The organism is Streptomyces mangrovi (assembly GCF_900114215.1).
GTDB classification, from domain to species: domain Bacteria; phylum Actinomycetota; class Actinomycetes; order Streptomycetales; family Streptomycetaceae; genus Streptomyces; species Streptomyces barkulensis.
Genome location: NZ_FOSG01000001.1, coordinates 286,737 through 516,190, shown reverse-complemented (window position 1 = coordinate 516,190; position 229,454 = coordinate 286,737). Strand labels below are relative to the sequence as shown.

The 229,454-nt window shown below is 73.6% G+C and carries 200 protein-coding genes, 2 tRNA genes and 1 riboswitch (2 of these 203 cut by a window edge); of the genes, 108 read left to right on the top strand and 94 right to left on the bottom strand.

Annotated elements, in window-relative coordinates; translation table 11 throughout:
- Positions 1-600 carry the 5' portion of a class I SAM-dependent methyltransferase gene (locus BM237_RS02260; protein WP_093847132.1) on the bottom strand. It extends 225 nt beyond the left edge of the window, so 600 of the gene's 825 nt are visible here — the first part of the coding sequence; the start codon lies at positions 598-600; the stop codon falls past the left edge of the window.
- 186 nt (positions 601-786) lie between these two features.
- Here BM237_RS02260 and mshA point away from each other — a divergent pair, with 186 nt between their 5' ends.
- The 8 genes from mshA (at position 787) to BM237_RS02220 (ending at position 8,700) form a co-directional block, all read left to right on the top strand.
- Positions 787-2,106 carry a D-inositol-3-phosphate glycosyltransferase gene (gene mshA, locus BM237_RS02255; protein WP_245793354.1) on the top strand — a complete coding sequence of 440 codons (1,320 nt, stop codon included), beginning with the start codon at positions 787-789 and terminating at the stop codon, positions 2,104-2,106.
- Positions 2,099-2,644: a type III secretion system chaperone family protein gene (locus BM237_RS02250; protein ID WP_093847130.1), complete on the top strand. Its 546-nt coding sequence runs from the start codon at positions 2,099-2,101 to the stop codon at positions 2,642-2,644. The genes mshA and BM237_RS02250 overlap by 8 nt, the downstream gene beginning before the upstream one ends.
- A 229-nt stretch (positions 2,645-2,873) precedes the next feature.
- Positions 2,874-4,097 carry a substrate-binding domain-containing protein gene (locus BM237_RS02245; protein ID WP_093847127.1) on the top strand — a complete coding sequence of 408 codons (1,224 nt, stop codon included), beginning with the start codon at positions 2,874-2,876 and terminating at the stop codon, positions 4,095-4,097.
- A 5-nt stretch (positions 4,098-4,102) separates the two neighbouring features.
- Entirely contained in the window at positions 4,103-4,858 is a 756-nt protein-coding gene (locus BM237_RS02240; RefSeq protein WP_245793353.1) for an ABC transporter ATP-binding protein, read from the top strand.
- 80 nt (positions 4,859-4,938) lie between these two features.
- Positions 4,939-5,721: an ABC transporter ATP-binding protein gene (locus BM237_RS02235; RefSeq protein ID WP_093847405.1), complete on the top strand. Its 783-nt coding sequence runs from the start codon at positions 4,939-4,941 to the stop codon at positions 5,719-5,721.
- A complete protein-coding gene (locus BM237_RS02230; protein ID WP_093847125.1) occupies positions 5,721-6,593 on the top strand; it encodes a branched-chain amino acid ABC transporter permease in 873 nt (290 codons plus the stop codon). The genes BM237_RS02235 and BM237_RS02230 overlap by 1 nt, the downstream gene beginning before the upstream one ends.
- Entirely contained in the window at positions 6,590-7,759 is a 1,170-nt protein-coding gene (locus tag BM237_RS02225; RefSeq protein WP_093847122.1) for a branched-chain amino acid ABC transporter permease, read from the top strand. Before BM237_RS02230 ends, BM237_RS02225 begins: the two co-directional genes overlap by 4 nt.
- Positions 7,756-8,700 carry an alpha/beta hydrolase gene (locus tag BM237_RS02220; RefSeq protein ID WP_093847120.1) on the top strand — a complete coding sequence of 315 codons (945 nt, stop codon included), beginning with the start codon at positions 7,756-7,758 and terminating at the stop codon, positions 8,698-8,700. Before BM237_RS02225 ends, BM237_RS02220 begins: the two co-directional genes overlap by 4 nt.
- A gap of 87 nt (positions 8,701-8,787) precedes the next feature.
- Here the strand turns inward: BM237_RS02220 and BM237_RS02215 are convergent, their stop codons facing one another.
- Positions 8,788-10,113 (bottom strand): MDR family MFS transporter, encoded by a 1,326-nt coding sequence (locus tag BM237_RS02215; protein ID WP_093847118.1) that lies wholly within the window; start codon positions 10,111-10,113, stop codon positions 8,788-8,790.
- 211 nt (positions 10,114-10,324) lie between these two features.
- On the opposite strand from BM237_RS02215, the gene BM237_RS02210 reads away from it, so the two are divergent.
- The 3 genes from BM237_RS02210 (at position 10,325) to BM237_RS02200 (ending at position 11,862) form a co-directional block, all read left to right on the top strand.
- The gene (locus tag BM237_RS02210) at positions 10,325-11,086 is read left to right on the top strand and encodes a phosphoglyceromutase (RefSeq protein ID WP_093847116.1); all 762 of its coding nucleotides are present in this window, start codon (positions 10,325-10,327) and stop codon (positions 11,084-11,086) included.
- A 261-nt stretch (positions 11,087-11,347) separates the two neighbouring features.
- Complete coding sequence (locus tag BM237_RS02205; protein WP_093847403.1) at positions 11,348-11,632, top strand: hypothetical protein; 285 nt, start codon at positions 11,348-11,350, stop codon at positions 11,630-11,632.
- Positions 11,633-11,777: 145 nt separating this feature from the next.
- Positions 11,778-11,862 (top strand) — tRNA-Ser (locus tag BM237_RS02200).
- A 263-nt stretch (positions 11,863-12,125) separates the two neighbouring features.
- On the opposite strand, the gene BM237_RS02195 is transcribed toward BM237_RS02200, so the two are convergent.
- Both BM237_RS02195 and BM237_RS02190 read right to left on the bottom strand, forming a co-directional pair.
- Positions 12,126-12,539 carry a PIN domain-containing protein gene (locus BM237_RS02195; protein ID WP_093847114.1) on the bottom strand — a complete coding sequence of 138 codons (414 nt, stop codon included), beginning with the start codon at positions 12,537-12,539 and terminating at the stop codon, positions 12,126-12,128.
- A complete protein-coding gene (locus BM237_RS02190; protein WP_093847112.1) occupies positions 12,521-12,805 on the bottom strand; it encodes a hypothetical protein in 285 nt (94 codons plus the stop codon). The genes BM237_RS02195 and BM237_RS02190 overlap by 19 nt, the downstream gene beginning before the upstream one ends.
- Before the next feature lie 249 nt (positions 12,806-13,054).
- On the opposite strand from BM237_RS02190, the gene BM237_RS02185 reads away from it, so the two are divergent.
- The 3 genes from BM237_RS02185 to BM237_RS02175 all read left to right on the top strand — a co-directional run bounded on the left by BM237_RS02185 (position 13,055) and on the right by BM237_RS02175 (position 16,200).
- Positions 13,055-13,462, top strand: a complete 408-nt coding sequence (locus tag BM237_RS02185; protein WP_093847110.1) for a hypothetical protein — start codon at positions 13,055-13,057, stop codon at positions 13,460-13,462.
- 447 nt (positions 13,463-13,909) lie between these two features.
- Complete coding sequence (locus BM237_RS02180) at positions 13,910-14,269, top strand: hypothetical protein (RefSeq protein WP_093847108.1); 360 nt, start codon at positions 13,910-13,912, stop codon at positions 14,267-14,269.
- Positions 14,270-15,024: 755 nt separating this feature from the next.
- On the top strand, positions 15,025-16,200 hold the full coding sequence (locus tag BM237_RS02175) for an extracellular solute-binding protein (protein WP_245793352.1): 1,176 nt from the start codon (positions 15,025-15,027) through the stop codon (positions 16,198-16,200).
- Between the two features lie 74 nt (positions 16,201-16,274).
- On the opposite strand, the gene BM237_RS02170 is transcribed toward BM237_RS02175, so the two are convergent.
- The 3 genes from BM237_RS02170 to phoU form a co-directional block, all read right to left on the bottom strand.
- Entirely contained in the window at positions 16,275-17,066 is a 792-nt protein-coding gene (locus BM237_RS02170; RefSeq protein ID WP_093847104.1) for an OBAP family protein, read from the bottom strand.
- A gap of 273 nt (positions 17,067-17,339) precedes the next feature.
- The gene (locus BM237_RS29120; protein ID WP_165869404.1) at positions 17,340-17,486 is read right to left on the bottom strand and encodes a hypothetical protein; all 147 of its coding nucleotides are present in this window, start codon (positions 17,484-17,486) and stop codon (positions 17,340-17,342) included.
- A 218-nt stretch (positions 17,487-17,704) separates the two neighbouring features.
- A complete protein-coding gene (phoU, locus tag BM237_RS02165) occupies positions 17,705-18,415 on the bottom strand; it encodes a phosphate signaling complex protein PhoU (RefSeq protein ID WP_093847102.1) in 711 nt (236 codons plus the stop codon).
- A gap of 227 nt (positions 18,416-18,642) precedes the next feature.
- Here phoU and BM237_RS02160 point away from each other — a divergent pair, with 227 nt between their 5' ends.
- Both BM237_RS02160 and phoP read left to right on the top strand, forming a co-directional pair.
- Entirely contained in the window at positions 18,643-20,196 is a 1,554-nt protein-coding gene (locus tag BM237_RS02160) for a sensor histidine kinase (protein ID WP_245793351.1), read from the top strand.
- 5 nt (positions 20,197-20,201) lie between these two features.
- Positions 20,202-20,873, top strand: coding sequence for a two-component system response regulator PhoP (gene phoP, locus BM237_RS02155; protein ID WP_464067506.1), 672 nt, complete (start codon positions 20,202-20,204; stop codon positions 20,871-20,873).
- A 184-nt stretch (positions 20,874-21,057) separates the two neighbouring features.
- Here the strand turns inward: phoP and BM237_RS02150 are convergent, their stop codons facing one another.
- On the bottom strand, positions 21,058-21,750 hold the full coding sequence (locus BM237_RS02150) for a copper chaperone PCu(A)C domain-containing protein (RefSeq protein ID WP_093847099.1): 693 nt from the start codon (positions 21,748-21,750) through the stop codon (positions 21,058-21,060).
- A gap of 611 nt (positions 21,751-22,361) precedes the next feature.
- Here BM237_RS02150 and BM237_RS02140 point away from each other — a divergent pair.
- The 6 genes from BM237_RS02140 (at position 22,362) to BM237_RS02115 (ending at position 28,982) form a co-directional block, all read left to right on the top strand.
- The gene (locus tag BM237_RS02140; RefSeq protein ID WP_093658831.1) at positions 22,362-22,844 is read left to right on the top strand and encodes a CarD family transcriptional regulator; all 483 of its coding nucleotides are present in this window, start codon (positions 22,362-22,364) and stop codon (positions 22,842-22,844) included.
- A gap of 436 nt (positions 22,845-23,280) precedes the next feature.
- Complete coding sequence (gene ispD / locus BM237_RS02135) at positions 23,281-24,066, top strand: 2-C-methyl-D-erythritol 4-phosphate cytidylyltransferase (protein ID WP_093847097.1); 786 nt, start codon at positions 23,281-23,283, stop codon at positions 24,064-24,066.
- The gene (gene ispF / locus BM237_RS02130; RefSeq protein WP_093847095.1) at positions 24,056-24,559 is read left to right on the top strand and encodes a 2-C-methyl-D-erythritol 2,4-cyclodiphosphate synthase; all 504 of its coding nucleotides are present in this window, start codon (positions 24,056-24,058) and stop codon (positions 24,557-24,559) included. Before ispD ends, ispF begins: the two co-directional genes overlap by 11 nt.
- A 73-nt stretch (positions 24,560-24,632) precedes the next feature.
- A complete protein-coding gene (cysS, locus tag BM237_RS02125; protein ID WP_093847093.1) occupies positions 24,633-26,045 on the top strand; it encodes a cysteine--tRNA ligase in 1,413 nt (470 codons plus the stop codon).
- A gap of 130 nt (positions 26,046-26,175) precedes the next feature.
- Entirely contained in the window at positions 26,176-27,129 is a 954-nt protein-coding gene (rlmB, locus tag BM237_RS02120; RefSeq protein WP_093847401.1) for a 23S rRNA (guanosine(2251)-2'-O)-methyltransferase RlmB, read from the top strand.
- Positions 27,130-27,212: 83 nt separating this feature from the next.
- Complete coding sequence (locus tag BM237_RS02115) at positions 27,213-28,982, top strand: DoxX family protein (protein ID WP_093847091.1); 1,770 nt, start codon at positions 27,213-27,215, stop codon at positions 28,980-28,982.
- Positions 28,983-29,079: 97 nt separating this feature from the next.
- Here BM237_RS02115 and BM237_RS02110 read toward each other — a convergent pair whose 3' ends face one another.
- The 3 genes from BM237_RS02110 to BM237_RS02100 form a co-directional block, all read right to left on the bottom strand.
- Positions 29,080-29,826 (bottom strand): nucleotidyltransferase family protein, encoded by a 747-nt coding sequence (locus BM237_RS02110; RefSeq protein WP_093847089.1) that lies wholly within the window; start codon positions 29,824-29,826, stop codon positions 29,080-29,082.
- 176 nt (positions 29,827-30,002) lie between these two features.
- The gene (locus BM237_RS02105; RefSeq protein WP_093847087.1) at positions 30,003-30,416 is read right to left on the bottom strand and encodes a hypothetical protein; all 414 of its coding nucleotides are present in this window, start codon (positions 30,414-30,416) and stop codon (positions 30,003-30,005) included.
- Between the two features lie 307 nt (positions 30,417-30,723).
- Positions 30,724-31,821, bottom strand: a complete 1,098-nt coding sequence (locus tag BM237_RS02100; RefSeq protein ID WP_093847085.1) for an ABC transporter ATP-binding protein — start codon at positions 31,819-31,821, stop codon at positions 30,724-30,726.
- Between the two features lie 227 nt (positions 31,822-32,048).
- On the opposite strand from BM237_RS02100, the gene BM237_RS02095 reads away from it, so the two are divergent.
- Positions 32,049-32,121 (top strand) — tRNA-Thr (locus tag BM237_RS02095).
- Between the two features lie 109 nt (positions 32,122-32,230).
- Here the strand turns inward: BM237_RS02095 and BM237_RS02090 are convergent.
- Both BM237_RS02090 and BM237_RS02085 read right to left on the bottom strand, forming a co-directional pair.
- Positions 32,231-33,223, bottom strand: a complete 993-nt coding sequence (locus tag BM237_RS02090; protein ID WP_093847083.1) for an NUDIX hydrolase — start codon at positions 33,221-33,223, stop codon at positions 32,231-32,233.
- Between the two features lie 4 nt (positions 33,224-33,227).
- Complete coding sequence (locus BM237_RS02085; RefSeq protein ID WP_093847081.1) at positions 33,228-39,281, bottom strand: BUD32 family EKC/KEOPS complex subunit; 6,054 nt, start codon at positions 39,279-39,281, stop codon at positions 33,228-33,230.
- Between the two features lie 227 nt (positions 39,282-39,508).
- Here BM237_RS02085 and BM237_RS02080 point away from each other — a divergent pair, with 227 nt between their 5' ends.
- Positions 39,509-39,832: a hypothetical protein gene (locus tag BM237_RS02080; protein WP_093847079.1), complete on the top strand. Its 324-nt coding sequence runs from the start codon at positions 39,509-39,511 to the stop codon at positions 39,830-39,832.
- Positions 39,833-39,844: 12 nt separating this feature from the next.
- On the opposite strand, the gene BM237_RS02075 is transcribed toward BM237_RS02080, so the two are convergent.
- On the bottom strand, positions 39,845-41,071 hold the full coding sequence (locus BM237_RS02075) for a PP2C family protein-serine/threonine phosphatase (RefSeq protein ID WP_175540851.1): 1,227 nt from the start codon (positions 41,069-41,071) through the stop codon (positions 39,845-39,847).
- A 313-nt stretch (positions 41,072-41,384) separates the two neighbouring features.
- On the opposite strand from BM237_RS02075, the gene BM237_RS02070 reads away from it, so the two are divergent.
- The 3 genes from BM237_RS02070 (at position 41,385) to BM237_RS02060 (ending at position 43,352) form a co-directional block, all read left to right on the top strand.
- Positions 41,385-41,666 carry a DUF6332 family protein gene (locus tag BM237_RS02070; protein ID WP_093847077.1) on the top strand — a complete coding sequence of 94 codons (282 nt, stop codon included), beginning with the start codon at positions 41,385-41,387 and terminating at the stop codon, positions 41,664-41,666.
- A 109-nt stretch (positions 41,667-41,775) separates the two neighbouring features.
- On the top strand, positions 41,776-41,976 hold the full coding sequence (locus BM237_RS02065; protein WP_093847075.1) for a hypothetical protein: 201 nt from the start codon (positions 41,776-41,778) through the stop codon (positions 41,974-41,976).
- 71 nt (positions 41,977-42,047) lie between these two features.
- Complete coding sequence (locus tag BM237_RS02060; protein WP_093847074.1) at positions 42,048-43,352, top strand: phytase; 1,305 nt, start codon at positions 42,048-42,050, stop codon at positions 43,350-43,352.
- 115 nt (positions 43,353-43,467) lie between these two features.
- On the opposite strand, the gene BM237_RS02055 is transcribed toward BM237_RS02060, so the two are convergent.
- Positions 43,468-44,250, bottom strand: coding sequence for an ANTAR domain-containing protein (locus BM237_RS02055; protein WP_175540850.1), 783 nt, complete (start codon positions 44,248-44,250; stop codon positions 43,468-43,470).
- Between the two features lie 286 nt (positions 44,251-44,536).
- Here BM237_RS02055 and BM237_RS28915 point away from each other — a divergent pair, with 286 nt between their 5' ends.
- Positions 44,537-45,220, top strand: coding sequence for an AMIN-like domain-containing (lipo)protein (locus BM237_RS28915; RefSeq protein ID WP_139238050.1), 684 nt, complete (start codon positions 44,537-44,539; stop codon positions 45,218-45,220).
- Between the two features lie 114 nt (positions 45,221-45,334).
- Here the strand turns inward: BM237_RS28915 and BM237_RS02045 are convergent, their stop codons facing one another.
- Positions 45,335-48,154, bottom strand: coding sequence for an MXAN_6230/SCO0854 family RING domain-containing protein (locus BM237_RS02045; RefSeq protein WP_093847068.1), 2,820 nt, complete (start codon positions 48,152-48,154; stop codon positions 45,335-45,337).
- Between the two features lie 158 nt (positions 48,155-48,312).
- Complete coding sequence (locus BM237_RS02040; RefSeq protein ID WP_245793350.1) at positions 48,313-48,888, bottom strand: hypothetical protein; 576 nt, start codon at positions 48,886-48,888, stop codon at positions 48,313-48,315.
- Between the two features lie 130 nt (positions 48,889-49,018).
- Between BM237_RS02040 and BM237_RS02035 the strand changes: the two genes are divergently transcribed.
- The 4 genes from BM237_RS02035 (at position 49,019) to BM237_RS02020 (ending at position 54,898) form a co-directional block, all read left to right on the top strand.
- Positions 49,019-50,347, top strand: a complete 1,329-nt coding sequence (locus tag BM237_RS02035; protein ID WP_107415187.1) for a YncE family protein — start codon at positions 49,019-49,021, stop codon at positions 50,345-50,347.
- Positions 50,348-50,510: 163 nt separating this feature from the next.
- Positions 50,511-51,416 carry an AraC family transcriptional regulator gene (locus BM237_RS02030; RefSeq protein ID WP_175540849.1) on the top strand — a complete coding sequence of 302 codons (906 nt, stop codon included), beginning with the start codon at positions 50,511-50,513 and terminating at the stop codon, positions 51,414-51,416.
- Between the two features lie 282 nt (positions 51,417-51,698).
- On the top strand, positions 51,699-54,044 hold the full coding sequence (locus tag BM237_RS02025; RefSeq protein WP_093847065.1) for a rhamnogalacturonan lyase family protein: 2,346 nt from the start codon (positions 51,699-51,701) through the stop codon (positions 54,042-54,044).
- A gap of 236 nt (positions 54,045-54,280) precedes the next feature.
- Entirely contained in the window at positions 54,281-54,898 is a 618-nt protein-coding gene (locus BM237_RS02020) for a TetR/AcrR family transcriptional regulator (protein ID WP_093847063.1), read from the top strand.
- Between the two features lie 61 nt (positions 54,899-54,959).
- On the opposite strand, the gene BM237_RS02015 is transcribed toward BM237_RS02020, so the two are convergent.
- From BM237_RS02015 to BM237_RS02005, 3 genes are all read right to left on the bottom strand, one after another.
- Positions 54,960-55,304, bottom strand: coding sequence for a helix-turn-helix domain-containing protein (locus tag BM237_RS02015; RefSeq protein WP_245793349.1), 345 nt, complete (start codon positions 55,302-55,304; stop codon positions 54,960-54,962).
- A gap of 83 nt (positions 55,305-55,387) precedes the next feature.
- Entirely contained in the window at positions 55,388-56,395 is a 1,008-nt protein-coding gene (locus BM237_RS02010; RefSeq protein WP_093847061.1) for a zinc-binding dehydrogenase, read from the bottom strand.
- Positions 56,396-56,530: 135 nt separating this feature from the next.
- Positions 56,531-57,028 (bottom strand): hypothetical protein, encoded by a 498-nt coding sequence (locus BM237_RS02005; protein ID WP_093847391.1) that lies wholly within the window; start codon positions 57,026-57,028, stop codon positions 56,531-56,533.
- A gap of 137 nt (positions 57,029-57,165) precedes the next feature.
- On the opposite strand from BM237_RS02005, the gene BM237_RS29540 reads away from it, so the two are divergent.
- Positions 57,166-57,588 (top strand): hypothetical protein, encoded by a 423-nt coding sequence (locus tag BM237_RS29540; RefSeq protein WP_093847059.1) that lies wholly within the window; start codon positions 57,166-57,168, stop codon positions 57,586-57,588.
- A 62-nt stretch (positions 57,589-57,650) separates the two neighbouring features.
- On the opposite strand, the gene BM237_RS01995 is transcribed toward BM237_RS29540, so the two are convergent.
- On the bottom strand, positions 57,651-58,226 hold the full coding sequence (locus tag BM237_RS01995; RefSeq protein ID WP_093847057.1) for a TerD family protein: 576 nt from the start codon (positions 58,224-58,226) through the stop codon (positions 57,651-57,653).
- A 222-nt stretch (positions 58,227-58,448) separates the two neighbouring features.
- On the opposite strand from BM237_RS01995, the gene arfB reads away from it, so the two are divergent.
- A complete protein-coding gene (arfB, locus tag BM237_RS01990) occupies positions 58,449-58,886 on the top strand; it encodes an alternative ribosome rescue aminoacyl-tRNA hydrolase ArfB (protein ID WP_093847389.1) in 438 nt (145 codons plus the stop codon).
- Positions 58,887-58,916: 30 nt separating this feature from the next.
- On the opposite strand, the gene BM237_RS01985 is transcribed toward arfB, so the two are convergent.
- The 3 genes from BM237_RS01985 to BM237_RS01975 form a co-directional block, all read right to left on the bottom strand.
- A complete protein-coding gene (locus tag BM237_RS01985; protein ID WP_245793373.1) occupies positions 58,917-60,002 on the bottom strand; it encodes a S8 family serine peptidase in 1,086 nt (361 codons plus the stop codon).
- 1,521 nt (positions 60,003-61,523) lie between these two features.
- Positions 61,524-61,982: a DUF2563 family protein gene (locus tag BM237_RS01980; RefSeq protein WP_093847053.1), complete on the bottom strand. Its 459-nt coding sequence runs from the start codon at positions 61,980-61,982 to the stop codon at positions 61,524-61,526.
- A 127-nt stretch (positions 61,983-62,109) separates the two neighbouring features.
- The gene (locus BM237_RS01975) at positions 62,110-62,673 is read right to left on the bottom strand and encodes a flavin reductase family protein (protein ID WP_093847051.1); all 564 of its coding nucleotides are present in this window, start codon (positions 62,671-62,673) and stop codon (positions 62,110-62,112) included.
- Positions 62,674-63,011: 338 nt separating this feature from the next.
- On the opposite strand from BM237_RS01975, the gene cdgB reads away from it, so the two are divergent.
- Together cdgB and BM237_RS01965 are read left to right on the top strand one after the other, a co-directional pair.
- Positions 63,012-64,733 (top strand): diguanylate cyclase CdgB, encoded by a 1,722-nt coding sequence (gene cdgB, locus BM237_RS01970; RefSeq protein ID WP_093847049.1) that lies wholly within the window; start codon positions 63,012-63,014, stop codon positions 64,731-64,733.
- A 125-nt stretch (positions 64,734-64,858) separates the two neighbouring features.
- Positions 64,859-65,836, top strand: coding sequence for a carbohydrate-binding protein (locus BM237_RS01965; RefSeq protein ID WP_093847047.1), 978 nt, complete (start codon positions 64,859-64,861; stop codon positions 65,834-65,836).
- 49 nt (positions 65,837-65,885) lie between these two features.
- Here BM237_RS01965 and BM237_RS01960 read toward each other — a convergent pair whose 3' ends face one another.
- From BM237_RS01960 to BM237_RS01945, 4 genes are all read right to left on the bottom strand, one after another.
- The gene (locus BM237_RS01960) at positions 65,886-66,773 is read right to left on the bottom strand and encodes a class II fructose-bisphosphate aldolase (protein ID WP_093847045.1); all 888 of its coding nucleotides are present in this window, start codon (positions 66,771-66,773) and stop codon (positions 65,886-65,888) included.
- An 87-nt stretch (positions 66,774-66,860) separates the two neighbouring features.
- On the bottom strand, positions 66,861-67,799 hold the full coding sequence (locus BM237_RS01955) for a 1-phosphofructokinase family hexose kinase (RefSeq protein WP_093847043.1): 939 nt from the start codon (positions 67,797-67,799) through the stop codon (positions 66,861-66,863).
- Positions 67,800-67,958: 159 nt separating this feature from the next.
- A complete protein-coding gene (nagA, locus tag BM237_RS01950) occupies positions 67,959-69,239 on the bottom strand; it encodes an N-acetylglucosamine-6-phosphate deacetylase (protein ID WP_093847042.1) in 1,281 nt (426 codons plus the stop codon).
- A complete protein-coding gene (locus tag BM237_RS01945) occupies positions 69,236-70,192 on the bottom strand; it encodes an ROK family protein (RefSeq protein WP_093847041.1) in 957 nt (318 codons plus the stop codon). The genes nagA and BM237_RS01945 overlap by 4 nt, the downstream gene beginning before the upstream one ends.
- An 839-nt stretch (positions 70,193-71,031) precedes the next feature.
- Between BM237_RS01945 and BM237_RS01940 the strand changes: the two genes are divergently transcribed.
- From BM237_RS01940 to BM237_RS01915, 7 genes are all read left to right on the top strand, one after another.
- Entirely contained in the window at positions 71,032-71,769 is a 738-nt protein-coding gene (locus tag BM237_RS01940) for a hypothetical protein (protein WP_093847039.1), read from the top strand.
- The gene (locus BM237_RS01935; RefSeq protein WP_139238049.1) at positions 71,745-72,500 is read left to right on the top strand and encodes a hypothetical protein; all 756 of its coding nucleotides are present in this window, start codon (positions 71,745-71,747) and stop codon (positions 72,498-72,500) included. The genes BM237_RS01940 and BM237_RS01935 overlap by 25 nt, the downstream gene beginning before the upstream one ends.
- 189 nt (positions 72,501-72,689) lie before the next feature.
- Positions 72,690-72,893 (top strand): hypothetical protein, encoded by a 204-nt coding sequence (locus BM237_RS01930; RefSeq protein WP_093847035.1) that lies wholly within the window; start codon positions 72,690-72,692, stop codon positions 72,891-72,893.
- Between the two features lie 202 nt (positions 72,894-73,095).
- Positions 73,096-73,611 (top strand): hypothetical protein, encoded by a 516-nt coding sequence (locus BM237_RS01925; RefSeq protein WP_093847033.1) that lies wholly within the window; start codon positions 73,096-73,098, stop codon positions 73,609-73,611.
- A 19-nt stretch (positions 73,612-73,630) separates the two neighbouring features.
- Positions 73,631-73,789 (top strand): hypothetical protein, encoded by a 159-nt coding sequence (locus BM237_RS29115; RefSeq protein WP_175540847.1) that lies wholly within the window; start codon positions 73,631-73,633, stop codon positions 73,787-73,789.
- Positions 73,790-73,877: 88 nt separating this feature from the next.
- Entirely contained in the window at positions 73,878-75,977 is a 2,100-nt protein-coding gene (locus BM237_RS01920) for a DUF6571 family protein (RefSeq protein WP_093847031.1), read from the top strand.
- 52 nt (positions 75,978-76,029) lie between these two features.
- Positions 76,030-76,962: a hypothetical protein gene (locus BM237_RS01915; protein WP_139238048.1), complete on the top strand. Its 933-nt coding sequence runs from the start codon at positions 76,030-76,032 to the stop codon at positions 76,960-76,962.
- A 151-nt stretch (positions 76,963-77,113) separates the two neighbouring features.
- Here BM237_RS01915 and BM237_RS01910 read toward each other — a convergent pair whose 3' ends face one another.
- On the bottom strand, positions 77,114-78,133 hold the full coding sequence (locus tag BM237_RS01910) for a DUF5954 family protein (protein WP_093847027.1): 1,020 nt from the start codon (positions 78,131-78,133) through the stop codon (positions 77,114-77,116).
- Positions 78,134-78,289: 156 nt separating this feature from the next.
- Complete coding sequence (locus BM237_RS01905) at positions 78,290-79,240, bottom strand: SIS domain-containing protein (protein ID WP_093847025.1); 951 nt, start codon at positions 79,238-79,240, stop codon at positions 78,290-78,292.
- Between the two features lie 234 nt (positions 79,241-79,474).
- On the opposite strand from BM237_RS01905, the gene BM237_RS01900 reads away from it, so the two are divergent.
- Together BM237_RS01900 and otsB are read left to right on the top strand one after the other, a co-directional pair.
- Positions 79,475-79,741, top strand: coding sequence for a DUF3263 domain-containing protein (locus tag BM237_RS01900; protein WP_093847023.1), 267 nt, complete (start codon positions 79,475-79,477; stop codon positions 79,739-79,741).
- Positions 79,742-79,779: 38 nt separating this feature from the next.
- Positions 79,780-80,643 (top strand): trehalose-phosphatase, encoded by an 864-nt coding sequence (gene otsB / locus BM237_RS01895; protein ID WP_093847022.1) that lies wholly within the window; start codon positions 79,780-79,782, stop codon positions 80,641-80,643.
- A 79-nt stretch (positions 80,644-80,722) separates the two neighbouring features.
- On the opposite strand, the gene BM237_RS01890 is transcribed toward otsB, so the two are convergent.
- Positions 80,723-82,195, bottom strand: coding sequence for an alpha,alpha-trehalose-phosphate synthase (UDP-forming) (locus BM237_RS01890; RefSeq protein WP_093847020.1), 1,473 nt, complete (start codon positions 82,193-82,195; stop codon positions 80,723-80,725).
- Between the two features lie 258 nt (positions 82,196-82,453).
- Positions 82,454-83,413 (bottom strand): glucosyl-3-phosphoglycerate synthase, encoded by a 960-nt coding sequence (locus BM237_RS01885; protein ID WP_093847387.1) that lies wholly within the window; start codon positions 83,411-83,413, stop codon positions 82,454-82,456.
- Positions 83,414-83,898: 485 nt separating this feature from the next.
- Positions 83,899-84,041: riboswitch (SAM riboswitch) on the top strand.
- Between the two features lie 18 nt (positions 84,042-84,059).
- Here BM237_RS01885 and thrC point away from each other — a divergent pair.
- From thrC to BM237_RS01860, 5 genes are all read left to right on the top strand, one after another.
- Positions 84,060-85,346 carry a threonine synthase gene (thrC, locus tag BM237_RS01880; RefSeq protein ID WP_093847018.1) on the top strand — a complete coding sequence of 429 codons (1,287 nt, stop codon included), beginning with the start codon at positions 84,060-84,062 and terminating at the stop codon, positions 85,344-85,346.
- Positions 85,343-85,621, top strand: a complete 279-nt coding sequence (locus BM237_RS01875) for a MoaD/ThiS family protein (RefSeq protein ID WP_093658905.1) — start codon at positions 85,343-85,345, stop codon at positions 85,619-85,621. Before thrC ends, BM237_RS01875 begins: the two co-directional genes overlap by 4 nt.
- A 502-nt stretch (positions 85,622-86,123) precedes the next feature.
- Positions 86,124-86,327, top strand: a complete 204-nt coding sequence (locus BM237_RS01870; RefSeq protein ID WP_004986573.1) for a cold-shock protein — start codon at positions 86,124-86,126, stop codon at positions 86,325-86,327.
- Positions 86,328-86,725: 398 nt separating this feature from the next.
- Entirely contained in the window at positions 86,726-88,357 is a 1,632-nt protein-coding gene (groL, locus tag BM237_RS01865) for a chaperonin GroEL (protein WP_093847016.1), read from the top strand.
- Between the two features lie 254 nt (positions 88,358-88,611).
- Positions 88,612-90,105: an alanine/glycine:cation symporter family protein gene (locus BM237_RS01860; protein WP_093847015.1), complete on the top strand. Its 1,494-nt coding sequence runs from the start codon at positions 88,612-88,614 to the stop codon at positions 90,103-90,105.
- A 437-nt stretch (positions 90,106-90,542) separates the two neighbouring features.
- Here the strand turns inward: BM237_RS01860 and murQ are convergent, their stop codons facing one another.
- Together murQ and BM237_RS01850 are read right to left on the bottom strand one after the other, a co-directional pair.
- The gene (murQ, locus tag BM237_RS01855) at positions 90,543-91,532 is read right to left on the bottom strand and encodes an N-acetylmuramic acid 6-phosphate etherase (protein WP_093847013.1); all 990 of its coding nucleotides are present in this window, start codon (positions 91,530-91,532) and stop codon (positions 90,543-90,545) included.
- 145 nt (positions 91,533-91,677) lie between these two features.
- The gene (locus BM237_RS01850; RefSeq protein ID WP_245793372.1) at positions 91,678-92,613 is read right to left on the bottom strand and encodes a MurR/RpiR family transcriptional regulator; all 936 of its coding nucleotides are present in this window, start codon (positions 92,611-92,613) and stop codon (positions 91,678-91,680) included.
- Positions 92,614-92,704: 91 nt separating this feature from the next.
- Between BM237_RS01850 and BM237_RS01845 the strand changes: the two genes are divergently transcribed.
- Entirely contained in the window at positions 92,705-93,121 is a 417-nt protein-coding gene (locus BM237_RS01845; RefSeq protein ID WP_093847009.1) for a DUF8819 family protein, read from the top strand.
- A complete protein-coding gene (locus tag BM237_RS01840; protein ID WP_093847007.1) occupies positions 93,118-93,411 on the top strand; it encodes a DUF4031 domain-containing protein in 294 nt (97 codons plus the stop codon). The genes BM237_RS01845 and BM237_RS01840 overlap by 4 nt, the downstream gene beginning before the upstream one ends.
- On the opposite strand, the gene BM237_RS01835 is transcribed toward BM237_RS01840, so the two are convergent.
- The 5 genes from BM237_RS01835 to BM237_RS01815 form a co-directional block, all read right to left on the bottom strand.
- On the bottom strand, positions 93,398-94,723 hold the full coding sequence (locus BM237_RS01835; RefSeq protein WP_093847005.1) for a SpoIIE family protein phosphatase: 1,326 nt from the start codon (positions 94,721-94,723) through the stop codon (positions 93,398-93,400). The two genes, BM237_RS01840 and BM237_RS01835, sit on opposite strands and share 14 nt — an antisense overlap.
- Positions 94,720-95,520 (bottom strand): alpha/beta fold hydrolase, encoded by an 801-nt coding sequence (locus tag BM237_RS01830; RefSeq protein WP_093847003.1) that lies wholly within the window; start codon positions 95,518-95,520, stop codon positions 94,720-94,722. The genes BM237_RS01835 and BM237_RS01830 overlap by 4 nt, the downstream gene beginning before the upstream one ends.
- A gap of 170 nt (positions 95,521-95,690) precedes the next feature.
- Positions 95,691-96,923 (bottom strand): Cmx/CmrA family chloramphenicol efflux MFS transporter, encoded by a 1,233-nt coding sequence (locus BM237_RS01825; RefSeq protein ID WP_093847001.1) that lies wholly within the window; start codon positions 96,921-96,923, stop codon positions 95,691-95,693.
- A gap of 227 nt (positions 96,924-97,150) precedes the next feature.
- Entirely contained in the window at positions 97,151-97,714 is a 564-nt protein-coding gene (locus tag BM237_RS01820) for a TIGR03086 family metal-binding protein (protein ID WP_093846999.1), read from the bottom strand.
- 20 nt (positions 97,715-97,734) lie between these two features.
- Complete coding sequence (locus BM237_RS01815) at positions 97,735-98,424, bottom strand: HD domain-containing protein (RefSeq protein WP_093846998.1); 690 nt, start codon at positions 98,422-98,424, stop codon at positions 97,735-97,737.
- A gap of 58 nt (positions 98,425-98,482) precedes the next feature.
- On the opposite strand from BM237_RS01815, the gene BM237_RS01810 reads away from it, so the two are divergent.
- Positions 98,483-99,184 (top strand): copper homeostasis protein CutC, encoded by a 702-nt coding sequence (locus BM237_RS01810; protein WP_093846996.1) that lies wholly within the window; start codon positions 98,483-98,485, stop codon positions 99,182-99,184.
- Between the two features lie 106 nt (positions 99,185-99,290).
- Here BM237_RS01810 and BM237_RS01800 read toward each other — a convergent pair whose 3' ends face one another.
- From BM237_RS01800 to BM237_RS01760, 9 genes are all read right to left on the bottom strand, one after another.
- Complete coding sequence (locus BM237_RS01800; protein WP_093846994.1) at positions 99,291-102,359, bottom strand: non-ribosomal peptide synthetase; 3,069 nt, start codon at positions 102,357-102,359, stop codon at positions 99,291-99,293.
- Positions 102,360-102,523: 164 nt separating this feature from the next.
- Entirely contained in the window at positions 102,524-103,261 is a 738-nt protein-coding gene (locus BM237_RS01795) for a sulfotransferase-like domain-containing protein (RefSeq protein WP_093846992.1), read from the bottom strand.
- On the bottom strand, positions 103,258-104,241 hold the full coding sequence (locus tag BM237_RS01790) for an aldo/keto reductase (protein WP_093846990.1): 984 nt from the start codon (positions 104,239-104,241) through the stop codon (positions 103,258-103,260). Before BM237_RS01790 ends, BM237_RS01795 begins: the two co-directional genes overlap by 4 nt.
- Before the next feature lie 54 nt (positions 104,242-104,295).
- On the bottom strand, positions 104,296-105,492 hold the full coding sequence (locus BM237_RS01785) for an argininosuccinate synthase domain-containing protein (protein ID WP_175540846.1): 1,197 nt from the start codon (positions 105,490-105,492) through the stop codon (positions 104,296-104,298).
- Between the two features lie 210 nt (positions 105,493-105,702).
- The gene (locus BM237_RS01780; protein WP_093846986.1) at positions 105,703-106,725 is read right to left on the bottom strand and encodes a helix-turn-helix transcriptional regulator; all 1,023 of its coding nucleotides are present in this window, start codon (positions 106,723-106,725) and stop codon (positions 105,703-105,705) included.
- Positions 106,726-106,845: 120 nt separating this feature from the next.
- Positions 106,846-107,472: a LysE family translocator gene (locus BM237_RS01775; protein ID WP_093846984.1), complete on the bottom strand. Its 627-nt coding sequence runs from the start codon at positions 107,470-107,472 to the stop codon at positions 106,846-106,848.
- Between the two features lie 167 nt (positions 107,473-107,639).
- On the bottom strand, positions 107,640-108,425 hold the full coding sequence (locus BM237_RS01770) for an SGNH/GDSL hydrolase family protein (protein ID WP_093846982.1): 786 nt from the start codon (positions 108,423-108,425) through the stop codon (positions 107,640-107,642).
- Between the two features lie 227 nt (positions 108,426-108,652).
- Complete coding sequence (locus BM237_RS01765; RefSeq protein WP_139238047.1) at positions 108,653-109,132, bottom strand: hypothetical protein; 480 nt, start codon at positions 109,130-109,132, stop codon at positions 108,653-108,655.
- A gap of 72 nt (positions 109,133-109,204) precedes the next feature.
- Complete coding sequence (locus BM237_RS01760) at positions 109,205-111,391, bottom strand: HelD family protein (protein ID WP_425443630.1); 2,187 nt, start codon at positions 111,389-111,391, stop codon at positions 109,205-109,207.
- 427 nt (positions 111,392-111,818) lie between these two features.
- On the opposite strand from BM237_RS01760, the gene BM237_RS30460 reads away from it, so the two are divergent.
- The 4 genes from BM237_RS30460 to BM237_RS01740 all read left to right on the top strand — a co-directional run bounded on the left by BM237_RS30460 (position 111,819) and on the right by BM237_RS01740 (position 114,292).
- The gene (locus BM237_RS30460; protein WP_425443629.1) at positions 111,819-112,124 is read left to right on the top strand and encodes a hypothetical protein; all 306 of its coding nucleotides are present in this window, start codon (positions 111,819-111,821) and stop codon (positions 112,122-112,124) included.
- Positions 112,125-112,379: 255 nt separating this feature from the next.
- Positions 112,380-113,507: a glycosyltransferase 87 family protein gene (locus BM237_RS01750; RefSeq protein WP_093847383.1), complete on the top strand. Its 1,128-nt coding sequence runs from the start codon at positions 112,380-112,382 to the stop codon at positions 113,505-113,507.
- A 102-nt stretch (positions 113,508-113,609) separates the two neighbouring features.
- Positions 113,610-113,984, top strand: coding sequence for a type II toxin-antitoxin system RelE/ParE family toxin (locus BM237_RS01745; protein WP_093846978.1), 375 nt, complete (start codon positions 113,610-113,612; stop codon positions 113,982-113,984).
- Positions 113,981-114,292 carry a helix-turn-helix domain-containing protein gene (locus BM237_RS01740; RefSeq protein ID WP_175540845.1) on the top strand — a complete coding sequence of 104 codons (312 nt, stop codon included), beginning with the start codon at positions 113,981-113,983 and terminating at the stop codon, positions 114,290-114,292. Before BM237_RS01745 ends, BM237_RS01740 begins: the two co-directional genes overlap by 4 nt.
- A gap of 237 nt (positions 114,293-114,529) precedes the next feature.
- Here the strand turns inward: BM237_RS01740 and BM237_RS29110 are convergent, their stop codons facing one another.
- From BM237_RS29110 to BM237_RS01705, 7 genes are all read right to left on the bottom strand, one after another.
- Positions 114,530-114,673 carry a hypothetical protein gene (locus tag BM237_RS29110; RefSeq protein ID WP_175540844.1) on the bottom strand — a complete coding sequence of 48 codons (144 nt, stop codon included), beginning with the start codon at positions 114,671-114,673 and terminating at the stop codon, positions 114,530-114,532.
- Positions 114,674-114,723: 50 nt separating this feature from the next.
- On the bottom strand, positions 114,724-115,683 hold the full coding sequence (locus BM237_RS01730) for a DUF2332 domain-containing protein (protein WP_093846974.1): 960 nt from the start codon (positions 115,681-115,683) through the stop codon (positions 114,724-114,726).
- A 118-nt stretch (positions 115,684-115,801) separates the two neighbouring features.
- Positions 115,802-116,062, bottom strand: a complete 261-nt coding sequence (locus tag BM237_RS01725) for a hypothetical protein (protein ID WP_425443628.1) — start codon at positions 116,060-116,062, stop codon at positions 115,802-115,804.
- A gap of 71 nt (positions 116,063-116,133) precedes the next feature.
- A complete protein-coding gene (locus tag BM237_RS01720; RefSeq protein ID WP_093846972.1) occupies positions 116,134-117,798 on the bottom strand; it encodes a DNA repair helicase XPB in 1,665 nt (554 codons plus the stop codon).
- A gap of 221 nt (positions 117,799-118,019) precedes the next feature.
- Entirely contained in the window at positions 118,020-118,373 is a 354-nt protein-coding gene (locus BM237_RS01715; protein ID WP_093846970.1) for a hypothetical protein, read from the bottom strand.
- The gene (locus BM237_RS01710; RefSeq protein WP_093846968.1) at positions 118,370-118,861 is read right to left on the bottom strand and encodes a hypothetical protein; all 492 of its coding nucleotides are present in this window, start codon (positions 118,859-118,861) and stop codon (positions 118,370-118,372) included. The genes BM237_RS01715 and BM237_RS01710 overlap by 4 nt, the downstream gene beginning before the upstream one ends.
- Positions 118,862-118,940: 79 nt before the next feature.
- Entirely contained in the window at positions 118,941-121,418 is a 2,478-nt protein-coding gene (locus BM237_RS01705) for a helicase C-terminal domain-containing protein (protein ID WP_093846966.1), read from the bottom strand.
- Positions 121,419-121,525: 107 nt separating this feature from the next.
- On the opposite strand from BM237_RS01705, the gene BM237_RS01700 reads away from it, so the two are divergent.
- Entirely contained in the window at positions 121,526-122,569 is a 1,044-nt protein-coding gene (locus BM237_RS01700) for a hypothetical protein (RefSeq protein ID WP_093846964.1), read from the top strand.
- A 22-nt stretch (positions 122,570-122,591) separates the two neighbouring features.
- Positions 122,592-123,008 carry a DUF3592 domain-containing protein gene (locus BM237_RS01695; RefSeq protein ID WP_093846962.1) on the top strand — a complete coding sequence of 139 codons (417 nt, stop codon included), beginning with the start codon at positions 122,592-122,594 and terminating at the stop codon, positions 123,006-123,008.
- Positions 123,009-123,085: 77 nt separating this feature from the next.
- On the opposite strand, the gene BM237_RS01690 is transcribed toward BM237_RS01695, so the two are convergent.
- The 4 genes from BM237_RS01690 to BM237_RS01675 are packed head-to-tail and all read right to left on the bottom strand — an operon-like array spanning position 123,086 to position 127,123.
- Positions 123,086-124,060: an ABC transporter substrate-binding protein gene (locus BM237_RS01690; RefSeq protein WP_093846960.1), complete on the bottom strand. Its 975-nt coding sequence runs from the start codon at positions 124,058-124,060 to the stop codon at positions 123,086-123,088.
- Positions 124,057-124,971: an ABC transporter ATP-binding protein gene (locus BM237_RS01685; RefSeq protein ID WP_093846958.1), complete on the bottom strand. Its 915-nt coding sequence runs from the start codon at positions 124,969-124,971 to the stop codon at positions 124,057-124,059. The genes BM237_RS01690 and BM237_RS01685 overlap by 4 nt, the downstream gene beginning before the upstream one ends.
- Positions 124,968-126,065 (bottom strand): FecCD family ABC transporter permease, encoded by a 1,098-nt coding sequence (locus tag BM237_RS01680; protein WP_245793348.1) that lies wholly within the window; start codon positions 126,063-126,065, stop codon positions 124,968-124,970. Before BM237_RS01680 ends, BM237_RS01685 begins: the two co-directional genes overlap by 4 nt.
- A complete protein-coding gene (locus tag BM237_RS01675) occupies positions 126,062-127,123 on the bottom strand; it encodes a FecCD family ABC transporter permease (protein WP_093846956.1) in 1,062 nt (353 codons plus the stop codon). The genes BM237_RS01680 and BM237_RS01675 overlap by 4 nt, the downstream gene beginning before the upstream one ends.
- Positions 127,124-127,294: 171 nt before the next feature.
- Between BM237_RS01675 and BM237_RS01670 the strand changes: the two genes are divergently transcribed.
- Positions 127,295-127,921, top strand: coding sequence for an HAD family hydrolase (locus BM237_RS01670; RefSeq protein WP_093846954.1), 627 nt, complete (start codon positions 127,295-127,297; stop codon positions 127,919-127,921).
- 7 nt (positions 127,922-127,928) lie between these two features.
- Here BM237_RS01670 and BM237_RS01665 read toward each other — a convergent pair whose 3' ends face one another.
- Positions 127,929-128,171, bottom strand: a complete 243-nt coding sequence (locus BM237_RS01665; RefSeq protein ID WP_093846952.1) for a hypothetical protein — start codon at positions 128,169-128,171, stop codon at positions 127,929-127,931.
- 216 nt (positions 128,172-128,387) lie between these two features.
- Here BM237_RS01665 and BM237_RS30200 point away from each other — a divergent pair, with 216 nt between their 5' ends.
- Entirely contained in the window at positions 128,388-128,771 is a 384-nt protein-coding gene (locus BM237_RS30200) for a cold-shock protein (protein WP_093846950.1), read from the top strand.
- 48 nt (positions 128,772-128,819) lie between these two features.
- Here the strand turns inward: BM237_RS30200 and BM237_RS01655 are convergent, their stop codons facing one another.
- From BM237_RS01655 to BM237_RS01640, 4 genes are all read right to left on the bottom strand, one after another.
- Complete coding sequence (locus BM237_RS01655) at positions 128,820-129,653, bottom strand: 1,4-dihydroxy-6-naphtoate synthase (RefSeq protein ID WP_093847377.1); 834 nt, start codon at positions 129,651-129,653, stop codon at positions 128,820-128,822.
- A 49-nt stretch (positions 129,654-129,702) separates the two neighbouring features.
- A complete protein-coding gene (locus BM237_RS01650) occupies positions 129,703-130,374 on the bottom strand; it encodes a futalosine hydrolase (protein WP_281253880.1) in 672 nt (223 codons plus the stop codon).
- A gap of 62 nt (positions 130,375-130,436) precedes the next feature.
- Positions 130,437-130,940, bottom strand: a complete 504-nt coding sequence (locus tag BM237_RS01645) for a hypothetical protein (protein ID WP_093846948.1) — start codon at positions 130,938-130,940, stop codon at positions 130,437-130,439.
- A 27-nt stretch (positions 130,941-130,967) separates the two neighbouring features.
- On the bottom strand, positions 130,968-132,440 hold the full coding sequence (locus BM237_RS01640; protein ID WP_425443627.1) for an MFS transporter: 1,473 nt from the start codon (positions 132,438-132,440) through the stop codon (positions 130,968-130,970).
- 254 nt (positions 132,441-132,694) lie between these two features.
- Here BM237_RS01640 and BM237_RS01635 point away from each other — a divergent pair, with 254 nt between their 5' ends.
- A complete protein-coding gene (locus BM237_RS01635; RefSeq protein WP_093846944.1) occupies positions 132,695-133,621 on the top strand; it encodes a DUF3027 domain-containing protein in 927 nt (308 codons plus the stop codon).
- A 51-nt stretch (positions 133,622-133,672) separates the two neighbouring features.
- On the opposite strand, the gene BM237_RS01630 is transcribed toward BM237_RS01635, so the two are convergent.
- The 4 genes from BM237_RS01630 to htpX all read right to left on the bottom strand — a co-directional run bounded on the left by BM237_RS01630 (position 133,673) and on the right by htpX (position 135,942).
- The gene (locus BM237_RS01630; RefSeq protein ID WP_139238046.1) at positions 133,673-134,110 is read right to left on the bottom strand and encodes a type II toxin-antitoxin system HicB family antitoxin; all 438 of its coding nucleotides are present in this window, start codon (positions 134,108-134,110) and stop codon (positions 133,673-133,675) included.
- Positions 134,107-134,319: a type II toxin-antitoxin system HicA family toxin gene (locus BM237_RS01625; protein WP_093846940.1), complete on the bottom strand. Its 213-nt coding sequence runs from the start codon at positions 134,317-134,319 to the stop codon at positions 134,107-134,109. Before BM237_RS01625 ends, BM237_RS01630 begins: the two co-directional genes overlap by 4 nt.
- Before the next feature lie 113 nt (positions 134,320-134,432).
- Positions 134,433-135,011, bottom strand: coding sequence for a PspA-associated protein PspAB (pspAB, locus tag BM237_RS01620; RefSeq protein WP_093846938.1), 579 nt, complete (start codon positions 135,009-135,011; stop codon positions 134,433-134,435).
- A gap of 31 nt (positions 135,012-135,042) precedes the next feature.
- The gene (htpX, locus tag BM237_RS01615; protein ID WP_093846936.1) at positions 135,043-135,942 is read right to left on the bottom strand and encodes a zinc metalloprotease HtpX; all 900 of its coding nucleotides are present in this window, start codon (positions 135,940-135,942) and stop codon (positions 135,043-135,045) included.
- Positions 135,943-136,254: 312 nt separating this feature from the next.
- Between htpX and BM237_RS01610 the strand changes: the two genes are divergently transcribed.
- Positions 136,255-139,449, top strand: a complete 3,195-nt coding sequence (locus tag BM237_RS01610; protein ID WP_093846934.1) for a sacsin N-terminal ATP-binding-like domain-containing protein — start codon at positions 136,255-136,257, stop codon at positions 139,447-139,449.
- 49 nt (positions 139,450-139,498) lie between these two features.
- Here the strand turns inward: BM237_RS01610 and BM237_RS01605 are convergent, their stop codons facing one another.
- Positions 139,499-140,281: a class I SAM-dependent methyltransferase gene (locus BM237_RS01605; protein ID WP_093846932.1), complete on the bottom strand. Its 783-nt coding sequence runs from the start codon at positions 140,279-140,281 to the stop codon at positions 139,499-139,501.
- Between the two features lie 11 nt (positions 140,282-140,292).
- Positions 140,293-140,832, bottom strand: coding sequence for an NUDIX domain-containing protein (locus tag BM237_RS01600; RefSeq protein ID WP_245793346.1), 540 nt, complete (start codon positions 140,830-140,832; stop codon positions 140,293-140,295).
- 263 nt (positions 140,833-141,095) lie between these two features.
- On the opposite strand from BM237_RS01600, the gene BM237_RS01595 reads away from it, so the two are divergent.
- Complete coding sequence (locus BM237_RS01595; RefSeq protein ID WP_245793345.1) at positions 141,096-142,109, top strand: hypothetical protein; 1,014 nt, start codon at positions 141,096-141,098, stop codon at positions 142,107-142,109.
- A 198-nt stretch (positions 142,110-142,307) separates the two neighbouring features.
- The gene (locus BM237_RS01590; protein WP_093846928.1) at positions 142,308-142,688 is read left to right on the top strand and encodes a Uma2 family endonuclease; all 381 of its coding nucleotides are present in this window, start codon (positions 142,308-142,310) and stop codon (positions 142,686-142,688) included.
- Here the strand turns inward: BM237_RS01590 and BM237_RS01585 are convergent.
- From BM237_RS01585 to BM237_RS01575, 3 genes are all read right to left on the bottom strand, one after another.
- A complete protein-coding gene (locus BM237_RS01585) occupies positions 142,682-143,512 on the bottom strand; it encodes an alpha/beta fold hydrolase (RefSeq protein ID WP_093846926.1) in 831 nt (276 codons plus the stop codon). The genes BM237_RS01590 and BM237_RS01585 overlap by 7 nt on opposite strands.
- A 74-nt stretch (positions 143,513-143,586) precedes the next feature.
- Entirely contained in the window at positions 143,587-145,959 is a 2,373-nt protein-coding gene (locus BM237_RS01580; RefSeq protein WP_245793368.1) for an HAD-IC family P-type ATPase, read from the bottom strand.
- A gap of 258 nt (positions 145,960-146,217) precedes the next feature.
- Positions 146,218-146,565, bottom strand: a complete 348-nt coding sequence (locus tag BM237_RS01575; RefSeq protein ID WP_093846922.1) for a DUF2530 domain-containing protein — start codon at positions 146,563-146,565, stop codon at positions 146,218-146,220.
- Positions 146,566-146,859: 294 nt separating this feature from the next.
- On the opposite strand from BM237_RS01575, the gene BM237_RS01570 reads away from it, so the two are divergent.
- From BM237_RS01570 to thpR, 4 genes are all read left to right on the top strand, one after another.
- Entirely contained in the window at positions 146,860-148,350 is a 1,491-nt protein-coding gene (locus tag BM237_RS01570; RefSeq protein ID WP_093846920.1) for an NCS2 family permease, read from the top strand.
- A 291-nt stretch (positions 148,351-148,641) separates the two neighbouring features.
- On the top strand, positions 148,642-149,079 hold the full coding sequence (locus tag BM237_RS01565; RefSeq protein WP_093846918.1) for a MarR family winged helix-turn-helix transcriptional regulator: 438 nt from the start codon (positions 148,642-148,644) through the stop codon (positions 149,077-149,079).
- A gap of 50 nt (positions 149,080-149,129) precedes the next feature.
- The gene (locus BM237_RS01560) at positions 149,130-150,668 is read left to right on the top strand and encodes an MFS transporter (RefSeq protein WP_245793344.1); all 1,539 of its coding nucleotides are present in this window, start codon (positions 149,130-149,132) and stop codon (positions 150,666-150,668) included.
- Between the two features lie 27 nt (positions 150,669-150,695).
- Complete coding sequence (gene thpR, locus BM237_RS01555) at positions 150,696-151,265, top strand: RNA 2',3'-cyclic phosphodiesterase (protein ID WP_093846916.1); 570 nt, start codon at positions 150,696-150,698, stop codon at positions 151,263-151,265.
- A gap of 253 nt (positions 151,266-151,518) precedes the next feature.
- Here the strand turns inward: thpR and BM237_RS01550 are convergent, their stop codons facing one another.
- The 6 genes from BM237_RS01550 to BM237_RS01525 form a co-directional block, all read right to left on the bottom strand.
- Positions 151,519-152,505 (bottom strand): aldo/keto reductase, encoded by a 987-nt coding sequence (locus tag BM237_RS01550; protein ID WP_093847371.1) that lies wholly within the window; start codon positions 152,503-152,505, stop codon positions 151,519-151,521.
- 135 nt (positions 152,506-152,640) lie between these two features.
- On the bottom strand, positions 152,641-153,309 hold the full coding sequence (locus tag BM237_RS01545) for a hypothetical protein (RefSeq protein WP_093846914.1): 669 nt from the start codon (positions 153,307-153,309) through the stop codon (positions 152,641-152,643).
- 148 nt (positions 153,310-153,457) lie between these two features.
- On the bottom strand, positions 153,458-154,798 hold the full coding sequence (locus BM237_RS01540; RefSeq protein ID WP_217655781.1) for an APC family permease: 1,341 nt from the start codon (positions 154,796-154,798) through the stop codon (positions 153,458-153,460).
- Positions 154,795-155,181: a cupin domain-containing protein gene (locus BM237_RS01535; RefSeq protein ID WP_217655780.1), complete on the bottom strand. Its 387-nt coding sequence runs from the start codon at positions 155,179-155,181 to the stop codon at positions 154,795-154,797. Before BM237_RS01535 ends, BM237_RS01540 begins: the two co-directional genes overlap by 4 nt.
- 11 nt (positions 155,182-155,192) lie before the next feature.
- Positions 155,193-155,942 carry a YqcI/YcgG family protein gene (locus BM237_RS01530; RefSeq protein WP_217655779.1) on the bottom strand — a complete coding sequence of 250 codons (750 nt, stop codon included), beginning with the start codon at positions 155,940-155,942 and terminating at the stop codon, positions 155,193-155,195.
- 479 nt (positions 155,943-156,421) lie between these two features.
- Positions 156,422-157,225 (bottom strand): GDSL-type esterase/lipase family protein, encoded by an 804-nt coding sequence (locus tag BM237_RS01525; RefSeq protein ID WP_425443626.1) that lies wholly within the window; start codon positions 157,223-157,225, stop codon positions 156,422-156,424.
- Between the two features lie 1,020 nt (positions 157,226-158,245).
- On the opposite strand from BM237_RS01525, the gene BM237_RS01520 reads away from it, so the two are divergent.
- The 8 genes from BM237_RS01520 to BM237_RS01485 all read left to right on the top strand — a co-directional run bounded on the left by BM237_RS01520 (position 158,246) and on the right by BM237_RS01485 (position 166,265).
- Positions 158,246-158,437, top strand: a complete 192-nt coding sequence (locus BM237_RS01520) for a hypothetical protein (protein ID WP_093846910.1) — start codon at positions 158,246-158,248, stop codon at positions 158,435-158,437.
- A gap of 37 nt (positions 158,438-158,474) precedes the next feature.
- Complete coding sequence (locus tag BM237_RS01515) at positions 158,475-158,669, top strand: hypothetical protein (protein ID WP_093846908.1); 195 nt, start codon at positions 158,475-158,477, stop codon at positions 158,667-158,669.
- A gap of 345 nt (positions 158,670-159,014) precedes the next feature.
- Positions 159,015-160,775, top strand: a complete 1,761-nt coding sequence (locus BM237_RS01510) for an alpha/beta fold hydrolase (protein WP_093846906.1) — start codon at positions 159,015-159,017, stop codon at positions 160,773-160,775.
- Complete coding sequence (locus BM237_RS01505; protein WP_093846904.1) at positions 160,772-161,350, top strand: hypothetical protein; 579 nt, start codon at positions 160,772-160,774, stop codon at positions 161,348-161,350. The genes BM237_RS01510 and BM237_RS01505 overlap by 4 nt, the downstream gene beginning before the upstream one ends.
- A gap of 49 nt (positions 161,351-161,399) precedes the next feature.
- The gene (locus BM237_RS01500) at positions 161,400-162,155 is read left to right on the top strand and encodes a class I SAM-dependent methyltransferase (protein WP_093846902.1); all 756 of its coding nucleotides are present in this window, start codon (positions 161,400-161,402) and stop codon (positions 162,153-162,155) included.
- Positions 162,152-163,939 (top strand): ABC transporter ATP-binding protein, encoded by a 1,788-nt coding sequence (locus tag BM237_RS01495; protein WP_093846900.1) that lies wholly within the window; start codon positions 162,152-162,154, stop codon positions 163,937-163,939. Before BM237_RS01500 ends, BM237_RS01495 begins: the two co-directional genes overlap by 4 nt.
- A complete protein-coding gene (locus BM237_RS01490; protein ID WP_093846898.1) occupies positions 163,936-165,417 on the top strand; it encodes a phytoene desaturase family protein in 1,482 nt (493 codons plus the stop codon). The genes BM237_RS01495 and BM237_RS01490 overlap by 4 nt, the downstream gene beginning before the upstream one ends.
- Positions 165,414-166,265, top strand: a complete 852-nt coding sequence (locus tag BM237_RS01485; protein ID WP_093846896.1) for a hypothetical protein — start codon at positions 165,414-165,416, stop codon at positions 166,263-166,265. Before BM237_RS01490 ends, BM237_RS01485 begins: the two co-directional genes overlap by 4 nt.
- Here the strand turns inward: BM237_RS01485 and BM237_RS01480 are convergent.
- Positions 166,250-167,092: a M23 family metallopeptidase gene (locus BM237_RS01480; RefSeq protein ID WP_093846894.1), complete on the bottom strand. Its 843-nt coding sequence runs from the start codon at positions 167,090-167,092 to the stop codon at positions 166,250-166,252. The genes BM237_RS01485 and BM237_RS01480 overlap by 16 nt on opposite strands.
- Before the next feature lie 144 nt (positions 167,093-167,236).
- Here BM237_RS01480 and BM237_RS01475 point away from each other — a divergent pair, with 144 nt between their 5' ends.
- Genes BM237_RS01475 through BM237_RS01430 form a run of 10 tightly spaced genes read left to right on the top strand, consistent with a single transcriptional unit; the run spans position 167,237 to position 194,808 of the window.
- A complete protein-coding gene (locus BM237_RS01475; RefSeq protein WP_093846892.1) occupies positions 167,237-168,277 on the top strand; it encodes a 3-oxoacyl-ACP synthase in 1,041 nt (346 codons plus the stop codon).
- Complete coding sequence (locus tag BM237_RS01470; RefSeq protein ID WP_093846890.1) at positions 168,274-168,591, top strand: acyl carrier protein; 318 nt, start codon at positions 168,274-168,276, stop codon at positions 168,589-168,591. The genes BM237_RS01475 and BM237_RS01470 overlap by 4 nt, the downstream gene beginning before the upstream one ends.
- Positions 168,575-169,726: an acyl-CoA dehydrogenase family protein gene (locus BM237_RS01465; protein WP_093846889.1), complete on the top strand. Its 1,152-nt coding sequence runs from the start codon at positions 168,575-168,577 to the stop codon at positions 169,724-169,726. The genes BM237_RS01470 and BM237_RS01465 overlap by 17 nt, the downstream gene beginning before the upstream one ends.
- Positions 169,723-170,781: an HAD-IIIC family phosphatase gene (locus BM237_RS01460; RefSeq protein ID WP_093846887.1), complete on the top strand. Its 1,059-nt coding sequence runs from the start codon at positions 169,723-169,725 to the stop codon at positions 170,779-170,781. The genes BM237_RS01465 and BM237_RS01460 overlap by 4 nt, the downstream gene beginning before the upstream one ends.
- 10 nt (positions 170,782-170,791) lie before the next feature.
- Positions 170,792-172,726 (top strand): non-ribosomal peptide synthetase, encoded by a 1,935-nt coding sequence (locus BM237_RS01455; protein WP_093846885.1) that lies wholly within the window; start codon positions 170,792-170,794, stop codon positions 172,724-172,726.
- Positions 172,727-172,758: 32 nt separating this feature from the next.
- Positions 172,759-177,324 (top strand): condensation domain-containing protein, encoded by a 4,566-nt coding sequence (locus BM237_RS01450; protein WP_093846883.1) that lies wholly within the window; start codon positions 172,759-172,761, stop codon positions 177,322-177,324.
- A gap of 37 nt (positions 177,325-177,361) precedes the next feature.
- Positions 177,362-178,333 (top strand): 3-hydroxyacyl-CoA dehydrogenase family protein, encoded by a 972-nt coding sequence (locus BM237_RS01445; RefSeq protein WP_245793343.1) that lies wholly within the window; start codon positions 177,362-177,364, stop codon positions 178,331-178,333.
- The gene (locus tag BM237_RS01440) at positions 178,317-185,243 is read left to right on the top strand and encodes a non-ribosomal peptide synthetase (RefSeq protein WP_093846881.1); all 6,927 of its coding nucleotides are present in this window, start codon (positions 178,317-178,319) and stop codon (positions 185,241-185,243) included. The genes BM237_RS01445 and BM237_RS01440 overlap by 17 nt, the downstream gene beginning before the upstream one ends.
- Positions 185,240-194,602, top strand: coding sequence for a non-ribosomal peptide synthetase (locus BM237_RS01435; RefSeq protein WP_175540842.1), 9,363 nt, complete (start codon positions 185,240-185,242; stop codon positions 194,600-194,602). Before BM237_RS01440 ends, BM237_RS01435 begins: the two co-directional genes overlap by 4 nt.
- The gene (locus BM237_RS01430) at positions 194,599-194,808 is read left to right on the top strand and encodes an MbtH family protein (protein ID WP_093846877.1); all 210 of its coding nucleotides are present in this window, start codon (positions 194,599-194,601) and stop codon (positions 194,806-194,808) included. The genes BM237_RS01435 and BM237_RS01430 overlap by 4 nt, the downstream gene beginning before the upstream one ends.
- A gap of 36 nt (positions 194,809-194,844) precedes the next feature.
- Here BM237_RS01430 and BM237_RS01425 read toward each other — a convergent pair whose 3' ends face one another.
- Positions 194,845-195,381, bottom strand: coding sequence for an ArsR/SmtB family transcription factor (locus BM237_RS01425; RefSeq protein ID WP_093846875.1), 537 nt, complete (start codon positions 195,379-195,381; stop codon positions 194,845-194,847).
- 103 nt (positions 195,382-195,484) lie between these two features.
- Between BM237_RS01425 and BM237_RS01420 the strand changes: the two genes are divergently transcribed.
- Both BM237_RS01420 and BM237_RS01415 read left to right on the top strand, forming a co-directional pair.
- Complete coding sequence (locus BM237_RS01420) at positions 195,485-196,555, top strand: hypothetical protein (RefSeq protein ID WP_093846873.1); 1,071 nt, start codon at positions 195,485-195,487, stop codon at positions 196,553-196,555.
- Positions 196,556-196,780: 225 nt separating this feature from the next.
- Positions 196,781-197,281: an anthrone oxygenase family protein gene (locus tag BM237_RS01415; RefSeq protein ID WP_093846871.1), complete on the top strand. Its 501-nt coding sequence runs from the start codon at positions 196,781-196,783 to the stop codon at positions 197,279-197,281.
- A 53-nt stretch (positions 197,282-197,334) separates the two neighbouring features.
- Here BM237_RS01415 and BM237_RS01410 read toward each other — a convergent pair whose 3' ends face one another.
- Entirely contained in the window at positions 197,335-198,120 is a 786-nt protein-coding gene (locus BM237_RS01410; protein WP_093846869.1) for a TetR/AcrR family transcriptional regulator, read from the bottom strand.
- Between the two features lie 88 nt (positions 198,121-198,208).
- Here BM237_RS01410 and BM237_RS01405 point away from each other — a divergent pair, with 88 nt between their 5' ends.
- Positions 198,209-199,219, top strand: a complete 1,011-nt coding sequence (locus BM237_RS01405) for an ATP-binding cassette domain-containing protein (protein WP_093846868.1) — start codon at positions 198,209-198,211, stop codon at positions 199,217-199,219.
- A complete protein-coding gene (locus BM237_RS01400) occupies positions 199,216-200,058 on the top strand; it encodes an ABC transporter permease (protein ID WP_093846866.1) in 843 nt (280 codons plus the stop codon). The genes BM237_RS01405 and BM237_RS01400 overlap by 4 nt, the downstream gene beginning before the upstream one ends.
- A gap of 42 nt (positions 200,059-200,100) precedes the next feature.
- On the opposite strand, the gene BM237_RS01395 is transcribed toward BM237_RS01400, so the two are convergent.
- The 3 genes from BM237_RS01395 to BM237_RS01385 form a co-directional block, all read right to left on the bottom strand.
- Complete coding sequence (locus BM237_RS01395) at positions 200,101-200,493, bottom strand: pyridoxamine 5'-phosphate oxidase family protein (protein ID WP_093846864.1); 393 nt, start codon at positions 200,491-200,493, stop codon at positions 200,101-200,103.
- A 122-nt stretch (positions 200,494-200,615) separates the two neighbouring features.
- Positions 200,616-201,230: a 2'-5' RNA ligase family protein gene (locus BM237_RS01390; protein WP_245793342.1), complete on the bottom strand. Its 615-nt coding sequence runs from the start codon at positions 201,228-201,230 to the stop codon at positions 200,616-200,618.
- 14 nt (positions 201,231-201,244) lie between these two features.
- Positions 201,245-201,508 carry a hypothetical protein gene (locus tag BM237_RS01385; protein ID WP_139238045.1) on the bottom strand — a complete coding sequence of 88 codons (264 nt, stop codon included), beginning with the start codon at positions 201,506-201,508 and terminating at the stop codon, positions 201,245-201,247.
- Between the two features lie 164 nt (positions 201,509-201,672).
- Here BM237_RS01385 and BM237_RS01380 point away from each other — a divergent pair, with 164 nt between their 5' ends.
- The 5 genes from BM237_RS01380 (at position 201,673) to BM237_RS01365 (ending at position 204,411) form a co-directional block, all read left to right on the top strand.
- Positions 201,673-202,911: a helix-turn-helix domain-containing protein gene (locus BM237_RS01380; protein WP_093846861.1), complete on the top strand. Its 1,239-nt coding sequence runs from the start codon at positions 201,673-201,675 to the stop codon at positions 202,909-202,911.
- Positions 202,912-203,097: 186 nt separating this feature from the next.
- Positions 203,098-203,322 carry a hypothetical protein gene (locus BM237_RS01375; RefSeq protein WP_093846859.1) on the top strand — a complete coding sequence of 75 codons (225 nt, stop codon included), beginning with the start codon at positions 203,098-203,100 and terminating at the stop codon, positions 203,320-203,322.
- Entirely contained in the window at positions 203,319-203,753 is a 435-nt protein-coding gene (locus BM237_RS01370; RefSeq protein ID WP_093846857.1) for a hypothetical protein, read from the top strand. Before BM237_RS01375 ends, BM237_RS01370 begins: the two co-directional genes overlap by 4 nt.
- Positions 203,743-203,919, top strand: coding sequence for a hypothetical protein (locus BM237_RS29105; protein ID WP_175540841.1), 177 nt, complete (start codon positions 203,743-203,745; stop codon positions 203,917-203,919). The genes BM237_RS01370 and BM237_RS29105 overlap by 11 nt, the downstream gene beginning before the upstream one ends.
- A gap of 69 nt (positions 203,920-203,988) precedes the next feature.
- Positions 203,989-204,411 (top strand): hypothetical protein, encoded by a 423-nt coding sequence (locus BM237_RS01365; RefSeq protein WP_093846855.1) that lies wholly within the window; start codon positions 203,989-203,991, stop codon positions 204,409-204,411.
- A gap of 208 nt (positions 204,412-204,619) precedes the next feature.
- Here BM237_RS01365 and serC read toward each other — a convergent pair whose 3' ends face one another.
- Positions 204,620-205,738, bottom strand: coding sequence for a phosphoserine transaminase (gene serC, locus BM237_RS01360; RefSeq protein WP_093846853.1), 1,119 nt, complete (start codon positions 205,736-205,738; stop codon positions 204,620-204,622).
- Between the two features lie 146 nt (positions 205,739-205,884).
- On the opposite strand from serC, the gene BM237_RS01355 reads away from it, so the two are divergent.
- A complete protein-coding gene (locus tag BM237_RS01355; protein ID WP_093847361.1) occupies positions 205,885-208,827 on the top strand; it encodes an FAD-linked oxidase C-terminal domain-containing protein in 2,943 nt (980 codons plus the stop codon).
- A 209-nt stretch (positions 208,828-209,036) separates the two neighbouring features.
- Positions 209,037-210,608 (top strand): alpha/beta fold hydrolase, encoded by a 1,572-nt coding sequence (locus BM237_RS01350; RefSeq protein ID WP_093846851.1) that lies wholly within the window; start codon positions 209,037-209,039, stop codon positions 210,606-210,608.
- 208 nt (positions 210,609-210,816) lie between these two features.
- Here the strand turns inward: BM237_RS01350 and BM237_RS01345 are convergent, their stop codons facing one another.
- A complete protein-coding gene (locus tag BM237_RS01345; protein WP_093846849.1) occupies positions 210,817-211,917 on the bottom strand; it encodes a citrate synthase 2 in 1,101 nt (366 codons plus the stop codon).
- A gap of 439 nt (positions 211,918-212,356) precedes the next feature.
- Here BM237_RS01345 and pdxH point away from each other — a divergent pair, with 439 nt between their 5' ends.
- Positions 212,357-213,019, top strand: a complete 663-nt coding sequence (pdxH, locus tag BM237_RS01340) for a pyridoxamine 5'-phosphate oxidase (protein ID WP_093847359.1) — start codon at positions 212,357-212,359, stop codon at positions 213,017-213,019.
- Positions 213,020-213,401: 382 nt separating this feature from the next.
- Positions 213,402-214,823, top strand: a complete 1,422-nt coding sequence (locus BM237_RS01335; RefSeq protein ID WP_245793340.1) for a PAS domain-containing protein — start codon at positions 213,402-213,404, stop codon at positions 214,821-214,823.
- Between the two features lie 46 nt (positions 214,824-214,869).
- Here the strand turns inward: BM237_RS01335 and BM237_RS01330 are convergent, their stop codons facing one another.
- Positions 214,870-215,679: an SIS domain-containing protein gene (locus tag BM237_RS01330; protein WP_093846845.1), complete on the bottom strand. Its 810-nt coding sequence runs from the start codon at positions 215,677-215,679 to the stop codon at positions 214,870-214,872.
- A gap of 286 nt (positions 215,680-215,965) precedes the next feature.
- Here BM237_RS01330 and BM237_RS01325 point away from each other — a divergent pair, with 286 nt between their 5' ends.
- Both BM237_RS01325 and BM237_RS01320 read left to right on the top strand, forming a co-directional pair.
- Positions 215,966-216,661, top strand: coding sequence for an iron-dependent transcriptional repressor DtxR (locus BM237_RS01325; RefSeq protein WP_093846843.1), 696 nt, complete (start codon positions 215,966-215,968; stop codon positions 216,659-216,661).
- A gap of 471 nt (positions 216,662-217,132) precedes the next feature.
- On the top strand, positions 217,133-218,002 hold the full coding sequence (locus BM237_RS01320; protein WP_093846841.1) for an alpha/beta fold hydrolase: 870 nt from the start codon (positions 217,133-217,135) through the stop codon (positions 218,000-218,002).
- Between the two features lie 44 nt (positions 218,003-218,046).
- Here the strand turns inward: BM237_RS01320 and BM237_RS01315 are convergent, their stop codons facing one another.
- Positions 218,047-218,718: a bifunctional DNA primase/polymerase gene (locus tag BM237_RS01315; protein ID WP_093847357.1), complete on the bottom strand. Its 672-nt coding sequence runs from the start codon at positions 218,716-218,718 to the stop codon at positions 218,047-218,049.
- 325 nt (positions 218,719-219,043) lie between these two features.
- On the opposite strand from BM237_RS01315, the gene BM237_RS01310 reads away from it, so the two are divergent.
- Positions 219,044-220,429, top strand: a complete 1,386-nt coding sequence (locus BM237_RS01310; protein ID WP_093846839.1) for an NsdA family TPR-like regulatory protein — start codon at positions 219,044-219,046, stop codon at positions 220,427-220,429.
- 210 nt (positions 220,430-220,639) lie between these two features.
- Entirely contained in the window at positions 220,640-222,109 is a 1,470-nt protein-coding gene (locus BM237_RS01305; RefSeq protein ID WP_093846837.1) for a hypothetical protein, read from the top strand.
- 130 nt (positions 222,110-222,239) lie between these two features.
- Here BM237_RS01305 and BM237_RS01300 read toward each other — a convergent pair whose 3' ends face one another.
- Positions 222,240-223,592, bottom strand: a complete 1,353-nt coding sequence (locus BM237_RS01300) for an ABC transporter substrate-binding protein (RefSeq protein ID WP_093846835.1) — start codon at positions 223,590-223,592, stop codon at positions 222,240-222,242.
- Between the two features lie 250 nt (positions 223,593-223,842).
- Here BM237_RS01300 and BM237_RS01295 point away from each other — a divergent pair, with 250 nt between their 5' ends.
- Positions 223,843-224,280, top strand: coding sequence for an SCO4402 family protein (locus BM237_RS01295; RefSeq protein WP_412719711.1), 438 nt, complete (start codon positions 223,843-223,845; stop codon positions 224,278-224,280).
- Between the two features lie 103 nt (positions 224,281-224,383).
- On the top strand, positions 224,384-225,268 hold the full coding sequence (gene purU, locus BM237_RS01290; RefSeq protein WP_093846831.1) for a formyltetrahydrofolate deformylase: 885 nt from the start codon (positions 224,384-224,386) through the stop codon (positions 225,266-225,268).
- 19 nt (positions 225,269-225,287) lie between these two features.
- Here the strand turns inward: purU and BM237_RS01285 are convergent, their stop codons facing one another.
- The gene (locus BM237_RS01285) at positions 225,288-226,454 is read right to left on the bottom strand and encodes a maleylpyruvate isomerase mycothiol-dependent enzyme family protein (RefSeq protein ID WP_093846829.1); all 1,167 of its coding nucleotides are present in this window, start codon (positions 226,452-226,454) and stop codon (positions 225,288-225,290) included.
- A complete protein-coding gene (locus BM237_RS01280; protein ID WP_093846827.1) occupies positions 226,451-227,014 on the bottom strand; it encodes an RNA polymerase sigma factor in 564 nt (187 codons plus the stop codon). The genes BM237_RS01285 and BM237_RS01280 overlap by 4 nt, the downstream gene beginning before the upstream one ends.
- Positions 227,015-227,348: 334 nt before the next feature.
- Between BM237_RS01280 and BM237_RS01275 the strand changes: the two genes are divergently transcribed.
- Positions 227,349-227,723 carry an STAS domain-containing protein gene (locus tag BM237_RS01275; protein WP_173915166.1) on the top strand — a complete coding sequence of 125 codons (375 nt, stop codon included), beginning with the start codon at positions 227,349-227,351 and terminating at the stop codon, positions 227,721-227,723.
- Here BM237_RS01275 and BM237_RS01270 read toward each other — a convergent pair.
- Positions 227,713-228,231 (bottom strand): plasmid transfer protein KilB, encoded by a 519-nt coding sequence (locus BM237_RS01270; RefSeq protein ID WP_093846825.1) that lies wholly within the window; start codon positions 228,229-228,231, stop codon positions 227,713-227,715. The two genes, BM237_RS01275 and BM237_RS01270, sit on opposite strands and share 11 nt — an antisense overlap.
- 324 nt (positions 228,232-228,555) lie before the next feature.
- Here BM237_RS01270 and BM237_RS01265 point away from each other — a divergent pair, with 324 nt between their 5' ends.
- Positions 228,556-229,077 carry an ATP-binding protein gene (locus BM237_RS01265; protein WP_093846823.1) on the top strand — a complete coding sequence of 174 codons (522 nt, stop codon included), beginning with the start codon at positions 228,556-228,558 and terminating at the stop codon, positions 229,075-229,077.
- Between the two features lie 61 nt (positions 229,078-229,138).
- Here BM237_RS01265 and BM237_RS01260 read toward each other — a convergent pair whose 3' ends face one another.
- A protein-coding gene (locus BM237_RS01260; RefSeq protein ID WP_093847353.1) for an NUDIX domain-containing protein crosses the window boundary here: on the bottom strand, positions 229,139-229,454 show its 3' portion. It continues 179 nt past the right edge of the window; only the last 316 of its 495 coding nucleotides appear in the window; its start codon lies off the right edge, out of view; the stop codon is at positions 229,139-229,141.

Genomic DNA, 229,454 nt, shown 5'->3' with positions numbered 1-229,454 from the left:
GCGGTGGATGAGCGCCTTGGGCAGCCGTTCGGCCAGGTCGGAGGGGGTTTCCAGAGAGCCGAGCCGGGTCGCGAACGTCACCGTGCGCGGCCCCTCCGGGCCGATCGCCACCCATACGTGCCGCCGCCCGATCTCGTCGCACGTCCCCTCCACCAGCAATCCGCCGGGTGTCAGGCGGGCGCGCAGCCGGTCCCAGACGGGGGCGACCTCCCGCTCGTCGTACTGCCGCAGCACGTTCGCGGCCCGGATCAGCACGGGCCGCCGCCCGTCCGGTAGCGGCACCTCGAAACCGCCGTGGGCGAAGACCAGCCCGGGACGCTCGTAGGGGCGGGCCGCCTCGACCCGCGCCGGGTCGATCTCGATCCCGGTGACGCTCACGGACCCGCACTGTGCCCGCAGCCGCTCCAGCAGCTCGACGGCCGTCCAGGGCGCGGCGCCGTACCCCAGGTCCACGGCGACGGGGCCGTAAGGGCCGGCGGCGCGGCGCAGCGCGGGGCCGTGGACGGCGGCGATCCAGCGGTCCATGCGCCGCAGCCGGTTCGGATTCGTCGTTCCCCGCGTGACGGCCCCCACGGGCCGCTCCGCCCCACGCCTGCCCATGCCGGCAACCCTACGGTCCGCCGCGCACCGCCCGGCGCCCGCCCTCACGCCCACCCGCCGCGCCGCACCGTCGCGTCACGGTTTGGCAAAGCGGCCGGGCGCGGGAAGGGAACGGCCCCCGCCGGTGTTGACGACCCGAGAGAGCGGACGGCCGCTCGGCGTCCCATCCCGGAGGAGGCAGCGCAGGTGAGCCCGCATCCCACCAGGCTCGGTCGGCGGCTGCACCGGTTCACGCGACGGCCCCGCCGCGTGGCCATGCTCAGCGTCCACACCTCGCCGCTGCACCAGCCCGGCACCGGCGACGCCGGCGGCATGAACGTCTACATCGTGGAGCTGGCCAGACAGCTCGCCGCCCAGGGCACCGAGGTGGAGATCTTCACCCGCGCCACCACCGCGGCCCTCCCGCCCGCCGTCGAGCTCGCCCCCGGCGTACTGGTGCGGCACGTGGACGCCGGCCCCTACGAGGGGCTCGCCAAGGAGGACCTGCCCGCCCAGCTGTGCGCCTTCACCCACGGCGTGATGCGCGCCTGGGCCCGCCACCGGCCCGGCCACTACGACCTGGTCCACTCCCACTACTGGCTCTCCGGCCACGTCGGCTGGCTCGCCGCCGAACGCTGGGGCGTCCCCCTGGTGCACGCCATGCACACCATGGCCAAGGTCAAGAACGCCGCCCTCGCCGAGGGCGACACCCCCGAGCCCGCCGCCCGCGTCATCGGCGAGACGCAGATAGTGCGGGCCGCCGACCGGCTCATCGCCAACACCGCCGAGGAGGCGGGCGAGCTGGTCCACCACTACGACGCCGACCCCGCCCGCACGGCCGTCGTCCACCCCGGCGTCAACCTCGACCGCTTCCGCCCCGCCGACGGCCGCGCCGCCGCCCGCGCCCGCCTGGGCCTGCCGAGGGACGCCTTCATACCCCTGTTCGCCGGGCGGATACAGCCGCTCAAGGCCCCCGACGTCCTGCTGCGCGCCACCCGACTGCTGCTGGACGAGGACCCCTCCCTGCGCGAACGCCTCGTCGTCCCCGTCGTCGGCGGGCCCAGCGGCAGCGGGCTGGCCAAGCCCGAGCAGCTCCAGAAGCTCGCCGCCCGACTCGGCATCACCGACGTGGTGCGCTTCCACCCGCCGGTGGGCCAGGACACCCTCGCCGACTGGTACCGCGCGGCGAGCGTGCTGGTGATGCCCTCCCACAGCGAGTCCTTCGGGCTGGTCGCCGTCGAGGCGCAGGCGTGCGGCACACCCGTCGTCGCCGCGTCCGTCGGCGGGCTGCCGGTGGCGGTGCGCGACGGGGTCAGCGGCTTCCTCGTCGACGGCCACGAGCCGGCCGGCTACGCGCGGGCGCTGCGGCGCCTGATCGACGGCCGTGAGCTGGCGGCCCGCATGGGCGAGGCCGCAGCCCGCCACGCGAGCGGCTTCGGCTGGGACACCGCCGCCGCCACCACCGCCGAGGTGTACGCCGAGGCGATGGCCGGACGCCGCCGTCACCTACGATCGGCCCATGGGTGACAAGCACGACAACAGCGGCGACAGCAGCGGCGACAGCAGCGGCGGCGACGCGACCGCGAAGGCCAGGGCCGCGATCGAGCGGACGCTGCGTGAGGCCGAGCTGAAGTGGGAGAGCCCGTCCGACGGCAACTACGTCGTCACACTGCCGGGCACCCGCAAGCTCTCCACGACCTGCTCCCTGATCGTCGGCAGGCACTCCCTGTCCGTCAACGCCTTCGTCGTCCGCCGCCCGGACGAGAACCACGCCGAGGTCCACCGCTGGCTGCTGGAGCGCAACACCCGCCTGTACGGGCTGGGTTACGCCCTCGACAGCCTCGGCGACGTCTATCTGGTGGGCAAGCTGCCGCTGCCGGCCGTCACCCCCGAGGAGGTGGACCGGCTGCTCGGCGTGGTCGTGGAGAACGCCGACGGGGCGTTCAACACCCTGCTGGGGATGGGTTTCGCCACCTCCATCCGCAAGGAGTACGCCTGGCGGACCTCCCGCGGCGAGTCCACGCGCAACCTGGAGGCGTTCGCGCACATGCTGCGCGACGAGTGAGCGGACCGGCGGGCAGCCGGACCGGCGGGAGCGTGCCGCGGAACCGGACCGCGGAACCGGAAGGCCCCGGCGCACATGTGGCGAGAGCCCATGCGCCGGGGCCTTCCTGTGTACGGCACGGACATTGCCGGTGCATGCGCGTGGGGCGGACGCTGCCAGGCATCACCACCGCGAGCCGGCCACCCACCGGTGGCCGCCCGTACACGATCCGCCGAGGAGCCCTCCCGCCATGCGCAGACCCGCCATCACCTCCCTCGCCGCGGCAGCCGTGGCAGCCGCACTCGCCACCTCCTGCTCCAGCCCCGGCGCCACCGCATCCGGCGACGGGGGAGCGAAGGAGGTCGAGGTCGCCCTGATCACCTCCACCAGCGGTCCGCTGGCCTCCTACGGCGAGCAGTACCTCCAGGGCTTCGAGGCGGGACTCGACCACGCCACCGGCGGCACGGGCAGGATCGACGGCGTCGAGATCAAGGTCAGCAGGTACGACGACGGCGGCGACCCCGCCAAGGGCGTCTCGCTGGCCAAGAAGAGCGCCGGCCGGGGCGTGCGGATCATCGCCGGCACGGCCGCCTCCGGCGTCGCCACCCAGATCGCGCCGGTCGCCGCCCAGAACAAGATCCTCTACATCTCCGGCCCCGCCGCCACCGACGCCCTCACCGGCGCCAACAAGTACACCTTCCGCTCCGGGCGCCAGACCTTCCAGGACGTGGCCACCGCCCAGCAGATCCTCATGAAGCAGGAGGACGGCGGGGACGCCGAGGGCGGCAAGGGCGGCAAGGGGAAGAAGGTCGTCGTCCTCGCCCAGGACAACGCCTTCGGCCAGGCCAACGTCGCCGCCGTCGAGAGCGTGCTCGGCACCGGCGGCACCACCGTGGACTCCGTCCTCGCCCCGCCCAGCGCCACCGACCTCACCCCGACCGCCACCAAGGTCAAGGCCGCGAAGCCCGACATGGTCTTCGTCGCCTGGGCCGGCGACACCGCCCAGTCGATGTGGACCACCCTCGATCAGCAGGGCGTACTCGACGCCGCCACCGTCGTCACCGGGCTCGACAGCCGCGCCGGCTACCCCGTCTTCGGCAAGGCCCGCGACAAGGTGACCCTCCTGGCCCACTACGTGCCGGGCGCCATCGACAACCCCGAGGCGAAGGCGGTCGAGGAGTACTTCGGGAAGAAGGGCTGGAAGACCGACCTGTTCACCCCGGACGGCTTCAACGCCGCCCAGATGGTCGCCCGGGCCGTCCGCGAGGCCGGCGCCGACGGCGACACCGACGCCATGGTCGAGGCCCTGGAGGGCCACACCTTCGCGGGCATCAAGGGCGAGAACACCGTCCGCGCGACCGACCACGCCCTCGTCCAGCCCATGTTCCAGGCGGAGTTCGACGGCGACGCACCGAAGGTGGTCCTCACCGTCGACGCGCAGGGAGTCGCCCCCACCGAGAAGAAGATCGGCTGACGGCCGTGGCACCTGTCCTCGAACTGAGCGGACTGAGCTGGTCCGTCGGTGCGGCGACCATCGTCGACGGGATCGCGATGGCGGTGGAGGAAGGCGAGTTCGTCGCCGTCATCGGCCCCAACGGCGCCGGCAAGACCTCCCTGTTCAACCTCGTCTCCGGCATCACCCGCCCCACCGCGGGCACCGTCCGCCTGGACGGCGCCGACATCACCGGGCTGCCGCCCCACCGCCGCGCCCGCCGCGGGCTGGGCCGCACCTTCCAGTCCTCCTCCGTCTTCCCGACCATGACCGTCGCCGAGCACGTCGCCCTGGCCGCCCGCGCGGCCGGCGCGAAGCGGGTCGCGGAGGACGGGGAGGGCGTGCGGGCCGTACTGGAGCGCGTACGGCTCGCCCGCCGCGCCGATGACCTCGCCGGAGGCCTGTCCCACGGCGACAAGCGCAAACTGGAGCTCGCGGTGCTGCTCGCCCCCACCCTCGCGCAGGCGGACTCCTCCCCGGGCGGGCCTCGTCTGATGCTCCTGGACGAGCCCATGGCGGGCGTCGCGGCCGAGGAGGTCGGCGAGCTGACCGACGTCATCCGCACCCTCCACCGCACCGAGGGCCGCACCGTGCTGATGGTCGAGCACCACATGGACATCCTGCTCGGCCTCGCCGACCGGGTGGCCGTGATGCACCACGGCACCCTGCTGGCCACCGGAACCCCTGACGCGGTGATGGCCGACCCGACCGTCCAGGAGGCGTACGTGGGGGAGGAACTGTGAGCACGAACCCCGAACCGAACTCCCCGCCGAGTCCCGCGCCGAGTCCCGCGCCGAATCCCGCACCGCCGCCCATCCTGTCCGTGCGCGACCTGCGGGTGCGCATCGGCCAGTCCAGCATCCTCCAGGGCGTCGGCTTCGACGTCGCGCCCACCGGCACCACCGCCCTGCTGGGCCGCAACGGCGTCGGCAAGACCACCACCGTCCGCGCCGTGCTGGGCCTGCTGCCCGAGGAGGGCGAGGTCACCGGCGGAACCGTCCGCCTGGACGGCGAGGACGTCACCGGCCACCGCACCCACACCGTGGTGCGGCGCGGCGTCGGCTACGTGCCCGAGGACCGCGGGGTGTTCGGCTCCCTCACCGTCGCCGAGAACCTCACCCTCGCCGAACGCGCCGGCGGCCCCCACCACTACGACCTGGTCCACGACCTCTTCCCCGAGCTGAAGGCCCGGCGCGCGCAGCGGGCGGGCACCCTCTCCGGCGGCCAGCAGCAGATGGTCGCCCTCGCCCGCGCCCTGCTCAACGACAACCGCCTGGTCATCGTCGACGAGCCGACCAAGGGCCTCGCGCCCCGCGTCGTCACCGAGGTCGCCGAGGTGCTCCAGCGCGCCGCCGAACGCGTCCCCGTGCTGCTCGTCGAACAGAACCTGGCCGTCGTACGCCGCCTGGCGCGCGACGCCGTGGTGCTGGACGCGGGCCGCACCGTCCACACCGGCGACGCGGCCGCCCTCCTCGCCGACCGCGAGCGCACCACGAGCCTGCTCGGCGTCGGCCGCCACGAGCGGCCGGAGCGGTCCGGGCAGCAGGCCGGGGAGCGGCCCGGGGAGCGGGAACAGCGCGAGCACGCGACCAAGGAGACCACCTGATGAGCACGCTGGTCCTGCTCACCCTCACCGGACTGGGCCTGGGCGCCCTGTACTTCCTCATCGCCTCCGGCCTCGCCCTGATCTTCGGCCTGATGGACGTCCTCAACTTCGCCCACGGAGCCTTCCTCACCGTCTCGGCGTACGCGGCCTGGCGCACCGCCGAGACCGTCGGCGGCACGGGCGGGCTGGCGCTGGCCGCGCTGGTCGGCACCGCCACCGGCGCGCTGCTGGCGATCGTCGTCGAACTCGTCCTCATCCGCCGCCTCTACGGGCGTCCCCGCGAGCAGATCCTGGTCACCGTCGGCCTCTCGCTGGCCGTCCCCGCGCTCGTCCAGGCCGTCTGGGGCGCGGACTCCCGCCCCTTCCCCGTCCCCGACGCGCTGTCGGGCACGGTCGGGGTGCTGGGCGCGCAGGTGCCGGTCAGCCGCTTCGTGCTGATCGCGGCGGCCCTCCTGGTACTTGCGGCCGTCAACCTCTTCCTGTCCCGCACCCGCTACGGACTGATCGTGCGGGCGGGTGTGGAGGACCGGGCGATGGTCACCGCCCTGGGCATCGACGTCACCCGCGCCTTCACCCTCGTCTTCGCCATCGGCGGCGCCCTCGCCGGGCTGGCGGGCGTCCTCGGCGGGCTCTACTTCGGCTCGCTCTCCCCCCACCAGGGCACCTCGCTGCTGGTGTTCGCCTTCGTCGTGGTGGTCATCGGCGGCATGGGCTCCATCCCCGGCGTGGCGCTCTCCGCGCTCGCCGTCGGCCTGGTGCAGCAGTACGCCAACTACTACGTCGACGGCTACGGCGACTTCGCCGTCGTCGTACTGCTCGCGGCCGTCGTCCTGGCCCGCCCCGCTCCCCGACTCGCAGGAGGAGTCGCATGACAGCCTCCCCGGCCTCCTCGGCCGCCCGGTCCGCCGCACCGCCCTCCTCCGGCGAGCGGCCCGCGACCACCACCGGACCCGCCGGACCCGCGGGGCCCGCCGGCCCCGCGGCCCGGTCCGCCCGCCGGTGGCGGGGGCCGGCCGCACCGGTCGCCGTACTGGCCGCCCTGGCCCTGCTGCCGTACTCCGCCCTGGAGATCCCGGTACTGCTCGACGGCCCGGTCAACTCGCCCGGATCACTCCAACTGCTGGCTCTGTGCCTGGTGTTCGGCGGACTCGCCCTCGGCTACGACCTGATGTTCGGCCGCACCGGCCTGCTCTCCTTCGGCCACGCCCTCTACGTCGCCGGCGGCGCGTACGGCACCCAGCTCGCCATGACCGAACTGGGTCTGGGACTCCTCCCCGCCATCGGACTGGCCCTGGCCGGCGGCACGGCCGCCGCCGTCCTCCTGGGCGCCGTCTCGCTGCGCGGGCTGGCCCTGGGCGGCATCGGCTTCGCCATGGTCACCCTCGCCTTCGCCCAGGCCGGCTCGATCTGGGTGCAGCGCAACCCGGGCGGCCTCACCGGCGGTGAGGAGGGCCTGCCGCTGCACACCGGCGCGGTGCCCGACGCGCTGGTCGGCGTGCAGAACACCGCCAACGTCTACTGGCTGGCCCTGGCCTATCTCGCCCTGACGGCCGCCGTGGTGTGGACGGCCGTGTCCCGGCCGGTCGGCCGGGTCTGGCAGGGCATCCGCGACAACGAGCAGCGGGTCTCCGTCCTCGGCTACGACCCGTTCCGCCACAAGCTCGGCGTCTTCGTCCTGGCCTCCGCCCTCGGCGTGCTGGGCGGCGCGATGCACCTGCTGGTCACGGCGGGCGCCACCCCGCGCTCCAGCACCCCGGAGTTCACCCTCACCCTGCTGGTGATGGTCGTCCTGGGCGGCAGCGGCACCCGCTGGGGCCCGCTGATCGGCGGCGTGCTGTTCACCTTCCTCGACCAGCGGCTCGCGGTGCTGGCGAGCTCGGACCTGGTGCACGGACTGCCGGGTATCCTGCGCGCGCCGCTGTCGGAGCCGATGGTCGTCCTCGGCACGCTGTTCGTGATCGCCGTGTACGCGGCGCCGGGCGGCATCGCCTCGATACGGCGCTCGCTGACCTGGCGGAGGGGAGAGGAGGCCCGATGACGGACCCGACGACGACCGGACGCATCGGACGGACCGGACGGACCGGACGGACCGTGGAGGAGACGACCGTCCCGGTGCGCGGAGGGGAACTGGCCGTCTCGCGGTGGCCCGGCACCGGGCAGCCGGTGATCGCCCTGCACGGCATCACCGCCAACGGCCGCTCCTTCGCGGCCCTGGCCGCCGCCCTGGGCGAGGACACCCCGCTGTACGCCCCCGACCTGCGCGGCCGGGCACGCAGCGCCGCGCTCCCGGGGCCGTACGGGCTCGCCGCCCACACCGAGGACGTCCTCGCCCTCCTGGACCACCTGGGCCTGGAACGCGCGGTACTGGTCGGCCACTCCATGGGCGCCTTCGTCGCCGCGCTGACGGCGGCCCGCCACCCGGACCGGATCGCGGGCGTGGTGCTGGTGGACGGGGGCGTGGGCTTCCCCGCCCCCGAGGGGACGGACATCGACGAGCTGCTGGAGGCCGTGATCGGCCCGGCGATGCGGCGGCTGTCGATGACCTTCCCCGACCGGGAGGCGTACCGCGCCTTCTTCCGCGAGCACCCCGCCCTGGGCCCGCACTGGAACGACGACGTCCAGACCTACATCGACCGCGATCTGGTGGGGCGGGAGCCGGAGCTGCGCAGCAGCTGCGCGCTGGAGGCGGTACGCGCCGACGGGGCGGACGTCCTGGCCGACCCGGAGACCCTCGCGGCGGTGCGGACCGCCGCCTCGGCCGGGGTCCCCACGACCCTGCTGTGGGCCGAACGCGGCATGCTGGACGAGCCACGGGGGCTGTACGACGAGGCCCGCCTCGCCGCGGCCGGCCTCGGCCCCGGGCACGGCAGCGGCGTGACCGTGCGGTGCGTGCCCGGCGCCAACCACTACTCCGTCATCCTCGCCCCCGGCGCCACGGCGGCCGTCCGCACGGCGCTGGACGCCCTGCGAACCGCCTGACCCGCCTCGGGATCGTTCAACACGCCGCCGTCCGTTCGCGGACGGCGGCGTGTCGCCACAGGCTGCCCGGGCGGACCCTCCTCTTCATCAGCCCGCGGCCGAACCGACCCCGTCCACCGTGTCACCCGCCGCCCCCGTCCCGGAGCCCTCCCCCTCCTTCTCCTTCTCCTCCGCAGCCTCGCCGCCCTGCCGGGCCGCGGCCCGCACCAGCAGCACATAGCCCGCCGCAGCGACCGCGCCCACCACCGCCGAGGCCGCCCACAGCGTCCCCGCCCCCCAGCGGTCGACCACGGATCCGGCCGCCAGCGGCGCGACCAGCGCGGCCAGCGACCAGGAGAGCGTGTACACCCCCTGGTACCGCCCCCGCCCGTGCACCGGGGACAGCCGCGCCACCAGCCCCGTCTGGACGGGCGCGTTGACGATCTCGCCGAGTGTCCACACACAGATGACCAGCGCGTACGCCCCCGTCGACCCCGCGAACGCCGTCAGCCCCATCCCGATCCCGACCAGCAGCGAGGAGACCACCAGCAGCCGGGCCGGGTCCCGGCGCTCGATGAGGCGGGTGACGGGGATCTGGAGGACGACGATCAGCACGCCGTTCGCCGCGATGGCCAGCCCGTAGTCGGAGCTGCCCAGCCCCTTGGCGGCCATGTCCAGCGGCAGCGCCACGTACGCCTGCATGAACAGTGCCGACACCAGGAAGCTCAGCCCCACCACGGCCATGAACGGCCCGTCCCGCAGCACGTCCCCCAGGGACACCCCGGCCGTCCCCTTCCGGCCTCTCCCACCCTTCCCGGCGCGTCCGGCCACCGCTCCCGTCCCCGTGCCCGCGTCCGTCCCCGCATCAGGCCGGGACTCCGGAAGCTTGGCGAAGACGAGCACCGCGCACACCAGCGTCAGCGCCGCCTCGCCGAGGAACAGCAGGAGGTAGCCGTGCTCGGCGATCAGTCCGGCGGCGGAGGCCGAGACGGCGAAACCGAGGTTGATGGCCCAGTAGTTGAGCGAGAACGCCCGCATCCGGTCCTCGGGCGCCACGATGTCGGCGATCATCGCCTGCACCGCCGGTCGCGACGCGCTGCTCGTGGTACCGACGGCGAAGGCGGCCGCCGCGATGGCCACCGGATGTTCCATGAAACCCAGCAGCGCCACCGAGAACGCCGTACCGAGCTGCGAGGCCAGCAGCGTGGGACGCCGCCCCAGCCGGTCGGTCAGCACCCCGGCCCCGACGGAGGATGCCACCCCGCCCAGCCCGTGCAGCGCGGCGACGAGACCGGCGTAGGTCGCCGAGTGGCCGCGCTCGACGGTCAGGTACATCGCCAGGAAGGTGGCGACGAAGCCGCCGAGCCGGTTGACCAGCGTGCTGGTCCACAACCACCAGAACGCTCGGGGCAGCCCCGACAGACTTCGCACCACGGTACGCCTCCCACAACCCGTCGGCCGGTGACGGCCGCCCCTGGAGCACGCACGCTACGGACGTCCTCTCCCGCCCCTCCACCGAATTGACGCGGACCGTCAACCGGCCGCCCCCGCAGGCCCCGCCCGCCCCCGTACGCCCGCCCGGGCCCGTGTCTCGCCAGTCGGCCGCCCCCGGCCCGCCCACCGGACGTCGATTAGGCTCGGGCCCATGGCCGACGCACCGTACAAGCTGATCCTCCTCCGCCACGGCGAGAGCGAGTGGAACGCGAAGAACCTGTTCACCGGCTGGGTGGACGTCAACCTGACCGAGAAGGGCGAGAAGGAGGCGGCCCGCGGCGGTGAGCTGCTCAAGGACGCCGGCCTGCTCCCCGACGTCGTGCACACCTCCCTCCAGAAGCGCGCCATCCGCACCGCACAGCTCGCCCTGGAGACCGCCGACCGCCTCTGGATCCCCGTCCGCCGCTCCTGGCGCCTCAACGAGCGCCACTACGGCGCGCTCCAGGGCAAGAACAAGGCGCAGATCCGCGACGAGTTCGGCGAAGAGCAGTTCATGCAGTGGCGCCGCTCCTACGACACCCCGCCGCCGGTCCTGGAGGACGGCGCCGAGTGGTCGCAGAGCGACGACCCGCGCTACGCGATGATCCCCAGCGAGCTGCGTCCGCGCACCGAGTGCCTCAAGGATGTGGTCATCCGGATGATGCCGTACTGGTACGACTCGATCGTCCCGGACCTGATCACCGGCCGCACCGTCCTGATCGCCGCGCACGGCAACAGCCTCCGCGCGCTGGTCAAGCACCTCGACAACGTCTCCGACGCCGACATCGCGGGCCTGAACATCCCCACCGGCATCCCGCTGAGCTACGACCTGGACGACGACTTCCACCCGGTCAACCCGGGCGGCACCTACCTCGACCCGGACGCGGCCAAGGCCGCCATCGAGGCCGTCAAGAACCAGGGCAAGAAGAAGTAGGTTTGGTGATCATGCCTCCCACCTGTGCAAACGGCGCGGATGGGAGGCATTTTCATGCGCTGGAACCTCTCTGGAACCTCAGGCTCCGAGTTCTGTGGCCGAAGAGCCCGCCCAAGAGGCTTCCGAGCATGGTTCTCTCGACGGGATGAGGAATACGGCAGAATCCAGCACCATGGATGCCTCCGTCATCGCCGCACTCATAACTACCCCGACCGCGGTCTGAGGGGAGGACCGCAACTCGGCGCCTGTCATCATCATGTGATGGCAGGCGAGCAGCTACCGGCAGGGTGGACTCTGGAGCAGATCCGCGACGTCTCTGGCGATCGGGAGGCCGAGGTGCTCAGCACCGACCGCGCGGTGACGTGGCTGGGTCGGCCGGGGAAGGATGAACGGCTCTGCCCCCAGATCATCTTGGGGCTTCATGAACTCTGCCTGGTGAAACCGGTCGACGATGAGGACTGGTACATGGGCAGTCTGAACGAGGACGGCAGTGTCGACTACTGGAGCGCCTACGGCAGCTTCTACGAGGCTCTTCGCGGTCTGTAGCCCATAGACCTCCGCCCCAGGTCAGCGCAGCGGCGGCCGTCTCGATTTCCGTCTCATTCGCTGGTGTCCGCGTCCGTTCAGTTCGGTGCGGCAGTGGCGTCCGGGAGGCGCCGACGGATGGGCGTAGACGCAGGTGAACGGCCTCGGACGGATCGTGCAGCAGCACCCACAGGCTTGGAAAGCGTGTTGGGGACAACCCCTCACGAGTTCGAATCTCGTATCCTCCGCCACGGCCGACCAGCCGAAACGAAGGTCCCGACCGCCCAGCGGCCGGGACCTTCGCCGTCGCGTGGTCGCAGTCGGTGCGAAGCGACGCGCGGCGGTGGACGGCTCCCTGATCACGGACTACCGAGCAACCACGGGACCACCTGCTCACAGCCACCGACTGGGGCACTTACCCTCGGCGTGGTCCTGCCATGCCCCCAAGCCTGACGCCTGCAGTCGGCAGGTACGGGCGAGACGGAGCGGGACAAGCAGATCTTGCAGGCATCGGCTACACGGCGACGAGGCGCACCCTGTCGCCGCAGAGCTTCGTCATGTCGTCGATGTCCGAGGTGAGCATGACGACCGGGCGGCGCTGACGCAGCGCCGTCTCGGCCACCGCAGCGTCGATGGCGTATTTGTGACCGTGCAGCCCGGCGTTGATCAGCATGGCCGAGGCGGCCTTGGCCTCCTCGTCACCGACGGGCACGATCCGCACGCCGGACAGGACCCACGCGAGTCGCGCCCTGTCGGTCCGGCGATGCACCGCCTCGATGATGGTGAGTGCGCTGATGACCACCTCCATGCCCCGCTTGCGGGCCTCGGCGATGAGGGCGACGACCGGCTCGTGATCACTGACGAACTTCGACAGACCCTCACAGTCGAGAACGAGGGTGCCTTCGTGGCTCAGCTTGCGGCGGGCCACTGCCCCTCCTCGGCGAACACCTCGTCGAAGACCCGGCGTGCCCGCTCCTGCTCGTGCTCGGAGATCGGCCCCTGACGACGTTCGTAGTCGGCCAGGTACTCGTCCAGGATCTGACCGCGCAGCTCGCGCTCCACCGCTTCGGTGATGAACGCGGAGAACTCACGCTTGCCGACCCGTCGGCGGATCGCCTCAGCCGTTCCCTCGGGAAGGGAGAGGCTGACCCTGGTGGCCGGCCCCTCGCCGACGCTGTAAGGAATCTCGCCCATGGGACCGACATTATCAAACAAGTAGGAAATCGACTCGAGTGCAGCACCCACCGAACGACGTGAGCCGCCCGCCCGTCACCTCGTGGTCTCAGTCCTGGTCTCATTCGCCCCCGTCCGGGGCCGTCCAGACGAAGCCGATCCGAACGCTTCACCGCAGGTCAGGACGCATACGACCGCCACCAACCCCCGGGGCGAACATTTGGAAAGCGTGCGCCCGGGCCTGTCAGTCCCGGAGCGTACGGTCCGCGTATGGCGATCAGACCACCCGAGCACTGGCGTGCCGGCATGGCCGAGGAGGCTTGTGAGCTGGCGGCCGGGACGTTGGACCCGGAGTGTGCTTGCATGGCCCAGCTCTACCCGGAGTCCTTGCTGCGCGCCACGGAGGATGCTCTCCACGTCTTCGAGAAGGATGTGCACGCACTGGCAGCGCCGTCCGACGAACAGGTCTTCGGCACGATCAAGCGAGTCGTCCAGCGCCTCAACGCGGTCAACGAGGACGAGCAGCACGGCGGTGCCGGGTACGACACGGACGAGCGTGAGCAGCTGTGTGAGTACATCGACCAGACTCTGAGCGAACACGGCATCGACGTGGCGGCCCTGGCGGCGAGGAACGGCATGGGGCGCGCCGAGATCACCGACGCGTGGCGTGACTGGTGACGACAGCAGGGCAACGGCGAAGCACCGCAATCAGCGTGACCGCGGCCGGCCATCAGCGGCTCCAGACGGCTGGTCGACCGGCCAAGGAGACCTCAGCGACCGTGTTGCCGACAGTTCGGGGTGAAGGGGGCGCGTCAGTGATGCTCGCCCGAGGCGACTCGCGACATGTGTCGTCTGGCTTCCTGGGCCGTCGCTGGGCCGTGGAAGGGTGGCCAGGGGTGACCAATGACGACAATCGGTGACGGCTCAGCCGCAGGTCAGAGCGCCTGCCGGTCGTGTAGCCGCAGGCCGCGGAACCGGCCGTGAAGAACCAGGGCAAGAAGTAGCCCGGGAAACTGCGGGGCCCGGCCGGCGAGCCTCGCCGGCCGGGCCCCGCAGTTTCCCGCACGGGCGGACTGTCCATTCCGGGGAGAGGACGGAGGTGCCGGTTCGTGGAGGGAGAAGCCCGTGAGCAGGTTCCGACACACCAAACCCCCCTCGCAGGCCCAGGGCCCGCAGGACTCCGGGATGCCGCCCCGGCAGGATGCCCCGCCACCCGTTGCACGGAAGCGGCGTCGATTCTTCCTCTGGTTCTTTCTGGCGGTTCAGATCTTGTTCCTGGTCTGGATCATCACCGGTGTCGCGAGCGGCGACACCGCCGAGTGCGCCGGTCTCACCGGTGAAGAGTTGGAATCGTGCGAAGACGCTGCTGGTGTGGGCACCGCGATCGGTGTCGGGGTGATCATCTTCCTCTGGGCGGCCGTGGACACCATCCTCGCACTGACCTACCTCGTTTACCGACTGGCCACCAGGCAATCCCGAGCCTGAACACCGGGCCTGCGGGCCTCCGTGAGGGCCGTGGCCGCGCAACGCACCGATGCCGCGCGGTGGTCGGCTCCACCGCGCGGCATCGAGCAGTCCGTGACGTGGGTGAACCTACGGGGCGGGCTCCCTGCGCCGGCATTGTCCGGATCAGGTTGTGGAGGTCGCCTTCCGGTGTCGCCACCTTCCGGCCTCTCAGCCCGACCGTCGACGTCGGCCTCAGCGGAAGCCGAAGCTTTCCGCCCAAGTCGGCTACTCCGGTCGAACTCCCTCGCTCGTCCCGTAGGCCCAATTCCACGGTAACTCCCCTGTGGGGAAGCGGAAGGGGTGGAGGGTGGTTTTTTCGCCCTTTTGTCCGCGCTCCGGAGTCGAGGCCGTGGCGGGGCCCGGAGGCGGGGCCGGTCGGAGCACCTCGGCGGACCGCCGTCCCGCCGCTCTCCGGGCGGCGGATCCGGGAACTCGGACTCGTTTGCGTATCGGTCCGCTCAACGGGGTGGTCGCGGTGCGGACTGACCGTTACTTTTCAGCCACCCTGTGGTGGCTTCCAGGGGGGTGCCGCGCTCCGGCTTCCGAATCGGTTCCCGGTGTGGTTCTCGGTGAACGCCAGCGCGGGAGCAGTACCGGTTAAGTAAGGGGTGGCACAGATGCGAAGAAGACGGTTCCTGGGCTTGGCTTCGGGGGTGGCCGGATCTGTCGCATTGACGGCGACCGGGTGTGGCAGCGGAGGCGGGGCGTCCCGCACCGGTGACGTCACCCTGACGATGGTCGCGTCGGATCACGGGGACCTGGAGGGAAACAACCCGACCCAGGAGTACTGGGACGAGGTGGTCGCCTCGTTCGAGGAGCGGAACCCCGGCATCAAGGTGAAGGTGTCCGTCCACGCCCCGGGGAAGGCCGAGCAGAAGGTCACGGAGATGGTCGGGAACGACCGGGCCCCGGACCTGGCGCAGATCGACTCCTTCGCCGGCCACGCGGCGGCCGGGCGGCTCTACCGGGCCGACGACGTGCTGTCCATCCCCGTCCAGGCCGACTTCGTCTCCGCGCTCAGCACGGCCGGCGAGCTGCGCCGCGTGCGGTACGCGATGCCGTTCACCGCCGACATCCAGCTCCTCTTCTACAACCGGGCCCTCTTCGCCGAGGCCGGCCTGGACCCGGAGAAGCCGCCGCGGACCTGGGAGGAGCTGAAGCAGGCCGCCGTCGCGCTCAAGGCGGTCGGTGTGGACGTGCCCTACGGACTGCCGCTCGGCAGTGAGGAGGCGCCCACCGAGGCCATGACCTGGATGCTGGGCAACGGCGGCGGCTACACCGGCGACGGCGGCATGTACGCCATCAACGCCCCGGCCAACGTCGAGGCCATGGGGTGGCTCCGCGACGAGCTCGTCGACCAGGGCCTGACCACGTCCAATCCCGCCGTCACCAACCGCCAGGGGCTGTTCAACCTGTTCACGGGCGGGCACGTCGGCATGCTCAACGGGGACCTGTCGCTGATGCGGCAGGCCGACCGGAAGAAGACCGACTACGGGACGGCCCCGCTGCCCGGCCGCGACGGGCTGTCGGACACCACCACCGGGTCGGCGGGCTGGATGCTGGCCTTCCGCCGGGAGGGCAATCGGGAGGCGGTCGCCGCCTTCCTCGACCACGTCTACGACGTGGAGAACCAGTTCGCCTTCGCCGACCGTTACCACACGCTGCCGGTCACGGTGTCCGCCTCGGAGCGGATGCGCGGCGACAAGCGGCACAAGCGGATGCGGCCCTACCTGGACCAGCTCGGAGCCGCGGAGTTCTTCCCCTCCAACAAGGTCTCCTGGGCGAAGGTCAGCCGGGAGATCGGCCTCTACGTCGGCCAGTCGGTACTGGCCGACGGCGACCCGGCCGCCGTGCTCAGCACCCTCCAGCGCACGGCGGAGGAAGAGGAGGAGGCGGCCAGGGATCTGTGACGGGCCGTGCCGCGCCGTGCCGTGCCGCGCCGCACGGCGGGGGCGGGCGGCCGGACTCCGGCCCGGGCACCGGGTCAGGACGGGGCGGCTCCGCCGTCGGACGCCGCGCGGACGTCCCTGACGCCGGGGACGGGGGTGGCGCCGGGGAAGTCGTCCTTCATCGCGTCGACGCCCCACTGCGGACGGGCCAGGTCGAGGAAGGACTGGCGGTCGGCCCGGTTGGCCTCGGTGTCCAGCCCCATGGCCCGGTCGCGGTCCTGCTTGAGGTCCTCGGCGCACTCGCCCTCGCGGTTGAAGGACCACATGAGCTTGGGGTCGCCGTAGGGGAGGTCCATGCCGGAGCCGTGGCCGTCTCCGGATCCGTGGCCGTCTCCGGATCCGTGGCCGTGGCCGTGGCCGCTGGTGTGCCAGGTGTGCCAGGTCTTGCCGTAGGAGTTGACCAGCTGCTTCATGAGCGCCGTCTCCGCGGACCGGGGGAGCCCGGGGGCGGCGAGCTGTCCGGAGAACACCTCGAAGTTGTGCGGGTGCCAGTAGGCCCTCTCCTCCTCGGGCAGGGTCTCGAACAGCCGCTCGGAGACGATGTACTCGATGCCGATCAGGTTCGCGTCCGCGGTGTTGCCGTCGAACAGCACGCACTGCAGCAGGTCCTCGTTGACCACGCGGCAGTAGTGGTGGGCCTCCATCTGGAAGTCCGGTTCGCCCTTGGCGCAGTGGAAGCCGACGACGTAGACGTCGAAGCCCTTCAGCGGTGTCGCGGACTGGAGCAGGTTCGCGCCCTGCTCCAGCGCGGCGAGCCAGGCGCCCTTGTCCTGCCCGGCCGGGGCGGTGCCGGTCATGCGGTCCTTGATCCTCGGGTTGGGGGCCATCTGAGGTGCCTCCGTGGTGTCGGCGTCGCGGCCGGGGGAGCCGGCCGGGGCCGGCTCGCGCGGCTCGCGCGGCCCGGAGTCCCGCCGGGCCGCCGGGACTCCGTGGCGACTACCCCGCTGCCCGCCTCCCTCACCCGCCGGCGCGGTCCGGGGGCTCCTCACGACGGCGGAGGCACGCACTGCGACGGCGGAGGTACGCGGCGGGGCCCGGCCGGTGGTCCGGCCGGGCCCCGCTCCGGTGCGGGTGTACGCACCGGCAGTCGCTCCGAGGGATCAGCAGTTCCCGCCGCACTGGCAGGAGCCGCCGGACTGGCAGCCGCACGAGCACCCCGATCCGCAGCCGCAGGCCCCCAGCACGGGCAGTGAGGGCCTCTCGTCGGAGTGCTCGGCCGTGGTGGGTGGAGTCGGGAAGTCCGCCATGAGTGCCTCCTCCGCGTCGCGCCGGCGGTCACCGGCTCGTCTCGCCACCCATTGACGGCCCGCACCGCCGAGCGCGTCAACGGCGCGCGGAGGCACGTACCGCGTGCTCACGGGCCGGGGGCGCACCGGCCCGGGCGGCGCTCCGCGCCCCTCGCGCGCCCGGCCCCCGCGCCCGCGCCCCGCACCCGTGCTCCGTGCCGGAGCCCCTCCCTCCGCGGTCACGCCTCCTCGGCCGGAGCCTCCTCCGAGCCGGCCGCGGCGGCCGCGGCGGTGGCCGGGTCGACCTCGTCCGCGTAGTCACCGGTGACCAGGTAGACGACGCGGCGCGCGACGGAGACCGCGTGGTCGGCGAAGCGCTCGTAGTAGCGGCCCAGCAGGGTGACGTCCACGGCCGTCTCGATGCCGTGCTTCCAGCGGTCGTCCATCAGGTGCTGGAAGAGAGTGCGGTGGAGGAGGTCGATGGCGTCGTCGTCCTGCTCCAGCTGGAGTGCCAGGTCGACGTCCTTGGTGATCAGGATCTCGCCCGTCTTCGCCATCAGGCGCTGCGCGAGCTGGCCCATCTCCAGGATGGTCGCGTGCAGGTCGCGGGGGACCGCCGACTCGGGGTAGCGCAGCCGGGCCACCTTGGCGACATGCTGGGCCAGGTCGCCGGAGCGCTCCAGGTCGGCGCTCATCCGCAGCGAGGTGACGACGATCCGCAGGTCGGTGGCGACCGGCTGCTGCCGGGCGAGCAGGTTTATGGCCTTGGTCTCCAGATCCCGCTGGAGGGCGTCCACCTTCTCGTCCGCCGCGATCACGCTCTCGGCGAGATTGAGGTCCGCGTCCAGCATCGCCGTGGTGGCGCGGCCGATCGCGGAGCCGACGAGCCGGGCCATCTCGACCAGGCTGTCGCCGATCGAGTCCAGCTCCTCGTGGTACGCGTCCCGCATGACTTTCCTTCCCCTCGCATGACGTGACCGTAGGGCCGCGGGCCTTCCGCGAAGAGCGCGCGGGCCCCGGTTCTCCCCCTACGCTCCCACGTTCTGTCCGAAACACGTCCGGTTCCGCCCGACCAAGTGAACCGGTGCCGACACCGGCGTGAACTCTCGGAGACGTCTGTTCGAGCAGGTGCCCGAACGGCTGGGGTGGTGTTCCGGAGCCCGCATAACCTGGACACATGGACGTGAACGCGGCGGTCGCCGCAGCGGCAGCGATCGCCGGGGTGTGCACCGGTGTGTTCGCGATGCTCGCGTTCCGCTGGAGCGAGCGCGAGCAGGCCCGTCCCACGCGCAGCTCGCTGCACACCGAGGCCGTGCTGCCGCCCGGAGTGGACACCGTGCTGTCCGTGCTGCGCTCCTCCGCGGTGGTGCTCGACGAGGCCGACGCCGTCGTCAAGGCCAGCTCGGCCGCGTACGCCCTCGGGCTGGTGCGCGGCGGGAGGCTCACGGTGGAGCCGATGCTCAAGATGGCCCGCGACACCCGCCGCGACGGTGAGATCCGCCAGGTCGAGCTGGACCTGCCGCGCCGGGGCACGGGCCGCGGCGAGGCCCTGGCGGTTTCCGCGCGGGTGGCGCCCCTGGGCTCCCGGCTGGTGCTGCTGCTGGTCGAGGACCTGACCGAGGCCCGCCGCATCGAGGCGGTGCGGCGCGACTTCGTGGCGAACGTCAGCCATGAGCTGAAGACCCCGGTCGGCGCGCTGTCGCTGCTGTCGGAGGCCGTGATGGACGCCTCCGACGACCCGGAGGCGGTGGAGCGCTTCGCCGGGCGCATGCAGACCGAGGCGACCCGTCTGACCAACCTCGTCCAGGAGCTGATCGACCTCTCCCGGGTGCAGAACGACAACCCGCTGGAGGACTCCGAACCGGTCCGGGTGGACGAGCTGGTGGCCGAGGCCATCGACCGCTGCCGCCAGGCGGCGGGCGTCAAGCAGATCACCATGGCCACCGGCGGCACCGCCGACCTGCACGTGTGGGGCAACCGCGGCCAGCTCGCGGCGGCCCTGGGCAATCTGGTGGAGAACGCCGTGAACTACTCCCCGGCCCGCACCCGGGTGGGCATCGCCGGACGCCGGGTCGCCGCCCCCGGCGGGGACATGATCGAGATCGCGGTGACCGACCAGGGCATCGGTATTTCGGACAAGGACAAGGACCGGATCTTCGAGCGGTTCTACCGCGTCGACCCGGCCCGCTCCCGGGCCACCGGCGGCACCGGCCTGGGCCTGGCCATCGTCAAGCACGTGGCCGCCTCGCACGGCGGGGAGGTCACGGTGTGGAGCGCGGAGGGCCAGGGCTCCACCTTCACCCTGCGCCTGCCGGAGGCGGCCAGCGCGCGTGAGCGCGCCGAGGCCCGGAGGCTGGGGAGAGAACGGGCCGCCGGCGCGCTGCGCGAGCCGGCGGACTTCGGCGACGACGACAGCGACGGCGACGGCGACGACGGAGACGACGCCGGGGAGGATATGGGGGACGACGGTGGCGTACGCGGAGCCGGCCCGGACCCGGCCGGCTCCGACGGCCTGATCGCTCCCGGCACTCCCGGCACCCCAGTCACCCCCAGTACCCCAGACGACCCCGCGTACGGCGTCCCGTACGGCGCGGGCGACGGCCCCGTACCCCCGTACGGGGCCTCTCACCGGACCCCCACCACGCCCCGCGGCCTTTCCCGCGGGGCCCGCAGAACCCCCCACGACCCCACCGATCACCACCCTGATCCCGCCCCGGAGGTCCTCCCGTGACCCGAGTGCTCGTCGTCGAGGACGAGGAATCGTTCAGCGACGCACTGTCGTACATGCTGCGCAAGGAAGGCTTCGAGGTGGCCATCGCGGCCACCGGCCCGGACGGGCTGGAGGAGTTCGAGCGCAACGGCGCCGATCTGGTGCTTCTCGACCTGATGCTGCCGGGGCTGCCCGGCACCGAGGTGTGCCGCCAGCTGCGCGGCCGCTCGAACGTGCCGGTCATCATGGTGACCGCCAAGGACAGCGAGATCGACAAGGTCGTCGGCCTGGAGATAGGGGCCGACGACTACGTGACCAAGCCCTTCTCCTCCCGCGAGCTGGTGGCCCGCATCCGGGCCGTGCTGCGGCGCCGCGGCGAGCCGGAGGAGGCCGCCCCGCAGGCGCTGGAGGCCGGTCCGGTGCGGATGGACGTGGACCGGCACGTGGTGACGGTCTCCGGCGCCAAGATCGATCTGCCGCTGAAGGAGTTCGACCTGCTGGAGATGCTGCTGCGCAACGCCGGGCGCGTGCTGACCCGTATGCAGCTCATCGACCGGGTCTGGGGCGCCGACTACGTGGGCGACACCAAGACGCTGGACGTGCACGTCAAGCGGCTGCGTGCCAAGATCGAACCGGACCCGAGCGCACCCCGCTATCTGGTGACGGTGCGGGGGCTGGGCTACAAGTTCGAGCCGTGACGGGTCCGTGACCGGCCCATGACGGGGTCGTGCCGGACGCCGCCGCGCCCGGGATCCGGTGCGGCGGCGTCCGGCACGGTAGGACGCGGGTGGGGGCCGCTCCCCGATCAGGGGCGGCCCCCACCCGCGTCCGTGCCCCCGGCCGGCGTTCGCGCGCCGGCCGGGGACGGGGGCCGGACGGGGGTCACTGCCCCCCGGTGTCCTCGGTGCCGCCGTTCTCCTGGGAGTTCCCGACCTCGCCCTGGGTGTCGTCGTCACCGCTGTCGTTGGCGCCCGGGTCCTGGGGGTCGGAGTCGTCCTCCTCGGCGGGGCCCTCGGTCTCGGTGGGGGAGGCGCCCGGGTCGGGCAGGCCGGACTCCGTCGGCGCCGGGGCGGTGCTGGGGCCGAAGTCCTTCCAGGTGCCCTCGGCCGGGACGACGGTGGCGCGCAGCTCCACCCGGCCGGTCGAGCTGAGCTCGAAGACCAGCGGCTGGGCGTTCCCGGTCTCGATGCCGGCCTGCCCGGGGTCGTCGATGATCGCGGACGCGTTGCCCTCGCCGCCGAGCGCCAGGGAGCCGCCCGCGGGGACGGTCAGCTCCTGCTCGCCTTCGGCCGGGCTCAGCTCCACGCGCTGCCCGTCCACCATGACGGACTCCAGCGTCTCGTCCTCGGTGCCGCCGTTGAAGATGCGCGCCGAGACGGAGGCGGGGCCGGAGCCCTCCTCGGAGGTGACGACGTTGACGTTCTGGACCTTGATCTCGTCGACCTGGGCCGAGGCGTTGTCGGGGTTGATGTTCAGGCTCTGTGCGTTCGGCCCGGCCCCGCAGGCGGTCAGGGACGCGATCGAGAGCGCGAGAGAGCTGGCGGCGAGGGCGCCGCGTCGAAGGCTGCTGCTCACGGCGGCGGCAACTCCTAGCGGGATGGATGGGTCTGTCGGCGGGCTCAGAGTACCGACCCCGTGAAACGCCCCCGCACCCGACCCGCCCCACAGACCTCCGAGTGCCGCGCCCCGGTCCGCGCGTGGGGGATCGCGGGCGGGGTGCGGTGTGAGACGCGGGGGAGGCGCGCGGGGTTTGCGTGCGGGGCCGGGGAGACGGGCGGAGGCCGGCGGGGCGCCTTCCGCGGAATATCGACTGCACGTCCGTGCGAACGATTACGAGCATTCCGGGGAAGTGCCGGTGAAGGAGGCGGGGAAGTTCGCCGGAAAACATCCCCGGAGCCGTTCGCCCGTGCGCTGATCAATTCACTTCCGGCCGTTCGGCCGGATCAACGATACCGACAAAACGGACGTACAGGTGTTTCGGTCAAGCTCCGGGAGGCGCTTCCATGTGCGATTCCCGCCCTGTTCGGACCCCCTCCGACCTGCGGATTTCCGTCCTCGGTGGGGTCGCGCAGCACGATCCGGGTGTTGTTGTCAAGCCCCGAGATATGCCCTGACCTGCGAAAACGCCATTCAGAAGAGGGCGTGCCCGTGTTACCCTGGATAGCCACGGAAGGGGTACCTGTCACATGACGTTCAAGGTTGGCGACACCGTGGTCTATCCCCATCACGGGGCCGCGCTGATCGAGGCTATCGAAACTCGCCAGATCAAAGGCGTGGACAAGACCTACTTGGTTCTGAAGGTCGCCCAGGGCGACCTGGAGGTGCGCGTCCCGGCGGAAAACGCGGAGCTCGTCGGCGTGCGTGACGTGGTCGGCCAGGACGGCCTCGACCGGGTCTTCGAGGTGCTCCGCGCGCCCTACGCCGAGGAGCCGACCAACTGGTCCCGCCGGTACAAGGCGAATCTGGAGAAGCTCGCCTCCGGCGATGTCATCAAGGTCGCCGAGGTCGTGCGCGACCTGTGGCGCCGGGAGCGCGAGCGCGGACTCTCCGCCGGTGAGAAGCGGATGCTCGCCAAGGCGCGCCAGATCCTGGTGAGCGAGCTGGCTCTCGCGGAGAACACCAACGAGGACAAGGCCGAGACGCTGCTGGACGAGGTCCTGGCGTCCTGATCCGGACGGCGCCGGCCCGGGCGAGCCGGCGGCCCCTGCGGCGGACACCCGCCGCCCGCCGCCATCCGTCGGCGGGATACGACAACGACGCACGGCGCGGCGCCGGCCGGTGACCGGTCGGCGGACGTGAGACGCGGAGATCGCCGCGGTGCCCGGGTGACGGTGCGAGCCGTCACCGGGCACCGCGGCATGTCGGGAGGAACGCACACGGGGATCCGTCGGGATCCTCCGGCGCGCGGGGCTGCCCGGACGCGGTTGTGCGCGGTCTGTACGGGCCGCCCGCGGTACTCGACGCCGGACTGCCCGGTGCTGGAAGTGCCGGGCCCGGGCGGCTGCTCGACCGGTCGTCACGGAAGGGTCCGGTCGGGGCTTCGCACCCGGCACGCTCAGTGCCATACCCACCTCCGCCGAGGAAACAAACCTGAACGGGCGACCAATGCCAGATGAAACCAGGTACGCAGAAGCGACCGACGGCACGCCGTCCCCCCGCACCGCGGTGGTCATCCCCGCCGCGGGCCGCGGCGTGCGGCTCGGCCGCGGCGCCCCCAAGGCGCTGCGCCCGCTCGGCGGCACCCCGATGCTCGTCCACGCCGTCCGTGCGGTCGCCCGCGCCCGTACGGTCTCGCTCGTGGTCGTCGTGGCGCCGCCCGACGGCGCCGCGGCCGTCCGCACCCTCCTGGACGAACACCCCCTGCCCCAGTCCGCCGGCGACACCGAGGTGATCGTCGTCACCGGCGGCGGCACCCGGCAGGAGTCGGTCGCCCGCGGGCTGGCGGCGCTGCCCGGCGACATCGACACCGTCCTCGTCCACGACGCCGCCCGCCCGCTGGTCCCGGTGGAGACGGTGGAGGCCGTGGTCGCCGCCGTACGGGCCGGGGCGCCGGCGGTCGTCCCCGCGCTGCCCGTCGCCGACACCGTCAAGCAGATCGCGCCCGGCGCCCCCGCCGGGGAGCCCGAGCCGGTCACGGCCACCCCCGAGCGGTCCCTGCTGCGCGCCGTGCAGACCCCCCAGGGCTTCGACCGGACCATCCTCGCCAAGGCGCACGCGGACGCCCCGCGCGAAGGCGAGGGCGCCACCGACGACGCCGGGCTGGTCGAGCGGCTGGGCGTGCCCGTGGTGCTGGTGCCCGGCCACGAGGAGGCCTTCAAGGTCACCCGCCCCCTGGACCTCGTGCTCGCCGAGGCCGTACTCGCCCGCAGGAGGGTCACCGATGGCTTCTGAGCCCGCCCTTTCCCCCGCCCTGCCGCTGGTCGGCATCGGCACGGACGTGCACGCCTTCGAGGAGGGCCGCGAACTGTGGTGCGCCGGCCTGCTGTGGGAGGGGGAGACGCACGGCCTGGCCGGGCACTCCGACGGCGACGTCGCCGCGCACGCAGCCTGCGACGCCCTCTTCTCGGCGGCCGGACTCGGCGACCTGGGGGCCCACTTCGGCACCGGCCGCCCCGAGTGGTCCGGCGCCGCGGGCACCGCGCTGCTCGCGGAGGCCGCCCGGATCGTCCGGGCCCGGGGCTTCGAGATCGGCAATGTGGCGATCCAGGTGATCGGCGTACGGCCCAAGATCGGCAAACGCCGCGCGGAGGCGCAGAAGGCGCTCTCGGAGGCGGCCGGCGCGCCCGTGTCCGTGTCCGGCACCACCACCGACGGCCTGGGGCTGACCGGCCGCGCCGAGGGACTGGCGGCCGTCGCCACGGCGCTGGTCGTGCGCCGCGCCTGACCCGAGTCCGGTCCGCAACCGGTTCGTGCCCGATCCGCACCGCCCCTCTTGCGTTTCCGACTACCCTTGACCCGTGACTCTTCGCCTGTACGACACCAGCACCCGGCAGATCCGTGACTTCACCCCGCTCGCACCGGGCCGCGTCTCGATCTACCTGTGCGGCGCGACCGTGCAGGCGGCCCCGCACATCGGTCACATCCGGTCGGGGCTGAACTTCGACATCATGCGCCGCTGGTTCACCCACCGCGGCTACGACGTGACGTTCGTCCGCAACGTCACGGACATCGACGACAAGATCATCACCAAGTCCGCGGAGCAGGGCCGCCCCTGGTGGGCGATCGGCTACGCCAACGAGCGCGCCTTCGACGACGCCTACACCGCGCTGGGCTGCCTGCCGCCCACCTACGAGCCGCGCGCCACCGGCCACATCCCCGAGATGGTCGAGATGATGCGCGAGCTCATCGACCGCGGCCACGCCTACGCCGCCGACGGCAACGTCTACTTCGACGTGCGCTCCTTCCCCGGCTACCTCTCCCTGTCCAACCAGGACCTGGACGACCTGCGCCAGCCCTCGGGCGAGGGCGAGACCGGCAAGCGCGACCCCCGCGACTTCGCGATGTGGAAGGCCGCCAGGCCCGGCGAGCCGAGCTGGGAGACGCCCTGGGGCCCCGGCCGCCCCGGCTGGCACCTGGAGTGCTCGGCGATGGCCCACAAGTACCTGGGCCGCGCCTTCGACGTCCACGGCGGCGGCGTCGACCTCGTCTTCCCCCACCACGAGAACGAGATCGCCCAGTCCAGGGCGTACGGCGACGACTTCGCCGCCTACTGGCTGCACAACGCCTGGGTGACGATGAGCGGCGAGAAGATGAGCAAGTCGCTGGGCAACTCGGTGCTGGTCTCCGAGATGGTCCGGCAGTGGCGGCCCATCGTGCTCCGCTACTACCTGGGCACCCCGCACTACCGCTCGATGATCGAGTACAGCGAGGACGCCCTGCGCGAGGCCGAGGCCGCCTTCGGCCGGATCGAGGGCTTCGTCCAGCGGGCCGTGGAGCGGGCCGGGTCCGTGGAGCCGGCCGCCGAGGTGCCCGAGGAGTTCGCGGCGGCCATGGACGACGACTTCGGCGTCCCGCAGGCGCTCGCCGTCGTCCACACCACCGTCCGCCAGGGCAACGCGGCCCTGGCGGAGAACGACAAGGACGCGGTGGCCGGCGCGCTGGCCGACGTACGGGCGATGCTGGGTGTGCTCGGCCTCGACCCGCTCGACGCGCACTGGGCCGGGGGCGACTCCGCCGGGCGCGGCGAGGAACTGACCGAAGTCGTGGACGCCCTGGTCGGGCTGGTGCTGGAGCAGCGCCAGGCGGCGCGCGCCCGCAAGGACTACGCGACCGCCGACGCCATCCGCGACCAGCTCCAGCGTTCCGGCCTGGTCATCGAGGACACCCCGTCCGGACCGCGCTGGGAACTGGGCTCGCGCGACGCCCGCTGAGCCCGCGCGGCCGCGCTCCGGGCGCGCGCCCCGCCCCGCCGCACCGAACCCACCCGACCACCCGTTCCACCGAGTTCCGCGTAAGTTCCGCCGAACTCCACCGAGCAGCAAGAAGAGATGAGTGATCCCGATGGCCGGGAACAGCCAGCGCCCCAACCGCCGCACGTCCAACAAGAAGGGCGCGCAGGTCGGCAGTGGCGGCAAGCGGCGCCGCGGCCTTGAGGGCAAGGGCCCCACGCCACCCGCCGAGATGCGCAAGGGCCACGTCAAGAACCGCATCGCGAGCGCCAAGGCCCGCCAGTCCGCCCGCCGTCCCGCGGCCCGGCGCGGCGGCAAGGGCACCTCCGAACTGGTCGTCGGCCGCAACCCGGTGGCCGAGGCGCTGCGCGAGGGCGTGCCCGCGAGCACGCTGTACGTGCAGCAGTTCATCGACAACGACGAGCGCGTGCGCGAGGCCCTCAAGCTCGCCGCCGACCGCGGCGGCATCCACCTGATGGAGGCCCCGCGCCCCGAGCTGGACCGGATGACCAACGGCCTCAACCACCAGGGCCTGGTCCTCCAGGTCCCGCCCTACGAGTACGCCCACCCCGAGGACCTGTCCGCGGCCGCGTACGACGACGGCGAGGACCCGCTGATCGTCGCGCTCGACGGCGTCACCGACCCGCGCAACCTGGGCGCGGTGGTCCGCTCCGTCGCCGCCTTCGGCGGCCACGGCGTGGTCGTCCCCGAGCGCCGCGCGGCCGGCATGACCGCGGGCGCCTGGAAGACGTCGGCCGGCACCGCCGCCCGCACCCCGGTCGCACGGGCCACCAACCTCACCCGCGCCCTGGAGGCGTACCAGAAGGAGGGCCTGTTCGTGGTCGGCCTGGCCGCCGACGGCGAGGCCGAGATCCAGGACGTGGCAGCGCTGGACGGCCCGCTGGTGATCGTGGTCGGCAGCGAGGGCAAGGGCCTGTCCCGGCTGGTCGGCGAGACCTGCGACATGCGGGTGCGCATCCCGATGCCGGGCGGCGCCGAGTCCCTCAACGCCGGTGTCGCCGCGGGCGTCGCCCTCTACGAGGCCGCCCGCCGCCGGGGCGCGTGACCTCGCGTCCGTCCGGGCCTTGACGGACCCCCGACAGATCGGGGCCGTCAAGGCAGTGTCCTATGCGTCCGTCACTCGGTTAGATGAGTGTGGACACCAGAACACCCCGCGGTTTCTTCGACGACGAGCCGGTGCTGAGCACGGTCAAGGTGCCCAGCGACCCGGCCGAGGTCGTCGTCAACCACGCCAGCTTCCGGGTGCGGCTCGCCTCGCCGCCACACCGCGGCCGCGTGCTGACCGGAGCCGACGTGCCGCCGGCGGTGCGCGGCGCCGTCCCGGTCCGCCGCCCGGCGGCCGGGCGGCGCGCGCCCGTGGTGTGGAGCGGCCGGACGGAGCCCGGCGACGTACGGGCCACCCGGCTGCTCCAGGCGGTACGCCGCGCGAGCGCCGCGATGGACGGGACCGGTGGGGAGGAGACGGGCAACGCCGCCACGCAGGTGCTGCCGAGAGTGGTGCCGCGTCCCGCGCCGGGCCCGGACGGCGGCCCGCGCACCACGGTGATCCCCGCCCTCGACGACACCCTCGGCGACCGCGGCCCCACGATCATCGCCCCCCGCGCACCCCAGCCGCCCGAGCGCCCCCTGTCGGCGGGTGCGCGTCCGGCCGGGGGCGCGTACGGCGCGCCGGGCGCTCCGATCCGCCCCTTCGAGCCGTACGAGCCGTACGAGCCCGCCGCCCACGACCGGGACGGCGGGTACGGCGACGGCCACGGCGACGGCCACGGCGACAGGTACGACGACAGGTACGACGACAGGTACGAGGACGGCTACGACGGCTACGAAGAGGAGAGCCCGGGCGAGGGGGCCCGCCGCGCCCGGCACGGCTTCTACCCCGACCGCCGCATCAACCTCGGCGTCGTGCTGCTGCCCCTGCGGATGCTCCTCGGCTTCGTCTCCGTCTACGCCGGGATGGGCAAACTCTGCGACCCGGTCTACTTCGACGGCGACGAGCGAGGTTCCCTGGTGGCCTGGCTGGGCTCGCTCCAGCCGTGGGCCGTCGCCGCCCCGCTGCGCGACTTCGCGGTCGCCCACCCCGTCGGCGCCGGGCTCACCGTGGCCTTCCTCCAGATCGTCATCGGTGTGCTGACCTTCATGGGACTGTGGCAGCGGGCCGCGGCCGGCCTGGGCGCGCTGCTGTCGGCGGCCCTGATCCTGACGGTGAGCTGGCGCACGGTCCCGGTGTACGACGCCCCGGACTTCATCTACCTGGCCGCCTGGAGCCCGCTGGTCATCGCGGGAGCTCCGTACTACTCGCTGGACGCGCGGCTGGCGGGGGAGGCCTGGCGGCGGCTGGGCCCGCGCGTGGAGGTGTGGGAGCTGCGCCGGCGCGTACTGCGGCGCGGCACGACCGTCGCCGCGGTGGTGCTCGGCCTGACGCTGCTGGTCGGCTCGGTGCTGGGCAGCGCGGTGCGCTCGGCGCAACTGGCCACCGTGCCGAGGCCGGGCGAGCCGCTGACGAACAACCAGCCGGGCTCGCCGCTGCCGCAGCGGTCCACCGGCGGCCCGAGCCCGTCCACCTCCGGCACGGGAGCCGGGGTGCCGGAGGCCGGGGACGGCTCGTCGCCGAGCCCGTCCACCTCCGGCACCGGGGACGCCACCCCGAGCACGGGCAGCACCGTCACCGGGGAGCGGCCGGGCACGCCGAGCCAGGGGCAGACGGTGGAGGCGCCGCGGCAGCCCGCCGCCCCGCCCGCGCCCGAGCCGGGCACCCCGACCGGCCCCGGCGGCCCGGGCGCGGGGGACACCGGGGCCGCGGGAGGCACGGGCGGCGGCGAGGACGACGGCGACGCGGGCGACGGCGGAGCCGGCTCCGGCGACGGCGGCGGCGGTGCGCTGGGCGGCCTGCTGGGCTGAGCGGGACCGCTGGCCGTGGCCCGCGCGCGGGCCACGGCCGCGCCCCGGTGACGTACACCGGCCGTGGCGCCGTGCACCGGGCCGTGCCCGGGCCGGACTACCGGTGGGAGCGGCCGTGGCCCGCCAGCTCCCTGGCGGCCTCGCTGAGGTCCTTGGCGGTGTCGATGGCACGCCAGTACGCGCCCTGCGGGATCGGGAAGCCCGCCAGGGCGCGTTCGCGCGCCAGCCGGGGGAAGGTGGTCCGCTCGTGGTCACCGCGGTCGGGCAGCAGCGCCGTGAAGGACGCGGAGAAGACGTAGACGCCCGCGTTGACCAGGTACGGCGAGGGCGGAGCCTCGATGAAGTCCAGGACGTGGCCGAACTCGTCGGTCTCCACGACGCCCCAGGGGATGCGCGGGCGGGCCAGCGCGAGAGTCGCGGTCGCGTCGCGCTCGGCGTGGAACTCCGCCATCTCCCGCAGCGAGAAACGCGTCCAGATGTCCCCGTTGGTGGCGTACCACGGCTCGTCGGGGCGGGGGAGGGAGGCGGCGGCGTACTTCAGGCCGCCGCCGCGGCCGAGGGGCTCGGTCTCGACGACCGTCGTCACCCGCAGCGGCAGTTCGGTGCCGTCCAGCCACTCCTGGAGCACCTCGGCGAGATGGCCGCAGGAGACCACGGCGTCGGTGACACCCTCGGCGGCCAGCCAGGCGAGCTGGTGGCCGATGATCGGGGTGCCCGTACCGGGGATCTCGACCATCGGCTTGGGGCGGTCGTCCGTATACGGACGCAGCCGCGATCCCTGTCCGCCGGCCAGGACCACGGCCTGGGTCGGATACGTGTGCGCTAGCTGGTCGTCGAGTGTCATGCGGCGACGATATGCGCACCCCTCCCGCGCCCCTCCGGCACCCGTCGTCGCGCGCGGTCACGCGGGGCACGCAGGGTCCCGCGCGGACGTGCGGGAGGTGTGGAAGGTGTGGGGAGGGCCGAAGACGCGGGGCTTACGGCGCAGCGGCCCCCTCGTGAACCCGGGAGCCGCACCGGTCAGCGGGCGTCGGTGACGCCCGCGGCGAAGGAGGTGTCGCACACCGGCCGGGAGTAGGCGTGGGCGCGCGCGGGACCGTACTTCTCGACCGCGGCCCGGCCCAGCGCGCGGGCGATGGAGGTGCAGTGCCGCGCCAGCGACGGCCGGCGGGTGATCTCCTTCTGCAGGCCCGTCAGGGCGACGCCCGGATTCTCCCGCTGGAGCTCGGCGACGAGCCGGTCGCGCACCACCTCGTGCGGGGCGCGGGGCCTGTCGCGGGGAACCGCCGCCTGCTCCGCGGAGGCGGTCAGCATCTGCGTCCCCGACCGCGGCGCCCAGGGAACGGCGGTGACGGCGAGGGTCCCGGACAGGACCAGGACGACCGGGAGGACGAGGGCGAGAGATCGGCCGATGCGGCGCGCTGCCTGATTCACTGTGGAGTCTTCCTCGCGAAGGACGGTATCGGGAAGCCCGTTCCGGGGCGTCTGCGATGGTAGCGAGGAGTGGTGATCCGGCGACATTCGGTCACTCTCACGAGTGACCGAGAACCCTGTAGTCCCAGGTGCGGAGATGTCCCTGTGTTGACGCGGGCCCCGGGCGGGACGCCCCGTGGTTCCGCCGTGGTTCCGCCGTGGTTCCGCCGGAGACGGCCGGGAACGACACGGGGCCCGTACGGCCCGCTGCGCGCGGACGTACGGGCCCCGTGTCGGCCGTGTGGAGGAGACTGCGCCGCTCGGGCGGTCAGTCGGTCAGGCGCTCACCGGTGGAGGTGGCGAACACGTGGGCCTCGCCGGCGCGCGGCACCACGTGGATCGTCGCGCCCTTCTCCGGCACCTCGCGGCCGCCGACGCGGACCACCAGGTCCTTCGCCCCGCCGCCGACCTGGGCGGTGCCGTAGACGTAACCGTCGGCGCCCAGCTCCTCGACGACGTTGACGGTGACGGCCAGACCGGCGTCGCTGCCCTCGCCCGCGATGTCCAGGTGCTCGGGGCGGATGCCGACCGTGACGGTCTTGTCACCCCTGTTGGCGGCCTCGGTGACGGCTTCGCGCTCGACCGGCACGATGCTGTTGCCGAACTTCACGCCGCCGTCGGTGATCGGCACCTCGACCAGGTTCATCGCCGGGGAGCCGATGAAGCCCGCGACGAAGAGGTTGGCCGGCTTGTCGTACATGTGGCGCGGCGAGTCGATCTGCTGCAGCAGGCCGTCCTTGAGCACCGCGACCCGGTCGCCCATGGTCATGGCCTCGGTCTGGTCGTGGGTGACGTAGACCGTGGTGATGCCCAGCCGGCGCTGGAGGCCGGCGATCTGGGTGCGGGTCTGGACGCGGAGCTTGGCGTCGAGGTTCGACAGCGGCTCGTCCATGAGGAACACCTGCGGCTCGCGGACGATCGCGCGGCCCATCGCCACACGCTGCCGCTGACCGCCGGAGAGCGCCTTGGGCTTGCGGTCCAGGTAGGGCTCCAGGTCCAGGATCTTCGCGGCGTCCTCGACCTTGGCGCGGATCTGGTCCTTCGGCACACCCGCGATCTTCAGCGCGAAGCCCATGTTCTGGGCGACGGTCATGTGCGGGTAGAGCGCGTAGTTCTGGAACACCATGGCGATGTCCCGGTCCTTCGGCGGAAGGTGGGTGACGTCGCGGTCACCGATGCGGATGGCGCCGCCGTTGACGTCCTCCAGGCCCGCGAGCATGCGCAGGGAGGTGGACTTGCCGCAGCCGGAGGGGCCGACGAGGACGAGGAACTCGCCGTCCTCGATCTCGATGTTCAGCTTGTCGACGGCGGGCTTGTCGCTGCCCGGGTAGATCCGGGTGGCGTTGTCGTACGTGACCGAGGCCATGGTCGGTTGTCTCCTTCACCGGCAGGAACGTGCCGGACGATCCGAGTAAAGGTCGCGTTCCACCTGTGTGAACCTGTGTGAACGTGGGCCGACGGTAACCCGCCGGGGGTTGTCTTGTCAGTACTTCCGCGGTCACGAAAGGACTCCGGCCCGGCGCCGGGAAGTGGGTACACTGCACACTGCGTACGCGCCGGGGCCCCCGCCGGGCCCGCGGCGCCGCCGCGCACGCCGCCTTAGCTCAGCTGGTAGAGCGCCGCTCTTGTAAAGCGAAGGTCGTCGGTTCGAACCCGACAGGCGGCTCAACGCCCGAACAGGGCAGATGGAAAGCCCCGGGCCGGTCATGGTCCGGGGCCTTCGGCGTGGACGGGCGGCGCGGCCGGCGGTCAGGCCGTACGGTGTCGGGCGCGAGTCACCACAAGAGCGGGACGAGCGAGACCAGCAGGCCGACGACGCCTACGAGCAGGCCCACCACCTCCCACGGCCTGTCCCGGACCACCTCGCGCAGCGGCCGGTGCTGGACGCCGGACATGCTCTGGGGAAGGCCGCCGATCCCTCCGGGAAGTGCCCGGTCGAGCCGGAGCAGCGCGGTGATGTTCAGCGTGGCGCCGCCGACCGTGCCGGCGGGGTCGAGCAGGGTCTCCTCGGGTACCCAGAGGGCCCCCGGGGCGAGCGGCAGCCGCTCCGTTCCGGAGCGCAGCTGGTAGAGGGCGACCCGGTATGCGGTGACCGCGCCGTGGGTGCGGGAGATCTGGACGACGGGGAACACCCCGAGCTCCGTCAGGGTGTCTCTCCCGGAGACATAGGAGTACCCCGGCAGTTCCTCCTCCAGCTCCCGTACGGCCGCCGTCCGGGCGTCCCGGTCCGACGCGCGGACGTAGCCGCCGGGCAGCTGGTACTGCCGGGCCCGGCCGTCGTACAGCATCAGGTACTGCGCCCGGCCGCCCCGCCCCCGGACGCGGTTCTTGACGACCACCTGCGCGACGTCGACCCGGCGCAGCGGCGGGGCGTCGGGGTTGGTCCGCAGGCGCCGTTTCTCGAGGAGGTGGAGGAACTGCGGTCCGGACAGTGCCTGCCGGTCGGTGAGGGGCGGGTCGGCCGTTCCCGGCCGCTCCCAGTTGTCCAGGAACGCCTGTTCCGTCCGTACGTACGCGCTGAGGCTGCGCAGGAGGTATCCCGCCTGCGGGCTGACGGCGGCGACCAGGGCCTCCCCGGTCGCCGGGTCCTGTCGCCAGTCCAACGCTCCGAACGCGCTCAGGAGCGCGAACACCATGGGGGCCGCCGTCTCGGCCGCCGCTTCCGCCAGGCCCGTACGCCGGCACAGCTCGGAAACCGGGACGGGAGGTCCGGAGTGTTCGGCCACGCCGTCCAGCAGGGCGGCCACCGCCGTCCGGGGGTCGTCCACCGGGCTATCCCTCCGATTCCGTGGTGCGGGAGCGGTCTTCGGCGTCCAGGACCCACACGCCCTGCCGGGCCTCGCGGACGGTCCATCCGTGCTTCTCCACCAGGGTCCTCAGCCGCCCGCCGACGATCCGCTTGTACTCCTCCGGGCCCCAGCGCGCATGCAGGGCGTCTCCGATGCCGGTGAGAGCTGCCTCCCGGCCCTTCGCCCGCAGAGTCCTCACCGCTTCCTCCAGGTCCGCCGCGACATCCACCGCGACGTCCGCCGCGCCGGCGGCCGGGGGCCCGCCCCGGACCTCCGGCGGCGGGTGTGCGACGAGCGTGTTGTGACGCACTTCCTCGATGCGCCATCCCGGCTCCTTCTCGATCCGCCGTTTCAGCGATGATCCGACGACGGCCGTGTAGTTCTCCCCGAGCCGGGCCCGCAGCAGGGCGCCGATCTGCTGGAGGGTGGCCGGCTTCCCGTCGGCGGAGAGGGAGGCCACCGCACCGGCGAGCAACGACGGAAAGGCCTCGGGCGCGTCCCGCGTGCCCCGGGCGCCCTCCGTGTCCTTCCGCTTCCTCGCCGGGGACGCGGTGCCGGTCCTGCGCACCAGGTGTTTTTTGGGGCCGATCTCCAGCAGTTCCCAGCCCCGCTGCTGCGCGATCCGGTGCTTCAGGGAGTTTCCGACGACGTTGTGGTAGTCCTCTCCCAGCCTCTTGAGCAGCGCCTTCCTCACCCGGTAGAAGGCGGGGGAGGACTTGCCGGTTTTCTTCCGGATCTCCTCCACCACCGACTCCAGCACCTCCCCGAAGCGGTCCGGCTCCGTGCTCCGCCGGTCCTGGTTCCCTCCGTCCGAGAGGCTCTCCGAGACCCGTCCGAAGACCTTGCCGCCGCGCAGGCTGAGCACACGGGTGGCCGCGTTGCCCTTGGCGTCCAGCCAGTCGAGTCCGTCCCACAGGTGCTTCAGGGAGGGGAGTCCCAGATGCTCGGCGAGCGGCCGGCAGCCGGTGAACCTGCCGTCCAGCCACTCCTCGAGCTCCCGGGCCGGTGTCGCCTGGATGCCCTGTGCCAGCCGTTCCTCCAGTACCGCCCGCAGATCGGCCTCGACCCGTTCCCGCAGCTGTTCCGCGTGCACCACCTCGCCGTCCACCAGGACGGAGGAGAAGGGCATCAGTTCGATGCCGCGCGCGTTCATCCCACCCTGGCGGTCCAGCTCCACCGCGGCCATCCGCACGATCTGGCCCCGGACCGGTCCCTGCGCTCCGGGGTTGCCGATGTCCTGGAACTTGAACCGTGCCCACCCGCTGCCCACGAGTTCGATGATCCCGTGGTTCTCGGCCTCCTTGGTGTAGGAGATCCTGCCGAGCAACGGTTCTTCGCCGCTTTGCGGTACGGAGAGGGCCTGCACCGGCGCGGCCGTCCGGCCGGCGGCGTCGATGAGCTGTACCACGGGGTCGTCCTCGTCGCCGACGACGACCCGCCGCGACTCGGTCAGCAGCTCCTCGACGTCGTCGCCCTCGTACCGGAAGCGCGCCCCGGTCCGCTCGGCGAGCTGGGAGAGCCGCGGTGTGATGCCGACCGTCTGCCAGGCCTCCAGCAGGGCGATGCAGAAGTCGGTCTTCCGCCGCCTGGTGAGGCCGGCGGCCCGCTCCGCCACCTGGGCCGGTGCCAGCCGCAGGCTCGCCCGCGCCGTCAGCAGCGGTGCGGGTACCGTGGTGGATGTCCGTCTGGCCTGGACCGCGTCGTCGGAGTGGCCCTTCCTGACGTCCCAGGCGCGCGGCCCTTCGGGGCTGAAGCCGAGGAAGAAGTTGACGGGGGTGTTCTCGTCGCTGTCGGGGAGGAAGTTGCCCCGGGTGGGGACGAAGAACGCGGTGACCGAGCCGTGGAGCTGGATGGTTCCCGCCTGGGGGCCGCGCATGAAGTCGATCACGCCGTTCACCCGCTGCAGGCGCGAGGTGTTGGTCCAGAACATCTCCCGGCGGTTCCACTCCCCGAGGTCGCTGTCGGCGATCATCGGGAACCACTGCGGTTCGGAGGAGAGCCACAGGTAGGAGCGGTTGGACCGGCCCACGACGTACTTCTCGGCCTGCTGCTGCTCCAGCCGGAACGCCTCGACGTCGTTGCTGCGCCCGGTGAACCACAGATGGAAGAACAGGCAGTACCGGTAGTAGTGGGCGCGCCAGGACGGGAACCGGTCGGACCACAGCTGGAGCTGCGAGAGGGCCTCGTCGATGTCGAATTCGGGGAGCAGCCTGTACGCCTCGAACCAGAGGCGGTAGTCCTCCTCCTTGCACCCGGTTCTGGACAGGTTCTGCCGGGCCAGTTCGGCGATGCGGGCCAGCTCGGTCCGGTCCAGCTCCCGCCAGCTCCGGCCGCCGCGCACGTAGTAAGCCTGGGCGAGGGCTCTCTGCACCATGGGCGTGCCGCGCGCGCCGGCGACGGCCAGCTCCCAGAGCTCGACCACCGAGTCCAGATCCCCGTACAGGCGTTTGATGTCCGCCTGGCAGCGCACCAGGTAGTCGTCGCGCCGGTCCAGGGTCCCGTACAGCTGTGCCGCCTCGGCCAGCAGGAAGTTGGCGTCGGCGAGGTTCTCCGTGACCCAGTCGCTGGCGTCGGCGCTCAGTTCGGCGACGGACGACACCCGGGCGGCGTCCTTGATGGCCTTGGCGACGTCCACCACGGCCTGGACGTGGGTGACATAGCCGTAGATGTTCTCCGGGTTGAGCTTCCGGGTGGTGATGAAGCACTCGACGGTCTGCGCGAACCACCGGTCGGCGACGCTCATGACGGCCTGCACACCGCGCCGCTTGGCGTCCCTGAGCGCCTGGCGCATCCGGCTGCGCCGGGCCAGCCCGAGCGTGTGGTGGTGGAGGAAGTCGCCCTCAGCCAGGGCGACCGCCCGGGAGACGTACTCCTCCGCCTTGTCGAGCTCCCGGTTGAGCCGGTACATCTGGTGCCGGCCCAGATGGTTCCAGAAGTGCGGTTCGTCGGAGACGTGCTCGGTGAGGGACTTCAGGACCTGGTGGGCCGAGTTCAGGTCCAGCCGCTCGATCAGCGGGGCGAAGTTCCTCCGGTCCTCCACACCGTCGACCAGGCCGCCCTGTCTGTCCACGAACATCTGGCGGAGCAGTACGCGCACCGGTTCCGAGGACACGTCGGTGGTGATGGCCAGTGTCTGGATGAAGTCGATGGCCAGGTCCTTCAGGTGACGGTCCCACCGTTCGTCGTTGAGCAGCTCCGCGAGCACCTGCTCGGCCAGGAGCTGGTGCTGCAGGCGCACCCGGCCGGACCGCACGGCCACCAGGCGTGCGGCCTCGGGACCGAGCACGTCGGAGAGGTCGAGTTCGGCCGAGGGCGTGGAGACGTGCATCAGCTTCTGCACCAGCTCCCGCTGCGGTCCGGTGTTGGAGAAGATGGTGGCCAGCGCCAGGTACTGCATGACCTCGCGGGCGCGGCCGCGGACGTTCTGCAGGTGCGTACGCACGTACGTGGAGAGTTTGGTGAACTCCCTCTCGAAGGTGATCAGTCCGTAGAAGAAGGGGGTGCGGTACCGCTCGTACCGCTCCGTGCCCAGCAGCCGCAGCTCCTCGATCCGTGCGGGGTCGGGGGCGAGCATGCTGTAGCGGCCGAGGAAGTCGGCCGTCTCCTCCGTGCCGAGCGGTTCGGAGACCAGCAGGGCGCCCCGGCCGGCCTCGCCGATCCCGCGCCGCACGTAGAGCATCGTCACGCGGGTGTTGCGCCTGGACAGCTCCCGGTAGAGCGCCTCGCGGTAGGACTCGCTCAGGTCACCGGCCTCGGCGACCAGGAGGACCGGCATCTGCGCGATGGTGTACAGCAGGTGCAGACGGTCGGCGAGCAGCGGCAGCCGGGAGGACGTCACGGGGATCCCGCTGGGCAGCACCGCCACCGGGTACTCGTGGTGCAGGTCCCAGGCCGCGCGCAGGGCGGCGGTGGTGCCGCCCGCGCCCGGCCGGTGCTCCAGCAGGACGGTGCGCGTGCGGTGGTGTTCCAGGCTGCCGCGCAACGCCGCCACGAGGCTGTCGTTGACGGATCGCACCACATCCCGGCCCTCGTCGAGGTCGGCCCATCCGATGAGCCCGCCGCGCCAGAAGGCGTCGTTGTGGCGGTCGTCCCCCGGCAGGTCGGACGCCTCGATCCCGTCGTGCAGGATGACCAGGTACTCGCGGAGTTTCTGCATGGTCTCCGGCGAGATGGCCACCGTGCCGTTGTCCAGGGCGGGCACGGTGTAGTCCAGGTGTTCCGCGCTGGTGCCCAGTGTCCCGGTGAGCCGCTCCAGGAGTTCGGGGACGGGCAGCGGAACGTGGGTCAAGGGCACGGCGGGCTGAAGCCGGGCGAGGCCGGTGTGCAGGAAGACCGCCTTTCCCTGCAGCATCTCGTCCATCGTCTCGATCACGCGCAGCAGGCGGTCCCGGCCGGACCCGCGCGCCGTGTCGGTGCCGCCTTCGAGCACCACGACGCACACGGGCGTGTCACCGACGGCCTGCTGGAAGGAGGCGGTCAGCTGGCGCACCCCGTTCAGGCGCCGGATCACCCAGTCCCGTCCCTCCAGGGCGGGTTCGCGGCGCAGGACGGAACCCGCCGCGAGCATCCAGGCCGTGCCGCGCGAGTAGTCGATCACGGGCCGGTCGTCGGTGAGGAGGTGCACCGCCCGCTGTGTGCCCAGGACCCGTCCGGCGCGGTGGTGCAGGCCGTCGCCGTCCGACGCCGGGTCGAGGTCCACGACGACGGACCAGGGGATGCGGCCGAGGGCGGCGAGCGAGTCGGTGCGCGGCAGCTGTTCGGCCACGAGGACGTACCGCGCCGCGTGCGGGGAGAAACCCGAGGCGGCGTCCCAGAAGGTCTCCCAGAGTTCATCGCGGGCCCGGGCGCTCTCGTGCGTCTCCCGTGCCCCTTCCCGCGTGGCCGGGACCGCGGAGGAGGCGCCCCCAAACTCCGGTGCGCCGGCGGGGAAGTCGCGGTCGTACCGCATGGCGTACCACCCCGCGTACGCCAGGCAGGTCCGCGCCCTCTCGTCACCGGCCGGGAACCGGCGGGCCCAGAGCAGGGCGGCGGCCATGCGGGCCAGCATGAACTGCCGGTAGAGGGCGTCCAAACGGCCGGGCTGCCGGACGACCCACTCCTGGATTCCGGCGCGCGAGCGCTGGAGGAGGCCGACGAGCCAGTGGCAGTCGTCCGGTACGGACTTCACCGCCGGGTCCTCGGCCGCCTCCAGGCAGCGGGCCAGCACGGGGAGGCGTTTGGGCGGCAGGATGTTCACCAGGACGCTGACCTCCAGGTAGGCCAGGTCGAAACCGGCCACGGAGCGGCGCGCCTGGTCGACGTCGACGATCCAGAAGGCGTCGTCGGAGGCCACGAGCTCGTCCCGGGGCAGCAGCAGGTTGTCGGTGTGCAGGTCGCCGTGGCAGGTGCCGTGCACGACGGGGAAGGCGGCGCCCGCGTCCCGCTCGAACACGGTGCGCGGGTCGAGGAAGACATGGCCGTCCTCGCGGTGGAGTTCGCCGCCGAAGAGGCCGGCGGCCGAGCGGAGGCACTCCTCGGCCCTGCGCTCCCCGGCCACGGCCAGGAGCAGTTCGCGTGGCCGCATCGGCTCCACGTCGTGCGGGTCGGCCCATGCGTCGAGGATCTTCCGGGAGATGGCCTCGACTCCGCGCAGGAGACTCTCCGACTGGCTGCGCGGCGGGGCGTACCGGTGGCTGCCGCCCGCCAGTTGGTGCAGTGAGGCGACCAGCCGCCCGTCCTCCGCCGTCCGCTGGTGAAGACGGACGAGGCGGGGGATGTGGTGTTCGGCGAAGTCCGGGGCCCTGTCGCGGATCCTCTGGTGCGCGGCCAGCTCGTTCGCCTCGGTCAGGCCGTCCTCGGCGGGGCCGACTCGCAGGACGTAGGTGCCCGGCTGGATGTCCCCGGTCTGCCCGCTGATGTCCACACCGGTCAACTCGGCCCCGGAGCGCCCCGGGGACATGGGCTCGAAGAGGAAGGCGGCGGAGGGTAACCACAGCCTCAGGGCCTCCTCGGCGACGTTCTGGTGCCGAGGGTCGCCGAGCCGCAGTTCACTGTCCATGCGCGTCCCCCTCCGAGCGGCTGATGTGCCGCTTCGTTCCATGCGCCTGCCGCTGGAGTTTTTGTACCACCTCCGTCCCTTCCGGGCCCCGGAAACGGGGGAAAGGCGGGGCGGAGGAAGGCTGTCGGGAGGCGACCGGTTTCAAGTTCGTCGGCCCCGTGGTCCCCGGGGCCGTCCCGAGCTCCCCGGGGCGGCCACGGCCGTCGGGGAGTCGTCACGGGGCGCCGGTGTCCGGCAGGAGGGGCCCCGGCGGGTCGGTCTCGGCCGGGCGCGCCGAGGTCCGTACCGTCGCGGCGTCCCCCGAGGCCGCCCGCCGCGTCGCGGAGGTTCTGCGCAGTCGCTTCGCCGCCGAGGAGCAGCGCGGCCATCCCGCCCACAGCGAAGGCGGCACCGGGCTCCACCTCACCGTGGACACCACCCGCCCGGCGGGTTCTGCGCCTTCCCGGCTGGTCACCGGCCAGGCCTCCGGGAACGGCCACGACCGCACCGACGAGGCCCGAGAGGGTGTCCGCCCCCGGCCGGTATGCCGTCCGAGCGGCATGCCGATGTGACCGTCGGCCCTTCTACCCGCGGTCCGCGCCGCTGGAGGAGACCTCCTCGCCGGTACCGGTACCGGCACCGGTACCGGTGTCCGTGCCGTGCCAGTCCAGGCACAGCACGGTGGCGTCGTCGCCGAGTTCACCGTGGCAGGCGTCCTCCACCGCGCTGGTCAGGGCCCGGACGACCTCCCGGACGTGCAGGCCGCGGGTGTCGTGGAGCAGTGCGGGCAGGTCGACGGCCCCTGCCTCCCGTTCCTGGATGCCGTCGGTGAGGAGGAGCAGCCTGTCGCCGGGGCGCAGGTCCAGCCTCTGGACGCGGTAGGCGGCGGGTGAGAGGACGCCGAAGGGCAGGTCGACCGACAAGGCGACCTCCTCCACGCTTCCGCCGCGCAGGCGCAGCGGCCAGGGGTGGCCGGCGTTGACCAGGTGGGCGGTGCCGTCGGTGAGACCGACGCGGATCAGTTGTCCGGTGGCCAGGGCGCCGCGGCCGCTGTCCAGCAGGGCCTGGTGGGCCTGCCGGGCCTGTGCGAGCAGGTCACGCTCCGCGCGGCGGGCGCCGCGCAGGGCACCGACCACCAAGGTGGCCAGCAGGGCGGAGTCGATGTCGTGGCCCATGGCGTCGGTGACGGACAGGTGCAGGGTGTTGCGGTCCAGGGCGAAGTCGTAGGTGTCACCGCCGACATCGGCGGCGGGCACCAGGGCGCCGGCGACGGTGAACTGAGCCGCCTCGCAGCAGGAGGCCGTCGGCAGCAGCTGGTGCTGGATCTCGGCGGCCAGGCTGACGGGGACGGTGCGCCGGCCCCACTGATACAGGTCGGTGAAGCGCCGGTCGGTGGCGATGATGTAGGCCAGCGCGTGCGCGGCCTGGCCCACTTGGTCCAGGACCGCCCGGTCGGAGCCGGGCAGCACCATCTCCAGCAAGCCGATGGGGTCGCCGCGGTTGGTGACCGGTGCGATCACCCGATGCCCGCCTTCCCCGCCCGGCTCCCGGAGCAGCCGCTGGGCGCGCAGCACCGTGTCGTAGACGCTGCCCTCGACCGGGATCCGTTCGGCGCCGCGTTCGGTTCCGGCCGGCCCGAGGGCGGTCAGGCGCACCATCTCCCGGCCCTGGATGTCGGTGATCAGGAAGGACACCGACCGCGCACCGAACCGTTCCCGCAGATGGCGTGCGACGACGTCGACGGACGCCACCGGCGATGCCTTCTCGGCCGCACTCAGCAACTCGCCCAGCTCCAAGCCCTCACCGCTCACGGTTCGTCCTCTCGTCGGCTACGGCGCCGTCTTCCCGCGCGTCTCACCGGCATCACCGCACCAGGTGTCCCGCTGAGGGCCTTCGGGCTGGCCTGTCACAGTAATTCACCGGAAACGGCAGGGCGATGGGGCGGCGCTCGCACCCGTTCACCCGAACGGAAGGGCGCCCCGGGGCAGGACCGGATCAGGACCGGTGCGGGACGGTCGCCGTACGCGGGACGTGAGGGTCGGCGCCGTACCGCGGTCCCGGCCGGTAGGTTCGATGCTTCCGGGGTCCGGGAAACCTCACGTAGGCGCAGGGGGGGACGAGGAGATGACACGGGATCAGAAGGAGCGGGACGCGGTCACGGTGGAGATCGGCTACGCCGTCTTCTCCGCGGGCCTCCTGGCGGGGGCGGTGTGGCTGGTCCTGATGAGCCCGGTCCTGCTGTTCGGTGTGGCGGGCTCCGCCGCGAAGGCCGTCGTGGGCACCGCCACCGCCCTGTCCGCTGCCGCGCTGCTGTGGCGGGTGGCCGCCGTTCTGTGGGGTTTCGACTCGCGGCTCCGTACGCGACGGGCGTACGGAGCCGGGCAGGGAGCTTCGCGCAACGGATAGCCGCGAGCGTCCGGCACGGGGATGACTCCCCGCCCGCCGAAAGAGCAGACGGGCACGGGGAGGTGATGCCGTGTCGTCGGGGCCGTCGGGGCCGTCGGAGAAGGGCTGGATGTTCCAGGCCCTCGGTTCCCTGTGCTGGGTCGTGGTGGGCGCGATCAACGTCGCGCCGGCCCGCCGCCCGGGCGGCGGTACGGGCCACTGGGGCATGGCGGCCATCGCCGGCATCGGGGCGCTGAGTCTGGGAGGCGCGGACAGGGGTGGCGCCGGGGGCCGAATGCACGGTGTGGGCATGTGCGCGTCGGTGGGGTGAAACCGTCCGGTAACCCTCTCGGCCCAGGCTCCTTCGGAGGTTTCCGCGCCCCCGATCCGGAGGAGAAGCCCGTGCCCGTACGCCGATCAGGCCGACTGGCGACCCTGCTGCTGTGTACGGCCCTCGCCGTCTGCGCCGCGCCCGCCCACGCGGGCCCGGCCGGCTCGTCCGCCCTGCCCTCCGTCACCCCCCGGGCCGAGACGGAGGCGCTGTACGACGACGAGGAGGGCGGCAACGCCGACGCCGACGACCCCGCGATCTGGCGCAACCCCGCCGACCCCGGCCGCAGCCTGGTCGTCGCCACGGCCAAGGAGGGCGGCCTGCGGGTCTACGACCTCGGTGCCCGGCGGATCCAGTCGATCCCCGCGCCCCCGCCCGCCGCGCCCGGTGACGCGCCGGGCCGCTTCAACAACGTCGACCTCCTGCACGGTCTGCGCCTGCCGGGCGGACGCGCCGACCTCGCCGTTGTCAGTGACCGCGGCCACGACCGGCTGCGCTTCTACCGCATCGACCGCGACCGGCCCGGCGGCCCGCTCACCGACGTCACCGACCCCGCGGCGGCCCCGGTCTTCTCCGCCGACCAGGCGGAGATCAACGAGGAGGAGACCGCCTACGGCCTGGCCACCTGGACCGACCGCTCGACGGGCCGCTCCCACGCCCTGGTCAGCCGCAACAACCGCACCACCGTCGCCCTGCTGGAGATCGTCCCCCGCGCCGGCGGCACCGTCGGCTACCGCGAGGTCCGCACCCTGGACCTGCCCGCCTCCTTCCGCCTGCCCAACGGCACCGTCTGGTCGCCGTGCGGCGAGCCGGGCGAAATGCCGCAGGTCGAGGGCATGGTCGTCGACCCGGCGAACGGAATGCTCTACGCCGGGCAGGAGGACGTGGGAGTCTGGCGGATGCGCGCCGACCTCACCGGCGGGCCCGAACTGATCGACAGGGTCCGCGAGTACGGTGTCCCGGCCGCGTACGACGAGGCGAGCGACGAGTGCCTGCCGTCCGGCGCCGACCCGGGCTACGGCGGCGAGCACCTGGCCGCCGACGTCGAGGGCCTGACGCTGCTGACCGAGCGCGACGGCGACGGATACGTGATCGCCTCCAGCCAGGGCGACGACACCTTCGCGCTCTACGACCGCGAGCTCGGCGACGACAACGAGTACGAGGGCGGCTTCCGTGTCACGGCCGCCTCGCGCGCCCTCGACGGCTCCGAGGAGTGCGACGGCGCCGCCGTGCTGAACGCGCCGCTGGGGGCGCGGTATCCGGACGGCCTGCTCGTCGTCCAGGACGGGCGGCAGACCCCGGCCGAGGACGGCCGGGAGGCGACCGGCTTCAAGTTCGTCGACCTCGCCGACGTCATGGACGCCGTGGACGACTGAGCCGTCCGGCCGTCGAGCCGTCCCGCACCCAGGGCCTCCGCCGGGCTCCGTGGTCCCCGTGGTCCCCGTGGCCGCCCCGAGCTCCCCGGGGCGGCCACGGCCCGTCGGGGAGTCGTCACGGGGCGCCGGTGTCCGGCAGGAGGGGCCCCGGCGGGTCGGTCTCGGCCAGGCTCACCAGGCCGGCGGCGATGTCGCGGAGTTTGGTGTTGGTGCGCTGGGAGATGGTCACCAGGATCTGGAAGGCGTCCTCGGGGCCGCAGCGCCGCTCGGCCTGGACGATGCCGATGGCCTGGTCGATCGTCGCGCGGCTGCGCATGGCCCGCCGGAGCTGGGACGCCTCCTCCTCCAGTTCGCGGTACCGTCCGAGGTCGTACGTGGCCTGCGCCAGATGGCGCTCGTAACCGCGCTGGGCGACGGCCGTGTGGTCGCGGGCCGTGGGGGTGTCGGTCTGCCGGTAGGCGCGCTCGATGCGGACCAGTTCCTCGTGGAAGCCGGTGACGTCCTCGACGTGGTGCAGGATCGCCGTGACCTCCCCGCCGGGGTCGAGGACGGGGCTGCTGATCGGGCTCCAGTACTTCTCGCGGAAGCCGGTGGGGCTGTCGGCGAAGGGGACGTCGTACTTCAGGACGGGCAGGGCCTGGGCCGTTCCGGTCGTCAGGACGCGCCGGAACAGGGCGTCCAGATCGCGCACGCCGCCGGCGCCCGGGTCGTCGGGGTTGGCGGGGTAGGCGTCGAAGACGTGCCGTCCGACCACCTCGTTCCGCTCGCGGAACGTCGCCTCCTCACAGGCGCGGTTGACCTCCAGGACCACCAGATCGGTGCCGAGCACCAGCAGGGGTGAGGTCGTGGCGCGGAATATGGCCTCGAAGTCGGCGGGGGAGGGGGTAGACGGAGCCATATCCCTACTCATGCTCCGAGTCCGGCGTTCAATGCGTACGTACCGCCTCCGCGCGCGGTGCCTTCCGCCACCGTCCGCCGGCCCCGGGGGCTTCACGGCCGGCCGCCGGCTCGTCCATGGTGTCGGTGCGGGAAGGCCCGAACGGTACGGGCCGGAGGGGAATACGGCGGGAACGACACCTTTGGCTGGATCGTGGGGGTTGGGTGATTGGCATCCGGCCCACTCGGCAACAGACCCTTATCAAGCGGGTTCCCGGAGCCCGGCAACCTACGTTCAGGAGCGCGCAGTGACACCTCGTACGACCATGACCGCGATCGCCCTCGCATCGGCCCTCCTCGTGACGGCCTGCGGTGGGGCGGAAGGGGAGACGGGGGGCGGCGTGAGCACGGCTCCGACGACCGACCGGTCCGGACAGCCCGAACGGTCCGAGGACGCCGGGGGGAGCGCCTCGCCCTCCGCGCCCACCGGCGCGCCCTCGTCCGCCTCCCCGTCACCTTCTCCGCCCGGGGGCGGGGAGGAGAGCGTGGTGCTGCGCGACACCTCCCGCAGGACGGGGGCCGCCCGGGACGCGGGGGTGAACGACTTCCCGGAGCTGCGCGGGGTGCGGGTGGGCATCCACGACACCTACGACCGGGTCGTCTTCGACTTCGACAAGGGCACCCCCAGGTTCGTGGCCGAGTACGTGGACACCCTGCACCAGGACGGTTCCGGCGACGTCATCCCCCTCAAGGGCGACCAGGATCTGAAGATCTCCTTCCTCCGGTCCGTGCCCGACCCCGACTTCGACGACGGCGGCAGGAACACCCCCGTCATCCGCGAGCTGCGGCTGGTGAGCTACTTCGAGGGCGAGACGCTCTTCGGCGTCGGCGTCGACCCCGAAGGAGACGGCCCGGCGGGCTTCCGGGTGACCACGGGCAAGAACAAGATCATCCTTGATGTGGCGCACCGGGCGGCGGGCTCGGCGGGCTGAGACGGCCGGACCCGTCGGACCCGTCGGGGCCCGCAGGGGCCGCCGAGGGGCCCAGGGGACCCCGGCCGGTGATCAGCCGTCACCCGTCACCCGCCGCCCGTCACCCGCCGTCCGTCACCCGCCGTCCGGGGCGAAGCGGGTCAGGAGGTCGGAGGCGGTCAGGAGGCGGGCGTCCGGGCCGAGCCCGGCGTCCAGGGGGCCGGGGAAGAGGCGGTACAGCAGGCAGTCCTCCCACCGGGCGGGCACATCGCTGTCGACCAGGGCCGCGAAGCGGACGTCCGCGCCTGTGGAGTCCGCGAGGAGCCGGGCGTTCCGCGCCGGGGTGCCGGTGTGCCGTTCGTCCGGGTATCCCTCCGCGATCCGGGTGGCGAAACCGTCCGCGCTCTCCCACTCCCCGATCCGGTAGTGGTCCAGGAAGAGCCCGTCGGCCGAGCGGACCCACACCCGCGGGGAGGCCGCCGCGGCCAGGCGGACGGCCAGGTCCCAGACGGTCGCGCGGGCGCCGGAGGCGAAATGGGCGTTCAGATCGGAGGCGAGCCGGCCCAGGCGGTCGCGGTGGCGGTACACGTTGTGCAGACCGCCGGCCGCCGACAGGTTGGCGTCCGTCCACAGGCCGTCGCGCTCCCGCAGGTCCAGGACCATGGGTACGCACACTCGGGCGTTCCCGGCCAGGTCGAAGCGCTGCCGGACCCGGCGGGGGTCGTACATGCGGCCGCGGCCGCGGCCCCGGTCATGCTCCCGGCCGCGCTCGGCCAGAGGCATGAAGCCCGCGAACGCTTCGGCCAGGTCGTCGAACGGCACATCGTTGTAGCTGAAGACCACGACCACCGCGTACCGGGCGCCGGCCCGGGCCAGCGCGGGCGTGTCCAGGTCGACGAACTCCGTCGAGCCGTGCGGCGGCGGCGCGGAGGTGAAGTCGCCGGAGTGGACGGCGGCGCGGGCACCGAAGACCAGACGGGTGTAGTCGCACAGGCCGACGAAGCGCCACCGCGCGTCGTACAGCGCCACCGACAGGTCCAGGTCGACGCGCTGCCCCCGCGGTTCCGTCCAGTGCAGGAACAGCCGCAGCCGTCCGCTGTCGGGCAGCGGGCGGCGGCTGCCGCGCGGCAGGGTCACCAGGCTCCTGGACGCGGCCCGCTCGGCGAACGGCACCGCCAGATCGGCCAGCGCGGCGTCCAGAACGGACACGCCGGACGGTTCGCCCGCCGACTCGCTTGCGCGGCGCATCAGTTCGGCCTCCAGCGGCACGCACACCGCGGCCGCCGCGGCGCGCGGCACCGGCGGGGCGTGGTCGTCGACACCGTGGGCCAGGGCGATGGCGCCGCGCGGGAAGAACACCCGCCGCTCGCCGACCTCGTGCGGGGCGCGCAACCGTCCCCAGGCGCCCAGCAGCGGCCCGGGGCCGACGCGGCGCAGAGCGGCGGGAAGGCCGTCGAGCAGCCCCGGCGGGAGGGCGGGGGCGTTCTCGCCGCCCGCGTTCCACATGCTGTGAACACGCAGCAACTGGTGCAGGCGGCGCACCAGCTCGCCGGGGCGGCGCAGCAGCAGCGCGGTGGCGCCCGCGGTGTCCCCGCGGGCCAGCAGCCCCTCGGCCTCGGAGGCGAACGTCCGCACCGCCAGCCGGACGGCCCCGCCGGGACGGCCCGAGACCAGCCGCGTCCGGTCGTCGGCGAGGGCGGTCGCGGCCTCCAGCAGCCACTCGGACCGCGCCGCCGTCAGGTCGGTGCCGCGCACGGCGGCGAACGCCGCGGCGGCGCGCGGGAAGCGGTTGCGGTACTCGAACGGGTGCAGCACCTCGCCCGCGCGCTTCCACGCCGGGGGCCGGCGCAGCATGTCCTCGGCCACCGATTCCGGCGGCAGGGCGTCGAGCACGCCGAGGAGTTCGCGGCGCAGTGGGCGCGGCAGCGAGCGCAGGCGCGGCGGTTCCAGCAGATCCGGCTCGCCGCCGGAGTACGCCCACATCAGGCGCAGCACGTCGGTGGCGGTGTCGAGGTGGTCGCGCAGCACCTCCCGCGCGGACGCGGCGGTCTCGGGGGCGCGCAGCAGCGCGGCCAGGACCGCGGCCCTGGTCTCGCGCACCGGGATCTCCTCCGGCAGCCAGTCCAGACCGGGGCCGGTGTGCGGCAGCAGGGCGGTCAGGTCGTCGCGGTCCTGCGGGGACAGCGGGGTGCGCCGGGCCAGCAGACCGGCCAGCACCGCGCGTGCGGCCGCCCGCGTTCCCGCCTCCTCGCCCAGCCGCAGCGGGCGCAGCGACGCGTCCTCCGGCACGGTCTGCCGCTTCCGCGCCCCGGCCGGGGCGCGGAAGTCCGGTCGCGGCGCGGTGGGGTCCGGACAGGGGGTCGCCCGGCCGGTCACGGCGGTCAGGCACAGCGGGCAGCAGGGGGCGAAGAAGTCGACGCCCTCCTCGCAACCGCACGGCACGGTGGTGTCGCGCAGGCACTCGGAGCACACCAGATGGGCGCACGGCGCGAGCGCGCCGATGTCGCCGGTGCGTCCGCACACCACACACGGCTGGTGCGGCTGGGAGAGCAGGAAGGCCAGGATGCGCTCGCTGTACAGGCTGTGCGCGTGGTCGGGCACGGAGTCGGGGAAGTGGCGGAAGAGCGGTTCGTGGCGGCGGTCGGCGCCGAGGAGCGCGTCGATCCGGCCGAGCAGGCGGATGCCGTGCTCCGCCAGACCGGCCGGCGGCAGGGCGGCGAGCGCGGAGCGCAGCGGGGCGGTCAGGACGTAGCCGCGTCCGGCGAGGTCGGCCTCCAGGGCGGTCAGCCCTTCGGCGTTCCCCCGGGGTCCGGCCTGTCCGCCGTGTGCTCCGCCGTCCGCCGGGGCGCCGGCGACGTACACCGTGGACAGGCGCCGCAGCAGCAGCCCTTCGAGGTCTTCCGCGGCCGTGTTCGTCGTGACGCGGGTACGGTCGCCGGTACGCGTGGCAGCCATGCCGCAACCCCCGTGGAGAAGTCCTGAGAGCCGTGTCCGGGCGGAAGCCGGGACGTTCGGCGGAAAACGGCGCGGGGGCGGGGAGTGGGCGCACTCGGATTCTTTTTGGAGAAGAAGAGGAGAAGGAAGCACGCCGCGGAGCCGCCCCCGCGCGACGCTCACCCTAGGCCGCGGGCGCGGTGGACGGCGAACCGTTTTCCCGTCGCGACGGCGCCTCGGGACTCCGGCGGCACGGTGCGGGCACGGGCACGGCGGACGGCCCTCAGGATCTCGTCGCGGTTCCTCCCGCGCTTGATCCACACGGGCAGGGAGGCCACCAGCGTCTTGCCCGTGCCGATGTCGTACCAGTGGGCCCTCTCGCGCAGCGACGCCCGCACGTAACGCTCGATCAGGTCGAGGTGCCGGAGGTTGTATGCCCACAGCAGGCCGTGACGGGTCCGGGTCTGCAACAGCAGCGGCGCGCCGAAGTACGGGTCCCGGGCGGTTCCGGCCGGGCTCCGGTGGAAGACCGGCCCCCCGCCGCCCCGCGTCCGGGACAGGGCGCAGGCGCGGCAGACCAGCCGCCGGGGTGCGAGGGCCGGGTAGAGGGGATGGCCCGGCTCGTGCGGGATCCCGGCGACGCGCGCTTCCGTGCCGCAGCCCGGACAGGCGACGAGGATCGGGTCGAGGAAGTCGTACTTGGTGTGGCGCCGGTCCCGGAACCGGTGGGCGCGCAGCGGGGGCGACGGTTTCACGCGGACGAGTATGGGGTGCGCGGCCCGGGTGCGCGACCGGCTCCGGCTTGCCGCACCTCTGGCCAGCCGTTCGCCGTGCCGCTACGTTACCTCCGGTAACCAGCCCTGTCCGTCCGAACCGGGAGCGCGCATGACGCCCACACCGTCACCCCACGGCCCCTCCCCGCGACGCCGCCCGTCCCGTCCCTCCCGGCGATCCCGGGGGATCGCCGGATGCGCCGCGGCCCTCGTCCTGGCCGCCACGGCCGCCGTACCCGCCTCGGCCTCCGCCGTACCCGCCTCCGCCGACGCGGGGACCGCCGCGGGCGGCGGCCTGAACGAGGTGCTGTTCGTCGGCAACAACTGGGACGGGACCGCCGACGTCATCGAGTCGACCGGCGACTACGCGAAGGTCGGCCGGATCGACGTCATCCCCGACAGGAAGGAGCGGATGCGGGAGATCTACCTCAACCCGATCAGGCTCGCCTTCTTCCTCGGCATCCGCCAGACCGTCGGCGAGGGCCACGACCAGTACGTCGACGACATGTACTCCACCCCGGACGGCTCGGCCGTCGTCGTCTCCCGCCCCAGCTTCGCCGACGTGGTGTCGATCGACGTGGCCACGGGGAAGGTCAACTGGCGCTTCCCGGTGTCGGGTTTCCGCTCCGACCACATGGCGGTCTCGCCCGACGGCCGCCGCGTGGCGGTGTCGGCGTCGACCTCCAACACCGTCCACGTCCTCGACATCGTCACGGGCGAGGAGTTGGGTTCGTTCGGGACCGGCGACAAGCCGCACGAGAACGTCTTCACCGACGGCGGCCGGCACATCTGGAACATGTCCATCGGAGAGGTCAACAACGACCTCGACGCCCCCTGGCTGGACTGGACGAAGGGCGACCGGCGCATCACGGTCGTCGACGCGGACACCTTCGAGCAGGTGAAGGTGATCGACATGCGCGAGCGGCTGGACGCCTTCGGCCGTGAGGACCTCTCCGACTCGGTGCGGCCCGTGGCCTTCACGCCCGACGAGTCCAGGCTCTACTTCCAGGTGTCGTTCTTCAACGGCTTCCTGGAGTACGACGTGGCCGCCGACGAGATCACCCGGATCAAGGAGCTGCCGAAGAACCCGGACACCGACGAGGACCGCACCACCTGGGTCAACGACTCGCGCCACCACGGCATGTCGATGAACCCCCGGGGCACGAAGCTGTGCGTCGCCGGGACGATGGACGACTACGCCACCGTCGTGGACCGCGGGACGCTGGAGGAAGGGCCGCTGGTGGAGGTCTCCAAGCCGTACTGGGCGACGGTGAGCGGCGACGGCAGGCACTGCGTGGTCTCCGAGAGCGGATCCGACCAGGTCACCGCGATCGACTTCGCGACCGGCCGGAAGGTGGCCTCCGTGCCCGTCGGCGACCACCCGCAGCGGGTGCGCGTGGGACACGTCCCGGCCGGGTGGACCGGCCCCTCCGCGGGCTGACCAGCGTCCGTCTCCCCGCCCCGGGGTCCGTCCGGGGGCCGTGGCGGGGAGACGGTGTCGGCGTGGACGCCCCGGCCCGCCCGGGCGCATGATCGGAGCGGACCGCGGCGGTCGGGTCGGGCCGGGGCTCCGCCGGGCAGGGTGGACGTCGAAGGGAGGCCCTGTGATCTCGGCACTCAACCGGCTCGTCGACCTCGTCGAGGAGCACCTCGCGGAGCGGACCGCGGAGCGCCTCGCCGAGCACCCCGCCCAGGAGCCCGACGTCGGGGGACTGGCCAGGGAACTCGGCACGACCGAGTACCACCTGCGCCGCATGTTCTCGTCGCTGGCCGGCATGCCGCTGTCGGAGTACGCGCGCAGGCGCCGTATGACCGTCGCCGCCGCCGACGTGGTCCGGGGCGAGGACGGTCTGCTGGGCATCGCGGTCCGGTACGGATACGGCTCGGCCGAGGCGTTCGGGCGTGCGTTCCGCGCGGTCCACGGCGCGGGCCCCGGTGAGGTGCGCCGCGACGGAGGCCCCCTTCGCGCACAACCGCAGCTCAGGTTCCACCTGACCGTCGAAGGGAGCATCCCCATGGACACCCGCCTCGCCGACCGCCCCGCGTTCCGCCTGATCGGACACGCGGCCCGGGTCCCGCTCATCCACCAGGGCGTCAACCCGCACATCCAGCGGCACATCACCGCGCTGCCGCAGGAGGAGCATCCGCGGCTGAAGGCCCTCGGCGACACCGAGCCGGAAGGCCTGCTGCAGGTCTGCGACGATCTCGACCCCGACGGCGCGGAGGGGAGTGAACTGACCTATCTGCACGGGGTCGCCGTCTCCCGGGACACGCCGGTCCCCGGCGACCTCGACACCATCGAGGTGCCGGCCGGCGAGTGGGCGGTCTTCCGCACCGCCGGACCGTATCCGCAGGCCCTGCAGACGACCTGGGCCGCGACCGCGACCGAGTGGTTCCCCTCCAACCCGTGGCGTCTTCGGCCGGGTCCCTCGATCGTCGCGGTCCTGGAGCGCGCCGACGACTTCACCACCGCGACCTGCGAGCTGTGGCTGCCCGTCGAACCGGCGTGACCGACCGCGCCGCGGGGCCGGCCCGGGGGCCCGGGCCGGCCGGGCGGCCGGGCGCGCATCCGCGTTCCGGCCCCCGGGCCGGTTCCGCCACTTCGTCCGTGCACGGCTCTTGCCGTCCCGCGATGGCCGCGCCTATCGTCGCGGGAGCGCTCCCACACCTTCTTCCGCACCACGTTCCGTCGGCGCCCTTGGTGTGCACCTCTCCGTCCGGCGCGTCGATGAATCGATTCATCAAGGCTCTTCCCCCACCCGTGGGTGCGCCACCCCAGACAAGGAGCCGCCATGCCTGCCCGCAGCACGCCCCCGAGACTCCGCCCGAGACCCCGCTCCCGCCTGAGAGGGCTGTACGCCGCCGCGTCCGCCGCGCTGCTGGCCGCCGTCCCGCTCGTCGCCCTGCCCGCACAGGAGGCCGGTGCCGCCGAGATCGACACCTCCGCCTACTACCAGCTCGTCTCCCGCCACAGCGGCAAGGCGATCGACGTCTTCGAGCGCTCCACCGACAACGGCGCCTCCGTGGTGCAGTGGACGCCGGGAACGGGCGCCAACCAGCAGTTCCGCTTCGTCCCCTCCGGTGACGGCTGGTACCGGATCGCCGCCCGCCACAGCGGCAAGGTCCTGGACGTGGAGGCCCGCTCCACCGACGACGGCGCGAACGTCGTCCAGTGGGACGACAAGAACGGCTACAACCAGCAGTTCCGCGTCGCCGACTCCGACGGCGGCCACGTCCGGCTGATCAACCGTCACAGCGGCAAGGCGCTGGACGTGTGGGAGTGGTCCACCGCCGACGGCGCGCGGATCTCCCAGTACACCGACACCGGCGGACACAACCAGCAGTGGCGCCTGGTGGAGGTGGACGGCGACGACGGAGGCGGGAGTGAGCCCCCGCCCGGGGGCGCCAAGCAGATGGAGGACGTCGACCGGGGCCTGGTCTCGGTCCGTTCGGGCACGGGCAACCTGGTCTCGTGGCGGCTGCTGGGCACCGAGAGCCGCGACACGGCCTTCAACCTCTACCGGGGCGGGACGAAGGTGAACTCCTCGCCCATCACCGGCTCCACCAACCACCTGGACGCCGGCGCCCCCGCCGACGCCTCCTACACCGTGCGCGCGGTGGTGGACGGCGCCGAACAGGCCGCCTCCGGCCCCTCGCTGCGCTTCACCGGCGGCAACCATCTCGACGTGCCGCTCTCCCGCCCCGGCTCCACCTACACCCCCGTCGAGGCCTCCCCCGGTGACCTGGACGGTGACGGGCAGTACGAACTGGTCGTCAAGTGGGACCCGGACAACGCCAAGGACAACTCCCAGTCCGGCACCACCGGCAACGTCTACATCGACGCCTACCGCCTCAGCGGCCAGCGCCTGTGGCGCATCGACCTGGGCCGCAACATCCGCGCCGGAGCCCACTACACCCAGTTCCAGGTCTACGACTACGACGGTGACGGCCGCGCCGAGGTCGCCATGAAGACCGCCGACGCCACCCGCGACGGACGCGGCACCGTCATCGGGAACGCGGGCGCCGACCACCGCAACTCCGGCGGCTACATCCTGTCCGGCCCCGAGTACCTGACGATGTTCGACGGCCTGACCGGCGCCGCGCTGGACACCGTGGACTACGAGCCCGGCCGCGGCAACGTCTCCTCCTGGGGCGACTCCTACGGCAACCGCGTCGACCGCTTCCTGGCCGGCACCGCCTACCTCGACGGCACCCGGCCCTCCCTGATCATGGCCCGCGGCTACTACACCCGCGCCACCATCGCCGCCTGGGACTTCCGGAACGGGCAGCTCACCCGGCGCTGGCTGTTCGACTCGAACAACTCCGGCAACGGCGCGGCCTACGGTCAGGGCAACCACCAGCTGTCCATCGCCGACGTGGACGCCGACGGCCGCCAGGAGATCGTCTACGGCTCTGCCACCGTCGACGACAACGGCACCCTGATGTACGCCACCGGCTTCGGCCACGGCGACGCACTGCACGTGGGCGACTTCGTGCCCTCCCGGTCCGGCCTGGAGGTCTTCACCATCCACGAACCCGGCAACCAGCCCGGCTCCGACCTGCACGACGCCCGCACCGGCCAGGTCATCCACCGCACGCCCACCAGCGGCGGCGAGGGCCCGGGACGCGGCGCGGCCGGCGACATACACGCGGGCAGCGCCGGAGCCGAGTTCTGGGGCTCGGGCCCGAACATGGACCGGCTGCGCAACGCCTCCGGCGACGGTGTCGGCCGCAACCCGTCCTCGGCCAACTTCCTCGCCTGGTGGGACGGCGACCCGGTCCGCGAACTCCTCGACGGCACCCGGATCGACAAGTACGGCACCGGCGGCGACACCCGCCTGCTGACCGGCAGCGGCGTGGCCGCCGGCAACGGCACGAAGTCCACGCCCGTCCTCTCCGGCGACCTGTTCGGCGACTGGCGCGAGGAGGTGATCTGGCGGCACGGCGACAACTCCGCGCTGCGCATCTACGCCACCACCGCCCCGACCGACCTGAAGCTGCACACCCTCGTCCACGACGCGCAGTACCGGGTGGCGCTGGCCTGGCAGAACACCGCCTACAACCAGCCGCCGCACCCGAGCTTCTTCCTCGGCCAGGGCATGAGCACCCCGCCTCAGCCCAACGTCTACCTGCGCTGACAAACCCGACAGCCCTCCACAGGAGCCCCCCACGGGCCGGGGCCCGCCCGCGCCGCACCGAGCGGCCCGGGCGGGCCCTGGGGCTTTCCGCGGCCCCTCCCGTACCGCCGTGCCGGGCTTGCCGCTTGCCAAACCTACCTATCGATAGGTAGGTTTCTTGGTGTAGCCGGATCCACGGCCTCAGCCATTCGGGCGGCCGGGCCCGGCCGCCCGCACCCAGAGGAGCCCGAACCGTCATGCCACGACAGCCCGACACCCGTGACCGCACCCGCCGCGAATTCGCCCGCCTCCTCACCGAACGCGGCTACCTCGGCGTCTCCCTCGACGAGATCGCCAAGGTGGTGGACGTGAAGAAGGCCAGCCTCTACCACCACTTCCCCGGCGGTAAGCCCGCACTGTTCATGGAGGTCGCCCACGGCTACGTCGAGGAGACCGCGGCGGCCCTGCACGAGGCGCTGCGTACGGAGGGCGGGCTGCGGCAGAAGCTCCTCGCCGTCGCCGTCACGTACGCCCGGGGGACCTACGACTCCGCTCTCGGCGACCAGATCTACTACGCCACCCGCCACCTCGACGAGAAGCGGCGTGCCGAGATCTCCCACGCCTACGTCCGCGCCCTGATCGAGCCCGTCACCGAGCTGATGGCCGGCGCGGTCGGTGCGGGGGAACTGCGCGAGGCCGAGCCGGGCTTCCTGGCCACGGCCTTCATGGAGCTGGCCGGAACGCTCCAGCCCATGCCCGAGGATCTGGCGATGCCCCCGCAGGAGCGCCCCGCGCCGTCTCCGGCCGACCGGCGCGTTCAGGAGGTCGTCGACCTCTTCCTGCACGGCGCCGCCCCCGCCGCTCCGGCTGTCTGACGGCCCGGCGGCCGGTCCCGCTCCCGGCGGCCCCGTGCGGAACCCGGCGCGGGGCCGCCGCCTACGCGCTCTCGGCGTGCGGGGTGAGATCCACCCGCAGGTCCGGACTCAGAGCCTCGGCGAGCCGGGTCGGCACGGGCAGCGTGGGGACCGTGCCCCCCGTCTCGAAACGGGCGACCGCCGACTGCGTCATCCGGGCCCTGCGCCCCAACTCACCCTGTGACAGCCCGAGCTCCAGACGGCGGCCGCGCACCGTCGCGCCCAGTTCGAACCTCAGCCGCGCCGCCGCGTACTCCTGCTCGATCTCGGCGCTGACCGGCCTCGCTCCGCGAGCCTGGGCAAGGCCGGTACGTCCGCTTGCGTCGGTCGCGGCTCCTCCTCCACGGTGTCTCCCTCTTCCCGGCACCTCTCGAGGGCTCGTCCTGTGCGTTCTCTGCCAAGAGATATCAGCCGACAGCGGCCTGTCGGCCACTTCGGCGAACACCGGGGTCAGGGGACGAGGACGACCTTGCCCAGGGTGGCGCGGGTCTCCAGGGCGCGGTGGGCGCGGGCGGCGTGGGCCAGGGGGAAGTGGTGGACGGGCGGGACGAGGACGCCTCCGGCGGCCAGCGCCATGGCCTCCTCCTCCAGCACCCGGATGTTCTCCATGCCGCCGATGCGGTCGAACATCGGTTTGCCCAGCACCGAGCGCGAGGTGACCCCCAGCTTCCGCTGCTCCTCCTCGCTCAGCACGGCCTGCCCCTCGGGCGAGAAGCCGGCCGAGGCGTAGCCGTAGGAGAGATGTGAGCCACCGGGGGCGAGGAGAGCGGTGGCCTCGCGGCCGAGACCGCCGCCGACGCCCTCGAAGAGGTACGTGACGGGCCGGTCCCCGAACTTCTCCCGGATCCGCTCGGTCCAGTCGCCCCGGGTGTAGTCCACCGCCAGGTCCGCGCCCATGCCCTCCACCGCCCGCACCTTCTCCGGCCCGCCCGCCGCGCCGACGACGGTGGCGCCCCTGTGCCGGGCGTACTGCACCAGGAGCGAGCCGATGCCCCCGGCCGCGGCCAGGACCAGCACCGTGTCGGCGGGGGAGAGGTCGGCGAAGCGGAGGACGCCCATGGCGGTGCGGCCGGTGCCGACCAGGGCGACGGCATGGTCCTCGCTCAGGCCGCCGGGCAGCGGATGCAGCCGCTCGGCACCGGTGACGGCCAGCTCGGCGTATCCGCCGGGAGCCATGCCCAGATGGGCGGCGACGCGGCGGCCCAGCCACGCCGGATCGACGCCCTCGCCCAGCGCGTCCACGGTGCCGGCGACCTCCCGCCCGGGGATGGTCGGCAGCTCGGCGGGCGTGGGGGTCGGGCCGAGCCGCAGCCCCTCGCGCAGGGCGGTGTCCACCAGGTGCACCCCGGCCGCCGCGACGGCGATCCGCACCTGGCCGGGGCCGGGCTCGGGGTCCGGGACCCGCTCGTAGCGGAGGTTCCCGGCGGGTCCGAAGGCGTGCAGACGTACGGCGTGCATGGGCTCTCCCCGTGGCTGGTGGGTGGTTATCGCCGGTCCGGCGCCCGCCGGACCGGCGATAACCACTCTCCGCCCTCAAGCGGACTTGAGGTCAAGGCCGTCGAGGCAGGGGCCTCGGGGAGGGAAGGAAGGGTGTCAGACCCTGGGGAAGCGGGCCTGGAGGTCCCAGAGCACGGGGTTGTCGCCCAGCCCCTCGTGGATGTCGGTGAGGTCGGCGATCAGGTCGTGCAGGAAGTCGCGGGCCTCGCGGCGCAGCTCGCCGTGGTTGACGGTCAGCGGCGGCTCGTCGGCGGGCAGCCAGTCGGCGGTGACGTCCACCCAGCCGAAGCGGCGCGCGAAGTGGAGGCTGTCGGCCGACTCCACGAAGTCCAGCTCGGCGTACTGCGGCTTGGCGGCACGGCTGCCGAGCGGGTCGCGGTCGAGGCGCTCGGCGATGTCGCACAGCGCCCAGGCGAAGTCGAGCACCGGCACGGTGCCGCGCGCGGTGGACAGCTCCCGGTCCGCCTCGGTGTCCGCGAGGTAGACGTCGCCGCAGAACAGGTCGTGCCGCAGCGCCCGCACATCCGCCGAGCGGTAGTCGGTCTGCGGCGGATCGGGGAAGCGGCGGGAGAGGGAGTAGCCGATGTCGAGCACGGGAGCGATGGTGGCACGGCGGGGCGCGCGTGCGCCCACCGGGCGGGGCGGGGCTCAGGTCCTCCCAGCCTGTACGCCCGTCCGCGCGGCGCAGGCACCGGTCCCGTCGCCGCCCGGCCGGGCGCGAAGGCGGGACCGTGTGCGCGTCCGCGTCACCACGCCGGCCGTACCGCTGCCCGCCCTCCCTCCTGCGCCGCTGGGCGGCCGAACCGGCCTACCACGACCCCACGCCCCTGGTCCGCCCCTACGTGGTCGCGTACGAGCAGCAGGAGCGGCGCCGCGCGCTCGCCCTGGCACTCGACGGCATCGACGTCGGCCCGCCCGTGATCCACGGTGTACGGGTGGGGGGCGGTGGTCCGGTGACCGGGCGGCGGACGATGCCCTGCTGCCGCTGCGAACGCCGGTTCGCACCCCTGTCCTTCAGGAGCGAGGAGTACCGGTCGGTGGCGTGCCGTTTGGGGCAGCACCGCACCTGCCGGGACGACGAGGCGGCCGAGCCGCCCTGCGAGGGCGTGACCCTGCTGCGCTGCTCCTGCCCCTGCCACGCGCGGGAGCCGTAGGACGCGGAGGGCGCCCGGCACCGCGCATCGCGGTGCCGGGCGCCCTCGCGAGGCCGTGACGATCAGACGTTGACGCCGAAGTCCTTGGCGATGCCGACCAGGCCGGAGGCGTAGCCCTGACCGACCGCGCGGAACTTCCACTCCGCGCCGTGGCGGTACAGCTCGCCGAAGACCATGGCGGTCTCGGTGGCGGCGTCCTCGCTCAGGTCGTAGCGGGCGATCTCGGTGCCGCCGGCCTGGTTCACCACCCGGATGTAGGCGTTGCGCACCTGGCCGAAGTTCTGGCTGCGGCTCTCGGCGTCGTAGATGGAGACCGGGAAGACGATCTTGTCGATGTCGGCGGGCAGCGCCGCGAGGTTGACGTTGATCTGCTCGTCGTCGCCCGCGCCCTCACCGGTGCGGTTGTCGCCGGTGTGGACGATCGCCTGGTCCGGGGTGGCCTTGTTGTTGAAGAAGACGAAGTGCTGGTCCGAGTAGACCTGGCCGTTCGCGTTGACCGCGATGGCGCTGGCGTCGAGGTCGAAGTCGGTGCCGGTGGTCGTACGGACGTCCCAGCCGAGGCCGACCGTCACGGCGGTCAGGCCGGGGGCCTCCTTGGTGAGCGAGACGTTGCCGCCCTTGGACAGGCTTACAGCCATGGGGATGCCCTTCTGTGGTGTTTCCGTGCTGGCCCTTACTGGTCCATTTCCTACCCTCTCCAACGCCGACGGTGGGGGACCGGGTTCCATGTTTCTTTGCTTTCTTTACCTTCCTCGCCGGTGAGGTGGCCGGGAAGGAGAGCCGGGGGGAGCAGAAGGGGAGCGGGAGAGGAGCAGGAGGGCGGGGAAAACGCCGTGACGGCGGGCCCGGAGGGCGGGATCATGGGAGCCATGTCCGGGCCCTATCTCATCCGTGGCTCGGTCTCCCTGCCGGAGGCCGAGCTGAACTGGCGTTTCTCACGCTCGTCCGGGCCTGGCGGCCAGCACGTCAACACCAGCGACAGCCGGGTCGAGCTCCGCTTCGACCTCGCGCGCACCGAGGCACTGCCCGAGGTGTGGAAGGAGCGGGCCCTGGAGCGGCTGGCAGGTCGGCTGGTGGACGGAGTCCTGGTCGTACGGGCCGCCGAGCACCGCTCCCAGTGGCGCAACCGCGAGACCGCGGCCGTACGCATGGCCGCGGTGCTGGCGGAGGCGACCGCGCCGCCACCGCGCCCGCGCAAGAAGGGCAAGATCCCGCGCGGGATCAACGAGCGGCGGCTGCGGAACAAGAAGCACCGCTCCGACGTCAAGCGCGGCCGCTCCGGCCGCGACTGGGGATAGGCCGGCCGGGCCGGCCCACCCCCTTGCTCCTCAGTACCGGGGCTGTGCCGGTGTCCGTCGCCGGAAGGCTATGGCGGTGACGACCGCGGCGACGGCGACGAGTACTGCGGCTCCGATGCCGATGGCCGTCCAGGGCGGCCCGCTGTCGCCGGTGCCCTCCTGCGCGGCGACCTGCTCGTCGCCCTGCTCCTGCTCCTTGCCGGGCTTGGCGGTGGGCGGTCCCTCGTTCTTGCCGTCGGCCTCTCCGTCCTCGGGAGAGGGGGACTTGGAGGCTTCGAGGGAGGCGTAGTACTTGGAGAAGATCGGGCTCACATCCGCCGGCCCGGGGTCGCCGTCGCCGTCGACCAGGACCTGTGCGGGTCTGACGATGCCATGCCCGAGGTACATGCTGGGCTCCTCGCCCCGCTGCGACATCCCCGTCGTCTCGACCATCACGCGCAGGACCTGGTGGTTGGTCCAGTCGGGGTGCTTGGCCCAGATTAGCGCGGCCGAGGCGGACGCGATGGCGGACGCCTGGCTCGTGCCGCCGGGCACGCCAGGGGCGGAGAGAGTGAGGTAGGGACCGTGGTTGGAGAAGTCGGCCACTGTGCCGGTCTCGTCTACTGCGCCTACTGCGACGACACCCGGCAACGATGCGGGATAGTGCGTCTTGGTCTTGAGCCCCTGGTTCCCGGCGGAGGCGAAGACCAGCTTGCCGCGCTTATTGGCCTCATCGATTGCGTCCTGCAGGGCGGTGTAAGTCTCGTCATCCACTCCGGAGACACCCTGTGAGATATTGATGATCTTGGCGTCGCTCCGGGCCGCATATCGGATTGCTTTGATGATTGGCTCGTGCGAGCTGAAGAAGCCCTCTTCGACATGTGTTCGCAAGGGGAGGATTTTTGTTTCGGGAGCCAGCCCTCGAAGGGTGTTCCCTGCCCCGGAGCCGGCGATCAGTGCGGCAATCTCCGTTCCGTGGCCGTCCACGTCCTCATGGGGATCAGGGTCCTCGGAGGTGAAGCTCTTTCCGGGCACCAGCCTGCCGGTCAACCCTGGAGTCGGCTTCACCCCGGAATCGATGACAGCGACAGTTACACCTTTGCCCTTGCTGACTTCCCACAGCCCTGAGGAGTTCATGGCGTCCAGATACCACTGCTGGTCCGGCCTGACATCGGCTAGGGCGGGGGGCGTGAGCAGCCCCACGGACATGAGCGTGGCTGTGAGCAGACCGACCAAAGTCAGTGCTCGCCTCTGTGGAGGGAGGGCATGGAATCGCATGCGACAGGACACTTCCTCGGAATCAATCGATGACCGGCGGCACAACGTCCCGTCGCCCCGTCCAGGTCTCCTCGTCTTCGGTGAGGTAGTCGGGGCGGTTCTGGCTCTCTCTCCGGTCCCTCGGTGGGGAATTCGTGTTGGTCGGCCGCCCAGTTCCTGCCACACCCGATGCTGTGCTGCCCCGGACGAGCCCGGTACCACCGGGAGTGAATTCCGCGCGGCTGCGACCGCTGCCCATGCGAGAGCCTCCCGCAGTGCCACCCGGCTGCGGCGCCATAGACCGTCCTGGGTACATGCCTCTTCCTGCCGGAGACCCGCCACTTGCGGAACCCGGGAAACCGCCCACGGGCCGTCCCAGAGGAGCGCGGTCCCCGCCAACGGCTCCGCGTGGATTTCCCGCTCCCACAGCTTGGTTACCCGCCTGGCGGGGGGTACCGCCCATGATGCCGTCTCTGGCGGAACTTCGCGGTGGGACACCACCCCCTCCACCGCTACCCGGTGGCTGACCGGTTGCGGTGATGTGGGGCAGCGGCCGGCCGGTGCGAGGGATCGGTCCACTGGGCGCCACTGGAGGCGTGGCTGGAGATGAAGGGCCTGTGGAGGGGTGGGAGGGGTTCGGGCCTGTTTGCGACCGAGGCTCAGCGGCAGGAGGTGAGGCGACGGAGTCGATCGTCATGCTCGTGGGGCGCTCGGCCACCGGGGCAGGGCGGTCGGCTGTAGGAACGGACCGGTCGGCCGTGAGGGCGGAGTGGAAATCCTCACTGCTTTTAGCAGCAGCCATGCCTCCCGAAGCGGCCCCCGGTCCCCGGTGGGCTGAGCCCTCCTGCGAGCCGGAACCCGACACCGAACCCGGCGCGTACGCACCTGGATCTTCCCCGTACCGGTTCGGCAGCGGCTTGAAGTCCGGTTCCTCTGCGGCGCGGAGGCTTTCCCCGGTCGTCCTGTAGTACGACGACAGCCGGTTGAGCTGGTTGATCGCCTCCTGGCGCTTGCTCTCCTCGCTCTCCTGGCGGGCCTTGTCCTTCTCCGGGTCGGCGTAGCACATCAACTCGGGCTCGGGGATGGCCGCCTTGGCCTCGGTCAGGGCCTGGCCCGCGTTGACCATGTGATGCCCGAGCGTGCGGACGTACGCGGCGAACCGCATGGATTCCAGGGCGAACTGACGCCCCCACTCGCGGAAGGCGTCGCCGCCCTCGCCGTCCCACTCCACACGGTCGATGTAGGTGCGCAGTTCGCTGCCGATGCCGTCCATGTCGGAGCCGGCCTTGCCGAGGGCCTGGCCGCGTGAGGTGAGCAGGCCGGGGTCGGCCTTCGTGACCATCCCGTTGAGCGCGGCGAGCGACTTGCCTTCGAACTCTCCCGTAGCCATTCCTGCCCCCCTCAGTCGAAGTCCGTGTCCGCGTCGAGGGCCTTCCTGTTGCCTTCGGAAGAGGCGTCCTTGCCCTCCTCCGAGTCGCCCTGCCGACTTGCCGACCAGTGCTCGTCAACCTGCGTCTGGATGGCCTGGAAGCGCTGTCGCCGTTCCGCCTCGACGTTGCCGTAGCCCTTGTCCACGATCTCGGTGGCGATCCCCAGCGCCTCCAACTGCTCGCCGAACAGCCGGGAGAGGGATTCCAGGCGCGTGTGCACCTTCTCATAGAGGGCTGACAGATCCTCCGCCGCGCTGAAGCCCGTGCCGTACGCGTCCGGGGTGACGGTCTGTTCGCCGATCTGTTTGTGGGACGCGGGGGACTTCCCCAGCTCGCCCAGGAGTTCGTCGATGCGGCCCTTGAAGGCGGTGAGTGTCTCGGCCTGGTAGTTCAGGCTCTTGCCACCGCCGAAGTCACGCTCGCCTGTCACGCCGTGCCCCCGTCCCCCGATTGATCGCCACGCTGTGCCAAGGTCGTGTCACGTCAGTGTAGTCAGCAGACGATCCGGCCCGTCGGGGGCTGTGGACGACGGGCGCGTTTTCCGGCCGGGGCGGCCGTTATGACAGGTGGCGGTAGCGTCCGCGGAAGTACGTCAGTGGCCTGCCCTCCGAGGACGGCAGGGAGGTGGCCAGCACCCGGCCGATCACCAGCGTGTGGTCGCCCGCGCCCACCCGCTGCTCGGTGCGGCACTCCACCGTCGCCAGCGCGCCGTCGGCCAGGGGGGCGCCGGAGGCCTCGCCGCGGGTACAGGGCATGTCCTGGAAGAGCAGGCGGTCGCTGACCCGGCCGCGCATGGAGAAGCGGCCCGCGATGTGGCGCTGGCCCTCCGCGAGCAGGGAGGCGGCCCACAGGGGCTGCCGTTCCAGCAGTTCGTCCATCCGGGAGCCCTCGCGCACGCTGACCAGTACCAGCGGCGGGTCCAGGGAGACGGAGAGGAAGGAGGTCGCGGTCATGCCCACGTCCTCGCCGCGCGGCCCGTCCTCCGGGTCGTGCGCCGTCACCAGTACCACGCCCGCGGCCAGCCGTGCCAGGGCCGCGCGGAACTCCTCCTCGCCCACCCCCTCAGGATGCGGGAGGCCGGAGGTGTGGCGCGAGGGCGAAGTGGGGGCGTTCCGGGACATCTGTTGCCGTGGTGTCGGGTGCACACCCCGCACGCTAGACGCTGGACCCGGGGGTCGCATCGGCCTCCGGGACCAGGGCGGACCTAGGTACATCGGCTGAATGATTCGCAGGTCAGGGCCGGAATTTGCGTTCGGTACGGGTGTGGTGCGGGTCGGAGCGCTCCCACGCAGCGCGGTCGCGCACCCACGCTCTGTTGTGACATGAGTCACACACGAGGTCAATTGTTGACCCTGTGTACCGACTGGACAGCTCGCTGTGATTCAGTGGCCTGAAGACAGGAGGAAGTCCAAAACCGGATCATCTGGAGTCACCTACTCGAGTCTCAGGGGGAGGGCGGATGGAAGCCGAGTCGGAGCCGTACGTGTGCCTCGCCACCCTGCGCAGGCTCCATCAGTCCATGGCGGACCTCAACGCCGCCCGCAGCCTGGCGGACACCCTGCAGACCGTCGCCGACGGCATCGTGAAGGGCCTCGACTTCGAGCTGGCCGCGGTCAACCTGGTCAAGCCCGACGGGGACCTCGTGGTGGCGGCCGTCGCGGGCAGTGAGGGCGCCGAGGCGATGATGGCGGGCCGTACGGGCTCGCGGGCGGCCTGGGAGCGGCGGCTGGCGCTGGGCGAGCGCTGGGGCGAGCTGCGCTTCATCCCGTACACCGAGGCGTGGGTCCTGATGGACGACGACGTGCCGCAGTGGCACACCGCCGGGCCGGCCCCGCGGTACGCCGACGAGTGGCATCCGATGGATCTCCTCATGGCGCCGATGCACTCCTCCGACGGAGAGCTCCTCGGTGTCATCTCCGTCGACAAGCCGCGCAACGGGCGGCGCCCGGGCGCGTGGGGGCGCGAAGCGTTGCAGATGTACGCCTTTCAGGCGGGGATTGCGATCAGTAACGCCCGGCTGCGCGCAAACATGCAGCGCGCGCTGGTCCGCCTGGAGCGTGAACAGCAGGCGCTGAGGTCGAGCGAGGAGAGCTTCCGGCAGGCCTTCGAGTACGCGCCCAGCGGTATGGCGGTCACCGAGCTGGGCGGCGACCAGCACGGGCGGCTGGTGCGCGCCAACGACGCGCTGTGCCGGCTGCTGGGCCGCCCGGCCGCGGCGCTGCGGCGCTGCGGTTTCTCCGACCTCGTCCACCCCGAGGACCTGGCCACCCTGCTGCGCACCTCCGCCGAGGGCGGCCGGGCCGAGCTGCGGCTGGCGCGGCGCGACGGCTCCTTTCTGTGGGTCTCCCTGCGCAACTCGGTGGTGGCCGACGCCACCGACGGCCCGCGCTTCCTGCTCACCCATGTCGAGGACATCGAGGAGCGCAAGCGGCACGAGCTCCAGCTCGCCCACCGCGCCAGCCACGACTCGCTCACGGGTCTGCCCAACAGTGCCGAGCTGCGGGCGCGGCTCGGCGCGCGGCTGTGCGACAAGCCCGCGCCGGTGCCCGACGCCGCGCAGATGGGCCCCGGGGGAGTCGGCGGCGCCCTCGACGGCGGGTTCGGGCCCGAGGGCTTCGGCACCGGCGGGTTCGGCCTCGACGGCTTCGGGCAGGACGGCTTCGGGCGGAACGGCTTCGGCCCGGGCGGTTACCGGGACGGCTTCGGGGGAGCCATGCCGGAGCCGTCCGGCGGCTACGAGCACCACGTCCACACCGTTCCGCCCGCGAGCGACGATCCCTCGGAGAAGGGACTGGCCGTCCTCTTCTGCGACCTCGACGGCTTCAAGTCGATCAACGACCGCTTCGGCCACCACTGCGGCGACGCCGTGCTGATCGAGGTGGCCAGACGTCTTTCGAGTGGTGTTCGCGACAATGACACCGTCGCCCGGCTGGGTGGTGACGAATTCGTCGTCCTGGCGGACGGGCTGTGCCGCGGCGATGCCGCTGACCTGGCCGTACGGCTGCGCAACGCGATCGTTCCGCCCATCCGCGTGGAGGGGCGCGCGGTGCGGGTGGGGGCGAGCTTCGGCATCAGCTGGGCGGGGTGCGGGATGTCCGCCGAGGAGGTTCTGCACTCCGCCGACCAGCGGATGTACGTCGAGAAGCGGTCGCGGTCCAAGGCCCACCGCCGGGCCGGATGAGGCCCGGACGGCCCCGGCGCCGGGTGTGTGGGAGACGCGGTGCGAGGGGTCACAGACACCGCGTTCTTTAACCCGAAAGAGGTAGGCTGCGCCGGGCAGGCACCCGTCATGGAGGAGCGCACGGAATGACCGCCGGTAACAACGGCTCGGGCACGCCGGAGAACGACGACCCGTTCGCCTACCTCTACCGTTCCGAGGGCGGTACGGGCGGTGACACAGGCGCCGCGGCGTCACAGCCGGGAGTGCCTCGCACCTCGTACAACCACGTCCGTGCCGTGGGCGAGCGCCGCTACGGCGGGCAGCAGGGCCAGCAGCAGGCGCCGCCGCAACAGCCCCAGCAGCAGGCGCACCAGCCCAGCGCGCACTACGCGGCTCCCGAGACCGTGCCCGGCGGCCGTGCCGCCGCGCGGCGCGAGGCGGCCGCGTCCGGTCCGGCCGGCCGGGGGCGGGGCCGCAACCACAACGGCCTGCTGGTGGGCGCGCTGGCGGTCGTCGCCGCCGTGGTCCTCGGCGTGGGCGCCGCGGTCTTCTTCAGCGACGGCGACGACGCGAACGCCAACCAGACCGGCGGCACCCAGGCCGCCACCTCCGGAGCCGGCGAGGGCGAGAGCGGCGGAGGCGACGGGGACGACCGGGACAAGGACGCCGAGAAGAACAAGGAGAAGAAGCCGGGCCCCCTCCCCTCCGAGGACGCGGCCAGCCTTCAGCTCGGCGGCGGCGCGACCACGGACAAGACCGTCCAGGGCGCCGAGTCCAGGAGCGGCGCGTACGTCACCGGCCTCGACAAGCCCGGCGCCTCGGCCACCTGGACCTTCGAGGTCCCCGAGGACGGCAAGTACACGCTGTTCGTCGGCTACGGAGTGCCGGGCAAGGACGCCGACTCCACGCTCGCCGTCAACGGCACGCCCCACAAGGGCGGGCTGAACATGAAGAACTTCGCCAAGGCGGGCGAGGGCGAGTGGGAGAAGGGCTGGACGCGCACCTTCGCCTGGGTCAACCTGAACGAGGGCACCAACACCGTCAGGATCTCCTGCGAGGAGGGCAACCAGTGCGGGTTCGCCCTCGACCGGGTCTGGCTCAAGGAAGGCCACGTCCGCGGCTGACGCCGCCGTGACAGGCCGCGACAGGGGCCGGCGGCACGGCGCGGGCGCGTCAGCCGCCGACCACCTTCAGGAAGGCCGCCACCGTCCGCGCCATCGCCTCCCGCGCCGGGAGCAGGTACCCGCGGGGGTCGACGGCCCGTGCGTCCTGGGCGAGGAAGGCGCGGACGGCCCCGGTGAAGGCGGTGTTCAGCGCAGTCCCCACGTTGATCTTCGTCATCCCGGCCGCGACCGCCCGCCGCAGTTCCCCGTCCGGCACCCCGGATGAGCCGTGCAGCACCAGCGGCACGGGGACGGTCTCGCGCAGCTCGCCGATGAGGGCGTGGTCGAGGACGGCGGTGCGCTCGGTCATCGCATGGGAGCTGCCGACCGCGACGGCCAGGGCGTCCACCCCGGTGGCGGCCGCGTACGCCGCCGCCTCGGCGGGGTCGGTGCGTACGCCGGGGGCGTGCGCGTCGAGCGTGCCGCGCCCCTCCTCCGGCTCTCCGCCGCCGGGCTCCCGGTCGCCGGGCTTGCCGCCGATCCGGCCCAGCTCGGCCTCCACCCACATCCCGTGCGCGTGGCCGAAGCGCACGGCCTCCGCCGTGGCCGCCACATTGCCGGCGTAGGACAGCTTCGAGGCGTCGAACATCACCGAGCCGAACCCGGACTCCGGTGCGGCACGCAGCAGTTCGAAGCTCTCCACATGGTCCAGGTGCAGCGCCAGCGGAGCGCCGGAGGCCCGTGCCACGGCCGCCGCGGCGGCGGCGACGGGGGCGAGCCGGCCGCCGTGGAAGCGCACGGCGTTCTCGGAGATCTGGAGGATGGCGGGCATGCCGGCGGCCTCCGCGCCGGCGGCGATCGCCTCGGCGTGCTCCAGGGTGATGACGTTGAACGCGGCGACGCCGCGGCCGGACGCGAGCGCGTCCGCCACGAGTTCTCCGCTGCCGACCAGTGGCATGCCCGCCCCTCCTCCGTGCCCGTCCCCCGCGCCCGTCTTCTCCGCTCGCCGTCGTCCGGCCGCCGTCCCGCGACGCCGGGCGGCCCGTCAGACGGCCGCCATCTGCCGGTCGATCCGCACCCCGGGCAGCAGCTCCTCGTACAGCACCCGGTCGAACTCCCCCGCCGCCTCGGCCCGTACGGTCGCCGCCGACAGGGCGGCGGCACGGGCCAGCCGGTCCGGCCAGGGCAGGCCCTCCACGAGTCCGGACAGCAGCGCGGCCACCACCGAGTCCCCGGCCCCCGTCGGGTTGCCCGCCAGCCGACGGGGCGGCTCGACGCGCCAGACGCCCTCCGGGGTGAGGCCCAGCAGCCCGTCCTCGCCCAGCGAGGCGATCACCGAGTGCGCCCCGCGCCGCTGCGCCAGCCGCGCGGCCCGCAGCGGCTCGGTGGTGCCCGTTATCCCGGCCAGCTCATGGGAGTTGGGCTTGACGACATCCGGCCGGGCGGCCAGTCCGCGCAGCAGCGGCTCCCCGCTGGTGTCCAGCAGCACGGGCACGCCCGCGGTGCGCGCGGCGCGCACCAGCGTCCCGTACGCCCCCACGGGCACCCCGGGCGGCAGACTGCCGCACAGGGCGACGGCGGTGGCGTCGTGCAGCAGCCCGCCGTAGAAGTCCAGGAAGCGCTCCCACTCGGCGGGGGCTATCTGCGGGCCGGGCTCGTTGAGCACGGTGGCGTCGCCGGAGGCCTCGTCCACGACCGTGACGGTGCGGCGGGTGTCCCCGCCGACGGCGACGAACGCGTCCCCGACCGGGCCCTCCTCCGTCACCTCCGACAGCAGTGTCCGCAGCCGGTCGCCGTTCGGGCCGCCGGTGAAGCCGGTCACCAGCGTCTCGTGGCCCAGCGCGCCCAGCACCCGCGCCACGTTCAGGCCCTTGCCGCCCGGACGCTCGGCGACCTCCCGGACCCGGTGGGAGGCGCGCGGCTCCAGACGGGGGACGCGGTAGGTGATGTCCAAAGCCGCGTTGAGCGTGACGGTCAGGATCATCCGGTACTCCGCCTCCCACCGGCGAGTGTGAACGTTCGGCATACGCACGGTGGCGCGGGGCCGCCGACCGTGCGAGTGATCATGCCAAAGCGGAGGCGGCCGGCCCAGAGGGCGGAGACGCCCGTCCGCGCTCGATGTGGGAACGAGACCGTAACGCAATCAGGCCGTCGCGCCGCCGCGTACAACCCCGGCGGGCTCCGCGGTGTCCGGGAGGCGAGGGGGCACCACCCACTCGCCCCGGCGCATGACGCCCGCGACCCGGTAGCCGCCGTCCAGCACCACCAGGTCGGCGTACTTGCCGGGCTCGATCGACCCCACCCGGTCGGCGACGCCCAGCAGCCGCGCCGGGTTGAGCGCCAGGGCCCGTACCGCGTCCTCGATCCGCAGGCCGTCCACCGTCACCGCGCGCCGCAGCGCCTCGTCCAGGGTGAGCGTGGAGCCGGCGATCGAGCCGCCCTCCACCAGCCGGGCGACGCCGTCGGTGACGCGCACCTTCAGCGGGCCGAGCGGGTAGAGGCCGTCGCCCATGCCGGCCGCGCCCATGGCGTCGGTGACGAAGGCGACCCGGCCGGCCCCGGCGCGGGCGAAGGCCAGCTCCAGGACGGCGGGGTGCAGATGGACGCCGTCGTTGATCAGCTCGACGGTGACCCGCTCGTCCTCCAGCAGGGCCGCCACCGGGCCGGGGGCGCGGTGCAGCAGCGGGGGCATCGCGTTGAACAGGTGCGTGGCGACCGTCGCACCCGCCCCGACGGCCTCCAGCACGGCCTCGTAGGAGGCGTCGGTGTGGCCGACGGCCGCGATCACCCCGCTGTCGGCCAGCAGCCGCACCGACTCCAGACCGCCGGGCAGCTCCGGCGCGAGCGTGACCATCCGCGCCGCGCCGCGCGCCGCCTCCACCAGTGCGAGCACGTCGGCCGGGTCGGGATCGCGCAGCAGGCCGGGGTCGTGGGCGCCACAGCGGCCGCGGGCGATGAAGGGGCCCTCGAAGTGGATGCCCGCCAGGTCGCCCTGCTCCACCAGCTCCGACAGCACGGCGGCCTGCCGGGCGAGTTCGTCCAGACCGCCGGTGACGGTGGAGGCGGCCATCGTCGTGGTGCCGTGCGCCCGGTGGGTGGCGATCGCCCGCAGCGCCTCCTCGGCCGACCCCGCGGAGAAGGACGCCCCGCCGCCGCCGTGGACGTGCATGTCGACGAAGCCGGGCACGACCCAGTGCCCGGCCAGGTCGAGCGTGCCCGCCTCCCCGGGGGCGTCGGCGGCGATGCGCGAGCCCTCCACCGTCACCCTGCCGCCCTCGGCCACGCCGTCCGGCAGCACCACCCGGGCGCCCGTCAGCACGGTGCGCCGCGTTCCGGCCGGCCGCGTTCCGGCCGGCCGGGCGCTCGCCGCCGGTGCTTTCGCCGTCCGCGCCCCCGTCGTCTGCGCCGTCTTCGGACCGGTCATAGGCTCGCAACCTCCGCGGAGAGTAGGTCCCAGGCGAGGAGCCCCGCGCCCAGGCACCCGGCGGCGTCCCCCAGGGCCGCCGGAACGATCGTGGGGACGTGCTGGAAGGTGACCTTGGCGCGTACGGCCTCGCGCAGCGGCGCCAGAAGCGTCTCGCCCGCCTCCGCCAGCCCGCCGCCGACGATCAGCACCCGCGGGTCCAGCAGGGTGATCGCGGTGACCAGGCCCTCGGAGAGGGCGTCGACCGCGTCGCGCCAGACGGCGGCGGCCCGCGGATCGCCCGCCTCCACGGCCCGGGCGGCGCCGGCCGCCGTCGCCCCCGGATCCCCGCACGCCTCGGCCCAGGCCCGGCCCACGGCGGCGGCGGAGGCGAACAGCTCCAGGCAGCCGCGCCGCCCGCAGCCGCACTCGGGCCCGCCGGGCCGTACGGTGATGTGGCCGATCTCGCCCGCGCCGCCGTGCGCGCCCGGCTCCACCCGGCCGTCGATCCCGATGGCCCCGGCGATGCCGGTGCCCAGCGCCGTGAACAGGAAGCGGTCCACGCCCGCCCCCGCCCCGATCCGACCCTCGGCGAGCCCGCCGGCGCGCACGTCGTGCCCGAGGGCTACGGGCACCCCGCCCAGCCGTCCGGACACCAGATCGCGCAGCGGCAGGTCCCGCCAGCCGAGATTGGAGGAGTAGACGGCCGTGCCCGCCGCGTCGTCGACGATCCCCGGCACCGCGACCCCCGCGGCCACGGGCTCGGCGCCGTACCGCGCGACCCCGGCCTTCCGCAGGCCTTCGGCGAACTCGAGCACGTGTCCCACCACGGCGTCCGGCCCGGCCTCCCGCCCGGTGGGCCGTCGCGCCTGGTGCAGCAGTGTGTGGCCGGGCCCGACGAGGGCGCCCTTCAGCCCGGTGCCGCCCACGTCGAGGGCGACGACATACGCGGTTTCGTCATGCCGAGGAGTCACGGGGACAGTCTCACCTGTCACTCGCGAAAGGTCTAGTCCACTTTACCGCCGGTCGGTGCCGCGCCCGGGAGTCCGGACGCCATGAGCAGGCCCGCCGGGCCGAGCACTGTTCGGCGAAGCTGTGGAAAACCCGGCCCCCTCCATCCCCTCTGTTAGCGTCGGGCGGGAACCGGCAGAGGGATCATGGGGAGCCTGTGGAAACGCGGCCGGCCGCGTACCACCGTTCTCGGGGTGACGGCCCTCGCCGTCGTGACGGCGGTGATCGGCTACTCGGCGTGGGACGACGAATATCCGAAGACCAACCGTGCACAGGTACGGAAGGCGTGCGCCGGCCTGCTGCCCGCCACCCACCTCGACTCGTTCCTGCCCCGCGACTCGGCCGTGACGCACGGCCAGTACGGCACGCTCCTCGGATCCGGCCACGAGAGCCGGGCCTTCATCGACTGCCGACTCGACTGGACCGGTGACGGCGGGAACGGCGACCGCGGCGTCCACATGCGGGCGGAACCATGGGGGCCCGACGACGTACTGTCCTCCGCCGACGACGGCGACGTGCTCCCCTTCCCCTACCGGCTGCCGGACGGTTCCCGGGGTGCCGTCACGGCGCATGGCATGTACGGCGACACGACACAGGTGGGAGTCGTCCTGCGAGTCGCCTGTCCCAAAGGCGACTTCGAGCGCTTTCGGCTGGGCACGGATGTGAGGGTCTCCGTCGAACTGCCCATGCGCATCCACGACGAAGGCGACGACGGATACACGGATGGACCCGTCGAGGAGGAGCTGCGCCTGGCCGTCCGGTCGGTCGTACACGCCGCCGACCGGGTGCGCGAGCACCAGGCATGCGGCACCGCCCCGCTCGGCAGGCTGAGCCGGTCCCGGTCTCCGAACGTGACGGCGACGACGGCGGTGGTGGCGACGACGGCGATACCGGGGCGGAGGGCGAGCAGGAAGACGGCCCTCGCGGCAAGGGAACCTGCGCCTGGCTGGACCCCGTCGCCATGGGCTACCAGAAGGGGAAGTGGAGAGTGTCGGGCAGTTCCTCCTTCGACCCTGCCCGGGGGAAGTGCCGCGCCGATTTCGACGGTCGTCCGGAGAAGAACGAGATCAAGAGTGTGGAGGCGATCAGCGTCTCCGGGGCCGGAGCGCGCAGTTTCTACCAGGGGGACGGGACCGGCCTGAACGACCACGAAGCCGACGAGCACCACGAGCCCGGACCGGGGTGGACGGCTGTCCCGAAAGGAACTGCCGAACTGCTGGCGAGTGACGACCGCACCATGCCTTCTCTGTCGCTGCTGTCGCTGTGGGCCGAGTCGGTGTGCGACGGCGGCCAGACCTTCCACCGAATCTCGGTCACGCCCGAACTCGGCTACCGCCTGAATACGGATGGAAGAGTGGCGCGGCACGAGGAGGACGGGTCCGCACTGAGCAAGGCGGCACGCGGGGAACTGTCGCGGACGGCACGTGCCGCGCTCGACCGCTATCTCGCCGCCCCCGGCGGCCGGCCCGAGCGGGCGCACTGCCGTGACACCAAGGTCCTCGGAGAGGTGGAGGAATGGCGATCCATCGACGACGAGTGATCGCTGCCGGGATCTTCCTCGGCATGGTGTTCATGCTTCCGACGGGGCGCTCCTGGTACGAGGAGAGGAGCGAGCAGCAGGCCTCCGAGGAAATGCTGAGCGACGCGTGCGGCGGAGTGCTTCCCGAACGCGAGGCGCGGGCGATTCTCGGCAGCGGCCCGCTGAGCGGGGAATCGGATTCCGCACGCGATGAGGAAGGCCTCGGCCGGAAGGACGAACCGCTGGAGACCGGCTGCTTCGTTGCCCGGAAGAGGCCCGAGAAGGCCTACGGCTTCGAGATGGCATCGGTCGGAGTGTCGCTTCACGGCACCCGCATTCCAGACGGTGGGGAGGGCGGAGGGAGCGAATGGCTGGACGACCCCTATCCGGCTCTCTATGCGAACGCACCGGCGCCCCTGCCGGACGGCTGGACCGGTTTCTTCTCGATACGTGACGCCGCCCACGAGGACCGCGGGACCACCGCCGTGTTTCTGGACTGCGCCGGAGACCGCCGCGATCTGCTGGTCACCGTCAATGTGTCGGTGGAAGACGCCGACTTCGACGACCCTGCCCACCGGATCCGTACAGGACACCTGGCCACGGCCACAGCGCGCAATGCCGCCCAGCGGTGGGGCTGCGAGGCGCGCTTCGGCGAACGGCTGAGCACGATGCCGCTGCCCGTGGCCGATGACGAGGACGTACCCCTCGAAGAGGCGGACGGGACGTGTGAAGGCGTCCCGGCGCGGGGCTGAACCTTCGCACGGGCCTGGGAGAGCGACCGGGGCGGTGCCCCGCAGGAGAAGTGCTCCGTCGGCAACAGCGGCGGCACCCCGCTCTACGTACTGCGGGCCTTCTACGGCCCGTACGCGACGAGTGCCCGCGCGGCCTGGGAGAAGCGGTACAGCTTCGAGGAGACGATCCCAGGACGCGCCCCCAGCGGGATGCTGCACGACGGCGGCATGTGGGCCACCGCCACCTGCCCGGCCCCGTTCTCGGGCGAGACCGCTCTCTTCGCCATCGAGCCCCTGGGCAGGGAGCGGGAGAAGTCGACAAGGGAGGAGCAGGCGTACGAGCGGGCGGCGCTGAAGGCCTTCGCCGAGGCCTCGGCCGAACACCACGGCTGCTCCGCACCACGACTCCCCTGATCACCCGCCCGGACGATCCGTTCCGGGCGGGTGAGGTCCATTCACCCTACGAGTCACCGCAGTTGACGACCACTGTGCTCCGGTGCGAAACCCACTGTGATCATATGGATCCAATCCGCGCTCCCGTACACGCACGGGGAACGGCACAGCGGGCGGGGCGCGGACTCCGACGGCGGACGAGGACGAGGGAACGGGGGAGCACGTGTCCATCGAGGACCAGCGGCCCACGAGCACACGGCTGAACGAACTGGCACACCCGGGAGGCGGAGGAGGCCAGGGGCCCGGCGGTGATCTGGCGCACTCCGAGACACAGAAGAAGAAAGCCGCCGACTACATCGAGCGGCATCTTGGCCCGGACACCGGGAAGGCGAGCATCCTCGCCGAGGACGACAGTGTGGACGCCGCCGGCGGCTCGAACGCCACCATCTGCACCAAGGGGAAGCTGAACGGCTGGGAGGTGGCCAGGGGGCTGTCCCACCGGCTGAACAAGTGGGAACGGAACTCCAAACGGCTCCAGGGCCGCCTGGACACCGAGCTCACCGGACTTGAGCAGACCAACACCCTCTTCGGGAACAACGAGACCGACACCAAGGCGTCCTTCGACGGCGTCTCCCCTCTCTACCGCAGTGCCCTGAGCGACTACGCGCCCGGCGCCGGTTCCTCGCCCGGTCCGGGCCTGGGCCGCCCGGCGGCGAAGAGCCCGATAGCGGACTTCTGAGCGGAAGAGAGGAACCGACATGACAGTCGACTACGAGACGATCATCAACACCGACCTGTCGAGCCTCTCCGACGCGGCCACCGCATGGGAGGACATGGGCAAGCGGTTCGGCGAGCTGCACGACAACTACCGCGACCACGTCAAGGCCGCGGTGGAGGCCGACGGCTGGGCGAGGTGAGTCGGCCACGACGTTCAAGAGCCGGGCCCAGGTCACGCAGGAGGAGTACGCGGGTGCGCGCGACGAGGCCAAGGCCGTCGGCGGACTGTTGAAAGAGGCGTACAGGACGCTCAACTCCCGGCGCAACAAGGTCATCGAACTGCGTGATCAGGCCATCGAGGCCTGCATGACCGTCAACCCGTACTCCGGCCGCTGCACCGCGGACCTCGCCAGGATGGACGAGGACAGGGCGGAGATCTACCGCGCCAACCAGCTCGCCCGCCAGGAGCTGGAGGAATCCTGGACGAACAAGATCCTCGACGCGGTCAAGAACGTCCAGGACGCCGATGAGAACTTCCGTATGGCGCTCATGTCGGATCCGTCCGACGGCGACAAGGGGCTGCTGGACGGCTTCAACGGGGCGCTCAAGAGTGATGCGGGCGAGGCCAACGCCGCACGCGCCGAGGAGCTGTACGACAAGATCAGGCGGGGCGAGAAGCTCTCCGACGCGGAGCGGAAAGAACTCGACCTCCTGATGCGGGAGAACAAGTCCGACCAGGAGTTCAGCCGCACCCTCATCACATCCCTGGGCGGCCCTGACGGCGTCATCCGCACGCACAACGAGCTGACCGACCGTGCGTACTTCGAGGAGACCGGCCGGAAGAGGCACTACCTGAGCATGGACCGGCACCTGGCCGACGTCATCGCCACCGCCACCAAGGTCGAGGGCAAGGGCAAGGAGAGGGAAGAGGACCAGAGGTTCTACGACAAGTGGATGAAGGACCTCAGGGAAGCCGGCCTCAAGGAGTACGACGCCGAGATCGTCGGCCAAGCCAACAACGACCAGAGGATGCGGGGCTACCAGTCGATCGTCACCCTGATGCAGAACGGCAGCGGCTACAGCGAGCAGTTCCTGCACGACCTCGCCGACGACATCCGCACCGCCGAGGACTCGAAGCAGACGGACGAGGACTCGAAGCGGAAGGGTGACCCCGACATCTGGGACCTCGACCGGGGGTTCGCGGGTACGAGGAAAGAGGACGGCACCTTCGCACGGGATGGGGACAGCTGGTTCGCCAACGACCCCTACGACGGTGTCCTCGGCATCATGAGCAAGACCCCCGACATCGCCACCGCCTACTTCGATCCTGACACGGCCGCCGGAAAGGACCGTCTGCACTACCTCCAGAAGGAGCGCGACTGGGATCTGGTCAATACCTCCGAGTACCGCAAGGTCGAGGTGTCCGGCCCGGACAAGGCCGACGCCGACAGCCACGTCGGCTTCGGCGCGGCCCTGGAGGCCGCCATGACCGGCCAGGTCCCCGGCGAGGATCCCCGGGGAGAGAACCCCACACACCACAGCGAGAAGCAGGCACGCCTCCTGGAGAACGTAATCAATTCGTATGCGGCAATGGAAAATCCGAACGGGAGCACCGGAGAGGAATTCGAGAGAGCGGTGATGCATGATAATGTTCGCCAGAACATGGCGAATGCACTCGCTTACTATCCAGGGGATATACATGAAATATTGGGCATGAGAGTCGATCATGGGGACAGGAGTGATGGCTCTGCCCAGGATGTTTCAACGGATCCCAATGAGATCGATCTCGACAGAGGGACGGTCAGCCGCTTCATTCGCGATGTTTCAGAAGATGGAAGAGCTTTCCGGACGATTCATGACTCTCAGATGCGGATAATCGCCGGAGATATGGAAGAGCTGGATAGGGGGGATTTCGAGAAGGGTACCAGTAAGATTCAGCTGGTTTCTCAGGTGAGCGGGCAGGTGATGGGATCGCTGGACGGAATTCGGGCCGACGTGATCTCGTCTCAGCGAGAAAATGAACTTTCCGAGAATGGCTGGGACAAAGTTTACAGCTATCACGCCATAGGCGCCCCGGTTACGGGTATACCTGTGGTTGGCGATGTATTTCAGCGTCTTGTTGACATAGGTACGGGAGAGGAGCTCGACAAGGCTAATGCGGAGACTGAGGAGAAACATAAAGAAGAGTTGATAAAGTACTATCAGCAGAATGGATATCCGAGGCTGGAGAGGGCTCTCGCGGAAAAGGCGCTTGACCTGGGGTTGCCGAAAAGCTATTTGACGGATAAAGAAGAGGGAGTTTTCACGGTGAAGGTCACGCCATGGGCGGCGGGTGGATACAATTACGGTATTGGTCAGGCCAGGGGTTCTATAGGGGGAGCACCGTGAATCGGTCCAGTACCCTCACGGGTGCGGTGTGCCGGGAGTTGAGGTGCTCCGCGTGACCGAAGAACTCAAGGGGAGCAAGCGGCGTCCGACGCTGGGGCTGGCCGGGATGGTTGTGGCCCTAGCGGCAGTGGTGCTTGCCGGCTGGTGGTTCTGGAGCGGTGCCGACGGATCGGCGGAGCAGGAGGAGCGGAACGCCTTCTGCTGGAGCCTCGTGCCCGGGGGCGAGCCGGAGGAAGGCGGATCGACGACCGAGTGCGGGGATGCGCTGGAGACGGCTATGACGGGTCGGCCTGCGGGGACCCGTCCACCGGAGAAGACGCCCGAGCATGACGCCGAGCGCATCCGTGTCTTCGAGAAGGTTGTAAAGGCGTATGGGGATCGAGCCCAGAACGACCCGGAAGCCGTTCCTCGGGAAATCCGCCGGAATATGGCGAACGCCTTCAACTTCTACTCGTCGGACATTCGCTATGTCATCGGCATCTACGGGGATCTATCGAGCGACATGCTGGTGACCGAGCCGAACGACGTGGACATCGAAAGGTCGACGGTCGAGGATTTTGTTCGCGGGGTGGCCGAAGATGGTGAGTCTTTCGGAGAGATTCACGGATTCCACTTGGATCTCGCCAAGAGGGACGCTGCTGAACTTGGTGAGGAGGACTTCCGGAAGGGAACCGTGGGAGCCGAGTTGGCGGCTCTGAGGGTGGGGGAATCCATGGGATTTCTGGACGCGATAGGGGCTCAGGCGCTTGAGGGGCGAAGTGGCGACAGGGGCCGGGAGGATTGGCTGGAGGGCTACGGGGGGACAGGTGAAGGAAAGGCTGAGGATATTTTTTCCGAGAACCGGGACGGCGGGTACTTGGTGAACATCTTCCAGGAGCGCTCAAATGATCTGGGTGTCAGGTTCCCCGCATCGGAAAGCAGGGGGACGGGCCTGCACCCGAAGGTTCTTGAGAAGATCACAGAGGGATATGCGCGGTGGGCCTGAGGTGACGCACGCGGGGGTGTCTCCTGGGCCAGTACTTCTGTTGAGAGACCGACTTCCGGTCCGCTTCCCCTCGTTGCCTTCTTCGACAGGCCGTGTGCCGGGCGCTGTCCCGCCCGGCCCGGGGCCGGGCGGGACAGCGGGGGCCGGGCGGTCAGTCGCGGAGGATGTTTCCGAACTCGTCCATCACCGGGTGGAGCCGCATCGGCGGCTGCGGGTCCCGGTCCGAGGGGCGGGACGTCTCGGGCCCGTCGGGGCCGACGCGGACCAGCCGCTCCACGCGGACGATCCGGAAGCACCGGCCGCGCACCCGCAGCTCGTTGCCGCGCGGGGTGGCGGCCACGTACTCGTCGGCCGCCCGCGCGTCCTCCTCGGCCTCGTCCGGGGGGACGTCGTAGAGCATGGGCCGGATCTCCTTCAGATGGTTCACCATCGACCGCCGGGCGTCGTGCGGGGTGGGGAGGGAGACGCAGACCGGCTCCCAGGAGTCCTCCTTCTCCTCGGCGAAGGCGAAGGCGGCGGGCAGGAGCACCACGCCGGGGTGGGTGTGCAGGGCGCGCAGGGAGTCCGCCCGCACCTCCTCCGGGTAGCGCGCGGCCCGATAGGCCAGTGACAGCAGTTCGACCCGCTGGATGCCCGTCATGAGGCCGACGGCGGCGGCGTGGTCGACGACGAAGCCCTGCGTCCGTGAGACCGACCGGTCGCTCAGTTTCCAGGAGAGCGGCCCCGGGGGTTCGGGGTCGGTGGGGCGGGGCGGTTCCAGCCCGTCGGGGCCGATGCGGGCGAACTCGTCGCCGCGCACGACGCGGTAGCGGGTGTCGCCCACCGAGACCTCGTCCACCGGCTCGGTCTCCAGCCGGGCGACGGCCGCCAGCAGCCGGCGGCGCAGCGCCCGGTCCTCGGTGTCGTCCCGGGCCGTGAACCACAGGTACGAGTTGAGGCCGTCCCGGGCGTGCTGCGGGAAGCCGCTGTCCATGTCGCTCAGCAGCCGCCAGCGGGGGCCGTCCTCGGGCCGCTGCTCGGCGAAGCCGAAGACGGGCCCCCGGATCACGACCTGCGGGTAGCGCACGGAGGCCTCGACGGTGTCGTGCTCGGTGACCCGGGAGACGGGGTCGTCCTGGGCCCGTACGCGGATGGTCAGGTGGTCGGGTGACTTCTCACGGTGGTCCTTCATGCACCCACTGTGTTGGATCCGCTCCGCCGCGTCAGCCGGTTCCCGGCGTCTCGGCACGTACAGTTCCCGGCTGTACGAGGGCTGTACGGGCTGTACGAGCGGTACGAGGTTTGTACGGGCGGCACGAGCGGCCCCGGCGGGCCGCCGGCTGGCGCGTCAGCCCAGGACCACGCTGCGCGTGAGGTTGCGCGGCCGGTCCGGGTCCGCGCCGGAGGTCTCCGCCAGGGCGACCGCCAGGCGCTGGGCCCGGATCAGGTCGGCCATCGGGTCCAGCGCCCGCTCGCCCGTGCCCGGGCAGTCGGAGTCCGCCAGCAGCGCCCCGCCCACCCGCGCGATGTCGCCGGACAGCCCCTCCGGCAGGGAGCCCAGCAGCCAGACGGCACGGCCCGGGCGGGCGATCGCGATGGGGCCGTGGCGGTACTCCATCGCCGGGTACGCCTCCGTCCAGGCGCCGGCCGCCTCGCGCATCTTCAGCGCCGCCTCCAGCGCCAGCCCGTACGTCCAGCCGCGGCCCAGGAACGTCCACTGCTCGGCCTCCAGCGCGGCCTGGGGCAGCGGCTGGACGACGGCCAGCTCCGCGTCGACCGCCGCCTGTTCGACCGGCTTCACCCCGGCCGGTGGCGCGCCGTGCCGCTCCAGGCCCGCGCGCAGCAGCGCCAGCGCCGTCGTGGCGAAGCGGGTCTGGACGACCGACTCCTCGTCGGCCCAGTCCAGGACGGCGGTGTGGTCGGCGGTCTCCGTCACGGGCGTGGCGGGGTCGGCGGTCAGGGCGGTGGTCGGCACGCGGCCCCGCAGGTGGGCCAGGAGGCCGAGCACCTCGGAGGTGGTGCCGGAGCGGGTGATCGCCACCACCCGGTCGTACGCGCGCCCGGCCGGGAACTCCGAGGCCGCGAAGGCGTCCGTCTCGCCCTGCCCGGCGGCCTCGCGCAGGGCCGCGTAGGACTGGGCCATGAACCACGAGGTGCCGCAGCCGGTCACCGCCACCCGCTCGCCCGGGCGCGGCAGCGCCCCGGCGGACCCGGACTCCACTGCCTTCGCCGCCCGCCGCCAGCAGCCGGGCTGGGTGGCGATCTCGGCGGCGGTGCGGGACTGCTCTGCGGCGGCCATGCGGGGCTCCTCGTGAAGGGGGCGGGGCGCGGGGTGGGGTGTGGGGCGCTGTGGTGCGGGACGGGGGCGTGGTGTGCGGTCGGCGGTGGAACCCGGCGGGCGGGCGGGTACACGCACGTGGATAGCAGCCCCGGCCCGGGAGAGTGAAGCACCGTTGTCGAAGCGATACGCGATGGGACGAGGGCCGTCCGGCGGCCGGGATGCGGTGTCCGAGCGCGGCAGTAGGTTGGAGGGGTGAGCACCGGCAGCGAGCAGCCGAGCGGCGGCAACGGCACCGGCGGCCTGTCCGAGGAGGACGAGGCCGTGCTCGCCGTCGAGCGCCGCGGCTGGCCGAACCCCGGTGCCAAGGAGCGCGTGATACGCGAGCGCCTGGGCATGTCGCCCACGCGCTACTACCAGGTGCTCAACGCCCTGCTCGACGACCCGCGCGCCCTGGCCCGCGACCCGGTCACGGTCAACCGGCTCCGCCGCCGGCGCGACGAGCGGCGCGGGCTGCGGTAGGGACGGTGAGGAGGCGGCCGCTGGGTATGGTCCCAGGCATGGGCAGCCACTCCTCACACACCTTTCCGGAGCAACTCCCCGTACCGACCACCCCCGCCGGACGCGAAGGGCTGGCCGCACTGCTGGCCGACCCCGGGCGGGCCGTGGTCGCCCTCGACTTCGACGGGACGATCGCCCCGATCGTCCCCGACCCCGACAGCGCCCGCGCCCACCCGGAGGCGGTGCCCGTCCTGGCCCGGCTGGCGCCGCTGCTGCGGGCCGTCGTCATCGTCACCGGGCGCCCGGCCGCCACGGCCGCGCGCTACGGCGGCTTCACCGGGGCGCCCGGTCTGGAGCATCTGGTGGTGCTCGGCGCGTACGGCGCGGAGCGCTGGGACGCGGCCACGGGCGAGACCCGCACCCCGCCGCCCCACCCGGGAGTGGAGGCCGTGCGCGCCGAACTGCCCGGTCTGCTGGAGAGGACCGGGGCGCCGCGGGGCGTCCGTACCGAGGACAAGGGCCGTGCGCTGGCCGTCCACACCCGCCGGGCCGCCGACCCGCAGGGCGCCTTCGAACTGCTGCGCGGCCCTCTGGACGAGCTGGCCGGACGGCACGGGCTGGCCGTGGAGCCCGGCCGCCTGGTGCTGGAGCTGCGGCCCCCGGGCATGGACAAGGGCATGGCCCTGACGGAGTTCCTCCGTGAGACGGGTGCCGCCTCGGTCCTCTACGGCGGTGACGACCTGGGGGACCTGGCCGCCTACGACGCGGTGGACCGGCTGCGCGGCGAGGGTGTGCCCGGGGTGCTGCTGTGCAGCGGCAGCGACGAGGTCACCGCGCTGGCCGAACGGGCGGATCTGGTCGTGGACGGCCCCGCCGGGGTGGTGGGGCTGCTGGGCGCGCTGGCGGACGTGCTGGGGGCCTGACGGCCGGGCGGCAGGCTCGCCGCCGGGCGTGCCCGGCGGCGGACCGGCCGTCGGTCGTCGACCGCCTGTCGGCCGGTGATCAGTCGCGCAGCGCGTTCAGCTGGTCCAGGAACCACTTCGTGGGCGGCAGGGCCGTGGCCGCCGCGGCCAGGCGCTTGGTGCGCTCGGCGCGCTCCTCCGGGTCCATCGTCAGCGCCTGGTGCAGGGCGTCCGCCGTGGCGCCGATGTCGTAGGGGTTGACGGTGATGGCGTCCTCGGCCAGTTCGGCGAAGGCGCCCGCCTCGCGGGAGAGGACCAGCGCGCAGCCGCCGTCGGAGAGCACCGGGATCTCCTTGGCCACCAGGTTCATGCCGTCCCGGATCGGGTTGATCAGGGCGACGTCGGCCAGCCGGTAGGCCGCCAGGGAACGCGCGAAGTCGTCCTTGAGGTGCAGCTCGACCGGTGTCCAGTCGCCCTCGCCGAACTCCGCGTTGATCCCCTCGGCGACGCGGGCGACCTCGTCGGTGTACTCGCGGTAGACCGCCAGGTCCTGCCGGGAGGGGTAGGCGAAGGCGACGTGCACGACCCGGCCGCGCCACTCGGGGCGGTCCGTCAGCAGCCGCCGGTAGGCGAGCAGGCCGCGGACGATGTTCTTGGACAGCTCGGTGCGGTCCACGCGCACGATCGTCCTGCGCGGCTCGCCGTCGGGCCCGCGGCCGATCTGCCCGCGCAGCAGCGCGATCCGGTCCTCCACGTCCGGGCGCCGGGAGCGCTCGCGCAGGAACTCGGCGTCGGCGCCCAGGCCGTGGACGCCTATGCGCGTCTCACGGCCCTCGTGGGTGACGATCATCTCGTCGCCGCCGTCGGCCACGGAGACCTCCGCGCCCAGCAGCTTCACGCAGCAGTCGGCGAAGGCGCCTGCCCAGCGCCGGGTGAGGAAGGCGGCCCGGTCGGCGCCCAGGATGCCGCGCAGCACCTCGGCGGCGACCCCGCCGTCGGGGTCGTCCGGCAGCACCCGGAAGTAGTCCGGCGGCGCCCAGGGGGTGTGCGAGAAGTGGCCGATGCGCAGGTCGGGCCGCCGCTCGCGCAGCATGGCCGGGACGAGGGTGAGGTGGTAGTCCTGCACGAGGACGGCCGCGCCCTCGGCGGCCTCCTGGGCCAGTGCGTCGGCGAACGCCGCGTTGTACGCCTCGTAGGAGCGCCACTGCCGCTCGAACTCCGCGTCGAAGACGGGCTCCGTCGGGGTCTGGTAGAGCATGTGGTGGACGAACCACAGCACGGAGTTGGCGATGCCGTTGTAGGCGTCCGCGAAGACGTCGGGCGCGATGTCGAGCATCCGCACCCGCTGGCCGCCGGTGTCCGCCGGGTCCAGCTCGCCGCCCGTGCGCCGTACCGCCTCGCGGTCGCCCTCGCCCAGCGCCGCGCAGACCCACACCGCATCGCCCTTGACAGCCGACAGGCCGGAGACCAGCCCGCCGCCGCCGCGTTTGACGGTCAGCTCGCCCCCCTCGCCGAGCGTGTGGGAGACGGGGCCGCGGTTGGAGGCGACGAGTACCTGGTGCCGAGTGACCATGAGCGGAACCTAGCCGCTGTCCGTACCGCTCAAACGTACGGTTCTCGTCACACGGAGCCCGGGGGAAGCCCGGGGAGGCCGACCGGGGCGCACGGACAGGGCGCACAGGCGGCGCGTGCGGCGCGGATACGGCGGCGCACGCGGGAGGGCTCCCGTACCGGGCGGGTACGGGAGCGGCTGGAACGGCGCGCGCCGGGCCGGGTGTGTGCTTCACCGGCGCGCGCCGGGCCGGGGTTCCCCCTCCGGGGCCCGCGGTCCTCAGGCCGCCGTGCGGCGGGCGGTGTACTCGGGGACGGTGCACATCGGCGGGCGTTCCTCGGTGTCCACCGGGTGGGTGTGCGGGACGAAGCCGCCCCCGGGGACCCGCTCGAACTGCGTGATCACCGGGCGTATCAGCGGGCCGCGCGCCTGCCGTACGTGGGCGGTGCGGTGTATCGCCGCGGCCATCCGCCCCAGTGCCAGCCCGTCCTGGTTGCGGTGCCTGCGCACGCCCACGTCGACCTGCGCGAGCGCGTCGAGCCCGACGGTGTGCAGCGCGTCCACCAGCAGGCCCAGCTCGACGCCGTAGCCGACGGGGAAGCTGAGCCGCTCCAGCAGGGAGCGCCGTGCCGCGTACTCGCCGCCCAGTGGCTGGACGAAGCCCGCCAGCTGCGGCCAGTACAGGTTGAGCAGGGGGCGGGCGACCAGCTCGGTGACCCGGCCGCCGCCGGCCGGGCTGTCGCCGATGGCGCGGTCGTACATCGCCTTGACCATCGCCAGGCCCGGGTCGGTCAGCAGCGGCCCGACGATGCCCGACACGAAGGTGGTGTCGAACTCCCGCAGGTCCGCGTCGACGAAGCAGACGATCTCGCCGCTGGTGGCCAGCAGCGACCGCCACAGCACCTCGCCCTTGCCCGGCACCGTGGGCAGCCGGGGCAGCACCTCGTCGCGGTGCACCACCTTCGCGCCCGCGGCGGCGGCCACCTCGGAGGTGCGGTCGGTGGAACCGGAGTCCACCACCACCAGTTCGTCGACCAGTGGCATGTCCTCGGTCATCAGTTCGCGGCGGATGGCGGCGACGATGTCGCCGACCGTCGCCTCCTCGTTCAGCGCCGGAAGCACCACGCTCACGCTGCCCGCCGGTCCGGCGGCCCGCTTGGCGGCCAGCAGCCGGTGCGGCGGGCGTTCGGCAGCGCTCCATGAGCGTCGTTCCAGCCAGTGGTCGACCTCATCCAGCACGTGTGCCTCCCTGTCCTTGGCGGTCCTCACCGGTCCTCACCGGTCCTCACCGGTCCTCACCGGTCCTCACCGGTCCTCGCCGGTCCCGGCGTCCCCGGTCGCCCCGGTGTTACCGGTGGCCCCCGCCGTCCCGGCGGTCCCAGGCATTCTCCGGGACCGGGGTCGCCCGGGTGATCTCGGTGTGTCTGCTGCTGTCGGTCACGGTGCGGTCGGGTGCCGGCCGGGAGTACCGGCCGTGGTCGGACCGTGGTTGCCCGCCACCGGCCGTCCATGCCCGGTCCCGGGCATGTTTCCGGGGCATTCACCCGGGCCGCGTTCCGGAGGGCGCCCGCGCTGTCCCCGTGTGCCTCCCGTCTCGCGGTTCGGACGGCCGGCCTTGTGGCCAAGGGCTTCGGTTACAGTCTTGGACGACGCGCGGGAGTTCCGCATCTTGGGGATCCCGTCGTGCACAAACGCCCCGGTCAGAGTATTGGCCGGTGCCATAGAGCTCATCCAGAGGGGCAGAGGGAACGGCCCGTTGAAGCCCCGGCAACCCTCCCGCCGGCACTCGTCGACAACAGTCCGAGGCCACGGTGGGGAAGGTGCCAATTCCGTCCCGCGGCGAAAGCCGTCGCGGGGAAGATGAGGAGAAAGGGCCTCGCCGACCATGGCTGTGCAGACTGTTGCAACCGACACCGACACCGACCTCTCACTCGGCCCCGCCGCGGCGCTCTCCTGCCGCGAATGCGGTGAGCGTTTCCCGCTCGGACCGGTCTTCGCCTGTGAGGCGTGTTTCGGCCCCCTGGAGATCGCGTACGACCTGCCCGGGGGCGACCCGGAGGAGCTGCGGAAGCGGATCGAGGCCGGCCCGGACAGCATCTGGCGCTACGCCCCGCTGCTGCCGGTTCCGGCCGACGTGGCGGACAAGCCCAATCTGAACCCGGGCTTCACCAGGCTGGTCAGGGCCGACAACCTCGCCCGCGAGCTGGGCGTCACCGGCGGCCTGTACGTCAAGGACGACTCCGGCAACCCCACGCACTCCTTCAAGGACCGGGTGGTGGCCATCGCCGTCGAGGCCGCCCGCGCCTTCGGCTTCACCACCCTGTCGTGCTCCTCCACCGGCAACCTCGCCGGCGCGGTCGGCGCCGCGGCGGCCCGCGCGGGCCTGCGCTCGTGCGTGTTCATCCCGCACGACCTGGAGCAGGGCAAGGTCGTCATGGCAGCGGTGTACGGCGGCGACCTGGTGGGCATCGAGGGCACCTACGACGATGTGAACCGCTTCTGCTCGGAGCTGATCGGGGACCCGATCGGCGAGGGCTGGGGCTTCGTCAACGTCAACCTCCGCCCCTACTACGCGGAGGGCTCCAAGACCCTGGCGTACGAGATCTGCGAGCAGCTCGGCTGGCGGCTGCCGGACCAGCTCGTCGTCCCGATCGCCTCCGGCTCCCAGCTCACCAAGATCGACAAGGGGCTGCGGGAGCTGATCGCCCTGGGACTGGTCGAGGACCGCCCCTACAAGATCTTCGGAGCCCAGGCCGAGGGCTGCTCACCGGTGGCGCGGGCCTTCAAGGACGGCCACGACGTGGTGCGGCCGGTGAAGCCGGACACCATCGCCAAGTCGCTGGCCATCGGCAACCCGGCCGACGGCCCGTACGTGCTGGACATCGCCCGCCGCACCGGCGGCGCGGTGGAGGACGTGAACGACGGGGAGATCGTCGACGCGATCAAGCTGCTGGCCCGGACCGAGGGCGTCTTCGCCGAGACCGCGGGCGGCGTGACCGTCGGCGTGACGAGGAAGCTGATCGAGGCCGGTGCGCTCGACCCGACCCTGACCACGGTCGTCCTCAACACCGGCGACGGCCTCAAGACCCTGGACGCGGTGGCGCCGACCACCGGACCGTCCGCGATCATCCGTCCCAACCTGGACTCCTTCCGAGAGGCTGGCCTGGCATGAGCGTCACCGTCCGAATCCCGACCATCCTGCGCACCTACACCGGCGGCCGGGCCGAGGTGCCCGCCGAGGGGGCCACACTCGCCGAGGTCATCGCGGACCTGGAGAAGAACCACCAGGGCATCTCCGCCCGGGTGCTGGACGACTCCGGCAAGCTGCGCCGCTTCGTGAACGTCTACGTCGACGACGACGACGTCCGCTTCGCCGACGGCCTGCAGACGCCGACGCCGGACGGCTCGGGTGTCTCCATCATCCCGGCCGTCGCGGGCGGCTGCTGACCGGGCGGCCACCGGCCGGACGGGCTTCGGCGCCGTACGCGCCACCGCACGCGGGCGGCCCCGCGCCCCCTCCCGCACGGAGGGGGCGCGGGGCCGCCCGCATATGCGCTCCCGGGAGGGGCGCGTAACCGCGCACGGTAAACGGAATTGGTAATTCCGGCCCTCGAAGAGCGGTAGAGTGAGCATGCCTCCCCCCAAGTGCGCGCTCAGCGCCCATGAGAACGCGACAACTTGCGCTCGAATTTATCGCGTGAATTGTCGTGTCGGTCCGTTATGCCCGGCCCGAGTTGCCCTGCTTTCCCGCCGTTCATGTGCTTATCGGCAATCCGGCGTGACCGGAATTCTCGTCCGACAGACCTGTTGCGGAGGGCGTCTGCCCAGATACATTCAGCCGCGGTCGACGCGTTCCGGCGCACGCCGCCCCCTCTCGCCGGGGGGTGGTGACTGACCCGGGTCCGCGGAGCGCGGGCCCGCGCAAGGGCCGGCAATAGGGGAGTTAGGAATGGCTCAAGGCACCGTCAAGTGGTTCAACGCGGAGAAGGGGTACGGCTTCATCGCGGTCGACGGTGGGGCGGACGTGTTCGTCCACTACAGCGCGATCCAGATGGACGGATACCGCACCCTTGAGGAAGGGCAGCGGGTCGAGTTCGAGATCTCGCAGGGCCAGAAGGGCCCGCAGGCGGACATGGTCCGCGTGACGGCCTGAAGCGCCGGACACACGCACCACGACGCACACCAGCAGTAGACGGCACAGGAGGGCCCGCGTCCCCGTAGGGGCGCGGGCCCTCCTGTTTCGTGCGCCCGCGCACCGGCGCGCGCCCGCGGTCCCGTCCGCGCCCCCGCCTCCGTGCCCGTACCCGGCGGTACGGGCACGCGGAACATCTGCGCGCTTGCACTCGGAGGGGTCGAGTGCTAATCATTGGCGTTAGCACTCTGAAGGTGAGAGTGACAAAGCAAGGACCGGTTCGGTGAGGTCCGCAAGCCCGGTGGAGCAAGGAACCGCCGGGCCGGTGGGCCGTCCGTCGCGGGCGCCAGAGCGGTCCGGACACATCCCAACCCGCCCCTGGCCTTCGGCATGGGGAACCCCAGGGAGGACCACTTCACATGGCCAAGACCATCGCGTTCGACGAGGAGGCGCGGCGCGGCCTCGAGCGCGGGATGAACCAGCTCGCCGACGCCGTCAAGGTCACGCTCGGCCCCAAGGGCCGCAACGTCGTCCTTGAGAAGAAGTGGGGCGCCCCCACGATCACCAACGATGGTGTCTCCATCGCCAAGGAGATCGAGCTCGAGGACCCGTACGAGAAGATCGGCGCCGAGCTGGTCAAGGAGGTCGCGAAGAAGACCGACGACGTCGCCGGTGACGGTACGACCACCGCGACCGTCCTGGCCCAGGCGCTGGTCCGCGAGGGTCTGCGCAACGTCGCCGCCGGCGCCAACCCGATGGCCCTCAAGCGCGGTATCGAGAAGGCCACCGAGGCCGTCTCCGCCGCCCTGCTGGAGCAGGCCAAGGAGGTGGAGACCAAGGAGCAGATCGCCTCGACCGCCTCCATCTCCGCCGCCGACACCCAGATCGGCGAGCTGATCGCCGAGGCCATGGACAAGGTCGGCAAGGAAGGCGTCATCACCGTCGAGGAGTCGCAGACCTTCGGTCTGGAGCTCGAGCTCACCGAGGGCATGCGCTTCGACAAGGGCTACATCTCCGCCTACTTCGCCACCGACATGGAGCGGATGGAGGCGGTCCTGGAGGACCCCTACATCCTGATCGCCAACTCCAAGATCAGCGCCGTCAAGGACCTGCTCCCGCTGCTGGAGAAGGTCATGCAGGCCGGTAAGCCGCTGCTGATCATCGCCGAGGACGTCGAGGGCGAGGCCCTGTCCACCCTGGTGGTCAACAAGATCCGCGGCACCTTCAAGTCCGTCGCCGTCAAGGCCCCGGGCTTCGGCGACCGCCGCAAGGCCATGCTCGGCGACATCGCCATCCTCACCGGTGGCCAGGTCATCTCCGAGGAGGTCGGCCTCAAGCTGGAGAACGCCGGTCTGGAGCTGCTGGGCCGCGCCCGCAAGATCGTCATCACCAAGGACGAGACCACCATCGTCGACGGTGCCGGTGACAGCGAGCAGGTCAACGGCCGCGTGAGCCAGATCCGCGCCGAGATCGAGAACTCCGACTCCGACTACGACCGCGAGAAGCTCCAGGAGCGTCTGGCGAAGCTGGCCGGCGGCGTGGCCGTCATCAAGGCCGGCGCCGCCACCGAGGTGGAGCTCAAGGAGCGCAAGCACCGCATCGAGGACGCGGTGCGCAACGCCAAGGCGGCCGTCGAGGAGGGCATCGTCGCCGGCGGTGGCGTGGCCCTGCTGCAGGCCTCCGCGGTCTTCGAGAAGCTGGAGCTCGACGGTGACGAGGCCACCGGCGCCGCCGCGGTCAAGGCCGCGCTGGAGGCCCCGCTGAAGCAGATCGCGGTCAACGCCGGCCTCGAGGGCGGCGTCATCGTGGAGAAGGTGCGCAACCTGACCCCGGGCCACGGTCTGAACGCCGCGACCGGTGACTACGTGGACATGATCGCCGAGGGCATCATCGACCCGGCCAAGGTCACCCGCTCCGCGCTGCAGAACGCCGCCTCCATCGCGGCGCTCTTCCTCACCACCGAGGCCGTCATCGCCGACAAGCCGGAGAAGGCGGGCGCCGGCGCCGACGCCGCCGCCGCTGCCGGCATGGGCGGTGGCATGGACTTCTGATCCGCCCCGCGGATCGGTGGTTCCCACCGGGCGCCTACCGCGCGCACGGTGACGAGGGCGGCACCCCGCAAGGGGTGCCGCCCTCCCGCTATGTCCAGGATGTGAGATTTTGCACCGCGTCGTGGCCTGACCCCGGGGCGGCGCACCGGATAGCCTCCCGGGGGCCGCGTACGGGCGATCCCCTCCCGCGGTGCCCCCACTCTGTTTCCAGAGCCGAACCCACCCCACACGACTCCTGGACGGCAACCTAAGCGATGAGCACACTCGAAACAGTGATCGTCGAGATCAACGACCACTTCTGGACCTATCTGCTGATCCCCCTGGTGGCCGTGGCGGGCCTGTACTTCACCGTCCGCTCCCGGGCCATGCAGATCCGGCTCCTGCCGGAGATCGTCAGGACGGTCAGGGAGCGGCCCCGCGCCGGGGCCGACGGAAAGAAGCCGGTCTCCCCGTTCGGCGCCTTCACCATCTCCGCCGCGGCCCGGATCGGCACCGGCAACATCGCCGGCGTCGCGGCGGCCATCACCGTCGGAGGGCCGGGCGCGGTCTTCTGGATGTGGGTGATGGCCCTGGTCGGCGGCGCCTCCGCCTTCGTGGAGTCCACCCTCGCCCAGCTCTACAAGGTGCGCGACCGCGGCAGGGGAGGCGAAGGCGCCTACCGCGGCGGCCCCGCGTACTACATGCAGCGCGGCCTGGGCCGGCGCTGGGTCGGCGTGCTCTTCGCCGTGATCATCACCCTGACCTTCGGCCTGGTGTTCACGGCCGTGCAGTCCAACACCATCGCCTCGGTCACCGCCGGATCGCTGGGCACGGACGGCGACGGCGGCTCCGGCTGGGTCGCCCCGGTCGTCGGCGCCGCGCTCGCCGTGCTGCTCGGACTGGCCGTCTTCGGCGGGGTGCGCAGGATCGCCTCGGTCACCAAGGTGCTCGTCCCCGTGATGGCGGTGATCTACCTGCTGGTGGGTCTGGCCGTCGTGGTGCTCAACGTCTCCGAGGTGCCGCGCGTCCTCGCCGACATCGTCGGCGGCGCCTTCGGCCTGCGCGAGATCGCCGGAGGCGGCATCGGCGCGGCGATCCAGCAGGGCGTGCGCCGCGGCATGTTCTCCAACGAGGCCGGTCTGGGCTCCGCCCCGAACGCCGCCGCCGCGGCCGAGACCTCCCACCCGGTCAAGCAGGGCCTGGTGCAGACCCTGGGCGTCTTCTTCGACACCCTGGTGGTCTGCACGATGACCGCCTTCGTCATCCTCTCCGTCAACCCGGAACTCTCCGGGCGCCAGGGAGCCGACCTCACGCAGTCCGCGCTGCAGGAGACCCTGGGCGGCTGGGCCGGCCATCTGCTGACGCTGGTGGTCTTCCTGCTCGCCTTCAGCTCGATGATCGGCAACTACTACTACGGCGAGTCCAACATCGAGTTCATCACCCGCCGCCGCTCGGTCATGCTCGGCTACCGGGGGCTCGTCCTGGCCGCCGCCTTCCTGGGCGCGCTGGGCTCGCTGAGCGTGGTGTGGAGCCTCGCCGACGTCACCATGGGCGCCATGGCCCTGGTCAACCTGCTGGCGATCCTGCCGCTGTCGGTGATCGCCTTCCGGCTGATGGAGGACTACCTCGCCCAGCGCCGCGCGGGCCTGGACCCCGTCTTCACCCGCGACCGCCTGCCGGACCTGACCGGGGTGGAGTGCTGGGAGGCGGCGCCCGCCGCGCGCGGTGCGCGGGACGAGCCCGCACGGGCGGGGGCGCGGAACGGCTGAGCCGGCCGTCCGGTCCGGGCGCGGACACCGTCCGCGCCGAAGGCCCCCGGCGCGCACCATCCCCTTCCGGTGCGCGCCGGGGGTCTTCGCGTACGCGTGCCCGCCGCGCGGGCGGTACGGGGGGACGGGGCGGTGCGGCACCGCGCGTACGCGGGGCGCCGGACGACCGGGAGCCGCGTGCGGCCGGTCCTGCCCGGCGCGCCGACCTCCGGCGCGGGAAGGTCGCCGCCGGCCGGCGCACCGGCCGCGTCCCGACAGGCGTGCCGCCGGGCCCGTACCGGTCCCCGGTCCTCCGGCCCGCGGTCCTTCCGGTTCCGTGCACGGATGTGCCGCCGGGGTCCGTACAGGCGTGAGTGCCTCGGGCCGCCCGGGACGGCCCGAGGCACCGGTGCGGGCCGCCGGCCGCGTCCCGCCGGTCGGGCGCGCGGCGCGGGCCGTCAGCCGCGTGCCGCCTCCAGGGCCGCGCGCAGCCGACCGCCCGACTCCCTCAGCAGCCGCTCGGCCGTGGGGCCGTCCACCTCGCCCAGGATGGTGAGGATGGCGTTCTTCACCTCGCCGCCGGTGGCCGCGAGCGCGGACTCGATCCGCTCCTCGCCCGCCCCCGTGGCCAGCGAGACGATACGGCGCGAGCGGGCCCGCAGCTTCTCGTTCGAGGCGCGCACGTCGACCATCAGGTTCCCGTACGTCTTGCCCAGCCGGATCATGGTGATGGTCGAGATCATGTTGAGGACCAGCTTCTGGGCCGTGCCCGCCTTGAGCCGGGAGGAGCCGGTGATCAGCTCCGGGCCCACCACGACCTCGATGCCGTGGTCGGCCGCCGCCGCCAGCGGCGAGCCGGAGTTGCAGGACAGCCCGACCGTCAGCGCCCCCAGCCGCCGCGCGTGCTCGACCGCGCCGACGGTGTACGGGGTGCGCCCGGAGGCCGACACCCCGACCACCACGTCGTCGGGGCCCAGCCCCAGCCCGTCGAGGTCGGCCGCGGCGAGGTCGGGGCGGTCCTCGGTGCCCTCGGAGGCGCTGACCAGCGCGTCCGGGCCGCCCGCGATCACCCCGACGACCTGGGAGGGATCGGTGTCGAAGGTGGGCGGGCACTCGCTGGCGTCCAGCACGCCCAGCCGCCCGGCCGTCCCCGCCCCCGTGTAGACCAGCCGCCCGCCGCGCGCCATCCGCTCGACGGTGGCGTCGATGGCGGCGGCGATGCGCGGGAGCTGGGAGGCGACGGCGGTGGGGACGGTGGCGTCCTCCCCGTTCATGACCCTGGCGATCTCCAGGGTGGGGAGCCGGTCGATCTCGGACAGGTCGCTGCGGAACGCCTCGGTGGTGAGCGTGTCCAGTTCGGCGCGCAGCCGGTCGTACGCGCCGTCCGGATGGCGGGAGTCGCGAGGATCGCCGGATTCGTGGCCGGCGGCGGTCGGAGAGGAGGTCATGAGGGTGCGGCTCTTTCCGTTCTTCCGGATGCCGGGGCCGGCCACCGGTGCCGGCGCCCGGGCGGGGGTGTGGGGGGTTGGGCGGTGCTGCTCGGGTGCGGGTGCGGGTGCGGGTGCGGACGTGGGCGTGGGTGCGGGCGTGGGGTCAGCGCTGCCGGGGCGAGTGGCGGTGGGCCAGCGCCTCGTAGGAGGCCGCCAGGGCGGGGGCGGCGGTCTCGTAGGTGCGCTGTGCCACGCCTATGAACAGGCAGTCCACGACCAGCAGCTGGCTGGTCCGGCTGGACATGGCCGCCGGGCGCAGTTCGCTCTCGCGCGCCGTGGAGGTGGTCAGCACGTGGTCGGCGTACTGCGCGATCTCCCCGTCCGGGCGGCCGGTGACGGCCACGGTGGTGGCGCCGTGGTCGAAGGCGACGCGCAGCGGTTCGATCACGTCCACCGTACGGCCGGAGTGGGTCACCGCCAGGGCGACGTCCCCGGCGCGCAGCTGCACGGCGCCGGTGACGGCCAGATGCGGATCGGCGTGGGCGTGGGCGACCAGGCCGATCCGCAGCAGTTTCTGCGCCAGGTCCTGGGCGACCAGGGCGGAGGCGCCGGCGCCGTAGAGGTCTATCCGGCGGGCGGAGGCCATGGCGTGCACGGCCGCCTCGACCTGGCCGGGATCCAGTCCGGCGGCGGTGTCGGCGAGGGTCTGCCGCTCGTCGTGGGCGAGCTTGGCTATGACGTCCTCGATGGGGTCGTCCACGGCGATGTCGGCGGTCACCGACGGAGAGGCGCCGGAGGCCTGCTGCGCGGCGAGCCCGGCCAGCGCCAGGCGCAGATCGCGGTAGCCGGGGTAGCCCAGCAGGCGCGAGGTCCGTACGACGGTGGCCTCGCTGGTGCCGGTGCGCTCGGCGAGGCCGGTGACGGTGAGCTGCGCGCATCCGGCGGGGTCGCCGGCGACGGCCTCGGCGACACGTTGCATGGAGCGGGTCATCGAGGGGGCCATGGTGCGGACCTTGGCCGCGAGGGCGGCGGGCTCCGGGGGACCGGGACGACGGCCCGGCGCGGTGTCGCGGAGCGGACCGGAGAAACTTTCCTTCACAGTATTGTTCACACGGTGGAAGGTATTTTCACCGCACGGGGCCGTCAAGACGTCCGCCGCCCTTGCGGCCGTCTGCTCCAATGGAGGGGCTATGACAGAACGGCAGCCCCCTTCCCCCGGTCCCGATCCCCGCGAATCCGGCTCCGGCGACCCCCACGGCCTCGAACGCGCCCTCCACACCGGCCGGGCGCTCGTCCTCGCCGACCTCACCGCCTGCGGCATCGCCGAGGCCGAGGTCGTCTCGCTGGTCGAGGACGCGGTCTCCCACCGCCGCTGGTGGGTCGAGCAGTGGCCCGAGGGCGTCTCGTTCGTCGCGGGCCTGATCGCCCAGGACGTCCAGGACGCCCTGCTGGACCGGCGGGGCCGCTGGCCGGGCTGCCCGCTGTGCGGCGGCGAGGAGGAGCACGCGCTCGACGTCGAGCCCGAGCTGGGTCCGGACCCGCACTGGGTGTGCGGCCGGACGGCGACGGCGGTGGCGCCCGTCGGGGAGCTGGGAGGCGCCGGGTGACCGTCTACATCGACCCGCCCGAGTGGCCGGGCCACGGAATGCTGTGGTCGCACCTGGTCAGCGACGCCTCCTACGAGGAGCTGCACGCGTTCGCCGCCGCTCTCGGCTGCCCGCGCCGCGCCTTCGACCGCGACCACTACGACGTACCCGCCCACCGATACGAGCGGGCGGTGCGGCTGGGCGCGGTCGAGGTGGGCAGCAAGGAGCTGCTGCGGCGGCTGACGGAGGCGGGCCTGCGGCGGCGCCGGCCCCCTCGCCGGGCCCCGCTCCGGGTGGTCACGGCGACCTGAACGGCTCCGGCCCGTCCGGGGCCTCCGGGGTGCCCGGGGTTTCCGGTGCCTTCCGGGAGACGGGGACGCCGAGGGCCAGTACGGCGGTGTCGTCGTCCACTCCCTCGCCCAGCCCCTCCAGCAGGGCGCCGACGGCGGTGACGGCGTCCGCCGCGCTCGCCGGGGCCAGCCCGGCCGCGAAGTCGAGCAGGGCCTCCTCGCCGTAGCGCCCTCCCTCCCGCTCCCGGCGGCGGCCGTCCGTATGGACGGCACGGGCCTCGGTCAGCCCGTCGGTGTACAGCAGCAGGGTGTCGCCGGGGGCCAGGCGCACGGTGGTGGCGGCGAAGTGGGCGTCCGGCAGCACTCCGACCAACTGGCCTCCGGGGGTGTGCAGATAGCCGGCGGTGCCGTCGGCGCGCATCAGCAGGGCCGGGGGGTGGCCGCCACCGGCGAGGGTGAGCTCGCAGCCGTGTTCGCCCGGGGTGAGCAGACCGTGGATGACGGTGCAGAAGCGCGGGTCGTCGCCGTGGTTCTCGTGCTCCAGGACGGTGTTGAGGTTGGCCAGCACCCTGACCGGGTCGGGGTCGGAAGCGCTCGCGGCGCGCAGGGAGTAGCGGACGAGGGAGGTGACGGACGCCGCCGCGGCGCCCTTGCCGGAGACATCGCCGAGGAAGAAACCCCAGCGCCCGCCGGAGACGGGGAACAGGTCGTAGAAGTCGCCGCCGACCTCGTCGATCGAGGCGGTGTGGTAGTGCGCGGCCAGCTCGGTGCCGGGGATGTCGGGCAGGGCGGGCGGCAGCAGGCTGCGCTGGAGGGTGGTGGCGAGCTGCTGCACGCGTTCGCGCTCGCGGTCGGCCTCCTGCCGGGCGCGCAGCAGCTCGGTCTCGTACGCGCGGCGGTCGCGGGCCTCGAAGACGGAGGTACGCACCAGTGCCGGCCGCCCGCCGGAGCCCTCCCGCACCGAGGCGGCGACCAGCACCGGCAGTCGGCTGCCGTCGGCGGCCTTCATCTCCAGTGCGATCCCGCCCACCCGGCCCTGCATCCGCAGCAGCGGGGCGAGGTGGGTCTCGTAGTAGATCCTGCCGCCGACGCTGAGCAGCTGGGAGAAGGTCCGGCGGCCGACCAGTTCCTCGCGGCGGTAGCCGAGCCAGTCCAGCAGGGTGGTGTTGACCTTGACGATCCTGCCGCCGGGGACGCTGGAGAGCTGGCCGCACGGCGTGTTCTCGTACAACTCCTCCAGGTCGTCCTCCGGATTCCCGCCGTCCCCCGGTTCCGGTCCGTCCGGCTCAGGTGCCGGTTCCGGATCCGGATCCGGGCTCGCACGGGAGGTCACCGCGCCCTCGCGAAGGAGGCGATGGCCTCGGCCGTCGGGCCGGGGCTGCTCAGCTGTGGGCAGTGCCCGTGGGCGTCCAGGGTGACCAGGGTGCTTCCGGCGATCTCGTCCCGGACGAACGAGCCCACCTCGCGCGGGGCCAGGGTGTCGTGCGCGCACTCGACCACCAGCGTCGGCACGGTCACCCCGGCCAGGTCCTCGCGGTTGTCGGACAGGAAGGTGGTGCGGGCGAAGACGCGGGCCATGCGCGGGTCGGTGCGGCAGAAGCTGTTGGTCAGCTCCTCGCCCAGCTCGGGCCGGTCCGGATTGCCCATGATCACCGGTGCCATCACCGCGGACCAGCCCAGGTAGTTGCTCTCCAGCGACTCCAGCAGCTCCTCGATGTCGGCCCGGCTGAACCCGCCCCGGTAGCCGCCCTCGTCGATGTAGGAGGGGGAGGGGGTGAGCAGGACCAGTTTGGCGAAGCGCTCCGGCTCGCGCAGCACCGCCAGCACCCCGATCATGGCGCTGACCGAGTGCCCCACGAACGTCACGTCCCGCAGCCCCAGCTCGCGGCAGATGTCCAGCACGTCCTGCGCGTACCCCTCCAGCGAGGAGTAGCGCTCCTCGTTCCAGGCGGAGGGGTCCGACCGGCCGGAGCCCACGTGGTCGAAGAGGACCACCCGGAACTCCTCGGCCAGCGCGGGCGCCACCAGGCGCCACAGGTTCTGGTCGCAGCCGAATCCGTGTGCCAGCATCACCACCGGCCCGTCCTCCCGGCCGGTGACGGTGACGTTGTTCTTCCTGCGCACGTCCACCTCACACGTCCTTTCACCTGTGTCCGGCGTCCTGGCCGCCGGATGACCGGAAGCCGTCGGGCCGGTCGAGGGAGGGCCGGTCTCGGGCGGCCTGCGGGTGCACTGGCCACCGAGGGTAATCCGGTCCCCGGAACGGGGCACGTCGGAGCGGTCCGGCGCACCGGGACGGGTCAGCCCGCGGCCTCGGTGACCGGTGCCGGGCCGCCCACGGCCGTGTCCGCGGGCGAGCCGGCCACCACGCGGGAGGCGGCGGTGCGCCGGTGCCACCGCGAGGCCGCCACCGTTGCGCCGACGGCCGCGGCGGCCAGCAGCGCGCTGACCCAGGAGACGCCGGTGTAGCCCCAGCCGGCGGTGATCACCAGTCCGCCGATCCAGGGGCCGAGGGTGTTGCCGATGTTGAACGCCGAGGTGGTCGTCGCGCCCGCCAGGGTGGGGGCGGCGCCCGCCACCTCGAACATCCGGGCGTTGATGGCGGGGGCGGTGAAGAACGAGGTCACTCCCAGCCCCAGCGCCAGCCCGACGGCCGCCACGGGCAGGTGCGCGGTGAGCGCCAGCAGCGCCAGTACGGCGGTGGTGGCGGCCAGACCGGCGTACATGGCGCCGAACAGGTGCGCGTCGCCGACCCGGCCGCCGAGCGCGGCGCCGATCAGCGCGCCGACCCCGTACAGCGCCAGCACGGTCGGCACCCAGCCCTCGCCCAGGCCGGCGGTGTCGGTGAGCAGCGGGGAGAGGTAGGAGAAGAGGCAGAAGGTGGCGGCGGCGTTGAGCGCGGTGATCACCAGCGCCAGCCATACCTGGCCGTCGCGGTAGATCCGCAGTTCGCGGCGGAGGACGGGCCGGTCCGCGCCGGTGGCCGGCCGGGTGGACGGCACCAGCGCCAGCACCCCGGCCACCGCGACCGCCGCCAGGAGGGCCACCGCCCAGAACGCGGCCCGCCATCCGGCGTGCTGCCCCAGGAGCGCACCGGCCGGCACGCCCAGGACGTTGGCGACGCTCAGCCCGCCGATCATCACGGCCATCGCCTTCGCCTTCGCACCCGCCGGGGCCAGCGAAACGGCCACGGCGGCTCCCACCGCCCAGAACCCGGCGCACGCCAGCGCGCTCACCACCCGCGAGGCGAACAGCACCTCGTAAGTCGGTGCGAGGGCGCCGGCCACCTGCCCGGCCCCGAAGACGGCCAGCAGCGACACCAGCGTGGTGCGGCGGGGCAGCCGCAGCGTCGCGCCGGCCAGCACCGGGGCGCCGACCACCATGCCGATGGCGAAGGCGGACACCAGCAGCCCGGCCTGCGGAATGGTCACCGACATGTCGCGGGCGATCGGCTGGAGCAGCCCGGCGATCATGAACTCCGAGGTGCCGAGCGCGAACACGGACAGCCCCAGGACGTAGACGGCCAGGGGCATGCGGGGACGCTCCGCGCGGGGCGGGACGCCTCCGGGCGGTGGTGTGTCGAGTGGCGGCATGTCCGGGCCCAACGTCATCACCGGGAAGAACATTCCTGGTCGGAGGCCTTGTTACCGTCCTTTCACCGGAGGGCCGGTGCCGCCGTTTGGCGCGGTATCACATGATGCCGCCGGATCCGACGCCGGATCCGACGCCGACGCCGTCCGCGCCGTGCCGCCCGGGCGGGTCAGGGGCGGCGGCCGAGCAGGGCCACCAGCCTGTCCTGGACCCCCGCGCCCTCGCCCGCCTCGACCGGTTCGCCGAACAGTCCGGTGCTGCGCAGGGAGTCCGCCACGGGGCGCACCGCCCCGTAGACGTAACGGGCCAGCCCCTCGTCCAGCCGGTCGTCGGCGCCGATGCCGCGAGCCAGGTCCCATGCGTGCACGGTGAGGTCGGTCGTCATCTCGCGGGCGTAGTCGGCGGCCGGGCGCGGACCGCCGCCGGTGTGCACGTCGCCGTCCAGGGCGCCGGGGCGGTGGAAGGCGGCCCGCGACTCCTCGGCGGCGCGCCGCCACGCGCCCCGCGGGTCGTCGCCGAGGACATCGCCGTCGAACCGGTCGCCGACCTCCTCCAGCGTCGCGCCCCGCAGCAGCCAGGGCGCCCACAGGTGCTCGGCGACCAGATGGCCGACCAGGTCGCGCACGGTCCACTCGGTGCACGGGGTGGGGTCGTCCCACTGGTCGTCGCGCACCGCGCGGACGCGCCTGCCGAACTCCGCGTATCCCCGGTCCAGGGCGTCGAGTCGTTCCATCGTTCCAGCGTAGGCGCGACTCACGCGGTGAGCAGGTCCAGCTCCGCGGTCAGATTGCGGCGGGCGGTGTGCTCCCAGTGCTCCCGGCCGTAGTGGGTGCGGAACAGGGAGGGCAGGTCCAGCAGATGGCGCAGGACCTCGGCACGTCCGGTGCGGAAGGCGTCGTCGGGGACGAAGCCGTACTCCTCGCGGACGGCGGCGGCGTAGGCCGCGTACTCCCGCGGCGACCCGGCCAGCACCGCGAGGTCGGCGTCGCAGAGCACCTCGCCGCCCGTGTCGCCGGGGGCCGGGTCGTGCCCGGCGGTGAGGCGGACCAGCCGGGCCACCTCGGCGGCCAGGGCGGGGCGGACGCCCGCCTCGGACAGGGCGCGCTCGGCCAGGCGGGCGCTGCGCTCCTCGTTGGTGGAGCGGTCCGGGAGGTGGACCGCGTCGTGGAACCAGGCGGCCAGCGAGGCGGTGGCGACCTCCTCGGGGCCGGAGCAGTGCGCGGAGAGCAGGCCGACGCGGTCCAGGACGGCGATCAGATGGTCGGTGGTGTGGTAGCGGCGGTGGGGTTCGGCCCAGCGCGCGAGGAGATCGTCGGCGTAGGCGTACGGGGAGGGGGTGTCCGCGGGCAGGTCCGCCTCCGGGCGGCGTACGGCCAGGAGGGTCCGGGTCCAGCGCTCGCGCAGCCCGTCATGGGCCGGATGGCGGTTCTTCGGCGTGACCATGGCGCAATTGTGTGCCCCGTCTTCCCGGCGTGTCCCGCGATATGGCAGGCTCCGCTATATGTCTAGACCAATCCTCGAAGTGATCGCCCTCGATGCCCGCGACGCGGTCGCCGCGCAGACCGGCGGGGCGGACCGCCTCGAACTGGTCGGCGACATGCCCGCCGACGGCCTCACCCCCGCGCGGGGGGTCTTCGCCGCCGTCCGCGGCGCCACCGACCTGCCGGTGCGGGTGATGCTGCGCGCGACGGACGGATTCGCGGCGGGCGACGAGGCGGCGCTGGAGGAGTTGTGCGAGCGGGCGCGCGGCCTGCGCGCGGAGGGCGCCGAGGAGTTCGTGCTCGGCTTCCTCGACGACACCGGACAGCCCGACCTCGCCGCGATCGGCGCGCTCCTCGACGCCGTCCCCGGCTGCCGCTGGACCTTCCATCGCGCCATCGACCACTGCGCCGACCGCGCCGGGCTGCGCAAACGGCTCGACGGGCACCCGGGTCTGGACGCCTACCTCACCGCCGGCTCGGCGGACGGCGTGACGGCGGGCCTGGCCGTCCTGTGCGCCGAGGCGGCCCGTACGGCCGCCGGGGAGCCCGGCTACCTCCCGCTGCTGATGGCAGGCGGCGGCCTGGGCCTCGACCACGTCCCCGCCCTGCGCGCGGCGGGCGTGACCGCCTTCCACATCGGCGGCGCGGCCCGCCTCGGCGGCTGGGACACCCCGGTCTCCCCGGACGCGGTGCGCACCTGGCGCGAGGCACTGGATTCCTGACCGGGCCGTTCCGTGCGGGGCCGTTCCGTGCCGGGCGGTTCCGTGCGGGGCCGTTCCGTGCCGGGCGGTTCCGTGCGGGACCGTTCCGTGCCGGGCCGTGCCCCGCTCAGCCGTCCGCGGCGGGGACGGCCTCGCGCCACTCCACGCCCAGGGACCGCACCAGCTCGTGGCAGTTGCGGCCGAATCCGGGGGAGGGGACGTCCCGGAAGAGCCCGCCGAGGTCCCCCGACCCGTCGTCCGGATCGGGCAGGACCATGGCCAGCCGCTGGAGCGAGGGGGAGCCGTGCGCCGCGACCAGTTCGCAGAACTCCCGGTACGTCACGTGCCGCGGTTCGCGCGCCGGGCCGAAGCGCCCCATGAGGTCGTCCAGCCGGGTCGGCTCCCGCTGCACCACGTGGAAGGTCTCGCCCAGGCGGCGCTCGAGCACCGCCGCCGAGATGAACCGGCCGACGTTGTCCACCGGGGTGAAGTCACCCCGTGCGCCCGTCTCGAAGCGGACACCGAGTTCCGCGCACGCCGTCAGGACGAACTCGGCGAGGCTGCCGCCGTGGCTGAGGACGCCGGTGCGCGAGTGCGGCATCACCTCGCCCATGCGGTACAGGCTCACCGGGAGGCCGTACCGCCGCCGGGCCTCGCGCAGCAGCGCCTCGGCTACCCACTTGCTCCGGCTGTAGCCGTCGCCCGGCACCTCCTCGGCCGCGGGGAAGGCGTTCTCGTCGAGCACCGAGCCGTCACGGGGAACGCGCGGCAGGATGCCGAGCGTCGACAGGTGGTGCACGGGACTGGCCGGCCCGGGGCCGGTGCGGGCGAGCCGGATCACCTCGCGGGTGCCGAGCACGTTCACCGCGCGTAGACGGCGGTAGGGGTAGACGAGGTTCACCTCCGCGCCCGCGTGCACGATCGTGTCCGTCCACTCGGCCAGCTCCCGGAAGCCGGCCCCGGACAGCCCGAACCCCTCGGCGCCGAGGTCGCCGCGCACGACCCGGACCCGGTCGTCGCCGCTGCCGACGGGCAGGCCGTAGTGGCGGGCGCGGGCGTCGAGCCGGGCGCGGGCGGCCGCGTCGTCCTCGGCGTTGACCAGGCAGGCGACCGTGGCCGTCGTGGACCGCAGCAGCTCGTCCAGCAGATGGATGCCGATGAAGCCGGTGCCGCCGGTGAGGAGGATGTGCCGGGGCGGGGCGACGGCCGCGGACCGCGGGGGTGGTACGGCCGCCGGGGAGGCCGGTTCGAGAGCGGCCGCGTCGGCCAGCATCTCCCGGTGTACGGCCGCCTCCCCGGTCTCCGGCCCGCCCCGGGCGATCAGACGGACCTGGGCGGCGACGGTCGGCGCCTCGGCGATGTCCCGCACCGACAGGCGCAGGCCGAACAGGTCGCGCAGGCGCAGTACGAGCCGCTGGGCGCTGAGGGAGGTGCCGCCGATCTCGAAGAAGCCGTCCCGGGCACCGGGGGTGACGCCCAGGAGCTCGGCCCACAGGGAGCGGACCGCCTCCTCCGGGTCGCCGCCGGACGCCGGCCCGCCCCCGGCGGCGGCGCTCCCGGGCGCCGTGGCCCGCTCCGCCGTGGCCCGCTCCGCCGTGTCCGGCCCGTCGAGCAGCAGCGCCAGCGCCCGGCGGTCGGCCTTGCCGTTGGGGGACAGGGGCATGCTCTCGATCCGCACGAACCGGTCGGGCACCAGCTCGGTCGGGAGCAGCTTCCCGGCCCGCGCCCTGGTGTCCGCGAGATCGAGGTCCTCGCGGGCGACCACGGCCGCGACCAGGGTCTGGCCGTCGGCCTCGCCCCGCAGCACGACCCGCACGTCCTGGACCCCCGGCAGCGTCAGCAGCGCCCGCTCGACCTCCGCCGGCTCGATCCGCACCCCGCGCACCTTGAGCTGGTCGTCGCGCCGCCCCACGAAGTACAGGCAGCCGTCGGCCCGGTAGTGGCCGAGGTCGCCGGTGCGGTAGAGGCGTTCCCCGGGGATGTCGGGGAAGGGGTTGGGCACGAACGCGGCCCCAGTCCGCTCCGGGTCGCCGAGATAGCCCAGGCCCAGGCAGTCGCCACCGATGAGGATCTCGCCCGTCTCCCCCGTGCCCAGACGCCGCATCGAGGAGTCCACGACCACCGCCGAGGTGTTGTCGATGGGGCGGCCGACGGGTATCTCACCGACGGCGCCACCGTCACCGCCGTCACCGCCGGCGCCCGCGGTGACGGTGTGGAAGACACTGCCGATCGACGCCTCGGTGGGGCCGTAGGTGTTGGTGATCGCCGTGCCGGGCAGCAGCTCGTGGAACCCGCGGACCGCCTCCACGTTGATCGCCTCGCCGCCCAGCAGGACGTGCCGCAGGGAGCCGGCCGCCCGCACCAGCGCCGGGTCCGAGGCGAGCAGGTCGACGAGCACGGTGAAGATCGACGGCACGAAGTCGGTGATCGTCACCCCGTGGCGGCCGATCTGGTCGACGGTGCGCTCCAGGTCGAGCAGCCCGTCGCGGCGCGGCATGACGACGCTGCCGCCCATGGTCAGCGGCCACAGCAACTGCCACAGCGACGAGTCGAAGACCGACCGGCTGTTCTGGAGCGCCACGTGCCCGGCGCCGAACCTGCGGGTCATGTAGAGGAACCGGTTGAGCAGGCCGCGGTGCACGTTGAGCGTGCACTTGGGCAGGCCCGTGGTGCCCGAGGTGAAGAAGCCGTAGGCGAGGTCGGTGCGGCCGGGGCGGCCGCCGGCGGGGGCGGTGTCGGTGCCGTCCAGCTTCCGGTGGTCGGCCACCAGCGCGCGGGCGCAGCCGGCCGCCGGGGCCGGGGTGCGCGGGGAGACGACGGCGATGTCGGTGCCCAGGCCCCGCAGCAGCGCGCCGATCCGCTCCCGGGGCCAGCCCGGGTCGAAGGGGATGAAGGGGACGCCGGCCTTCATCGCCGCGACCATCGTGAGCGGGAGCTCCATCCCGTCGCTCACCAGCAGGGGAAGCAGCGTCTCCCGGCGCGCGCCGTGCTCCACGAGCATCGCGGCCAGGAAGTTGGCCCTTCGGTCCAGCTCCCGGTAGCTCAGCGTCACGCCGTCGTAGTACAGCGCGTCGGCGTCGGGGGTGGCACGGGCCTGCTCCTCGATCAGGTGCAGGGTCGTCGCGGTGCCCCGCGGGTACGGCGCGCGGCGTCCGTTGGGATCGGGCAGTGCGGACGAGGACGTGCTGGCTGGCATCGTGGACCCCAATCGAGTGTGGTTCCAGGCGTTTCCAGGCGTTTCCAGGACTGCTCCGCGGTGCGGGTGCGGGCTGTGCGGATGCGGGCACACGGGCCGCCGCGCGACGGGGCGCGCGGCGGGGCGTGCGGCGTGCGGTGGGGCTCGCGGTGGCGCGCGGACCCTCAGGCGGCGGGCAGGACGAGGGAGCGGGAGCGCAGCTCCTCGTAGAAGGGCAGGTGGTGCCGGAGGTAGCCGGCCAGCACCGGGCTGTCGTCGACCGTGACGGCGTGGCGCCGGCCGCTCTGCCGGAAGCCGGAGCTGCGGGCGACGTCCTGGTGCCACCGGCTGGTGCGGCTCCACTCGGAGCGCTCTCCCGACTGCCAGGACAGGGCCCGGTCGTCGTAGGGGATGCCGACGGCCTCGCAGTAGGCGCGGACGGTGTCGCCGGGGCGCTCGACGAGGACGTCGGCGTCGACCACGACGGGATCGCGCCCCGTCTCCCGGCGGACCCGGTCGAATATCTCGTACTGGTGCTCGAATCCGATCTCCGCGAGCTTCACCTCGGGGTTCACCGCGTAGTGCGACTCGATGGCGCGCCGGGGGTCGCGGACGATGAAGGTGTGCGTGACGTTCTCGGCCAGCGGCAGCGCGTCGAAGAGGTGGGCGTGCGGGTACTCGGTGGTGTCCTTGAAGAACACCGGCGTCCCCGCCGACTCCGCCGTGAACCCCCGCAGCACCTCCTCCGGCGTGGTCAGGCGCCGTCCGCCGACCTCGACGTGGTGCCCGGCGGCCAGTTCGGAGAACGGCTCGTGGTAGGCGCGGAAGTCGCCGCGCTGCACCATCATCCGGAAGAAGGCCGTCGACATGGCCCGCGGCGGGGACCACAGGGCCAGCACCGCCGGCCGTACGGGGGCGCTCACTGCGACCACTCCGTCGGCTCCCGGTCCCAGCGGTGGGCGCGCAGCTCGCGCATCAGCTCCTCGGGCAGCCGGCGGCCGTCACTGACCGCGATGTTGGCGGAGACGTGCCCGGGGCGGCGCATGCCGGGGATCACGGTGTGCACGTCGTCGTTGTGCAGGATGAAGCGCAGGGCCAGTTCGGGCAGCGTCATGCCCTCGGGGACGATTCTTTTCAGCGCCTCCGCGCGGTCCACGCTGGCGTCCAGGTTCTCGGGCACGAAGTAGGAGGCCCGCCAGTCGCCCTCGGGCCAGGTGGTGTCCTTCGTCAGCGTCCCGGTCAGGGTGCCCTCGTCGAACGGGACGCGGGCGATGACGCCGATCCCCAGCTCGCGGCAGAGCGGGAAGAGTTCGTCCTCGGGCGCCTGGTCGAAGATGTTGTAGATGACCTGGACGCTGTCGATCAGGCCGGTCCGCAGGACCTCCGTCGCGTTCCAGGGCTCCCAGCGGTTGATGCTGACGCCGATCCCGTCGACCATGCCCGAGGACCGCAGCGCCTCCACGGTGGTCAGCCAGCGCTCGTCCCGCGCCCAGTGGTCCTCCCACACGTGGAACTGCATCAGGTCCACCCGGGGGACGCCGAGGTTGCGCAGGCTCTTCTCGGTGTACTCCATGACGTGGTCGTACGGGAACACGTCGTCGACGTCGGAATCCCTGGTGGAGGGGAACCGCCGGTCCTTGGGAGGGATCTTGGTGAAGGCCCTCAGGCCCTTGCCCGGGTTGGCCGCGAGGAGCTTCCCCAGCAGGACCTCGCTGTGTCCGCGGCCGTAGATCCACGCGGTGTCGAAGGCGTCGCAGCCGAGGTCCACGGCGAGCTGGAGGGCGGCGAGACTCGTCTCGTCGTCCGCCCCCTGCCAGCCGCCGGGACCGGCGCCGACCCCCCACATCCCGTAGCCGATCTCCCCGACCCGCCAGCCCAGCCGGCCGAACGTGCGCTGAAGCATGTCTGTTTCCCCCTGAGAGCGAGTGGACAGGAAAGCGCGGAAGCCGCCCGCGGGTCAGTCCGGGGCGGGCCCCGCCAGGGGCGCCGAGTCCCAGTTGTGGCCGCCTCCGCCGGTGAACCGGCGCTGCCGCAGGACGTCGGCGCCCGGGCCGATCTCCGGCAGCGCCCGCCCGATGACGCCGCCCTTGTAGAGCTCGAGCCGGACGGTGGCGTCGGCCGGGCCGGCGATCTCGGCCAGACCGGCCCGCGCCGCCCGGGCGGTACGGCCGTGCGCCGTCCCCTCGTAGACGCAGACCGCGAGCTGCCGGGCGAGGAACCGCGCGGTGTCCGCGGCGCCCCGGTCGGTGACCGTCTCGTGGGCGGCGCGCACCGCGTGCGACAGCAGCTCCATGCCCGGCGCCTCGTACACACCGCGGCACTTGGTGCCGTTGATGCGGTGCTCCACCACGTCGGTCAGGCCCAGCCCGTTCCGCCCGCCGACGGTGTTGGCCAGCTCCAGCAGCTCCTCCGGCGGCAGGCGGCGGCCGTCGAGGGCCACCGGGCGGCCGCGCTCGACGGTGACGGAGACCGTCTCCACCCGGTCCGGCGCCTGCCGGGGCGACACGCCCATCAGCCGTTCCAGGTCCGCCGGCGTGGTGCCCAGGTCCTCCAGGCCGGCGTCCTCGTGGGAGGTGCCCGCGAGGTTGCCGTCGACGGAGTGCTCCGCGGTGTTGCCCGGCATGCACACCAGGCCCGCCGAGGTGATCCGACGGGCCATCGCCTCCCGGTCGGGCAGGGCGGCCAGCACCTCCGGGTCGCGCCAGGGGGCGAAGACCGCGAGGTCCGGCGCGAAGTGCGCGCCGTAGCGCTCGAAGCGGCGCTGGTCGTTGCCGCCGCCGACGCAGCCGTGCGCCAGTACGCCGGCGCCGGCCCGGCGCAGCTCGGGCACCACGCGCTCGACGATGACGGCCCGGGACAGGCCCGTGGTGTTCCAGTAGCCCCCGTCGTAGTGGGCCTGGAAGGCGACGACGTCGAGCGCCGCGTCGGCCATGACGCGCCGGGCGTCCACCTCGTGCACCGGTATGCCGGCCGCGCGCACCGCGCCGGTGAACTCACGGAAGTCCTTCTCCGGGCACTGGCCGATGTCGAGGACGAACGCCTCCACGTCGTATCCGCCGTCGTGCAGCCAGGAGGCCAGCGCGAGGGAGGAAAGCCCTCCGGAGAGGCAGATTCCGATCTTCCGCCGCTTCAGTTCGGACAGCGAGAGGTCCACCCATCCTCCAGGGAGATGCGCCTGCGCTCCGGTGTTCGCACCGGGCCGTGCGGTACGGGGACATGCTGTCCAACCCGCGTGGACGGGGGAAGTGAGTACCGCGGGGCATGATGCTGCAATGCGTAAACCTGAAGGCGTTGTACATGGGCGGAAACCGGGCCAACCCGGAACCGCCCGGCATCCCGCGCCGCGCCTTCGGCGGTACGCCGTTCAGCCGAACCGGGCGCGCTCGTCGGGCCGCTGGGAGTCCAGGAGCCCGGACCGGGCGAGCAGGTAGCCCAGTTGGGCCCGGCTGCCGGCCCTGAAGTGGTCGGCGGCCCACTTGATGTGGTTGGCCACGGTGCGGGGACTCACGCCCAGCCGGCTCCCGATCGCCTTGTCGGTGTGCCCCTCCACCATCAGGCGCAGTACGGCCCGCCGGGTCTGCGAGGTGAACGCGTGCGGCTGCCACCGGTCCGTGCCCCGGAAGACGGGCTCGGCCCGGTCCCACGCGCAGTCGAAGGCGTTCACCAGGTGGCGCACGATCGCGGGGTGATGCACGGACAGGGCCGCCGGCTGGTGCTCCTGAGCGGCGGGTATGAAGGCGACGGCGCCGTCGAAGACGGTGACCTGGCTGAACGCCTCGGCCAGTGTGCGCACCTCGGCGCCGGCCGCGGTGATCTTCTCCGCGTAGGCGAGCGTCGGGCCGTGGGAGCGCACGGTGTGCTGGTACAGCACCCGCTGCCGTACCCCCCTGGAGCACAGGTCCAGCGCCTCCGGCAGGGTCCGGGCCAGCGTCTCCTCCCCCAGCCCGCCGCCCGGCTGAGCGGTCATCACATCGCTTCCGCAGGACTGGGCGGCCCGGCGCAGGGCCCGGTCGACGGCCTCCTCGCCGAGCAGCAGGTCCGCGGTGCGGTTGACCTCCCGGCCGATCTGCCGGTACACCGCCTCCGCGCGGGCCAGCACCGACCGGACCGACCGCAGGGCCTGCTCCTGCTCCAGGATGGCCCGCTCGATCGGACGCGCGAGCCTGGCGGCGGCGATGTCCGGCGGCACGGGCACCAGCGTCCCGGGGCTCTCGGGCGACCGGCGCAGCAACCCCAGTTCGAGCAGACAGCCGGGCGCCTGCCCGGCGGGCACGCAGCCCCGGGTCAGCGCCTGCCGGTAGAAGGCGTCGCCCTCGTCGCAGATGTCGGACCCCGGGCGGCCGGGCGCGGCCGCGGTGGCGGGCGTGCTGGTCGTGACGGTGCACATGGGGCGCTCTTCCGAATCTTCGGCTGTCTGCGTCCCCACACCGGGTCCGGCACGTCCGCGGGGCTCCCGGTCGGTGGACGGCGGGGGACGGCGGGGGACGACGGGCGGGAGGACGGCCGCTCAGGCGATGGCGACCTTGGCGGCGAGACCGAGGAAGACGACACCCGCGAGCCGGTTCAGCCAGGTGCCCGAGCCGGGCCGCTTCCGCAGCCGCTCCCCGATCCGGCCCGAGAGCAGCGCGACCACGCAGTCGACCAGCAGCCCGATCACGGTGAACGTCGCGCCCAGCACCAGCAGCTGGAGGGCGGGGCTTCCCGCGGAGGGCGTGACGAACTGCGGCAGGAAGGCGAGGTAGAAGATGACGATCTTCGGGTTGAGCAGGTTGACGATCGTCGCCCTGCGGAAGACCGTCATCGGTGACGCGGCCGTGTGCTCGCCGTCGAAGGTGGTCCCGGAGGAGTCCCGCAGCGTGTGCCAGGCCAGGTAGAGCAGGTACACGGCCCCGGCGTAGCGGAGCACCTGATAGGCCGTCTCCGAGGACTGGACGAGGGTGGCCAGCCCCAGCGAGACCGCGAGGGTGTGGCAGGCCATCCCGGCCGACATGCCGAGCGACGCCAGCAGACCGGCCCTGGTGCCCTGGCTGATGCCGTGGGTGAGGATGTAGACCATGTCGGGGCCGGGAGTGACGCAGATGACCAGCACCGCCATGACGAAGACCGCGTAGGACGCCAGTCCTAACCCGAACATGTTCCCCCTCTGATCCGGCCGACCGTTCGGAACTTAGACAGCCGGGCCGCCGCGCGCAACCGCTACCGGTCCGTCGGCGGGATTCCCTCCCGCCGGCGGACCGGGGGGACGAGGCCGCCCGGCCCCCGCCCCAGCGGAGAGGAAGGGGAGCCGGGCGCGGGCGCGCCCTACCGGACCACGGCGGAGAAGGCCGGCAGGTAGCCCTTCTCGTGGCCCTCGGCCGTCGGGTGGATGTTGGAGGAGCTGATCCACGGGTCGCTCGTGCAGATCTCGTGCCCGGCGAAGGCGGGACGGGCGTCCGCGAAGGAGAACCCGGCGGCGGCGGCGCGGCCGGAGATCACCTGGTTGAGCACGTCCGAGCCGTCGTTGATCGCCTCGCGCTTGCCCGAGCCCATGCTCAGGCAGAAGCCGCCCTCCTTGTAGAGGTGCGGGTAGCCCACGACGACGACCTCGGCGTTCGGCGCGCGGTCGCGGATGGTGGCGTACAGGGCGTCCAGCTCGCCGGGCAGCTCGTTCCGGGCGTAGTCGGCGGCCTCGTCCAGTCTCTGCTCACAGGTCGACTGCGAGGAGAACATGCAGGTCAGCATGATGGAGGCGAATCCGGAGTCGTTGCCGCCGATGCTGATGCTCACCAGCGTCGTGCTCTGGTCCAGATACCGGACCTGGTTGTTCAGCACGTCCGGGATCTTCGCCCCGCCGCAGGCGGCGAAGGTGAAGGACGCGGGCGCGGACGTCTGCGCCCACCGGGCCGGGTAGGCGTTGCCGCTGCGGGTGCACAGCAGGTCGGAGTAGTCTCCGGCGCCGGTGCCGGAGGAGTAGGAGTCGCCGAGGGCCACGTAGTTCTCGGCGGCGTTCTGCGTGGCGTCCTCGGCGGCGGACGCGGGGACGGCCGGTACGGCGAACGCCGTCGCCAGGGCCAGCAGGGCGGTGGTGAGGAGACGGGGGACGCGCATGGTTTCCTCCAGGAGACATGCACAGGGTGTGAGGGGGCGTCACACCATTACCGCCCCGAACCGCCCCTGGAATCGGTGAAATCGCCGGTCCCGACACCCGGGCGGGTGATGCGGTGCGGGTTCATGTGATCGTGCGACGATCACGGGAAGTCCCCGACAGACGCTCAGGTGCCCGTGCCCGTGCCCGCGCCCGTGCCCGCGCTGACGGGCGCGGGCATCCGAGCGGCCTACCGCCCCTCTCGCCGCGCCGCCGAGAAGTAGGCGTTGGAGGCCGGGAGGAACATCATCACGATGGCCCCGGCCGCCGGCAGGTCCGGCAGGACGTCGGTCAGCAGCAGATCGCCGATACCGCCGTCCGCCGTCCACCGGAATCCGTCCGTGCTCAGGGTGTTGAGGAAGAACAGCCCGCTGAGAAGGCCGACGACGGTGAGCGCGATCCGGGCCCGTCCGTCGCCCGCGCGCATCCTGAGGCAGAACAGCAGCCACAGGGCGCCGAGGACGGCCAGGAAACCGGCGGACACGGCGAGCTGCCGGGTCGCGCCGTCCCGCCCCAACTCGCCGCGCAGCTCCTCGAACCCGGTGGGGGAGACGACGAACGAGCCCAGCACCCAGACGACGACCTGGAGAGCGATCGCCGCGAGCGAGAGCACGAACGCCGCCTCCACCGTTCTCGGACGCCCGGCCCGCCCCACTGTCACATCGGTCATCTCTCTCCCCTCTCCACCGGGTAGGACGGCCCCGCCGGGCCGATGGTTGCCCGCGGGTCGCCCGGCGTCCCGTCAGGCGTCACCCCCGTTGCTCCCGTCACCCCCGTCGCGCAGCGGCTCGGGCAGGGGCGCGGCGTGGACGACCGCGAGGCCGGAGACCGCGCGGGTGAGGCAGACGTACAGGCGGCGCAGGCCGGTGCGCTCGTCCGGTTCGCCGTCGACGACGGCGGCCGGCTCGTCCAGGACCACGTGGTCGTACTCCAGCCCCTTGGCCAGGGTCGCCGGGACGAGGGTGAGGCGGGTGTCGGCGTCCGTCTCCGTCCCAGGGGTGAGGCGGGGGACGCCGCCGGCGTCCAGGGCCGAGGCCAGGGCGGGGACGCGGGCGTCGGCGGCGATCAGGCCGATCGAGCCCTCACGCTCCAGCGCCTCGCGGCAGGCGTCCACCACCGTGCCGTCCAACTCCTCCACCGCCACCGCCCGCACCCGCAGGGAGCCCGCCGCGTCGCGGATCGAGGTCGCCTCGGACAGGCCCGGCGCGATGTGCGGCAGCAGCCGGGAGGCGTAGGCGATGACCTCGCGCGGCACACGGAAGCCCCGGGTCAGCTCCTCCACCGCCGCGTCCGGCTTGCCCAGGTGGGACAGGGCCTCGGCCCAGCTCGCGGTCGCCCACGGCGTGGTGCCCTGCGCCAGGTCGCCCAGCACCGTCGCCGATCCGGTGGTGCAGCGGCGGCCCACCGCCCGGTACTGCATGGGGGACAGGTCCTGCGCCTCGTCCAGGACGACGTGGCCGAGCGAGGGGGTGCGCCGCACCAGGTCGGTGGCCTCGTCGATCAGTACGGCGTCGGCGGCCGACCACTTCGCCGACCGCACCCCGCGCGGCGGCTTCGTCCACAGGATCGCCTTGCGCTCCTCGTCGGTGAGGATCCGCTCGGAGCACTCGGCCAGGAAGCCGTCGTCCGACAGCAGCCGCAGCACCAGCCTCGCCGGATCGACCTCCGGCCACACGGCCTTGACCAGGGACTTCACCGCCGTGTTGCGTGCCACCGCGTTCTGCACCCGGTCGTCGGGGGCCTCGCCCGACCGCTCCATGCGCGTCAGCACGGCGTGCGCGACGCGCTGCGGCAGGGCCTCGCGGGCGGCACCGTAGCGGATGCCGCGCTCCAGCAGCTCGCGGACGATCTCCTCCAGTTCGTACGCCGGGACGCGCCAGCGGCGCGAGCCGCGGACGACGACGCACGGCTCGGCCGGCATCGTCACGCCCGAGCGGACCGCGCGGCGCAGCACCTCGGCCATGCGGGCGTCGCCCTTGATCCGGGCGGCCTCCGGGTCGTCGACGCCGCGCACCTCCACGCCCGTCGACTCGGCGACCAGGTCCTCCACGGTCGCCTGCCGCACCGCCAGCTCGCCGAGCGCCGGCAGGACCTGCTCGATGTAGCGCAGGAAGGACCGGTTGGGGCCGATGACCAGCGCCCCGGTGCGGGCCAGGCGCTCGCGGTGGGCGTAGAGCAGGTACGCCACGCGGTGCAGGCCGACGGCCGTCTTGCCGGTGCCCGGCGCTCCCTGGACGCACACGGTGCCGTCGACGCCGGTACGGACGATCTCGTCCTGCTCGGGCTGGATGGTGGCCACGATGTCGCGCATCGGGCCGACGCGCGGGCGTTCGATCTCGCGCCTGAGCAGGGCGCTGGCCTTCTCGGCCTCGTCCGGGTCGGACAGGCGCTCGTCCTCGTACGCGGTCAGTTCGCCGCCGGTGTAGCCGAAGCGGCGGCGCAGGCCGACGCCCTGCGGGTTCTTCCTGGAGGCGCGGTAGAAGGGCTGGGAGACGGGGGCGCGCCAGTCGATGACCATCGGGTCGCCGTCGGCGTCGTGGACGTGGCGGCGGCCGATGTAGTACCGGGCCGCCGCGGGAACGCCGTGCTCCTGGGCGCCGGGGGACGCCGGGGAGTCCGTGTAGTCCAGGCGGCCGAAGAACAGTGGGGTGTCGGCGAGGTCGGCCAGGGCCTCGATCCGGGCGTCGATCTGGCGCTGGAGCACCTCGGCGTTCACCCAGTTGGCGGTGACGTTCCTGATGTCGAGCGACTCGACGTCATGGCGCATGGCGCGCAGCGCGGTGCGCGAGGCGGCCAGGTGGGCGCGTTCGCGTTCGAGCGGGTCGAGCGGGTCGAGCGGGTCGAGCGGGTCGGGGCCGGGCGTGTCACGGCCGGGCGAGTCGGGGGCGTGCGGATCGGGGGCGTGCGGATCGGGGGCGTGCGCGGGCACGTTGCGGCCTCCTGCGGAAAAGCGCGCACGACGGCGCCGGGGCGAGCCGCTCGGGCGTGCGGCCGCGCCGCACGCCGGGTGCGGTGGACGACAGGGTCGGAGGGGACCGCGTGCACCGACGGGCTGCGGGCCGCCGGAGGCCGGCGAGGGCGCGGCCGCCGGGAGCGCGGTCCGCCGGCCGGTACCGACCGGCCGGCTCCTTCCCGGCGGCACGGCGGCACGCGGGCATGCGGAACGCACGCCCTTCGGTGCCGTGGCGCGGGAGGCGGGAGACGCGTGATTCTAGCCCCGCTCGTCCCGGCGGGCGAACGATTTCCCCCGTACGCGGGGAGGGTGGACGGGCCGGGTTGCGGGCGGAGGAAAGCCGTGGTGAGACCTAGGATGGATATGGACCAATAGGGCGAAACTACTGCGAACCCGTGGAGTCATGAACAGCACCCCCATCCCTCCCCAGACAGCCGGCGGCCGGTCCACGGGCGCCACCGCGCTCGCCGCGCTCGACGCACGGAGCGGCGACGGCGGCCACCGCCACCGCCGCCATCTGCTGGGCGACGCCGTCCGGGCGATCTCCGTCTTCGCCGCCGCGGCGTTCGACGTCGCGGTCCTCGGCGACTACGCGGAGGCGCGCGAAGAGGACCGGGAACAGGACACGGAGGAGGGCACGGAGCAGGACCGGGACCGCGACAGCGGGCCACGCGGCGGCAGAGCGCACGAGCCCGCGACCCGCGCCTGACACCGGCCGGGCGCACCGGACCGTCGGTTAGGGTCGCCCCGCGGCGGTGGCCGTGGACGACCGAGAGACGACCGTCGACCGACGGACCGGAACCCAGGAGGTGGCCGAGTGCCGGCTGCGCCCACACCCGACACCGGTACCGGCGCCGACTCCGAGCGCCCGGCCCGCACCGCACGCGGCGGCCGCACCGCCCGCGCCCGGATACGCGCCGCGCTCGGCACGCACGGCGACCACCGCACCCGGGCCGCCGCCGCCCTGCTCGCGGTCTCCCTCGCCGCGCTCGCGGCGGTCTGCGCGGCACAGCCCAGCTTCCTGGTGGACGTGCTCGTCTACCGCGCCGAGGGGCAGGCCGTCGCGGAGAGGCGCGACCTGTACGGCTTCACCGTCACCGAGTGGGACCTGCCCGCCACCTACCCGCCCTTCGCCGCGCTGCTGTTCGTCCCCACCGCCCTGCTGCCCCTGCCCGCCGTCCAGATCCTCTTCGCGGCCGGCAACGTCGTGCTGCTGGCCCTGCTGGTCCACCTCTCCCTGCGCCTGGCCGGACGGCGGACCTCCCCCGCCCTCCTGATCGCCGCCACGACGGTCGGCCTGTGGCTGGAACCGGTCTTCCAGACCATGGTCTTCGGGCAGATCAACCTCGCCCTGGCCTGCCTGGTCCTGTGGGACCTCGGCCGCCCGGACGGTGCCCGCGGCAAGGGCCTGGCCATCGGCGTCGCGGCCGGGATCAAGCTCACCCCCGCGATCTTCGCCGTCCATCTGCTGCTGACCGGACGCGTCCGTGCCGGGCTGACGGCGCTGGCGGGCTTCGCGGGGACGGCGGCGCTCGGCGCGGCCGTCCTGCCGGGCGCGAGCGTGGAGTTCTGGACGCGGCGGATGTTCGAGACCGGCCGCGTCGGCAAGGCGTGGATCGTCGACAACCAGTCCCTCCAGGGAGCGGCCGCCCGCCTCCTGCACAGCCCCGAGCCCGGTCTGTGGTGGGCCGTGCCCGCGGCCGTCGTCGGGCTGCTGGGCCTGTGGCTGGCCCGCCGCGCCCATCTGCGCGGGCGGGAGAGCTGGGGGGTGCTCGCCGTCGCGGGCACGGCGGTGCTGGTCTCGCCGATCAGCTGGTCCCACCACTGGGTGTGGTGCGTACCGCTGCTCGCCGTCCTGGCGGCCACCGCCTCGCCGTCCCGCCGGTGGCCGCTGTACGTCGCGGGCGCCGTCGCCGTGCTCTTCACGGCCCGCACGCACTGGCTCGTCCCCCACTCCGGCGACCTCGACCTCCACCTGCACTGGTGGCAGCAGCCGCTCGCCTCCCCGTACGCGCCCCTGGCCCTGGCCCTGATGGCCTGCGCGGCGTGGCGCCTGCGATCGGCTCGGCCGGGGAGGGCAGACGAGGAGTAAGGCATCGCCTTGACCGTCACAGGAGAACAAGCCGTCACTCGTTCTGATGTAGGGCGCTGAGAAAGCGACCACCGTGACTGCCGTGTTCCTACGTTCGACATCATGCGAGAACGCTGGGTGCTGGAGTTGGAGCCCGAGGTGCGGGACTGGTTGGCCTCTCTGTCGATACCCCACTACAGAACTGTGGAGCGACATGCCGATCGCTTGGCCGACCACCCGACGACACTGGGTGAACCGTATTCGAGACATCTTGACGGTCCGGTGCGGGAACTGCGCTTCATCCTGGGAAGCGAAGCCGTAAGGGTCACCTACTGGCTGGCCCCTCAACGCCGTATCGTATTGCTGACCGTCTTCCGCAAGACCCGGATGCGGGAGGAGACGCAGGTGCAACGGGCTCTCTGGGCGCAGAAAGAGTGCGAGGCTGAGCATTCGGCGGCCGAGGAGATGTACCACCGCGCGTGGAAGGAGCAGCTGTGAGCAGGGGTTATCACACGCAGTGGCTGATTCCGGACGAGCATCGAGCCGATCCCGCATATGTCGAGGCAGGCGCGGCCATCGCGCTGGGGCAGGCCGTGTACGACCGCCGCACCGCGCTCGGGTTCACACAGGGGCAGCTCGCGCATCGGGCGGGAATGACGGAGGCCGAGGTCGAGCGAATCGAGGGAGGGGCGGTGACTCCCACCGTCGCCCTGCTGCGCGCGCTGGCCCATGCCCTCGATGCCAGGTTGGACCTGTCCGTCGAGGATGAGGAGACCCTGGTGACCTTTGTGGCGCATGCGGCATGACGACATACAAAGCGCAGACGGAGGCGTGGTGGCTCTGACCGAGGAGTGGGAGGAGCCCATGAGACAGATCCCGGTGCTGTGGGTGCGCATCCTCGATGGCTTGGAACAAGCAGCTGCAGACACGACGTGCGACCGAGGTGACTTCTCACCGTATCTTGCGGAGGAAGGCGGGGTGGAGTAGTCGGTCACGTACCGGTTTTGTCCAGCAGGGCAGACCTGTGTACTTCTGAGTGCCGGTCACCGGTCCATGGCTTCGGCCAGGCGTCTGTCCAGTTCCTCGTCCAGACGCCGCGCCTCGTCCTCGGTGGGGTCGTAGCCGTTCCACTCGCGCAGTAGGGCGCGGGTCCGCTCGGCGGGGTCGCGTGAGTCGGCGTCGGCCACGGGGATCTCCTCTCGTCCGCCGCAAAGGTAGCGGGGGCGGAGCGGGCCGGTCAGGTTTCCAGCCACTCCAGGGACTGGCCGTGCGGGCCCGTGAAGGCCACCGGGCGTTCGTCCAGGGCCAGGACGAACGAGGCGCGATCGGCGGGCGCCGGGCGGGGCAGGCGCTCGGCGACGGAGGGCAGGGCGCCGGGGGACTCGTTGGAGATCCAGTGGGCGGGCAGGGCACGCATCGTCTCGGCGAAGGCATCTCGCGCTCCGGGCGGCAGATAGGCCAGCACCGCGCTGTGGAAGACCACCGGCGTGGCGCCCGCCGGGGCCGAGGCGACCAGACCGCGGACGGTCTCGTTGAGGTCCCCGCGCACCAGGTGCGGGGGTTCGGCGCGGGCGACGCGGACGGCGTCACGCAGCCGCCGCAGCCGGTGCGTCTGCTCCGGCCAGACCAGGCACTCCAGCCAGTGGACGTCGCCGTCGTCGCTCACGTCGAGGGGGTTGAGGTCCGTCCCGGCCCGCCAGACGACCGTCGGCGGCCGGGCGGGAAGCGGTACGGGACCGGCCGTGCGGCAGTCCAGGGTGACCGGGCCGCCGTCCGGGCCGAACGCGGGCCGGCCGTCGTAGGAGTACCGATAGCGGTCGGGGTACAGGCACAGCCCGGCGGAGGCGCCGACCTCGATCAGGGCCAGTGGCTGGGGCAGGGCCGCCAGCAGCGGCAGCAGTACGGCGCACCGGCCGGGCTCGTTGGTCTGGGTGCGGCGTTCCAGTACGACCGCCCGCACCTCGTCCCAGTGGTCGAGCAGCCAGGGGCGGAACGAGGCGGGGTCGCCGGTGGGGCCGCCGAGGAACCGTGCCGCGCCCAGCAGCAGGTTCGGCTGCCGTTTCGACTCGGGCAACCGGCCGATCAGGGCCGTCAGGCGGTCGTCGCGGGCGATCGCCCCGGCCAGCTCCTCGTAGCTCGGGGAGTGGCCCCGGGCCTCCCGTTCCGCGAACCGCCGGTACCGTTCTGTCGTGTCCATGAACCGATCATGGACACGGTGAGCGGGGCCGTACGAGGGGTTCGGACGGAGTGTCCGTCACCTCACACGGCCGCGGGAGTCACCGCCGGCGCCATCGCCATCGCCACCGGCAAAGCGGTCACCGCGCCGCGAAGCGGTCCAGCGCGTTCAGGACGCAGGCGCGGGTGGTGGCGCCGCCGAGCTGACCCTCGGCGACGACGGTCAGCTCCGCGTCCGGCCGGGCGCGGGACAGCTCCCGCGCGGTGTCGAGCGGGCCGCTCGGATCGGCCCGGCCGTGGGCCGGCGCCCCCGGGACGCCCGCCGACCGTCCCGCGCCGCGCAGCAGCGCGCCCTCCTCCAGCCAGGCGCCGTGGGGGAGGTAGTGCGCGCACAGGCGCACCGGATGTGGCGGCCCGCTCGTCCCCCGCTCCGCGGTGAGGCCGGGGAGGCCGGGGAGGCCGGGGAGGGGGACTACCCGACCTCGTCGGGCTCCTCGTCGCCCGCCAGCAGCTCGGAGGCGTCCACGATGCGGTAGGCGTAGCCCTGCTCGGCCAGGAAGCGCTGGCGGTGGGCCGCGAAGTCCTGGTCGACGGTGTCGCGGGCGACGACCGAGTAGAAGCGGGCCTCGTGGCCGTCTGCCTTCGGGCGCAGCACACGGCCCAGGCGCTGGGCCTCCTCCTGGCGGGAGCCGAAGGTGCCCGACACCTGGATGGCGACGGTGGCCTCGGGCAGGTCGATGGAGAAGTTGGCGACCTTGGAGACCACCAGCACCGACAGCTCGCCCGAGCGGAAGGCGTCGAACAGCTTCTCGCGCTGCGCGTTGCCGGTGTCGCCCTTGATCACGGGCGCGTCCAGGTGCTCGCCCAGTTCGTCGAGCTGGTCGATGTACTGGCCGATGACGAGCGTCTGCTGCCCGGCGTGGCGTCGCACCAGCGCCTCGGTGACGCGCTGCTTGGAGGCCGTGGTGGAGCAGAAGCGGTACTTCTCGTCCGACTCGGCCGTCGCGTACGCCAGCCGCTCGGACTCGGTGAGGTCCACACGGACCTCCACGCAGTCGGCCGGGGCGATGTAGCCCTGCGCCTCGATCTCCTTCCAGGGGGCGTCGAAGCGCTTGGGGCCGATGAGGGAGAAGACGTCGGACTCGCGGCCGTCCTCGCGCACCAGCGTGGCCGTCAGGCCGATGCGGCGGCGGGCCTGGAGGTCGGCGGTGAACTTGAACACCGGCGCCGGCAGCAGGTGGACCTCGTCGTAGACGATCAGGCCCCAGTCGCGGGAGTCGAACAGCTCCAGGTGCGGGTAGACGCCCTTCCGCTTGGTCGTCAGCACCTGGTACGTGGCGATGGTGACGGGGCGGATCTCCTTCTTCGCGCCGCTGTACTCGCCGACCTCGCTCTCCGTCAGCGAGGTGCGCCGCACCAGCTCGCTCTTCCACTGCCGGGCGGAGACGGTGTTGGTCACCAGGATCAGCGTGGTGGCCTTCGCCGTGGCCATCGCGCCCGCACCCACCAGCGTCTTGCCCGCGCCGCAGGGCAGCACGACGACGCCGGAGCCGCCGTGCCAGAAGTTCTCCACGGCCTGCCTCTGGTAGGGGCGCAGCGCCCAGCCGTCCTCGACCAGCTCGATCGGGTGCGCCTCGCCGTCCACATAGCCGGCCAGGTCCTCGGCGGGCCAGCCGAGCTTGAGCAGCGCCTGCTTGATCTGGCCGCGCTCGGAGGGGTGGACGGCGACGGTGTCGGGGTCGATACGGGTGCCGACCAGCGGCTGGATCCGCTTGGAACGCAGGATCTCCTCCAGCACCGGCCGGTCGGAGGACTCCAGGACCAGCCCGTGGGTGGGGTGCTTGAGCAGCCGCAGCCGGCCGTAGCGGTCCATCGTCTCGGCCACGTCCACCAGCAGCGCGTGCGGCACCGGGTAGCGGGAGTGGGTGACCAGGGCGTCGACGACCTGCTCGGCGTCGTGCCCGGCGGCGCGGGCGTTCCACAGGCCCAGCGGGGTGAGCCGGTAGGTGTGGATGTGCTCGGGGGCCCGCTCCAGTTCGGCGAAGGGCGCGATGGCGCGGCGGCAGTCGTCGGCCTGCTCGTGGTCGACCTCCAGCAGCAGGGTCTTGTCGCTCTGGACGATGAGCGGTCCGGTCACGGTGGGGCTCCTCCTGCCTTCGGCTGCTCGGTCGGCGCGCGGTCGGCGCACACCCGGCGCACGGGCCGACCGTCCAGTGTGCCCCATCCGGCCGACAGACGGCTGCCCCGCGGCGGCCGTCAGCCGACCGGACGGTGCGAACCCAAGGGTGCGGGCCGCTGCCCATGTCATGAGAGGCAGGAAGAAAGAGCGCGCGGTCACGACCTCCCAAGGGCACTTGGTCAATCGGTCTGGCGTGGGTGGCCCGTTCTGGCCAGGACCAGCCAGCACGTCTGCTCGCCTTCGTCGAACAGATACCAGAGCCGCCCGCCGCCCGTAACCTCGATCTGCCACTGCGGCAGGGCCTTGCCGTTCCGGGTGCCGTTGGCCAGATCGCCTTTCAGACGATGGTGCCGCTGTGTAGGCGGCACCGGAGCTGGACCGGTGCGCATCGCCTGCCACGCGACGAGCGTGTTGCCCGGTGCTTTCTTGCACAGCTCCCGCCAACCCACAGCGGCTTCCCGGTTGCCGAACCTGATGTGGAACTCCCCCTTGCCGGGAGGAGGCGGTACCGGATCCCCCTTGCCCAGGCTCACGTGTCCGCCGCCTCCGGTGCGCCGACGGGACCGAAGTCCTCGTCGCCGTGGTCGGTGGTCAGAGCCTTGTGCAGTTCAGGGTCGGCATACACCTCGGCGGTGTGCTTCCACTCCGTTATCACCTGGGCGATCGGTCCCACCGTCCCCAGATCGGTGCTGGCCCGGGCCGTCTCGACGAACTCGATCAGGAACTGCCGGACGGAGCCCTCCGGCAGGAACCGGACCCAGGGGAACGCCTCGGGGAAGGCTCTGGTGAGCAGGTCGACCGCGTGCGGTTCCTCCTTCATCAGCGCGACGAACATGCGGGTCGTGGAGTCCACCACCTGCACGGCCTCGTCGGCCTTGGCGGCAGTGGTCAGGTAGAGGTCCTCGTCGTCCCGCCGGTGCAGCCGGATGCCCTTGCGTATGTCGGTCTGCATGCGGGCGACGGTGTCCTTGGGCTTCTGGATCAGCTCGGAGAAGTTGGCTTCGACGGGGGTTGCGGTCATGACTTGGAAGGTACTTCAGAAGTCATGGGGGATCCAGTGAATTCACTCCCGTGCACCCGTACGGGTGCACGGGCCGGGTTCAGTCGTCGGTGTCCGTCAGGGCCGCCGCGCCCGTGATGCGGTGCAGCGGGTAGGTGCGGACCTCCTCGGCGGTGTGGTCGTACGCCGTGACGAAGCCGCCCTCGACGCGGACGGGCTCGACGACGCGCTCACCGGCGGTGCCGTCGGCGTCCACGTGGCCGATCCGCACCGCCGTCCCGCGCCGGGCGGCGGCGCGCAGGACGGCCAGGGTGTCGGCCGCGGGCGTGCGCGGCGGCGGGCCGCCGGGAGCGGCCGGGACGGGGCGACGGGGCCGGGGCGGGGCGCCGCCGGCCGCCACGTCACCCGAACGGATGGCGCGTACGGCCGCGGCCAGCAGCGGGGCGCCGGGGGCGGGCGGGCCGTCCGGCACCGGCTCGGGCGCGGTGCGCGGCGGGGTGCGCAGGGCGTCGGCGCGGTGGACCACCACATCGCCCCCGGCGGACTCGGCGGCCGGCGCGTATCCCAGGGCGCGCAGCCGCTCCAGCAGGGTGGCCGGGTCCGCCTGGGCGGCCAGCACCGTCGGCGCCAGCAGCCGCAGCCCCAGGGAGGCGGCGCGGCGGTCGGCGGCGATCTCGGCGAGCAGCGTGTCGTCGTCGCAGCGGACGTAGGAGCCGGCCGCGCCCACCCGCAGCCGGCCGTGCCGCCGCGCCACGTCGTCGATCAGGTACGCCAGCGGCTGCGGGACGGGCGTGCGGGAGTGGGCGGCCAGGAAGGAGTGCAGGTCGTCGGCGCCGTGGCCCGCGTCGAGGGCGCGGCGCACCGACCCGGGGGTGAAGCGGTAGACCGTCGCGCCGCCCTTGGACTCCACGTCGGCCAGGGTGTTCAGCGTCTCGGCCAGATGGCGGCGCAGCGGCCCCGGCGCCACGGCCGTCAGGTCGGCCTGGAGCAGGACGTGGTCCAGCGGCTCGGGCAGGAGCGGGGCCAGGAGGGATGCGGCGGCCTCCGGGCCGGCCGTTCCGGGTTCCGGTCCCGCCGTGTCCGCGTCGGTTCCGCCCGCGTCGGCGGCGTGCTCGTCCAGCAGGGGGCGCGCGTACGAGGTGAGTGCGCCGCGCCCGGTCACGCCCAGCAGCTCCGCCTCCGTCAGCGTCCACCGCACGATCCGGCCGCGCAGCTCCGCGCCGCCGCGCAGCGGGCACTCCCAGTCCAGCCGGGCGGCCACCGCGTCGGCCTCCGGAGCCGTCCCCGCCGGCTCGGCGGCCAGCAGGCCCAAGGTGTGGCGGCGCAGCTCGGGCGCGGGACCGCGGTCCAGACCGGGGCCGAGCGCGCCGAGCGTCCGGCTGCGGGCGTCGCGCCCGCCGACCAGCCCGGCCAGCCGGGTGGCCGCCAGCCAGGCGCGGGCCAGGTGCGTCCAGCGTCGCTCGGGCGGCTCCTCCAGCCACGCGTCGTAGGCGGGGGTGGGCGCGTACCGCTCGCCCTCCTCGCCGTCGGAGGCCAGCAGCCCGGCGGCGTAGGCCAGTTCGATCCAGAAGGCGGCGACCGGCTCGGACACGTCGAGCGCGACGGCGGTGCGCTTGAGGTCCCGTACGCCCAGGCCGCCCGCGCGCAGCACCGGCGGCGCGCCGGCCTCCGTGCTCCACAGCTCCAGCAGCTCCTCGACGGCCGCCAGTGCAGCCAGCGCCTGACTCGCCCCGGCGGAGTCCGCCACCGCCGGTGTGCGGGCGCGGCCGGGCCCGACGGGCGGCGGCAGTGGCTCCAGGCAGCGGTGGGCGCGGCCGCCGCGCAGGTGCAGGGCCGCCTCCCGGGGCAGTACGACCGTGCGGGGCGCGGCCGGCAGCAGCAGGGCGCGGTCCAGCAGCCAGCGCACCGGCTGGGAGGGGACCTCGGAGACCTCGCCGTAGGGCGGGCCCCACACCAGCTTGGCGAGCATGACCCGTGCCTCCTCGGGCGCCTGCCCCAGCAGGGCGTCCATCCGCTCCCGGTCGCCGAAGAGCGAGGTCAGGGACTCCAGCGCGCTCACCGGGTCGTGGGTGGTGGGCAGCCCGGCGGCGGTCAGGATCTCCTGGAGGCGGCCGGGCGACATCCCCGCGGTGGCCTCGGCCAGGGACGGGCCCAGACCGGTGGGGGAAGGGCGTGACGCGGACGGGGCGAGCAGCTCGCGGGCGGTGCGCACCAGGCGCAGCCGGTCGTCGCCGCCCCAGACGATCGCCCGCTCGCGCAGCAGGCCCAGCGCGCGCGGCAGTTGGTCCTCCCCGCCGGGCAGCAGGGCGGCCAGCTCCCCGTACGGGCAGGGGTCGGGCGCCACGGCCAGCGCCTCGGCGACCTGGAGGGCGAAGCGGTCCAGCCGCTCCAGCGCCCGCAGTACAGAGGTGCGGGCGCCCGCGCGGGTGGCGAGCTGGGAGAGGTCGCCGGGGACGGGCGAGAGCAGGTCCGGGCGCGCCCGCAGCAGGGCGGCGAGCTCGTCGTCGGGGCGGGAGCGCAGCTCGTCGGCGAGCGTGCGGGGAGCCGCTCGGCGCCGCGCTTCGGGCTCTGTCGTCATCCGTACAACGGTACCGGCAGCCTGTGGACAACCGGTTCCGCGCGCGGACGGTGCGGGTACGGTCGTGGCGTACGGATGCCAGGGACCAGTAGCCGCTGAGGTGTCGGGTGGGGATCGAGAGCGAACAGCTGGTCTTCGACTATCTGAGCCGGATCGGAGATCTGGCGCACGGCACGGCCATGACGGCCGCCGAGCGGGCGCGTCTGGTGGCCGGGGTGCGCGCCGACATCGAGCGGCGCCGTGCCGAGGCGGGCGGCGCGCACACCGCGGCCGGGGTGCGCCGGATCCTGGACGGCATCGGGCGGCCGGAGGACGTGATCGCGGACACGGGCGTCTCCGTGCCGCAGCCCAGGGTGCACGGGCCGGTGGTGCACGGGCCGGTGGAGCCTCGTCCGGCGGAGGGCGGGCCGGCGCCGCGCGGCGGTGACACGCTGCCGAAACCGCCGGAGCAGTCGACCGCCGCCTCGCCGCCCCATCTCGCGCCCGCCCACGAGCTGGGCCCCCGGGAGAGCGACCCCGACTGGTGGCGCGAGGGGCCGGGCGCCCCCCGGTACGCGCCGGGTGGCCGGCGTCCGGTCGGCGGCTTCGACGGCGGGATCGAGCTGCCGGAGGTGCTCGAGCCCCCGCCGGCCCCGGAGAAAGAGAAGGAGGAGGCGCGGCGGAGGGCGGAGGCCGCGCAGGCCGCCGACGCCGACGCGGCGGACGAGACCCCGGCCGCACCCGGGCGGAACCGGTGGGCGCGCCTGCCGCGCCCGCTGCGCCCACGCACGGCGAAGGTGGCGGGCGGCGCACCGCGTACGGCCCGCGTGCCGCGCGTCGGCGGCGCCGTGGAGCTGGCGGCCGCCGCCCTGCTGGTGGCGGGCGCGGTGATGGGCTCGCTGATCCCGCTGGGCCTGGGCTGGCTGGCCGCCTGGTGGTCGCCCCGGCTGAGCCGCCAGGAGGCCAAGTGGGCGGTGACGGTCGTGCCCGGTACGGTCGCCGCCGCCGGGCTGGTGTGGCTGTGGGGCCGCACCGAGGGCCGCTGGGGGGAGCCGATAGCCGAGGACGCGCTGGGCGAGGCGGTCACCGCCTCCTGGCCCTGGGCGCTGCGCGCCGCGGCCGTCGCCAGCGCCCTCTACCTGCTGTGGCGGGCCCGGCGGCCGAGAGCGTAGGGCGACAGGACGGGGAGAAGCGTTGGAGGGGTTCCTGGGTCTTCTCTTCACCGTGCTGAGCGCCGGCCTCGGGCTCCTGGGGACGAGACTCCTGGTGCCGCATCTGCGGAATGACAGGTTCGCCAACGGGGGGACCGGCGTCCGCACCGCGGGCGAGTGCGTCAACCTGCGCTGGACGTCGGGCGGCTGGGTGTCCAGCGTCATCGCCTACGAGGACGAGGACGGTGAGCGGCAGCTCGCGATGACCGGCGCACATCCGGTCATACCCGTCCACATTGGGGAGGCCGCCGAGGTCCGCTACGACCCGCGAGGCAGGGCGACGGCGGTGGTGAACGGCGAGATGCCACCCAAGGGCTTCTATGCCTTCTGCATGGTGCCCTTCGGCGTCGGCCTGGTCTTCGGCGCCATCGGGATTCACTACCTGGCGACAGCGGTCTGAGACCCCGGGCGTGGAACCCGGGATGCGGGGGCCGTCCGTCCCCCGGCCGGGCCGGGGCCTGCCCGGCCGGGGGTGCGTCAGCCCTCGGAGGTGCCGGAGCCCTTGGGCAGCAGCTCCTTCATCTCCTCCAGGATCGTGTCGGCGGCCGTGTAGCCGATGCCCTGGATCCAGGTCTCGTCGTCCACGCGGTGGGCGCGGCCGTTCTCCACCGCCTCCATGCTCTTCCACAGCGCGCCGCCGACGGCCTTGTCCTCGCCGGACTTCGCCGGGTCGCCGTAGGAGGTGTAGAGGACGACGTCCGCGTCGCCCTGGTCGACCTTCTCCGGGCTGACGTCGACCGAGAAGCCGTCAGGGGCCTTGTCGGCGATGGCCGGGCGGCTCACGCCGATGTCGGCGAGGATGGAGCCGATGTAGTTCTGCCTGCCGTAGACGCGGGTGTCGGCGCCCTCGACGAAGCGGACGACGCTCACCGTCAGCTTCCGGGCCTTCTCCGGGCCGCCGAGCGCCTCGGTGACCTCGGCCGTCTTCGCCTCGTAGGCGTCGATGACCTTCTCCGCCTCGTCCTGCCGGTTGAGGGCGTTGGCGTGGACCAGGAAGTTCTGCTTCCAGGGCGCGCCGGTGGTCTCGGTGAAGACGGTCGGGGCGATCTTCGACAGCTCGTCGTAGCGGTCCTTGTCGCGGATGTCGCTGCCCAGGATCAGGTCCGGCTCGAGCGCCGCGATCTTCTCCAGGTTGGGCGCGGCGATGTTGCCGACGTTCTCGATGCCCTCGACCTTCTCCTTGGGCAGGTACTTCAGGAAGCCGGAGGCCACGTCGGAGCGGGTGGAGCCGACGGGCTTGACGCCCAGGGTGATGGCCGAGTCCAGCTCGGCGGTGTCGAGGACGACCACGCGCTCGGGCTCGGCGGGGACCTCGACCTCCCCGTGGGCGGTCATCACCTTCCGGGTCTCCCCGGAGGCGGCGCCGCTCTCCCCGCCGCAGGCGGACAGGGCGAGGACACAGGCCAGCGCGGTGGCGCCGGCGGCGGACGTACGGCGGCGGGTGAGGGTCATGGTGTCGCCTTTCGGATGTTGACGGGGACGGTGGCGGGGGCGGCCGCAGAAGCGGAAGCAGGCGCGCCGGGGACGACGAGCGGACCGCCCGTCACCGGGTCGGGCACCACCACGGCCTCCAGGCCGAAGACCTCGCGGACCAGGTCGGCGGTGACGGCCCGTCCCGGTGGCCCCTGCGCGACGATCCGGCCCTCGCGCATCGCGACGAGGTGGTCGGCGTAGCGGGCGGCCTGGTTGAGGTCGTGCAGGACCATCACGACCGTGCGGCCCCGCTCCCGGTTGAGCCGCCGCACCAGGTCGAGGACCTCCACCTGGTGGGCGATGTCGAGGTACGTGGTCGGCTCGTCGAGCAGCAGCAGCTCGGTCTCCTGGGCGAGCGCCATGGCGATCCACACGCGCTGCCGCTGTCCGCCCGACAGCTCGTCCACGGCCCGGTCGGCCAGCCCGGTGACGCCGGTGCTGTCCATGGCGTCGGTGACGGCCCGCTCGTCGGCCTCCGACCACTGCTGCCACCAGCGCTGGTGGGGCTGGCGGCCCCGGGCGACGAGGTTGCCGACGGTGATCGCCTCGGGCGCGACCGGCGCCTGGGGGAGCAGCCCGAGGGAGCGGGCGACCGCGCGGGTGGGTACGCGGTCCAGCTCCCGGCCGTCCAGCAGCACCGCGCCGCGCCGGGGCCGCAGCAGCCGGCCCAGCGCCCGCAGCAGGGTGGACTTGCCGCACGCGTTGGGCCCGACGACGACGGTGACGCGGCCGTCGGGCACGTCGAGGTCGAGGCCGTCGACGACCGTGCGGCTCTCGTAGGCGAGGGTCAGGCCGCGGGCCGACAGCCGGCTCGCGGGCGCGTCGGGCGCGCCGGTCCTGTCCGGCCCGCCGTCCGCCGTGGTCCCGCCGGGCGAGGTGGTGTCCGTCATGGTCTTCCTCCGGTGCGGCCGCGGGCGATCAGCCAGACGAGGTAGGGCGCCCCGATCGCCGCCGTGAGCACTCCGACCGGCAGCTCCACCGGCGCCAGGAGCCTGCGGGCCAGCAGGTCGCCGAGGGTGACGACGAAGGCGCCCAGCAGGGCCGTGGCGAGCAGCGGGATCTGCGCGGTGCGCGTCAGCCGGCGGGCGATCTGCGGGGAGAGCAGCGCCACGAAGTCCACCGGCCCCGCCGCGCCGGTGGCCACCGAGGCCAGGACGACGCCGGTGGCCGCCAGCCCCAGCCGGACGCGGCCCAGCCGCACCCCCAGGGCGGTGGCGGTGTCGTCGTCCAGCGCCGCCTGCCGCTGGGCGCGGGCGCACCACAGCACGGCGGGCAGCACGGCCAGCAGTGCCCAGCCCAGGGGCCCGGCCTGCTCCCAGCCGCGCCCGTTGAGCGAGCCGGTCAGCCACACCTGGGCCTGCTGGGCGGCGAGGAAGTCGCCCTTGGTCATGAACAGCTGGGTGAGCGAGCGCAGCGCCACGGAGAAGCCCAGGCCGATCAGGACGAAGCGGGCCGCGCTCAGGCCGCGTCGCCAGGCGAAGACGTAGACCAGCGCGGCGGCGAGCATCCCGCCCGCCACCGACAGGTAGGGCAGCAGGGCGTACGAGGTCAGGCCGAAGGTCATCGCGCCGACGGTCAAGGCGGCGGCGCCGTGGGTGACGCCGATGATCTCCGGGCTGGCCAGGGGGTTGCGGGCGACGGTCTGGATCAGCCCGCCCGCCACCCCGAGCGCGGCGCCCACCATCAGCCCGAGGACCACGCGCGGCAGCCGCAGCGTGCCCACGACCAGCTCCTCCGGGGACGGCAGCCCCAGCAGCACCCGCACCACCTCGGTGGGCGCGGTGGCGGTCTCGCCGAGGCAGAGCGACGCGACGACGGCCGCGGCCAGCGCGGCGGCGAGGGCGGCCGTCACCGCCGCCGAGCGGCGGTGGAGCAGGAACGAGGCGCGCCCGCGGCGCACCAGGCCGTACCCCGGGGGTCTGACGGGCGCCTCACGGCCCGGTGCCTCACGGGGCGTCTCGCCCACGGCGTCGGGCGCGGTCACGGCCCCACCGCCTTCCCGGCCCGGCCGCGCACCAGCGCCACCAGGAACGGCACGCCGATCAGCGCCGTCATCACGCCCGCGGGCACCTCGCCCGGCGGCACCACGACCCGCCCGGCGACGTCCGCCACCAGCAGCACCACCGGGCCCAGCAGTGCGGCCGCGGGCAGCAGCCAGCGGTGGTCGGAGCCGACGAGGGCGCGGGCCAGATGGGGGACGGCCAGGCCGACGAAGGCGATGGGCCCGGCGGCGGCGACCCCGGCGCCGGTCAGGACGGTGGCCCCGAGGCCGCCGGTGATCCGTACGGCCGCGGTGTTCTGCCCCAGGCCCCTGGCCATGTCCTCGCCCAGTGCCAGGGCGTCCAGACCGCGCGCGACGGCCATCACCAGCAGCGCGCCCGTCGCCAGGAACGGCCATACCTGCCCGATCACCTCCGTATCGCGCCCGGCGACCGAGCCGACCTGCCAGAAGCGGAACTCGTCCAGGGCCGCGGCCCGCGTCGTCAGCACCCCCGCCACCACCGAGTACAGCAGCGCGTTGACGGCGGCCCCGGCCAGCGCCAGGCGTACCGGTGTGGCCCCCTCGCGGCCCCGGGCGGCGATCGCGTAGACGGCCGTCCCCGCGACGCCCGCGCCGGCGAAGGCGAACCAGACGTATCCGGAGAGCGTGTGCACCCCGGCGAAGGCGATGGCCAGGACGACACCCAGTGCCGCGCCCTGGCTGACGCCGAGGATGCCGGGCTCGGCGATGGGGTTGCGGGTCAGGCCCTGCATCACGCAGCCGGCCAGCCCGAGCGCGGCGCCGACCAGCACCGCCAGCAGGGTGCGCGGGGCGCGCATGGTCCGCACCACCTGGGCGGCGGGGCCGTCGCCGCCGTGCACCAGCGCCTCGTACACCGCGTCCGGCGCGATGGCGCGGCTGCCGACGGCCAGGCTCAGCAGCACGGCCAGGGCCAGGGCGGCCGAGACCGCGGCCACCGCGACCGGTCGGCGGGCCGTCCGCGCGCGGCGCGGACCGGCCGCCTCGCGGCCGGGCGCGGCGGGGGCTCGGGCGGTGGGCATCTGCGACCTCGGACGGTGTGCGGGCGGGGCGGGAGCTCAAGGGCGGGAGCTCAAGGGCGGGACGGGGACAGGACGGGACAGGACCGGCTCCGCGCCACGGAAGCCGCAGAACCGGCCAGCCAAGGTTAGGCGAGCCTAACCATCTATGTCACGGAGTGCACAATGTGGGGTATGGCTTCTCGTGCGGTGACGGTCGGCTTCGACCTGGACATGACGCTGATCGACTCGCGCCCCGGCATCCGGGCGACCTATCTGGCCCTGACCGCCGAGACCGGCACGTACATCGACGCCGACCTGGCCGTCACCCGCCTGGGGCCGCCGCTGGAGGTCGAGCTGGCGCACTGGTTCGCCGAGGAGGAGATCGACGAGGCCGCCGTCCGCTACCGCGAGCTGTACGTGAGCCACGCCATCGAGCCGACCCTGCCCATGCCCGGCGCCCGGGAGGCGGTGGAGGCGGTCCGGCGGACGGGCGGCACGGCGATCGTGGTCACCGCCAAGCACGAGCCCAGCGCCGAGCTCCACCTCGACCACCTGGGCATCGAGCCGGATGCGGTGATCGGATGGCTGTGGGCGGAGGCCAAGGCCGAGGCGCTGGTCGAGCACGGCGCCGGCGTCTACGTCGGGGACCATCTGGGCGACGTGCGCGGGGCGCGGGCGGCCGGGGCCCTGTCGGTGGCGGTGCCGACGGGCCCGTGCGGCGCGGCGGAGCTGCGACAGGCGGGGGCCGATGTGGTGCTGGAGGACCTGACGGCCTTCCCCGCCTGGCTGGAGACGTACGCGGCGGCCCGGGCCGCCTGAGCCGTGCCTACCGGCGGGCCGCCTCGCGCGCCTCGCGGCGCTGCACCGCGATCGACCGCAGCACCCCCGCGCCGGCGACGGCGAAGCCGACGCCCATCAGCATGCTGACGAGGTACGCGGCCGTGGGCAGCGGGTCGGAGCCGAGGAACAGGGGCGTGATGGTCGCGAGAGTGGCCACCGCACCGACGACGAAGACGACGGCGCCGATGCGGACGAGCAGATCTCCCGCGCGGGACGTTTCACTGGTCACCAGGACAGGGTAGTTCCGTGTGAAGACACGCGCGGGAGACGGGGGAGACGGCGCCCGGGGCGTCTTGTCACCGGGGAGTGGATCATTAGTCTTGGTGACGGCGGGTCATACGGCCCGCCGCGGTCTTGTGCGGAACCTTTGCCTTTCAAGAAGTCGTTGTTTTCCCGACAGGTCGTAGCCCGGGCATCCGGACGAATTACGAGGACGAGGACAGACGTGCCTACCGGCAAGGTCAAGTGGTTCAACAGTGAGAAGGGTTTCGGCTTCCTCTCCCGCGACGACGGCGGTGACGTCTTCGTGCATTCGTCGGTGCTCCCGTCCGGGGTGACCGTGCTGCGGCCCGGTCAGCGCGTCGAGTTCGGGGTCGTCGCGGGCCAGCGCGGCGACCAGGCCCTCTCCGTCACCCTGCTGGACCCGGCCCCCTCCGTGGCCGCCGCCCAGCGCCGCAAGCCGGACGAGCTGGCGTCGATCGTGCAGGATCTCACCACCCTGCTGGACGGGGTCGCGCAGCAGCTGGAGCGGGGCCGCTACCCCGACCGCCAGCACGGCCACAAGATCGCCGGCATGCTCCGCGTCGTGGCCGACCAGCTCGACGTCTGACCGGACGCCCGGCCGCGCACCCCGTACGGGCCCGGCCGGCACCACCGCCTACACGAAGTCCAGCGCGCCGGGGCCCAGGGGCGGCACCAGCTCCTCGGCCGCGGCGCGCGTGAGCAGCCCGCGCACCGCCGCGTAGCCGCTCTCGCCGAGGCCGGCGGTGAACTCGTTGACGTACAGCCCGATGTGCCGGTCCGCGACCGAGGGGTCCATCTCCTGGGCGTGCTCCAGCACGTAGGGCTGTGACGCCACGGGGTCGTCCCACGCCATCCGCACCGAGGTGCGGGCCGCCTCGGCCAGCGCCCGCAGCGCCGGCGCGCCCAGCGAACGCCTGGCGATGATCGCGCCCAGCGGGATCGGCAGCCCGGTGGTGTCCTCCCAGTACTCGCCCATGTCGGCGAGCTTGTGCAGGCCGTAGTCCCGGTAGGTGAAGCGGGCCTCGTGGATGACCAGCCCGGCGTCCACTCGGCCGTCGCGCACGGCGGGCATGATCTCGTGGAAGGGCAGCACGGCGATCTTCCCGACCCCGCCCGGCACCCGCTCGGCCGCCCACAGCCGGAACAGCAGGTACGCCGTCGAGCGCTCGCTCGGCACCGCCACCGTCGCGCCGTTCAGATCCGCCTCCGCACCCGGCTCGCGGGTGAGCACCAGCGGGCCGCAGCCGCGCCCCAGCGCGCCGCCGCACGGCAGCAGCGCGTACTCGTCCAGCACCCACGGCAGAACGGCGTAGGAGACCTTCAGCACGTCCAGCTCGCCGCGCTCGGCCATCGCGTTGGTGACGTCGATGTCGGCGAACGTCACGTCCAGCTCCGGCGCGCCCGGCACCAGGCCGTGCGCCCAGGCGTGGAAGACGAAGGTGTCGTTGGGGCAGGGGGAGTAGGCGATCCGCAGCGGACGCCCGGCCCCGCCGGCCCCGCTGGTTCCGTCAGTGCTGTCATCGCCGGAGCCGGTCAAGGTCCCTCCAATCGTCGAGTACGGGCACGATCCTGCCGAAGGCCGCGGCCAGGGCGTCCAGCGCCTCCGCGAACCGCCAGGCGGCGCGGTCGCGCGGGCCCACCGCGTTGGAGACGGCGCGGATCTCCAGTACGGGTACCCCGCCGCAGGCCGCGGCCGCCTCCGCGACCCCGAAGCCCTCCATCGCCTCGGCCAGCGCGCCCGGGTGCCTGCGCGCCAGCAGCGCGGCCCGCTCGGCGGTGCCGGTGGCCGTGGAGACCGTCAGCACCGGGCCCAGCGCCGCGCCGGCCGCCTCGGCGACGGCCCGCGACAGCGCCTCGGGCGGCAGATGGACGGTGGTGCCGAAGCCCAGCTCGGCCACCGAGGCGAAGGGCTCGGGCCCGGCCGGGGTCTCGGCGCCCAGGTCCGCGGCGGTGATCTCGGAGGCGACGGCCACCGAGCCGACCGGGGCCAGCGGGGCGAAGCCCCCGCCGATGCCCGCCGAGACCACCAGGCCGTACGGGCGGCCCCGCGCCGCGCCGCGCTCCAGCGCCACGGCGGTACGGGCCGCCGCGGCGGCGGGTCCGGCGCCGGCGGCCAGCACGTCGATGCCGGCCGGGGCGCAGGCGACCGCCACCGCGTCACGCTCGGCGGGCACGGCCGTGACGACCAGGACCGGCGCGGCCGCCGCGCCGGTGGGGCGGGACGGCTCGGTACGGCGGGACGGTGCGGGGCTCAGTCTTCGCTCTCGCGCTCGAGCTCGAAGTTCCACACGCCCCGGTAGTCACTGCCGTCGTACTCGACGATGCTCAGCTGCACCGACTGCGGCTCGCCGCCCTGCTGGCCGCCGCCGTTCTGGAAGAACGCGTCACCGGAGAAGCTGCGGTAGGTCTTGGTGATCCGGTCCGTCACCGCGGGCTGGCCGTTGAGGAACAGCACCCAGCCGTCCTCGGCGATCTCGGGGTCCACGCCGATGCGCAGCAGGTCGCCCTGGCCGACGGTGATGGAGGTGTCGGCGTCCTCCTTGGCGCAGGACAGCACCTTGTCCTGCGAGATCTTGCCGTTGTCCTCGTAGCAGGCGGCTTCCGTGGACACGCTGTCGGAACCGACGGTCACGGTCGCTCGGGGAGTCGGCTTCTCGCAGGCGGAGAGGGCGACGAGCCCGAGGGTGGCCGCACCGATGGCTACGGCAGTGCGGATGGTGCGGCTGCCCTTGCCCCGGGAGATCGTGTGGGTCATAGCACGCAGGCTACCCGGCGGTTCCGCTCAGGCGACGCGCGGGTGGGGCGTGCCGTGCCGCGCGGCCGACAGCAGGGGACGGACGGTGGCGAGCGCGCCCACCGCCACGATCACCCCGGCCACCCCCATGCCGACCGGCCCGATCAGCGGCAGCGCGATCCCGACGGCGCCGCCTGCCACCCACGACATCTGCATCAGCGTCTCGGAGCGGGCGAAGGCGGAGGTGCGCACCACCTCCGGCACGTCCCGCTGGATCAGCGCGTCCAGCGACAGCTTGCCCAGTGCCTGCGCCAGCCCGGCGACGGCCGCGACGACGGGCACGGTGACCGTGCCGTACAGCACCGCCGCCACCACGGTGGCGGTCAGGGCCAGCGCCAGCACCGAGGCGATGATCATCTCCGGGACGCGGTCGCGCAGCCAGGCGCCCAGCGCCGTGCCCAGCGCGTTGCCACCGCCCGCCGCCACGGCCACCACACCCAGCGAGACCACGGGGTCCAGGCCGGCCAGGGGGTGCTCGCGCAGCATGAAGGCGAGGAAGAAGGTGAGGAAGCCGGACAGGGCGCGCAGGGAGGAGTTGGCGAGCAGGGCGTTGAACACGGAGGCGCCCACGGTGCGCAGACCGGGCCGCCGGGGCTTGCCGCTCCCGTTGCCGTTCTTCCCCGCAGCGCTTCCGGCCGCAGCGCCCCCGGCCCCGCTCTCCCCGGTGGCGCCCCCGCCGGTATCGGCGCCGCCGTCGCCGTCATGGCTGTGCGCGGCCTCGTAGGCGGTCAGCAGGGCCCGCCGCTCGCCCTTGGCGGAGTCCACCTTGTGGGGCAGCGAGAAGGACAGGAACGTGCCGATGACGAAGACGGTGAAGGCCCCGTACAGCGGCCAGGCCGGCCCCAGACTGTGCAGCGCGGCCCCGAGCGGGGCCGCCGCGCCGGTGGCCAGCAGCCCGGCGAGCGTCACCCGCGAGTTCGCCTTCACCAGCGAGATCCGGTGCGGCAGCAGCCGGGGCACGACCGCCGATCTCACCACCCCGTACGCCTTGGAGGCGACCAGCACCCCCAGCGCCGCCGGATACAGCTCCAGGCTGCCGGTGGCCACCGCCCCGGCCATGCTCAGGGCCAGCAGCGCCCGGCCCAGCATCGACCCGGCCATCGCGGCGCGGCGGCCGTGCGGGATGCGGTCCAGCAGCGGACCGATGATCGGCGCCAGCAGCGCGAAGGGGGCCAGGGTGACGGCCAGGTAGAGGGCGACGCGCCCGCGCGCCTCGCCGGTGGGGACGGAGAAGAAGATCGTGGACGCCAGGGCGACGGTGATCATCATGTCGCCCGCGGAGTTCACCGCGTGCAGTTCGATGAGCTTGCCCAGCCCGGACTCGCCGGCGCCCTGGGCGTGGGTGGCCTTCCGGATGCGCCTGCCCAGCGCGCGGGGAGGCGTGTGTACGGCGCGGACGATCGCCCGCGCCGTACGTCGGAATCGCCCCTCGCCGTGTTGGGGCGTCCTCAAGGCAGCCACGTCGTCAGTGTGCCCCACCGCCCGCCGCCTAGCCCGGCTCCTTCGGCTGAAGGTTTGGTTGAAGGTGCGACGGTCGGCGGTGTGCGCGCGTGGGGTAGCGTGGGGGGATGGTGCGCTCCGCCCGGTGTGAAAGCCTGGGTCCGGACGTCGCAGCGGTCCTCCGGTCCGCTCCGTCCTCACCCGTTTGACCTGGGCATACGGTAGGCGCACTCGCGAAACGGCGTAGGAGAGAATCGATTCTTGTGAGTGCTGCGATGCGAGGCCGTACCCCTGATCGCCTGTGCGCCGAGGCGGTTGAACTGGCTCGGGAGGCGGCACGGGAGGCCGCGTTCCCCGGCCAGGTCGGCGACCATCTGGGTGCCGTCGCCGACGGGGACCGCGTCGTCACGCACTACTTCGAGTGCCTGGAACCGGGCTACCGCGGCTGGCGCTGGGCCGCCACCGTCGCGCGGGCCTCGCGGGCGCGGGTGGTGACCGTCGACGAGACGGTGCTGCTGCCCGGCCCCGACGCGCTGCTCGCCCCCGAATGGGTGCCCTGGAGCGAACGCCTGCGCCCCGGCGACCTCGGCCCCGGCGATCTGCTGCCCACCGAGGCGGACGACCCGCGCCTGGAGCCCGGCTACACCGGCGGCGGCGAACCCTCCCCGCACGCGGCGGTCGTGGAGTCGGCCTGGGAGGAGGCCGGCGCCGAGGGCCCGGCCGAGGCCGAGGACGCCGACGTCGTCACCAGCGAGCCCGGCGAACTCCCCGGCGCCCCGGCGCGCGGCAGCATCGCGGCGGTCGCCGAGGAGATCGGCATGGGCCGCCCCCGGGTCCTGTCCCGCCGGGGCCTGCACGACGCCGCCGACCGCTGGGAGGAGGAGTTCGGCCCCCGGACGCCCATGGCGCAGGCGGCCCCCGCCTCCTGTATGAGCTGCGGCTTCCTGGTGCCGATGGCCGGCTCGCTGCGCCAGGCCTTCGGGGTGTGCGCCAACGAGTTCTCCCCGGCGGACGGCCGCGTGGTCTCCCTCGCCTTCGGCTGCGGCGGCCACTCGGAGGCGGCCGTCATGCCGAAGACGCCGCGCCCGCCGGCGCCGGTGATCGACGAGACGCGGGTGGACGAGATGCCCCTGGGCAAAGGCGTGCGGGCCGACGGCGAGGACGGGGACGCGGACGGCGGCGCGGACGACCCGGAGGCGTAGCGGGCTCCGGCCCGCCGCGGGGCCGGTTGTCCCGGCCCCGCCGGGGCCCGGTCAGCGCTGGACCCGGCGTCCGGTGCGGGGCTTCTCCCTCCGGCTCGTCCGGTGGGCCGCGGACCCCGAACCGAGCAGCTGCGACACCCGCTGGAACGACACCCCCATCACCCGGCCGGCGTCCCGCTGGCTCAGATCGCGGGTCAGGACCGCGGCGGCGCGCCGCATGGCCTCCCGCTCGGCGTCCGCGGCCTCCCGCGCGGCCCGCCTGGCGTCCTCAGCCTGCGCCAGTACCCGCCGGGCCTCCTCCGGGAGTTCGGGCTCGACGGTGACCTCGATCTCTTCCGGCTCGATGTCCAGCATGGCCGCGATCGCCTCGCGAGCCGCTTCGTCGGCCCTGTCCAGCCGTTTGGCCTGGCTGAAGACGCCAGGCAGATCGGGGATCTCCAGAGCCCACCAGTCACCGGCGCGGCGTGCTGTCACGCGGTAAGCGCTCATCGCCACCAACCTTCTCCGAGTTCCGCCTCAAGCCTCTTGCAGATCTGCTCTGCCGTTATCTCGTTGACCTCGCTGTGCTTCGGGATGACGACGGGCGTCGAGCCGCACGTCCAGTACTGATGGCTGCCTTTCTGCCTGTGCATCTCGAAGGCGAGCCCTCTCGCCCTGGCCGCTTTCCTGATCTTGCCGACCAGATCCCTGTACTTCACAGTGTACGTCTAGTCAGGGTAGACAAAATAAGTCCAGTCCCTCTAGACAACTTCATGCGATCGGGTGAGTGGGCCGGGAGCCGCACCGCCGCCGCCCGGCCGCCGTCGCAGGCTCACAGGCCCGGGGCGCCCCAGAGCGGGAACCAGCGGCCCAGGTCCGGCTCGATGTCCAGGTCGTCCTGGAGGGCCGCCCTGACCTGGAGCTCCAGCGGGTTGTCACGTTTTTGGCCGGGCAGTGGGGCGAAGGGGTAGAAGGTGCCGCGCTTGTACAGGTAGACCAGCGCGAGGGGCTGCCGGTCGGGGGAGCGGAAGGCGACCAGCGAGCACAGCAACTGCGGGCCGAAGCCGCTGCCCTGCAGCGTGGCGTTCACCGCGTGCAGGTCGTTGACCAGGGAGGGCAGCTCCTCGGAGGCGCGGCGCGAGAGCAGCCAGGAGTACCCGTAACCGTCCTCGCTGAACTCCACCGCCCCGCCTCCGCGATCGGAGTCCGCGCCCAGCAGGGCCTCCACCTCCTGCCGGATCCGGGTGAAGGCGCCGCCCTCGACGCTCGCGAAGCACACCGAACCCGCTCCAGTGGGGGCCAGGCCCGTGGCGGCCTGGAGGGTTATCGCCGCAGAGGGCAGGGCGAAGAGGCGGTCGAGGTCGGGCCGGGCCGGCTTGCTCCGGCCGAACAGGATGTCCAGCAGACCCACGGCGACTCCTTCCCGGATCCGGTGCTCGGGGTCACTCGCCGCCCAGCCGCTCGGAGATCTCCGCCAGCGCCTCCAGGCGGCTCTCCAGGCTGGGGTGGGTGGAGAACAGCCCGGCCACCGCGCTGCCGGCCCCGAGGGCGGGGGTGAAGAAGAACGCGTTGAACGCCTGGGCCGTGCGCAGGTCCCGGGTGGGGATCCGGGCGATGTCACCGCTGACCTTGGTGAGCGCCGAGGCCAGGGCGGAGGGTTTCCCGGTGAGCATGGCCGCGGCGCGGTCGGCGGCCAGCTCGCGGTAGCGGGACAGCGCCCGGATCAGCAGGAAGCTGAGGGCGTAGACGACGGCGGAGACCAGCATGACCATCGCGAACACGGCGGCGGTGTTCTGGTCCCGGCGGCCCCCGCCGAACAGCTGGGAGTAGAAGGCGAAGCGGACGACCAGCCCGGCCAGCACCCCCAGGAACGAGGCGATGGTGATCACCGCCACGTCGCGGTGGGCGACGTGGGAGAGCTCATGGGCGATGACGCCTTCCAGCTCCTCGGTCTCCAGGCGCCGCGTCAGCCCGGTGGTCACGCAGACCACGGCGTGGTCCGCGTCGCGGCCGGTGGCGAACGCGTTGGGCAGGTCCATGCTGGACACGGCGACCCGCGGTTTCGGCATGTCCGCGGTGGCGCACAGCCGGTCGACCACCCCGTGCAGCCGCGGCTCCTCCTCCGGGGTGACCAGGCGGCCGCGCATGGCGTACAGGGCGATCCGGTCGGAGAACCAGAACTGCGCGCCCAGCAGGGCGGCGGCGATGACGACGACCAGCACGAGGGAGTCGAGCAGCACGATCAGCGCGGCGACGAACCCCACGTACAGCAGCCCGAGCAGGAACATCGTGAGCACCATGCGCCCGGTCAGGCGCCGGTCGGGCTCGAAGCGGCTGCGCATCACGCACCCGCCCCGGAAACCGGGCTTCCGCCGGAAGCCCGTACGGCCGCTGCGACCCTCGTACCCATGGGTCCTCCTGTCCGCCACGCTCCCGCCGGACGGGACCGTGAACCGAGACGCGGTTCCCTTTCCTCCCTGTATACCCCAATGCCCCAAATCGCCCCTTCTCCGGTCCTTCCCCGGCCGCGGACGGGGCGCCGACCCGCGCGACCGGCGGCCCGGCGCGCACCGGGCGTGCCGGACGCAGTACCGTCGCCCGCGGACAGGCAATCGGGCTCGTCCCGCGGCGGACCTGACGGAGGAGACGGACACGTGAGCGGCACGGTGCTGGTGCAGGGCGCGGACGACGGAGCGGACCCCTTCGACACCGCCCGGCTGCGGCGCGGCGTACTCGACGCCTGGACGGCGTCCCCCGCGCGCTTCCGCGAGGACGCCAACGCCGAGGAGGACCTGGCCCTCGGCGGCTACCGCGACCGGCTGGTGGTCGAGCTGGCGCAGAACGCCGCCGACGCCGCCGCCCGCGCCGGCGTCCCCGGACGGCTGCGGCTCACCCTGCGCGGCAAGGTGCTGGTGGCCGCCAACACCGGAGCGCCCCTGGACGCGGCCGGCGTGGAGTCCCTGTCCACCCTGCGCGCCTCCGCCAAACGCGACGACGAGACGACTCAGGGACCGGGCGGGCCGGGCGGGCCCCAGGCGGGCCCCGTCGGCCGCTTCGGCGTCGGCTTCGCCGCCGTCCTGGCCGTCAGCGACGAACCCGCCATCGTCTGCCGCACCGGCGGCACCCGCTGGTCGCTGGCCGAGGCCCGCGAGATGGCCGCCGAGGCCGCCGCCCACAACCCCGGCCTCGCCGACGAGCTGCGCCGCCGCGAGGGCCACGTACCGCTGCTGCGCCTGCCGATGCCCGCCCAGGGCACCGCCCCCCGGGGCTACGACACGGCCGTCGTGCTGCCGCTGCGCGACGGCGCCGCAGAGGAACTGGCCGCCCGGCTGCTCACCGCGGTCGACGACGCCCTGCTGCTCACCCTCCCCGGCCTGACCGAGGTCGTCATCGAGGCCGACGGCGGGGTGCGCACGCTCACCCGCCGCCAGGACGGCGCCTACGTCGTGGTCGAGGACAGCGGCACAGCCGGTGCCGGGGGCGAGGGCGCCACCCGCTGGCGCGTGGCCGCCGACGCCGGGCGCACCGACCCCGCCCTGCTCGCCGACCGCCCCGTCGAGGAGCGGCGGCGGCCGTACTGGTCGGTCACCTGGGCCGTACCCGTCGACGCCGACGGCGCCCCCGCCCCCGCCCGCACCGTGCCCGTCGTCCACGCCCCCACCCCCACCGACGAGCCGATCGGCCTGCCCGCCCTGCTCATCGCCTCCTTCCCGCTGGACCCCACCCGCCGCCACATCGCCCCCGGACCGCTGGCCGACTTCCTGCTGGAGCGCGCCGCCGACGTCTACGCCACCCTGCTGCGCGACTGGCGGCCGGTCACCACCGGCACCCTCGACCTCGTGCCCGGCCCCCTGGGCAGGGCCGAACTCGACGGCGAACTGCGCCGCCTGGTCCTGGAGCGCCTGCGGCGCACCCCCTTCCTGGCGAGCGCCGCCACCGATGACGACAGCGGCGAGCCCCACGCACTGCGCCCCGCCGACGCCGAGATCGCCGAGGGCGCCGGGGCCGACACGGTCGCCGTCCTGGCCGAACTGTTCCCCGCCCTGCTGCCCGCCGGACTGGAGCGCCGCACCGAACTGCGCACCCTCGGCGTCCCCCGGGCGCCGCTGGGCGAGCTGATCGACCGGCTGGCCGGCGTGGAACGGGACCCGTCCTGGTGGCGCAGGCTGTACGACTCCCTCGCCGGCACCGACCCCGACCGGCTCACCGGCCTGCCCGTCCCCCTCGCCGACGGCCGCACCACCATCGGACCGCGCCGGGTGCTGCTGCCGCTGCCCGACACCACGGGCGCCGGCTCCCTGACCCGCCTCGGCCTGAAGGTCGCCCACCCCGACGCCGCCCACCCCCTGCTGGAGAAACTGGGCGCCACCCCCGCCACACCCCGCGCGGTACTCACCACCCCGCAGGTGCGGGCGGCCGTCGCCGCCTCGCTGGAGGCCGAGGAGAGCTGGTACGGCGACGAGGACGAGGACGGCGGCCCCCTGGACGCCGAGGAACTGGCCGACACCGTCCTCGCCCTCGTCCGCGACGCGCGCCTCTCACCCGGCGACGAGCCCTGGCTGGGCGCCCTCGCCCTCCCCGACGAGGACGGCGAACTCGCCCCGGCCGCCGAACTCGTCTTCCCCGGCAGCGCCTTCGAGCGCGTCATCCGCGAGGGCGAACTGCCCGCCTGCGACGCCGAACTGGCCGAGCGGTGGGGCGAGGAGACCCTCGCGGCGGCCGGCGTGCTCGCCGACTTCGCCCTGGTGCGCGCCACCGACGTCGTCCTGGACCCGGACGAACTGGAGCCCCGCGACACCGACTTCCCCGAGCCCGACGACGCGGGCCTGGCCGACGCCGTCGACGTATGGTGCGAGGACGTCCTCGACACCCTGCCCGAGACCCCCGTCCCGCCGGTGGTCTCCGAACTGCTCGCCGTACGCGACCTGGACCTCGTCGACGACGACCACTGGCCGCAGGCCCTGCGGATGCTCTCCCGCCCCCCGGTGCGCGACGCGCTCACCACCCCGGTGCGCGTCCTGCTGCCGGACGGCACGGTCCGGACCGTCCGCCCCTACACCGCCTGGTGGCTGCGCGACCACCCCGTCCTGGACGGCCGCCGCCCCGCCGGACTGCGCGCGGCCGGCGGCGACCCGCTGCTGGCCGGCCTGTACGAGGAGGCGCCCGCCGCCACCTCGGGCCTGGACGAGCAGGTGCTGCGCGCCCTGGGCATCCGCACCTCCGCCGCCGCCCTGCTGGACGAACCCGGCGGCGCCTCCGAACTCCTGGGCCGCCTCGCCGACCCCGGCCTGCCCGTCACCGCCGCCCAACTCCACGGCCTGTACACCCTCCTGGCCGAGCTCGACCCGGACGAGGTCACGCTGCCGGACGAGCTGCGCGCCGTGACCGACGGCGAGGTGCGCCTGGTGGACGCCGCCGACGCGCTGGTCGCCGACGCCCCCGACCTGCTGCCCCTGGCCACCGGCCGCCCCCTGCTGCCGGTACGCCCGGCCCTGGCCGCCTCACTGGCCGCCGTCCTCGACGTACGCCGCCTGAGCGAGGCCGTCGGCGCGGGCCTGCCCGCCCCGGATGCCGGAGCGGGCGAGGTGCGCGAGGTGCCCGACGCGGTACGCGTCCTGCTGCCCGGCGCCCCGGCCGGCTACGTCGAGCACGACGAACTCGTCCTCGCCGGCGTGGAGCTGGACTGGCGGCTCACCCCCGACGGCACCCTCCACGCCGCCACCGTCGAGGGCGTCGCGGCCGGCCTGGCCTGGGCGGCCGGCCAGTGGCCGCGCCGCTTCGAGGCCGCCGCCCTGCTGGAGGACCCCGCCCGGGTCGCCGAACTGGCCCGCGACCGCTGGTTCGACTGACGCCCCGGCCGACCCCTGGGCCGTCAGGGCCCGGGGGCCGCCCGCCCCGTCAGCGCCGCGCGACGGTGACGATCTCCGGGCTGGAGCCCGTCAGCGGACCCCGGACCCAGTCCCCGTAGCGTTCCGCGACCGTCAGTCCGGCCCCGGCCAGGAAGCCGTCGAGCGTCTCCGCGTCCCAGAACCGCAGTTCGCTGCGGCTGGCCCGCTCCCGGTCGGGGCCGGTGAAGGTCGTGGTGAAGCGCACGGTGCCGTCTGCCACCGGCTCCCGGACCTCGTGCGCGACCCGTACCGCCGCGCCCGTGCCGTCCACCACCTCGACCGCGTGCTCCGGGGTCCAGCGCTCCCACGGCCGGGCGGCCGGGTTGCGGGTCTCGAACGCGAAGCGCCCGCCATCGGCCAGCGCCGCCCGCACGGCGGCCAGGGCGGTACGCACCTCACCGTCCCCCAGCAGCACCTGGAAGGCGTGCCCGGTCATCACCACCAGCTCGAACTCCCCCTCCCAGCGGGCCGATCCCAGGTCCCCGAGCACCCACTCCACCTCGGCCCCCGACCGCGCCGCCTCCCGCCGCGCACAGCCCAGCATCGCGGCGGCCGGATCGAGCCCGCACAGCCGTCCGCCGTGCCCGGCCTCCCTCGCGCGGCGCAGCAGCGCGCCCGTACCGCACCCGACGTCCAGCACCGAGGCGGCGGACATCACCAGCTCCAGGTAGAAGTCGTCACCCGGGCCCCACGGGTTGAGCGCGTCGTACAGGGCGGCCAGAGCGGGATCGGAGTAGGCGCGATCGACCGATGCCCCGGAGCGCCCGGCCCGGTCCGCGCCCGCTGCGGGCACCGGCCCACCCGTCACGCCGGCCCCCGGAGGATCGGCTCGCTCAGCAGCAGGGACGCGCGGCCGGTGCGGCGGGCCTCGGCGAGGGCGGCCAGCCGCCGGTAGCCCTCGGGCGTCATCAGCCGCTCCCACACGGGCCACTCCTCCACCGCCCAGCGGTCGTGCTCCTCCGGGTCCAGCCGGATGGAGGCGATCTCCTCGTCGCTCAGCGTGCCGCCGTCGAAGCAGAAGCCGACCTTCGCCAGCGGCGCCTCGGCCGGGTCGGAGCGGATGTAGTGCGCCAGCAGCAGCGGGCGCGGGCCCTCGATCCGCAGCCCGGTCTCCTCGTACGTCTCCCGCACCGCCGCCTGGAACGGGTCCTCGCCCGGGTCCATGTTGCCGCCCGGGATCTGCCACAGCCGTCTGCCGTACACCGAACGCAGCTGCACCGCCCGCCCGCGTGTGTCGGTGAAGTACACGCACGCGTAGACGGTGGCCTTGGGCAGGGTGGCCAGATATTCGGCCTGCGGCATCGGGAACGGCAGCCCGGCGGGCTCGTCACTGGTGGAGGTCATGCCCCTACTCCTACCGGATCTCGGGTTCCGGGATGCGGGATCCGAGCGCTCTCTCATTGGAACGGGTGGGTCGCAGACCCACCCGCCCTCCCTCTGTGAGTGAGGGCGTGAGCAGGCGAGTTGACTTTTGGTGACCGGAGCGCCACGCTTCGGCGTGGCGATGCAGAGTTGCGTCCCGCACAAGCAACGGCCCCCGACAGGTGCTCGCAACACCTCCGGGGGCCTGACCAACGAGATCGACAAGCTAGAAGGAAACCGATCCCATGGCTGGGAACCACTGTAGCTTTTCCGCGTCCTCCGGCGAGCATCCGATGGCCGTTTCCGGCTACGGAAAGCGGCACGTCCCCGGACAACGACCGCGCCGCAAGGACGACTTCGCGGAGCTGAAGCCCCGGGCCGCGGCCGTCGCCGCGTACATCGACCGGTTGCCCGAGGGCGCCGACATCTCCATCAAGGCGCTGGCCGCGCGGCTGCCCTACGGCCAGCAGGCGGTTGGCACGGCACTCCGGCAGATGTCGGCGGCCGGGCATCTCAGGCGGGTGCGGGAGCGTCCGCCGGGGTGCGGCCAGTGGGTGACGCGAACGTACTTCTCGCGCGTCCCGCGCTCCGACGTCTGGTGGGCGGGATTCTTCGCGGAGGCGGAATCCGCCGAGCCGGGAGCCGTCCGGGAGGCCGCCGGGATGGCCGCTCCGGAGGAGGAGACCGCCCCGGCGGGCACGGTCCCGGCGGGGGCGGCCCCGGAGCCGGACGGCGCACAGGAGCGACCGGAGCGGTCACGGGCGTACGGGACGCTGGCGCGGCTGGGGGAGGCCGACCCGCGCATGGGCCTGTCGGCGGCCGACTGCGAGGAGCTGGCGCCGCTGGTGGCCCAGTGGTTCGCCCGGGGCGCGGGGGAGCGGCAGGTGGTCGAGGCGCTGACGGCCGGGCTGCCCGGCGAGGGCGTGCACTCGCCCCGCGCCGTGGCCGCCTGGCGGCTGGAGCACAAGATCCCGCCGCCCCCGCCGGTGCGCAGCCGCACCCTGCGGCTGGTGGAGTGCACGGTGTGCGGCGTGCCGGGCCGGCCGGAGGCCCTGCCCGGCGGACTGTGCCGGGAGTGCCGGGGCGGGGGGCGCCGCGACGGCTCCGGCGGCGCACAGGACGACGCACAGGCTGTGGACGTACGCCGCAAGGCCGACGCCGTACGCGCGGCCATGGCCCGGGGGCGGCGCCGGGGCTCACCGGACGACCCGCGTGACTCCCGTGCGGGCGCCCTTCGCGGCACTACTCTGGGCCGGTAGGCGTGAGAGGGGGCGCACCATGACGGCGCAGATGGAGGGCCCTGTGATGTCCGAGGAGATGCGGCGGTTCGAGGAGATCGACACCGCGTTCCCGGACCTCAGGGGCGAAATGATCGACGGAGAAATTTACATCGACGCCGTGGTGACCAGCGCTCATGGACAGATGGTGCTCGCCATCGCCTCCCAGCTCATGCCCAGGTGGTGCGTGATGACCGAGGTCGACACCGTTTACGGGGGTGGCACGGGAGGACCCTCCTGCGCCCCGACGTGTCGGTGGCCGGTCCCTCCTACCGGGGGACCCGGCTCAAGCAGTTCCCGGCCGACGAACTGCTACTTGTCGCGGAGGTCGTCTCGGAGTCCAACCCCGAGAACGACCTGGACCGGAAGGTCGGGAAGTACGCGGTGGCCGGGATTCCTCACTACCTGGTCGTGAATCCGGTCAAGGGCGTCTGCCTGCTGCACTCCGAGCCGGTCGGCGAGCGCTACCGGGCCGTGCGCGAGAGCGAGTTCGGGGAACCGGTGCCGGTGGGCGAGCCGATCGGCGCCGTGCTCGACACCACGGCGCTGTACGTCTACTGAGCCGCGTTCTCCCGGAGGAAGTCCGTCAGCAGCGACGTCGTCTCCTGCGGGCGCTCCAGGTTGGGGAGGTGGCCCGCCCAGGGGAGTTGGAGGTGGCGGGCGTCGGGGAGCAGATCCGCCAGGCGGGCGGCGATCGTGCGGAAGTCCGCAAGGTCGTGGGCGCCGGAGACGGCGAGGACCGGTGCCGTGATCGCGGAGAGGTCGAGGGCGGGCTCGGGGAGTTCGCCGATCTCCCCCCACTTCTCCTCCGCGGCCGTCTGCACCTCGAAGGCGTGCCGCTGCATCCGCCGCACCTTCTCGCGCGCCGCCTCGCCGGCCTCCGGGCCGAGCCAGCCGGCCACGTTGAGTTCGACGGCCCCCTCCAGGTCGCCGGCCTCGAACAGCGCCTCCTCGCGCGCGTCGAAGGCGGCCAGCTCCGGGCCGAGGTCGTGACCGGGCATTCCGGGGCAGAGCAGCGCCATGGCGGTCACCCGGTCCGGCCACCGCGCGGCGAACTCCAGGGCGACGCGCCCGCCGTAGGAGGAGGCGACCAGGATGGTCCGCCCGATGTCGAGGGCGTCCAGCAGGGCGAGTACGTCGTCGGCATCTCGATAGGGGGTCGTCGCGGCCGGGGTGTCGCCGTGGCCACGGAAGTCGCAGCGCACCAGCCGGTGGCCGGCCTCGGCCAGGGGCGTCCACTGCGGGTCCCACATGCGCCGGTCGCAGACCGAGGAGTGCAGCAGCACCAGGGGCGTGCCGCCGCCGGAGGGCCCGTCGTCGGAGGGCCCGTCGCCGAAGGGGGCGCCGGAGGTGTCGTGGTAGAGGAGCGTCGTCGGGGTCGTCATCCGGCACAGGGTAGGGACGCGGGGACCGGGCCGCCCGCGGATATCCGCGGGCGGCCCGGCAGCCCCTGGCGGGATCAGTCCGGGAAGCGGCGGCCGATCCAGCGCCAGGTGACCTCCAGGAGGGCGGCCGAGGCGGCGGCGACGCCGACGGCCGTCCACGGCATCACCGTGCCGACCAGGCGGAGGGCGAAGAAGTCCTGGAGGAACGGGGTGACCTGGACGACCACGAAGGCCGAGGCCATGGTGAGCACCAACCCGATCCGCCACCAGGTGTAGGGGCGGGCGATGATCGCCAGCACCCACAGCGCCACCAGGAACAGCGTCAGCGTCGCCGCGCTGGTCTCGGCCTCCAGCGCGTCCGGTCCGGTGTAGTGGTGGCGGGCCAGCAGGTAGACGGTGAAGGTGGCGGTCGCGGCGACGAGGCCGGAGGGGATCGCGTACCGCATCACGCGCCGTACGAAGTGCGGGCGGGCGCGCTCCTTGTTGGGGGCCAGGGCCAGGAAGAAGGCGGGAATGCCGATGGTCAGGCCGCCCAGCAGGGTCAGATGGCGCGGCAGGAACGGGTAGGGCACCTGGGAGACGATGACCAGCAGGGCCAGCAGCACCGAGTAGACGGTCTTGGTGAGGAAGAGGTTGGCCACGCGCTCGATGTTGCCGATGACCCGCCGCCCCTCGGCGACGACCGACGGCAGGGTGGCGAAGGAGTTGTTGAGCAGCACGATCTGGGCGACGGCCTTGGTGGCCTCCGAGCCCGAGCCCATCGAGACGCCGATGTCGGCGTCCTTCAGGGCCAGTACGTCGTTGACGCCGTCGCCGGTCATGGCGACGGTGTGGCCGCGCGACTGGAGGGCGCCGACCATGTCGCGCTTCTGCTGCGGGGTGACGCGGCCGAAGACCGTGCCGTCCTCCAGTGCCGCCGCCAGTTCCTCGCGGCCTTCCGGGAGGGTGCGGGCGTCGACGGTGGAGCCGGCGCCGGGCAGGTCGAGCTTGGCGGCGACGGCGCCGACGGAGACGGCGTTGTCGCCGGAGATGACCTTCGCCGAGACGTCCTGTTCGGCGAAGTAGCGCAGGGTGTCGGCGGCTTCGGGACGCAGCCGCTGCTCCAGCACGACCAGGGCGGTGGGCTCGGTGGAGGTGGGGTCGGTGGCGAGGGCGGGGTCGTCCAGGGCGCGGGAGGTGCGGGCCAGCAGCAGTACGCGCAGGCCCTGCCGGTTGAGGCGGTCGGTCTCGGCGAGGGCCGGGGAGCCGGGGGCGAGCAGGACGTCGGGGGCGCCCAGCAGCCAGGTCCCCGTCTCCCCGCCGGGCCCGGTGAGGGTCGCGCCGCTGTACTTGCGGGCGGAGGAGAAGGGGAGGGAGCCGGTGCACGTCCAGCCCTCCGCCCCGTCGGCGGGGTGGGCGTCGGCGATGGCCTTCAGGCTGGCGTTGGGGCGGGGGTCGCTGCATCCGAGCGCGGCCAGCACCCGTCGTACGAGGGCGGGGTCGGCGCCGTCCAGCGGGCGGACCTCGGCCACGTCCATGCCGCCCTCGGTGAGGGTGCCGGTCTTGTCCAGGCAGACGGTGTCCACGCGGGCCAGGCCCTCGATGGCGGGCAGCTCCTGCACCAGGCACTGCTGCCGTCCCAGCCGGATGACGCCGATGGCGAAGGCGATGGAGGTCAGCAGCACCAGGCCCTCGGGCACCATCGGCACGATGCCGCCGACCATGCGGCGGATCGCCTCGTCGGCGCTGTGGTCCTCCACCAGGAGCTGGCTGAGGACCAGGCCGATCGCGGCAGGAACGATCATCCAGGTGATGTACTTGAGGATCTGGCTGATGCCGCTGCGCAGTTCGGAGTGGACGAGGGTGAAGCGGGAGGCCTCCTCGGCCAGTTGGGCGGCGTACGCCTCGCGCCCGACCCGGGTGGTGGTGAAGGCGCCGCCGCCGGCGACGACGAAGCTGCCGGACATCACAGTGTCGCCGGGCCGCTTGTGGACGGGGTCGGCCTCGCCGGTCAGCAGGGACTCGTCCACCTCCAGGCCGTCGGACTCGGTGACGGTGCCGTCCACGACGACCTTGTCGCCGGGGCCCAGCTCGACCAGGTCGCCCAGGACGATCTCGTTGGTGCGGACCCCGGTGGCGGCGCCGTCGCGGCGGACGGTCGGCCTGGACTCGCCGATGACGGCCAGGTTGTCCAGCGTCCGCTTGGCGCGCAGCTCCTGGACGATGCCGATCAGGGTGTTGGCGAGGATGACGAAGCCGAACAGGCCGTCCTGGATGGGGCCGACGACCAGGATGATCGCGAAGAGGACGCCGATGATGGCGTTGAAGCGGGTGAAGACGTTGGCGCGGACGATGTCGGCCGTGGAGCGGGAGGACCGCACGGGGACGTCGTTGATCTGGCCCAGGGCCGTGCGCTCGGCGACCTCGGCGGCGGTGAGGCCCGGGGACCGGGTGGCGGGGGTGTCCATGGCCGGACCCGCTGCCGGACCCGCCGCCGGGTCCGTGCCCGCGCCCGTGCGGGGGGAGGGTACGGCGAGCGCCGTGCCCTCGTGCGGCTCCGCGGCGCCCCGCTCGCCTCGTACTGTCTCAGCCCGTTCCGTCATGCCGTAGACAGTACGAGGCGAACGCGTCTTCGCGCGCGGTCCGCGGGCCGAGTACAGGTGTGATGGGGGAGAAATCGGGGAAAGGGGTATGGCTTCCGCCGGAGCGGAGCGCCCGGCCGCGGGTCACTCGGCGGCCGCGGGGCCCTTCGGGACGGGGCCTGTGCCCGGGCCCGTGCCGGGTTCCGCGCCGGAGCCGGAGTCCGCCCCGGTCTCCCGTGCGAGGCGCTCGCGGCGCAGCGCCGCCTCGCGGCGGCGGACGAACCAGATGCCGTAGAGGCCCAGGACGCCGCCCGTCAGGCAGGTCCACAGCCACCAGGTGCGGTCGTGGTCGTCGAACCAGCCGTAGAAGGGGAGCTGGACCAGGAAGAGCGTGAACCAGATGACCGTGCCGCCCACGACGGTGGCGACGACGTTGCCCTCCAGGGGTTCGGGTGCCTCACGCTCGCCGCTCGTCCACCTGTTCCAGCCCATCGCCTGGCCCTCTCGCTTCCCGTCACCCCGTCGCCCGTCCGTGCCGTGGCGTTCCGCACCAGCGTAACGAGGGGGGTGGCCGGGGCCGACCCGGGAGCGGCGTCCGGGTGGGGGCGGGACGGGGAGGGGGCGCGGGGAGAGGTGTGGGGAGCGTCACGGCCGCGCCCGGGGAATGCCCCCGTACGCGGATGGCCTTTCAACAGTGGTGCGTTCATACTGAAAGCACCCTGGATTGGCTGGTTCCCATTGGAGGAACCTCCTAAACGTCCCCGAACCGCCCAGTGAAGGTCACGCATGTCCGCTCCGGCCACCGACACCCCGGCCACGCCAGACACCCCCGGTACCCCTGGTAACGAAACCGGACCCAAGTCGCCCGGGAGCGGCCTCGACCGCTTCTTCAAGATCTCCGAGCGAGGCTCCAGCGTGGGCCGCGAGCTGCGTGGCGGTCTCGCCACCTTCTTCGCGATGGCCTACATCGTCGTGCTGAACCCGATCATCCTGGGCGCGGGCACGGACAAGTTCGGCCAGCAGCTCGACAACGCCCAGCTCGTCACCGCCACCGCGCTGATGGCCGGTCTGACCACCATCCTGATGGGCGTCATCGGCAACGTGCCCATCGCGCTGGCCGCCGGGCTCGGCATCAACGCCGTGGTCTCCCTCCAGCTCGCGCCGCAGATGAGCTGGCCCGACGCCATGGGCATGGTGGTCCTGGCCGGACTGGTGCTGATGCTGCTGGTCGCCTCCGGACTGCGTGAGCGCGTCATGGACGCCATACCCGGCGGGCTGCGCCGGGCCATCGCCATCGGCATCGGCCTGTTCATCACCCTCATCGGCCTGGTGGACTCCGGCTTCGTCACCCGCAACCCCGACGCCGCGCACACCACCGTGCCGCTCGGCCTCGGGCAGGGCGGCCATCTGACCGGCTGGCCGGTGCTCGTCTTCATCCTCGGCCTGGCCCTCACCTTCGTCCTGGTCATCAGGAGGACCAAGGGCGCGATCCTGATCAGCATCGTCGTGATGACCCTGGTCGCCGTGGTGATCAACGCGGTCGCCGAGATCCCCGACGCCGCCTGGGGCCTGGCCGTACCCAACATGCCCGAGAGCATCGTGAGCACCCCGGACTTCGGCCTGATCGGCGAGGTCAGCCTCTTCGGCGGCTTCGCCGAGGTCGGCGTGCTGACCGGCTCGCTGTTCGTCTTCACCGTGCTGCTGTCGGGTTTCTTCGACGCGATGGGCACCATCATCGGCGTCGGCCACGAGGCGAAGCTGACCGACGAGCAGGGCCGGCTGCCCGGCATGGGCCGCATCCTGATGACGGACGGCGTCGCGGTGGCGGGCGGCGGCTTCGGCTCCTGCTCGGCCAACACCTGCTTCGTGGAGTCCACCGCCGGTGTCGGCGAGGGCGCCCGCACGGGTCTGGCCAACATCATGACCGGCGCGCTGTTCCTGCTGGCCCTGGTCTTCACGCCGCTGGCCACCGTGGTGCCCTCGCACGCCGCGACCCCGGCGCTGGTCGTGGTCGGCTTCCTGATCATGGCCTCGAACGTGCGGGAGATCGACTGGAGCGACCAGACCGTCGCCGTCCCGGCGTTCCTGACGCTGATCTCCATGCCGTTCACCTACAGCATCACCAACGGCATCGGCATCGGCGTGCTCTCCTACATCCTGCTGCGCACCGCCACCGGGCGCTTCCGCGAGATCCCGTGGCTGCTGAACGCCGTCGGGGCCTGCTTCCTGGTCTACTTCCTGCTGGACCCGATCCAGCAGGTGCTCGGGATCGGGTGACCGGCACCGGGTGACCGGAATCGGATGACGCGCCGCCGGGCGGATCGCCCGGCGGCGCGTCACGTGTGTCGGGCGTACCGGGGACATCACGCGGAGCCGTTCGAGCGGCGTACCGTCCGTCCGTAGGCTTGGCACCTTCGTTTCCGTGGACTCCATGGGGACACGGTCGCGGGGTAGGCGGGGGAGGGCGTCGGCTTTTCTTGCCGGCCCACTCGTACGGGTGAGGAAAGACACCCTTCGCCCCCTCCCCGGACTGGTCCTTAGGAGAAGTAATGAGTTAGGCTAACAAATATGCCGGATCTGTCCCGGGGCGAGGACGCCGAAGCCGTCAGCGCCCTCCGTTCCGCCACGATGCGCCTGGCGCGCCGCCTCAAGCACCAGCGCGTCGACGAGTCGCTGAGCCCGGCCGAGATGTCGGTCCTCGGCACCCTCGCGCGCTGCGGCTCCGCCACGCCCGGCGAGCTGGCGCGCAAGGAGCACGTGCAGCCGCCGTCGATGACCCGCATCGTGGCGATGCTGGAGGCCAAGGGGCTCGTCCGGCTGGAACCGCACAGGGACGACCGCCGCCAGAAGGTGGTCACCCAGACCGAGCAGGCCGAGGCGATGCTCGCCGCGAGCCGTACCAAGCGCGACGCCTGGCTCGCCGAACTCGCCGGGCGGCTCGACGAGGACGAGTGGGCGCGGCTGCGCTCCGCGGCCCCCGTACTGGAGAAGCTCGCGCAACTGTAAGAACCCGCGCAACGGTAAGAAGGAGCAGCGCCACGAGGAGGCGAAACCGATTGAGTCCGGGACCCGGAGCACACTCCGCACCCGCACCTGACGAGAACACCGAAACCCCGAAGGCGGCGAAGGCCGCGAAGCCCTCGACGTTCAGCTCGCTGCGCATCCGCAACTACCGGCTGTTCGCCGCCGGGCAGCTCGTGTCCAACACCGGTACCTGGATGCAGCGCATCGCCCAGGACTGGCTGGTCCTCAGCCTCACCGGTTCCGCGACGGCCGTCGGCATCACCACGGCCCTGCAGTTCCTCCCCATGATGCTGCTGGGGCTGTACGGCGGCGTCATCGCCGACCGCTACCCCAAGCGCCGGCTGCTGCTGATCACCCAGACGGCGATGGGCCTGACCGGACTCGCCCTCGCCGCGCTGACCCTCAGCGGCCACGTCCACGTCTGGCACGTCTACGCGCTCGCCTTCGTCCTGGGACTGGCGACGGTCGTGGACAACCCCGCCCGCCAGACCTTCGTCTCGGAGATGGTCGGCCCCGACCAGCTCGCCAACGCCGTCTCCCTCAACGGCGCCAACTTCCAGTCCGCCCGCCTGGTCGGCCCGGCCGTCGCCGGTGTGCTGATCACGGCCGTGGGCAGCGGCTGGGCGTTCCTGCTCAACGGGCTGTCGTTCATCGCGCCGATCACCGGCCTGCTGATGATGCGCACCGCCGAACTGCACGTCGTCGAGCGCGCCCCGCGCGCCAAGGGCCAGCTCCGCGAGGGCCTGCGGTACGTCGCGAGCCGGCCGGAGCTGATCTGGCCGATCACGCTCGTCGGCTTCGTCGGCACCTTCGCCTACAACTTCCCCATCTGGCTCACCGCCTTCACCGACAAGGTCTTCGACGAGGGCGCGGGCACCTACGGCCTGCTCAACAGCCTGATGGCCGTCGGCTCGGTCGTCGGCGCACTGCTGGCGGCCCGGCGCGGTGTGAGCCGGATGCGGGTGATGGTCGGCGCCGCGCTGCTCTTCGGCGTGCTGGAGATGGCCGCGGCCCTCTCCCCGTCGTTCTGGATCTTCGCCCTGCTGATGGCGCCCATCGGCGCGGTGGGCCTGACCTTCAACGTCACCGCCAACTCCACCGTCCAGCTCGCCTCCGACCCGGCGATGCGCGGCCGGGTGATGAGCCTGTACATGATGGTGTTCATGGGCGGCACCCCGCTCGGCGGTCCGCTGATGGGCTGGATCACCGACACCTACGGCGCCCGTACCGGCTTCCTGGCCGGCGGCGTGGTCTCGGCCGTGGCCGCCGTCGCCACCGCCCTGGTACTGGCCCGGATCGGCGGGCTGCGGCCGCGGTTGGGCCTGCGCCGGGGCCGCCGGGGCCTGACGTTCGTCCCGGTGGCGCGGGGCGTACGGGCGGCCGGCGCGGCGAGCGCGGAAGGGCCGGAGAGCATAGCCGGGGACGGCCCGGCCCCGCAGGACCCGCAGGACCGCACCCCGGTCTCCCCGCGCCGGACCGTCCCCGCCGCGGCCCCGGCCGCCGCGCCGCCCAGCACCCCCGCCTCCGCGCCGGGCGGGGAGCGGGACCACCGCGGGGACGTGCTCGCGTGAGCGGCCCGCCCGGGTGAGACTCTCCCCATGAGGCTTTTCACCGCCGTGCTGCCGCCGCCCTCCGCCGTCGCGGAACTCGGCGAGGAGGTGGAGCGGCTGAAGGGACTGCCCGGCGCGGACCGGCTGCGCTGGGCCCTCCCCGAGGGCTGGCACTTCACGCTCGCCTTCCTGGGCGAGGTGGACGACGACCTCCTGCCCGCGCTGTGCGAGCGCCTGGAGCGCGCCGCCCACCGCCACCACCCCTTCGAGGTGCGGCTGGCCGGGGGCGGCCGGTTCGGCGACCGGGTGCTGTGGGCCGGGGTGGACGACGGCCGCGAGCCGCTGCGGCGGCTGGCCGACTCCGTCACCGCGGGTGTCAACCGGGCCGGGGTGCCCACCGACGACCGCCCCTACAAACCGCATCTGACCCTGGCCCGCGCCGGCCGCCGCGGGCCGGGCCCGGACCTGCGCCCCCTGGCGGCCGCCCTGGACGGCTTCACGGGAAGCCCGTGGCGGGCCGGGGAGCTGACCCTCGTACGCAGCCGGCTGCCCCGCTCCGGGGTCCCCGGGGAGCACCCCCGCTACGAGACGCGGGCGGCCTGGCCGCTGGGCCGCTGAAGGGCCGCCGTCGGAGCGGGCTACCGTTGGGGCGTGGACCCGAAGACCCGTACCCGCATCGTCAGCGGGGCCCTGGTGCTCATGCTCGCCGTGGTGATGCTGGCGGCCCTCATCGGCTGAGAGAGCCGCCCGGGCGGCGGGGCGCACGGACGAACAGCCTCCCGGCCGTCACGGAAGACATACGGAAGACGGCCGTCCGCCCCGCCGGGCGGCGGGGCGGACGGCCGTGTCACCGGACTCACCGCCCGGCGCGTCACCAGGCGAACGCCTCCGGGGAGGGTCCGGGGCCGGGGAAGATCTCGTCCAGCGAGGCCAGCAGCTCCCCGCTCAGCTCCAGCTCCACCGCGCGCAGCGCCGAGTCGAGCTGCTCGCGCGTGCGCGGGCCGATGATCGGGCCGGTGATGCCGGGCTGGGCCAGATGCCAGGCCAGGGCCACCTCGCCGGGCTCCAGACCGTGCTCGTCCAGCAGGTCCTCGTACGCCTGGACCTGGTCGCGCAGTCCGGGGTTGTTCGCCAGCGCCTGCGACGAGCGGCGCTCGGGGTTCTCCCGCTCCTTGCGGAGCACGCCGCCCAGCAGACCCCCGCCCAGCGGGGACCAGGGGATGACGCCGAGGCCGTAGCCGCGCGCCGCCGGGATGACCTCCATCTCGGCGCGGCGCTCGACGAGGCTGTACTTGCACTGCTCGCTGACCAGGCCGAGGCGGCCGGTGCGGGCGGCGGTCTCGTTGGCCCGGGCGATGTGCCAGCCCGCGAAGTTGGACGACCCGACGTACAGGACCTTGCCCTGCTGGACCAGGACGTCCATCGCCTGCCAGATCTCCTCCCACGGCGTGTTCCGGTCGACGTGGTGGAACTGGTACAGGTCGATGTGGTCGGTGCGCAGCCGCTTCAGGCTGGCGTCGACGGCGCGGCGGATGTTCACCGCGGACAGCTTGTCGTGGTTGGGCCAGACGTCGCCGTCCGTGGCCGCCATGTTGCCGTAGACCTTGGTGGCGAGGACGACCTTGTCACGGCGGTCGCCGCCCTTGGCGAACCAGTTGCCGATGATCTCCTCGGTGCGGCCCTTGTTCTCGCCCCACCCGTAGACGTTGGCCGTGTCGAAGAGGTTGACGCCCGCGTCGAGAGCGGCGTCCATGATGCCGTGGCTGGTTGATTCGTCCGTCTGCGGACCGAAGTTCATCGTGCCGAGGACCAGGCGGCTGACCTTGAGTCCGGTGCGTCCGAGCTGCGTGTACTTCATGGACACCAGCCAACGTGCTGGAGTGGGCTCAAGGCAAGCGTGGCACGGTGGAGGTCCGGGACCTCCGGAAACCGCCGCGAGGGGTCCGGAGGTCCGGCGCGGCGCGGGCGGGGGCCGCGCGGCGGGCCCGCGCCGTCAGGGCGCGTCGGTGACGACGAGTTCGGTGGCGGTGATGTCGGGCCGCAGACGGGCGAGCAGCTCCAGGACGGTGCCGCCCGCCTCGGCGGTGTGGCCGGCGCCGGTGCCGGGGCAGCCCAGGACGACCATCACCGCCTCGGTGGTGTCGTCGAGGAGCTGGAAGTCGGCGCTGTCGCAGTCGCGGCGCCCCAGCCAGGCCATGGGCCGAAGCTCCTCGCCGTCCCGGCCGCCATGGAGTCCGTAGACCAGGTCCCCCTCGGGAACGGGCCTGGAGCGGTCCGAGAAGGCGGGGACCATGCGCAGTCCGGCGGGGGCGCGGGTGATGAGCATCCGCGCGCCCCCGGTGTCGTCCGCCCGGTGCAGGCCGATGCCGCCGCTGTGCTCCATGGTGGCGGCGTTGACGGCGTCGACGACGGGCCCGTGGGAGCGCCAGCCGCGCTCGGCCACGGTGCGCCGCAGCCTCTCCCCGGCCGGAACCGTGCCGGGGTGGCCCAGTGCCGCCAGCAGGTCCCGGTACCCGGGCGGGTGCTCGCCGCCGCCGAACGCCGCGGCCTCCTCGGCTCCGATACCGGTCCCGGACAGCAGGGGCCGGCCGGACTTCAGGGACCAGACCCGGGGGTGGCGCAGCCCCAGGCCGCGGGCCGATGCGGAAAGCAGGACGTTCAAGGCTGCCTCTCTCGTGGCGTCTCGGTACGGACGGGCGGCCGGTGCCGGCGGGAGCCGGGCCCGTACCGGGTGCGGACCCCGCTCTGTCCCCGGGCATACTGCCGTGCCGCCCGGACACCGCCAAACCGGTGCCCGGGCGGCACGGCCGTCAGCTCCCCGGTGCGGCCTCCCGCCGCTTCCCGACCCGCCACGACAGGACGCGGCCGAGCACCAGCAGCGCCAGCGCGTACCCGAGCTGGAGGGGGCCGAAGGTCAGCGCCAGCAGCCCCAGCAGCACGGCGATGGTGATGCCGAACACCCTGGGGGCGCCGGCCTTGAGCCGTGCGTAGACGACTGCGGAGAACAGGTAGAGCAGGAAGAAGTTCTGCCCCGCGACGGTCAGCAGGTCCGACAGCGACAGCAGGTCGGACGCCGTCGCCAGTGCCATCAGGCTGAAGACCGCGACGCACACCGCCACCGCGTTGCGCGGGGGCGTGCCGGCCGACCGGCTCAGCCTGGCCAGGGGACGCGGCAGCAGCCCCTCGCGGGCGCTGGACATCACCAGCCGGGAGGCTGCCCACACGGCGCCCACCAGATTGGCGGCGATGATCACCACGCCCAGCACCGACACCACCCAGGCCAGGCCCGGGGCGGCGGCCGACACCACGGCGTGGATCGGAGAGGAGGCCGCCTTCGGGTCGTCCTCCGCCAGCCGCGTCTGGACCGCCCACGCCAGCAGGACGTAGAGGGTCGTGACGACGAGGAAGCTGATGACCACCACCCGGGGGAAGTCCCTGCGCGGATTGGCGTACTCCTCGGTGGTGAAGGAGAGCATCTCCCAGCCGGTGAACGCGAAGAACACCGCTCCCAGCGCCGCCACACCCAGCGCGAGCTCCTCCGGCCGGGCCGGCGGCAGGTGCTGCACGGGATCGCCGCCGGACAGGCCGAGCACCGCCGCCGCGAGCAGTCCGGCCGTCATGAGCAGCGCCAGGACGATCTGGATGCGCGACGACACCGACCCGCCGATCGCCACCGACACGCCGGCCAGGGCCAGCAGCCCGATCGCCGCCGCCCAGGCCGGGACCCCGTGCAGACCGGGGATCTGCTGGAAGTAGAAGCCTCCGGTCAGGGCGATGGCCGGGATGCCGAGGCCGAAGGTGCCCAGGAGCATGACCTCCACGCCGGCCGCCCAGGAGCGGCCGAACCCGGCCTGGACGAAGCCGGCGACGCCCCCGGCGCCGGGCAGGTCGGCGCCCAGCCGGGCGAAGACGATCAGCAGCGGGACGGTGACGGCGGCGGCCACGAGCCAGGCGTAGAGGGCGGCCTGGCCGGTCTGGTGGTAGGCGATGCCGGGTGAGACGAGGGCGCCGCTGCCCACCACGATGGTGATGGCCAGCGCCACGGCCCCGGGCAGGCGCAGATGGCCCGCCATCCGTGTGGGAGGCCCGGCGGCCGCGCCCTCGGCGCCGCCCGCCTCGCCCGCGGCCTTCGTGCCGTGCGGACCGGTCACGCCGCGGATTCCCGCGCGACCGGGGTGGGGTGCGGGTGCTCGCCGTCGGCCAGGAACGTGGTCTCGGCCGTACGGCCGTCACGCGGGCGGATCATGTAGACCGCGCCCTCCGGGCCGGCCAGCGAGCCGTGCACGGTACCGGCGGGCAGCGTGATCCAGGTGCCCGCCGGGCAGTCGCGCTCCTGGTAGGCGCCCGCCGCGTCCCAGAAGAGCAGAGCACTGCCCCGCAGTATGAACAACTCCTCGTCCAGACTGTGGTGATGCCAGTTGTGGACCTTGCCCGGCTGGTCGTTCTGCAGCTCGAAGCTGCCCTGGTGCGGAAGGAGTCCGGTGAGGTCGGCCGGGACGGCGGGGGCCGTGCGGCTGTCGAAACGGGGGTTCATGCGGTGGTCTCCTAGGCGTTGTCGGCGGCGTTGTCGGCGTGCTGTGCTTCGTGCCTGACGTGCAGGGGGCAGCGCGTCCCCCGGTCGTGAGGCGTGTTGTCGTCGTCCAGGAAGTACTGGGCCCACTCCAGATTGCCCGGCTTGCCGTAACTGCCCAGGAGGGGACTGGCGGGGACATCGTCGTAGGCGGTCAGGCGGCCGCGGATGATGGTACGGGCGTTGCGCCCCTGCTTGGAGTCCTCGGAGATGTCGTCGAAGACGAAGCGGGGCTGGAAGGTGATCGCGAGGTCCTCGAAGTAGCGGCTGTTGCGTCTGCGGTGGGCCGGGGTGTTCGCGACGACGAACATCGGCATTCCGGCGAAGACGAACTCCCACTCGGGGTCCTCGGTGTCCGGCGGGATGTCCGCCGGCCAGGGCGCGGTGTCCAGGTCGTGCACCCCCTGGAGCAGGTCCCACACCAGGGTGCGGAAGCCCTCCACGTCGCGGGCGCGGTCCTCGTCGGTGGTCTCGAAGAACGCCACCAGGGAGGTCCTGCGGCCCAGTTCGGGCGCGAGGGCGACGAAGTCGCCGAGTGCCGCCGCGAGCCGCCGGGCGAGGTCGTCCCCCCGTTCCAGGAACGAGAAGCGCAGGGTGGCCCTGCGCAGCGCGTCCACGCCGAAGACGCACGGGAAGAGGGCGCTCTCGTCGAGCATGCGCTTGCGGAACCGCTCGACCGCGTCCGCCTCCCACGCCTTCGCGCGGGGCTGCCGCGGGTCGCACACCAGAGGTGTGGTCAGCGGAAGGGCAGATGGATCGGAAAAGGAGACTGAAGCTGAATCAGTCATCTGGATACCCCCCGTTGCGTATTGACAGGACGGTGCCACCGGAATCCCGCCGGGGATTCTCCGCCGGAGTTCCGGGGGCGCCGAGATGGTTTCAGCACAGCCACGGGAGGGAGGACTGTTTATTGAGCCAAACACTGTCTATTTCCAGCCACTCCGGCAGGTGTGCACGACCGGCTGAGAGCGCGTCCAGCGCGCTGAACACCGTTGCTGTAAGACCGTGTTCGCGGAGGGATGTCCGGATCCGGAGCCTTTTCCGGCCACGGTGAAACCAGGCATTTCGGGGCTCCGGTGTATGTCCGTCGTCATTCCGGAGTCGCGCTTGCCCGTCTTTCGCCGCCCGTCGCGGAGGTCTTCCGGAAACCTTCGGAAGAACCTTCACCGCTGCCGGGTGATTCCGGGGCGAACGGGAGCGGAATTTATTGTTCCACGGTGACCGGCTCGGCCCGGCGGGCGCGCGGCCTGCCCGGCTGGGCCCCCACCGCGCCCGCGGCGTACGGGCTGCCCACGCCCCACGCCCGGTGCATCGCGTCGGCGAAGGCCGCGGCGATGCGGTGCTCGCCACGGGCGGTGGGATGGGTGCCGTCGTAGGTGTCGCGGGCCAGGTCCCAGTCGTGCGGCGGCACGGCCGTCAGCAGCGGCGAGGCGGGGGTGGACAGCTCGGCCACGGCCCGGGCCAGCAGCTCGTTGAAGCGCTCGCACTCGGCGGCGAAGAAGACGTCGTGCCGCGCCCGTATGTTGGGGATCACCGGCAGCAGCACCATCCGCACCCGCGGCTCGGCGGAGCGGGCCTCGGCGACGAAGCGGCGGACGTTGGCGGCGGTGGCGCCGGAGCCGGTGTAGAAACCGAGGTCGATCAGGCCCAGGAAGACCAGCAGGGTGTCGGCGCGGTGCTCGCGCACCGCGCCGGCTATCACCGGCGCCATGTGCAGCCAGCCCTCTCCCCAGCCGGCGAGATGGCGGCGGGCGGCGGCGGGGAAGGCGGGGTCGGCGTAGTCGTGGGAGACCGGGGCGTCGGCCTCCTTGTCGTACAGCGCGTCGCGGGGGCCGACGATCTCGTACGCGGTGCCGTACGGCCCGCGGGTGCGCTCCAGATGCCGCCACATGCGGTGGCGCCAGGTGTGCTCACCGGCGCTGCCGATGGTCATGGAGTCGCCGACGAAGAGCACGCGCATCCGCACATCCTGACCGACGGCGGCCTTGACCTGCGACGTGACGCCCATCACCCCGCCCATCACCCCACCCGGCGCCCGTGGGCCCGGGGCCCGTGGATCCGGGGAGGACGCGCCGCCGGTGGGCGACGGAATTCGACAAGACGGGCATAGCGTCAAAATGTCTTTCATTCGTATTTGAGGGGTTCGCTCGAAGATAATGGACAGCGACTCCGGTAATCGCCTTCAGTGTGGAGTGACCGAAATTTGACCTCGAATGGCCGGCGTGCGCCGGGGGTGTCGTGATCTTTCCGGTCAGGAAGAGGAACCGAACATTCCTTTCCTGCCCTCTGGTTCTCCCGTGGCGCGTGTGTATACTCCGACGGGCAAGCATGTCGCGGCCCCTGCGTGACCGGCAGGGGGTAGCGGATAATCCTCGGACCCGTAAATCGGGCATATGGAAACCGGCCAGGGGGAAACATGCGAGAAGCAAGTCCCGGTGGCAGAGACTTCTCTGTGCCGATGTTGGTTCCACCGGACGGGCCCGACCACCCGGCCGGAAGTGAACGAGAACCTCTTTCCTAGCCTCTCGAGCGTGCTGCCGGGCGGTCCTGCCCTTCTGTGAGCCGCCGGGTCCCCCGGTGGCGGGCAAGCGCTGCCCCGGTCCGCGCCGAGTTCCGGCCTGCCCGTTCGACCGGCCTCATGGTCCGTGGGATGCCGCACGCGCCCGCGGCCCCTGCCGCGGAGAGCCGGCGCCGAGTGCGTGCCCGGTGCGTACTCCACGGGGTATTCCCTTTTCAATGGTGATGTGATTCGTTTCCGGCGGAGACGGGATCCTTTTGCGCTCCCTTCGCCGTCCGGGTGGCGATCGCAGAGAGAAAAGGTTTCTCCGTGCCCTTGTGTGACGCGCGTAGCGTCCGGAGTACAAGGCTGCCCGGATGTTTTCCGCCGGATACCGGGAGCCGTGTCTCCCCCAGAACTTGCCCGGTGGTTCCCGCCGGGCATGGCCGGACCCGTAAAACGGTCCGGATGCACCATCCATGCACCATCCCGAGTGTTTTCCGAGCGAGCCCGAGAAACAGGAGGAAAGAAATGGAGCAGAAGGTCGCCGCCTTCATGAACGAGCAGGACTTCGGTCCGCTGGAGCAGGGCTACCAGGACGACACCCCGGCCCCGGTCCTGGCCACCCCCGGTGCCGTCGCCACCTGCTGGTACGTCGGCGGCGCCGTCGTCGGCGCCGGCTCCGTGGTGGGCGCCTACGTCACCGGCCGCGTCGTCGGCTGACCCGTCGTACGACAGTCGATTCCCGAAGGAGAGTGGAATGAGCAAGATCGTTGAGAGCGTCGTCGCCGTCACCCCCGAGGAGCTGACGGACGAGACCCACGGTGAGTTCGGCGCGATGATGCCCATCCAGGCCACCCCGGGTCTGGTCGCCTTCGGCGTGGGGTTCGCCGGCGGCGCCGGCGCCGCGTGGGTCACCGTCCAGGCGTACGAGGCCGGTCGCACCGCGGGCTGACCCGTTCTGCCGCTGAGCACCATCTGTTCAAAGGCCCCACGGGCTTCTGAAGGAAACTTCCGGGGGCTGCCCCCCGGGAGCTGAGAGAGCTGTCGGGCCGCGGCGGAATCGCGGCCCGGCAGCCCTCGCAACCCTACCCTCGGCCGGCACGACGCAGAGGAAAGCCTCGGCATGAAGATGCTAAAGAAGATCTCTTCTTCGCTGTTCTCACCGATTCCGATTTCCAGGGACCGGGCGATAGGCGTATCGGAACGCCTCGCCGCCCTCTCCAGCCTCTCCTCCTCTCTGGAATATCTTCACCAGCATCGGAATCTGGGTCCCGGTGGTCTCAACGACTGGGAGATCATGAAGCAGACCCCGGAGAGCAGGGTCCCCGCCATCCAGAAGCTCACCAACGCCGTGAGCGGCAGGCGGACCACCCTGGCCCTGCACGCGACGCGCGTGGCCTGCAGCCTGGGAATGCTCATGCCGGGGAACGGCAAGTGGCGGGCCGCGGGCAACCTCTACCTCGGAGCCACCACCACGCTCCTGCAGGCCCGCCACCGCTACGGCACGGACGGCTCGGACCAGGTCGCCACACAGGTGCAGGCGGTCACCGGTCTGGCCCGGCTGTCGAACAGCCCGCAGGTCAAGGACGCCCTGATGTGGTACCTGGCGCTCCAGGCCAACATGTCCTACGCGGCGTCCGGCTGGACGAAGCTGGCGGGAACCAAGTGGCGGGACGGCTCGGCCCTGCCCGGCGTGATGCGGACCCGCACCTACGGCTTCGAGCGCGCCTACCGGCTGACCCGGCGCTACCCCCGTTCCAGCAAGGTCCTGCAGCACGGGGTCCTGGCGATGGAGTGCCTCTTCCCGGTCGTCTACCTGGCCGGCGGGCGGCTGACCCGGCCGATGATCGGCGCGGCCGGCGGCTTCCACGTCGCCAACGCCTTCGTCATGGGGCTGGGCCGGTTCATGACCGCCTTCCCCGCGATGCACCCCATGGTCGCCTACACGACCGCGCCGCGGACGCTCCCGGCGGTGGCCGGCCGGGACGACCGCATGGTCAGGACCGCGCTGGCGCTGCTGGCCGGCGGCGTCGCGGGAGCGGCCGTGCTGGCCACCCAGCGGCGCGCCCGGGCCGTCGCCGGGTGGCCGATGTCCCGCACCGTCACCACCCGGTCCGGCAACGTGCTGCAGTACGACACCGGCGGCCGCGACATCCCCGGCCGTCCGGTCCTCGTCTTCAACCACGGCCTCGCCTCGACCTCCGAGCACTTCGCGTGGATGGTCGAGCGGCTGGCGTTCGACTCCGGCCAGCCCGTGGTGACCTACTCCCGCGCCGGCTACGGCCCCAGCCGCCGGGTGAAGGACGCCCCCTACAGCCTGCAGGAGTCGGTGGACGACCTGGAGGACCTGATCCGCCAGGCCCTGCCGGAGGACCGCAAGGTGGTGCTCGTCGGGCACTCGCTGGGCGCGGACCTGAACCGGCGGGCCGCGGAACGGCTCGGCGACCGGCTGGCCGGTGTGGTCTACCTCGACCCCACCCACCCGGGGCAGCTCGTGCGGTCGGGCAAGCAGAAGAAGGGCAGCGAGCTGTTCACCGACTCCCTGAAGGAGATGGCGCGCTGGACGAAGCTGGGCTGCGGCGCGCTGATGGCGCGGCCCCGGTGGGTGGACGACCTGCCCTACCCCTACCGGGAGAAGGTGTTCTCCCTCTACACCGACTCGCGGCTGTGGACGGCCGCGGAGCGGGAGTGGGAGGTGGTCCGCCGGGAGTTCGAGACCTTCGACGGGGAACTGGACCCGGTGCCCGCCCCGGGCCTGGTCATCGCCGCGCAGGTGACCGTGGACATCGATCCCGAACAGCTGCTGATGTACCACGACATCGCCCGCTCCCACCAGGCGGCCGGCCGGTACGGCGACGTCACCGTCGTGGAGCGCGCGGGGCACGACTCGATCCTGACCGACGCGCGCCACGCGCGCACCGCCGCGGACCTGATGGCGGCCTTCGTCGAGCAGCACTGCATGCCGCCGGCCGCTGCGGACGCCGCGGCCCCGGCCGGAGGGCTCCCCGCGGAGCGGGGGAAGCCCGAGAAGCCCGAGAAGGAGGACGAGCAGAAGTGAACCCCACCGCATTCATCAAGGACGCCTTCACCGGACCCGGCGCCGTGACGCGCCTGGCGGGCGCGGCCCTGCTGGTGACGACGCTGGCGGCGCAGCACCCGAACGCGGCCTTCGAGCGCGCGCGGGAGAAGGACCTGTTCTCCCTCGTGCCGAACTGGAAGTTCTTCGCGCCGAATCCCGCCACACACGACTACCACTACCTCTACCGGACCCTCGACGAGAACCGTGACACGTCCGCCTGGATCGAACTCGAACTCATCCAGAACCGCAGGATGAGCCAGGCTTTCTGGTTCTCCTCCCGCCGGACGGAGAAGGCCGTCTTCGATATCTGCAGCGCCATTCTCAAGAACATCTCCAAGGGGGAGGACCCGACCGGTTCGCCGCCCTTCCGGGTCCTGGCCGAATTCATCAGGAAGCAGATCAGGGACTCGCCGAACGTGTCCGAGGTGCGCGGTTTCCAGTTCGCCGTGGTCCGTGCCGCCGGCCACGACGACAGCGAGGAGCCGGAGGTCCTGTACGTCTCCACCTACCAGGCGATGAACCCCGCCACCCCGGCCTTCCTGCAGGCCGCCTGAGACCGGCGCCCCGCTGCGGGAGTTCCCACCCACCGAGAAACGGAGAACCATGACGATCGCGGACATCGGCTACGGCAAACAGTTCGAGGGCTGGTACGACCGCATCTTCCAGGACGACGCCGCCACCCGGGCCACCGTCGAGGCCCTGGCGGGGTTCCACCCGGACCCCGCCCAGGGCACCCTGGAGCTCGGTGTCGGAACCGGCCGGATCGCACTGCCGCTGTCGCACCGCGTCGGTCCGGTCACCGGGGTGGACTCCTCGCAGGAGATGCTGACGGCGCTGGAGAAGAAGGCCGACCGGGGGGAGGTGGTCGCCGAACTCGGCGACATCCGCACCTACCGCGGCGACCGCCGGTACGGCCTGGTCTACTGCGTCTGCTCCACGCTCGCGCTGATCCTCGACCCCGAGGGGCAGCGGGAGGCCGTCGCCCGCGCGGCCGAGCACCTGCGGCCCGGCGGACGGCTGCTGATCGAGACGCACAACCGCCCGGGCATCGTGGCCCAGCACGAGGGCCTGACGCGCACCACGATGTTCGTGCCCTACCCGGAGCCGAACACCGGCATCCAGATGCACGCCACACTCCTGATGGACAACCAGGTCTGGCACGTGTCCACCGTGTGGTTCGAGTCGGACGGCACCCACCGCGTCGGCACCGAGACCGTGCGGCTGCTCACCCCCGACGAGGTGGACGACTACGCGCGGGCCGCCGGGTTGCGGCCCGAGGGCCGTTACAGCGACTGGCAGCGGACCGACTACGTCCCCGAGGCCGGTCTGTTCGTCGCCTCCTACACCAAGCCGGCATGAACCTCCGGGAGATAGTCCGCCGCCACCGGGCCCTGCTGATCGCCGGCGTCGGCATGGGACTGGTCGGGGCGGCGGCCACGCTCGCTCAGCCCTGGATGCTGGGCCGGTTGATCGAGGCGGTGTCCCGGGAGGAGTCGATCGCCTGGCCCATCACGTTCATCGCGCTGTTCTTCGTCGTGGACGCGGCGCTGGGCGCGGGGCACGCCTACGCGATCGGCCGGGCCGGCGAGAACATCGCCTTCGACGCCCGGCGGGTCCTGGGCGGGCGCCTGCTGCGCAGCCAGATCCCCCACTTCTCGCGTCTGGAGCACGGTGACGTCTTCGCGCGCACCGTCTCCGACACCTCCGTGGCGTGTCTGATCATCGCGCAGGCGCTGGCTCAGGTGGTCACCTCCGTGTTCATGGTGGTCGGCGGCGTCGTGCTGATGGCCCGGCTCGACTGGAGACTGCTGCTCACCACGGTCGGCTGCCTGGGACTGGCCAGTGTCGCCGCGCTGCTGCTGGCCCGCCGGGTGCGCGTCGCCGCACTGCGGAACCGGGAGGAGATCGGCGCGTTCGGCTCGGGTCTGCAGCGGGTGCTCGGCGCCATCACCACGGTCAAGGCCTCGCGCGCCGAGGAGCGGGAGACCGAGGAGCTGGCGGGACTGGCCGACCGGGCCCGGCGCAGCGGGATCCGGGTCGCCGGGTTCAGCGCGCTGCTCACCCCGACGATGAACGTCGGCACGCAGCTCTCGCTGGCCGTCGTCATCTCCTGGGGTATGGCCCGGGTGGCCACCGGATCGCTGTCGCCCGCCGACCTCACGTCGTTCGTGATGTACCTGTTCTACCTGGTGGCGCCGCTGGTGATGCTCTTCATGTCGATCGGTCAGATCCAGCAGGGCCGCGCCGCCGTCCAGCGGGTGACGGAGCTGGGGGCGGTCCCGCAGGAGGAGGACGAGGCGGCCGCCCGGCCGGGGGCGGCGGAGTCCAAGGAGTTCAAGGAGCCCGGGGAGTCCAAGGAGCCCCGGGAGCCCCGGGAGCGGGAGTCCGACGCGGAGCCGGCGCCCGCGGTCGGCTTCGAGGGCGTCGACTTCTCCTACCAGGAGGGCGTCCCGGTGCTGCGGAACGTCTCGTTCACCGTGCCGGACCGCGGTCTGACCGCGATCGTCGGCTCCTCCGGCGCGGGCAAGACGACGCTGTTCCAGCTCATCGAGCGCTTCCACCGCCCCGACACCGGCACGGTCCGGGTCGGGGGCCGGGACATCGCCGGCCTCCGGCTGGCCGAACTGCGCTCCATGGTCGGCTACGTCGAGCAGGACGCCCCGCTGCTGCGCGGCACGATCCGGGAGAACCTGATGTACGCCAACCCCGGCGCCGACGGGACCGAGGTCGCCCGCGCGCTGCGGCTGGCCAGTCTGGACGGCTTCGTCGCCGAACTGCCCGGCGGGCTCGACACGGAACTCGGCGAGCGGGGCGCGGGCCTGTCCGGCGGCCAGCGGCAGCGGCTCGCCATCGCCCGTACGCTGCTGCAGCGGCCGGAGGTGATCCTGCTGGACGAGGTCACCGCGCACCTGGACAGCGACACCGAGGCGGCGCTGCGCGACGCGATCACGGAAGCAGCCCGCGAGTGCGCCGTGCTGGCCATCGCGCACCGGCTGTCCACCATCGTGCGGGCCGACCGCATCATCGTGATGGAGGAGGGGCGTGTGCGGGCGATCGGCACCCACCAGGAGCTGATGGAGGCCGACGAGGTGTACCGCAGACTCGCCGGCCAGCAGTTCGCCGCCGAGGGCGTGCCGGCATGACGCGTGCCGACGTCGCCGTCGTCGGCAGTGGTCCGAACGGCCTGGCCGCCGCCGTCACCATGGCGCGTGCCGGACTGGCCGTGCACGTCCACGAGCAGGCCGACACCATCGGCGGCGGTCTGCGCGGCGAGGCCCTGTTCGACTCCGGGATCCGGCACGACGTCTGCGCCGCCGTGCACCCGATGGCGGCCGCGTCGGCGTTCTTCCGCGAGTTCGACCTCGCGTCCCGCGGCGTCCGGATGCTGCAGCCGCCGGTCCCCTACGCGCACCCGCTGGACGGTGGCGCCGCGCTCGCCCACCGCGATCTCGAGGAGACCTGCGAACGGCTCGGCCCGGACGGGCGGCGCTGGCGGCGATTGATGGCACCGCTGGTGCGGCACAGTACAGGGGTGACCGACTTCCTGCTGTCCGGCCAGCGGTCCGTGCCGCGTGACCTCGCCGTTCCGCTGCTGCTCGGTCCGCGCGTGCTCGGGCACCTGCTGAGAGGCGACGGGCTGCGCACCGAGGCGGCCCGCGCACTGCTCACCGGGGTCGCGGCGCACGCGGTGGGGCGGCTGCCCAGCCCGCCCTCCGGCGCCATCGCGCTGCTGCTGGGGCACCTGGCGCACGCGACCGGCTGGCCGCTGCCGCAGGGCGGCAGCGCCCGCATCGCGCAGGCCCTGGCCGACGACCTGCGGGCGCACGGCGGGGTGCTGCACACCGGCCACCGGATCACCGACCTCGCGGAGGTGGACGCCCGGGTGGTCATGCTGGACACCACCCCGCGCGGGCTGCTGGAGCTGGCCGGCGACCGGCTGCCGCCGGGCTACCGCCGGGCGCTGGAGCGCTTCGGCTACGGTCCGGGTGCCGCGAAGGCCGACTTCCTGGTCGGCGAACCCATCCCGTGGGCCGACCCCGAGGTGGGGCGGGCCGGAACCGTGCACCTGGGCGGCACCCGCGCCGAGATGCTCGCGGCGGAGCGCGCGGCCGTGCGGGGGGAGGCCACCGAGGAGCCGTTCGTGCTGCTGGTCGACCCGGCCGTGACCGACCCCGGCCGTGCCGTGGGCGGCCGCCGCCCGGTGTGGGCCTACGCGCATGTGCCCAACGGCGACACCCGGGACCCGGTGCCGCTGATCACCCGCCGCATCGAGCGGTACGCGCCCGGCTTCTCCGACACGGTCATCGCGGCGCGCGGGGTGCCGGCGGCCGACTACGAGACGTACAACCCGAACTATCCCGGCGGGGACATCGGGGCGGGGGCCATCACGCTCACGCAGTCCGTGTTCCGGCCGGTGCCCGCCTGGAACCCGTACCGCACCCCCCTGCCCGGGGTGTACCTGTGCTCCGCGTCGACGCCGCCCGGCCCCAGCGTGCACGGCATGTGCGGCCACCACGCGGCCCGGGCCGCCCTCCGCAGGGAGTTCCGTATCAACACCGTGCCGCCTCTGGGCCCCGGGGGCGGTGCCATCCCCACAGAGAGAACCGGGAGAGCGTCATGAGCACCACACACCGTCCCACCGCCGCGGAGGACTTCATCGGCTACCTCCGCGCCTACCACTCCGACGCCATCGACGGGAACGACCCGGTGGAGGAGGTGTGGGAGCGCTATCACCTGCCCGACGGCCCCCACCGGGTCAACGGCAGGCTCTGGGACCACAAGAAGATCATGCGCAGCCTCCGCTCCCGGCGCTCCCTCGACGCGCCCTACGAGCTGTACGTCCACGAGCTGGTCGTGGAGGGGGACCGGGCCGCCGCCCGGTACACCATCAGCACGCCCATGGCTTGGAAGTTCCAGAGCGCCACGGACGCGGCCGTGTTCGCCGAGATGGCCGGGGACGGGCGGGTGGCCCGCTCCGACGCCTTCTCCGCCAGCCGGCCGGGCTGGGCCGGGCATGGCGGGAGCGCTCCGTCCGACGCCGCGGCCCGCCCCACGCCGGGCGCCGTCCCGGCGCCGCCGCCGGCCGACGGGGCCGAGCCGACGCCGGCCCAGGACCCCGCCCACTACCTGCGGGCCTACTACGCCGCCGGGTACGACCCGGCGGTGCCGGCCGCCGAGGCCCACGACCGTTTCCACACCCCGGACGCGGTGCACCAGGTCGGGGGGAAGGTGATGCAGCGCTCCGGTGTGCTGAAGGCCCTGGAGGACGGACGGAAGCGGAAGCACAGCTACCCGGTGGAGGTGCACGAGACGCTGCGGGAGGGCGACCGCTTCGCGGTCCGCTACACCACCAGCCGTGGCGGCAACCCGAAGAAGAGCCAGGAGGTCTTCGCCTTCGGTGAGTTCGCCCCCGACGGCCGTGTCCGGCGGGTCTGCTTCGTGCTCGAACCCGGCTACGGCGCGGCGTAGGGGTCCGTCCGGTCGGCCGCGGCGGACCGCACCGGGGTGAAGTGGGTGTTGTCCTCGGGAACCCCCCGGTGCTCCCCGCCCTCGTCGTCCCGGTAGTGCCAGGTGAAGCGCAGACCGCGGGCCGAGGTGATGTCGGGGCCGTCCATGAGCTGGAAGTGCAGGTGGGGCTCGGAGGAGTTGCCCGAGTTGCCGCACTCGGCCAACGGGCGGCCGGCCGTCACCCGGTCGCCCACGGCCACCTTCAGCGAGCCGCGCCGCAGGTGTGCGAAGACCGCGTACACCCCGTCGCCCAGGTCGAGGACGAGATGGTTGCCCAGCAGGTGGCGGGGGAGTCCGAGGGAGCGCACGAAGCCCTCCGCGAGTACGTAGAACAGCCCGGCCAGTGAGGAGCGCGACAGGTGGTCCCGCTGGCCGTCGGCGGCGGCCACCACCCGGCCGTCGGCCGGGGCGAACAGCGGCTCGCCGAAGGACGGGTAGGACTCGGGGCGCCGCGCCGGCGGCCAGAACCACACGGGGTCCGGCGCCGGCCTGCGCGCCATGTCGATGGCGTAGGTCTGCGCGAGGTTGTGGGTGTGGCTGGGGACCTTGGTGGCGGGCCCGTTGCGCGCCGTCCAGCGCCCCTCCACGGGGACGCCGAGGGCCACCGGCGGCACCTCGTCGCGCGGCGGGCGCTGCGCGCGGGTCATCGCCCCCCGCATCAGCATGCCGACTCCCAGCAGGGCGATCCCGGTGAGCCACAGCGGTCCGATGCCCTGGCCGTTGACGAGGACGCACACGGCGCCCGCGGCCATCACCAGGCCGTGGCGCTTCCAGAGGGTCTGCAACATGGGTGCCTTCCGTGGGGGGGACTGGTGGGCGGGACTCAGCATTCCAGACCGGGGCCCACCCTGGACCCAGAATTACGTACTTACGTAATCACGTAGAAGGCGGTAGTGTTCCGCTGTCCGAGCCTTGAACGGGTGGGAGCGCACATGAGCGCTGAAGTCACGTTCCACACCGCGGCGCCCGTCGCGGTCGAAGCGGTCGGCCGGCACCTGCCGGACCGCACGCACACCGTCGCCGAACTCCCCGAGCTGGCCGGTCTGTCCGAGGCGGACCGCCTCACCTGTCTCAACCTCGGCATCGAGACGGTCCTGGCGGACGACGGCCTGACCTCCTACGACCTCGCCGAGCGCGCCGCCCGCGCCGCGCTGGACCGTGCGGGGCTGCCGGCCGCGTCCCTCGGGGCGCTCATCGTGATCGAGCCGCGCGCCCCGGAGACCCTGATCAGCTCGGACGCGACGAGACTCCAGCACGCGCTGGGCGCCGACGCGGCGACGGTCTTCACGGTCGGCGGCCTCGGCTGTGTGTCCGTCACCCCGGCCCTGCTCGCCGCGCGCGGCCTGCTCGCCGCCGACCCGTCCCTCGGCCACGTGCTGGTCGCACACGGCAGCAAGCCCGCGGGCGGGGCCCGCTACCGGCACCCGGTGACCGTCAACGGCGACGGCGGCCAGGCGCTGCTGCTGACCCGCCCGCACCCCGCCGCGCCGATCCGGGTGCTCGACCTCGTCCAGCGCACCGACGGCCGCTACTGGGACCTCTTCCGCCTGGAGTACCGCGACCGGCCCACCGCGCGGTGGAGGGAGGAGTGCCGGGACCTGCCCGGCTACTCCTTCCGGCTGGCCATGGAGACCAGGAACCGGCTCGGCGCACTGGTGGACGAACTGCTGTCCCGCAACGGCCTGACCCGCGCCGACATCGCCGGCTACGCCAGCCAGAACCTGTCGGCCGGCGGACTGGCCTTCACCGAGGAGACCCTGGAGATCGGGCTGCTGCCGTCCTGCCGGGAGAACCTCCGCCGCTTCGGACACCTCGGCCCGAACGACGTCTTCCTCAACCTCGGGACCGCACTGGCCGGCAGGGAACTCGCCGAGGGCGACCTGGCGGTGCTCCTCAACGTCAGCCCGGTGGCGGCCTGGAGCGCGCTGCTGGTCGAGATCGGTCCGCAGCACGGACGGGAGGGCACCGCATGAGCCACGGCACCGGGGAGACCGCCGGGGAGATCACCGGGGAGACCGCCGAGGAGATCACCGGGGAGATCACCCGGTTCCTGACCGACGCGCTGCGGCGGCCGGTCGGCCCCGACGACGACTACTTCGAACTCGGCCTGGTCGACTCGCTGTTCGCGCTGGAGCTGGTCACCTACGTCGAGCAGCGCTTCGACCTCACCGTCGAGGTGGAGGACCTCGACCTGGACAGCTTCCGGACCGCGCGCCGACTCACCGCGTTCGTCCGCCGCAAGACCGGCGCCGAAACGCCGGACCGGACCCGTGCGGGCGACCGCTGAGCCCGCCGGCGCGCCGCCGCTGGTCGCGGCCGCCGCCGGGTTCGCCGCCGAGGCCCGCACCCCGGCCGCCGACTGGGATCGGGAGGGCCGGGTCCCGGCGGAAGTGCGCCGCGAACTGGCCCGGGCGGGCCTGCTCGCCCCCGACCTGCCCGCCCGTTACGGCGGAGCCGGCCTGGAACCCGCCGAACTCGGCGAGGTGGCCGCCCACCTGGGCGGCGTGTGCAGCGCCCTGCGCGGCCTGCTCACCGTCCAGTCGATGGTCGCGGCGGCCCTGCTGCGCTGGGGCACCCGCGAGCAGCGGGCCCACTGGCTGCCGCCGCTGGCCGACGGCACCCTCACGGCCGGCTTCGCGGCCACCGAGGAGGGCGCGGGAAGCGCGCTCGCCGAGGTGCGGACCGAGATCGAGGAGTCCGCGGACGGCACCGCGCTCACCGTGACCGGCCGCAAGAGGTGGGTCACCTTCGGGCAGGACGCCGACGTACTGCTGGTACTCGGCCGCAGCGGCGGCAGGCCCACCGCCGTCCTGGTCGAGACCGACCGGCCCGGTGTGCGCCGCGAGCCGGTCAGCGGCCAGCTCGGCATGCGGGCCGCCGGCATCGCCCACCTCACCCTGGACGCCGTCCGGGTCCCGGCCGACCACCGGATCGCCCCCTCGGGCGCCGGCCTGTCGCACGTCGCCGCGACCGCGCTCGACCACGGCCGGTTCACGGTCGCCTGGGGCTGCGTCGGCATGGCCGAGGCGTGCGTGGCCGACGCCGCCGCGCACGCCGCCGCCCGGACGCAGGGCGGGGTGCCGCTCAGCCGGCACCAGGCGGTCGGCGCGCTGCTGGCCAGGATCGCGGTGGACGCCGCCGGGGCCCGCGAACTCGCCGCCCGGGCCGCCCGGGCACGGGCCGGCGGGCCGGGCCGCGGCGTCACCGAGACGATCATGGCCAAGTACGCGGCCGCCGCCGCGGGGGCGTCGGCCGGCCGTGACGCCGTGCAGATCCTCGGCGCCGCCGGGTGCGCGCCGGACAGCCGCGTCGGCCGCCACTACCGGGACGCGAAGGTCATGGAGATCATCGAAGGAGCGCAGCAGGTGTCCGAGATGCACATAGCCGCACATCTGGTGCGCCGCTTCGGGGCGGGCGCATGACGGCCGCGGCGGGCGCACCGACCGTCAAGTGCCTGATCTGGGACCTGGACGACACGCTGTGGGACGGCGTCGTGCTGGAGGGCGACGACCCCCGGCCCTTCCCGCACGTCCCGAGGGTCCTGCGCACGCTGGACGAGCGCGGCATCCTGCACGCCGCGGTCAGCCGCGGCGACCACGACACGGCCACCGCGCACCTGGAGGCGTGCGGCCTGGACGAGTGGTTCTGCGCGGCGCGGATCGGCTGGGGGGACAAGTCCGCCGCGGTCCGCCGCATCGCCGAGACGCTCAACATCGGACTGGACACCATCGCGTTCGTCGACAACGACCCGGTCGAGCGCGCCGAGGTCTCCTCCGCGCTCCCGGCCGTCCGTTGCTACCCCGCCGACCGCGCCGGCGGCCTTCCGGACCGGCCCGAGTTCCGCCCCGCGCACGTGACGGCCGAGGCCGCCGGGCGCCGGCAGCTCTACCGCACCGAGTGGCGGCGCCGGCAGGCCGAGGAGGAGGCCGGCGGCGACCGCCAGGAGTTCCTCGCCTCGCTCGGCCTCGTCATGGAGGTCGCCCCGGCCACCGGGAAGGACCTCGCGCGGGCCAGCGAACTCACCGTGCGCACCCACCAGCTCAACAGCACGGGCCTGGTCTACGGCGAGGAGGAGCTGCGCGGGCTCATCGACTCGCCCGGCCACCAGGTGCGGCTCGCCCGGCTCCGCGACCGCTTCGGCGACTACGGCGTCATCGGACTGTCCGTCACCGAGCTCACGCCGCGGGACGCGGTGCTGCGGCTGATGCTGATGTCCTGCCGGGTCGCCTCACGAGGCGTCGGCGGGCTGCTGCTGAACCATCTGATCCGGCGGGCGCGGGCCGAGGGCCGCCGGCCCGTCACGCACTTCGTGCCCACCGCCGTCAACCGCAACATGCTGGTCACCCTCCGCTTCGCCGGCTTCACACAGACCGAGACCGAACCGGCGGACGGGGGCCCCATGGTCCTCGCGGTGCCCGCGGACCATCCGGTGCCCGACTCCACCGGGCACGTCCGTCTGCTGATCCGGGACGCCTGAGGAGACCGCCGTGACGCACCCGCCCCAGCCGTCGCTCCTCGACGCCTTCCGCGCCCGGGCCGCCCGGACCCCGCGGGCCACCGCGCTCGTCATCGGCGCCACCTCGCTCACCTACCGGGAGCTCGACGAGGTCTCCGCCGGACTCGCCGAGCTGCTGCGCGAGGCGGGCGCCCGGCCCGGCACCAGCGTGTGCGTCCGCCTGGAACAGAGCGCACTCGCCGTCGCCGCGGTACTCGCCGCGCTGCGGGTGGGAGCCGTCTGGGCCGCCATCGAACCCGACCTGCCGCCGAACAGGCTGCGGGCCCTGCTGCACGACACCGACTGCGCCGTCGTGCTCGCCTCCCGGGACGACCGGGACCTGGCCGGGCTGCCGGACGCGCCGCCCCGGCTGGCGGCCGAGGACCTCGACCTCGGCGCCCTGGCGGCGGCCGGCGCCCGCACCGCCGCGGACCCCGGGCCGGCGGTCCCGGAGGGCGCCCCCGCCTACCTCGTCTACACCTCGGGCTCCACCGGCACCCCCAAGGGGGTCCTGGTCGGCCGCGGCGCGCTGGCCGACTCCGTCCGCCCGCGCGGTGCCGTGTACGGCACCGGCCCCTCGATCTTCCTGATGGCGATGCGGCTGTCGTTCGACGGCATGCTCGCCGGCATGTTCTGGTCGTTCTCCAACGGCCACACACTGCTGCTGCCGACCGCCCGCGAGCTGCGCCGGGCGGCCGAGTTCGTGCGGTTGGCCCGCCGGCACCGCGCGACCCACCTCGTCGTCGTGCCGTCCTACTACCGGCTGCTGCTGACCGGCCCCGAACGGCTCCCCGACAGCCTGCGCCTGGTGGTCGTCGCCGGCGAGGTGTGCACGCCCGAACTGGTCCGCGTCCACCGTGCGCGACTGCCCGGCACCCGGCTCGCCAACGAGTACGGCCCCACGGAGACCGTCGTCTCCTGCACCGTCGAGGACCGGCCCGACCCCGCCGCGGAGCGCGTCCCCATCGGCCGCCCCTGGCCCGGCGCCACCGCCCGCGTGCTGGACGAGAGGCTGCGCGAGGTCGCGGACGGGGAACTGGGCGAACTGTACGTGGGCGGCGCGTTCGTCGCCATCGGCTACGCGCGCGCGCCCGGGCGCACGGCCGAACGCTTCGTCGCCGACCCGTTCGGCCCGCCCGGCGCCCGCCTCTACCGCACCGGCGACCTCGCCCGCCGCGACGCCGACGGCACGCTGCACTACCACGGCCGGACCGACCACCAGGTCAAGGTCCGCGGCGCACGCGTGGAGCTCGGCGAGATCGAGGCCGCGCTCGAGACCCATCCGGTGGTCGAGCAGGCCGTGGTGGTCTGCGAGGAGCGGGACGGCGACGCGCCGCGGCTGACCGCGTTCCTCGTACCGGCCGCGGGGCACGGGCCCCCGGACCCGCGGGACCTGCGCCGGCACTGCCGCGGCCATCTGGTCGACCAGGCGCTGCCGAACCGCTTCGTGCCGGTGGAACGGCTGCCGCTCACCGCCACCGGCAAGGCGGACCGCGCGGCGCTCGCCGCCCTGCCGCCCGCGGCCGCCGAGGGTACGGAACGGCCGGCCGGCCGGGGGCGGCGGACCGGTACGCGGCAGGTCGTCGGGGAGATCTGGGCCGAGGTGCTCGGCCACCGCGACGCGGGCCCCGAGGACAACTTCTTCACCGTGGGCGGCGATTCGCTCAAGGTCGTCGACCTGTACCGCCGGCTCGACGCGCGGTGGCCGAAAGCGGTGCGCGCGGGAGAGCTGTTCGACCTCGTCACCATCGCCGCCCAGGCGGACGTGATCGACGACCGGGCCGGAGAGGAAGCCGGCGCGGAAGCCAGAACCGGCGCGGAAGCCAGAACCGGCGCGGAAGCCGGAGCCGACACGGAAGCCGGTACCGGCGGGCCGATCCGGCGGCCGGCCGCCGCGCGTACCGCACCGGTCTCCTACGAACTCTGATCGCGCGGTCACACACGAACGGAGTCGCTGACATGACTGGTACCGGCACGGCCGCCGTCGCGGTCGTCGGCATCGCCACACGCTTCCCCGAGGCGTCCGGGCCGGAGGCGTTCCGCGCGAACCTGCGCGCCGGCCGCGACTCCGTGCGGCCGATCCCCGCCGAACGCGTCGAGTCCACCGGCCTGGACCCCGCGGTGCGCTATCCGGAGCTGGGTTACCTGGACCGGATCGACCTGTTCGACCACGAGTTCTTCGGCATGTCCCGGCGCGAGGCCGAGGTCACCGACCCGCAGCACCGGCTGGCCCTGCACCTCACGTGGGAAGCCCTGGAGAACGCCGGCTACGCCCCCGCCGCGCTGCGCGACAGCCGGACAGCGGTGATCTTCAGCTCGCCCGGCAACGGCTATCTGCCGCTGGTCCCCGACTCCGGCACGCTCAGCCTGATGGGCAACATCCCCTTCGCCCTGCCCGCCCGCGTCTCCCACCTCTTCGGGCTGTCGGGGCCGTGCTACGGCGTTGACACCGGGTGCAACGGCTCGCTCGTCGCCGTCCACCAGGGGTGCCGCGAACTCCGCGACGGCGAAGCCGACTACGCCGTCGTCGGCGGTGTGAGCCTGCGCCACGTCGTCGCCCCCGAGGCCGCCGTCGCCGACTTCCCCGGCATCGCCTCGCCGACCGCGCGCTCCCGGGCCTTCGACGAGGCCGCGGACGGCGCGGGCGGCGGCGAGGGCGGTGCGGTGCTGCTGCTGACCACGCTCGAACGGGCCCTGGAGGAAGGAGCGTTCGTCCACGCGGTGATCCGCGGCACCGCCACCGCGCACAACGGCCGCCACTCCGCCACCATCGCCACACCCAGCGCCCGCGCGCAGGCCGAGGTCATCACGCGTGCCTGGGAACGGGCCGGTCTGGACATCCGCACCGCCGGCTACGTCGAGGCGCACGGTTCCGGGACCCGGCTCGGCGACGCGGTCGAGACCGAGGGCCTGGCGCTGGCCCGGCCGGGGGAGCGGCGGCCGCTCGCGGTCGGCTCGGTGAAGACCAACATCGGCCACCTGGACCACGCGGCCGGCGTCGCGGGCCTGGTCAAGACGATTCTCAGCGTGCGGTACGGCGAGCTGTACCCGTCGCTGCACTTCGAAAGGCCCGCCGCCGAGGTCGATCTGGACGGCGCCCGGCTGGAGGTGGTGACGTCGCTGCGGCCGTGGCGGACCGAGGGGGTGCGGCGGGCCGGTGTCAGTTCGTTCAGTCTCGGCGGCGTCAACGCGCACTGCGTGGTCGAGGAGCCGCCGCCGGCGCCCGCCGCTGCGCCCGCTGCTGCGCCGGACGAGGCGCCGCGGGTGGTCGGTGTCTCGGCCCGGACGGAGGCCGACCTGCACACGCTGTGCGAGCGCCTCTCGCTCGAACTCCGTGACGGCCGGGCCGTACTCGCCGATGTCGCCTGGACGCTGAACACGGGCCGCGACCACCACCCGTTCCGGGTGGGCGCGGTGGCCGGCCGGACCCGGGACCTCGCGACCGCGCTGGCGGCCGCCGTCACCTGGCGCCGGCTCGCCCCCGCGGCCGGTCCGGCCACCGCACCGCGCGTCGTCTGCCTGCTGTCGGGGGACGCCGAACCGGCCGCCGTCACCGGCGGGCCGGCGCCGCTGCCCGACCGCCTGCCGGTGCCGGCCGGCCGAGCGGCGGCGGTGCGCGGCCAGATCGCCGCGCACGCCGCGCTCGGCCGGGCCGGGCTCACCGTGGACGCGATGATCAGCTCCGGGCTCTCCCGCTACGTGGTCCGCCACCTCAACGGCACGCTCACCGATCAGGACACCCGGGACCTCGCGGCGGCGGCGGAGGACGAGGGCGCGCCGCCGCGGCCCGAACGGCTGCGGGCCGCGGCCGACGAGCAACTGGCCCAAGGACCCGTGGTCTTCGTGGAACTGGGCGCTCGCGGCGAGCTGAGCGATCTGCTGGCGGACCACCTGGCCGACCGCCCCGGGGCCGTCGTGCTCACCGCCGCCCCCGGGACGGACGGCGTGTCCGGCGTGCTGGCGCGGCTGTACGAGCTGGGGCACGATCTCGACTGGTCGGCGCTGACCCCCGCCGCGCGGCGCGTACCGCTTCCGGGGCATCCGTTGCGCGGCGTCCGCTGCTGGGCCCGGCCGGTGGGTGAGGTGCTGACGGACCGGGCCGCTTCCCCGCCCGCGGCCGGGCCGTCCACCTCCGGGCCGTCCGTGCCCGAGGCGCCTGCCGCCTCGCCGTCCGTGTCCGAGGCACCTGTGCCCGAGGCGCCTGCCGCCTCGCCGTCCGTGTCCTCGCCGTCCGTGCCGGAGGAGCCCGCCGCCGCGGAACCGGCGGCGGAGGTGCTGCCCTGGCTGCGGCGGACCCTGACCGAGTTGCTCCACGCGGACGACGTCGCAGCCGAGGACGACTACTTCGCCATCGGCGGCAACTCCATCATCGCCCTGCTGCTCCTGAGACGCGTCGAGCAGCGGTACGGCGTCGGCCTGCGGATGGTCGACGTCTACGACCACTCCGCCGTCGCCGACCTGGCCGCCGCCATCGCGGACCGGCTGCCCGCACCCGCCGCCCCGGCCGCGGTGTCCGGACCGGGGCCCGGCACCCCCGAGTCCGCCACCCCCGAGTCCGCCACCCCCGCACCCGCCGCCCCCGGGACCGGCGCCCCGGCCCTCCCGCCGATCCGGCGCAGCGAGGAGCCGGTGCTGTCCTACGGCCAGGAACGCATGTGGTTCCACCACCAGCTCGACCCCGGCACCACCCTCTACAACCTTCCCGGCGCCTCCCGCCACCGCGGCCCGATCGACCCCGAGGCGATGCGCCTGGCCTGGGAGGACCTGGCCGAGCGGCACGAGGCGCTGCGGTCCAACTTCGTCTCCGTGGACGGCCGCGCGCGGCTGGTCGTCAGGCCGGCCCTCGGCGACTTCTTCCGCTACGAGGACCTCACCGGGCAGCCCGGCGCGGAGCACACGGCGCGCGCGATCATCCGAGCCGAGTCCGAGCGGGTCTTCGACGTCGAACGGGACCCCCTGGTCCGTGTCACCCTGATCCGCCTCGCCCCCGACGACCACCTCTTCTGCTGGCTGACCCACCACGCGGTCAACGACGGCTGGGCGCCGCAGATCCTGATGGACGAACTCATGCGGTTCTACCGGGCGCGCTGCGAAGGGCGGGTGCACCGCTTCGAGCCGCTGCCCGTGCAGTACCGCGACTACGCCCACTGGCAGCGCGAGCTGATGGAGAAGGGACTCCTCGACGGCGAACTGCGCTACTGGGCGGAACGGCTCGCCGATCCTCCCGCACTGGAACTGCCCACCGACCGGCCGCGCGCCGCCCGGATGGACTTCACGGGCGCCGCCCACGGCCTGACCATCCCCGCGGACCTGGTGACCCGGCTGCGCGAGGTCGGCGCGCGTGAGTCCGCCACGCTCTTCACGGTGCTGCTCACCGGACTCAAGATGCTGCTGTCCCGGTGGTCGGGCCAGCACGACATCGTGGTCGGAACCCCCACCATCGGCCGTACCCGGCCCGAACTGTGGGGCCTGCTCGGCTTCTTCAACAACACCATCGCACTGCGTTCCGACCTCTCCGGCGACCCGGCCTTCCGCACACTGCTGCGCCGGGTGCGCGCCGAGGTGATCGAGGGGCTGGAGAACCAGGAGATCCCCTTCGACGCGGTCGTGCGGGAGGTGGCGCCGCAGCGCGACCCGTCCCGCAACCCGATCTTCGACGTCATGTACGTCCACCAGACGCTGCCGCCGCACTTCGTCTTCGGCGAGAGTCTGTTCGGACCGGCCGTGGACGAGGACGGCGGCCCGCTGTTCCCCGGACTCCCGCCGGGAACCGCCAAGTTCGACATCACGGTGGTGGTCGGGGAACGCGCCGGCGCCGACGACCTGGACGTGGTGGTCGAGTACAGCACGCAGTTGTTCGACCGCGACACGATCGCCGCGCTGGCGGAGGCGCTGATCGACCTGCTCCGGGCGGTCACCGACGACGCCGACACCCCGCTCTCCGCGCTGCCCGCTCTGCCCGGACGGCTCGCCGGTCCGGACGGCCGACGGGAGGAGCCGTTCGGCGGACTGCCGGCGTTCGAACTGCCGGCGGACCGTCCGCGGCCACCGGGCGGCGGCACCGGCGAGACGGCCCGCCACGAGGTCCCGCTCCCCGACGGCCTCGCCGCCGCGCTGGGCACCGACGGGCTGCTGGCCGCCCTCGCCGCCCTGCTGACCGACCGTGCCGAGGCCGACGGGCTGCTGCTCGGCCTCGTCCGGCCGGACGGCGCGCCGCTGCCGCTGCGGATCGACGTGACCGACGAGCCGTCGCACGCGGAACTGGCCGAGCGGATCGCCCGGCTGCGGGCCGAGGCCGTCACGCGTCCGGTCCCGGGCCGCCTGCCGCCGTTCGACGTCACCGCGGACCACGGCGGCACCGGCGGCCCGGGCGGCGGCCCCGCCTGTGGCCTCCACTGGAGCGTCACCGCGGACCGGATCGCCGTCGAGTACCGCACCGAGCTGTTCGACGAGGAGACGGTGCTGGCCCTGGCCGACGAACTGGTCGACCGGGCGCGCGCCGCCACCACCGGGTCCGCCGGCTGACACCGCGGGCACGACACCGACCGTGAAGGGGGCCCGAGTGGGCGAGAACGCCGAGAACGGCCAGAACGCCGAGAACGCCGAGAGCAGGGACAGCGAGCCGCCCGGCACGACCGGGCTGCCGATCGGCGTCGTGGGCGCCGGCACCATGGGGATCGGCGTCGCCCAGTGCTTCGCGGCGGCCGGACACCCCGTGGTGGTCGTCGATCCGGACGCGGCGGCACGCGCGAGCGGGCCTGAGCGCCTGCGGTCCGGGGTGCGCGCGGCGCGCCTGCTGCGCGGGCGGAACGCGGGCCCGGCCGGGGAGCGGGTGGCCTGGGCGGCCGAGCCGTCCGCCCTGTCCGGCGCCCGGTTCGTGGTGGAGTGCGCGCCGGAGCGGGTGCCGCTCAAGAAGGCGGTCCTGGAGGAGCTGGACCGCCTGTGCCCGCCCGAGACGGTGTTCGCCTCGTGCACCTCGGCCGTTCCGATCGGCCGCCTCGGCTCCTTCACCGGCCGCCCCGACCGGGTGATCGGCACCCACTTCATGAACCCGGCGCCGCTGAAGGACACCGTCGAGGTCGTCAGGTCCCCGCACACCGGCACGCACACCGTCGAACTGACGGTGGACCTCCTGGCCGGCCTCGGCAAGAAGGCGATCGTGGTCGGCGACGGCCCCGGCTTCGTCAGCAACCGCGTGCTGATGCTGACGGTCAACGAGGCGGCCGCCGTCGTGGAGGCGGGCACCGCCGACGCCGACACCGTGGACCGCGTCTTCCAGGACTGCTTCGGGCACGCCACGGGGCCGCTGCGGACCGCGGACCTCATCGGCCTCGACACCGTGCTCGACACGCTGGACGTGCTGCGCGAGCACACCGGCGACGAACGGTTCCGGCCGACGCCGCTGCTGGCCCGGCTGGTCGCCGAGGGCAGTCTCGGCCGCAAGACCGGCCGCGGATTCCACCCGTACCCGACCCGACGACCCGTCGACCGACCCCGGCACGCAGGAGCTGGCAGCCATGTCCGAGACCTCTGAGCACCACACCGCGCACGGCACGACGCCGGACCCGGCGGGCGGCGCCGCCGTCGCCGAGGTCGTGGAGATCCACGGGCCGGTGGACGTGACCGTGCTGCAGGACGCGATCCGCCAGGTCGCCGAGGAGGCGGAGGCCGTGCGGCTGCGCGCGGCCCCCGGGCCGTCCGGCCGCCCGGAGTTCACCGACGGCGGCGGTCTGCCGCTGACGATGGTGGACCTCGCCGACGAGGCCGACCCGGCCGCCGCGGCCGAGGCCCGGGTGCGCGCCGAACTGTCGGCCGCCGACGCGGGGCTGCGGTCCGCGCAGTCCCTGATCCGGCTGGCGGCCGACCGGTTCAGGTGGTTCCACCGGCATCCGCGGGCCGTCCTCGACACGTTCGGCTGCGCGCTGGTCAGCCGCCGCGCCGCCGAGGTGTACACCGCGCGGATCGCCGGCACGCCCCCGAGGGAGGACGCGCTGCCGTCCCCCGCGAGGTTCGCCGAGGAGGAGGCCGCCTACCGGGACTCGCCGGCCCGCGAGACGGACGCGGCCTACTGGCGGGAGCGCTTCGCCGACCGCCCCGAGCCGCTCGTGCTCCCCGAGCCGCTCGTGCTCCCCGAGCCGCTCGTGCTCCCCGAGCCGGCCGGCCCGGGTACGGGCGCCTCCGGTCCGGTCCTCCTCGACGCCGCCGAGAGCGGCCGGCTGCGGGCCGCGGCCCGGTACTGCGGCGCCCACCCGCGTGCGGTCCTGATCGCGGCCGTCGCCGCCTACCTGCACCGGCTGACCGGCCGCACCGACGTGGTGCTCGGCCTGCCGGTGGACGGCCGCACGGAGCGTGCGGCACGGCGGGTGCCGGCCGCCGCCGAGGACATCGCCGCGCTGCGCCTCGACGTCCGGCCCGGCACGCCGTTCGCCGAACTGGTGCGGCAGGCCGGCCTGGAGGCCCGCCGGGCCCGGCGGCACCAGCGGTTCCGGCACGCCGAGGTCTGCCGCGAACTGGGCCTGACCGGACCCGGCGCCCGGCTGTACGGCACGGTCGCGGACATCCGCGAGCCCGCGCCCGCACTGCGGTTCGGCGACCATCCGGCGGTCGCCCGCCGGGTCGGCGCGGAACCGGCCGACGCGGTGCGGATCGTGCTGGAGGAGGAGCCGTCCGACCACCGCCTCCGGGTGGCCGTCACCGGGCCGGCGGACCGCCTCCCCGGGGCCGGGGCGGACGCGCACGCCCGGCGTCTGCGCAGGCTGCTGGCCTCGGCCGGCGCCGCGCCCGGCCGCACGGTGGGCGCGCTGGACCTGCTGGACGCCGACGAGACGTCCACCGTCCTGTCCTGGGCCCGCCAGGGGGAGAGGCGGTCCGGCTCCCGCACCCTGACCGCGGTGCTGGACGCGGCCGCGCGGCGCACCCCGGACGCGGTCGCGGTCCGCGACCGCACCGGGCACCTCACCTACCGTGAGCTGCACGAGCGGGCCAACCGGCTGGCCAGGCTGCTGATCGACCGAGGCGCCGGACCCGAACGGGTGGTCGGGCTGCTGCTGCCGCGGTCCGCGGACATGCTGGCGGCCATGCTGGCGGTCCTGAAGTCCGGCGCCGCCTACCTGCCGCTCGACCCGGCGTACCCGGCCGAGCGGCTCCGCTTCATGATCGGCGACACCCGGCCGTCGTGCCTGGTCACCGATGCCGCGGGCACCGGACGGGACCTCGGCGACCCGCATGGTCCGGTCCTCGTCCTGGACGACGGGGCGGTGGCGGAGGAACTGGCGGCCGCCGCGCCGCACGACATCGCCGACACCGACCGGACCGCGCCGCTGCTCCCCGACCACCCGGCGTACGTCATCCACACCTCGGGGTCGACGGGCACGCCCAAGGGGGTGCTCGTGCCGCACCGCAACGTGCTGCCGCTGCTCACCTGGGCCGAGGCCGAGTTCGGCGCGGCGGCGCTCGAACACGCCCTCGCCGCGACGTCGTTCGGCTTCGACGTGTCGGTGGCCGAGGTGTTCGCGCCGCTGGCCGCCGGCGGCACGGTGGAGATCGTCACCAACCTGCTGTCGCTGCTGGACGACGAACCGCCGCGCTGGTCCGGCGGCCTGGTGTGCGCGATCCCCTCGGTGCTCGGCAGGCTGCTGGAGCAGGGGGGCCTGGAGCTGTCGGCCCGGACGCTGGCGCTGGGAGGGGAGGCGCTGCCGGCCGCGATCGCCGCCCGGGTGGCGAGCGCGATGCCGGACACCCGGCTGCTCAACGTCTACGGGCCGACCGAGACCACCGTGTACGCCACCGCCGGGTCGGCCCAGGAGGCGCCGGACGGTGGCGCGCCGCCCATCGGCCGCCCGCTCGGCCACGTTCGCGCCTACGTCCTCGACGGCGCCCTGCGGCCGGTGGAACCGGGCCGGCCGGGGGAGCTGTACCTGGCCGGCGAAGGTCTCGCCCGCGGCTACCTGGGGCGCCCCGCGCAGACCGCGGAGCGCTTCGTCGCCGACCCGTTCGGGCCGCCCGGCGAGCGGATGTACCGCACCGGCGACCTGGTCCGCTGGCGCGCGGACGGACAGCTCGACTTCCTCGGCCGGGCGGACGACCAGGTGAAGGTCAACGGCTTCCGCGTCGAACCGGGCGAGGTGGAGGCGGCACTGGGCCGGCACCCGGGGGTCGCCGAGGCGATGGCCGCGGTCCGCCGGGACCGGACGGGTGACGCCCGGCTGGTCGCCTACCCGGTCCCGGCGGACGCGGCGGCCGCGCCGGACCCGGAGGAACTGCGCGCCTGGCTCGCCGAACGCCTCCCGGCACACCTGGTCCCCTCCGAGATCCGGCCGGCCGCCCGCCTGCCCCGCACGCCCGGCGGCAAGCTCTCCCGGGGTACGGACCCCGAACCCCTCCCCGCTCCGGAACCCGCTCCCGCTCCGGAACCCGCTCCCGCTCCGGAACCCGCTCCGGTCGCGGCACCCGGCGGGACGGCCGACGAGGCACCGGCCTCCCGGGAGGATCTGGTCGCCGAGGCCTTCGCCGAGGTGCTGCGCGAGACCCGCGTACCGCGCGACCGCAGCTTCTTCGACCTCGGCGGCGACAGCATCATGTCCATCCAGCTGGTCAGCCGGCTGAGGCAGTCCGGGCTCGTCCTCACCCCGCAGGACGTCTTCGAGCACAAGACGGTCCGGGCCCTCGCCCAGGCCGCCCGCGAGACCGACCGGGGCGCCGCGGGCGGCGAGGCCGCGGCCGTCGGTGAGGTTCCGCTCACGCCGATCGTGCACTGGCTGCGCGACCAGGGCGGCCCGGTCGACGGCTTCCACCAGGCCGTGCTGCTCCGGGTTCCGGGCGGTCTGCGCGAGGACCGGCTGACCGCGGCCGTCCAGGCGCTGATCGACCACCACGACGCGTTCCGGCTCCGCCTGGACCGCTCGGCGCCGGGCTGGTCCCTGGAGGTGAGGCCCGTCGGCGCCGTCTCCGCCGCCTCCTGCGTACGGCGGGTTCCGACCGGCGCCGCCGCCGGCGACGACCTCGCGCACCTCCTCGCGCGGGAGACCCGGCGGGCCAAGGAGGAGTTCGACGTCCGGGCCGGCCGCATGGTGCGCGTGGTCTGGTTCGACGCGGGCCCCAAAACGCCCGGCCGCCTGCTGTTCATGGCCAACCACCTCGCCTGCGACGGCGTCTCCTGGCGCATCGTCGTGCCCGACCTGGTCGGCGCCTACCAGGAGCTCGCCGAGGGCCGCCGGCCCGGCCTGCGCCCGGTGGGGACCTCCCTGCGGCACTGGAGCCGCGCCCTGAACGAGCAGGCCCGCACCTCCGAGCGGACGGCCGAACTCCCGCTGTGGGAGAGGATGCTCGCCACCCCCGGCCCCAGGCTGGCCAAGCGGCCCCTGGACACCGCCCGGGACACCACCGGCACGGCCCGCACCCGCACCGCGGTCTACGGAGCGGACCGGGCCCGGCACCTGTTCACCACCATCCCGGCGGCGTTCCACTGCGAGATCAACGACGTGCTGCTGACCGCCCTCGCCCTGGCCGTCCAGCGGTGCCTGGGCACCACCGAGGACGTGGTGATCGACGTCGAGGGCCACGGCCGCGAACCGGTGGTGCCCGGCGCCGACCTGTCGCGCACGGTCGGCTGGTTCACCAGCATGTACCCGGTGCGCCTCGCCCCCGGCGCGCCGGGGGCCGCCACCGCCCCGCCCTCCGGCGCCGAACTCGGCCGCGCCCTGCGCCGGGTCAAGGAGCAGCTCCGCGCCGTCCCGGACAAGGGGATCGGCTTCGGCATGCTCCGCCACCTCAACCCGGAGACCGGCCCCCGGCTGGCCGCCGCCGAGCCCCGGCACATCGGCTTCAACTACTTCGGGCGCTTCCTGCTGCCCGCCGACGGAGGCGAGGAGGACTGGTCGCCCGCGCCCGAGACCGGCATGACGGCCGGCGCGGACGCGGACATGCCGCTGGACCACCCGCTGTCCGTCAACGCCCTGACCGAGGACACCGCGGACGGCGCCGAACTGCGCATCGCGTTCTCCTGGGCGGACGGGATCGTGGACGACCACCTGGTGGACGAGCTGGCCGACGCCTGGTTCGAGACCCTGGACGCGCTGGCCGCGCACGCCGCCGAGCCGGGCGCCGGGGGCCGCACGCCCTCCGACTTCCCCCTGGTGGAGATCGGTCAGGAGCAGATCGAGCGGCTGGAGCGCGAGTACCCGGCGCTGGAGGAGATCCTGCCGCTCTCCTCGCTCCAGCAGGGCATGCTCTACCACCTCCTCCTCGGCGCGCTGGAGACCTCCGCAGAGGCGTCGAACCCGCTGTACACCGTCCAGTTCTGGCTGGAACTGGCCGGCGACCTGGACGCCGGGGCCGTGCGGGAGGCGTTCCGCGCCCTCCTGGAGCGCCACCCCAACCTCGGCGCCGCCTTCGTGCACGACGGACTGCCCCGGCCGGTGCAGATCCTCCAGTCCGAAGTGGAGGTGCCGTGGCGGGAGGTGGACCTCGGCGGCCTGCCGGAGGAGGAGCGTGAACGCGAGACCGAGAGCCTCCTGGCGAGCGAACGCGCCCGCCCCTACGAGCCGACCCGGCCGCCGCTGCTGCGGCTGCTCCTGATCGGCCTCGGCGGCGGACGGCACCGGCTGGTGGTCTCCACGCACCACATCCTGCTGGACGGCTGGTCGCTGCCGATCCTCGTCGGGGAGCTGTTCGCCCACTACCGCGCACTGGTCACCGGCGCTCCGCACGGGCTGCCCGCCGGCACGCCGTTCCGCGAGTACCTGAGCTGGCTGTCCCGGGTGGACGAGCGGGCGGCGGAGGCGGCCTGGCGCACGGCGCTGGAGGGACTGACCGACACCCGGATCGGACGGCGGGGTGCGGGCGAGCCGCAGCCGTCGCGGCACCTGCGGTTCTCGCTGGAGCAGGAGACGACCCGCGCGCTGGCGGAGACGGCGCGGCGGCACGGCGTGACCGTCGCGACCGTGCTCCAGGCGTGCTGGGCGATCGTGCTCGGCGAGGAGACCGGGCAGCGGGACGTCGTGTTCGGCTCGGTGGTCTCCGGGCGGCCGGCCGAACTGCCGGGCGTGGAGAGGATGGTGGGCCTGTTCATCAACACCGTGCCGACCCGGGTGCGGCTCGACCCGCAGGAGTCGCTGGGCGAGCTGTTCGTACGGGTGCAGCAGGAGCAGTCCGAGCTCCTGCCCTACCAGCACCTGAGTCTCAACGACGTCCGCCGCATCACCGACAGCGGCGACATGTTCGACACGATGATGTCGTTCGCCAACTACCCTCTGGACGACGAGCCGCTGCACCGGCCCGCTCCGGGGCTCGAACTGGTCCGCGCCTCGGGGGACGACCGGCAGCACTACCCGCTGGGCGTCGTCCTCAGCCACCGCGGCGACACGCTGGCCCTGCACGTCGAGCACCAGCCGCACCTCGTCGACGGTGAACGCGCGAACGACCTCGCCGGGCGGTTCCTGGAGCTGCTGGAGCGGACCGCGTACGAGCCGCACCGCACGCTCGGCGGCCTGCGTCCCGCCGGCGCCGCGGCCGACACCACAGCCGCCGCCGATGCCGACGCACCGAGGCACCGCCCGGCCCAGGTGTCGCCGGCCCTCGGCCGGGGCACCGGGGTGCTGCTGCCGCTGCGCGAGGAGGGCGACCGGCCCCCGCTGTTCTGCGTGCATCCGGCGGCCGGCATCGCCTGGGCCTACGCGGGGCTGACCGGGCCGCTCGGCACCGACCAGCCGGTGTACGGGCTGCAGGCGCGCGGCCTGGACGGCTCGCGGGTGCTGCCCGGGTCGATCACCGAGATGGCCGCGGACTACGTCGCCCAGCTCCGCACCGTGCGGCCGGCCGGTCCGTACCGGCTGCTCGGCTGGTCGTTCGGCGGCCTGGTGGCGCACGAGATGGCCGTGCAGCTCCAGCGTGCCGGGGAACCCGTCGACCTGCTGGCCGTCCTCGACGCGGTGCCGTCCGGCCGTGGGGCGGAGGGCGACGGCGGTGCGAGGGGCGCCGGGGACACCAAGGGCGCCGGGGAGGACCCCGCCGTCCGGCCCGGCCCGGACCACGTGATGCGGACGATCCTGCGGTTCTTCGGCTACGACCCGGCCCTCTGGTCCGGCGAGGAGCTGACCCACCCGCGCTTTTTGGAGATCATCCGCGAACACACCGGACTGCTGGCCACGTTCGACGAGGAGACCATCGAGACGATCTGCCGGGTCTACGCCAACAACGCCGCGCTCTCCCGCGACCACACCCCCTCCCGCTACACCGGCGACCTGCTGGTCTTCACCGCGCTCGAGACCTCCCCCGAGGTGGCCGCCGAGCTGTGGGGGCCGTACGTCGACGGAGGGAAGCCGGAGGTGCGCGCCGTGCGGCACCCGCACGCGGAGCTGGGCCGGCCCGGCCCGCTGGCCGAGATAGGCGAGGCCATCGCCCCGTCGCTGCGCGCCCGCGGCACGGCGCCGGGCGTGCCCCGGTGACCGGCGCCGAACGGGCGGCCGCCGGCCCGGTACCGCTGACCACCGCGCAGCGCGGCATCTGGACCGGCGCCCGCCTCGCCGACCCGGCCCGCTACCACGTGGGGCTGTACGTCGAGATCGCCGGACCGCTGGAGCCGTCCCTGTTCGAGGCCGCGTTCGCGGCCGTCCTGGCCGAGACCGCCCCGCTGCGGGCCCGGTTCACGGTGGACGGGACCGGCGAGCCGCGGCAGTGGGACGGGCCGCTCCCGCCGTGGGAGGTGACCCGGGTGGACCTGCGCGCGGAGCCCTCCCCGGCGGTCGCCGCCACGGCCTGGATGCGGACGGACGTGGCACGGCCGTTCGACCTCGCCGCCGGGCCGCCGTTCCGCACCGCCCTGCTGCGGCTGGCCGACGCGCGCTTCCGCTGGTACCTGGCCTGCCACCACCTGGTGCTCGACGGTGTCGGCAGCGCGCTGCTGGTGCGCCGGGTCGGCCGGCTCTACGCCGCGCTGGAGCGTGGTGAACGGCCCGCGCCGGCCGTCCACCCGCCGGACGCGCTGGCGGCGGCGGAACGCGCCTACCGGGCCTCGCCCGACGCCGCGGCCGACCGCGCCTTCTGGCGGGCCCGGCTGGCCGGTGCCGTCCCGGCGCGGCCGGCGGCGGCCGGTGGCGTCGCGCGGCGCGGCGTCGCCCGCCTGCCGGCCGCGGGCCTGGCCGCGCTGCGCGACACCGCGGGCCGGCTCGGCGTGCGCTGGCCCGCGCTGGCCACGGCCGCCGGGGCGCTGCTGGCACACGTCCGCTCCGGCACCGGCGGCGCCGACGAGGTGGTGCTGGGAATGCCGGTGGCCGGCCGGGACAGGGCGGTGGCCCGGATGGCCGCCGGCACCGCGTCGAACATCCTGCCGCTGCGGCTGCGCGTCGACCCCGACCGCCCGGCCGGCGAGCTGGTGCGGGCGGTGGCCGACGAGACGGCGGCCGTCCTGCCGCACCGGCGCCACCGGTACGAGGACATGCTGGGGGACCTGGGGCTGACCGGCTCCGGGCGCACGCTGTACGGCCTGGCGGTGAACGTGCTGCCGTTCAGCTACGGCCGGGACTTCGCGGGCCGGCCGATGACGATGCGGAACATCGCCGTCGGCCCGGTCCAGGAGCTGTCCGCCACCGTCTACCCGGACGAGTGGAGCGGCGGTCTGCACGTCGACCTGGACGCCGACCCGGCCCGCTACGGCCCCCGCGAGGCGGCGGCCGAGGCGCGCCGCTACGTCCGGCTGCTGGCCGGGCTGGCCACCGCACCGGAACGGGCCGCCGGCCGCCACCCGTACCTGTCCGCGGGGGAGCGCCGCCGCCAGGTACCGCGCCCCGCCGCCCGGCCCGCACCCGTCACGGCCACGCTGCCCGTGCTCTTCGAACGGGCCGCGGCCCGTTTCCCGGACGCGCCCGCGGTCGGTCACGGCGGCACCGTCGTGAGCTACCGCGACCTCAACGCCCGGGCCAACCGCCTGGCCCGCGCACTGGTCCGGCGCGGGGCCGGACCCGAGCGCACCGTCGCCGTACGCCTTTCGCCCTCGGTCGACCTGGTGGTCGCCCTGCTCGCCGTCGCCAAGTCCGGCGCCGCCGCGGTGCCCGTGGATCCGGAGTGGCCGCGGGAACGGGCCCGGCTGATCCTGGCCGACACCCGCCCGGTCTGCGTGCTCGCCCCGGACGGACCGGCCGCCGGGCCGCCCGCCCCGGGGGACGACGCGGACCTCACGGACGCCGACCGCCCGGCCCCGCTGACCCCCGCGCACGCCGCCTACGTGATCCACACCTCGGGCTCGACGGGCCGCCCCAAGGGCGTGGTGGTGCCGCACGAGGGCCCCGTGGCGCTGCTGACGGACGCCGCGGCGTCCTTCGGCTTCGACGAGCGCGACGTGTGGACGCTGTTCCACTCCTGCGCCTTCGACTTCTCGGTGTGGGAACTGTGGGGGGCGCTGGTGCACGGCGGCCGGCTCGTGGTCGTCCCCCGCGACGTGGCCCGCTCGCCCAGGGCGTTCCTCGACCTCCTGGTCCGCGAGCGCGTCACGGTGCTGAACCAGACGCCGTCCGCCTTCGCCGCCCTGGACCGGGCCGACGCCGAGGACCCCGCACGCGGACGCGGGCTCGCCCTGCGCCTGCTGGTCTTCGGCGGCGAGGCCCTGTCGCCGCCGTCCCTGCGCGGCTGGTACCGGCGCCACCGGCCGGACTCCCCGGCGCTGGTGAACATGTACGGCATCACCGAGACCACCGTGCACGCCACACGCCTGGAGCTGACGGCCGGACACACCGGGCGCGCCGGACACACCGGGCGCGCCGGCAGCCCGATCGGCACCGCCCTGCCCGGCACCCGGATCCACGTGCTGGACGGCCGCCTGCGCCCGGTGCCACCCGGCACCACCGGCGAACTGTACGTCGCCGGCCGGGGCGTGGCCCGCGGCTACCTCGACCGCCCCGGGCTCACCGCGCAGCGCTTCGTCGCCGACCCCTTCGGTCCGCCCGGCTCCCGTCTCTACCGCTCCGGGGACCTGGCCCGGTGGACGGTGGACGGCACCCTGGAGTACCTGGGCCGTGCCGACGACCAGGTCAAGGTCCGCGGTTACCGCATCGAGCCGGCCGAGGTCGAGGCCGCGCTGTCGGCCCTGCCCGGGGTGGCCGGCGCCGCCGTCACCGCGGTGCCCGACGCGGCCGGCGGCGAGCCGCGGCTGGTCGGTTACGTCGTGCCGGACCGCGACCGCCCGCCGGGCGGGTTCCCCGGCCGGCTGCGCAGCCTGCTGCGCGCCCGGCTGCCCGCCCACCTCGTCCCGGCCGTGCTGGTGCCGGTCGACGCCCTCCCGCTCACCGGGAACGGCAAACTCGACCGCGCCGCACTGCCCGCCCCCGGCGACCACACCTCCGGCGACCACACCTCCGGCGACCACACCTCCGGCGACCACACCTCCGGCGGCCGCGCCGCCCCGGTGCTCACCGACCCGCTGGAGCGCCGCCTGGCCGGCCTCTACAGCGAACTCCTGGGCACCGCCCGGGTGGGCCCGCACGACAGCTTCTTCGACCTCGGCGGCGACAGCCTGCGCGCGGCCCGGCTGGCCGCCCGGATCCGCGCCGGTCTCGGCGCCGACGCGGACGTCCGGGACGTCTTCGAGCACCCCACCGTCAGGGCCCTCGCGGCCCGCCTCGCCCCGCACGCCCCGGCCCCGGCCCCCGCCCCGGACCCGGACCCGGGACCGGGGGCAGGACGGCGGGACCACCCGGACCGCGTCCCGCTGTCCTTCGGGCAGCGCCGCCTGTGGTTCCTGCACCGCCACGCCGGGGCCGACCGCGCCTACAACGTGCCGCTGACCCTGCGTCTGACCGGTGCCCTGGACCGGGAGGCCCTGGCCGCGGCCCTCGGCGACCTGACCGACCGGCACGAGGTCCTGCGCACCGTCATCCGGGAGGAGGACGACCGCCCCCACCAGTGGGTGCTGCCCCCCGGCACGGGCCGGCCGCGCCTCACGGAGACGGCCGCCACCGCGGCCGGGCTGCCGGACCTGCTGGCCCGCCGCGCACGGCACGTCTTCCGGCTCGACCGCGAACCGCCCCTGCGCGCCGAGCTGTTCACCACGGGAACCGACGAGCACACCCTGCTGCTGCTCGTGCACCACATCGCGTTCGACCACGTCTCGTTCGGCCCGCTCGCCGCCGACCTCGAAGCCGCCTACGCCGCCCGGCTGCGCGGCGCCGGGCCCGCCGACCGCCCCCGGCCGCCCCTGCGGTACGCCGACTTCGCGCTCGGCCGGCGTGCGGAGTTCGGCACCGAGGACGAGCCCACCGGCCGTACCCGGCGCGAGCTCGCCCACTGGACCCGGGCCCTGGAAGGCCTGCCGGACCGCATCGAGCTGCCCGCCGACCACACGGCGCCGCAGGCGGACGACGGCGCCACCGTCGCCTTCCGCGTCCCCGCCGGGACACACCGGCGCCTGGCCGCCCTGGCCGCCGCGGAAGGCGCGAGCCTGTTCATGGTGGTGCACACCGCCCTCGCCGCACTGCTCACCCGCCTCGGCGCCGGCACCGACATCCCGATCGCGACCGCGGTCGCCGACCGGCCCGACCCGCGGTTCGACGCGTCGGTCGGCTTCTTCGTGAACACCCTCGTGCTGCGCACCGACACCTCCGGCCACCCCACCCTCCGGGAGCTGCTCGGCCGGGTCCGCGCGGCCGACCTGGAGGCCTTCGCCCACCAGGAGCTGCCGTTCGAACTCGTCGTCGAGGCGATGCGGCCTTACCGGCCCGAGAGCGGGCCCCCGCTCTTCCAGGTGATGCTGGTCCTCACCCCGCCCCCGCCGGACCGGCTCGACCTGCCGGGGCTGCGGGCCGAGGTCGGCACGGTCGCCACCGGCACTGCCAAGTGCGACCTCGCCTTCAGCCTCCACGAGCACCGTGACGCGCACGGCGCCCAACGGGGCCTGGACGGCGTGCTCGAGTACCGCACCGGCCTGTTCGAGCCCGCGACGGCCCGGTCGCTGTGCGACCGCCTGATCCGGCTGCTGACGCTGATGGCCGACGCCCCGGACACCCCGGTGCGCCGCGCGGAGATCCTGGACCGGGCCGAACGCCACCGCCTGCTGTCCCGGTGGGGTGCGACACCGGCCCGCCCCCGCCCGGCCGCCGCCGACGCCACCGCCACCGCCACCGCCACCGCCCGGAGCGTCCCGGAACTGGTCGCCGCCCACGCGCGCCGCACGCCGGACGCCGTGGCGCTGCGCTCGGACACGGAGACACTGACGTACCGGGAACTGGTGGCCGCGTCCGACCGGCTCGCCGCCCGGCTGGCCGCCGCCGGTGTCGGCCCGGAGACCCGGGTCGCCGTGCTGATGGACCGCGGCGTGGAGTACGCCGTGACCGTCCTCGCCGTCCTCCGCGGCGGCGGGGTCTACGTGCCGCTCGACACCCGTGCGCCCGCCGCCCGGCGGGCCCGTGTCCTCTCCGAGGCCGGCGCCGCGCTGCTGGTCGTCGGACCGGGCCGGCCGCCCGGGGAGCGGGCCGCCGGAGGCCCGCCGGTCCTCGACGTGCGCGACGTGCGCGACGTCCCCGGCGAGGCCCCCGCCGGCCGCGTGGAGCCGCCGCTCCCGCCGGCCGACCCCGAGCGGCTGGCCTGCGCCGTCTTCACCTCCGGGTCCACCGGCACTCCCAAGGGCGTCGCCATCACCCACGGCGGCATCCTCGCCCTCGCCGCGGACCCCTGCTACGGGGATGTCGCCCACCGCATGCTGATGCACTCCCCGCACTCCTTCGACGCCTCCACGATGGAGTTGTGGGTGCCGCTGCTCAACGGCGGCGAGGTCGTCGTCGCCCCGCCCGGCGAGCTCGACCTGCGGACCCTGCGGCGACTGGTCGCCGAGGCCCGCCCGGCCTGCCTGTGGCTGACCGCCGGACTCTTCCGGGCCGTGGCCGAGGAGGACCCCTCCTGCCTGCGCGGCGTCGGCACGGTGTGGACCGGCGGCGACGTCGTTTCGCCCCGCGCGGTGCGCGCCGTGCGCGCCCACTGCCCGGACACGGCCGTCGTCAACGGCTACGGCCCGGCCGAGGTGACGACCTGCGCCACCTGGCACCGCATCACCGACGCCGACCTGGCCGGGCCGGCCGCCCGCCGGGGCATCCCCGTCGGCCGCCCGCTGGACGGCGGCCGCGCCTACGTGCTGGACGCCGGTCTCCAGCCGGTGCCCGCCGGGGTGACCGGCGAGCTGTACCTGGCCGGCACCGGTGTCGCCCGCGGCTACCTGGGGCGCCCCGCGCAGACCGCGGAACGCTTCGTCGCCGACCCGTTCGGGCCGCCCGGCGAGCGGATGTACCGCACCGGCGACCTGGCGCGGTGGCTGCCGGACGGCACGCTGGCGTTCCGCGGCCGGGCCGACGGGCAGGTCAAGCTGCGGGGCTTCCGCGTCGAGACCGACGAGGTCGCGGCCACGCTCGCCGGACACGGCGGCGCCGGACAGGTCGCCGTGGCGGTCCGGGAGGACGGGCCGGGAGGCAAGCGCCTGGTCGCCTACCCGGTTCCGGCCGGGGACGCGGCGGTCGACCTGGAGGAACTGCGGCGGCACGCCGCCGAGAACCTGCCCGGTTACATGGTGCCCGCGGCCTGGGTGGTGCTGGACCGGCTGCCGCTGACCCGCAACGGCAAGCTGGACCGCGCGGCCCTGCCCGCCCCCGGGCCGTCCGGCCCCGTCGCGGCGCGGGGCGGGGACGGACGCGGCCGTCCCCGCGGTGAACGGGAACGGGTGCTGCGCGACATCTTCGCCGAACTGCTCCGGATGCCGTCGATCGGCGTCCACGACGGCTTCTTCGACTCGGGCGGGGACAGCATCGTCGCCATCCAGCTCGTCAGCCGTGCCCACGAGGCCGGCCTGAGGATCACCGTCGGCGACGTCCTGCGCGCACCCACGGTCGCCGGTCTCGCGGGTCTCGCCAGTTCTGCCGGTTCTGCCGGTTCTGCCGAGCGGTCCGGCACCGGTGCGGCCCCGGACACCCAGGACACCCCGGACGCGGCCCCGGCGGACGACGACGCGGGGCCGCTGCCGCTGACCCCGATCGTCCACTGGTGGCGCGAACAGGGCGGCGAAACGGACTCCTTCGCCCAGCACATGGTCGTCCGCACCCCGCCCGGGCTGACCGGGGAACGGCTCGCAGCGGCCCTCCAGGCGGTCGTCGACCGGCACGCAGCGCTGCGTCTGCGGCTGGACACCGCCGGCGGCGCCTGGCGGCTGGAGGTGCTGCCGGCCGGCCGGGTCCGCGCCGCCGACCGGGTCGACCGCGTCGCCGTCGGCGAGTGCCACGGCGACGGGCTGCCCGAACTGCTCGCCGACGCCCTGGACGCCGCCCGCCGCCGCCTCGACCCCGCGGCCGGCCATCTGCTGGCCGCGGTGTTCCTCGACCGCGGACCGGACCGGAGCGGCCGCCTGCTGCTCGTGGTCCACCACCTGGCGGTGGACGCGGTCTCCTGGCGGATCCTGCTGCCGGACCTGGCCGCCGCCGACCGCGCGCTCGCCGCGGGCCACCCACCGCGGCTCACCGCCCCGCCGGTCCCGTTCCCCGTCTGGGCGCGCACCCTGGCCGAGCAGGGCGCGGCCGGCGCACGCCGCGCCGAACTGCCGCTGTGGACCGGGGTGTCGGCCGTCCCCGACCCCCCGCCGGCGGATCCGGCGCCGGCCGGTGCTCCGCGTACGGCGCGGGAGCTCACCGTGACACTGCCGGCCGGCCGGACCCGGCCGCTGCTCACCGAGGTCGGCGCGGCATTCCACTGCGGCGCGGAGCCGGTGCTGCTCACCGGCCTCGCGCTCGCCGCCGAGGAGTGGTGCCGCCGCCGCGGCCGCGCCGTCGGGCCGAGGGGCCTGCTGCTGGACCTGGAGTCCCACGGCCGGCCCGACCTGCCGGACACCGACCTGTCCCGGACCGTGGGGTGGCTGACGGCCGTATACCCGGTCCGGCTGCCCGCCACCGGCTGCACCTGGGCCGACGTGTGGACGGCGGGGCCGGCCCTCGGCCGAGCCCTCAAGCGGGTCAAGGAACGGCTGCGGGCCGTTCCGGACCGGGGCGTCGGCTACGGCGTCCTGCGGTACCTCGACCCGGACTCCGCGCCGGAGCCGGCCGGGCGGACCGCACCGCAGCTCGGATTCAACTACCTCGGCCGCCTCACCGAGGAGCCCGGCACCGACTGGGGCATCGCCGGGGAACATCCCGCCCCCCGCCCGGGCCGGACGCCGGAACGCCTCGGGCCGCACCTTCTGGACATCGACGCGCTGACGCTCGACGGTCCGGCGGGGCCGCGGCTGACCGCCTCGGTGACCTGGACGGACGGCCGGCTCACCGAGGACGAGGTCCGTTCGCTGACCGACCTGTGGTTCGCCGCCCTCGACTCCCTCGTCCTGCACGCCCGGGCCCCGGGCGCCGGCGGACGCAGCCCGTCCGACCTGCCGCTGGTCCGGCTCGACCAGGAGGAGATCGACCGCCTGGAGCGCGCCCACCCGCGGCCGGCGGACGTGCTGCCGCTCACCCCGCTCCAGGAGGGGCTGCTCTTCCACGCGCTGTACGCGCCGGACACCCCGGACGTCTACCAGGCGCAGTTCGTGCTCCGGCTGCGCGGAGACCTGGACCCCGCCGCACTGCGCGCCGCGGCCACGGCCCTGCTGGCCCGCCACCCCAATCTGCGTGCGGCGTTCGTCCACCAGGGGCTGCGCCGCCCGGTCCAGGTCGTTCCCGGGCCGCTGGCCCCCGGGTGGCGCGAGATCGACCTGACCGGTGTCGCCGCCGAACGCCGCGAGCGGGTCTTCGACCGGCTGGCCCGCGCCGACCTGCGCCGCCGCTTCGAAACCGACCGCCCGCCGCTGCTCCGCTTCACCCTCGTCTCCTGGGGGCCACAGGAGTACCGGCTCGTTCTGACCAACCATCATCTGGTCCTGGACGGCTGGTCGGTGCCGCTGCTCGTCCGCGAACTGCTCGCGCTCCACGCCCGCGGCGGTGATCCGGACGCCCTGGAACGGGTCACCCCCTACCGCGAACACCTGGCCCTGCTGGCCACCCGCGACCGCGTCGCGGCCCGCGAGGCGTGGCGGGCCGCGCTCGCCGGCGTGGGCGAACCGCCGCGCCTGACCGCGGCCGTTCCGGCCGCGCCCGCTCCCCCCGCCCCCAGCGGGGGGAGCGGGGCGGACCCCGCCACGCTGGAGGCCGCGCTGTCCGACACCGCGACCAAGCGGCTGCGGGGACTGGGCGCGGAGGGGATCACCCTCGGCACCGCCGTCCAGGCGGCCTGGGGTCTGCTGCTGATCCGCCGCTGCGGAACCCCGGACGTGGTCTTCGGCACCACCGTCTCCGGCCGGCAGCCGGAGCTGCCCGGCATGGAGTCGATGATCGGCCTGTTCATCAACACGCTGCCCGTGCGGCTGCGGCTGCCGGCCGACCGGGACGAGACGGTGCGCGCCGTGCTGCACCGGTTGCGCGACGAGCAGGCCCGCCTGCTGCCGTACCACCACATCGGGCTGAGCGAGATCCAGCGCGCGGTGGGGCGGCGGGAGTTGTTCGACACGCATCTGGTGTTCGAGAACTACCCGCTGGACCGCACCGCCCTGGCCCGGCCGGTGTCCGGGCTGCGCCTGGTGGGCATCGAGGGCCGCGACGCCACCCACTACCCGCTGACCCTGGTGGCGTTCGCCGCCGGGGAGGCGCTGCGGCTGCGCCTCGACCACCGTCCGGGTGCGGTGGCGCCCGAGGCCGCCGAGAGCCTCATGGGCGAACTGCTGCACCTGCTGGAGGCCATCGCGATGTCGCCCGGGGCGCCGGTGGCCGACCTCGTGCACGCCGCGTTCGGAAACGACGACAGAGAGGACACACCGTGACCAACCCCTTCGACGACCAGGACGCGATCTTCCTGGTGCTGGTCAACGACGAGGGCCAGCACTCGCTCTGGCCCGAGTTCGCCGACGTTCCGCCCGGCTGGACCCGCACCTTCGGCCCCGACGGCCGGGACGCCTGCCTGGCCCACATCGAGGCCACCTGGACGGACATGCGCCCGAAGTCCCTGGTCAGGGCGATGGGCGGCTGACACGAGGGCCCGCCTGCGCTGTTTGTCGGACAGGGCCTAGCGGCGGGCCGCGGTGATCACGACCAGCAGCGGGACGAGCCGGGTCGGCGGGACCTGGTAACGCCCGCGACCCACCGTCTCCAGCCAGCCGGCGGAGACGAGCTGCCGCAGGTGGTGGTAGACCTGACCGGTCGTGCCGAGCCCGTCCAGCTCCATGAGTTCGGCCACCGCGGTCCGCCCCTCCAGCAGCGCCTGGAGCAGCCGCAGCCGGACGGGCTGCCCCAGCGCGCCCAGTGTGTCGGCCAGCTCCGGCCAGTCGGAGCCCAGCAGCGAGTCCGTGACGGCGGACCGCTCCCACTCCACGCGCTCTCCGCCCGGGCCGGTAACGGACCCGGCGAACAGCACCCCGCCGTGCGCCGCGTCCCGCAGGAGCTCCCGGAGCTGCGGCAGCACGAGGTAGGCGTCGCCCGGCTCCTCCTCGTCCTGCGGCCCCTCCGTACCGCTTCCCAGCCGCTCCTCAAGCTCGGAGACCCGCTGCGCCAGCCCGGCGACCTGCCCGGCCAGCGCGTCCCACGACGGCACGTCCTCACTCATCCCGTCAGCGTAGCGCCGGGCACCGCGCGCCTTCGGGGCGGCCGGACCACGGCGGTGGATCCCGTCGTCCGGCTTCCGCCCGGACAGTGACAGGCTTGGGGCCATGCGAAGGCTTGTGCGCGCCGCGTGCGCGGCGGTGGTTGCGGCAGCGGTGACGGCGGCGGTGACGGCCGGAGCACCCGGGGCGGCGGCGGACCCCGCCGCCGACGGCTTCACGATCGAGGACGAGCGGATCACCGAGTCCAGCGGCCTGGCGCCCAGCCGCGCCCACCCCGGCGTGTACTGGACGCACAACGACAGCGACGACGGGCCGTACGTCTACGCGATCGACGGCCGCACCGGCGAGACGGTCGCCACCGTCACCCTGGCCGGCGTCTCCCCGCGCGACGTCGAGGCCGTCTCCGTCGGCCCGGACGGCGACGTGTACGTCGGCGACATCGGCGACAACTTCGGCGGCCGGTGGCCCGAGGTGTGGATCTACCGCTTCGCCGAACCCGAGAAGCTGTCCGACCAGGCGGTCGAGGCCACCCGTCACACCGTGCGCTACGCCGACGGCCCGCGCGACGCCGAGTCGCTGGCCGTCCACCCCGTCACCGGGCGGGTGTACATCGTCAGCAAGCACCGGGACGGCGGCGCCCTGTACGCCGGGCCCGACGAGCTCCCGGCCTCCGGCGCCGCCACCTTCACCCGCGCCGCGGACATCGGCCTGTGGGCCACCGACGCCGCCTTCTCCCCGGACGGAACCCGGCTGGCGGTGCGCGGCTACTTCGGCGGGACCATGTACGCCTGGGAGGACGGCAGGCCGAGGGAGCTGGGACGGCTGACGGTGCCGGTGCAGCGCCAGGGCGAGTCGGTGACCTTCACACCGGACGGCCGGACCCTGCTGTACGGCACGGAGGGCGAGCGCAGCCCCGTACAGCCGATGCCCCTGACCGAGGAACAACTCCCCGAGAGCGCACGGGAGGAAAAGCCGGACCAAACCGGCGGCGACGAAGCCGGTGAGGGGGCCGACGGCGCGGCGGGCGACCGCGAGCCGGACGCCGCCGGGGACGACCGTGACGGGGACGGCGGGGGAGAGGGGAGCACCCTCGGTTTCGTCCTCGCCCTGGTCGCGGGCGCCGCCGTCCTCCTCGCCCTGCGCCGCTCGAAGCGGCGCGGAGGCGGCGACGCTTGACCGCGCGCCAGGCGTTCCCGTCCGGAAGCGGCCACCCGGCCGCCGCTCGGGGAGGCCGGGCGCGGTAGCGTCACCCGGGGCCCGGCCCGGCGGCGCCCGCCGTGTCCGTACGTGCCCGTCGAAGGAGAACCGCGTGCGCGAGCCCGTCCACCGCACTCCCCGCCGTACCGCCTGCCGCGCCACCCACCGCACCACAGCCGCGTCCCGCGCCCGGGGGGCGGCGGCATGAGGGCGCTCACGACCCTCGCCCTGCTGGCGGGCACGGTGGCCACGGGCCTGATGGCCGGGCTGTTCGCGGGCTTCGCGTACGCCGTCATGCCCGGTCTGCGCCGCGGCGACGACCACACCTTCGTCACGGCGATGCGGCGGATCAACGAGGCGATCCTCAACGGCTGGTTCCTGGGCTGCTTCATGGGCGCGCCCGTCGTCCTCGCCGCCGCCGTCGCCCTGCAGTGGGCCGGTGACGGGGGTGCGGCCCTGCCGTTCACCGTCGCGGGGCTGGTGCTGTACCTGGTGATGTTCGCCGTCACCGCGGCGGTCAACGTCCCGCTCAACGAACGGCTCGCCGCCGCCGGCGAGCCGGACGACGCGTCCGGCCTCGCCGCGATCCGGGAGCGCTTCGAGTCCTCATGGGTCGCCTGGAACACCGTCCGCGCGGTGGCGGCCACCGCCGCGTTCGGCTGCCTGGCCTGGGCCCTGGTCCTGTACGGGCGCGCCACGGGCTGACGGCGGCACGGGCGCGCGGCACGGGCGCGCGACGGGGGCGTGCGGTACGGGCCTCAGCCCCCGCCGCCCAGCCGCTCGGCGGTGGTCCCGCCCTCCGCGGCGGCGATGAACGCCTCCAGGCCGTCGAGCAGCCGCTCCAGGCCGAACTCGAACAGCCGCTCCCCGGGGACGGCGAAGGTGTCCTCGGCGAGGGCGGCCGCGTGCGGGTAGGCGCCGCTGAGCATCGCCTTCTCCAGCAGGGGCCCGTGGGCGGTCCAGAACTCCTCGTCGCTGATGCCGGTCTGCCGCGCGGCGAGGGCCGCGTGGACATGGGTGCGGGCGCAGCCGGTGACATAGCCGTCCACGGCGGCGATGAACCCCAGCCGCTCCTGGTCGGTGAGGGGGAGGCCGGCCAGGCCGGAGACGGCGTAGTCGAAGCCGGCCATGGCGCCGGGACCGAGGACGGGCCGGGCCAGGTTGGTCCGGAGCAGCCAGGGGTGCGCCAGGTACATGCGCCAGTTGCCGTGGGCGACGTAGCCCAGGACCGCGCGCCAGCCGGCGTCCCGCGGCGCGTCGTCGCCGGGCATCGTCCGGTAGGCGCGGTCGATCATCAGCTCCAGCAGCTCCGCCTTGCCCGGCACGTAGCGGTAGAGCGACATCGTGCCGACGCCCAGTTCGGCGGCGACGCGGCGCATGGAGAGCGCGTCGATCCCCTCGGCGTCGGCGATCGCGACGCCCGCGGCGGCGATGCGCTCCAGGGTCAGGCCCGGCTTGGGGCCGCGGGAGGGGCGCTCCCCCTGGCCCCACAGGAGGTCCAGGCTGCGCTTGAGATAGCCGCGGTCGCTGTTCTCGCTCGTCATCGGGGTCCATCCTACGGGGGCGCCGGAAAACTGGGTACGGTGTACGCGCAATCGGGTACGCTGTACCCAGTTTCGAGAGGGGACCACCATGACCACATCCGCGACCCCGTACGCCGTACTGGCGGAAGGGCTGGTGAAGCGGTACGGCGGCGGACGCGCGCTGGACGGCTTCGACCTGGAGGTACGGCGCGGCACCGTGCACGGCCTGCTCGGCCCCAACGGCGCGGGCAAGACCACCGCCGTCCGAGTCCTGGCCACACTCGTCCGGCCCGACGGCGGCCGGGCCGAGGTGGCGGGGCACGACGTGACCCGCGAGCCCGCCCGCGTGCGCCGCCGGATCGGGCTGACCGGGCAGTACGCGGCGGTCGACGAGATCCTCACCGGCCGCCAGAACCTGGAGATGTTCGGCCGCCTGTTCCACCTCGGCGCCCGGCGCGCCCGGCAGCGGGCCGGGGAACTGCTGGAGCGCTTCGCGCTGACCGAGGCGGCCGACAAGCCGCTCAAGGCGTACAGCGGCGGCATGCGGCGCCGCCTGGACCTGGCCGCCGGGATGATCCTCGCCCCCGAGGTGCTCTTCCTGGACGAGCCCACCACCGGACTCGACCCGCGCAGCCGCAACGAGGTGTGGGAGGCGGTGCGCTCACTGGTCGCCGGAGGCACGACGGTGCTGCTGACCACGCAGTACCTGGAGGAGGCCGACCGGCTGGCCGACCGCGTCACCGTCATCGACCGCGGCGTGCGCATCGCCGACGACACCCCGGCCGCACTCAAGGGCGCGGTCGGCGGCGACCGGGTGGAGGTGGTGCTGTACGACGCGGCCGACCTGCCCTCCGCCGCCGAGGTCCTCGCCCGCGTCGCGGACGAGGGCGCCGAGCCGTACACCGACCCCGTGGAGCGCCGGGCGCACGCACCGGTCACCGACCGGGTGGCCGCGCTCACCGAGGTGGCCCGGACCCTCCAGGACGAGGGCGTCGGGGTGGAGGACATCGGCCTGCGCCGCCCCACCCTGGACGAGGTCTTCCTGAGCCTGACCGGCCACCGCACGGCCACGGCCACCGCCACCGCCACCGCCACCGAGCAGAAGGAGCACGCCGCATGAGCGGCCTGAACCCCACAGCCACAGCCACCGCCACAGCCCCGTCCGGCCCGGAGAACCGCCTGTACTGGGCCCTCGCCGACTGCTGGACGATCGTCCGCCGCGACCTGACCCACCTCGCCCGGCAGCCGTCCATCGTCGCCTGGCAGCTCGGCTTCCCGATCGTCTCGGTACTGCTGTTCGTCTACGTCTTCGGCAGCGCCATGGACGTGGGCGCGGCCGACTACGAGTCGTACGCGCTGCCCGGCATGTTCGCCATGACCATGGCCTTCGGCTTCATGAACACCGCGATGACCGTCGCGGTGGACAAGGAACGCGGGATCACCGACCGCTTCCGCTCCATGCCCATGGCGCCGTCGGCGGTGGTCACCGGACGCGGCGTCTCCGACGTGCTGCACGCCGGGCTGGACCTGCTGGTGCTGGCCGCCATCGCCCTGGTGGTCGGCTGGCGCTCGGACGGCGGGGCGCTCGCCACCCTCTACGCCTTCGGGCTGCTGCTCCTGCTGCGCTTCGCGCTGATCTGGGTCGGTGTCCTCATCGGGCTGCTCGTGCCCGACCAGGAGGCGGCGGGGAACCTGTTCGCGCTCGCCTTCCCCTTCGGCATGATCTCCAGCGTCTTCACCCCGCCCTCGATGATGCCGGACTGGCTGGGCACGATCGCGATGTGGAACCCGGTCTCCTCCACGGCGAACGCCGTGCGCGACCTCTTCGGCAACCCCGTGCCGGGCGGCGGGAGCTGGATCGAGCAGCACGCGGCGCTGATGGCGGTGGTCTGGCCGCTGGTGATCACGGCGGTCTTCCTGCCCCTGGCGGTACGGCGCTACCAGCGGCTGTCGAGCTGAGAACCCGGCGGTGGAGGGGCCGTGCCGCCCACCGCCGGACCCTCACCGCTCACCCACCGGGTGCAGCTCGTACAGCAGCGACCGGTCGAACATCAGCCGGTGGCCCAGCGGCACCAGCACGCCCCGCGCGGGGTGCTTCCGGGCCAGGCGCCGGGCCGCGTGCCGGGCCCCGCGGCCCGACAGCCGCCGTACGTCCACCTTCATCGGCGCGCCCGCCGGAGTGCCGCCGAGGGTGGCGGGGGAGATCTCCGCCTCGGGGCGGCGGCGCAGCCGCCCGGCCGTGCCCGACCGGCCGTGGGCGCGCACGTAGGCGCGGTCGCCCTCCACGGCGATCGCCGTGGCCGTGCCCACCGGCACGCCCTCGCGGTCGTACGTGGCCAGCCAGACGCGCCGCTCGTCGGCGAACAGACTCAGCCCGGTGCCCGGAGTGCTCATGCGCCGCCGGGTACCTCGCCGGGGCCGCACGGAAACGGGCGCGGCCCCCGTGGGCCGCGCCCGTTTCCGTCCGGCCCTCGCCCAGGCCGGGGCTTCGGCCCTGTGTCACGGAGCGCCGCAGGTCAGCCGAGGCGTACCGCCGCGAAGTCCTCCCACTCGTACATCCGGTCGTCCCGGCCCAGGACGATGAGGTCCACCTGCTCGATCCGCGCCGTGGCGGGCTCGGCGTCGACCGCGTCCAGGGCACGGGCGACCGGATCGGCCGGGCCGTCGCTGTTGCTGTAGGCGATCGTCACATGCGGTGCGAAACCGTCCGCAGGCTCGGGAACGTCGTCCCATACGTCCGCGATGGCGGCACGGACCGCCGCCCGTACGGCTGCGGGCGGCCCGCTGGGCTCGGCCTCCCACCGGATCGCTTCCGGGGTGATCTCCGGCTGGTGAAAGCGCAGTTGGAAAGGTGCCAGGCCGACCAGGCGCCGACGGGCCGCGTCGGCGATGGCTCGCGCGTCCTGTTCCGGGACCTCGTCCACGAAGCCCAGGCCCTGCATGGTCAGGTGAAGCCATCGGTCGGGGACGAGGTCCAAGCCCGCCACCTCGGCCAGCCCTCGACGGTAAGCGTCGGCCAAACGGTGTACTTCGGTGGCGGTCCGAAAAGTGAAGTGCCAGGTGTAGAAGCGGCGGCCGGGCCTCCAACCCGGCCGCCACCACCAGTGGTCGGCCATGGTTTCGGCGGTCATACCACGGGATCCAATCAAGTGCCTGCCGTGCCTGGCGAGAGGGCGATCCGGCGGGGTACCGATTCCATGCAGAACGCCTCCGCCTCGGACTGCAACGCAACCGCCGGCGCGCTGTTCGCCATCCGTGACCGGGCCATCACGTCAGCCAACTCCCGGATCCTGCGGGTAACCGGCTCCAAACGTTGTTCCGGCGGCAGCTCCAGGACAGGCCGCAGTGCCTGGGCGGCGCCCTCGGGCTCACCGAGCGCCAGGTATGCCGAGGCTTGCGCGATCAGCATCTGGCTGCGAGTGCCGTAGGAGTGCAACATCTCACCGGAAAGAGCCTGTTGGGCTTCCCGCACCGCAGCCCTCGCAGGCCGCAGTCCACACTCACCCCCACACGAATACGGCTCCGCCCCATACGCTGTGGACGACGAGCTACCCAGAGAAGGGGGGCGGAGTTATGCCCATCGCCGATGTTGCCCCGGAACCCATCGCGTTCGGAGAGCGTCTGCGCATCCTGCGGACCCGCCGAGGCATGAGCCGGCCCGTCCTGGCCGGTCTGCTGGGCCGCTCCCCGAGCTGGCTCAAACAGGTCGAGCGTGGGGAGATCCAAACCCCTCCGCTGTCGATGATCCTGCGGATCGCCGAGGTACTGCGGGTCCGTGATCTGTCCGACCTGACCGGGGACCAGTCCATGCCCACCGCTCTTTTCATCGGCCCCGGCCACCCTCGCCTGCCCGAGGTTCGCGCCGCCGTCGACACCTTCCACTTCACCTACGCCGACCGCCAGGCCCCCGGCACCGCGCACCTGCGCGCCCGACTCGACCGCGCCTGGGCCGCCCGCCACTCCGCCCCCAACCACCGCGAAGTCCTCGGCTCCCTGCTGCCTGACCTGATCCGCGACGCCCAGCTCGCCGTACGGCAGGCCGACGCCGCATCCGAACGGCGCACCGCCCAGGCCGTCCTCGCCGAGGTCTACAGCCTCAGCCAGTTCTTCCTGGCCTACCAGCCCGACAGCGCGCTGCTGTGGCGGGTCGTCGAACGCGGCATGGTCGCCGCCCAGGAATCGGAGGACCCCCACGCCCTGGGCATGGTGGCCTGGCTTACCGCCGAGGCCCACCGCGACTCCGGCCACTACGACGGCGCCGACGCCGTCACGACGGAGTGCCTGCGCTACCTCGAGCCCGAACTGCCCGACGCGGACGACCACGTCCGCGCGATCGCCGGAGCCCTGCAGGTCGCCGCGGGCTACACCGCCGCCCGTCGCGGCGACACCGGCGCGGCTTGGGGCTGGTGGGACAAGGCCGACCACATCGCCCAGCGCCTGCCCGACGGTTACTACCACCCAGTCACCTCCTTCTCCCGCGCCGTCATGGGCGCCCACGCCGTCACCCTCGCCGTCGAACTCCACGCCGGCGGGGAGAGCGTGAGGCAGGCCGCCCGGGCCGACGCCCGCTGCATCCCCTCCCGCCCGCGCCGAGCCCGGCACCGCATCGAGGAAGCCCGCGGATACCAGCTCGACGGCCAGCCCGACACCGCGCTGGCCACCCTGGAGAAGGCTCACGAGAACGCGCCCGAGACGATCCGCTACAACGGCTATGCCCGGCGGATCATCCTGGAGGAGACCGAGGCGAAGTCCCCCGAGCGGCGTCGCCGCGCCTCCGAGTTGGCGGTGAAGGTCGGTGTTCTCGCCGCCTGAGTGATCGCCGCCTGAACGGGAGTGCGAGGGGCAGGAATTCTGCCCCTTCCTCCGCTACAGGGGTCCTACTTTCGGTGACGAACCGATCACCGAAACTCTTCGGGGGCTCCTGTGCAGACCTCGCCCACCGCACCACCTGCTGCCGCGTCAGCCGTCACAGACGCCCTGGCCGACATCGCCACCGTCATGGGGACAATCGGCCGAGCCCTGCCCATCAGCACGGCCCTGCCCCGGCCTGAGACCGCCGAGAAACTCGTCGCCGGACCGGCTGTTCCCCTGAGGCTGTTGCCGACCGCCGTCCCGCACATCTGCCCGGTGCGGGCCACCACCGTGGCCGACCGAGTCCGGCCCCCGGCCGTCGACTGCCGGTGGCTGCTGCGGCACCTCACTCCCGAGGAGCCGGCGCGGTGACCGCTCCCGCCGATCAGGCCACCCACTCCGCTCCGCTGGTTCGGGCGGGGGTGTGGTGCGAGGCGGTCAGCACCTACTCGGGCATGCCGGGAACGGCCACGCGCCGGGACGGGTACGCCGCCCCGGGCCCGGAGGCGGCGATCCGGTGGATCCGGGCCGGAACGCGCACCGTGGCCCGCGTGCTCGGCCCGCACCAGGCCGGCTACGTGCTGGACCACTGGGTGGACGGACCCGGCTCGGCGCGGGCGTGCGCCCGGCTGCGCCGGGGCGAGCCCTGCTCGCTGACCCTCTACCCCGGCATCCAGCACCTGACCTGGCAGGCCCGCCCGGTGCGGTTCCTGCGCCTGGCGGAGGTCAACGGCCGCCCTCCCTGCGGCCGCCGGCACCGGCCGCGACTGCTGCTGACCGGGAAGGACGGCCGTGCCCGCTGACGCCCCGGATACAGCCGGCAGCGCGAGGACCGGGCAACCCGGTCGGCTGGGCCGCGCGTACCTGACCGTCAAGGCCAACCCCGGCGCCCTCGCCGTGGTCATCGGCCTTCTCGCCTTCGCCGCCTGGCAGTTGTGGCCGCTGGTCGCCCTTGCCCCCGGCCGGTAGCGCCCATAGCCCCCTCCACACCGGACCGGCCACGACCCGGTACCACCTGATCGAAAGGCACCACCCCCCGTGAACCCGACCCCGACCCCGACCCTGACGCACCCCGCCGCGGACCTGTCGGACCTGGTCCTCGGCCCCCTGGAACTGGGCTGGCTGCGGCCCACCGGCCGCGTCCCGGACGTACTGCGCGCCTGGGGACACGGGGCGCTGGGCGAGGCGCCGACCGGGCTCGCCTGGGACGTGGTGCGCCTGCCCACCGGCGTCGCGTACGAGACGGTGCGGCGGCTCGGTATCCCCGGTGTGGCCGCGCCGGTGGCCGAGGCCACCGGAGAGTGGGCCGTCTACGACCGCTCTGCCGCTCCCCGCAGGGACATCACCGCCCGGGCGAAAGCCGCGGTCCGGGAGCGGCTCGGCGCCCGTCAGGGACTGCCGTGGTCGGACGTTCCCCCGGCCCGGGGGTTCGTCTTCCCACACCTGGGCCGTAGACCGTGAAGCCCGGCTCCCCCTTCGGCCAGGGGGAGCCGGACCGGGCTCTGCGCCCCCCGGGGGGCGTCCGGTCGCCGCACCTGGCGCACCTGCGCCCCGTCTCCTGACCGGAGCGATGCGGAGGACGGTGTGAAAGACGGCGCCGCCGGCCGCCGGGACCGCGACGGGTCCCGGCGGCCGGGTGCGTACGGAGCGGGTACGGGCCGCGTACGGCTCAGAGGCGCTCGGCGACGTAGTCCACGCAGGCCGTCAGCGCCTCGACGTCCGCCGGCTCGACGGCCGGGAACATCGCCACGCGAAGCTGGTTGCGGCCCAGCTTGCGGTACGGCTCGGTGTCCACGATGCCGCCTGCGCGCAGCACCTTGGCGATCGCGGAGGCGTCCACGCCCTCGGCGAAGTCGATCGTGCCGACGACCTGGGAGCGCTGGGCGGGGTCGGTCACGAAGGGGGTGGCGATCTCGGACTTCTCCGCCCAGCCGTACAGCCGCGAGGAGGAGTCGGCGGTGCGGGCCACAGCCCAGTCCAGACCGCCCTGGCCGTTGATCCACTCCAGCTGGTCGGCCAGCAGGAAGAGGGTGGCGACGGCCGGGGTGTTGTACGTCTGGTTCTTGCGGGAGTTGTCGATGGCGGTGGGCAGGTCGAAGAAGGCCGGGATGTGCCGGTCGCTCGCGGCGATCCGCTCGGCCCGCTCCAGCGCGGCCGGGGAGAACACGCCCAGCCACAGGCCGCCGTCCGCGGCGAACGACTTCTGCGGGGCGAAGTAGTAGACGTCCGTCTCGGAGACGTCGACCGGCAGACCGCCCGCGCCGGAGGTGGCGTCGACCAGCACCAGCGCGCCCTCGTCCGCGCCCTCGACCCGCCTGATCGGCATGGCGACGCCGGTGGAGGTCTCGTTGTGGGTGAGGGCGTACACGTCCACGCCCGCCTCGGCGCGCGGCAGCGGGTGGGTGCCGGGCTCGGAGGAGACCACGGACGGGGCGGCCAGCCAGGGGGCGAGCTTGGCGGCCTTGGCGAACTTCGAGGAGAACTCGCCGAAGGACAGGTGCTGGGACTTCGACTCGATCAGACCGTGGGTCGCGATGTCCCAGAAGGCGGTGGAGCCGCCGTTGCCCAGGACGACCTCGTAGCCCTCCGGAAGACCGAAGAGCTCCTTCACTCCCTCGCGCACCCTGCCGACCAGGTTCTTGACCGGAGCCTGGCGGTGTGAGGTGCCCAGCAGGGACGTACCGGTGGCGGCCAGGGCGCTCAGCGCCTCCGTCCGCACCTTGGACGGGCCCGAACCGAATCGTCCGTCGGCGGGCTTGATGTCTGCGGGAATCTGGAGATCGGCCACGCTGTGAAGCGTAGTCCGTGTCCGTCGTGTGTCCCGTGAGGCGTCCACCCCGCGAGACGGGCCGTGGACGCGCCGCGGCACACATGGCGGGACACACCGTGGTCCGCATGGTGCGGACCGGGCCGGCCGGGATGCACGCTGGTGCCATGGGTGACGACGCGGCGAGGGCGGCACGGCGGCAGGCGCGCACGGCGCTGGAGCGTACGGCGCAGGCGGAGGAGCGCGAGCGGGCGCGGGAGGTGGTGCGGGCGCTGCGGGCGGCCGTACGGGGGGAGGTCGCCGGGGACGCGGGCGCCCGCGCGCTGGTGACGATGGACGCCTCCAACTACCGGCGGGTGCCGCTGGCCGTGGTCGCGCCGCGCGACGCCGGCGACGTGGCGGCGGCGCTGGAGGTGTGCCGGGAGGCGGGGGTGCCGGTGGTGCCGCGCGGCGGGGGCACGTCCATCGCCGGGCAGGCGACGGGCACGGGGGTGGTGCTGGACTTCACCCGCCACATGGACGCGGTCCTGTCGCTCGACCCCCGGGCGCGCACCGCCGTCGTCCAGCCGGGCGTGGTCCTGGACGACCTGTGCCGCGCGGCCGGCGCCCACGGGCTGACCTTCGGTCCCGACCCCTCCACCCACAGCCGCTGCACGCTCGGCGGGATGATCGGCAACAACTCCTGCGGCTCCCACTCGGTGGCCTGGGGGACGACCGCCGACAACGTCCGGGAGCTGGAGGTGCTCACCTACGGCGGTGAACGCGCCCGGCTCGCGCCCGGCGGGGACGGCGTGCCCGAGCGGCTGCGCGCCGGGGCGCGGGAGCTGGTGGGCGGGGAGCTCGCCCGGCTGCGCACCGGCTTCCCCGAACTGCCGCGCCGTATCTCCGGCTACGCCCTGGACGCGCTGCTGCCCGAGCGGGGTGAGGACTGGGCGAGGGCGTTCACCGGCAGCGAGGGCACCCTCGGGGTGGTCACGGCCGCCACGGTGGGGCTGGTGGAGCGGCCCGGCGCGCGGGTGCTGGCGGTGCTGGGCTACGCGGACGAGAGCGCGGCGGCCGAGGCGGCCGTCACCCTCCTTCCGCACCGTCCGCTGACGGTGGAGGGCATGGCGAGCGATCTGGTGCCCGAGACCGAGCGGGCGACGCTGCCCCGGGGCGGGGCGTGGCTGTTCGTCGAGGTCGGCGGCGCGGACGCGGCCGGGGCGCGGGCGGCGGCCGAGCGGCTGTGCCGGGCGGCGGCCGGGGACGCGGCCGACCACGCCCTGGTCGCCGACCCGGCCGGGCAGCGCGCCCTGTGGCGGGTGCGGGAGGACGCCTCGGGCACCGCCACCCGCATGCCCGACGGCAGCGAGGCGTGGCCCGGCTGGGAGGACTGCGCGGTCCCGCCCGCCCGGCTGGGCGCGTATCTGCGGGACTTCCGCGCGCTGCTGGCCGAACACGGGCTGCGCGGGCTGCCGTACGGCCACTTCGGCGACGGCTGCATCCATGTGCGCATCGACTTCGACCTGATCGCGGAGGAGGGCATCGCCCGCTTCCGCCGCTTCTCCGGCGACCTGGCCGATCTGGTGGTCGCGCACGGCGGCTCGCTGTCGGGCGAGCACGGCGACGGGCAGGCGCGCGCCGAGCTGCTGCCGCGCATGTACGGGCGGGAGACGGTGGAGCTGTTCGGCCGCTTCAAGGACCTGTGGGATCCCGACGGCGGCCTCAACCCCGGCATGTTGGTGCGCCCCCACCGCCTGGACGAGAACCTGCGGTTCGCGCCGCTGCCGCGCGAGCCCCTCCCGGTCGTCTACGGCTACCCGGAGGACGGCGGAGACTTCTCGGCGGCGGTGCGGCGCTGCGTGGGAGTGGCCAAGTGCCGCAACCCGGCCGGGAGTCCGGGCGTGATGTGCCCCTCCTACCGGGCGACGGGCGAGGAGAGGCACTCCACGCGCGGCCGGGCGCGGCTGCTGCACGAGATGCTCGCGGGCGAGGTGGTCACCGACGGCTGGCGGTCGGAGGAGGTGCGCGAGGCGCTGGACCTGTGCCTGTCGTGCAAGGGCTGCCGCGGCGACTGCCCGGTGGGGGTGGACATGGCCACCTACAAGGCGGAGTTCCTGCACCACCACTACGCGGGCCGCCGCCGTCCGATGGCCCACTACTCGATGGGACGGCTGCCGCTGTGGCTGCGGGCGGTGGCCGCCACCCGCAGCGCGCCGCTGCTGAACGTCCTGGCCCGTACCCCGGCGGCGGCCCTGGCCAAGCGGCTGGGCGGGATCGCCCCGCAGCGGGAGATCCCGCCACTGCCGCGCGCGCCGTTCACGCGCCTGTGGCGCGCGTACCGCCGCACGCGCTCCGCGGACCCCGCGCGCGGCGGCCGGCGCGTCGTGCTGTGGCCGGACACCTTCACCAACCACCTCTCCCCCGAGGCGGGCACCGCCGCCGTCCGGGTGCTGGAGGCGGCCGGGCTGGAGGTGGTCCCGCCGCCGGGCGCGGACCGGGTCTGCTGCGGCCTGACCTGGATCTCCACCGGACAGCTCGACGGAGCCCGCCGTGTGCTGCGCCGCACCCTGGACCGGCTGGAGCCCGTACTGGAGGCCGGGGTGCCGGTGGTCGTCCTGGAGCCGCCGTGCGCGGCGGCGCTGCGCACCGACGCCCCCGAACTGCTGCCGGACGACCCGCGCGCCAAGCGGCTGGCCGCCCTCGTCCGCACCTTCGCCCAGGCGCTGGAGGAGTACGCGCCCGACTGGACCCCGCCGCGGATCGGCCGTCCGGTGGCCGGCCAGACCCACTGCCACCAGCACGCCGTGCTGGGCGACGCGGCGGAGCGGCGGCTGCGGGAGAGGGCCGGGCTGACCGGCGGGCTGAGCGACGGCTGCTGCGGGCTGGCGGGCAACTTCGGCTTCGAGAAAGGGCACTTCGAGGTCTCGGCCGCCTGCGCGCAGGAGAAGCTGCTGCCGGCGGTGCGCGGGGCCGGGCCGGGCACGGAGCTGCTGGCCGACGGCTACTCCTGCCGCACCCAGCTCGCCCAGCTCGGCGGGTACCGCGCCCGCCACCTCGCGGAGGTGCTGGCCGAGGCGCTGGACGGACCGCCGGAGGAGGAACGGCCGGAGGAGCGGCCGGAGCGGTGAGGCTGCGGGGCCTCTCCCCGGCGGCGCCCGTGCGGCGGACGGAACCGGTCGCCGTTCGCCCGATGGTGCGACGAGGGGTACGACGAAAGTTACGGACGCGTAACTTACCGGTGGGTTACCAGTGGTAAGCCGCGCGCCTAGTCTCAGGTCACCTTCCCCACACGCCCGCCGGCTCCCCACGCCGGCGACACGACTCAGGAAGAGGGCCCATGGGACACCCTCGCAGGCGTCTGCGCACGTCCACCGCCGTCGCCGCCGTCTCGGCCGCGGTGCTGGCCGGGACCGTCGCCGGCCCGGTCACCGCCGCCCACGGCACGACCGCCTCGTCCACCGTCCGCTTCGTCGAGATACCCGGTGACGGCGGTACGCCGCTGGCCGCCAACGTCGTCGTGCCCGGCGACGCGGACGGCGAGCGCCGCTACCCGCTCGTCGTACTCCCCACCAGCTGGTCCATGCCGCAGGTCGAGTACCTCGCCCAGGCGAAGAAGCTCGCCGACTCCGGCTACGTGGTGCTCAGCTACAACTCGCGCGGCTTCTGGCAGTCCGGCGGCGAGATCGAGGTCGCCGGCCCGCCCGACGTCGCCGACGCCTCGAAGGCCATCGACTGGGCGCTGGCCAACACCCCCGCCGACCCCGAGCGGATCGGCATGGCCGGCATCTCCTACGGCGCGGGCATCAGCCTGCTGGCCTCCGCCCACGACGACCGGATCAAGGCCGTGGTCGCCATGAGCGGCTGGGCCGACCTGGTCGGCTCCATCTACAGCGGCCGCACCCAGCACACCCAGGCGGCCACGTTCCTCACCGGCGCCGGCTACCTCACCGGCCGCCCCGGTGACGAGTTCAAGGAGATCATCTCCGGCTTCCTCGCCTCCGACCTGGAGAAGGAAGGCGACATGATCGCCTGGGGGAGGAAGCGCTCCGCCGCCACCCACATCGACCGGATCAACGCCAACGGCCCCGCGATCATGCTGGGCAACGCCTGGGGCGACTCGATCTTCCCGCCCAACCAGTACGCCGACTTCTACGAGAAGCTGACCGGCCCCAAGCGCCTGGAGTTCCGGCACGGCGACCACGCCACCCCCGAGATGCCCGGCCTGCTGGGCCTGCCCAACGACGTGTGGAACAGCGCCGAGCGCTGGCTCGACCACCACCTCAAGGGCGAGGACAACGGCGTCGACCGCGAGCGGCCCGTCCGGCTCACCGACCGCCAGGGCGACCAGGAGGGCTACCCCGACTGGAAGTCCGTGCCCTCGGGCACCGAGCGGATCGCCCTGAACGACACCGACCGCGTCCTGGCGAACGTCGACTCCGGCGCGAACGGCGGCACGGTCTTCCTCTCCAGCATCTTCGACCAGCTCACCGGCCTCCCGCCGACGGTCTCCGTCCCGCTGCTGCCCGACTGGTACTCCGCGGTCTGGAAGTCCGAGCGGTACGCCGCCGCCCGGCAGATCCGGGGCACGGTGAAGCTGCACACCACGGTGACCTCCAACCGGTCCAGCGGCACCTTCGTCGCCCACCTCTACGACGTGGGACCGCTGGGCGTGGGCAGGCTGGTCACCCACGCGCCGTTCAGCTTCCACGACAAGGTGCCGGGCGAGGCGTTCGGCGTGGACCTGGAGCTGTTCTCGACCGCCTACGACGTCCCGGCCGGGCACCGGCTCGCCCTGGTGATCGACACCGTCGACCCGCTCTACGCCGAGCACAACCCGTTCGGCGCGAAGCTCGCCTTCTCCTCGCCCGCGGGCGACCCCTCGTACGCCGAGATCCCCGTGCGCGACTGAGCGCCCCGCCGGCCGGGTCCGGTGCCCGGGGGCCTCGCCCCGCCGCTCCCGGCGGGGCGAGGCCTCCGGCTTTCCCGCGGGGCGGCTCCGCGTACGGCTCCGCGGGCGGTTCCGTACGCGGGAGGGAACGAGCCCGGACGCGGACCGGCCCCGGAGCGACGGGGGGCGTCGCTCCGGGGCCGGTGCGGTGTCCGTACGGACGGGGGCCTCAGCGGGCGACCTCGGTGTAGCCCTCGATCTCCCGCAGGCTGCGCGGGCCCGGGCCCACGTAGCGCGCGGAGGGGCGCACCAGACGGCCGGTGCGCTTCTGCTCCAGGATGTGCGCCGACCAGCCGGCGGTGCGGGCGCAGCTGAACATCGAGGTGAACATGTGCGCCGGGACCTCGGCGAAGTCCAGCACGATCGCCGCCCAGAACTCCACGTTGGTGGCCAGCACCCGGTCCGGACGCCGGTTGTGCAGCTCCTCCAGAGCCGCCTTCTCCAGCGCCTCGGCGACCTCGAAGCGCGGCGCGCCCAGCTCCCTGGCGGTACGGCGCAGCACACGGGCGCGCGGGTCCTCGGCGCGGTAGACGCGGTGGCCGAAGCCCATCAGGCGCTCGCCGCGGTCCAGGGCGCCCTTCACGTACGCCCGGGCGTCCCCGGTCCGCTCGATCTCCTCGATCATGCCCAGCACACGCGAGGGCGCGCCGCCGTGCAGCGGGCCGGACATCGCGCCCACCGCCCCCGACAGCGCCGCCGCCACGTCCGCGCCGGTGGAGGCGATGACGCGGGCGGTGAAGGTGGAGGCGTTCATGCCGTGCTCGGCGGCCGACGTCCAGTAGGCGTCCACGGCCGCGACGTGCTTGGGGTCGGGCTCGCCCCGCCAGCGGCGCATGAAGCGCTCCACGACGGTCTCGGCCTTGTCGATCTCCCGCTGCGGCACCATCGGCAGGCCTTGGCCGCGCGCCGACTGGGCGACGTACGACAGCGCCATCACCGCGGCCCGCGCCAGGTCCTCGCGGGCCTGCTTCTCGTCGATGTCCAGCAGCGGCCGCAGGCCCCACACGGGCGCGAGCATCGCCAGCGCGGACTGCACGTCCACCCGGATGTCACCCGAGTGGACCGGGATGGGGAAGGGCTCGGCCGGGGGCAGGCCGGGGGTGAAGCCGCCGTCCACCAGCAGGCCCCACACGTTCTCGAAGGAGACGTGGCCCACCAGGTCCTCGATATCCACACCCCGGTAGCGGAGGGCGCCGCCCTCCTTGTCGGGCTCGGCGATCTCCGTCTCGAACGCGACGACTCCCTCGAGTCCGGGTACGAAGTCGGACATCTGGCGGCTCCTCGTATGTGGTTCGGTAGGAGGACGGCGGGCACCCCAGGGGGCCGGTCGGCTCTCTGCGGGCGTGCCTGCGCGGTTCCGCCGCCGCGTGGGGCCGGCGGTCCGGGCCGGCACCCGGTCCTGCCCTGCTGCTGTTGGGCTGCCGGTGGTGACCGGGCAGTGACTGGTCGGACACGATAACCCGCGCTGTGCGAAGGCCACAGTGGTCCAGCCAGCGATTCTGTCCGGTTCGGCAGGTGCGGGGAAGAGTGAGATGCGGCACACTCCCCGTTTCCCCGTCTCCAGGTGTACACGTTCCCGCGGACGGGCAAACTCGCCCGCCACCGCCCGATGCCGCGCGGGGGACGTGTTGCAAGATGAACGCGTGCCCCAAGCCGACGACGCAGCCCGCGAAGCCCTCGCCCACCGTCCGCACCTGGACCCCGCCGCCATGCGGGCCCACTACCGGGCGGAAGGACTCCAGGAGGAGGATCTCGCCCCCGACCCGTACGGGCAGTTCCTGCGCTGGTTCGAGGAGGCGGTGGCCGGCGGCCTCCACGAACCGAACGCGATGGTCGTCTCGACGGCCGACGAGCGGGGGCGGCCCAGCTCGCGCACGGTGCTGCTCAAGCAGTTCGACGAGCGCGGCTTCGTCTTCTACACCAACTACAACTCGATCAAGGGCCGTGAGATCGACGCCAACCCGTACGTCTCGCTGCTCTTCCCCTGGCACGCCGTCGCCCGCCAGGTGATCGTCGCCGGCCGGGCGGAGCGCACCGGCCGCGACGAGACGGCCGCCTACTTCCGCACCCGTCCGCACGGCTCGCAGCTCGGGGCGTGGGCCAGCGAGCAGTCCTCGCAGGTGGCCTCCCGGGAGGAGCTGGACCGCGCGTACGCGCAGCTCGCGGAGCGCTACCCGGAGACGGAACGGGTCCCGGTCCCGCCGCACTGGGGCGGCTACCGGGTGGTGGCGCGGACGGTGGAGTTCTGGCAGGGCCGCGAGAACCGCCTCCACGACCGTCTGCGCTACGTCCGCCGGGATCCGGGCGGTCCGGGCGGCCCGGGCGGTTCCGGCGCGGCGGCGGTCTGGACGGTCGAACGTCTCAGTCCCTGACCCGAAGGCCGCGGAGACCCCGAAGGCCCTGAAGACGCAGACGACCCGCGGGCCTGGCCCCGTTCGCGCCGTGCGGCGCGAGGGGGGTCGGTCGGACGTACCGACAGCCCGCGGGTCGGGTGACTGCTCGGGATTGGCCGGCGGTGCCGGCATCACGCTGTGACGTCGGCCCCTAGGCCGCAGTCACCTCACGCGTCCGGTCGCAACTCATCTGCCGAACCACCTCCCTTCTCGTGTACCCCAAACGGTAGGCGGCGGTATGGGCACGTACAAGCGAATTTCGAGGGCACAACGATTTGCGTGAATCACATGTGTGCTGCGTCACGTTCGAGTTCAATGATCGGGAGTGCAGTTGCGCGCAGCGTCCAGCCGGGGGTGTCAGGTGACGGCTCAGTCCGAGACCCACTTCGAACACGGTGCCGGTGACGGAGGCGACACCCGCGGCGGTTCCGCGGGAGGAGCCGCCCCGCCGCGGTTCGCCGACTCCGACGGCGAGCTCCTTCTCGCCGCTCTCCTGGACGGCATGGACGCCGCCCTGTGCGCCTTCGACGCCGACGGCGTCGTCACCCACTGGAACCGCGAGGCCGAGCGCATCCTGGGCTGGACCAGGCAGGAGGCCGTCGGCCGCCGGGGGCTGGCGGGATGGGCGGTCCGCACCGCCGACGCCGAGGACGTCCAGGGGCGGCTGATGGACGCGATGACCGCGCCGGGGCGCCGGGTCCACGAGTTCGCGCTGATGCGCAAGGACGGCGGACGGGTGCTGGTGCGGGTGCAGTGCTCGGGGGTGCGCGACACCGACGGCCGGCCGACCGGCGTGTACTGCGCGTTCGGCGAGGTGCGCACGCAGATCGACCTGGAACGGTCGATCGCCCTGAGCGAGGCCCTGTTCGAGGGCGCCTCGTGGGGAGTGGTCCTGGTCGACGCCGACCTGCGCCCGGCCGTCGCCAACCGCCACGCCGCCCGGGCGCTGCGCGTCGGCCGCACCGCCATGCTGGGGCGGCCGCTGGGCGAGCTGGTGGGGGAGGGCGTGGAGGAGCTGGAGAGCGCCCTGCAGCACGTGCTGGCGGAGGGCCCGCCGCCCGCTCCGGCGGAGCTGTGGGTGACGCTGCGCGCCGGGGCCGGCGAGCAGGGGGCGGAGCGGGAGGACGGGCCGGCCGGGGACGCGCGGCGCTGCTGGCGCAGCGGCTTCCTGCGGCTGGTCTCGCCGATGGCGGAGGAGGCCCCGGTGCCGCTGGGCGTGGCGTGGTTCTTCACGGACGTCACGGACGCCAGGCGGACCGAGCAGGAGGCGGCCCGGTTCCGCTTCCGGGGCAACCAGGCCCACCGGGCGGCGCGGGCCGCGGCCGAGTGCGAGGACCCGATGGAGGCGGTGGCCGTCCACCTGGACTTCGCGCTGGCGGGCTTCGCCGACCACGCGCTGCTGGACCTGGCGGCGCCCGGCTCCCCGGTCCGGCTGGTGCGTACCGCCGAAGCCCCGGCCCCGGGCACGTCGACGACGGGCGTCCCGGTCCCCTACGCGAGCGACCACCCGGCGCTCCAGGCGTACGAGCGCTGCGGCCCGGTGCGCACCAGCGTGGGCGGCGCGGCGGCGCAGGGGTGGGCGCGGGCCCGCAAATGGCCGGAGGGTACGGTGCACGGCCTGTGCGCGGTCCTGCGCAGCCGCGGCCGCACCCTGGGTGTGCTCACCTTCCTGCGGGGGCCGAGCCGGCGCGCCTTCGACCGCTCGGACGCGGTCTACGCGGAGGGCGTCGCGGACAGCGTCGCCGCCGCGGTCGACCTCGCCCGGGCCCTGTCCCGGGACTGAGTCCGGGCCCGGGCCGGGACTGAGTCCGGGCCGGGACGCGGGACCGTCAGCGCAGGTAGAAGATCCGGTCGGCGTGCTCGGCCATCACCCGGGCGTTCCACTCGTGGCCCCCGTCCACGTTCCCCGAGCGCAGCAGGGGCGGGGTGACGCCGCGGGCGGCCAGCGCCTCCACGGCCGAGGCGACGACCGCCTGCATGATCGCGCCGGCCACCACCGTCGAGGCGGGCGCGAAGGGGGCGCCGGCGCCCTGTGCCGTCAGCTCCGCGTCGCCCACCGCGATCTTGCTGTCGACGACGACGTCGCAGTGGTCCTTCAGGAAAGTGCCCGACGGGTTGCGCGGCGAGGTGGCCTCCGCGTACGCCACCGAGGTCACGCCGATCACCCTCAGGCCCAGCTCCCGGGCGCGGGAGGCCATCTCCACCGGCAGCGTGTTGCGGCCCGACAGGGAGATCACCACCAGTACGTCGCCGGCCCGCGCCGGAGAGGTCTCCAGTACGGCCGAGGCCAGCCCCTCCACCCGTTCCAGCGCGCTGCCCAGCGTCGCGGGCACGACGTCGACGCCGACCGCGCCGGGCACGGGCAGGAGGTTCAGCACGGCGAGGCCGCCCGCCCGGTAGACCACGTCCTGGGCCGGCAGGGAAGAGTGGCCCGCGCCGAAGGCGAAGACGCGGCCGCCGCCGGTGAAGGCGTCGGCGATCAGCGTCCCGGCCGCCGAGATGCTGCCGGTCTCCTCCTTCCGGACCCGCTCCAGCAGGCCGACGGCCGCGTCGAGGAACCGCTCGGCGGTCCCGCCCGCCGCTTCGTCCGCGGTCCCGCTCGCCGCCCTGCCCGTCGGCTCGTCCGCCGCCCCGCCCATCGCCCCGGCCTCCCGTCGTGTGCCGCCGTACGGCCCCGGCGCGCGCCCGGCCGCATGCCCCGGTGAACGCTCCGGCAAGCGCCCCGGAACATCCCGTGACGCCGCGATCACGGTGAGGTCTGGACCAGTGCGCTGTCAATACGGCGGTGCTTCCGGGCGGCGCGCGGGTGGTGTGCGGGCGGCGCGCGGGCGGCTTCCGGGTGGCACCGGCGGATCGGGAACGGTTGTCGGCCCCATGCGTCAGAATTGGTTATCAGGGCCACCGCACGAGCTGACGAGGGGCACGATGTCCGGACTCATCGACACCACGGAGATGTATCTCCGTACCATCCTGGAGCTTGAGGAAGAGGGCGTGGTCCCCATGCGTGCCCGTATCGCCGAGCGGCTCGACCAGAGCGGCCCGACGGTGAGCCAGACGGTCGCCCGCATGGAGCGCGACGGACTGGTCCGGGTGGCCGGCGACCGGCATCTGGAGCTGACCGAGGAGGGCCGGCGGCTGGCCACGCGCGTGATGCGCAAGCACCGGCTGGCCGAGTGCCTCCTGGTCGACGTGATCGGCCTGGAGTGGGAGCAGGTGCACGCGGAGGCGTGCCGCTGGGAGCACGTGATGAGCGAGGCGGTCGAGCGTCGCGTGCTGGAGCTGCTGCGGCACCCCACCGAGTCCCCCTACGGCAATCCGATCCCGGGCCTGGAGGAGCTGGGCGAGCCGTCGGAGGCCGGGCCGTTCCTGAGCGACGACATGGTGAGCCTGTCGGACCTGGACGCGGGCTCGGACGGCAAGACGGTCGTGGTGCGCCGCATCGGCGAGCCGATCCAGACGGACGCCCAGTTGATGTACACGCTGCGGCGGGCCGGTGTGCAGCCGGGCGCCGTGGTCAGCGTGATGTCCGGGGTCGGCGGCGGGGTGCAGATCGGCAGCGGGGGCGAGGCTGCGGAGCTGACCGCCGAGGTCGCCACGCACGTGTTCGTCGCCAGGCGCTGAGGGTGTGCGGGCCGGAGGGCCGCCGGGGCACCGGCGGCCCTCCGGCCCTCCGGCCGCCCGGGGTTGCGCGGAACGCGGGCGGCGGGGACCGTGTCGTGACACGCTTTCGGTGACGCGTACGGGAAGACGGAAGGGGAGCCGTCCATGGGGCTGTCGCAGCACCGGGGCCCCGGCGCCGTCGTCGGCCGCCGGGACCCCGCCTCCCCGTGTCCCCCCGCTGCGCCGCCCCCCTGTGCGACCCTGAGCCCCGAACTCCCAGGGTCGCTCCCCGCGGGCCCCTGCCCCCGAGCGGCCCGCCTCCCGGTAGCTGTCTCCCCCCGGCCCGGCCGGACGACACTCGCTGAGTGTCACTCAAAAGAGGGGTGTTGCACGTCAGATGGGCGTGTCCGAATAAAAGTTCGATAGCGTGAGGCTGGCAGAGGACGAGGCAGGCGGACGACGCGGACAGGAGGGATGGGGGTGCCGGGACGCATGGTTCGACGCATCAACGTCAGGGGAGCGGACGGTCTGCGGCTCGCGGCCTGGGAGTTCGCCGACCCGCCCAAGGGCGCGCTGCCGGGAGGCGACGGGCAGGCCCCGGGTGTGCTGCTGCTGCACGGACTGATGGGCCGCGGCTCGCACTGGGCCTCCACCGCCCGCTGGCTCTCCGGGCGTTACCGCGCCGTCTGCCTGGACCAGCGTGGGCACGGCCGCAGCGACAAGCCGACCGACGGCCCGTTCGGCCGCGACGCGTACGTCGCCGACGCCGAGGCCGTCATCGAGCAGCTCGGCCTGGCGCCCGTGGCGCTCGTCGGGCACGGGATGGGCGCGCTGACGGCCTGGCGGCTCGCCGCCCAGCGCCCCGACCTGGTCCACGCCGTGGTGATCTGCGACATGCGGGCCTCGGCGCTGGGCAAGCGCTCCCAGCGCGACTGGGAGCAGTGGCTCGGGACCTGGCCGGTGCCCTTCGCCACGCTCGCGGACGTCCGCGGGTGGTTCGGCGAGGAGGACCCGCTCCTGGAGCGCCCGTACCCCTCGCGCGGCGAGTTCTTCGCCGAGGTGATGGCCGAGCGGATGGACGGCTGGCGTCCGGTGTTCTCGCGCCGCCAGATGCTGATGATCCGCCAGACCTGGGCGTACGAGGCGCACTGGGAGGAGCTGGCCCTGGTGCCCTGCCCGGCCCTGGTGGTCCGCGGCATCGACGGCGAGCTCGGGCGCGCCGAGGCCCAGGAGATGGTCCGGGTGCTGCCCCAGGGCGTCTACGCCGAGGTGGCCGACGCGGGCCACCTCGTCCACTACGACCAGCCGGAGCAGTGGCGGCAGGCCGTCGAACCCTTCCTCCAGGGCGCGCTCCCGGCCTGACCGGCCACTGCCTGACCGGCCACCGCCGGTCAGGCCCGGGGCGGTCAGCGCGCGCGTGCCGCGGCGGCGTCGCGGCCGCAGGCGTACGCCAGCGGCCGGACGATCTCCTCGGCCTCGGGCAGCCGGTGGCCGGCGTCCCCCGGCTGCCGTACCCACAGCACCGCGCCGCGGGTGCCCACCCGGGTCGGCGGGGCCGCCACCCAGTCGCCGTCGCCCCGCGCGGTCAGGTCGACGCCGCTCGGCGACCAGCCCAGCCTCCGCACCAGATCCGGCACCTTGGCCGCGCCGCCGGGCCGGACGAAGAAGAGCATCCGTCCGTCGGGGGTGCCGGTGACCGGGCCGACCGCCAGGCCCATGCGCTCCATCCGGGCCAGGGCCAGGCAGCCCGTCGTCTCCGCCACCTCGATCGCGTCGAAGGCCCGGCCGGTCGGCAGCAGCACCGACGCGTCGGGCCGGTCGGCCCACATGCGGCGCACGGCCGTGGCCCCGCCGGTGGCCTGCGCCGCCCAGTCGGGACGCGTGGGGTGCGCGCCGGGCGCCCCGCAGTCCGCCGTGCCGCACGAGCAGCGCGGTATGCCCCCCTCGGTCTCGAGCCACGCGCCGGGGAACACGTCCCACAGCCGCTCCCTCGTGTAGCGCACCGCGTGCTCGACCATCGGACCCGCCGGACCCGCCGGACCGGGTGCGGGCGCGGTTGTCGCTGTTGTGATGTTCATGGGCTCATCCACGATGATCACAACTTTTTCCGTGACGAAGGGTTACGGCCTGGGGATCGATTCGTCCGACGCACCGTTCCGGCACACGGGGCGCACAGGTGCACGGGCGGGGGCGCGTGCATGAACCGGCGGCCTTGGATGGGTAGTTCCCTGTGCGGCGCGGCGCCGGAAATCTTGGCATATGCGCCCGGCGGTGCGGTCGACACCCGGCGCACTCGGAGCGGACAGCGTGTTCGCGGGAGCACTCAGCAGCAGTCAGCAGTAGACGGCGCGGTCGGACGGACTGCGCCGCCAGGACAGGCAGCACGCAGAGGGAGGGGACCGTATGGCCGCGAGGCCGCTGGTCGCACGGCAGCCGAACGAACGGCTGCAGGCGCTCATCCAGGAAGCCGGCTGTTCCAACGCCGGACTGGCCCGCCGCGTCAACATGTGCGGTGCGGAGCAGGGGATCGATCTGCGCTACGACAAGACGTCCGTCGCCCGCTGGTTGCGCGGCCAGCAGCCGCGCGGCCGGGCGCCGGCGGTCATCGCCGAGGCCCTGGGGCGCAAGCTCGGCCGGACGGTGACGGTCGAGGAGATCGGCATGGCGGGCGGCCGGAGCATGGCCGCCGGGATCGGCCTGAGGTTCGCGCCCACCGTCTCCGGAGCCGTCGAGCAGGCGAGCGAGCTGTGGCGCAGCGACGTGGGGCGCCGCGATCTGCTCGCCGCACGGTCGGGGGCGTTCTCCGCGCTGGTCGAGCCCAGTCGCGACTGGCTCATCTCCGCCCCGGACGCCGAGGTGGAGCGCCGCACCGGCCCGAGGGTGGGGGCGTCCGACGTCGCGGCCGTACGGGACACCACCGCGGCGCTGTCGGAGCTGGACCACCGCTACGGCAGCGGCCATGTGCGGCCGGTGGTCGTCCACTACCTCAACAGCGTGGTGTCCGGGCTGCTGACGGGCTCCTACACGGAGGCGGTGGGGCGCGAACTGTTCGCCGCGGTCGCCCGGCTGACCGAACTCGCCGGCTACATGGCCGTGGACACCGGGCAGCCCGGTCTGGCCCAGCGGTACTACATCCAGGCGCTGCGGATGGCCCAGGCCGCGGACGACCGCGCCTACGGCGGCTATGTGCTCGCCGCGGGCATGAGCCATCTCGCGGCCTCACTGGGCACCCCCCGGGAGATAGCCCAGCTCGCGAGGGCCGCCCAGGAGGGCACGAGGGGCAGGGTGACCCCGCGGACGCAGGCGATGTTCCACGCGGCCGAGGCGCGCGGCCACGCGCTGATGGGCGACGCCCGCACCTGCCAGCTCGCCGCGGGGCGGGCGCTGGCGGCGTTCGACCGGGCGGAGTCCGCGACGGACGCGGGCGACGACCCGGAGTGGATCGGCCACTTCGACGCCGCCTACCTGGCCGACGAACTCGCCCACTGCCACCGGGACCTGAACCAGCCCACCCCCGCCCAGCGCCGCGCCGAGGAGGCCCTGACGGGCCATCCGGAGCGGCGTACGCGGCGGCGGGCGATCGATCTGCTGCTGCTCGCCGCCGCACGGCTCCAGCAGCGTGAGCTGGAGCACGCCTGCCACACCGGCGCACAGGCGGTGGAACTGCTGAACGGCCTGCGCTCGCAGCGGGGTTCGGAGTACCTGGACGACTTCCGGGCGCGACTGGAGCCCCACCGGCAGGAGCCCGTGGTCAGGGAGTTCGCCCAGCGGCTGGAACCGGCGGCGTGACGGGAGCGGGCAGGGCGCGCGGGGCAGGGCGCGAGGAAGGGGGTGCGGAGGAGGGAGGACAGAAGGGGGGACGGTGAGGTTTCGCCCCGGCCGATGGTGGGGAGAATGTGCAGCCCTTCCGGGGGCGTGGTCGACCGTGTGAGTGACCGGGTAGCGTGAGCCGACGCATTCGCAGTCGTGTTTTGGTAGTCAGGCGAACGAGGAGTCCCGGTGACGACGCACAGCCGACAGGGCGACGAGGCGCGCGAGGGTGTTGTCCTGCCGTCGAACGGTGACCGGTGGACTCCCGGTCACGGCGACTCCCAGGCGAGCCCGCCGGCGGGGCAGCCCTGGGGACAGCCGTGGGGACCGGCTGCCCCGTCCGGGCCGCAGGGGCAGCAGCCGACCCCGCCCCCGGCCCAGCAGGCTCCCCAGCCGCAGCACCCGTCGCCGCGGTACCAGCCGCCCGGCCCTCCGCCGCAGCCCCCGGCTCCGGGCACGGCGCCCGGCGCCGTGCCCGGAGCCGCCGACGAGACGCAGCTCCTGCCCCCGATGTCCCCGTCCGACCCGGCCCCGCAGGCCCCCCAAGCCCCGCAGGCGGTGCCGGGCGCTCAGGGAGTCCAGGGCGCCCGGGGCGGCGGGGCGGACGACATGGACGACGCCACCCGGGTCCTCCGCCCGGTCACCGGCGGCACGCCTCCGGAGCGCGACGCCGAGAGCACCACGGTGCTGCGCAGGCCGCTGCCGCCCGAAGGCGTGCCCGCCTCCCCGCGCCCGGTGCCCCCGCCGCCCGCCGGGGCCCCGTACGGGATACGCCCCGGCGTCCCCGGTGACCGCACCACCCCGCCCTCGGACTTCGACGGCCTGTTCCGGGGCGGTGCCCAGCCGGGCGCTCAGCCGGGGGGCCGGCCCGCCGACGCCACCCAGCAGCTCCCGCCCATCGACCCGGGCGCTGCCCAGCCTCCCGCCCAGCCGTCGTACGGCGGCCACGGCGGCCACGGTGGTTACGACGACGACCGCGGCGGATACGGCGGGGGCCACGGGGACGGCGGACGCGGCGCCGGCGGACGGCGCGGCCTGCCGCGTGCCGCCGTCGCCGGGCTCGTCGTCGCGGGTCTCATCACCGCCGGGCTCGCCGCGGGCGCGGCGCTGAGCGGCGGGGACGAGCCGGCGGAGCGGCCGCAGCCGCAGGCGCGGTCGTCGGCACCCGCCGAGCCCGAGCAGTCGCCGTCCCCCTCGGCCGACCCCGTGGAGGCCCAGGCCAAGGAGCTGGACAAGCTGCTCGCGGACAGCAACAACAGCCGCAACGCGGTCATCCGGTCGGTCGAGAACATCAAGAAGTGCGAGAACCTGGGCAAGGCCGCCACCGATCTGCGCGACGCCGCCCGGCAGCGCAACGACCTGGTCACCAGGCTGGACGAGATCGAGATCGACCGGCTGCCCAGGCACCAGGAGCTGGCCGACGCGCTCACCGAGGCGTGGAAGGCGTCGGCCGCGGCGGACGACCACTACGCCGCGTGGGCCGACCAGGTCGCGGGCAAGAAGGGCTGCAGGAAGGGGAAGGCCCGGGTCACCGACCGGACCGCCCAGGGCAACAAGGCCAGCGGCGACGCCACGGCGGCCAAGAAGAAGGCGGCCGGACTGTGGAATCCGACCGCCCGCCAGTACGGCCTGCCCGAGAGGCAGTTCAGCCAGCTCTGAGCGCGGGACCGCTCCCGGCCGCCGTTCCTCCCCCCGCCGTTCCTCTTCCGCCGTTCCCGCCCCCGGCGCCCGGTGTCCGGCATCCGGCGCCGGGCTCCCGGGCCGGCCGGAGCCGTGCCGCAAACGAGCCTCAGCCGCCGCCCGGCACGGTCTCCAGGGTGTCGCGCACGTCGACGAAACCCTTGCGGGCCGGGGCCAGCGTGCCCTCCCTGACCTGCTGGAAGGTCACCTTCGCGTTGACCAGTCGCGGGTGGTCGCGCACGGCCAGCATGTCGTCGTAGCGCCAGCTCAGCCGGGGTGTCAGGTCCCCGGTGTCCACCGGGGGCATGGTCTCCAGGGCGCGCCGGACGGTCCTGGCGGTGACGGCCCCCTCGATGTGCTCCAGCGCCGCCCGCAGCACGGTGTACGCGATCCAGGTGGTCTGGACGCCGGGGTCGGCGGCGTCGATCCGGTTGTCGCCGAAGGCGTGCTCGCGGATGACGCTCCTCATCGGAGCCCAGCGGGAATCGGAGGAGACCGGGTACCAGCCGGTGGCGTAGGCGCCCTCCCACTGGCTGTCCGGGCCGCCCGTCCGGTCCACGAGCGACTGCTGCACGCTCCCGAGCACCGAGGCGATCCGCACCTCGGGGCCGCCCTCGCGCAGCCGCCGGAAGGAGTCGAAGAAGGTGTCGGTACGGCCGCCGAGCACGGCGGTGACGCAGGCTTCCCCCGCCCCTCCGGCCTGTCCGCCGTCCCGTCCGTCCTCCACTCCGCCGGCGGTCCGGACCCCGCCCCCGGTCCCGTCCTCCGTCAGGCCCACCCCGGCCAGGGCGCGCCTGGCGTGCTCGGTGTAGGCGGAGGCGTCCTCCGGGGCGCGGATGTCGGCCGCCGGGCCCCGGTCGCCGGCGGTGGCCAGGCCGGCGTTGAGCAGTCTGGGGAGCTGGTCGCCCGAGACGGTGTCGGGGCGCACGAGCGAGACCCGCTCGCAGTGGCCGGCGAGCTGGTGGCCGCTCCCGGCCAGCAGAGTGGCCTGGCCCCCGTTGACCGGGTACGACAGCGGGCTGGTGAACTCCTCGTCCGTCACGCCGTAGCCGCCGAGGTAGGGGATGCCGGCCGACTCCAGGGCCGTCATGAAGGTACGGCCGTGCTGGCTGTACGAGCCGACGACCGCGACGGCCTCCTCGGTGCGGGCGCGGTCGGCGCACCGGGCGGCGCCCACCGAGCTGTTGTGATCGTTGCAGGTGATAACACGGAGGGTGCGCCCGCCCACACCCCCGGTGGCGTTCACCCAGCGCGCATATGCCTGTGCCATGGCCGGCATGCCCGGCATGTTGGTGGCCCCGGTCCCCTCCGGAGCCCAAGTCATCACGGTCACGGCGCCCTCGTCGGCCCTCGCGTCACCGGGCAGCATGCCGCAGCCGGTGAGCAGTGAAGCGCAGACCCCCGTTGTGGCGGCGAGAGCGGCCATGGTCCTAGCGGAACGTTTGCTACGCCATGCGGTCATGACCCCGAACGATTCCGCCGCGGCTGTAACGGCCGAGTGATGAACAGCCAACGAGGAGCGACAACGGAGTGAACAGGCGGGGGGTGCGCGGATCCGTCCGGCACGGAACGTACGATCGACGACCGTGCGGGCACAACAGGGTGAAAGCGAGCAGGGACGGCAGGACCGGGAAGGCCGGGAAGGCCGGGAAGGCCGGGAGGGCCAGGAGAGGTCTTCCCGCCGTGGCGGTCGTTCGAGCACCATGGGCGGCATGCCGCCCAAAGACATGCCCTGGTGGCGCTGGCGCAGCAACGTGCGCTCGGCGCTGCACATGCTCTCCGACCCCCTCTTCCAGCGGGAGTGCTGGCTGACGGGCCTGCCCGGGTACGGCGACGTCACGGACGCCGTCTACCGCCTGGTCGAGGACACCTGGCTGGACAACTGGTCCGCGGACAAGTACATCGGCACGGTCTTCCGCGACGCCCAGGAGGCCGCGCTCGTCGACGTCGCGGTACTGCGCGTCCTGCGGATCATGCACCAGGTCGGGGCGGACGCCCCGGTGGCGGCCTATCTGGAGCACCCCGGCTGGCCGGAGGCCGTCCACGCGGCGCGCGACGCCCATGTCCTGCTCTGCGCCAACGACGGCGAGGACCCGGACCGGCCGCCCCACTCGCTGGACGTGCTGGCGGCCATGCTGCGGACCGCCTGACCCGGAAGCCCGGCCGCGGCCGGGCCGCGGTCCCGTTCCGGCCGCGTTCTCGACCCGCGGGACCGTTCACGGCGTCCGGCCGGGATATGCCACGCTTGTGCACATGAGCCAGCCGCAGCCCACCGCAGCGTCCGAGAAGCCCGAGCAGTACGTTCTGACGTTGTCGTGCCCGGACAAACAGGGCATCGTGCACGCCGTCTCCAGCTACCTGTTCATGACCGGCTGCAACATCGAGGACAGCCGGCAGTTCGGGGACCACGACACCGGGCTGTTCTTCATGCGGGTGCACTTCAGCGCGGAGGCCCCGGTGACCGTGGAGAAGCTGCGGGCGAGCTTCGCCGCGGTGGGCGACTCCTTCCAGATGGACTGGCAGATCCACCGCGCCGACGAGCGGATGCGGGTCGTCCTCATGGTCAGCAGGTTCGGGCACTGCCTGAACGACCTGCTGTTCCGCACGCGCATCGGCGCGCTGCCGATCGAGATCGTGGCCGTGGCCTCCAACCACACCGACTTCGAGGAACTGGTCTCCTCCTACAACATCCCCTTCCACCACATCCCGGTCACCAGGGAGACCAAGCCGCAGGCGGAGGCGCGGCTGCTGGAGATCGTCCGCGAGGAGGGCGTGGAGCTGGTGGTGCTGGCCCGCTACATGCAGGTGATCTCGGACGATCTGTGCAAGGAGCTGTCGGGCCGCATCATCAACATCCACCACTCCTTCCTGCCGAGCTTCAAGGGCGCCAAGCCCTACCACCAGGCCCACGCGCGCGGTGTGAAGCTGATCGGCGCCACGGCCCACTACGTCACCGCCGAGCTGGACGAGGGCCCGATCATCGAGCAGGAGGTGAAGCGCGTCGGACACGAGCTCACCCCCGAGCAGCTCGTGGCGGCCGGCCGGGACGTGGAGTGCCAGGCGCTGGCCCGCGCGGTGAAGTGGCACAGCGAGCACCGCGTACTGCTCAACGGCCACCGCACGGTCGTCTTCGACTGACGGACCCGCCGGCCCGGGGCTACATCCGCGAGAGCGAGGCCACGGCCCACAGGACGTCGTGGACGGCCTCGTCGTCGCCCTCCCGGCCCGCGGCCGCCTCACGCGGCGGCACGTGACCCGCGGCCAGCCGGCAGAACTCCGCGTCCTCCAGCGCGAGACGGGCCACCGTGTGCTCCGGGGAGGCGAGGGCGGCCGGAGAGTCCAGGGGGACGTACCAGTCACCGCCGCCCAGACCCCCGATCTCCAGATGGAGGGTGCGGCCCGGCGCGCCCGCCGCCGTCAGCCGGCGCGGCGGGGCGGCCAGCCCGGCGCGGCGCCGCGCCGCGACGGCCTCCGGGAGCCGCCGGGCGACGAAACCGACCATCCGGGCCAGGTGTTCGGGCGCGGGCGGCCCGTACGGGTAGTCGACCGCCGCGGCGATGTCCTCCGCGTGGATCCAGCACGCGAACGCCCGCCCGGCCAGCGCCTCGTGCAACGGGCGCCGGAACTCGGTGAAGTCCACCGCGAGACCGGCCTCATGGGCGCGCAGGGCCGCGGTGCGCACGATGTTCCGGGTCTGGGTGCGCCACTTGTGGCGCACGAACGGCGGCCCGTGCGCGCGGCACCGCTCGACCGCCGTCTCCGTGCGGTCGCCCACGGTGCGCGGGGCGCCGGGGCCGAGGGGGTCGTCCAGCCCGAGGGTGGTGGCCACCAGGCCGTCCACCGAACCGAGGTGGGCGAGCACCCCGCACAGCGTCAGCGTGCGCTCGCCGGTCGCCCAGCGCAGCCGGACCGGGGCGCTCCACTCCGCCTCGCCCATGTCGCGCAGCAGCGCGTCGAGCCGCGCGGTCTCCGCGTCGTACGGCGCCACCCACTCCGGCAGCGGCGTGTGGGCCGGGCGCCGGCGCAGGCACCCGTCCAGCACCCGCGAGCGCAGCAGCGGGTCGGGGTCCAGGCTCTCCTCGCGGTGCATCAGCCCCACGGCGTCCCGCAGCCGCCGCGCCTCCCCGGCGCAGGGCGCGCACCGGGGCAGATGCGCCTCGACGGCCGCGGTCTCCTCGGGGGAGCAGACCGCCAGGGCCCATACGCCCAGCAGGGACTTCAGGGCGAGGTGCTCCTCGTCGGACGCGCCGCCGTCCCCCGTGGCCTCCGGCCCGGCCGCCTCTCCGGCCTCCGGCCCGGCCTTCCGGTCCCCGGCGGGACTCACGATGCCTTCTCCGAGCCGTTCTGGGCGGCCGCGGAGAGCAGTTGCAGCCCCAGTCTCAGCCGCCGCCGCGTCTCGTCCTCGCTGACGCCCAGTTCGGCGGCGGCCTCGCGGTAGTCCCGGCGCCCCACGTACGCCAGCTCCAGGACCGTCCGCAGCGAACCGGGCATGGCGGTGACCATGTGGTCGGCGCGGGCGGCGGCGGACGCGGCGCGGATCCGCTCCTCCAGCCGGGCCCGCGCCCGGGGGCCGAGGGAGCTCTCGTCCAGGTGCCGCAGCGCCCGCCGCCGGGTGAGTTCGGTCAGCCACGAGCGCAGCGAGCCGCGCTCGGGCTCGTACGCCCCGGGGGTGGCCCAGACCTCGGCGAAGACCTCCGCCACCACGCGGTCCGCGGCGTCCTCGTCGTCCAGGAAGCGGTGGGCGAGGCCGCGCACCACGGACGCGTGCCCGTCGTACAGCTCGGCCAGCGCGGACTGCTCGCCCCGCACCAGCCGCCACCGTATTCCGTGGTCCTGGTGAGGACGTGTCGTGCCGGCCGTCCCGTCGGGCCTCTCGTTCGGCATCCTCCACCCCCAGCCTGCCGCTCGTCTCGAATGTAATGGCAGAAGACGGCAGGACGCCTCCCTTTACGGGAGTGTGCCCCCGCACACGGTTGCACATGGTCGCCGACCGGTCACTTTGTGCGCCTTCGCGCTGATCGGGACAGTTCGATCCTGTCCGGATCCGGTGGGTGTTACGCGGGTGTGACCGGAAGTTGGGAGAGGCGGAGACCCGGTTCGGCATAGGGTCGGGGTCTGCGGGTGTCGTGACGGTGTCCGGCAGGGGCGGTCGGCGAGGAGGGCAGGGCGGGAAGGGAGCGTTCCGGTCGGTGTCGGCGGATGAAGGGACTACGAGCACGTGTCGTTGAAGGTGATCGGGGAGGACCGGGGGGAGTGGGCCGTGCTGCGGGTGTCGGGTGAGCTGGATCTCGTCACCTCTCCCATGGTCCGCCAGCATGTGCACGACGCCGTGGCCGACGGCCGCCGCAGCCTCGTGCTGGACCTGTCGCAGGTGCTGTTCTGCGACTCCAGCGGCGTCGGCGTCCTCATAGCCTCGCGCCGGCTGATGCGCTCGTGCGCCGGCCGCCTCCGGCTGATCCTCCCCGCCCAGGGCGCGGTGGACGGCTCCCACGTCAACCGGGTCCTCGCCGCGCTCGGGGTGCGCCGGCTCTTCGACTGCTACCCGGACCTCGACGCGGCGGCGGACGACGCCGCCGGCCCGCTCAGCGCCTGACCCCTCCCCGCCGCGCCGGTGCGGCGTCCGCCTCCGGGGGCTCGCCCACATAGGGCGCCGCCGCCGTGACGAAGCCCTCGATGGCCTGTTTCGAGGAGGTCCGGAGGGCGTCCAGGCCCCGGCGGTCCAGCTCCTTGCCGTGCAGGGCGGTCACCGTCTCCAGGGCGGACCGCGCGACCTCCTCCAACTCCGGTGAGCGAGTGAGGAGTTGCACGCGGAACAGCGACTCGTGGGCCTCCGAGCGCAGCCGGTAGATCTCCCGCAGCAGGGAGGGCGTGTCCTCCTCGCCGGGTCTCTCGTGCTCCGCGAACCACCGGTGCACCAGCATCCGCCGGTAGTTGTGCAGGGCTCCGGCGTACAGGCAGTACGCGTCGATCCTCTCCTGCCGCAGCCGCTCCCGGCGCGCCAGCTCCTCGCCGTACGCGGTCGTCCGGCGCTGGAACGCGTAGGTGATACCCGAGCCCAGCAGGGTGCCGAGGACGGCGATGAGCGCCGCTATCGCTTCCATGCCTTGAGTCGATCACGAAAACCATGCGAGAGAAGGGGAGTTGGCGAGTACGGGCGCGTCCGGTCGCATGCCGGCGCGTCCGGTGGCGCACCGCGGCGGTCGGCCGCGCGCCGGAGCGCGTTCCGCCCGCCGGGCTCGGATGTTCGACTCCCCGGTCGGGGTGTCGCACAGTATGCGGTGTCACTACTCCTTTGCGCCGGAATATGCCCGAAGCTCTTGTTGCCGCGGCGCCGGTTCCAGCACTCTGTGCGACACCGGGGGAACGGACAGTGGCCTCGCGTCGGCGTGGGGCCGTGCGGACCCGGGCCATGGACGGTGTGAAGGGTGCAGATGCTTCAGGTGCAGCTGGAGGTCGGAAGCGATCCCAAGGAGGTGGGCAGAGCCCGCGGATGGGCCCGGTCGAGACTGGCCGGTTTCGGCCTGGAGCCGGACGAGTCCCTGGTGGAGACGCTGGTGCTGCTGGTCTCGGAACTGGTGACCAACGCCGTCGTCCACACCGGGCGCCCCGCGGTGCTGCGCATGCTCTTCTCCGGGCGCATCGTGACGGGAGGGGGGACCGTGCGGATCGAGGTCGCCGACACCAGCAGCAGCCCGCCGCTGCGGCGGCGGGCCGAGGGCGACGCCACCGGCGGACGCGGTCTGGAGCTGGTGGTCGGACTCGCCGACCGCTGGGGCTGGCTCCAGGAGGGCGCGGGCAAGCGCATCTGGTGCGAACTGGACCGCGGCAGCGGCGCGGTGGCCGAGAGCGCCGACGCACGCGACACCGGGGACACCGGAAGGGCCGGGGCCCGTACCGCCCCGCGCGAGGCCTGCGACGAGCCGCGCGTCCAGCCCGTCCGCACCTGACACCGCGCCACCGCGGGCCAGTCGCGATCCGCCCGCGGGACGCTCGCCTTCCCGGCGGCCGTCAGGGGGCGAACCGCTCGCCCCAGGGGCCGTCCGGCAGCAGGGCCGCCAGTACGGAGAGCAGACGCGGCGGCTCGACCCGGCCGGTCGGCGAGCCCAGGTCCGGCCACGACACCCAGGCGTAACCCTCCAGCGAGGTCCGCTCGTGGGGGAGCAGGCCGCCCCGTGACACCGCCGGCCGCTCGCCGTCGAAGCGGGCGGGGAAGAACAGTTCCGTGCCGCGGTACCGCCGCCCCTTCCACCGCACGTCGCGGTCGACGGGCACCGGCCGGTCCAGGACCGCGGCGGGGTCCAGCCCGGTCTCCTCGGCCAGTTCG

Bases quoted from the DNA above. Each gene is read 5' to 3' on its own strand.
- BM237_RS02250 (WP_093847130.1), top strand. From the start codon at position 2,099: ATGGGTGACAAGCACGACAACAGCGGCGACAGCAGCGGCGACAGCAGC.
- BM237_RS02245 (WP_093847127.1), top strand. From the start codon at position 2,874: ATGCGCAGACCCGCCATCACCTCCCTCGCCGCGGCAGCCGTGGCAGCC.
- BM237_RS02230 (WP_093847125.1), top strand. From the start codon at position 5,721: ATGAGCACGCTGGTCCTGCTCACCCTCACCGGACTGGGCCTGGGCGCC.
- BM237_RS02225 (WP_093847122.1), top strand. From the start codon at position 6,590: ATGACAGCCTCCCCGGCCTCCTCGGCCGCCCGGTCCGCCGCACCGCCC.
- BM237_RS02220 (WP_093847120.1), top strand. From the start codon at position 7,756: ATGACGGACCCGACGACGACCGGACGCATCGGACGGACCGGACGGACC.
- BM237_RS02210 (WP_093847116.1), top strand. From the start codon at position 10,325: ATGGCCGACGCACCGTACAAGCTGATCCTCCTCCGCCACGGCGAGAGC.
- BM237_RS02205 (WP_093847403.1), top strand. From the start codon at position 11,348: ATGGCAGGCGAGCAGCTACCGGCAGGGTGGACTCTGGAGCAGATCCGC.
- BM237_RS02190 (WP_093847112.1), bottom strand. From the start codon at position 12,805: ATGGGCGAGATTCCTTACAGCGTCGGCGAGGGGCCGGCCACCAGGGTC.
- BM237_RS02185 (WP_093847110.1), top strand. From the start codon at position 13,055: ATGGCGATCAGACCACCCGAGCACTGGCGTGCCGGCATGGCCGAGGAG.
- BM237_RS02175 (WP_245793352.1), top strand. From the start codon at position 15,025: ATGGTCGCGTCGGATCACGGGGACCTGGAGGGAAACAACCCGACCCAG.
- BM237_RS02170 (WP_093847104.1), bottom strand. From the start codon at position 17,066: ATGGCCCCCAACCCGAGGATCAAGGACCGCATGACCGGCACCGCCCCG.
- BM237_RS29120 (WP_165869404.1), bottom strand. From the start codon at position 17,486: ATGGCGGACTTCCCGACTCCACCCACCACGGCCGAGCACTCCGACGAG.
- phoU (WP_093847102.1), bottom strand. From the start codon at position 18,415: ATGCGGGACGCGTACCACGAGGAGCTGGACTCGATCGGCGACAGCCTG.
- BM237_RS02160 (WP_245793351.1), top strand. From the start codon at position 18,643: ATGGACGTGAACGCGGCGGTCGCCGCAGCGGCAGCGATCGCCGGGGTG.
- BM237_RS02140 (WP_093658831.1), top strand. From the start codon at position 22,362: ATGACGTTCAAGGTTGGCGACACCGTGGTCTATCCCCATCACGGGGCC.
- ispD (WP_093847097.1), top strand. From the start codon at position 23,281: ATGCCAGATGAAACCAGGTACGCAGAAGCGACCGACGGCACGCCGTCC.
- ispF (WP_093847095.1), top strand. From the start codon at position 24,056: ATGGCTTCTGAGCCCGCCCTTTCCCCCGCCCTGCCGCTGGTCGGCATC.
- rlmB (WP_093847401.1), top strand. From the start codon at position 26,176: ATGGCCGGGAACAGCCAGCGCCCCAACCGCCGCACGTCCAACAAGAAG.
- BM237_RS02115 (WP_093847091.1), top strand. From the start codon at position 27,213: ATGAGTGTGGACACCAGAACACCCCGCGGTTTCTTCGACGACGAGCCG.
- BM237_RS02110 (WP_093847089.1), bottom strand. From the start codon at position 29,826: ATGACACTCGACGACCAGCTAGCGCACACGTATCCGACCCAGGCCGTG.
- BM237_RS02100 (WP_093847085.1), bottom strand. From the start codon at position 31,821: ATGGCCTCGGTCACGTACGACAACGCCACCCGGATCTACCCGGGCAGC.
- BM237_RS02085 (WP_093847081.1), bottom strand. From the start codon at position 39,281: ATGGACAGTGAACTGCGGCTCGGCGACCCTCGGCACCAGAACGTCGCC.
- BM237_RS02070 (WP_093847077.1), top strand. From the start codon at position 41,385: ATGACACGGGATCAGAAGGAGCGGGACGCGGTCACGGTGGAGATCGGC.
- BM237_RS02065 (WP_093847075.1), top strand. From the start codon at position 41,776: ATGTTCCAGGCCCTCGGTTCCCTGTGCTGGGTCGTGGTGGGCGCGATC.
- BM237_RS02055 (WP_175540850.1), bottom strand. From the start codon at position 44,250: ATGGCTCCGTCTACCCCCTCCCCCGCCGACTTCGAGGCCATATTCCGC.
- BM237_RS02045 (WP_093847068.1), bottom strand. From the start codon at position 48,154: ATGGCTGCCACGCGTACCGGCGACCGTACCCGCGTCACGACGAACACG.
- BM237_RS02035 (WP_107415187.1), top strand. From the start codon at position 49,019: ATGACGCCCACACCGTCACCCCACGGCCCCTCCCCGCGACGCCGCCCG.
- BM237_RS02025 (WP_093847065.1), top strand. From the start codon at position 51,699: ATGCCTGCCCGCAGCACGCCCCCGAGACTCCGCCCGAGACCCCGCTCC.
- BM237_RS02020 (WP_093847063.1), top strand. From the start codon at position 54,281: ATGCCACGACAGCCCGACACCCGTGACCGCACCCGCCGCGAATTCGCC.
- BM237_RS02010 (WP_093847061.1), bottom strand. From the start codon at position 56,395: ATGCACGCCGTACGTCTGCACGCCTTCGGACCCGCCGGGAACCTCCGC.
- BM237_RS01995 (WP_093847057.1), bottom strand. From the start codon at position 58,226: ATGGCTGTAAGCCTGTCCAAGGGCGGCAACGTCTCGCTCACCAAGGAG.
- arfB (WP_093847389.1), top strand. From the start codon at position 58,449: ATGGGAGCCATGTCCGGGCCCTATCTCATCCGTGGCTCGGTCTCCCTG.
- BM237_RS01985 (WP_245793373.1), bottom strand. From the start codon at position 60,002: ATGAACTCCTCAGGGCTGTGGGAAGTCAGCAAGGGCAAAGGTGTAACT.
- BM237_RS01975 (WP_093847051.1), bottom strand. From the start codon at position 62,673: ATGTCCCGGAACGCCCCCACTTCGCCCTCGCGCCACACCTCCGGCCTC.
- cdgB (WP_093847049.1), top strand. From the start codon at position 63,012: ATGGAAGCCGAGTCGGAGCCGTACGTGTGCCTCGCCACCCTGCGCAGG.
- BM237_RS01965 (WP_093847047.1), top strand. From the start codon at position 64,859: ATGACCGCCGGTAACAACGGCTCGGGCACGCCGGAGAACGACGACCCG.
- BM237_RS01960 (WP_093847045.1), bottom strand. From the start codon at position 66,773: ATGCCACTGGTCGGCAGCGGAGAACTCGTGGCGGACGCGCTCGCGTCC.
- BM237_RS01955 (WP_093847043.1), bottom strand. From the start codon at position 67,799: ATGATCCTGACCGTCACGCTCAACGCGGCTTTGGACATCACCTACCGC.
- nagA (WP_093847042.1), bottom strand. From the start codon at position 69,239: ATGACCGGTCCGAAGACGGCGCAGACGACGGGGGCGCGGACGGCGAAA.
- BM237_RS01940 (WP_093847039.1), top strand. From the start codon at position 71,032: ATGCGGCACCGCCCCGCTCGGCAGGCTGAGCCGGTCCCGGTCTCCGAA.
- BM237_RS01935 (WP_139238049.1), top strand. From the start codon at position 71,745: ATGGCGATCCATCGACGACGAGTGATCGCTGCCGGGATCTTCCTCGGC.
- BM237_RS01930 (WP_093847035.1), top strand. From the start codon at position 72,690: ATGCTGCACGACGGCGGCATGTGGGCCACCGCCACCTGCCCGGCCCCG.
- BM237_RS29115 (WP_175540847.1), top strand. From the start codon at position 73,631: ATGACAGTCGACTACGAGACGATCATCAACACCGACCTGTCGAGCCTC.
- BM237_RS01910 (WP_093847027.1), bottom strand. From the start codon at position 78,133: ATGAAGGACCACCGTGAGAAGTCACCCGACCACCTGACCATCCGCGTA.
- BM237_RS01905 (WP_093847025.1), bottom strand. From the start codon at position 79,240: ATGGCCGCCGCAGAGCAGTCCCGCACCGCCGCCGAGATCGCCACCCAG.
- otsB (WP_093847022.1), top strand. From the start codon at position 79,780: ATGGGCAGCCACTCCTCACACACCTTTCCGGAGCAACTCCCCGTACCG.
- BM237_RS01890 (WP_093847020.1), bottom strand. From the start codon at position 82,195: ATGGTCACTCGGCACCAGGTACTCGTCGCCTCCAACCGCGGCCCCGTC.
- thrC (WP_093847018.1), top strand. From the start codon at position 84,060: ATGGCTGTGCAGACTGTTGCAACCGACACCGACACCGACCTCTCACTC.
- BM237_RS01875 (WP_093658905.1), top strand. From the start codon at position 85,343: ATGAGCGTCACCGTCCGAATCCCGACCATCCTGCGCACCTACACCGGC.
- BM237_RS01870 (WP_004986573.1), top strand. From the start codon at position 86,124: ATGGCTCAAGGCACCGTCAAGTGGTTCAACGCGGAGAAGGGGTACGGC.
- groL (WP_093847016.1), top strand. From the start codon at position 86,726: ATGGCCAAGACCATCGCGTTCGACGAGGAGGCGCGGCGCGGCCTCGAG.
- BM237_RS01860 (WP_093847015.1), top strand. From the start codon at position 88,612: ATGAGCACACTCGAAACAGTGATCGTCGAGATCAACGACCACTTCTGG.
- murQ (WP_093847013.1), bottom strand. From the start codon at position 91,532: ATGACCTCCTCTCCGACCGCCGCCGGCCACGAATCCGGCGATCCTCGC.
- BM237_RS01845 (WP_093847009.1), top strand. From the start codon at position 92,705: ATGACAGAACGGCAGCCCCCTTCCCCCGGTCCCGATCCCCGCGAATCC.
- BM237_RS01825 (WP_093847001.1), bottom strand. From the start codon at position 96,923: ATGCCCCTGGCCGTCTACGTCCTGGGGCTGTCCGTGTTCGCGCTCGGC.
- BM237_RS01820 (WP_093846999.1), bottom strand. From the start codon at position 97,714: ATGGAACGACTCGACGCCCTGGACCGGGGATACGCGGAGTTCGGCAGG.
- BM237_RS01815 (WP_093846998.1), bottom strand. From the start codon at position 98,424: ATGGTCACGCCGAAGAACCGCCATCCGGCCCATGACGGGCTGCGCGAG.
- BM237_RS01810 (WP_093846996.1), top strand. From the start codon at position 98,483: ATGTCTAGACCAATCCTCGAAGTGATCGCCCTCGATGCCCGCGACGCG.
- BM237_RS01800 (WP_093846994.1), bottom strand. From the start codon at position 102,359: ATGCCAGCCAGCACGTCCTCGTCCGCACTGCCCGATCCCAACGGACGC.
- BM237_RS01790 (WP_093846990.1), bottom strand. From the start codon at position 104,241: ATGCTTCAGCGCACGTTCGGCCGGCTGGGCTGGCGGGTCGGGGAGATC.
- BM237_RS01780 (WP_093846986.1), bottom strand. From the start codon at position 106,725: ATGTGCACCGTCACGACCAGCACGCCCGCCACCGCGGCCGCGCCCGGC.
- BM237_RS01775 (WP_093846984.1), bottom strand. From the start codon at position 107,472: ATGTTCGGGTTAGGACTGGCGTCCTACGCGGTCTTCGTCATGGCGGTG.
- BM237_RS01770 (WP_093846982.1), bottom strand. From the start codon at position 108,425: ATGCGCGTCCCCCGTCTCCTCACCACCGCCCTGCTGGCCCTGGCGACG.
- BM237_RS01765 (WP_139238047.1), bottom strand. From the start codon at position 109,132: ATGACCGATGTGACAGTGGGGCGGGCCGGGCGTCCGAGAACGGTGGAG.
- BM237_RS30460 (WP_425443629.1), top strand. From the start codon at position 111,819: ATGAACAGCACCCCCATCCCTCCCCAGACAGCCGGCGGCCGGTCCACG.
- BM237_RS01745 (WP_093846978.1), top strand. From the start codon at position 113,610: ATGCGAGAACGCTGGGTGCTGGAGTTGGAGCCCGAGGTGCGGGACTGG.
- BM237_RS01730 (WP_093846974.1), bottom strand. From the start codon at position 115,683: ATGGACACGACAGAACGGTACCGGCGGTTCGCGGAACGGGAGGCCCGG.
- BM237_RS01710 (WP_093846968.1), bottom strand. From the start codon at position 118,861: ATGACCGCAACCCCCGTCGAAGCCAACTTCTCCGAGCTGATCCAGAAG.
- BM237_RS01705 (WP_093846966.1), bottom strand. From the start codon at position 121,418: ATGACGACAGAGCCCGAAGCGCGGCGCCGAGCGGCTCCCCGCACGCTC.
- BM237_RS01690 (WP_093846960.1), bottom strand. From the start codon at position 124,060: ATGACCCTCACCCGCCGCCGTACGTCCGCCGCCGGCGCCACCGCGCTG.
- BM237_RS01685 (WP_093846958.1), bottom strand. From the start codon at position 124,971: ATGACGGACACCACCTCGCCCGGCGGGACCACGGCGGACGGCGGGCCG.
- BM237_RS01675 (WP_093846956.1), bottom strand. From the start codon at position 127,123: ATGCCCACCGCCCGAGCCCCCGCCGCGCCCGGCCGCGAGGCGGCCGGT.
- BM237_RS01670 (WP_093846954.1), top strand. From the start codon at position 127,295: ATGGCTTCTCGTGCGGTGACGGTCGGCTTCGACCTGGACATGACGCTG.
- BM237_RS01645 (WP_093846948.1), bottom strand. From the start codon at position 130,940: ATGACCCACACGATCTCCCGGGGCAAGGGCAGCCGCACCATCCGCACT.
- BM237_RS01635 (WP_093846944.1), top strand. From the start codon at position 132,695: ATGCGAGGCCGTACCCCTGATCGCCTGTGCGCCGAGGCGGTTGAACTG.
- BM237_RS01630 (WP_139238046.1), bottom strand. From the start codon at position 134,110: ATGAGCGCTTACCGCGTGACAGCACGCCGCGCCGGTGACTGGTGGGCT.
- htpX (WP_093846936.1), bottom strand. From the start codon at position 135,942: ATGCGCAGCCGCTTCGAGCCCGACCGGCGCCTGACCGGGCGCATGGTG.
- BM237_RS01600 (WP_245793346.1), bottom strand. From the start codon at position 140,832: ATGACCTCCACCAGTGACGAGCCCGCCGGGCTGCCGTTCCCGATGCCG.
- BM237_RS01595 (WP_245793345.1), top strand. From the start codon at position 141,096: ATGGCTGGGAACCACTGTAGCTTTTCCGCGTCCTCCGGCGAGCATCCG.
- BM237_RS01585 (WP_093846926.1), bottom strand. From the start codon at position 143,512: ATGACGACCCCGACGACGCTCCTCTACCACGACACCTCCGGCGCCCCC.
- BM237_RS01580 (WP_245793368.1), bottom strand. From the start codon at position 145,959: ATGGACACCCCCGCCACCCGGTCCCCGGGCCTCACCGCCGCCGAGGTC.
- BM237_RS01575 (WP_093846922.1), bottom strand. From the start codon at position 146,565: ATGGGCTGGAACAGGTGGACGAGCGGCGAGCGTGAGGCACCCGAACCC.
- BM237_RS01570 (WP_093846920.1), top strand. From the start codon at position 146,860: ATGTCCGCTCCGGCCACCGACACCCCGGCCACGCCAGACACCCCCGGT.
- BM237_RS01565 (WP_093846918.1), top strand. From the start codon at position 148,642: ATGCCGGATCTGTCCCGGGGCGAGGACGCCGAAGCCGTCAGCGCCCTC.
- thpR (WP_093846916.1), top strand. From the start codon at position 150,696: ATGAGGCTTTTCACCGCCGTGCTGCCGCCGCCCTCCGCCGTCGCGGAA.
- BM237_RS01550 (WP_093847371.1), bottom strand. From the start codon at position 152,505: ATGAAGTACACGCAGCTCGGACGCACCGGACTCAAGGTCAGCCGCCTG.
- BM237_RS01535 (WP_217655780.1), bottom strand. From the start codon at position 155,181: ATGAACCCCCGTTTCGACAGCCGCACGGCCCCCGCCGTCCCGGCCGAC.
- BM237_RS01525 (WP_425443626.1), bottom strand. From the start codon at position 157,225: ATGGGCGTCACGTCGCAGGTCAAGGCCGCCGTCGGTCAGGATGTGCGG.
- BM237_RS01520 (WP_093846910.1), top strand. From the start codon at position 158,246: ATGGAGCAGAAGGTCGCCGCCTTCATGAACGAGCAGGACTTCGGTCCG.
- BM237_RS01515 (WP_093846908.1), top strand. From the start codon at position 158,475: ATGAGCAAGATCGTTGAGAGCGTCGTCGCCGTCACCCCCGAGGAGCTG.
- BM237_RS01510 (WP_093846906.1), top strand. From the start codon at position 159,015: ATGAAGCAGACCCCGGAGAGCAGGGTCCCCGCCATCCAGAAGCTCACC.
- BM237_RS01500 (WP_093846902.1), top strand. From the start codon at position 161,400: ATGACGATCGCGGACATCGGCTACGGCAAACAGTTCGAGGGCTGGTAC.
- BM237_RS01495 (WP_093846900.1), top strand. From the start codon at position 162,152: ATGAACCTCCGGGAGATAGTCCGCCGCCACCGGGCCCTGCTGATCGCC.
- BM237_RS01490 (WP_093846898.1), top strand. From the start codon at position 163,936: ATGACGCGTGCCGACGTCGCCGTCGTCGGCAGTGGTCCGAACGGCCTG.
- BM237_RS01485 (WP_093846896.1), top strand. From the start codon at position 165,414: ATGAGCACCACACACCGTCCCACCGCCGCGGAGGACTTCATCGGCTAC.
- BM237_RS01480 (WP_093846894.1), bottom strand. From the start codon at position 167,092: ATGTTGCAGACCCTCTGGAAGCGCCACGGCCTGGTGATGGCCGCGGGC.
- BM237_RS01475 (WP_093846892.1), top strand. From the start codon at position 167,237: ATGAGCGCTGAAGTCACGTTCCACACCGCGGCGCCCGTCGCGGTCGAA.
- BM237_RS01470 (WP_093846890.1), top strand. From the start codon at position 168,274: ATGAGCCACGGCACCGGGGAGACCGCCGGGGAGATCACCGGGGAGACC.
- BM237_RS01460 (WP_093846887.1), top strand. From the start codon at position 169,723: ATGACGGCCGCGGCGGGCGCACCGACCGTCAAGTGCCTGATCTGGGAC.
- BM237_RS01450 (WP_093846883.1), top strand. From the start codon at position 172,759: ATGACTGGTACCGGCACGGCCGCCGTCGCGGTCGTCGGCATCGCCACA.
- BM237_RS01440 (WP_093846881.1), top strand. From the start codon at position 178,317: ATGTCCGAGACCTCTGAGCACCACACCGCGCACGGCACGACGCCGGAC.
- BM237_RS01425 (WP_093846875.1), bottom strand. From the start codon at position 195,381: ATGAGTGAGGACGTGCCGTCGTGGGACGCGCTGGCCGGGCAGGTCGCC.
- BM237_RS01420 (WP_093846873.1), top strand. From the start codon at position 195,485: ATGCGAAGGCTTGTGCGCGCCGCGTGCGCGGCGGTGGTTGCGGCAGCG.
- BM237_RS01415 (WP_093846871.1), top strand. From the start codon at position 196,781: ATGAGGGCGCTCACGACCCTCGCCCTGCTGGCGGGCACGGTGGCCACG.
- BM237_RS01410 (WP_093846869.1), bottom strand. From the start codon at position 198,120: ATGACGAGCGAGAACAGCGACCGCGGCTATCTCAAGCGCAGCCTGGAC.
- BM237_RS01405 (WP_093846868.1), top strand. From the start codon at position 198,209: ATGACCACATCCGCGACCCCGTACGCCGTACTGGCGGAAGGGCTGGTG.
- BM237_RS01400 (WP_093846866.1), top strand. From the start codon at position 199,216: ATGAGCGGCCTGAACCCCACAGCCACAGCCACCGCCACAGCCCCGTCC.
- BM237_RS01395 (WP_093846864.1), bottom strand. From the start codon at position 200,493: ATGAGCACTCCGGGCACCGGGCTGAGTCTGTTCGCCGACGAGCGGCGC.
- BM237_RS01390 (WP_245793342.1), bottom strand. From the start codon at position 201,230: ATGACCGCCGAAACCATGGCCGACCACTGGTGGTGGCGGCCGGGTTGG.
- BM237_RS01385 (WP_139238045.1), bottom strand. From the start codon at position 201,508: ATGCTGATCGCGCAAGCCTCGGCATACCTGGCGCTCGGTGAGCCCGAG.
- BM237_RS01380 (WP_093846861.1), top strand. From the start codon at position 201,673: ATGCCCATCGCCGATGTTGCCCCGGAACCCATCGCGTTCGGAGAGCGT.
- BM237_RS01375 (WP_093846859.1), top strand. From the start codon at position 203,098: ATGGGGACAATCGGCCGAGCCCTGCCCATCAGCACGGCCCTGCCCCGG.
- BM237_RS01355 (WP_093847361.1), top strand. From the start codon at position 205,885: ATGGGTGACGACGCGGCGAGGGCGGCACGGCGGCAGGCGCGCACGGCG.
- BM237_RS01350 (WP_093846851.1), top strand. From the start codon at position 209,037: ATGGGACACCCTCGCAGGCGTCTGCGCACGTCCACCGCCGTCGCCGCC.
- BM237_RS01345 (WP_093846849.1), bottom strand. From the start codon at position 211,917: ATGTCCGACTTCGTACCCGGACTCGAGGGAGTCGTCGCGTTCGAGACG.
- pdxH (WP_093847359.1), top strand. From the start codon at position 212,357: ATGCGGGCCCACTACCGGGCGGAAGGACTCCAGGAGGAGGATCTCGCC.
- BM237_RS01330 (WP_093846845.1), bottom strand. From the start codon at position 215,679: ATGGGCGGGGCGGCGGACGAGCCGACGGGCAGGGCGGCGAGCGGGACC.
- BM237_RS01325 (WP_093846843.1), top strand. From the start codon at position 215,966: ATGTCCGGACTCATCGACACCACGGAGATGTATCTCCGTACCATCCTG.
- BM237_RS01320 (WP_093846841.1), top strand. From the start codon at position 217,133: ATGGTTCGACGCATCAACGTCAGGGGAGCGGACGGTCTGCGGCTCGCG.
- BM237_RS01315 (WP_093847357.1), bottom strand. From the start codon at position 218,718: ATGAACATCACAACAGCGACAACCGCGCCCGCACCCGGTCCGGCGGGT.
- BM237_RS01310 (WP_093846839.1), top strand. From the start codon at position 219,044: ATGGCCGCGAGGCCGCTGGTCGCACGGCAGCCGAACGAACGGCTGCAG.
- BM237_RS01300 (WP_093846835.1), bottom strand. From the start codon at position 223,592: ATGACCGCATGGCGTAGCAAACGTTCCGCTAGGACCATGGCCGCTCTC.
- BM237_RS01295 (WP_412719711.1), top strand. From the start codon at position 223,843: ATGCCGCCCAAAGACATGCCCTGGTGGCGCTGGCGCAGCAACGTGCGC.
- purU (WP_093846831.1), top strand. From the start codon at position 224,384: ATGAGCCAGCCGCAGCCCACCGCAGCGTCCGAGAAGCCCGAGCAGTAC.
- BM237_RS01280 (WP_093846827.1), bottom strand. From the start codon at position 227,014: ATGCCGAACGAGAGGCCCGACGGGACGGCCGGCACGACACGTCCTCAC.
- BM237_RS01270 (WP_093846825.1), bottom strand. From the start codon at position 228,231: ATGGAAGCGATAGCGGCGCTCATCGCCGTCCTCGGCACCCTGCTGGGC.